Origin of the sequence: Acinetobacter sp. S54 (assembly GCF_016624945.1) — a bacterium.
Classification (GTDB): Bacteria; Pseudomonadota; Gammaproteobacteria; order Pseudomonadales; family Moraxellaceae; genus Acinetobacter.
In genome coordinates, this window is sequence record NZ_JACVUI010000001.1 from 173,015 (window position 1) to 403,700 (window position 230,686).

The window sequence follows — 230,686 nt, forward strand, 5'->3', positions numbered from 1 at the left end:
GCAGCAGTTACAGGTAAATTAGAGCTTTTAGGTGGTAACAACATGGCTGCGGTGCATTTAAGTGATGCATTGGGCGGTGACTTGTTCATGGGCTTTATTTCAGCGGTGGCTTTTGCAACGATTCTTGCGGTGGTGGCTGGTTTAACCTTGTCTGGCGCATCTGCGATTTCACATGACTTGTATGCCAACGTATTTAGAAAAGGTCAAACTACACCTGAGTCTGAATTACGCATGTCTAAAATTGCAACAATGGGACTTGCTATATTTGCGATGATTTTAGGCATCTTGTTTGAAAAGCAAAACGTGGCATTCATGGTCGGTTTGGCTTTCTCGGTTGCGTGTTGTGCCAACTTCCCAGTCCTCGTATTGTCGATGTTCTGGAAAGGCTTAACTACACGTGGTGCAGTCATCGGTGGTGTAGTAGGTCTAACAACTGCTGTGGTACTTATTATTCTGTCTAAGGCAGTGTGGGTCGATACGTTAAAGATCTCTGATACACCAATTAATCCATTCAACGGCCCTGCAATCTTCGCAATGCCATTGTCATTCCTGTGCTGCTGGTTCTTCTCTATTACGGATAACTCAGCACGTGCTCAAGCAGAACGTAAAGCATTTGATGCACAATATGTTCGCTCAATGACAGGGGTCGGGATCTCTGGTGCTTCAGATCACTAATATCTGATCAATAAGTCAAACCTAAAAAGACTGCCTTTTAAGGCAGTCTTTTTATTTTCTAATCAATGAAAGCTGACATTATGCCGATATATTTTAGGGCATCTTATTTCTTGGTATAAACTTGGCCATTGATTTGCATTTTCCATTGACCATTTTCCTTGTAGGGCGCATGGTCAACTTTAAAGCCTTTGCTGAGTTCGCCTTGTCCAATTTCAAAGCTATTATCATTAAATTCGGTAATGGTCGCTTTAATATCAGAATGTGCTGTCAAGCTGACTTCACTCTCTGGGGTTTTCTGATCTTGATGTTCATTATGTTTATAAGTCACTTGACCGTTCTTTTCTATTTTTAAGGTATCGGTGCTACTTTGCCAATCGCCAATATAGTCAGGATGTTGTTCCAGCATAGGGTTGGTTTTACCACAAGCTGTCAAAACAAACGCCAAACTTAGAGTGAAAAATAGTGAAGCGCGTTTCATTTGTTATCACCTTATTGAATTATTTCAAAATATTATGCGATATTAGGCTGTAACAAGTTGCAGTATTTTGAGCATTTTCTGTGAAATACTTTTTACATAGACACTCTTTACTTTATGCCATAAGCCAAGCGAAGATGAGCTGAAAATGAAGAACTTGAAGCAATTTTTTTGTTAAAAAACAACAATACTGGACATAAAATGCAGACATTGAAAGAATTCTGGCAAGGCTTTCGCTTATTGCCTTCAGCATGGTTGTTACTCGTGCAGTTGTTTATTTTAATTCTTTCATCCTTAACCAATAATAGTCATTTATCTTATCGTGCCATTAGCTGGGTGCTTGGAGCATTAGCGTTACTGATTATCGCAAAAGTCATTCGACAGTCACCTGCTTTTACCGCATTGGGGTTGTTATTTGTGAGTGGCGCTTTCGTATTCTCTTTTCTGCTTTTATTAGGCTATCGTGAGCCATTTATACAAATTATGGCGCATGGTTTTGAAAGTCTGGCTTACTTCTATGCAGCGTATGGTCTTTTGCGTTATATGTTTGCTGATCGTTATCTGACCAAAGATGAGCTGTTTGCTGCAGGAGCTGTATTTACTTTGCTCGCCTGGGGGTTCGCATTTCTCTATAATATTTGTCAGTTGATTATGCCAACCAGTTTTATTAAGGCTGATTATACGGGTTTAAAAAGCTGGCTAGATTTATTGTTTTTAAGTTTTAGTCTGCAATCTGCAACGGGCCTTTCAGATATTGTTCCTTCTGGTGCAGCAGCGCGAGTGATTGCCATTATTCAGATGTTTGGTGGCGTCATGTATTTGGCCGTTATTGTTTCGCGTCTGATTGCGCTTCAGTATATTCGACATATGCCAAAACAATCCGAGCATAAAGATCAATAAAATTCTGTTACAGCTCTACAACGTTCTTTATGGAAACTCTCCATAAAATATAAAAGTTAAGAGTCAAGTTGCTGTTCTTTAAAGATAAGCATGCTCTTATACATGTTTCACTTTTTGTGTTGTCTTGTGTGATTGTGATGATCACGTCTTTATTAAAAATAATCTGGGGGATGTATGCCTTCCAAAACGTCATCTTGGATGAGTAATATCAATCCAAATGTGTTTTTTAGTACACTTGCAATCATTGCGATTTTTCTCGCAATTGTTATTGTTACGCCTAATTCATTTGAGTTATTGACTCAACAGCTTAAAGACTGGATTACCGAATCGTTTAGCTGGTTTTATGTATTATCCGTTGCTCTTTTTTTGATTTTATTGATTGTGATTGCCTGTTCATCTAGCGGTAAAATTAAATTAGGCCCTGATCATAGTCAGCCTGAATATAGTAATAGCTCTTGGTTCGCCATGCTATTTACAGCAGGAATGGGGATAGGTTTAATGTTTTTTGGGGTTGCAGAACCGATCATGCATTATGTCACGCCCCCGACAGGAGAGCCGGAAACGATTCTTGCCGCGCAGCAAGCAATGCGTGTTACCTTTTTCCATTGGGGCCTACATGCGTGGGGAATCTACGCTATCGTGGCTTTATCACTGGCTTACTTTGCCTATCGGCATAATCTACCTTTAAAAATTCGCTCCTCACTTTATCCGTTGATTGGCAAGAAAATTTATGGGCCAGCAGGGGATGCAGTAGATACTTTTGCAACAATTGGAACCATTTTTGGAGTTGCCACAACGCTTGGTTTCGGCGTCACTCAAATCGGTTCAGGGTTAAACTATTTATTTGGTTTAGAGACAACCGCAATCTCACAGGTGATCCTGATTATTGTGGTCAGTGCGATGGCTGGACTGTCTGTTGGATTGGGACTGGATAAAGGGATTAAACGTCTCGCCGAACTTAATCTGGTTCTGGCTTTGATTTTATTAATGTTTGTGTTTTTTGCCAGCTCAACGATTTACCTCCTTCAAACCACCATTCAAAATGCAGGGCAATATGTTTCTAACCTGTTTGATATGACCTTTAATCTTTATGCCTATCAACCTACAGGCTGGATTGGTGGCTGGACGATTATGTATTGGGCATGGTGGATTTCTTGGTCTCCATTTGTCGGTATGTTTATTGCTCGGGTTTCTAAAGGGCGAACCATTCGTGAATTTATCATCGGTGTTTTATTTATTCCGACTGGGTTTACTCTAATCTGGATGGGGTTCATGGGCAATGCCGGATTGTATAGTGTAATTCATCAAGGAAATACAGGATTACTTGGAGCTATTCAGGGTGATTCATCCGTTGCATTATTCGCGTTTCTGGGAACCTTACCTTTGTCTGGGGTAATGAGTTTACTGGCAACCATTTTGGTCATGCTATTTTTTGTCACTTCTGCGGATTCAGGGGCGTTAGTTGTGGATTATCTAACGGCTAAATCTGAAAACTCATCGGTATGGCAACGTTTGTTCTGGATTGTGGTTATGGCTGCACTTGCAATTATTTTATTGCTGGCAGGTGGCCTAACCGCATTACAGTCTGCAACGATTATGAGTGCATTGCCATTTACCGTGATTATGCTTTTAATTTGTTGGGGCTTGGTTAAGGCATTGAGGATTGATAGTACCAAAATGCAGGCCATTCAAGAGGCAAGAACTACGCCACGTGCCATTCAGAATCCAAGAAGTTGGCAGCAACGCCTCGGTTTAATTATGCATTATCCGCATAATAAGCAGGAAGTAGATGACTATATTCAGAACACTGTTAAGAAAGCATTTGAAAGTATTCAAAAAGAATTTAAACGTCGACATTTAACTGCAAAAATTGAAGATACTGAAAATGGTCTGGTACTTAAAGTCGATCATCATGATGAAATTAATTTTATTTATAATGTGGTTTCACGTGAAACAGTTCCTCCAAGTTTTATGGTGGATAATCTTGATGCACAAGAGATTGATGAGTATTTTCAGGCTGAAGTTTTCTTACGTGAAGGTGGGCAAAACTATGATGTTATGGACTGGACACAGGAAGATCTAATCCAGGATATTATTGACCAGTATGAACGTCACCTTTATTTCTTAAATGTGATGAGAACCAACTAAAATGAAAAGAGGACTCATATAGAGTCCTCTTTTTTTATTAAAATTCAGTTTACTTAGAAACGAACTTTTGCATTTAAACCGATAGTTTGAGTGTCAAGGTCAGAACCTTTCACATCAGCTTTCAGATAAGATGCACCTACAGCAACTGCTGGAGTAATGAAGTAATTTACATGACCACCCCAAGCTTGTTTAAAGCGACCAAGGTCATCACCTTTGATGTTTGCTTCGCCATCGTTACCGATAAATGTAGCACCCACACTGAGTTTTGGTGTCAAGTAAAGATCAGATTTTAAACCGTATTGGTTTTCTTGACCAAATGCACCTGCAACTTCAAAACCAACAGCCATATTGGTGCCATCAATAGGGCCAACATATTTAGCACGTGCAGTAATTGCGTCTTGGTCATCCTGAATAGCCGCAGTTTGATTTACTGCAGAATAGATCCCATTATTCATGATACCAAAAGTGTCTAAAGAGAACTGGTCAGCAACACTGGTGTAACCCACTGCCATTAAAAAGTTAGGTAGCAACATTGCACCCACTTCTAATGCATAACGGTCACCGTGGTCATCACGAGAAATAGCATTTTTACCATCAGCATCTGTGTGGTTATATGATGCGCTTGCATAGACAGGAACATAAGGTGTTGGAAGATAAGCTTCACCTTTTGCACCATAGGTACCAATATTGTAATTAATACCGTCTTTCTCATCGTATTGCTGATAGCTATAACCAAGAGAAACGCTAGACGCTTGATTTAAAAATGCTGCTTCTGCTAAAGGGCCTTTAGATGCATCAACATCCTTAAAATAGAATGTACCGTTAAGGTCACCTGTAAAGTTTTTATCATTTGCCGTTGTATCTACGAATTCAGATTGTCCCTGAACTTCAACTTGATACGCTTGTGCACCGGTCATGGCTAAAAGTAAAGCAGTGGCTAAACCGAGTTTTTTCATAATAGATTCCAGCATTAACAAGAAAATTAAGCTGCCGTCATTGTATTGTAACAAATTATGAAGTCAATGATAGAAAGGACGGTCACTGATTGCCGCTCAAGAGCATTTAAGTGCTTGATTAAAAAGTGGTCATTTAGAATAAAAGTTGTCAACCTACAAAAAGTACATTCTTTACAATTAGCTATCCTATAAAAAACTGAACTAGAATTTGGATTAAGAATAAAAAATAGACAGTTTTTTAATTGTAAAAACTGATCAATTTATTTGAAATTATTGTTAAAAACTTTCATTAATTTGTATTTCTAAACCAAATTTTTGTGACTTTAAATAAATTTAAACAATAAAAAGTTAATTGTGTCACATATTGGAAATAATAAAATGCAGCATAAGGGGGTTAAACGTATAAAACAGTTAAAAAATTAACATTCAAATTAAATAAGTGTGATGGCCTCTGTAAAGAATGGTAAAAATCATGGAAAAAACATACTATTTTGCGTAAATGCGCTTTACATCTAGCAAATTTATTTAGATAATATCATTATTGAATCTTGACTATTTTGCTTGGATTTGGTCTATAGATTCTCCACTGAAATTGTTTTTAAAGTTTTAACTTTTATATGCCCAGCTTTCCCCAAGGCTGGGCTTTTTTTATGAGATAAATCAATTTTTAGGAGTTATAAATAGCTCGCCATTAAAATTTAAGATAAAAAAAACCCAACCGATAAGAGAGTGGTTGGGCCGAAAAGGATATTAGTAGGGAAGCACATCCGAAGGATATTGCTTAATCTATAAAAGAAGAATAACTCCTGAATATGTGTTAATTATGAATTTAGACTTTTAATCTGTAAAATTGATTATTTTAATTTTTTTAATTGATTTGTTAGATAGTGTCTGGGTTTTTCGTGTTTGAATTGGATTGCTGCACGCTTAGAAGACATTTAAACACAAGTAATTTAAAATATACGGTTTACTTACTGGAATTATTATTTGAAAAATCAATAAATTAAAGCGATGTGTTCATCATTAACCTTGTATTAGGTATTAGGCAGTTTTTAAGCTAATATAATCAATTAGATCGAAAATAATACAGTTGATATATGGATCCGGACACAGGCGTGGGGAGTCGTACCTAAATATGCAAAAGTTAGGTTTGAGGTCTATTCGTCAGCGCTTATTTCTTTTTATGACGATGATTATCTTGTCATTACTGTGTATTTGTTTTCCTTTGATTATTAATAGCTATCAAGCATTTCAGTCTGCTCAACAAGATTTAATTGGGATTCAATCTTTAAAATTATTGGCCCATACCGCCAATGAAATCTCAAGAGAGAGGGCTTTTGCGAATAAATTGATGTCGAGTTCCTATGCCAAGCAAGACTTTTATCGAAAAGCATTAGAGCAATATCGACAAGGTGTAGACCAAAATATTCGTGAAAATGTGGCTTTGCTGGAAGTCATTGGTCAAAATCAGGTTGCGGTTCAGTTGCAGCAAGACATGATACATGATTTAAAAATAGCACGTGATTTGGTCGATGATTATGCAGCACTTCCAGATATTTCACGTACATCAGTGCAATATGATCATGCTGTTCTGGCCATGTTTGCTGCTTGGGACAGTTACCGTGAAATTTTACGGGCATTTGTGATTCAAAGAAACAGTGTAGATAATCAGCTTTCTGACTATATCACCATGATTTTATTGCTGTCAGATTTGCGCGATCAAGCGGGCAGAGTGGCTTCTAATATTATTGCGCCTGTCAGTTTTAGTGAGCAAATTCCGGATATGAATCGAGCGCGTTCACTTCAGACGCAGTATCAGGCATTGTATCTTTGGAATTTGATCGATACTTTACAACCGCAATATGCCAAAACTCCAGAATATGAAAAACTCCATGATCAACTGAAGCATGAGTTTTTAGAGCAAGGCGTGGCTTTAGTCTCCGAGCTTTTAGATGAAAGTCGTCGTCATGAAGCTTATTCAATGACTGGTACCCAATTAACAGAGCGTATCGTCAATAAATTTACGCCCGTGGTCAATTTACAAAAATATCTTTTGGACGTCAGTGTAGATGTTGCCGAAAACCGTAAGGAAAAAGCTGAGCGCCAGTTTATTCTGACTTTATTATTGTCACTTGTATCTGTTGTCGTCGCATTATTTACCATGAGTTTTGCGCAAAGACGTATTATTCATCCATTGATTCAAGCCCAAGAACAAATTCTTGAACTTTCAGATGGAGTTGTCGAGAGTTCGAGTGATCATCAGGGAAAAAAAGACGAATTTGCTTTGTTATTTAGTGCAATTAAAAAATTAAAGCGTATGTTACAGCAGCGTGATGCATTGGAGTTTCAGCTGCGCAATATTGCCAATACGGATGCTCTAACTGGCGTGTCTAATCGTTTGGCGCTGGATGATTATTTAACGATTTTAGCCCAGCATCCGCAGACTTTATCGCAACTTTGCCTGATGATTATTGATATTGATAATTTTAAGCGGGTTAATGACGAACATGGCCATATGGTTGGGGATCAGGTGATTCAACTGGTGGCAGAAGAATTAAAAATTTCTGTACGGAGTTCAGATCTGATTGTTCGTTATGGGGGGGATGAGTTTTTGGTTTTAATGGAAGATGTTGAATTAGAACAGGCTTTGACATTGGCCGAAAATATTAGATTTAAATTAAATCAAAAGAAAATTTCTGTTTCTGACTTTGAAGTGCCGATACAGATATCGCTCAGCATTGGGGTTACTGTGGGAGCTGATAATTGGTTGGCTTTATTCCAAAAAGCCGATCAGGCTTTGCTCAGAGCAAAGGCCAAAGGAAAAAATGTGGTAGAGGGTACATAAGAATATGGGAAATGCTAAAACATTTTTACTAGAAATGTTTTAGAGTAAGTCCATGATTTAATGTTGAGGCTGTTGTGAAAGAAATTTGTTAAATATCCAGTAACCGAGTATGCCCATCGAAAGACATAAAAAATAAGGCAAAAGGCTATACAGTATAATGGTCTTTAAGGGCATCTTGAATAAAGTTGCACTCGTAGCGATTAATAGACAAAAAAGAAGTGATACAACGCTTGCATGAATATATTTTACTTCAGGCGCTTTAAGCGTAAAAATGTATCCTAAAATTGTTAAACCTAAATATGATAATAGTTCGATAGCAGTATTAAGCTGATCTTGTTCAAAGAGTTGAGTCAGTTTTAATATTAAAAAAATAATAAATAGAAGAAGAAACCAGATAAAGCTATATTTTAAACACGATCTTAAATAATCCAATAACATGAAAGAATCCCTTTAAAAAATAATATGAAAAGTAATTCTTAATTAAAATTATTGATAATAGAAATCATATGCTTTCAAATTTAATTAAACAAGATATTTAGAGAAAGCTAATTTTAAAATGAAGACAACTTTATATTCGTAACACGAATTGAGCCAATTCTATAGCTCAATCCTTGAATACTAAATATTTTGATCGATTAAGTTTATTTCAACATTGGCTTTAAAAAACGCCCTGTATGTGAAATTTCAACTTCAGCGACTTGTTCTGGTGTACCCTCAGCAATAATCTGACCACCACCAGAACCTCCTTCAGGACCCAGATCGATAATCCAGTCGGCAGTTTTAATCACATCCAGATTATGCTCAATCACTACAATGGTATTACCCTTGTTGCGTAGCTCATGCAAGATGTCCAGAAGCTTGGCAATATCATGGAAATGTAACCCTGTGGTGGGTTCATCCAACACATATAAGGTTTTACCTGTATCGCGTTTAGCCAGTTCGCGTGCCAGCTTGACACGCTGTGCTTCACCGCCTGAAAGCGTGGTAGCAGCTTGACCTAAACGAATATAACCTAATCCAACTTGGGTCAATGTTTCCAAACGACGATGAATCACAGGAATTGCATTAAAAAATTCTGCACCATCTTCCACCGTCATTTCGAGTACATCAGAAATATTTTTGCCTTTATATGTGACTTCTAGCGTCTCGCGATTATAGCGTTTCCCATGACAGACATCGCAGGGTACATACATATCTGGTAAAAAGTGCATGGCAACTTTAATCATGCCATCACCTTCACAAACTTCACAGCGTCCGCCTTTGACATTAAAGGAAAAACGACCTGCTGCATAACCCCGTGCTTTGGCTTCAGGGGTTTGTGCAAATAACTCACGAATTGGAGTAAATAAGCCTGTATACGTTGCAGGGTTTGATCGAGGTGTACGCCCAATCGGACTCTGGTCGATATCGACCACTTTATCTAAATGTTGTAAGCCTTCGATAGAATCAAACTTTTCTGCGGTGAGCGTGGTTGCACCATTGAGCTGAGTTGCGGCTAATGGCAACAAGGTACGGTTGATTAATGTCGATTTGCCTGAACCAGAAACTCCTGTTACACACGTCATAATTCCAAGGGGAATGGTAAGATCAACGTTTTTCAGGTTGTGGCCTGCTGCACCTGAAAGTTTAATTTTTTGATCAGGCGTAGGTGAATGTAGACGTTGCTCAGGTATTTTAATTTTTAAAGCACCTGATAAATATTGCCCGGTTAAAGAGTCCTTATGCTTCTTCAGCTCATCCGCAGTTCCTTCGGCGATAATCTCTCCACCATGCACACCAGCACCAGGGCCAATATCAATAATATGATCAGCAGCGCGAATCGCATCTTCATCGTGCTCAACGACCAAAACGGTATTGCCCAGATCGCGTAAACGAATCAGAGTTTGTAATAACCGATCATTATCACGTTGATGCAAGCCAATGGATGGTTCATCTAAAACATACATAACGCCCATCAAACCTGCACCAATTTGTGAGGCCAGTCGAATCCGCTGCGCTTCACCGCCCGATAAAGTTTCGGCTGAGCGTGCCAAACTCAAATAATTAAGTCCGACACTGACCAGAAAGTGGAGACGCTCTCGAATTTCTTTAAAGATTTTGTCGGCAATTTCACCTTTTGCACCTGCCAGATTCAAATCCTGATAATAACTTTCTGCATCGCCAATAGACATACTGGTAATGTCGGCAATGGTTTTGTCCTTAACTTTGACATGACGAGAAATTTCATTTAGGCGTGAACCACCACAAGCATCACATGCAGCATTAGATAAATACTGAGCTAAATCATCACGTACATAATTACTTTCGGTTTCACGATAACGACGTTCCAGATGAGTAATGACTCCTTCAAAGGGAATGACGCGATTATGACGACGCCCTCGTTCATCAATATAACTCAGGTCAATTTTTTCTTTACCCGTGCCATATAAAAATTTCTTTTGAACATCTTTATCCAATTTATTCCACGGTTCATCCAATGAGTAATCAAAATGCTCAGCCACTTTTTGTAACATTGAATAATAATAGGGACGTTGACGATCCCAACCACGAATCGCTCCCTGACTTAAAGATAAATCAGGACTTGGAATAAGTTTCTCTGCACTAAAATGACTGCGCGTTCCCAATCCATCACATACAGGGCAAGCACCAAATGGATTATTAAATGAAAACATGCGTGGTTCAAGTTCAGCTACAGCACGATCACATTCAGGGCAGGAATGCTTGGCAGAAAAGACTCGATCAGGTTGCTCAGCGTTCATCCACGATAAAATCGCAAGGTCACTGCCTAAACGCAATGCTGTTTCAAAGGATTCAGCAATCCGGTTACCTAAATCATCACGTACTTTAAAGCGATCCACCACCACTTCAATGGTATGTTTTTTCTTTTTATCCAGTTCAGGCGGGCTATCAATATCAATAATTTCGCCATCGACACGTGCACGGACAAAACCCTGACCTTGCAATTGTTCAAAGAGTTGTGAATATTCACCTTTACGCTCGCGGACTACAGGCGCGAGTAACATTAACGCAGTACCTTCTTCCAGTGCTTTTACTGCATCGACCATTTCAGATACGGTTTGTGCCACCATCGGCAAATCATGCTCAGGACAATAAGGCGTACCTACACGTGCGTAAAGTAGGCGCAAATAGTCATAAATTTCGGTAATTGTTCCTACAGTAGAACGTGGATTGTGGCTGGTTGATTTTTGTTCAATTGCAATTGCTGGACTCAACCCTTCAATAGCATCGACATCAGGTTTTTCCATTTGCGATAAGAACTGACGCGCATAGGCGGACAACGACTCCACATAGCGGCGCTGACCTTCAGCATATAAGGTATCAAAGGCTAGAGAGGATTTACCTGAGCCTGAGAGTCCCGTAATCACCACAAACTTATCGCGTGGAATATCGAGAGACACGTTTTTTAAGTTATGGGTACGCGCACCTCGAATACGGATATGACTTTGGCTCATAAAATGATCCTAAACGAATTTTAAAAAGGTATATATGATAGCGCATGAAAAATGTTCAAGCATGAAATTTACCATTTTATGCGTCAATTTGTGTCGGTTGAAAACAAACACCATAAAACTTTTATACAGTCGCTGATAAATTGGTTATATTTATAGTTCTAAAAATGAACTTGATCAAAAAATAGGATCATCAACATGCTTGCTAAAATTCTTATAACGCTGATTGCATTGTTACATGTTTATATCTTGGTACTGGAAATGTTTTTGTGGGATAAGCCTTATGGACTTAAGGCATTTGGCAATAGCTTGGAAAAAGCAAAACTGACCAAAGTTCTGGCACAAAATCAGGGTTTATATAATGGTTTTCTTGCAGTAGGTTTATTTTGGTCACTGTTTGCTCCCGTAAGTTATGCTGTGCCGCTTGCAACTTTCTTTTTGGGCTGTGTTTTAGTTGCAGGGATTTATGGGGGATTAACAGCAAGTCGAAAAATTATCTATATACAGGCGATACCAGCTTTGTTGACATTATTGGTCGTCCATTTATTTTAATTGCATGCAATTAAGTTGCTCAAAAAAAAGCACAGTCTTTGCTGTGCTTTGGAGTTAAACGGGAGCGTCTTTTTATAATAATTATGCTTTAGCAAGCCACGGCAAAATCACGTTCAAAAATAGATTCAATCTGTTCAAAAGCAATTCTTTTTGGTTGATTGTGCTGCGAAAAAGAATAATGGATCACTTGAGCTTCAAGTTGTGACAGTAACTGCTCATAGTCTTGTTCAAAGTGTTCGAGATCCATTAAGTCGATTCGCTTAGGATGATTACAATTATATTTGGCAATAAAATCGAGCATTAATTTTTGAATCTTTCGGTTGGTAAAATAGATCAGATAAGTTGCTGCAGAACCACAATGTAAGCAGCCTTTATTGATATAAATTTCTTCATTTGCAAACCAGCATTGACGCAATGTGATCATTGCATTCATTGCCTCACTACCTTGAGTTTCTATAAGCATCATGTTCTCCCATTACCGAGGCGCTATAAATATTCAAGCTAAGTAAATAATAATCATTATCAAATAAGGATGCTTGAACTTGCTCAAAATTGCAAGCCGATTTTGTAAAAACAATGACATCATTTTAATGTGAGCAGTGCTGGTCTTCTATTTTATGAGGAAAAGGAGTAAGTTCGCTGACATTGTTCAAGCGTTATTGTTCTTATGCTCGGTTTATTCTTTAAATGCACACTTGGCGCAGCAGTTGTATTGCTCATTTCTTTATTATCTAAAAGCCGATCTTTTTATATTGCAGGTTTAGTGCCCTTATTTCCCACTTTTGCACTGATTGCACATGTCATTGTATTTGGACAACAAGGCGCGGAGGCATTACGTAAAACAGCTTTATTTGGGTTGTGGTCACTGATTCCGTACGCAATTTATTTAGGCATGGTGTATTACCTTGCCGATCGTGTATCGATTGGTGCCTGTTTAAGTTTTGCGACACTGGCATGGGTTTTGGCTGCGGCAGTTTTACTGTATGGCTGGACGTCCTTTTATTCTCCCTAGTTCTCAGTTTAAAGGCATAAAGCTACTGCTAAAAGTGAATTTCTACGGGGCGGGGCGACGAAGAATGACGTCATGCTCATCTGGATCAATTAATTCGATCAGCATGAAGTACACTATTTTCAAACTATTCAGAATGGCTAAATCAGTCAGTTAATCCCATCCATTGCCGTTGCTGATAAGCACTGTCCCAAAATAGCCATTCCAGTTTTGCGCCCATGGTATAAGCTGCGTGCATTTTGGCTTTGGTATCATCATCACAACGGGCCGCGACTTTATCGACGGTCGCAATGACATTGTGTACTGCGGTATGAAACTCTTCTCCAGAGTAAGTGTCAATCCATGCTTGATAGGGATTATTGGCAACAGATTTTTCAACAATATCTTTACCAGCCTCTGCATAAATCCAGAAACAGGGCAGTAACGCTGCTAATACCACTGCATAACTTTCGGACCATGCGGTCGCCGTTAAAAATGAGGTGTAATGATGACAGGCAAGCGTCAGAGGAGTTGTTTCAAATTGGTGTTTGCTAATGTCAAAATGCTGCATAAAGTCATTGTGCAGACTACGTTCTACGATAATGGCAATTTTGGCCGCCTCTGAAAACTGAATGACATCATCGGCATCAAACGCCTTCGCCGCAGCAACTGCTAAAGCACGGCCATAGGACAGTAAATAGTGGGCATCTTGAATAACATAATGACAAAATGCTTCAGCAGATAACGTTCCTGCGGCGAGTTCCTGATTAAAAGGAAGGTTTAATATTTTTTGATAAAGTTCACTATTGTTTTGCCAAAGTTCTTGGGTAAAGCGCATCTATTTTTGCTCTAAAATAAAAGATATTCTGGCTGGACTATAACAAAGTTTTGTATTGAATAGGCTGTAGAGATCCTTTATTAATTTTTCCTTAAGATTTTACTAAAAAATGATAAAAGTCATCTGCAAGCGATATCAAAACGCGCATAATATGCAGCGAAATCCTAATTTTAATATTTTTTGATTCAGGGCGCTCATGAAGCATTTTCGTTTTTCCATTTTTTTTACTGTGATTTGTCTGGCTTTGTCTGCCTATTGGGGCTATACCCATGGGCCAGAGGCGGGTATCTCTACTATGTTTAAAGCCTTGACCATTACTGCAATCCTAGCGGTGATGGAGGTATCTTTGTCTTTTGATAATGCCGTGGTTAATGCCTCAGTTTTACGCAACTGGGATCATTTTTGGAAAATGATCTTTTTAACTGTAGGTATTCTTGTTGCCGTATTTGGCATGCGTTTAATTTTTCCCATTGTAATTGTCGCTGTAACAGCGGATATGGGGATGCTGGAAGTGGTGCAAATGGCACTGAATGATCCTGCGACTTATTCCCAGCGCTTAATGGAGCATCATCCTGAAATTGCAGCCTTTGGCGGCACGTTCCTGTTAATGGTATTTCTGAACTTCTTCTTTGATGATGGTAAGGACACACATTGGTTCAGATGGCTTGAGGCAAAACTGTCGCATCTGGCCAGTGTTCCAGCCATGTCGGTATTTATTGCTTTAATCGCGTTGTTGATCATGTCAGCGCAGGTTGCAGATGACAAGCGTTTGGTCGTGACAATGGCTGGCATCTGGGGGTTGGTGATCTATATTGGTGTACAAGTACTCAGTCATTTACTGGGAGGTGAACCCGAGGTGGATGAAGATGGCAATGCGGTGAAACATGATGAAAATGGAGCGGTTACAGGAATAGTCAAAGCGGGTTTTGGTGGTTTCCTGTATCTTGAGGTTTTGGATGCTTCATTTAGTTTCGATGGGGTGATTGGCGCATTTGCGATTACCAGTGATGTGGTGATTATCATGCTAGGTCTGGCGATTGGCGCGATCTTTGTGCGTTCCATGACGATTTATCTCGTGGAAAAAGGGACATTGGATGCTTATATTTTTCTTGAGCATGGTGCGCATTACGCGATTGGTGCTTTAGCATTTATTATGTTGGCCAGTGGTACAGGTGTGCATGTCCCGGAAGTAGTGACTGGTTTAATTGGAGTGGCATTTATAGTTTGGGCAGTGATTGCATCGATTCAATATCGTAAACATCAACCACTGAGTTAAGCAAATATTCAGTCTAATGAACTAAATTAGCAGAGTGTTTCTACACTCTGCTTTGTTTTATGTTCACAAGAAATTGAAGGAATGTAGCGAAGTTTTGGTGTGAATACCCTATAATTTGTACAGGTTAAATTCAGCGTAATAAGATGATGAATGCTATAGAACGTCGCTCAACTTTTGCATTAAGCAGTATTTTTGCCTTGCGGATGTTGGGATTGTTCATGATTATCCCCGTGTTTTCTATTGCAGGTCAGTCTTACCAATATGCAACCCCAGCGCTGATTGGGCTAGCTGTGGGTGTTTATGGTTTAAGTCAGGCAATTCTACAAATTCCGTTTAGTTTGTGGGCAGACCGTTTTAGTCGTAAACCACTCATCATCTTAGGGCTGGCGCTTTTCGCATTGGGCGGGGCGATTGCAGCGATGTCCCATACTATTTATGGTGTGATTATTGGGCGTGCTATTGCGGGTGCTGGTGCAGTATCGGCAGTGGTCATGGCTCTTCTTGCGGATGTCACTCGTGAAGAGCAGCGTACTAAAGCGATGGCCGTGATGGGTATGAGTATTGGGCTGTCCTTTGTAGTGGCATTTAGTTTAGGTCCATGGTTGACCAGTCGAGTGGGCATCTCAGGTCTATTCTGGGTTACGACGATTATGGGGATTGCTGCCATTTTTATGTTGTTGCTGGTGCCAAAAGTTACTCGTCATCATCGTAATTTTCGTCAAGGTTATCTTGCACAACTTAAACAAGTTATTCAAATGGGCGAACTAAATCGGCTGCATGTTTCAGTTTTTTCGCTGCATTTGTTGCTGACGGCCATGTTTATCTATGTTCCATCACAACTTATTGATTTTGCTGATATTCCACTGGCTAAGCATGGTATGGTGTATTTGCCGCTTTTAGTGATTAGTCTGTTTTTTGCTTTTCCAAGCATTATTGTTGCTGAAAAATATCGCAAAATGCGTGGCATTTTTCTAACAGCAATTTTTGGCATTATTGCAGGCTTACTCATTTTAATTTTTGGCTATGAATCCAAATATATTCTGCTTTTAGGATTGGGTTTGTTTTTTATCGCTTTCAATGTGATGGAAGCATTATTGCCGTCATGGCTGTCCAAGTCTGCACCGATTCAGTCCAAAGCAACAGCAATGGGTATTAATGCCAGTAGCCAGTTTTTAGGAGCATTCTTTGGTGGCGTGTTGGGTGGACAACTTTTAATGTTACATAATACTTCGCTAGGTTGGAGTATTTTGGCGGGCATTGCTATCATCTGGCTGCTGATTAGTTTTGGTCTGGCGCAACCTCGGTATTTGTCTTCAATCGTCTTGCCCTTACCTGAATTAAAACAAACAGATGAATGGACTTCAAAACTATTGGCAATTCGTGGTATTGAAGAAGTTGTGGTAATGACTGAGCAAAAAGTAGCGTATATAAAAGTTGATAAGCAGATTATTGATGATGCTGCGCGACAACATTTAACGCACTTGATAGGCTCAGAGGTAGCCATTTAAGCATAACTCTTATAAAGTAAAACACAGAAATACATAGGAAGAAATTAGCTAATGCGTGGTGTGAATAAAGTTATTTTAGTTGGTACTTTAGGACGCGATCCAGAAACCAAAACTTTTCCAAATGGAGGGTCTTTGACCCAGTTCTCGATTGCGACCAGTGAATCGTGGACAGATAAAAATACAGGTGAGCGTAAAGAGCAAACCGAGTGGCATCGTATTGTATTGCATAATCGTTTAGGGGAAATTGCACAGCAATATTTGCGTAAAGGTTCAAAAGTATATATCGAAGGTTCTTTGCGTACTCGCCAGTGGACAGATCAAAACGGCCAAGAGCGTTACACCACCGAAATTCGTGGAGAACAAATGCAGATGTTGGATTCTCGTCAGCAAGGGGATCAGGCAATAGGCGGTGGTAATGATTTTAATCAGCCACGTTTTAATAATAATGCTCCACAGCAGTCAGGTTATGGCCAAAATAATAATGGCTTTAATCAGGGTGGTGGCTATGGCAATGCAGGGAATAATAATCCAGGTGGTTTTGCGCCTAAAGCACCTGCTGCACCAGCACCTGCCGACCTAGATGATGATTTACCGTTTTAATTGATTAATTCTGATACATCAAGCCTTTCTAGTTGTGGCTAGAGAGGCTTTTTTATGACCTTTTGCAAATGTAAAGAAAGTGAATGATCCATTCTATTGTTATGAAGAGATCAATTTGGGCTATTCAATAAGCCATACTTTGAATGAACTAGCAGGACGCCATGAAAGAAGAAAGCCCTTTATCAAATTCGAGAAAGGGCTTTTTCGCTGTAATTTCTTCATTATCGTTTTTAGATTTTATTAGAAAGGTTGTTTTGTGATTTAGTTCGCATTTTTATGTATTCATCTTATCGTAAATGAAAATCATTGTAAAATTTTTATCAAACACTTGGTTAATTTATCTCATTTTTTTTACACAATTTTTTATCTAAAATTATTTTAAAAGCGCAATAATTTCAGTAATTTGGTGGAGTTTAAAATGTGACTAAAGTCACATTTTTATTTGATTGTTTTTTATTCTATTATTTGAGTGAGTAAGAAAAACTGGTAGATTTTAATACGGTGTTTTTCCTGACGATCAGTCATAATCAAAAAAATTCTCAACTGATGGATCATAATTTTGGATATCGCAATTATCGGTAGCGGAATGGCTGGTCTTGCTACCGCAAGAATTTTAAAAGATGCAGGACATACGGTTACGATATTTGAAGCCCTTTCAGGTCGAGGAATGGATAGCCATAGCATTCAGTTTGAAGGTGGTGTCATTGATGCTCCTTTGCGTGTTATGAATCCTTATTTATGGAAGAATACTCTAAGTCTGGCTACGCATCTGGGTATGAAAATGTTTCCAGTACGTACTTATATGGCGTGTAGCTGGTTATTTGAAGACCGTACCGAAACATGGTTGACGACTACCCGAAGCCGTATCGGAAACTTTCCAATTATTAATAATAGAAAAGGGATTAAGCAGTACGGCTGGCGTTTGGTCAAAGGCATGTTACAGCTTAAAACTGCGATCAATCAATTTTTTAAATCTAAAAATCAGGATATCACGTTAGCTGAATTTATTAATCAGAATGATATTGAAGAAGTGTTCTGGCATGGTGCTGTCATGCCTGTGTTATACACTATTTGTACATGTAATCCTAAAACCATTGGCGAATGGCCGGCTAAACCGTTATTGACATTTTTACGTCAATTGACGGATGGGGATGCCTTATTACGGATGCAGGGTGGAACGCCTGCTTTTGTTGACCGTTTGATTGACGGCATTGATATTCGTAGTGGGTCAGCTATTACTCAAGTAGAGGAACAAGGCCAAAAAGTTCTAGTGATCAATAGTCAGGGTGAACAGGGGGCATATGATCGAGTGATTGTTGCTACGCCGACTTCCAAAGTTGATGAATTTTTAAATCCAGAACAGTTTGCAGATGATATCGCTTTATTAAAGCAGTTCCGTTTTGAAGATGGCGAACTTGTGATTCATACGGATACTTCGGTAATGCCACCACGTCGTAAAGACTGGTCCGTACTGAGTTATATGATGGATCGTAAATTTACCCGCCAACAATTTACAGTCTGGATGAATGCAGTTGAACCGACATTGGTTGGAAAAAATCCTGTCTTTCAAACATGGCGACCAGTCACAGAAATTGATCCCAAGAAAATTATTTCTACAGTCAAATTGACGCGTGCGGTGGTAGACTCTAAAACAGTCGCGTTAAATAAAGAATTGCAGCAACGTCATAAAATGCCAGATCGTAAGGTGTTTTATTGTGGTTCTTGGTCGTGTGATGGTTTACCTATTTTAGAGTCTGCGGTGACTTCTGCTATGCATATTGCCGAAATCTTTAATGCACCATTGCCGTTTGTTGGGCTAAAACCCGAAGTAGAGATTGCGCCTCAACTTGGCTACTAAAAGGATGAAATTACTTCATGCTTTGATCGGTAAACTTCCTCATAAATATGCGATTGATGCAGCACGATTGGGAGATGAGCGGACTCTGGCATGGAGTAATCTGGGATACTGGAAAAATACAACAGATTATAAAAATGCATGTTGCCAATTGGCAGATCAATTGGCAAAAGCAGTTCAGTTGACGGCAACGGATCGACTACTGGATTTGGGCTGTGGGCAGGGAGCAAGTCTGCAACACTGGATTGAAAATTATCATGTGCAGAATATAAGTGCGGTAGAGATACAAGCAAATCATATCCAACTGATTCAGCAGAAATTACCGCAGCTTCAACATATACAGCGGGGCTCATTTTTAGATTTAAATCAATTTTATTTCAGGCAGCTTTTTGATGTCATTTTATGTATTGATGCCGCTTATCATAGTGATTTAAATTTATTTTTAAATGCAGTCCAGCCAATTTTAAATGGGCAGGGGCGTTTGGGTTTCCACTATTTGGTGCTTTCTGAGAAATGGCAGCAACTTTCTGTATTACAAAAACAAAAATATAATTATCTACTAAAAGCTGCTGATGTAGATCTCCATCAGCTTGACTCATTACAAATGACTCGACAGCAGCTTGAACAGCATGGGTTCAGGCAGATTGAAATTGTGGATCTAACTGAATTTGTATTGGGTGGGTTTGCAGGGTTTATTGCTTCAAACAAAAGTAAAAAGAATAGAGATTTGGCACAATTAAAAATACAGACTACAGCAAAATTATGTGATTACTTAAACAAGGAAGGCGTTGTTCGCTATATGCAAATTAGTGCAGTAAAAAATTAGAATGGATTTTATAATTATGAAAATAAATGGTGCCGGCACACGGATTCGAACTGTGGACCTACTGATTACAAGTCAGTTGCTCTACCAACTGAGCTATGCCGGCAACGTGGCGTGAATTTTACCTAAGCTATCAAAAAAAACAAGTCTAAAAAGTGTAATTGTTTGAAGATTGAACATATAGTAAATAAAAAATCTTTAAGCCTTTTTCAAAAATGTGTATTTATGAAACTATGCTCTGATCATGATTGGATTTGAATTTGGCGATGCGTTAAAGTTTCGCTATCTTAAATTACTTCTCTCCCGAAATTGGATGGAGCAGCACATTATGGCATTACAAGATTTACTGACCAAATTTAATCTTCCTACATCTGAAAATCCGCAAACCAAAGACTATGTGTTTAACCACACCATGATTCGGGTGAAAAACCTGCAAGAATCGATTCAATGGTATGCCAAAGTTTTAGGTTTTGTCCCCGTGTATGAGCAGGTATTTGATGAGGCTGCCTTTACCATTGTTTATTTGGTTCGTCGTCATTTGCATGAAATTCCTGAAAATGATACCGAACGCAAACAATGGGTATTGAGCCAGTCTGGTGTATTGGAATTGACCTTAAATCATGGCACTGAAAATGATCCAGATTTTCATTATCACAATGGTAATAGCGAACCACACGGTTTTGGCCACTTATGCGTTTCTGTACCAGATGTAGTGAAAGAGTGTGAGCGTTTTGAACAGTTAGGGGTAAATTTTCAAAAACGTTTAAGTGAGGGGCGTATGAATTATGTGGCCTTCATTAAAGATCCAGATAATTATTGGATTGAGATTTTACAACCGACGCCGTTAATTGGTGCTTAAGTAAAAAAAGGGGATAAATAATTTTATCCCTGAATTCTACAAGCTTGCAATAACAAAAGTTCCTTAATAAGAAGCCATCAAGTCAAAAAAGGATCAAAGGCTATACGAAATATTTGAGGTGAATCAAGCTTCGCTCATGATAATCGGCTTGGCTTTGATTCAGATTGTTGCACTTGAGTTGCAACATAAATCACTTTAATACCACCTTCTGAAAACTCATATTTAGAAAGTTTAAAATGTAAGTTCTCATTGAAGAATTCCCACATTGCCATAATCGAAGATAATTGCGTAGTCATTTCAGTTTTCATGATGATTTGATTGTTGTAATGATGAATGAAAGCAAAGATAGCATTGATCTAAATCATAAAATATTGAAGTGCTGTTGTTCATGTAATACGATTCGCAACGAAATGTAGATTTTGCATTAATAATGTGACTCAATGATGACCTCATTATTTAATTGTTCACTTTTATATTCAATGCAGCGCCTGATTTTATTCATTATGCATGCTTTTGATCATAACTAGAGTCAATAAAAGAAATCACGGAAAGTCCACAAAGCGTCACGTACTGTATAAAATATCAACATTTTAGCTTTATCAATTCTGCTTTTTCAGCCGTACATTCAAAAGCGTATGTCATCTTTAAGGAATAATACGCATGTCAGTCAATGAAAATGAATACGAAGCATTAGATACAAAACCACAGCTCTATATCAAGGACTGGGGACAAGGCGAGCCCGTAATTTTAATCCATGGTTGGCCATTGTCTTCAGATAGCTGGGACTGGATTGCCATGAAAATTGTGGAGGCTGGCTACCGTGTAATTAGCTATGACCGACGTGGCTTCGGACGATCTGAGCAGACTTGGTCTGGTTATCATTATGATACTTTTGCTGACGATTTACGCGGTGTTATTGAAGACAAGCAATTGAGCAATGTTACGCTTGTTGGATTTTCAATGGGTGGTGGCGAAATCGCACGTTATTTAAGTCGTCATCAGGCACAAGACATCAAAAAAGTTGCTCTCATTTCGTCAGTTGTACCTTTTCTATTAAAAACAGATGATCATCCCGAAGGTGTCGATGGTGCGATCTTTCAGGGTATGATCGAAGGGTTATTAGATGAGCGCCCAAAATTTTATAGTAATTTCTTTAAAGACTTTTATGGGGTTGGATTACTGAGTCGTGCAGTAAGCGATGAGTTTCTAAAGTGGAACACTCAAGTTGCTATGCAAGCAAGTCTAAAAGCGACCGTTGATTGTGTCAGGGCATTTGCCTATACAGATTTTCGAACTGATTTAGCAGCGTTCACTGTGCCTTTATTGGTCATTCATGGAACCGCAGATAAAACAGTTCCCATAGACGTTAGTGCACATGCAGTCAAAAAAGCCATTCCAAGTGCAACACTTATCGAATATGACGGAGAACCTCATGGTGTTTTAGCTACTCAACAGGAACGGGTTGCTCAGGATTTACTGAACTTTCTAGCAGATGGTCTGAACAGACCTGTAGATAGTTTTTAATGTTAAAAAGGTGTTGAAAAATGCATCTTATTAAAAATCGCAGATAAACATACTTTAGATAAATCCATTGTAGATTTAACGTCAAATTTTGATCTGCATTTATAAGTTTGGCCTGCCACTCAAGTAGGCCTTATTCTGCATTTTAAAGAATAATGAGAGTTGTATCGATCTGATATTTATTCACTTTTATCAGTGTAGTGTGTAATACCCCCAACTATATCAAGATTGCAATAGTTTGGGTCAGATTGTATTAGAACAAAAAAAGCCTGAATCCTTTAAATTCAAGCGAGAGAGGGAATAAACTTTATAATTTAAGAGTATGAAAATTAAAAAAATTCAAAACTCGAATTTTTAAATTTACCCCCAGTTATACCCCCAAAAGCATAAGGGTACTTCCTTAGCCACACATCTATTAGCCTTACTATAACATGGAAGTCTTGATTGATTTTACTGCTATTGAAATAAAACAGCAGCAGTTTAGCTTATTGATTACCGTAAAGACTAAACTGGTTCTCATCGCTCGTTAGCAAGTGCAACAGCTTTGGATGTAGAAATAACTTTTCCTTGCCGACAGCAATTTCTTCCAGTACTCCTAACTCAACTAATTTCTTTAGATAGGTAGATGCAGCCTGCCTTTTGGCAATGCCTTTGTCCACCAGATTAGAAATACGGCAATAGGGTTGTTCAAAAATCACATCGACCAATTCTCTTGAGTAAATCTTTTCAGCATGGTTTTTAATGTATTCGATGCTATGTTCATGCAAGTGTCGGATTGTTTTGATTTTGGCGATTGTCCATTCACTACTATTCTTCACTGCTTGTAGCATGAATAAAATCCATTCTTGCCAATTTTTTTGTGTAGTCACACTTAATAGCAGTTCGTAGTATTTAGCTTTATTTTGAATGATAAAACGACTCAGATAAAGAATAGGCAAAGTCAGTAATTGTTGATCCATCAAATACAAAATATTAAAAATCCGCCCTGTACGTCCATTACCGTCAACAAAAGGGTGAATCGCTTCAAATTGGTAATGAGCCACCGCCATCTTGATTAAAGGATCGATGTCTTCGTTGTAATGTAGGAACTTATCTAAGTTGGATAATAAGTTTCGGATCGTTTCCTGCCCATCAGGTGGTGTGTAGATGACCGCTCCTGTATAGCTATTTTTTAAAGCTGTGCCTGTAGTTGCACGGATATCCAAATCCACACCTTTAATCGTCTGGCATATCTCGATAGCGGTACGTGTATTTAAAGGGCGTTCCTGAATGGACTGTACACCTTGATATAGTGCTGTTCTGTATCTTAGAGCTTCTTTAGTGGCATGATCTGCATGATCATCATGACCTTGTGCATGTTGGAATAGCTTATCTGTTGTGGTGACAATATTCTCAATTTCAGAACTATCTTTTGCCTCTAACAATGGGATGATATTAATCAGGATCGTTTGGTTTGGAATGAGTTCACCTGCCTGCTTTAATTCAGCCAAGGCTGCTCTAGCTTCAATACATAACTTGAGTACTGTCTTGGTCTCTATATCCTGTTCTGGTGGTAATGGGGGCAGATCGTTATATGGTTCAGTTGCTTGCCATTGGGTCATCGTATTTATTCCAGTATTTATTGTTATGTCGATGCGAATAGAAAAAATCGACATGATTTAAAAGATATGTCGATAGCATAAACATGATTAGAGTGTCATGTCGATAAGAATTTAAAAAATCGACATGATGTATAGGGTGCATTATTGGTAATACAGATATGATTAGAGTCTTATATTTAGATAAATTTTTGGCTAACAAGTTTATTTATATTTTTATGATTTTTTTGAATGTTATATGCTGTTTTTTTACATTTAATAAGATTGTGTGATGAATTTTATATAAACCCTTAATAAAATAAAGGTGATTTGAAGTGAGGAAGATATTTTAATTATGGCTCTCATGTGTATTTGTTTTTTAGCTAGTGTTGAAATAGTATATGAAGAAAAATTAGATAAAAATGTATAGGCATGGGAAAAATGTCTGATCTAATTTACAGATCTTGTATGGAGGAGAAGTTATCTAAAATGAATTAATGATCAGGATAAATCATCTTGTTGATAATGCAGTTAACTTTCCTGAACCTGAAGTATTTAAGGAGATTGGAAAAAATATTATTTATAAAGCTTATAAATTAAAAAACATAAGAATTATTAGGAAAAATTCAGTCAAATTTAAGGATTGAGAAAAGAAATTATTAAAAATTGTTTGGATAATAACATCTAGATTTAGTCTATTTATAAAAAATAAAAAGAATATTTTAATTGGTTTCTTATGGGGTTTGATTATATTTTTTTGGGAGTTGTAATAATTTACATAAGAATTTTCTGTATATAAATATTTAATATATCAAGTTGACATGCTAGTTGAGGATTTACGTCATATTTTTGAGAAATAAAGCTTAAATTTATGACACAATAATTATTGTTTTTTACAAAAAAATATTAGTTTTTATATCTAAAATTATATGTAAAATAGCTTAAAAATATTGTAAAATATACACAAAATTAATCATTTAAATTACATAAGTTATTGATTTATGAAATACATAGTTAGAAAAAAAGAGATTTATATCATATTCAATGAGCTTGTTGCTAAGTACAGCCAAGCTATGAATGAGATCATAGCTGACCCACAAGATAGAAGAATAATTGATCTTATTTATGAACTGCATACGGTTGAAGACTTTTTAAATGATTTACAATTTATAAAAGGAGATTTATTTAGGTGTACAAAAAAACATATAGGCACTCATATTTCATATGCTACAAATGATTTTGAACCATCCTTTAAAATTATCCCATCAATATATGCAAGAAAGTTGTATCCTTTTTCTCCATTATTTTTTGATCTTGAGAAGTATAATGAAAAGTCTTTAAGAGATTTTTCTATGACGCTATATTTATTTATAGAAACTCTAAAAAAATATGAAAAACCTAAAGGGAAAATGAGTATTGTAGATACTATATTTCAGAGTAATAGTTTATCAAATTATGTAAAGTTTGATTTTTTAAAAATAAATTTTTATAGAATGAAAATTGATAACTATGAGGAGAGCTACGCACGTTTGCTTAACTCAATTGTATATGATTTTAAGTTTAATTTGAAATTCAACAGTAGGAAAATAAATGAAAATAATACTAAATATCGAAAAAGAAAAAGTGAGTATGAGATTTATGTCGATCAAATTATTAGTGAATATGGAAAGATTTCTGCCATCTCATTGGACTTCTGGTGTGAAGATGATAAAGATTTAAATATTGGCGATCTAAAAACAAGTTTTTTAAATAATATAAGGTCTTTAAGTGTTTTTTATTGTGTGAAGGGATATGTAGGTAATTGGGATTTTAATGTTGAACGTGGATTATATTTTAGATGTATTTTTTTTATTTCTAATAATGGTTTTTATGATGTAGGAGTTGTGCAAGAGGAGTTAAAGAATTACTGGGAACAGGGTTTATTCTATAACAGTGAAAAGATTTTCCCTAAACATCTATTGAGATATGCTGATTCAAGTTTTCTAGCGTATAGTTCAAAAAAATTAACGACATCAGTAATAACTTCTCATGAGAAAGGGAGTAAACGATTCATAGATGAGTTTTATGATATTGTGCTGAATTATATTGTAGTCTCAGAAAAATACTTTTACCCTGCAATTCTAAGGTCTTCCCTGTTACACGCTACAAGTAAGATCTATGAACAAGAAATGCCCCTAAACGAAAAATTATTATTAGATAAGTATGGAGCATCAAGGTCATTCAGAGGACACATAAGAAAGTCTCATGCTGAAAAACTAACTTTAGCTCATCCAAGCAAAGAAGATGTTCGTGATTCAGGCTAAGTTTGCTTCATTGAGTTACGATTGAGCAGTAGTTAGGTCTTAGTTGGTTTTTAAAGTTATTGTAAGTAACTATTAATATTAAATATCAATGTCTTATGTTGTTTAGTAATTCATGATTTTTTACTCATATATATGAGGCAGAATTTAAAAATTACAGATCAGGCAGTGATATGAATCCAATCAGATGAGTATCCTACATGATTACAGTAACTTGGAATGAAGCAAGCCTGACACATGCAATTGATCAGTTTGTTAAACAGGTTTGTTTTTATCCAATCTCTCAACAAGAATTCTTATTGAGCTTGAATGTGCTTTATCATGCCTTTAAGCCAATCTATCAACCGCATTTGGTATATGCCAAAACAATTGAATGTTTTATTCAGTGCATGCAATGGATTGAGTACTTCGTTGGTGTATCCAAGCCACTTAGCTTGGAGCAGTTGGATGAACAGCAAATCTCAATTCTTCAAATGTGTTTACTTCAGTATCAACCATGCCACTTTCATGAACAGCAGTATCAAGCTCAATTAGAAGTTGCTAATAGAGCATCTTTATCGCAGTATTTACAACAACTATTAAATCATTACTCTCAACTGCTATTTGTTCGAGTGGATTTGTCCTATGCAATGGAATACAGGCATTTGATTAACATTGAACAGGTCAAATCTGATCTTAGTGTTTTACTCAATCGAATTGCGAATAAAGATACGTGCTTCTATGGCTTACAGGGATATGCATGGGCATTAGAGCAGGGTGCTGATAAAGGCTATCACTGCCATTTATTACTGATCTATGATCCATCTAAACGTCAGAATGACTGGTATCTTGCTGATCAAGTTGGACAATTATGGAAAGAGATCACTCAGCAACAGGGTATTTTCTATAGCTGTAATACATCAGAAATCAAAGCACATTATGAAAAATTGGGTCGTTTGGGTGTTGGACGGATTCATCGAAACAATGTAGATGAAGTATCCAATGCATTGAATGCAGCAATGTATCTGGTTAATCCTGAAAAATCTGAACAGTGGCTTTTAGCTAAAGTGCCGTATATGCGGACTTTTGGTATTGGACAATTTGATGTTACTTGGCGTCGAGGTGTAGCAAATACGACGCAACAGCTTCAAGGTTAGAAATCATCTCCATTAAAGATTTACGGCACTCCTAGTGATATGAACCAATAACCTAGGATGTGTTTTCTCATGACGACCTACAACGAAGCTCAAACCTTTTGTGAAATTGAAAAATTTATCAAGGATGTGGTGGATGACCAAATCAGTTGTGAACAATTCAAGCAACAAATTGTTCCTTTAATCATCAAGTCTAGACGTTTCTTTATTACTGGTTATGACTATGTTGATTCCATCATTATTTTTAAGAAAATTGAACGAGCCTTGTTTCAAGCCAATAAATATAGATTGTATGAAAATATTTATGATCTGCCCGATCATGTGATTGAGTTGATGATTGCTGATATCCAGTCGCAATTTGAACGAATACAAGACGGTCATCAATACGACCAAAAACAGAATAAAGCTGAAACGAAAAAGGTCGAACGTTTCTTATTGAATACCATGCAATACACAGATTGCTTAATGATCTTTCCAATGCGATTTGGTATCAGGGAAAGCGTATCGTCATTAGTAGGATTTAACGGTTTTGAGTGTTATGTCAATGCCATATTTAGAGAGGTCAGGGCAAGGGAGAGCAACGTATTCCGTTGCATCCATTCAGTGATTTGGAAGATAAAACATCATCCTGAACAGGGCTACTACCTTCAGATCTACTTTATTTATGCTGGGCAGGCACAGGATACGACTTTATCTGACCATGCCAATAAACTGATAGCAAAGTGTGAAGAACTCAGTAATGGTTTTGGTGAAGTCTACATTGAAGAGCAAGCTAAAAAAGGATGGTCAGTGAATTGCCAAGATGACAGGCAGATTCAACGGATCCTGCAATTGCTCAAGAGTGATTTCAATGCGAATAGTAAAAATCATTATTTAAGGGTGATGCTAACTCGTGGCAAAACGTTTAATTGTGAACGTATTCCTTTAAAGCTGAAGTAGTTTTATTCAGTAAAATCGATAGAGTTGTCATCGAACAATGGTCTAAGAATAATCCGCTTAGACCATTATTAATTTCATTCGAAAAAATATGCCACTTGATCTAGGGGGTGAATACCTAAAAATTATAGGTATAGGTCAAACCGCTGTTGGTGGTGACCGTCACTTCACGCACATATTCAGCCGAACAACCAAGATAGACCTTTGCCACAGAGCCATAGCGCATATTTTGGTAATCGTATGTGCCTTTACTTCTACAATTCCCACGATTGATTAAAACCCCTGTGATGGTGGTTGGCGCATCGTTCAATGACATGATGTTTAATAAATCGGTATAGCCTGTCATGGAGTATTGAGATTCTTCACGGCGAACACGGACTTCAAACTGTTCCTGCGGTGCTGTTTGTACGGGTTCAACAGGTGGACCATTTAAGTCATATTCTGAGCTATCCACCATCGTCGTTTTAAACTTATCATCTGCTGGATCTTCAGTGCTTTGTGACGCGGTATTTTCACTTTTTGCTTTAGTTTCAGTGGGTGGACTGCATGCGCTGAGGCTGGTGATCAGCAAGCCTGAGTACAGCAATGACTTGATCAGATTCATTGTTCAATTCCTATTCTTAAATTCTTTATTGATTGCATTGGTTGAGCCATGTGGCTCAACCAATCATTTGGTTTTTGCATTATTGTTTTGATGATTGAGATCGTTATTTACATTGACCTGAACGGACTGATTCCACCATGCGTGGTTGGGTCTGTTCAGTATTCAGGCGTAGGCAAATGGCTTTTTTAGATTTGGCAGAAGTGGAAATAAAGTCTTCACCCTGAATCGGATTTGCGCCACCTGCGTTATAAACGCTATAGCGTTTGCCGTTAGTGGCTTTAAAAGTGAACGCATCGCCTGATTCACTAAAGCCTTCGATTTTCTTTACTGTAACTGTTACAGCATTCGATTTAGCAAACGTGGTACTACACAGCACACTTAATCCTAAAATTAAAAACAGTTTTTTCATCTTGAATTTCCTTTTCTTATTTCCTAAAAATGGTGACGGGCCAGACTGCTGCCTTACCTAAGTTATAGGAATAGGGCATGTGAGCAGTGCTGCTACAATTTTTGAAATAAACTGAGCAAATCACGGCAATGACGACGTATCCGATAATTAAATAATTTTTCATTTTTGATCCCTGCTTATTCTTTACATTGCTGTACGGCATTTGCCATTACTTGGTTAAATTCTGGCGGTGGCTGCATCGTCTCCCGAGCAGTGACATCTGCCATGCTTTCCATAAATTCAGGCGAGTAGTGCGCCTCAACCTTGTCGTAAATACAGGAACAGGTTGAACGATCCAGCCCACCAGCCTGACAACCTGCCTTAAAGTCACGTTTGACCTTGCTGTCACAGGCAATCAGTAGGCTGCTACTCAGAACAAGAGTGATAACCCCGAACCACGTTTGATATTTCATAGATATTCCAATTCATTGGGATTTGTTGTTTTTAAAATCGTGATGGATTGCCTATTTATGCCAACCTGCCAAATAGACCAGCAGCCATAAAAAACCCAGCAATAAAATAAAGCCTGGCCCAAGAGCCACCACGACGATGACAAGCAAAATAAGCTGTGCGATGAATTTCATGATTTTTATCCAGCACAAAACACCACTGACCAAAATGGATGCAGTAGTTGATGAATGCCTTGAATTAATCAGGACACAGCGCAAGCGTGTGATAAATGAATCGGAATGAAATGCCTTGAAGGCTTAGAACGTGCAGGGGAATAAAGCAGAGTAAAATGTGTCATGGTTGACTCCTGTATGTATAAGAAGTTCTACCGCATCACTGCTAAATAATGGTGGCAGAACGAAAAGGGGTTAGCAGACTGGACATACAGAACCAGCACGCGCGAACGCGTCCCCCTCCCGTTCTACCGCAAAGGGGGACGAGAAGGTTTTTACGCATACGGAGAATACTCAGAAGAATAAACTCTGATGCGCTGTATGAAACGGTCTGCTAAAACCGACTGACAATGTAGGTCAGCCCTTGCATCATAATCGCTGCTAAAAAACAGGTCAATTGATCTGTTTAAGCATCATTCAAAATTGCCTAAAACTGATGTTAAAAAACGCATTCTAAAAAAATACAAATACATAGCATCTAATTGAGAACGGTGTTTCTCCATTTGAGATCGCACCAAGACATGCTTCAGCTACATCGCAATCATTTTGCCTGCTTCCCCAGCAGGCTTTTTTTATTCATTTACAGGAAATACCACAATGAGTTTGCCATGTCCTTATTGCCAGTCTAGAGAGACGGTACAACTGCAATCCCCCCAACATTTACCCAGTCCACCCAATAACCCTATTTCCAATAGTGTGATGTCACCGATGGCACTTGCCACATTAGGCGTGAGTGTTTCTAAAAGCCTGAATATTCCTCCGATTGCAGGCGCAATCGTTGGGGTACTGATCGGCGGTATCTGGATGTTGATCACTGAAGATGAACAGCAACAGCCATTACAACCCATTTCACGTAGGCAGTATTACTGCAATCACTGTGACCGCAGCTTTAGCCCAAATTTACGCAATTAAGCATTCAGCAAAATTCAAATCCAACGCTTTTACCCATTTTAAAATTAATACAGGAATTATTCTTATGGCACATTTAGTTGAAACAATGGTATTCACAGGACAGACCCCTTGGCATGGTCTGGGTAATGAACTCACACCCAACCAACCGATCGAAGTCTGGGCAGAGCAGGCAGGCATGGATTGGCGGATTGAATCCTCGGATGTTAGTTACATGGCACAGAATGAAAAGGGGCAGAGCATCATCATGCCATTTGAGGAACAAAGAGTGCTTTACCGTTCTGATACTCATGCACCGTTATCGGTGGTCAGCCAACGCTTTCAGGAAGTGCAACCTATGGAAATCCTACACTTCTACAAAGATTTAACTGAACAATCGGGCTTTGAACTGGAAACCGCAGGCGTACTCAAAGGCGGCAAGAAATTCTGGGCACTGGCACGAACAGGACAAAGCTCAGCACTCAAAGGCAAGGATGTCAGCAACGGCTATATTTTATTGGCAACCGCTTGTGATGGCACACTGGCAACGACAGCTCAATTCACTTCTATTCGAGTGGTGTGTAACAACACTTTGGCGATTGCGCTCAAAGGACAAAACAGCAGTGCAGGTGTGGTTAAAGTGCCGCACAGTACCAAATTCAATGCTGAAAAAGTCAAGCAGCAACTTGGTATTTCAGTTCGTGCATGGGATGAACATATGTATGAAATGAAACAACTCAGTCAGCGTAAAGTGACTCAACAGGAAGCGGCAGCTTACTTTGATGCAGTGTTTAACAACACTAGCCTGAGTATGGCTGAGCAGGATGAAAGCATCATTCAGTTCTATCGAAATGCAGCCATGCCGAATCAAGGTATCAATACAATAACCAAAGCGGACAATAAAACCGAACCGAATGGACGAGCCATGTCGAAAGTCATGACCATGTTTAACGGACATGGACGTGGGGCAGAGCTCAGTTCAGCCAAAGATACGGCGTATGGTTTACTGTGTGCCATTACCGAGTTCACAGATCATGAACGCCGAGCCATGAGCACTGATCATCGACTTGATTCAGCGTGGTTTGGTGCAGGCGCAGTGATCAAGCAACGGGGACTGGAACAAGCACTTCGAATGATTGCCTAAATTCAGTTTCAGTTAAGCCTGCTCCATTAGCCTAAGCAAACTGTAACACCGTACAAGCACAGCAACACCTTTAGCCGCACCCTCAGATGCGGCTTTTTTTATGCCCAAAATTCAGCTTTTACGATTTTACCCAGATAGGAATATTTCTAATGAATAGCCATACTCAAATTCAAAATACCTTAAATCATCCACCGTTACAGCCGTATTCCCCCAACCTGAATCCAACCACTCAAAATTCACTGACTCAACAGGTTGAAGTCGGAACTCGAACCAAACGAGATCGACCGAATACACAACCACGAAAAACCAAAGCACCCACAGCCAAACGCCTTGCCAATACCAAACAGATGAATTACCAACAATGGCTAGAAGTCCGCAAACAGGGCATTGGCAGTAGTGATGCCGCTACCGCATGTGGACTGAATCCCTATATGTCGATGCTGGAACTGTGGATGATCAAGACAGGGCGGATGCAACAAAATATTGAGGACGAAAGTGCAGGCTATGCACCCTTGTATTGGGGCAAACAGCTTGAACCCTTAGTCGCTGAATACTACAGCATGCACACCAATCACAAAGTCCGTCGGGTTAATGCTGTACTTCAGCATCCTGATGAAGACAAGCATTTTATGCTTGCCAATTTGGACTATACCGTAGTGGGTAATGATGAAGTACAAATCTTGGAATGTAAAACCGTTGGGGAATATGGCGCAAAACTCTGGCGAGATGGCGTACCACTGTATGTCCTCTGCCAAGTCCAGCATCAATTGGCGGTGACAGGCAAACAAGCCGCACATATCTGTGCCTTGATCTGTGGGCATGAAAGCAAAATCTATAAAGTGACACGCAACGAAACCGTGATCCAGCACATCATTAATGCTGAACGACACTTCTGGCAATGTGTGGAATCGGATATTCCACCCAGTGTCGATGCTTCTGATTCAGCAGCCAAAGCCCTGCAACAACTTTACCCAGAGCAACTGCCATTAACAGTGGAAGATCTGACTCAAAATGAACAAGCCAACTACTTATTTAATCAACTGTTAGAGGAGCGACATAAAGTTGAACAGCACCAGCAGTATTTTGATGAACTCAAACATCAATTACAAATGATGATGAAAGATGCAGAGCGAGCAGTGTTTACAGGTGGGTCGGTGACATGGAAGAAATCACAGGATTCCATCAGCCTAGACAGTAAATCCTTACTTAAACAGTATCCTGAATATCTACAGCAGTTTCCACAGACCAAAGCAGGAACACGAAGATTTCAGATTTACCCGAATGGTGGATAAGGCAGCTACGCAGATCCAGCATTTATTTCTTCAACAAACGTATCAAATCAACCAATACCCAAACCAACCGATCCCGTACCCCAACAGGTATGGGATTTTTTATGCCCAAAATTTATTGATTCAAATTTAAACATCATAGAGGACATCACCATGATTAAAGGTTTAGCCATTACACCACCTGTACTCGGTCGTATCAGTATCGGCAAAATTGTAGAAAAGAACGGTAAACGTCTGCCTGAAAAAGATGACCAATTTACCATTACCAGCCAAATCCAGAATAAGGATGGCTGGGTGAAACACCCCTTGGATGAACAGTTACGTGCCAAAGCACAAAACCAGAAACTCAGAACCATTCCAGTACGCATGATCTTTAATGATCCTGAACTGAATCTACGGGCAGAGTACAGCCTGTTTGACCGACAAACAGGACGCCTAATCTGCTCAGGCAATGGCGAAACTTCTCAGCGATTGGGACAAAATGGGATTGAACAACATCCATGCCCATCACCTGATTTATGCCCTTTGGCACAAGGTGGACTGTGCAAGCCTTACGGCAGATTGTATGTCAATCTGGATGAATCGGATGAGTTTGGCACATTCATCTTTAGAACCACAGGCTTTAATAGCATCCGCACTTTGGCAGCACGGCTTCGTTACTACCATGCAGCATCGGGTGATCTACTGTCATGTCTACCTTTGCAACTCACTCTTAGAGGTAAAAGTACCACTCAAAGTTATCGTACCCCGATCTACTACGTGGATTTAACTTTACGTGATGGCACAAACCTAAAAGATGCGATTAGCTCAGCCAAACAGATGGATGAACAGAGCAAGGCAGCAGGATTTTATCAGGAGGCGTTGGACCATGTGGCACGACAAGGTTATGGAAATGCTAGTTTTGAGGTAGGTGGGGAAGAGGGGCTGGATATTGTTGAGGAGTTTTACCCGGAGGAATCGAAATCAGAGCAGCATCAGCAGACTAATGAATTGACTCATGTACATGATATTCAGAAAGGGTTGCAGCAATCGGTTCAGGCTTTGAATTGATTAGGTGGAAGCAGGACGTTTTTTCTTACGGCGAGCTCTATTATTTGAGCGAAATTGCGCTCGCATCATTGATTGGGAGAAAAACATCATGAATGCGTTCACAGGTCAAACTTTTCAGATGAATCAAATCATTAACATCAAACATGTTGTTGAATTTACTGCTCTGAGCAAATCAAAAATCTATGAGATGATAAATAAGAAATCAAAGTATTACGATCCGACATTTCCTCAGCCTATACGGTTAACAGAGATGCGTATTGGTTGGTCTGCTTGGGAAATCCATCAGTGGATTGAGTCTAAGATGGAACAAAGGGAAGAGTGATTTATGGTTGAAAATAATCTGAATGATGAAGTGATAAAAATTTTCATTGAAAGTAGGTTGGTGAAATATGAGAATTTTAATCTAGTGCAAGGCTCTATAGGCAGATCATTTAATAGGTATGATGTAGTTTTTAGATTAAATGAACGGCATTTAGAACTAGTCTCAATTGAGGAAAATAAAGTATTAGAAAAGGTGCAGATAGTTGATATGGACGCTAGTGAGTGTATTGCATTTGCTAAGCAGGCTTATATGGTATTTCATCAAACTATTTGTGAAATCAAGAAAAGCCATTAGTAGCTTTCCAGATTAGTGACAAACTTAACCGAAGTTTGTCACTAATCTGACGAGAGCTTTTACTCTTTTATTTTTTGTTTTCGAGCCTAACTTATAAAAAATTAGTATCTGTGAGCTAAGGGAACAGAGGTAAACTGACCATAAAGCAAAGATTATTAACTCATCATCTGTGTGGTTTTGTGGTAGATTAAATAAATTTAGAATATTAAATTAATATTAATCAACAGTATGGTGAGGGTGTTATGCAGTTTATTAATGCATTAGGTGTATTATCAAAATCTTCATCATATGCGGTTACAACAGAAAATGAACTTGATGAGAACTTAACCACAGTAAAAGAAAGTTTATATGTTGCTATGCCCATTGAACACGATGTCATGGAGTTGTTGGCAGGAATAACAGAAAAGTCAAAAAAAGTTATTTTTCTTTGTGGAAGTAGTGGGGATGGTAAATCCGAATTATTAGTGCGAGCTAAGCAGCAGTATGACAGCCCCTATATTAAGTTCCATTTAGATGCTACACATAGTTTTGAGCCACACGATACAGCTATTGTTACTTTAGACAAAATTTTTAGTGAGTTTGAAGAGGGGAATCATTCTTTAGTCATCGGAATAAATATTGGGATGCTAGGAAACTATGCTGAAGAAGCACAAAATCCTTCAATTAGGCAAAAGCTGAAAAAATACTTAGAGTGTCAAGAAAGCTCAGAGGACTTTAATTTTATTAATTTTGAGAACTATCCAAAATTTGAAATTACTAAGGATGGTTATGATAGTGAGTTCCTGCTACAGATTCTTCATCGAATAACTTCACCTACATCTGAACTTTATAGATTATTCGAGAGAGAGGAATTTGAAGGATTAAGTGGTCCTGACTTTTTAAATTTTGTAAATTACAAGTTGCTTTGTAATATACAAATACAACGAGTATTAGTTGAGCTATTACTGAAAATTAGATTATTCCGAAATCAGTTTATTACTGCCAGAACATTTTTAGATTTAATTTATGAGCTTGTAGCAGGGAAAGACTATCTTTTTAATAATATATTCAGTTGCAGTGATAATGAAATTTTAGAAAAAGCTATTGAATTTGATCCATCTAGATTGAGAACCAAGACAATTGATCGTTTCGTAATTGCATATGAATTAAGCGGCCTCTCTGACGACTTTCAAGTATTCTGTGAACAAATTTTATCAGAGTTAATGATTAAAAATTTAAATAGCTCTAGTTCATATATAAGACTATTTTACTTATTGAAATTTATAGACTTAGGTAATAATTTTCACAAGAAATTTGAGGAAGATTTTACAGAAAATTTATTGTTGAGTTATTTAGATATTTATAGGAATCATAAATACTATGATCCAGCTAAGTCTAAACAAGTTTTAAGAAATTTCTATAATAAAGAACTATTTAGTGCTTTAAGAAGTTATATAAATAAGAAAGCCCCATATTTGGAAGATGATCAATTTTTAATGACTGAATATGATAATTATCAAGTAATTTCACACCTCAAACTCACTCCTGATTTTTCGGCAATAGAAAACACCCAACAAAAAAAGGGAAGTGGGAGCTTCAATGTCTATATTAAAATTAAAGATTTTTCAGAAGAAAAGAGAGACCTAAGAGATAGTTTTTCTATAGATATCAATTTGTATGAGCTATTAAATAAATTAAGATCAGGATATAGGCCAAACAAGAATGATAGAAGTGTAGTAGTTGTTCTGAATGAAATTGTAAATAGATTAATAAACTTTGCACATAAATCTAGTCGAATTAATTTTAAAAGTAGTTCGAATGAAATTAAATTTATTTTAGAAGATAATTGTATTGAGGTTGGGGGCTGAGGATGAGCTTAATTAATAACTTAAAGCCAGCTAGTAATAGTATGGCAACATTTTATCCTATCAGTACTAACGAGAATAGTAATGACTTCAATTGGGATACTGTAACTAATCTATTTTTAAAAGAACTTTATGGGTTAGTCTCAGAAAATAAAATAGAAACTGAATTGAAAATATTTCATCAGGAGTTTGAAGAAAAGTTTAAACATCAAGTATCTGATAGGCAGGCTTGGCAAGTTATTGAAAATATTTATTTTTTAAACAAAAGTGTTGCTAAGATATCTCCTAAATTGCGTATTTTTTCATTATCGGATGATACCCATAACTTATCAGCTGAGAGAAGAATAGTTAGCCTTCTTAAAACCTTACTAAAAAGAGGTTATGTCTATCAAGATGACGTAAATAACTTAAATTTTATAGAACAACTAATTTTTGAATCATTTGAGAAAATGTTTCCCAGCAATGCATTAGATATTTCGGGGATTAACTCCTATTTGCCTAAGCTATCAACTATTTTTTCAGAAGATTTAATTTTTTTAACTACTAACTCAAAATATTTTTTAGAAAATATTCAATTGTTTATAGAGATTTATATCTGTATCTATACAGCTCAACTATCTATAGTTATAAATAGTTGGAGAGAAGCCAAAGAGCCCGAAATTAAAGATTGTTATTTCATTTTGGATACCGAAAGGGCTAGTCGGGAACGTGTATCATTACAACGAAGTGGTTACAAATTGGTGGAGAAAGGGCTCGAATCAATATTTCCTATACTTGCATTAACTGAAAGCTTACAGAGTAATGTGGAACAAAAAGTCCCTTTATGGCAACTAAGAACAACTTTAACAGATCAAGACATTGAACCCTTAAAAAAATATTGCCAAGACTTTTCTAAAGATCGTGGTCTACCAATTTCTGATAGCGATTTATTTGATTTATCATCAATTTTAGATGAATTACAGCGGTTATATAAAGCGCAATTCGCGAAAGGGGAAACACGAGCAAGCCGCAATGTTAATGTTGTACGAGCAATAAAAAATATAATTCTTAAACCTTTTACGCAATCTAGAGGAAGTGCGGGAACAGTATTTGTTCTTACTCAAGAATATTTATTGTTGTTGACTAATTTAGTAATTGGTAAAAGAGAAAAGCTTCGATTATATGAAGTCATTAAAGAGCTAGAGCTACGAGGAATATTTTTTGATAAGGAAAGTAGGAAAGCCTTAGTTGAGTTTTATGAACGCTTAGGTAATGTAGAAAAAATGAGTGATAGTGGGGATGCAATCTATGTCAAAAAAACAATATGAAGATTTTTTAGTTGAACTCTTTTTTGACTGGGCTGAAAGTCATTTGAAAATAGGTGAAAAATTACACTTTAAATCTCCAGATGATAATAACAGCTCAAAGCTGTTTAAGGCATTCCAGCGAAAAGCTATTTCTTCTTTTTTACTTGGAAGTTATAGTCTTTATTATTTTACATTAAATGGTTACAAAGTCATTCCTGTACTTCATTCAGACCTTGATATTGGTTATTCTGAAAATTATATCTCTCGTCTAAGAGATTTAGTTTCAAGCCAAATAGGGGATTTCAAAGATTCTATCTTACTTATTATTCATAACTCTTCTCTAGATACATTGAATAATTCCTCCAGAGACTTGACATTAACGGATAATATTTGGAATCCAAAGAAAATTTATCAATCTTTGATGAATTTTATTGATGAAAGTCCTTTTAAAGACCATCAAATTTCTAAACAACTTTTGAAACATCAGTTTGAACTTATTCTTGCTGATGGCGCAACGATGTTCGGCTTTAGGGAGCTCTTTAATGCTGTTCAAGATGGAAAAATTGAATTTAATGAGCTTGGTTATTTAAATGATTCTGCATTAGAAAGCTGGAGCGGGTCTAATATAAGCCAAATTGAGAAGCGGTTAGGGGAAAATAAAAGATTAAAAGATGATATTGAATATATAGTTGAGCAATTTCCAACTGAATATGTTGAAAAATTAGTTGATTTAGATTTTAGTGAAAAATTTATTGAGAAGTATTTTGATAAAAATGACCTAGAATCATGGAGAAAAAATTTAGACTTCGGTGAGTGTCAGCAAGAACGAGAAAGAAATTCCATTGATTTCATTGAACTCTCAGAATTAACTACTTCTGTTGAAAAGTTTTATCATAGAACTAGAGGTGATGGTTCTCAGAAAGGAAGTGCTGCTGTTCGTGATCATCATTTAATCTTAGAGGTCTCACCATTTACTTCCCTAATTAACATAGATATTTCGTTTGTAAAAGGTCAGTTGGCTGAGGGTGATTTTAAATCAACAAGAAAATTTAAAAAGTCTGCTGGTTTTAAAATTAATAATAGATCTAGTAAAAAAACTATATTAGAAGTAGAGATGGAGTTTGATGGAGAAATTAAGTATTTAGATTTTGAGATAAAAAGATCTAAACCAAAAGAATGTTTTAAATTTAAAATTCTCTTAATTCCTGAAAATATTTTCCCAATTGATTCTTTTGCAAATAAGTTTTTACTAGCGCCATCTAAAGAACAGTTGGTACTTGAAACAGATCAATCTGATTTTATTTTTAATAGTGATATAGACTCTATTTATACCTTAGATAAATGTGATGAAATTGTTGATATTAATGATTTTGGAGCTGTAGATTTTGATAGGCTACTCAATACAGAAGAACAAGTTAATTTTAGTCTTAGAAATGGGAATAAAACTTTAAATTTTGAAGTTCAGGGTATTTTATCTGTTTCGAGTTTGAGCTTACCACTAATCTTTAATATTGAAGCTTATCAACATTTTTTTAATGACCAAGTCTTTGGTGTTTATAATACAAGAAATTTACGGATTTCAATCTTGGGGCGAGAATACAAGATTAAAAATGAGTATAAAAAGTTACTTGATTTGGAAGTTAATCTAATAGAAAAGAAAATAATTTCTAATAAAACTGCTTTTGGATATGAAATTACTGTTGATGATATTGTTTTAAGTTATCCTATCTTAGGAGATGCTTATGCGAAATTGTATAGCTATCTAGAACAACGAAATACAGTAATAAGTTTGGTTTCATGGGGAGTTGAATTTACGAGTATAGTTGAATCTATAGTCAATGAATATGTGAAACTTATACATGAAATTCCTACAAAAAGGATGCTCTCTTCTGATGCTAAGATGTTGGTTAATATTGGTTTTTTTAGATTGGATGGGTGTGAATATATAAGTCCTATCCATCCACTAAATCTCTCATATTTTTTAAATTTAATAAAAACATGCCGTGAAGATAAAACAAACTCTTTTGAAACATTACATGCAACTACTCTTCGAAGGCTTAATGCTGAAGGCTTGTTGCCTTTTAATTGGCATATTGATCATGAATTTAGTTATAGTCAGGTCTTAATCGAGCATCCTATGTGGATTAAGGTAATACCCAAAAAGTTGACAAAGCTAGACTATATTAAACCTTTGGTTCGACAAAAAACTAATGAATTTATTGAAGCTTTTAAAATTTTGTTTAATCAAGGTGAAAGAGATACTTTATTAATAAACTCAATCCATAATGAATTTAATCAAGAGCTATTCCTTGGTTTAGTTGAATTTGTTCAGAGAGTCAAAGCCCAAGATGTTCCAAAAATTCACGTCAATTTATATGATGATGAGTTGGTTAATACCTACTTTGACGTAGTGGCTGATGCCACAAGCCAAACTGATCTGAAAAAACTATGTAAGTTATCGATAAAAGATCAAAATTCAGATCAAGTCGCGGATCTCATTCGTAGAAGAATTACATATAGTAAATTTGAAATTACGAGTGAGATGAAGTTTAAATATGCTCATCTAACTTTTATTCGAAATAATACTCCTGTTGAAGTTGCAAATGTTGATTTAAAGGCTGAAAAGACAGGAATTGCTTGTAGAGGGTTACTTGCTGGAGAGACATCTTATCATCAAGAAAACACTTACTTTACAACAGCAGGATTGAAGGGTTTACCTCATCACAATAATCCTGCAATTCAGATTGTGCAACGTTATAGTGCGCTGAGTCATGCGGCTTGGAAGAATCAAAATTTCTATGAATCAAATGGCTTATCTTTAAAAGTATCTAATAAGCTACAGCTTCTTCTTGATAGTGCGTATGAAGACAGCTTATGGACGGTTATTATTGATCCAAAGGTAACGTTAGATTTTTTTAAAGCTCAGCAAGATGTTGTATTAATTCATTACTCTGATAATTATACCAATTCAGCAAATTATGATGCGATTACGGTAACTAAGCGTAGAGATCTTTATGATCAAATTCTTAGTCAAGGCGAACCTGGGAGAATTGATGAATTCAATGCTTTTAATGGTGAATGGTTATTAAAAATGTTAACTATGCAGGAAAAAGATAGACGCGAAAAGAAAAGCATTATTGCTGCATATAAGTATATAAATTGCCTCCTTTTTGATGGTGATATTATTTGGGTGCCTTTAAGTGTAGCTGAGATGATTCGAGTATCAGGCAACATTGGGTTGAAAATGGGGGAGTCTGATTTTAGTACATATTGTCAGGGTAAAAAGTATGGTGTGATTTCAGATGATGTTCTATTTGTTGGTTTTAAAAATGGACGGATGTATCTACTTCCATTAGAAGTTAAAGTTGGACAAAAACAGAAACATGATAAAGGTATTCTACAAGCTAAAAAATTAAAGCAATACTTAGAGGCTTGTTTATTTGGAAAAAGAGATTTAGCAGGGCATTTATATAGAGGTTTATTTATTAGACAAATCATGATGCAGGTAGAAAAATATCAACTATATCAGACCTATCCTGAAAATTATTTTGATCAATTATTGAAAGAACGTGAGTGGTGGTTGCAGGGGGATTATCAATTAGCAAATATTCAGAATTATCCAAAAGGGTTTGTGCTTGCATTTATTGAAAGTAATACTTTCTTCCAAGAAAAATTTACTTTGGACGAGGATATTCTTGTTATTAAGCTACCAGGTGCTTGCCAGAATCAATTTATCTCTAAGCCTTTGAACGAGCTAGTGGCGTATTGCGAGAGTAAGAGTTTAGTTCATATTCCTGAGAGTTTTATCTTAAAAGGTGAAACTACTTTTACTGATATAGAAATCATAGAAGAGTCGGATGCAAAGATCTTTGAAGAATTAAATTATATTGAAGGAGTAGAAGATCAGGCTTCATTCCAAAATGAAAGTAGTCACAATCAGTTTGACTTGTTCTCTAGTTTAGAAGAGCCTGAGGCAACTGAGGCAACTGAGGCAACTGAGGCAACTGAGGCAACTGAGGAGATTGTACCAATACTTGTTAAAAGTAATGAGCCATTGCGTGTGCTTTTAGGGGAAAATACTTTTACAAGTGAACAGCTATATTGGGAACCAACTAATACAGCTAAATTCATGAATACTAATACAGGTATCATCGGTACTATGGGGACGGGTAAAACACAATTTACGAAATCACTCATTACTCAGCTGATACAGAATCAAGATAAGAATGTAAATTCTGCCCCTATAGGTATCTTGATCTTCGATTATAAGTCTGATTATGTAGATGATCCATTCATAGAAATTAATTCAGTAAAAACTTATAAGCTTTATAAATTACCTTATAATCCGTTAAGTCTCTTTGGGGATACCCCAATGTTACCAGTGCATACTGCTCGTAGTTTTTCGGATACGATGGCAAAAGCATTTGGTCTGGGTGTTAAGCAGCAGGCAACATTAAGAAAATTAGTTTTAGATGCATATGAACAAGTAGGGATTGATAAAGCCGATTCCGCTACATGGCATTTACCAGCCCCAACGATCAAAGATATTTGGAATCTATTTGAGACAACTGAGCCATCTGTTGATTCATTATATGCTGCTCTTGAAAGTTTGAATGAATTAGAAATATTTGAGTCGAATAATCGTCAGTGTTCTAGCTTATACGACTTACTAGATGGTGTATTAGTGGTTGAGCTAGCTGGATATCCAGCTCAAGTCCAGAACCTTGTTGTTGCCTTGACTTTAGATTTGTTCTACTCGCAAATGCAGAAAAAGGGAAAACCTCAAGTTCAAGAAGACTATAGGCAGATCACTAAGATGATTCTTGTAGATGAAGCTGATAATTTTATGTCACAAGATTTTCCGAGTTTACGTAAGGTTCTTAAAGAAGGTCGCGAATATGGGGTGGGTATGGTCTTATCTACTCAAGATATTACACATTTTAAGACAGGGGAAAATAACTATTCAGCCTATATCTTGACTTGGGTGATTCATCGTGTAGCACAGATCAGTAACGGCGATATTAAAGCGATATTTAATATTGATGATAAATCTGAGCAAGAACATCTAATGGAAACTATTCGTAAGCTAAATAAGCATTACAGTCTATATATTGATGGGCATAAGAAGCTTGTGAAAATGAAAGACAAAGCTTTCTGGGAGTTATGTCAAGAAATTGAAGTTTCTTAATAGGTACGAAAAATGGGCCACGATGTATCTGTATTAAGTGAAGTTCAGTTACGTAAACAACAAATTTCTGCTGCTAAAAAAGCAGCAGAAATTGTTACATTACGTGAGTGGTATGATTCAACTGTACATGGATATGAGTTAGAAGAATATTTCAAGTATTTTTCTAATTTGGGACGATTAGGGAAAGAGCTTCATAAGCGTGGAGTAAAAAGAGTTACGGAACTTCATGAAGCTGATAATGGTATATTTGTAGAAGCGACTTTTATTCGTAGTGATTTAGATTTAGTAGGATCACTATGTGCTTTAGCATGCATATTTGAAAAGTTGAGAAAAGCCTGAGTTATTCAGGCTTTTCTTTGAGCCCAATAGCAATTTCTATTGCGTCTCGAATTTCTCTTCGACCAGATCCTGATGCATTTTTAAAATTTTCATCTGAAAAATTGATATTTCTAGCTTTTTCTAAGCGTTCTTCAAAATAGGCTACACTTATTCTTTTATCTCTAGAAAATGCATCTTGTGAAATTTTCTTAAGAATATCGAATTGAGCCTGAATACCGATTGTCTTAAGAATATACGATTCACTATCAGCATTGTCCCAAAATATATTTTTGCAGGCAGTCAGAAAATTAACTAATATTTTGTATAAGACACCATCATTTTGTTCGATATATAAGCTTCTTAAAGGAGATTTATCATCAGTTAAATCTGTTCTATTTGGCTTTCTTGATTCAAAAAGCTTATTTGAATCTTTTCTTGGATTTGTAGAGATTAATTTTAGAATCCCTTCAACAATAACTGCCGTTGATACTTTCCAATCAGTATTCCTAATACTATTTTCAAGCTCTTCCCCCATAATTGGTGCAATTTTAATATGAGATCTTAGAGGAGATTCAGGGTCTAAATTTAACTTTCTCGTTAAAAATACAGATAGTTTATCTGGTGACCAAATAGATGAGTCCTCATCATTAATATTGTAGCCGTACAACTCATACGTGAGACTTTTATCAACAGCACGTTGTGTAGAGTTAATAATTGCAAAAATTTGAGCTTGATATGGCTTTGGAAGATCTAAGTAAATTGAACAAAGCAATTCCATCTCAAGGCGAGATCGATCAGCTTTTGCAAAAGCAAATAAACGATGTTGACCATCTATAATAGCAGCTAATTTTTTCTGACTCGGTATAACTAAAAATAAACCTTGATCTTCTCGTATGATTTCCCATCTATCTGCATTGTCTAGATCATCGAGTGTATTTCCATTTTCTGTATAGTTTGCAGCTAATATGATAGAGTTTGGGAAAGCAGAATCTGTGCGATTAATATATTCACTAATTTGTTTTAAACGATCTTCTTTGATGACACGTTGAGTACCCTGTAACTTAATTAATCCATTTGAATCAATCTCTGCTCGCATTGAATCACTAAAAGATACTTCTAGTAAATACTTAGCTGGTATCGAGGTGCAATAGAAAGTGCCCATTGGTTGCTTGACTTCTAAAACAGGAAGTTTTTTTGGAAAGGATGTCATAATTTTTTCCTAGTAGTCTTTTAAGCCAGTCAAATCTGTTTTTAAAGGATCTTTTTGTGTGGGAGTTCTATCCTCATCACTAGTTGAAAATTGTTCCCCAATTCCAAAATTCTCTCCACCAAGAGGTGCGGTATTCATCATGGGTTCATCGAGAGTTTTATTAAATGCATTAATTAGCCATGCGATACTTAAACTAACCATTGTAAGAACTAAGCATAGAATAAAGTAGTTATATGATTTATTTGGATATTCAGATTGTGTATATGCAATACCAGCTGTAAAAAAATATACTAAAATGATTAGTATCCATGAACCAGATTTAATATTTTTAGGTATATCATCATCTAAAAAGACTTGTGAACTAATACCACCCAGTAATGTTGTGATATAAAATAATAAAGCTCCATTTAACTTTGAAAAATCAAGTGTTTTAATAGGGTGTTTTAACTTTTCAATTATAAGATCAATAACTTCTATCCAAACTCCTATACCTCCAAAGATGACAATACCAGTAATAAAGTAAGCCCAAAATTTAATACTAATTGTTTTTGAGAGAGAATGATGCCAAGAGTCTTTAAAAAAAGAGATAGCAGATTTTTCTTTATTGTCAATGTAGTTTTTAGGCAATAGAAAATAGAATATATTATTAATTATAATTGTAATCTTTTCTTTAATAAAAAGATAAGGGGTTTCAATAAGGTAAACCCAAAGAATCACAAAAATTTTGTCCCAGACTATATCAAGAAATGTATATAGCCAATTTTTTTTATTAGGCATAAAAATGTCATTTAAGTAGATCCATGTTGGTAAAATTATATAATTGAAAAAATTAATTTTCACTTTAAATTTTCCTATAGTGAAAGATTTTTTAAAGTATTAGGCAAGTCATCTGGACTTGCCTTTAGTTTTTTATAAATTAGCCAATAGACTTTCAGATGTTTTATAACGAACAGACATAGAGCCAACCCCTCTATGAATATGCCCACGCATTCGATCAAGAAGAACTTTATTCTCTAAAGGTTCTTTTTGATTGTCCTCTACATATCTAAGAAGTGATAAGAATAAATCTGTATTCTCACCTGTAAGTGTATAGGCATTAAATTCAGATCCATCTTCATTCGGTAAAGGAATATTACCTAAAGGTCCTTCTTCTAAAGACATCATAAGTGCAATACGGCAGAGTAGGTTGGGAGTTAAACTTGTACGTTGCTTAAGCATACGTAGGCGGGTAGTAGCCTCAGAGGAAATTTTAAGCTTGCTGTAATGCAATTCTCTTCTCCCTATTGGTACGTTTTAAGTCAGTGAAATAACCTGATAGTGCTTGTGTCGAAGCCAATTCATGATTGTATTCTAATAAGTAACTTTCAGAAATGAACTGATCTAACTGATTGACATATTGATCATCAATTTCCGTATCAGTTGATAGGATAATTACTTGATGGCTAACATGGGGAAAATATAGCTTCATTAAGTTATCACGATGTTCTCGATCTAAACGTCCTAATGGAGTATCTACAATCATGGGTAAATGACGACCGCTAGTTTTAGCTAATGCCCATAGCATTGCAATTGCATAAATCTGTTTTTCCCCAGCTGATAGCGCTGATTTTTCAATAGAATGCCCATTTTTTTTGATCAAGCATGTACTGAAATTTTTCGCATCAATATGAAGATCAGTAATAAAGTTCTTTTTGCGTAGAAGAGAGTTAAAAATTTCTACAAAGTTTTGACGAACTTGAATAATTTTTTGTTCAAGTAATGCAGTCTCAAAATCAATAAGTGCTTTAATACCTTTAGCTGCTAATGAGTTTTTATGGTTTTGAAGTTCAAAGTCAACCACAGCTTCGTTGGCTGATTTTAGGCTACGTTTTACCGTGACAATGTCCCAACTGAGTTTACGATATTCTTCATCTTTTTGATCCAGAATTACATCAAGTTCGCCTAATTTACGTTCTTTTTGCATTAATTCGTCTAAATAGGCATTTGAATCTTCAGCATTTTCTGCACGAGCAATAGAGAACTCTGTTGCCTCTTTCTCCTGATTTAGCTGTACAAAACGACTATAAAGCACCTGAACTTGTGTTTTGGTTTCTATTTCTAAGTCAATTAGTTTTGCCAAAGATTGTTTAGGCTTTGTTAGCTCATTAAATGCAATATGTGAGCTTATTTCTGACTGTGTATTAAAATAATTTTTGAGGAACTGATTCAGGTTTTCCCAGTGATCTTCTGTCCATAATTCTTCTTTTTGCACTGAGCTGTTTTGGAATGATGCCAAAGTTTGCTCAATAAGATGTCTACTTGCAGATTGATCAGCAGAAGAGGCTTCTAAATGTGTCATGAATTTGGAAATAAGTTTAGGTGCAAACAGGAACGGAAATAAGTTATTAGCCAAATTTGTAAGCTCTTGCTTACATAAATTAATTTCTTTATTCAGATGGGACAGTTTTGTTTTTAATTGATCATATTTCAATGCAATTGCACCGCCTTCTGATACAAATCGTAGTCTTTTTTGCTCAATATTTTTTAGTAAAGTTTGGTGTTCAAATTTAAGTTGAGCACATTCATTTTTTAAATTTACTTCTTGAGATGTAAGATGATCTAAACGTTGAGTAATAACCTCAATATCATTTTGATTAGCATCATTCAATTTATTGCGATTTAGATAAGAATGCAGATCTAGACGTAGTTTTTCAATTAGATCAATTCCAAGCAGGTTTTTAATTGCATCTGATAACATAGCATTAGTATCTTCAGCAATATCTTGAATTTTCTCACCATCAAAAAAGAAAAGCTGTGAAATACCAAATGGGATCAACTCTAATAGAAAGTTTTCCCATTCTTGCTCTGGTACAGAAGTAACAGTTTCCCCATTCTTTTTTAAATCTAGGCTTTCTCGCAATTGGTTATCTGAACCAATTGCCCATGAACGACATACAGTAAATTCAGCAGGAATACTTCCTTCCGTATAAATAAAATTAAGTTCAACTCTAGATGTACGTTCTGGATGGTTATGGTTTATCTTACTTAAAAGATATTGATGATACTCTTTTTGACTTATACCTAAACCAAGTGCACGTCTACCATAAAGAGCTAAACGGATCGAGTCTAAGAAAGTTGTCTTACCTGCACCATTTCGCCCCCCAATTAAGATAATAGGTTGATTAGTTGAGGTTGATGATTTCTTTGGCTCAAGTAAAAACTCTGTGCGCTGACCATATAAACCAATATTATCAAGTATCAATGATTTAATAATCATGGCTTAGCTCCAACATTATTTAATAAATCTAACTGCCCAGAAGAAACTTCTTCAGTAAATGAGGATTCATCATCATCTACTTCAATAATTTCATTAATGTCCTGCTGGGAATTACGGGCAGCTAGAATACTTGCTAAATCACGCCATTCTTCATTGAGTACTTTATTGAGTTGGTTATGGATGTTATGGCGTCTTTTAAGACCATGGGAGGCTTTTTCTACGCCAATTAATTTCACCATGAGCTCTGTAGGGATTTTATGTTCCTTACAAATCGCATCAAGTAGTGCAAAGTCTTGGGTATTGTATAAGACACTATCTTCAATCTGCCAATCTAGTTCAATACCTAAAGTTTCTTTAACGATTTGTGGAACAGAGTCAGCCCAGTCTCCACTTTCTGAACGCCATATTCTACGAATTTCATGTAGTTCTTCAGGATGGATGAGTATGGGAGCTTCGCCGATTGGAGCTTCTGCTTGAACTAGTTTTTGAACTTCTAAAAGTTTTCTTAGAAGTACTTTGCGGAATTCAAGTTTATACGGCCCTGGTACGAGTTTGCCATTTGCATGGTTAAAGGCAACTTGACCATTACGGCGTTTAAATTCTCGATAGATGAACTTTTTCTCTGGATTTTGAGTTGATGACAGTAAATCGCGATATTCAAGTAAAGGTTCTAGCCATTCTTCACCAGACTCAACCATGGCTTCCATTGATTTATCATGTTGAACAACAGTACATACCCAGCATCCAAAGCGTGAATTACCACAACTAGGTGTAGTCTTATCAACAACGAGAGGACATTCTCCTGCTTGAGCATTTCTATACATGGTGACAAGTTCACGATTATCATTATTCCAAGGTGACTTGTTCTGTAATAGATAGTTCCAAACATCATCTGTTGAAAAAGTTTCTATTGGTGCAAATACAAATGCATTAAGTAAAGACGAATGACGAGCTAATTTCGTACCTTTTATTTTGTGCATTGCAATGACTTGAGCACGTGTAGCGCTTTCTGAGGAACGAACACCTAATACAACTACAACTTCTCCAAACTCGGCAACACGTTGAGTAATGAACTCATTTGCGGGTTCAATTTTAAGACGCTCTGTACACCAACGGAATTTATTACTTGGTGCTGGATAGCCACGACCAAGAAGGTTCACCCAAAAAGAACGTTCTACGCGAGGACTTACTTTTTGGACTTGAAAAGGTAAGCCTAACTCATCTGATTTTTTTTGAATATTTTCCAGATTTTTATCGATATAACGGACTATAACAGGTGTTTCGACTAGCGTATCTGAACTAATTACATAAACAGGTTTTTGTCTTTGTTCTTTTGGAAGTATAGCTAAAGCATTCCAAACAAGTTGTAATGCGCAAGTTGAATCTTTACCACCTGAATATCCTACTACCCAAGGTCTTTGGTCAGATAAATAAACTTCTTGAATAGACTTATACATATCTTTAAGAGAGTTGGTCTCAAAAATACTCATTAGACTCTCTCTTCAATATGTGCGTGGCGACTTGCTTGTATCGCATCAATATGGATATCTTCGATTCTTTGTGATTCAGTGTTCAATGGTATCCCTAAAGTTCTCTGGATATGATTTGTAACTAATACAAGATTATTGCGTGATTTATTAATCTTACCCGCTACCAAAGCACGACCACCCCACAAGGCTAGATTTTTTCTAGACCAATCAATTAGCATTAACTGACTTAGACATGATTTCCAATTATCACTATGATTTTCTAGGAGAATATTACCTACTCGTGCAATAGCTTGTAGTGCTATGCCGTGAGCATGTATGTAATCTTGTCTTAACTGGAATGTGCTGCCGTTACCCTCGAGTAGATTTAACCAATCTGGCATGCATTGTATAACTTCTTGCCAGAATATGGTCGAAATCTTAATTTTTTCATCAGTTGAAATATCTGATTGCTTAAAATTTAATAATTCTTTAGTGGCATGATGTAATGAACTGAATGTAAAAAGTTTTGAAGAGCGGTGTGAAATGCTAGATTTTTCAAAGTCGGTATAGTCAGAAAAAAGGGGAATTCTATCAATCATTGATTTAGTGATATAGGTTTGTTCATCTCTGTGATTAAAAAGTAACTTTATTGATTGTGCTGGTCTTACAGCATGCATATTGAGGTCGGCAAACATTTGCTGAGAACGTTTTAGCCCCTTGTCTGCATAAATTACTACGGAAATAGTTTCATCACCAAGATAGGGGGTGACCTTTATAGCCTCCTCAATTGCAGCACGTCTATGTTGCCCATCATTTATAAGTACGGTAGCGTCCATAGAGATTTTAAGCTTACCCATATTGCTTGGTATGTTGGTTGGTTCAAACTTAACCTCACCATCAACACAAGCACATAATGAAGACATTATGTATTCCTCTGGATTTTCAGTGATATATCTGCTTATTTGAGGGATACGAGCTTTATTTAGGGTTCGTTGAGCTCGTAGAGGAGCAGGTAGTGACTCATCATCAAATTTAAAGAATTTAGGTACAAATTTGAGTGGCACCATAATGACATAAAATGCTGAACGTGCTTGTAACCCTTGCATTGCAGCGAATTCAAACCAATTGCCATCCATAATATTACAACTTTAATTGAAACCTAAACTCAAATGATCATATCACGGGACGTTTATCTTTTCTATTTGGACGTTTATTATTTTAAGTTTTATAGCTGGATCTGGCTAGAATGATTAATTTATATGAATGATAGAATACGTACTAGCGAACTAGAGGAAGTTCTCATTTAACTACCAGTTGATGTGATTAAATTTTTTGTTTGTTACGAGAGGATAAATAGTATTTCTGGTTGTTGGTAGAAATGGAGTTCTTCTAATTAATTGTTTTTAATATTATATTATTTACAGAGCATTCATTTATCTAATTTTCTTCTAAGGTAGCTAACCTCGTGGCTGTAGTCTTGACTCTTTGTATTTAATATTGGGGTCACTACAAATCTGAAGAATGGCTAAACTGTATGCTATCTAGCCATTGTGGAGTAGGATTCATTAAATTAGGGATTGTATTTTTAATATCTAAATATGCATGAGGATTTCAAATTTATGAGAAAGGTCATTAAAGAAAATTTGAACTGTCCGGGCAAAATTTTTTCAGAAGATGATGTAAGGTCAAAAATAGTTGTACCTTGGTTAATAGAGCGTGGCTTTAATTTAAATGATTTGTCAATTGAATTCTCATTTTCTATTCGTTTTGGGAGGTCTGTGGTTAAAGTAGAGGACGGAGAGTTAGTTAGGCAATTAAGGCCTATTAATAAACATGGAGATGTTAAATATTCTTATTTTCGACCAAGAGCAGATGTACTTGTTCGTAATTTAGAAGGGAAAAATCTGTTCATAATAGAGGTTAAAGGACCAAATGAACCTCTAGATAATGACGCTCGAGACCAAGGTATTTCATATGCCCGTTTGTTGAATGGGAACATTGCTCCATGTGTAGTTTTAACTAATGGAAAGCAAACAAAAATTTTTGATACATTCACAAAAATAGAGATAAAGGATTCTAAAATAATTTTAAATATAGGCTCTTATGTACAAAGTTTCAGAGTTGGTGAAGAGTATTTATCTTTACAGACAGAAGCTTTAGAGAGTCTTATTTCTCTTTCATCCGAAAACCTCATGTATTTCTGTGAAGTACAAACAGCTTTTCGCATGAGAGCCTTAAGAAGTGAAGATTTAAATTCAAATAAAAAATATATTCCTGCCTTATATGTTGAGCGAGAAAAAGCGCGAGAAAAATTACTGACCTTGATTGATGATAGAAGTAGAAGAGTGATTTTAGTCGTCGGAGCGCCTCAGATAGGCAAGACGAATTTTATTTGTCATATGGTTGAGGATAGACTGCAACAAGGTATGCCTTGCTTGTTTTATCCTACGATAGGATTAAAGCAAGGTTTGTTAAGTGAAATCGCTGAAGACTTTGGGTGGATTCTAAAAGATGGAAATAACACTTCTAGCTATATTTTTCAAAAATTAACAAATGTGCTGCGTAGAGGTAACAAGCGACTCCTTATTTTTATTGATGGTTGGAATGAGGCAAACATAAAATTAGCGAGAACAATAGATCAAGAAAGTGAAAGGTTAGCCTCTGATCATATTCAAATAATTATTACTCTCACTCACGTGGCGGCTAGCAGACTTTTGAGAGGGGAAGGAGGGAATCCATCTTTTATTTCAGAAGCGGCCTCAATTCCAGTAAGAGCTATTAATCTTATCGAAATTAGCCCAGAATACGCTGAGAGCTATCCTGAATGGAATGTAATTAATATAAAAAAATATTCCCCAAAAGAATATGAGGAAGCATATACGAAATATAGTTTCGCATATAATGTAAAAGTGCCAAATAGCCATCAAAGAGTTGATGATCCCTATACTCTCGGTGTCGCGATGAATTTATTTCAAAATGGAATTTTGCCTAATATTTTAGAAGAGCCAACTCTATTAGAACAGATTATTAAAGAAAAGATTAATCGAACTATTGGATTGGCAGAGCATAATATTCAACTGTGTTTAACTATATTGGCCAAAGAAATGTTTGAAAATGATGCGCCAGTTAAAACAGAAAGAGTTTCTAATCTTTGGAGCATTCCATTAATAGAGAAAATTCCTTCAGGCTTTTTTGATGCAGCTTTATTGTCGCAGGTAACAAATGAACTAAATTCTCCAGCTATAGATTTTTACTATGGAAAAGAGAGGGATTTTGTTATTTCTTACTGGGCTCAAGGTTGGTTTTATAAGCTTCAAAATAAGCAAGAAATTTCATATATTTTTGATACGGCTGTTCAGTCGAATGCGGGATTAGAAGCCTTAAGATGGTTTCTAAAACAAATTAAACATATAGAGGCTATACAGTTGCTAACTGGAAAGCTGCCTAAGTATGAAAGTCCCCAAATTCAGCGAATTTTATTATCTGCTCTTTTTGATATCTCAGTTAATCATTCAATAAAGAAAGAAGAGTGGTTGAGTTATGCAATAGATCAAGTATTCAATAATCAGGATAACTTGGTAAAAATAGAGGCTGTTAAGTTAATTTCTTTACTAACTGAGGATAGTGAGGAATTAATGTCAGTTTTGCCAGATGATAGTTCTTTAAAAAGTTTTATTAAAGCTATTCTTTCTGTAGGTGAGGAATACCCTCTAGAATCCAGAGCTACAGGTTCAGTTATACTTGGTGCATTACAATCATTACATTGGGATACACATGAAGGAGACCCTGTTGAGTCTATTGTTACAAGGGTTCTAATGGATTTGAATTCAAGTGAATCCAGTGTAATTAGAGAAAGTGCTGCTACTTGCTTAGGTTATGTTTCACCGTTTGCCTTGCTTAAAATCATTTTTCTTAAAATTCAAAGTGGTATATTGATTAATAAAAGTGAAATGATAAATGAATATAACCTAGGTTTAGAAAATGCTCATGCACAACTTAATGAATTGTACTATGGTCACATGTGCCCTGGTATTCTTGAAGGTATGAAAGAAGATGAAGAAATAGATGATTCATTAAAAAATGAGTATGAAAAAATGCATACATTGATGCAGCCAATAGTTTCTATCTTTCCTCAAACTCGGGCAATATTGGGTTTAATGGGAATTCTAGAAAGTCTAAGACCACAAAACTATAATGAGAAAAGTAGTCTTGACATTCCTTTTTTAGATACATATACGCTCCCATTACCATTTGATAATGAGTCATAAAGAGAATACATAAAGAGATATTTTTAATTCTTATTCCTCAATCCATCAATAAAATCAGACCAGTCCTGCATCATCTTGATACGGTAGTCTAGATGTAGAGCATGGTTATAAGCCTGAGATACGGCATTACCAACCGTATGAGCTAATTGGATTTCAATCGCATCGTGCATATATCCTTGTTCGTGTAGTGTTGTTGAGGCAAGCCCGCGGAAGCCATGACCAGTCATTTTCCCCATATAACCCATTGTTCGAATTGCACTTAAAAGAGCATTATTGCTTAAAGGTTTAGCTTTACTGTGATTATAGAAAACAAATTGCTTGTTACCTGTTATTGGTCTTAGTCCCTCAATGAATTCAACAGCTTGTCTCGATAAAGGAACAATATGAGGTAGAGCCATTTTCATTTTGTATGCAGGAATACGCCATAAATGATTATCAAAATCAATCTCATTCCATTCCATATTGATAAGTTCAGCAGTTCTTACAAATGTTAATGTCATTAGTTGTAATGCTGTTTTAACCAAGATACTGCCGTGATAACGATCCATACGCTCTAGAAACGGTGGAAACTCAGAAATATCCAAACGAGCCATATGTTTTACTTTACGCGGCTTTAATGCTTCTTGTAGGTGTGGGGTCGGATCATTCTCAATAATTCCTTTACGTATTGCATAGCGAAAAATTCGACCAGTCAAAGGAATAGAGCGCTTGGCCATTTCCAATGCACCACGCTCTTCAATTTTTTTGGCACAAGCTAATATGTCTTTCCCTTTAATTTGATCAATTGGCATGTCCCCTAGAGCAGGGAAGAGGTCTTTCTCAAAAACAGATAAATCACGTAAGTAAGTGCCTTCAGTAATTGCATCTTTACGGTCTTGCATCCATTGCATTGCTAGTATTTTAAAAAGTGTACTTTCTTCAGCCTGTAATTTTTTTTGTTTTTTTACTTCATTTGGATTAATGCCATCTTTTATTTGTAAGCGAGCTTCGTCACGAATTCTTCTTGCTTGAGCAAGTGTAGTCTCAGGATATGTACCAATACTAAAAATATTTTCTTTCCCATTCAGACGAAATTTCATACGCCAATGCATACCGCCAGAAGGTGTAACTTCTAAATACATGCCTTTTCCATCAGCATATTTGGTCTTTTTTTCTAATGGTTTGATTTTTCTGACTTGCGCATCTGTAAGCATTGTCGTTCATTCCGTAGAAATTTGGGGGTAAAAAAATAGGGGTAAATTATTTTACCCCCAGTTATACCCCCAACTATCTCAGGATTCAATAGTATTTATTGGAAAGCATAAGGAAATAAAAAAAGCTTAAACCCTTTAGATTTAAGCTTTTAGGACTCTATGAGATATCATAGAAAATATATTTGGCGGTGAGAGAGGGATTCGAACCCTCGATACGCGTAAACGTATACACACTTTCCAGGCGTGCTCCTTAAGCCACTCGGACACCTCACCAAGGCGAGCGATAATAGCTAAAAAATGACGTGCTGCCAAGCTTAAAACAATTGATTTGAAGAAAAAAAATTAACTTAATGCTAAGATGGCGCAAAAATACTGTTCAAATATTGAAGATCGAGTATGCAAAGTCCTGCAAAAAAAGCCGCATTACCAGCCATTACGTTGGCTGCGTTAGGGGTCGTGTTTGGTGACATTGGAACCAGTCCGCTCTATGCATTTGCACAAACCTTTACCAGTGCCCATGTAAATATTTCCGAGGCGACAGTATTTGGTATTCTCTCCCTGATTTTCTGGTGTATTACACTTTCTATCAGCTTTAAATATGTCACCATTGTCATGCGGGCAGACAACAATGGTGAAGGTGGCATCATGTCATTACTGGCATTGTTGCTCCGAATAAAAAAGCTTGACCCCAAAAAGAAAATTTATCTGATTGCATTGGGCTTTGTGGGAGCTTCTTTGTTTTTTGGAGACGGGATTATTACTCCCGCTATTTCAGTACTATCGGCTATTGAAGGTTTGAGTATTGCGACTCCAGCTTTTGATAAATGGTTGATGCCGATAGGTTTGGGTATTCTCACAGCACTGTTTGTCGTACAGCGTCATGGTACGGCAACTATGGGTAAATTTTTTGGCCCAGTCACCTTGGTCTGGTTTATTTCTATTGGCTTGCTGGGGCTTTGGAGCATCATTCAAACACCGCATATTTTATTATTTGTAAATCCACTATGGGCAATTGAGTTTGCCATTCATCAACCTTTTATTGCCTTTATTGCAATGGGTTCAGTTGTTTTGACCATGACTGGTGGTGAAGCACTATATGCAGATATGGGGCATTTTGGTCGCCTACCGATCCGGTTAGCATGGTTTATTATTGTTTGTCCTTGTTTATTGCTCAATTATGCGGGTCAAGGAGCATTGTTACTACGTAACCCAGAAGCGGTATCAAATCCATTTTATTTACTGGTACCCGAATGGGCTTTGTATCCAATGATTGGTTTGGCAACAGCTGCCGCCGTGATTGCTTCGCAAGCGGTGATTACAGGTGTATTTTCCATGGTCAATCAGGCGATCCAGCTACGTTATTTACCTCGTTTGAGTGTAATTCATACCTCGGATGTAGAGCAGGGACAAATTTATGTTCCTTTTATTAATTGGGTGTTGTATATCTCGGTTTTTATTCTGATTATTCTGTTTGAAACCAGTAGTAGTTTAGCCAGTGCTTATGGTGTTGCAGTCACCATGACGATGTTATGTGTCACTATTTTAATTTCAGTATTGGCATATGGTGCATGGAAATGGCCTTGGTGGAAAGTGGCGATATTTGCGATTCCGTTTCTGGCATTAGATGGAATATTCGTGGCATCGACCTCGCTCAAGATTTTGGCGGGTGGTTGGGTGCCAATCGTGATTGGTATTGTGGTATTTACGATCCTGATGACGTGGAAACGTGGGCGTGAAATTGTCTATAATCGTCTGGAAACTGATGCATTACCAATGAGTCTTTTTATTCAAAGTATTAGTTCAAGTAATGAAACGCATTTTGTACCAGGTGAAGCTATTTTCCTGACCGGTAATCCGAATATCGTTCCACATGCCATGCTACACAATATCAAACATAATAAGGTACTGCATGAGCGCAATGTCATGGTCACGGTCTATACGCAGGATATTCCTTATGTGGCACAGCAGGATCGAATTAAACTCGAAAAATTGAATGATCACTTCTATCGTATTTTTATGTATTACGGTTTTAAGGATCAGCCAAATATTCCGCAAGCTTTGAAACAGGCTTATGATGAATGGGGCTTTGATTTCGATATGATGCAGATTAGCTTCTTTATCTCACGCGATCGCCTCATTCATACAGTAGGCGAAGGAATGTCTCCTTGGCGTGAAAAATTATTTATTTCCATGCAGCGAAATACTAGTCCAGTAAGCGATTTTTATCAGATTCCGCCGAACCGGGTGGTTGAACTGGGTAGCCAAATTGAAATCTAAAATTTATTAACAACAAATGAGCATTAAAAACCAAGGCATTGCCTTGGTTTTTTTATCACTCAGATTACTGAGCGTTAGGCTCGGCCATAGGTTGCTCTGGCGCGGCATTCAAATTCTGATCCTGTGCTTCAGTAGGCACAGCTTGCATGGCTGGTGCTTCTGGATGAGCTGATTCAGGCATTGCTTGTGCAGGTGCATTAGGGTCAATAGATGGTACTGACACAGCCGCTGGCTCAGACATTTCTCCTTGATGTGGAGTCACCGCCTGAATATCTTGGGGGGGTACAGGCTGAGTTTGTACTGGATTAGACTGAGCAGAAATCAGTTGAACCTTACCGCTATTGACCAAATCTTCGAGGGAACCAGGTTGTCCATTTACAGTTGTGGTAACTTTAGCTTTGGATAAGCTTTCTAGAGTTTCGCCTGCTTGCACAGGTTGTTCTGCAAAAGCAGTCATACTTAATGAAGCAGTAATTAAAGCAGCACCAATCAATTGAGAGCGCATAAATAGACTCCTAAATTTAATCATTCTTCGCGTTTATCGTGGAGCTACCTTGGCACAGGAAAGGATAGGTTTTCAATGAAAGATACGAAACGTGACGAATCGCGTTGTGAATGATAAAAATAAAACGACAAACTGTTACGCGCATAGTGTATTTTTTAATCAATTTGCGCTGATAGTTTAATCAAATGAAAACCTGCTGAATATACAGCGAAAACTTGAATTGTTAAGCTTTTCACAAGACTTTAATGTATGTGGAAGATTGTGGCACGTAAAAAGACAAGAGCAACTTCAGATTTCTCTTGGGTCAAACAGCATATTGGTAAATTCTTCTTGGGCGCAATTGCTGCCAGTAGTTTTGTGATCGCTTTTGGTGAGGGTAAAGTCTCGCAATGGATCAGCCCAATTTCAAGCAATAGCGCGTGTCTCAATCAGTTTTATCGGGATATTCCTCCAATTTTGGCAAAAGACAGCCTACAAAAAAATAGTTATGCATTATGTTTTCATGACTTTAATGTGATGTATTCAGGGGTTTCAAAAACACCACTTTGGGTTTCGGAAAAATTGACACCACAACGTTTAAGTAGCCGCATTAAACGTGAAGATAATTTTCATGAAGAACTGAGGATACCTGAAATACATCGGGCATTGCTCAGTGATTATCGTGGTTCGGGCTATGACCGAGGGCATATGGCACCCAATGGTGATATGGGAAATAGTACAGCCCAATACGATAGTTTTTCACTGGCTAATATGGTGCCGCAAGCACCTAAAAATAATCAACAAATCTGGCGTGAATTAGAGGAAGCTACCCGGGCACTGGTTACTAAACAGAAACAAGATGTCTATGTGGTAACTGGGCCAGTATTTGAAGGAAAAAAGCTAAAAACCATCGGGCGTGGTGTGATTGTTCCTAGTGCCGTATATAAAGTTATTTATTTACCAAAAACAGGTGCGATTGGGGCATATTATGCGCCGAATGATAATTCATTACAGGTTAAAGTAGTCAGCGTTTGTTATCTTGAAGAAAAACTCGGAATGAATCTTTTTCCCCAATTAACGGAAGAACAAAAACGCAATGTCTACCAACTTCCACTTAATGCAACGGCGGTAAAAGCGCAGAAAAAATTGAGTTATTTACACTGGGATGGAGAAAGCCAGTGCGCAGAAGATGTTGAACAACAAACGCTCACCACCGTTCAAAAACAATTTACCCAGCAAAAATCTCAAGCTACACCGATGGAAGCACAAGGGATTGATGATGAGACTAAACAGGCAATTATCAAACAATTAGTGGATGCCTTATTGCATTATTTTTTACAAATTTTGCGATAAATAAACCGTGTTTAAAGGAGAAATTAGGTTAATTTTTAAAGCTAGAAAAAAATAACGAGTGGTGAATATATGTTTAAACCTTTTGAAAATGGAAACGAGTCGTCGAACATTGAAGATTTGACACTGGAAAATCAGGTGGATCGTGTCAGTTTGTATGGCAATTTACAGATTACGAAAGATCAGCATGGTCTGACATTGGCAAAAAAATTACAGACATTTTTAAATACAATCGTGACTGAATTGGAAAAACAGCCACTCCCTGAGAAAATTCAGATTAAAACTGAAGAAGAAATTGATAATCCATTTTTATAAAAAAAACAGCCTGGAGAAAGGCTGTTTTCTAGCGGTATTTATATCTTAGTCTTTTTCATTGATCACCACTTTATAAATAATTGCACCCAGAATAGCGCCTATAATAGGTGCAACCCAAAATAACCATAATTGACTTAAAGCGGCTGTTTCAGCAAAAAGGGCAACGCCTGTACTCCGTGCAGGGTTTACAGAAGTATTGGTAACCGGAATACTGATCAAGTGAATGACCGTTAAAGTTAAACCAATGGCGATGGGCGCAAAGCCTGCGGGTGCATTTCGATGAGTCGATAATAAAATAATAATCAGGAAGAAAGCGGTCAGAACCACTTCAATCAAAAACGCAGACCCTAAAGAGAAGTGATTGGGAGATAGTTCCGCATAACCATTGGTGGCGAACCCCCCTGTACCCGTAAAACCTGCCTGACCTTTTACAATCATATAAAGCACAAATGCAGAAGCAGCAGCACCAATGACCTGTGAAATAATATAAGGAATGACCTCCTTGCTATCTAAACGTCCGCCAACCCACATACCTACACTGACAGCTGGATTAAAATGCGCACCAGAGATATGACCAAAGGCATAAGCACCAGTTAATACAGTTAATCCGAAGGCAAATGCGACACCTAGAAAACCAATACCCAGTTCAGGAAATGCAGCTGCTAATACTGCACTGCCACAACCACCAAAAACCAGCCAGAATGTACCTAAGAACTCAGCAAAATATTTATGCATTTTGATTTTCTCTTACTTTTGTTGTTGAACTTATAAATCGCGTGCTGTGATTAATATTTGTGCGATTATGGTCTTATTTTTATCTCTATCTGAGACTTTAAGCAAGAAGATAAAAGCTTTTTTTATTTCATGTCTTATTCTAATTTAATGATGAACGTACTGCTGTCGCCATTGCTGTGGAGTCATCTGGCTCCATTGTTTAAAGGCACGTTGAAATGCACTTTGTTCGGAATAACACAATAATAAAGCGATTTCCTGTAGGCTTAAATGTGGATCTTTCAAATATTCGATCGCCAGCATATAGCGAATTTGCTGAGTTCGTTGCTGAAAGGTCATATTTTGTTGTTGTAAATGGCGCTGTAACTGTCGTACTGATAATCCCAATTGTGCTGCAATCTGCTCAATTTGATATTCATTCTTTTGTAGACCTTTTAAAATCGCTTGCTGTAAACGCTGATCCAGTTGGGTTGTATGTGGCAGCTGTTGTAACAAGGCTTGTGCTTGCTGCATAAGCAACTGTTGTAGGGTGTGATCAGCACGACCAATAACTTTGCTGGCTTCACTCATCGGAATTAAAATTTGTGTTTTTTCCTGCGAAAACTTTACCCGGCAATGGAAATAACGTTCATAGACCTGTACTTCTTTAGGAGGCGGGTTAATAAAATGTACTTCATGTAAATGAATTTGATCTTTACACATAAATTGCTGTAGAAATTGCACCATTAATGCAATCGCAATTTCATCAGTCAATTGAGTGGGGTGCAGTTCAGTTTCTTCCCAGCGAATTGAAAAATAAGACGATAAGAATTCAACTTTTAAAGGACTGCCGTCATAGACCAACCGATGAAAGTCTTGATAACGGTTTAGTGCTTCGCCAAGACTTTCACATGACAGCGCAATATAGGCCAAAATTCCCAAATGCTTGGGTTGTACATATTCAGCAATTTTCAGTCCGAGACCTATGTGCGGTTGGACATGTTCAATTTGTTCAAGTAAATCACGCCAAATGACATAGTCAAAACGTTCCAGATTTTGAACCTCAAGCAAGCTTTGGGGTTCAGGCAATTGTTGCGATTCACAATATAATTTTAATAAATGTCCCAGTCCTCCATAGACTGATCCTGCATAATTTTTGAGTAAAGCCATCCCTGAATGCTCTTTTGTCGTGTTTTGTCAATGAACGATAAAAATCAGTCAATACATAGCATAGAAAAATTCTTATATTCAAGTCAAAAGGGAGGATTTTTAAAATGATAAAAGGTTTTGTGGCTGGTTTGATACTCGCCAATGGCTTTGAATGGGTCGCTCATAAATATATCTTACATGGTGTTCACCGCAAAGGTCAGCCACGTTATAGTCCAGTTCCTAAAAGTATGGAGTCGCACTGGGCACATCATCGTGAAGTACGAAAGACACAATTTCATGATGATTGTTATGTAGAGGGTTTAGAGAGTTGGCGTACTCGCAATGAGCTAATATCACTTGCTGTTGCTGCAGGTGTGGCGAGTGCGATATTTTATCCTTTTTCAAAAGGTATGGCGCTTGCTGCTGGCTACAGTGCTGTCAATTATTTTTATATTCATCGTCGTGCCCATCTTGAACCTGAATGGGCAAAACAACGTATTCCTTGGCATTATGATCATCATATGAATTCAAATCAGGATGCTAACTGGTGTGTTACCAAGCCTTGGTTTGATTATATTTTAGGAACACGTGTGGTTTCATCTGCAGACTTAAAGGAAGCGAATCCTTTGGGTTTACCACTACCAGGAAGTATTTCCAAGAAACTGACAATGGCGATTGAACGTGTATTTCCTGCAAAATGGGTCGAGCATAAACCAAAACTGGTAGATAAACAGACTTTAGAAAAAACTGACACGACAGCCTCAGTGGCTTAAAAAAAAGGGCAATTCAGTCAAACTTAATTGCCCTATATCTTATATTATCTAAAGATCTGCGCTATATGTTATAGACGCATTTCTATTCCTTGTTCCGCTAAAAACTCTTTGGCTTCTGGAATGGTATATTGTCCAAAGTGGAAAATACTGGCTGCCAGAACTGCATCTGCACCCCCTTGTAAAATTCCATCTGCCATATGTTGTAAATTTCCAACACCACCAGAAGCAATAGTCGGGATTGAAACTCGATCATTAATCGCACGCATGAGGGCAATGTCATAACCTGCTTTGGTACCATCCGCATCCATGCTGGTCACTAACAATTCTCCAGCGCCATATTCTGCCATTTTTACTGACCATTCAAGAGCATCTATACCCGTAGGTTTACGACCACCGTGGGTAAAAATTTCCCATTTGTTTTCTCCAGTTTTTTTAGCATCAATCGCGACTACGATACATTGTGCCCCGAAACGTTGGGAGGCTTCCTGTACAAATTCGGGATTGAACACAGCCGCGGAGTTGATACTGACTTTATCTGCTCCCGCATTTAGCAATGAGCGAATATCTTCAACTTTACGGACACCACCCCCCACTGTTAATGGCACAAAGACGCTTTCTGCCATTCGTTCCACTGTACGATAAGTCGTGTCGCGTCCATGATGCGTCGCCGTGATATCCAGAAACGTGATTTCATCGGCACCCTGTTCATTATAGCGACGCGCTACTTCGACAGGATCGCCTGCATCACGAATATCTAAAAATTGAACACCTTTGACGACACGGCCATTATCGACATCGAGGCAGGGAATAATACGTTTTGCAAGCATGGTGACATCCAGCGATATTGGTCAAAATCAATAAAGTTCACGAGACATAGCAGAATCTTGGTAAACTGTAGCGCTATTCTATCAAACTTATAATTGTTGCACGCAGGTTTTCTATGTCGGTTTATACGCCGTTGAGTTTAGAGCAAGTTCAAGCATTCGCTTTGCCTTATGGATTAGAGGTGGTGAACTTGATTCCAATTCAGGGAGGAATTGAAAACACTAATTATTTTTTAGTGACGCAGGATCATCAACAATACGTTTTGACAGTGTTTGAAGAACTGGATCAACAAGGGGCAAATGAATTGCCACCTGTATTACAATATCTGGGTCAACAAGGCGTTCCTGTGGCTGTGCCTTTAAGCTATGCGGGTCAATTTATTCACGTTATTGCGGATAAACCTGCTCAAATTGCACCAAAAATTGCAGGAAGGCATCCGATTCCACCGACGCTTAAGCAAATTATCGGAATTGGTAAGGCTCAGGCACAACTACATATGGCCTTACAGAACTTCCAATTTAAAAGACAAAGCTATCGAAATCACGCTTATTGGACAAATGTTGCCGATCAACTCAGATCCCATATGAATCAAGATGATCTGGAACTATTAGATCGTGTATATCAATTATTTAATCAACAGCGTGAACAACATCCTGATTTGCCACAGGGTTGGATTCATTCTGATTTATTCCGTGACAACACCCTATTTGACGAAGATGTTTTAGAAGGTATTTTAGATTTTTCTGAAATGAATCAGGATGATTTATTGTTTGACGTGGCGATTGCAATAAATGATTTTTGTACCGAACATCCTAGTGCGCAACTTAATTCAGACAAATTAAATGCATTTGTTGAAGGTTATCACACTGTGCGTCAGTTCACGTCAGATGAGCAGTCGTGCTTAGCAGTTTATTTAGCCATGGCAGCCTGTCGATTCTGGTTATTGCGATTGCAGGTCGCAGAGCGTAATGCGCAAGAAGTCCGTCAAGGTGACGATATTTTGCAAAAAAATCCTATAGAAATGCGACGATTATTAGAAAGTCGGTTAGCCCATTTAACAGGTTGAAGGATAGTATCATGCGGGATCAGGGACGGCTGGTGGAATGGTTTGATGAAAAAGGCTACGGCTTTATCCAACCTGATGATGCTGATAAAGATCGGGTCTTTTTACATATCAAGGATTTTGCTCGGCACGGACCGCGTCCAATAGTAGGGTGCGCACTCGAATATTTGATCATTCTGGATGAACGAGGGCGTTATCGTGCCCAACAAGTCACGTATTTAAAAGCCGCGCAAACTCGTAATTTAGCATCAAATAAAAAACGCCCGACACCCGCTACTCATGCAGCTTCGCTTAAACCCATGCAAATCGCGGCGGTGATTTATATTGTAGTTGTGGCTATTTTGAGCGTGATGCATGTGTTACCTGCCTATAGTTTTATTTTTATTGCGCTGATGAATATTCTGAGTTATTGGCTATATGCACAGGATAAAGAGGCTGCCCAACTGGGAAATCGACGGGTGCCTGAACAAACTTTGCATGTGATTTCTTTTTTAGGCGGTTGGCCCGCAGCCTGGTTAGCGCAACAAAAATTGCGACATAAAACACAAAAACAACCATTTAGAAAAATTTATTTTTGTACCATAGTCTTCAATATACTTTTATTACTATGGCTCATTTCTCCTTTGAATGTAGTATTTCATTAGGGGATAAAAGAATAAATTAAAAGGTGCATTAATGAATTATCCTTCAGAACAACTTCAGTCCAGTAAAACCTTAACACTGGTTCTTTATATTTTATATATTGCCGCCATTTTTAGTGCGGGTCTTTTGGCGATCGTGGCGCTTATTATTAACTATGTGAAACGCAGCGATGTTGAAGGCACATGGCTTGCTAGCCACTTTACTTGGCAGATTCGTACATTCTGGTGGTATTTATTCTGGAATATCATTGCTTTTGTGCCATTCTTATTTTTATTTTTCACAGGTGACAATGACAATTTATTTGCGGGTGTAGCATTGTCGGCGAGTACTTTTTGTGTGGTCGTTATTGGCTTAGCATGGATTTGGATCGTTTATCGCGCCATTCGTGGTTTAATTGCTTTAAACGACAATAAAACCATGTATCAATAATTAATTCAAAAATGTTGTGGTTTATAAAACTACAGTATTCTTTGGCCTGACATCGAAAAGCTAAATTCTCGCCGGTGTCAGGATTCATGATAAATCCTTGCCTTTGAAAAGGTGGTTTAGTTCTCAAAAATATAAATAAAAGGTAAATTTTTAACATTATTTTGTAATGTGCATTCCATAATCTCTCCTATGTTTTTGCTAAAATTATAAATAACAATTACTTATGCATTTTTATATATTTTTGCATTTCGAAAAATAAGATGTATTAACTGATTTTTTTTAATTATTTATTAAGCCAATCTCCATAGCATTATTTCTAAACGATAAGCCTGAATAAAAAATATGATTTTAGGTAGTTGTTTGAATTTTATATGTTTTATTCTTTATACATATAAAACAAGAGCTTTATCCTAAATTTTTGCTTAGCAAAAAATCAAGATAAATAATGCGATGGCGAACATCTGGACATCCTATGAATGCAATTATTCATGCTCCCTCTGTGATACGTGGTGATCAACGACCAGAGTTTATCCGAACTGAAGTTCTTTCAGATATTTTAGACCATACAGCTCAGCAATATCCCACACATATTGCTTTGATTGATCAGGGTCGACAGATTACTTATGCCGAATTAAAGCAACAAGTCGATCAAATGGCCCAACAACTTATTCAGCGTGGTGTTAAAGCTGGGGATCGTGTGGGTTTGTGGTTGCCACGTGGTGCAGATTTATTGATTGCACAGGCGGGTATCTGTAAAGCAGGAGCAGCTTGGTTGCCCTTTGATATGGATGTTCCTGTTGATCGTATTCAAGTCTGTCTGGATGATGCTCAAGCAGTAGGGATTGTTACAAGTCGTGATTGGGCAACTTCTCTTCAGCACTTGGCTCAAGCCATCTGGACTGATGTAGAACTTAATCAGCCGACCCATCAACCGGTTATCCAACAACGCGCTGCACAAGATGACGCGGCCTATATTATCTATACATCGGGTTCAACAGGAAAACCTAAAGGGATTGTCATTGAACAGCGCAATATCTGTCATTTTCTGCGTTCAGAAAATTCAGTACTCGGAGTATGTCACGAAGATAAAGTCTATCAGGGCTTTTCTGTAGCGTTTGATATGTCCTTTGAAGAAATCTGGATTTCTTACTTAGTCGGAGCCACTATCTGGATTGCACCCAAAGATTTAGTGACTGACCCAGAACGTCTGTGTAAAACCTTACAACAGGAAAATATTAGCATTCTACATGCGGTTCCCACATTATTGGCTTTGTTTCCAGAAGATGTTCCTAATTTAAGAATTATTAATCTGGGCGGTGAAATGTGTCCAGAAGCATTGGTAGCGCGTTGGGATTTGCCTCATCATCAGATTTTTAATACCTATGGCCCCACTGAAACCACAGTTACTTCGAGTTTGGCACGTGTTTACGCCGATGAGCCTGTGACTATAGGAGTTCCTTTACCAAACTACGGTATGTTGGTACTAAATGATCAGTTTGAACTCTTACCTCAGGGTGAGGTAGGGGAGCTTTGCGTTTTTGGTCCCAGTGTGGGACGTGAATATTTGGGACGTCCAGAGTTAACTGCTGAAAAATTTATTGATAACAAGTGGGCCAATAATGACCATGAATTAAAATTATATCGGACAGGAGATTTGGCACGTTTGGATGAAAATGGTCAAATTCAGTGTCTGGGACGGGCAGATGATCAAATTAAAATTCGAGGTTTTCGTGTTGAACTAGGTGAGATTGAAGCCGCACTGTGTGATCTAAATGGAATTGGGACAGCCGCTGTAGTCTTGCGTCGTGATGATGAAATGGATCAGTTGGTGGCTTTTATTGTGTTGGATCAAGATGCCAAAGACCAGATTCATGTCAAGGATATTCGTGCCTATCTAAAATCAAGATTACCTGCTTACATGGTTCCAAATCGCTTTGAAATTGTAGAGCAAGTTCCACGTTTGTTGTCTGGAAAGATTGACCGAAATGCATTGCGTAAGATTGAACTAACCACTTCAATTGAAAAGGAGGTTTCAGACGAACCTCAAAATGATGCAGAGCGAATCTTATTTGGTGTTTTACAAAAATTATTTCCCAATCAGGCGATTCGTCTGAGTGCAGATTTCTTTGATGATCTGGGAGGACATTCACTTTTAGCGGCAGTATTGACATCCGAGCTACGTGAATATCCTGAATATGCACAAATTACTATTCAGAACATCTACCAAAATCGTAAAGTTGGTGCAATTAGCCAATTTATGCTGGCACAGACTAAGCAGCAGCAAATGCGTGAAGTAAGCCATTATGAAGTGAATACGCTCAATCGTATTTTATGTGGTTTGGCACAATTAGTTGTGATTCCTGTGTTGATTGCGTTGACCATGCTGCAATGGCTTGCACCATTTTTTAGCTATCATTATTTTACAGGTAGCCCAAGTGACAATATCGCAAATGCTATTGTGATTTCATTGGGTGTATATGTGGTGAGCATTTTTGCGAGTTTTGCGATTTCAATTCTAGGGAATCGTTTATTATTGAGCGGCATTCAAGCAGGCCAATATCCGCTCTGGAGCAGAACTTATTTTCGCTGGTGGCTGGCAGATCGTTTGACCAGTATAGCACCCGTTTACTTACTGGCTGGCTCAAGTCTGAATCGACTATATCTACGCGCACTCGGAGCAAAAATTGGTAAAGAGGTCCATGTGGGTTCGGTCTTTGTACGCATGCCTGCTTTATTGTATATCGATGATGGCGTTAGTGTTGGTTCGCATGTCAATCTAGAAAATGCCAAAGTAGAGCGAGGACATCTTGTTTTAGGTCGCATTCATTTAAAACAGGAAAGCTATGTGGGCTCATACAGTGTGTTAGAAGAAAATACCTGTCTGGAAGAATATGCCCATTTAAAAGCACTTTCTGCATTGCCAAATGGGCAGACGATTCCTGCCCGTGAAATTTGGGATGGTGCACCTGCGAAATATCATAGTCATGTGGATATTGAACAATTATTGCCACGTGAAAATGTGAGTCGTGTCCGTCGAATTCTGGAACCATTTTATTATGGCTTTAGTGGGCTGATTATTGCCTGCTTGTTTTTTATTCCTATTTTTCCAAGCTTTATTTTGGTGGATTGGTTTGATGTTAAATACTTCAGTCAATGGGAAAGTCTTAATATTGCGACCACTGCAATGCATTATTTTTTACTGGCAATTCCAGCTAGTGCCTTAATGATTATTGCCACTGCCTTGTTTGCAGCACTTGTTCGTAAAATGCTACTGCCTAGTTTAAAAGCAGGAACCTATTCACTGCATAGCATGACTTATTATCGTAAATGGTTTGCCACGCAAATTTTGGAAACCAGTCTGCAAACGCTACACGGTCTTTTTGCAACTGTATATGCACCTGCTTGGTTTCGATTATTGGGGGCCAAAGTCGGCAAAGACAGCGAAATTTCCACTGCAACAGGTGTAGTGCCTGAGTTATTAACTCTAGGCGATGAAAGCTTTATCGCTGATGCGGTGATGCTGGGTGATGAGGAAATTACTCGTGGCTGGATGATTTTACAGCCTACAACAGTCGGTCGTCGTAGTTTTGTCGGGAACAGTGCTTACATTGCAGATGGAACTGATTTGCCAGATGGTGTATTAATTGGGGTTCAGTCTAAAATCCCTGAGAATGATCAACTACATAGCGGTGAAACATGGTTTGGTTCTCCTGCATTACGCTTACCAGCACGTGAAACGGTAACAGATTTTCCAGAACATTTGACTTTTAGACCGAGTATTGCACGACGTATGATGCGCGGATTAATTGAAGGTTTACGCATCGTGCTCCCTTCTGCTTTTGCAATTGGGGTCGGGTATATGATTGTTTTATCAGTGATTGATATCGTAGTCGCTAAAGGCTGGTTTTATGGTCTATTAACATTGACTTTATCAGGTATTCTCTACGGTATTGCCAGTTTTTTATTGATCGTTATATTGAAATGGGTGTTTATTGGCCGTTATAAAACCCGTTCAGCACCTATGTGGACGATGTTTGTCTGGTTAAGTGAAGGTATTACCAGCTTATATGAATCAATTGCCATTCAAAACTGTCTTAACTATGTGCGGGGGACACCATTTTTACCACTGCTATTACGCTTACTGGGTGTCAAAGTAGGTAAGAACGTTTATTTAGATACGGCAGATATTACCGAGTTTGATTGTGTGACAATAGGAGACTATAGCGAGCTGAATAGTTTTAGTGGTCCACAAACGCATTTATTTGAAGACCGTATCATGAAAATTGGTGAAGTTAAAATTGGCAGTCATGTCACGATACATTGTCGTAGTATCGTGCTTTATAATGCTGAAGTGGCCGATCAAACTTTGCTTGGTCCCTTAACATTAGTCATGAAAGGTGAAAAAATTCCATCAAAATCTGCGTGGATTGGTTCACCAGCACAACCGTGGCTGAGCAGTTAAATCTGAGCTGAAGACCATAAAAAAATGGGCGAATTTATCGCCCATTTTTGTATATAGTTTTTTATAGGGATTGTTCATCCAGTAAAAGCTGTGCTTCTCGCAAACTTAAACTACCTTCATAAATAGCACGACCTGTGATAGCCCCCAAAATACCAGGTTGGCCTTTGAGTAAACGTACATCTTCAAGATTGGTTACACCACCAGAAGCGATGACAGGCACACCTGAATATTGAGCTAAATTCACAGTTTGCTCAACATTCACCCCTTGCATCATCCCATCCCGCGCAATATCGGTATAAATAATACTGGAGACGCCAGCATCCGCAAAACGTTTGGCTAAATCGGTTGCCTTCACATCTGTTATGTTTGCCCAGCCATCTGTAGCGACCATACCATCTTTAGCATCGATACCCACGATGATGTGGCCAGCAAATTGTTTACACGCTTGTTCTACAAACTCAGGTTCTTTTACTGCTTTGGTGCCAATAATGACAAAAGACACGCCTGCATTCAGATAATGTTCAATGGTTTCAAGAGAACGGATTCCACCGCCAATCTGAATTGGGAGTTCAGGTTGTGCCTTGGCAATTGCCTCGACTACCGGTTTATGAATCGGAGTACCCGCGAAAGCACCATTTAGATCAACCAAATGTAAACGGCGCGCGCCTTCATTTACCCAATGTTGTGCAGTTGCTACAGGATCATCTGAAAAAACCGTATCATCTTCCATACGGCCTTGTTTTAAACGGACACACTTACCATCTTTCAGGTCAATTGCAGGGATGATCAGCATGCTTTCGCTCCTTGCTTCATCTGGGAATTAAAAAATTGCCTCATCTTAGCAAACTCTATCTCAATTGCTAAGTCAGCAGTGTGAAGATTTCGTTTAATTCCAGCTGATTTTGTGGCGTTTAAGATCCCGTAATTACTGTAAATAATCCTGATAGGTAGGAATCATGACGGCAATCAGAATCCCAATGATGATGCTCACAGGGATTAGTGCAATATAAATCCATCCAAAAACACGTTCCCACGTGCAGGTATAGCGTGCGGGACCGAAGTCATTTAGTCGTTCATTTCCTTTGGCACAGAGTAAATAGACAATAAAAAATAAGTTCAGTGGTGGCACGATATAGAACAGAGAAAGCCAGCCACTTTGATTACGATCATGTAAACGCCGAATCATAAAAATAAAATTAAAGTAAAGAAAGCCAGCATAAAGGCTGCCAATAACAAAAAAGATGAAAAGTGAAAACTGGAGAGAAAGCGCGATTTCGCGCTGACTCATTTGATGAATGCCAAAGCCAATCGCGACGCAAGCCACTATAAAAAATATACTGCTAATCAATGTCCATGCAGCATAAGACAATCGGCCAAAACGGCCCTGAGCACTAAGTGGAGAATCATTGGCAAGCTGAGTCCCCTGAACCGAAGAACGCATTGTGATTTCCCTAAAATAATCTTTTATTTTAATCAAACAAATATTGAGACTAAGTATAAAGTATAAAAGAGAAATATAAAGTAAATAATAGTATTCACATTTTTTGTGATCAATTTGGAAGATCAAGCCAATCTGTTGACTTGATCCATATTCAAATTAAATATCCCATTCCACAAAATTCTTCAGCAGTTGTAAACCTGCTGTATGACTCTTTTCAGGGTGAAATTGCGTGGCAAACAGATTGTCCTGATGAATTGCGGTACAAAAAGGCAGTCCATAATCACAAGTTGCTGCAATCAGGCTAGCTTGCTGCGGTTCAACATAATAACTATGAACAAAATAAAAACGTGCATCCTGTTCAATATTATTCCACATTGGATGGGATGGATCGGCCTGATGCACCTGATTCCAGCCCATATGTGGTACTTTCAAACCTTCGATGTCAGGAAAATGCTTAACCTGACCCGCAAAAATACCGAGTGCATCTGTACCATCATTTTCTTCAGAATGCTGCATTAATGCTTGCATACCCACACAAATAGCCAATACAGGTTTGTTAAATACTGCCTGCTTCACGACCTCATCTATTCCTGCTTCATGCATACCGTGCATACAATCGCGCATGGCACCCACACCTGGAAAAACGATTTTATCTGCTTTGGCAATCAGTTTAGGATCATTGGTGACATCTACAGTCGCACCGACATGCTCCAATGCTTTGGCTGCTGAGTGTAGATTTCCCATGCCATAATCAAGTAAAGCAACGCGAGTCATTACAAACTACCTTTGGTTGAAGCAATGGTTCCTGCGGCCCGAGGATCAACTTCGCAAGCCATGCGTAATGCGCGGGCAAAAGCTTTAAACACACTTTCAATCTGATGGTGACTGTTTTTACCTTTGAGATTCTCAATATGTAAGGTCATGAGGGCATGATTGACGAAGCCTTGAAAAAACTCTGAAAATAAATCGACGTCAAAAGTCCCAATACGTGCGCGAGTGAATGGAATATCCATAAACAATCCCGGACGACCTGATAAATCTACCACTACACGAGAGAGCGCTTCATCTAAAGGAGCATAAAAATGTCCATAACGACGTAGACCCTTTTTATCGCCCAAAGCCTGTGCAAAAGCTTGTCCCAGCGTAATACCACAATCTTCTACAGTATGGTGATCATCGATTTCCAAATCACCATCACAGTGAATATCAATATCAAATAAACCATGGCGCTTGATTTGATCAATCATATGGTCTAAAAATGGAACTCCAGTGTTCAGTTTACCTTGACCAGAACCATCGAGATTCAAACGAACTCGAATTTTGGTCTCATTGGTATTTCTTACCACTTCACTGATACGCTCTGTCATGGACACGTTCCTCAAAAAACGTTAAAAATGATGAATATAAAGGTCAATTTGCTGTGACAAAAAAGTGACAGCCTTATCGCTTGCTCAGGAGGGTTAACCCATGCCTATAACCGTACATGCTTATACTTCACTCGAAAACGAAGAAATGCGCAGCCAGCTTGAGCGACTGTATGACACAAGTCCTGAATTTGGCGATGGGCAAGATGCGGTTGAGCAGCTAGAACAAAATCTGGCGCAGTATACCACGGTCTATACAGCTGAATTTAACACCAAGATTATAGGTGCAATCTGGTGTACAGGACAAGGTGAAAGCAAGATTCTCGAGTATATTGTTGTACATCCTGCCAATCGGGGGCGAGGAGTAGCTGAACGTCTGGTCAGTGAAGCTTGCCGTCTGGAAGAGGAAAAAGGTGTTAAATACTTTGAACCAGGGTGTGGTGCGATTCATCGTTGTCTGGCACATATCGGTAAATTATCCGTTCAAGGATAAATTTTCCTTTAAATGCCGCTGTAAATTTAGACGTTCAGCTAAAAAAGGTCTCAGTGTCGCTTGACTGAGACCTTTGAACATTGTTTAATACGCCCACATCGGCGCGATAGCTCAGTCGGTAGAGCAACGGATTGAAAATCCGTGTGTCGGCAGTTCGATCCTGCCTCACGCCACCATATTCAAAAACCGTATTTGTGTTTTCAATCCCTGATCCCATCAGGGATTTTTTTTTGAGCAAAAAAAAGACATTCGATGAAAAAGATGCTGATTTTGATTGACTAATTGACGTAGATACGGCTTAATACACGCCATCGGCGCGATAGCTCAGTCGGTAGAGCAACGGATTGAAAATCCGTGTGTCGGCAGTTCGATCCTGCCTCACGCCACCATATTCAAAAAGCCCTAAACTTTGTTTAGGGCTTTTTTTATTGTCCAACAATTTAAACCCTATCGTTAAGTTTTTATCATATAGTCAAAGACAAGGACGTTACATTAAGGAACTGAGTAATGAAGGATTTATTCTCAGCACAAAGCCAGCTTTATCAACAAGCTAGACCATCTTATCCACAGGCGGTGATTCAGGAATTACTTAAGCATGTGCCTTCGCACGAATTTGCTTGGGATTGCGGTGCGGGATCTGGTCAGTTAACCCAGCTTTTAGCGCCGTATTTTGACCAGATTGTGGCAACTGATCTGAGTGCTAATCAATTACAGCATGCGCCGTATTTTGAGAATGTGAGTTATCAGGTGCAGGCTGCCGAAAAAAGTGATTTTCCAGCACAGTGCTTTGATTTGATCGCAGTCGCACAGGCTATTCACTGGTTTGAGTTCGATGCCTTTTATACACAAGTCAAACGAACTTTAAAACCTGATGGTTTATTTGCTGTATTAGGGTATGGTTTGATTCAAGTCGATCATGCAGAACTAAATGAAGCTATTCAGTATTTATATCGGGTAATCCTCAAGGATTATTGGGATGTGGAACGTCATTATATTGATGAACGTTATCAAACTATTCCTTTTCCATTTAAAGAAATAGCTATGCCTGATTTTAAAATTGAATTGAAATGGACGTTTCAGCAGTTAATAGATTATTTAAATACATGGTCTGCGGTGAAACACTATCTAAATAAAAATCAGCAAAACCCATTGCACCTAATTTTGGAATCAAAACAACTTGAGCCACAAATTAATGTCAGTTTTCCTATTCTTTTACGGGTAGGGAGACTATAATTCAAGAAAATATTTTAGTTTTATATTTAAAAATGTTGTTTAAATCTGATATTTATAGTTTTAAACTCGTGAATTGGGTATGTTTTTATAAGATTTGACTATTAAAATTAATAAAATTTTAGATTTAAGTTAAAAAAAAGCCAAGAACCGAAAAATAGAGGAACTTGGCCAGAGTCAAACGATTATAATTATTCAAATTAATAATGAGACACAGAGTGAAATGTCATTATAGTTTGCACTTTTTACTTTTTTGGTAAGTCTCAATATTTTCGATATTTGTTTGAGCTTTATTTTTAAGAGCTTGCTGAAGTTTCAGGTTATTTTCATCTGAAGTGTCTTCTGAACCTACCAGATTATTGGCCATCTCTTTAGCTTTGGCTGCATTTTCAGATTTTCCGCCAAATGCACTTAAGGCACCACTTGCTACACCTGCCCATTTACTGATGGTTTTATTGGGGGTCTCAGTTTGGATGTTGGTTAGATTTTTTTCAGCGTTTATAAGTTCACGTTTTGCGTTAGTTTTTTCGACATTCAAATCGGTACAGCTTAGAGCTTTGAGTTCTGAAGTTGTAAATGTTTTAGTATTTACTTCGGCTTGCACAATATTTGATGCAGCTAGAGATAACATTGCGCAGCATAAAAGTTTAATTTTCATATCCAATTATCCCCTGATAATAAATAGTTCAGGTTTAATTTTAATCAGATAATTGTTTTAATAATTGTCATCTTATCTGTATTTAATTGGCATTTAAAACTCAATCCTGAATTAAGCGTTTCCCCAAACAAATGACATCTTCTTCTTCATAATCCAGCTCTGCATAGAAGCTTTGAATATCAAGATTATCCTGTCGTACCAAAAGTTGTAATTTAGGACAGCCTCGCGCAATCAAGCGTTTTTCAAGCTGTTGAACCAAGGCTGTAGCAATACCTAAACGTTGATGTTGGGGATGCACGGCAAGATAGTTCATCCAGCCACGATGTCCATCATAACCGCCCATTAATACGGCAATTAATTGTTCATCCTTAATGGCTACTAGAAACAGATCATCTTGTTGAACAAGTTTACGGAAAATATCGATTTCTGGATTGTTCCATGGGCGAGTTAGCCCACACATTTCCCAAAGATTAATGACGTCATCAAGATCGGACTGGATAAATTGGCGAATCATAAACATGGAATTTTCTACTTGTTATTGTGTTGCTTTAAGATAATCGAAAACAATCCATTTGATAAGTCGCTAAAGAATATCTACAAAAAAAAGCACCCAAGGGCAGTAGGGTGCTTTTTTAACTGACTAAAACTGAAGATTAAGCAGATTTTGCCTGAGCTTCTGCAACTAGCATATGACCAGTTTCTTCAAAGTTACTATGCCATGACAACGCTTCACGTAGAATATGCGGAGTATGACCACCTTTGGCGCATGAGCGATCGAAGTAATCGTTTAAAGCCCCTTGGTAAAGTGGATGTACACAATTATCAATGATGGCACGAGCGCGTTCACGCGGTGCTAATCCACGTAAATCAGCAAGACCTTGTTCAGTCACTAGAATGTCAACATCGTGTTCGCTATGATCAACGTGAGAAACCATTGGTACGATTGAAGAAATATCCCCACCTTTAGCAATTGATTTGGTTACAAAAATTGCAAGATGAGCATTACGGGCAAAGTCGCCTGAACCCCCAATACCATTCATCATTTTTGTACCACAAACGTGTGTTGAGTTCACATTGCCGTAGATGTCAAACTCAAGGGCAGTGTTAATTCCAATAATACCTAAACGGCGTACTAATTCTGGATGATTTGAAATCTCCTGAGGACGTAACACCAATTTATCTTTATAAGCTTCGATATTGCCAAAGACTTTTTCACCACATTTAGCTGAAAGAGTAATCGAGCTACCAGATGCAAATTTCATTTTGCCAGCATCAATGAGTTCAAAGGTACAGTCTTGTAATACTTCTGAATACATGACCAAATCTTCGAAATTAGAGTCTTTTAGACCAGTAAGTACGGCATTGGCAATCGAACCAATACCTGCTTGTAATGGGCCAAGATTTTTCGGTAAACGACCTTCCGCGACTTCTTTTTCAAAGAAAGCAATTAGATGGTTAGCAATGCCTTGAGTTTCATCATCTGGTAAGGTCACAGTTGATGGTGAATCGGAGGTATCATTGAATACGATACCCACGATTTTCGCTGGATCAATTTGAATTGCAGTTGTACCAATGCGTTCATCAACCTTGGTTAATGGAATAGGCTGACGGGTAGGACGATAGGTTGGAATATAAATATCGTGCAAACCTTCAAAAGCTTCGCTTAAAGAGGTATTGATTTCTACAATTACTTTTTCTGCAAAAATCGCAAAACTCGCAGAGTTACCTACAGAAGTCGTTGGAATAATGCCACCATCTTCAGTAATCGCAATTGCTTCAATCACCGCTACATCAGGACGTTTTAATTGTAAGTTACGCATTTGTTCAACAGTTTCAGACAAATGCTGATCGATAAACATGACTTCGCCATTGTTGATTGCGCGACGTAAAGTATTATCGACTTGGAAAGGCAAACGACGAGCTAAAACACCCGCTTCGGTCAATTGTTTGTCTAGATCGTTTCCTAAACTTGCCCCAGTGATGAGGGTGATTTTTAAAGGATTAACTTTTGCATGTTCCACTAGAGCTTGTGGAACAGCTTTAGCTTCACCTGCACGAGTAAAACCACTCATACCGACTGTCATGCCGTCTTGGATAAATTCAGCTGCCTGAGCGGCACTGATCACTTTGTCATGGAGGGAGGCTAATCGAATACGATCTAAAGACATGGCTTACTCTCAATCTTGTTTATTGCATAGGAGGGGATTGTACCTACTCTGCAATAGATATGGAGGCATGTTAGGCTAAGGTCTAATTTTTATAAAAAATGTGGGTATAAATATTATTGATGATTTTAACTATTTGATTATTAATAAATAAAAAATGATTATTTAATGAGCTTGCTAAGTTGTTTGTTGTTTTTTTAGACAAAAGTATTAGAAGCGATCTGATAATGTTTGCTTGATTTTATTCAGCGGATTTACGGTATGGCTTTCCTCTTGTAAATGCTTGGGTAAAGGCAATGAGATAATCGCTTCAAGCCCACCTTGTGGACGATTATGAATCAATAATTCACCCTGATGAATGTCTACAATTCGTTTGACAATTGCCAGGCCTAAGCCACTACCTTGTACGGTACGTGCGGCATTACCACGGACAAAAGGTTGCATCAACTCTTCAATCTGATCTTCAGGAATGCCTTCACCATGATCTGCAACGCTAATTAAAATATGTTCGCTTTCTACATGGGCGCTTAATTCAATTGGTTCGGCGCCATAGCGTTTGGCATTATTAATGAGATTGGCAATCAGACGCTTTAAAGACAAACTCCGTGCAGGAATAATCGGCACATCCTGCGCCTGAAAACGAATATCCAACGGTTTGAATTGCACGACTAATTCTTGCAATAAGATATTAATATTGGTTTCACGCAGTTCTTCATCTGAACCATCACGCATATAAGAAATGAACTGATTTAAAATCGCATCCATATCATCGACATCATAGATCAAGCCTTCACGGAAAAATTCATCAGGCAGCATTTCGGCGGTTAAACGAATGCGGGTCAAGGGTGTTCTTAGATCATGAGAAATGCCTGCCAGCATAATGCGGCGATCACGTTCCGTTTGTTCAAGTGTATAAATCATATGATTAAACGCTTGATTGACCTCACGAATTTCCTGTGGCCCATGATTGGTTTCGAGATAAGGTGCTTTGCCTGTTTTACTATATTCATTGGCCGCATTTTGTAGGCGTCGCAAGGGGCGATTTAGCTGGCGTACCAGTGTTAAAATAATAATACTGGCAATAATGGGAACGCCCAATAACCAGCCAAAAATAAGCTCAGGACTATAGTTGGCATAGGTTTTAAGCGGCTCACGTACCCAATTGCCATTCATTTCTGGCGTTTGAATCCAAATGCGGGGACTGGGTTTGAACTGAAAATAGACGGTTACGTCTTTAACATTCAGCTCTTTGGCTAGCTTATCTTCGACATTATTGGTGAAAAAATCTGCAATGACTTTGTTGCGGACATTCGGATATTCTTTTGGATTGGTAATGTACTCGATCCCAATCCGGTTTTTCAGCCAGGTATCTATATCGACTTCGTTATCGCGATGAAAAATACGAATATCAGGATTGTTAACGAGTTCGAGTTCAATTGCCAAATAACGGGCATGTTGCTGTATTTCAGGTAAATACAGAGTTCGCCAGAAAAACCACAGAGACATTACCAGACTAAACAAAACGACGAAAACCACCAAAACTGCTGTACGCATGGCAGCAGAGCGTGGTTTTATTTTGTCAAGAAACCGTTCCCAAGGCGTACGTTTACGTTCTGAGTAGGCAACAAAATCAGTGTAGTCCTGTGGAGTGACTGGATCGAGCTTCAATGCATTATCCTAAAGCAAGGGTTTATTCAGCGCCATCTGGTACAAAGACATAGCCCACACCCCAAACTGTCTGAATATAACGCGCGCGTGCTGGATTTTCTTCAATCAGACGACGTAAACGGGAGACTTGAACGTCAATTGAACGCTCCATTGCGCCCCATTCACGACCACGTGCTAGATTCATGAGCTTATCGCGTGTTAGGGGTTCACGTGGATGTTGCACCAATGCTTTAAGAACCGCAAATTCACCAGTGGTTAAAGTTACCACTTGTCCTTCGCGAGTCAGAGTTCGAGTAGATAGATCCAGTGACCAAGGACCAAAACTCACCACTTCCATTTGCTGACTTGGTGCACCTGGAACTTCACGTACCTGACGACGTAGTACTGCACGAATACGAGCGAGTAACTCGTTTGGATTAAATGGTTTTGGTAAATAATCATCTGCGCCAGCTTCCAGACCTGCGATACGGTCTGAGTCGCTACCACGCGCGGTTAGCATAATAATTGGAGTGTCAATGTTAGACTGACGTAGTCGACGACAAATACTTAAGCCATCTTCGACAGGCAACATAAAATCCAGAACAATCAATGAAAATAATTCACGCTGCAACAAACGATCCATCTGGGTCGCATCGTGTGCAGTTTTAACCACAAAACCTTTATCTTCTAGGAACCGTTGTAAAAGGGTGCGTAAACGCACATCATCATCGACCACCAAGATGCGTTCGACACGATCGGTTTCGTTTTGTACAGCTTCATTATTTTCAGCAGGTACAACTAAACTCATGATGTACTCCCTTAATTTAAGTCAATATTTATAGCTTATTGGATCATTGCAGTATAATGCGGATAGTCTTGTTAAGACTATGTATCAATTTGCTCAAAATTACAATTTTCCGTGTGATTTGAAACCAAAAAACAACATGTTAAAGCGTTTTTGTGAGGATGCTAGTTGTAGCTGTGTAGCGCCTCAATTTTATCATGTCATATGTTTATATTCTTTGACTAAATCCTTGTTTTTTTAATTAAAATTAAATAAATATGCATTATTCTTCATCGTTAAAAGAATAGATTGTCATATTTTGCTTATATTCATATGAAAATTTATAGAAACAGGATGCTTTCTTTTCTATCTAAAAGGCATTGGCAAAAGCATCGGATTTTTAGGTAATGAATGGAGTAATGGCTAAAAGAGACTTTTTTTGTGATGAAAAGTTGAGCTAGAATAAATAAAAATGCCTAAAAATTGAAAAAAATGCAGGTTTAATTCAAAATTTCGTTTTTAATACGCAAAACAATTGTGGATTTTATAGACTCGGTCTTTATAATCATTGCTTTTAAACTTTAGCCTTGTGGAATCAAATACGATGACTGACTTAGTTCAGCAGTTGGCAAGCGAACTTGCCGTACGTCCAAACCAAGTAGAAGCTGCCATTCGTTTAATTGATGAAGGTGCTAGCGTTCCATTTATTGCACGTTACCGTAAAGAAGTAACGCAGGGTTTGGATGATACACAACTGCGCCAGTTAGATACCCGCTTGGCTTATTTACGTGATTTGTATGAACGTCGTGAGAAAGTCATCGAGTCATTAAAAGAACAAAACAAGTTATCGGATGATTTATTAGCACGGGTCAATGCGGCTGAAACTAAAAATGCGCTCGAAGAAATCTATGCGCCCTATCGTCCAAAACGTACCAGTAAATCGTTTAAAGCCAAAGAAGCTGGTCTTGGGCCTGCCGCAGAAAAAATTCTGCATGAAAATGTTGAACCTGTAGATGCTTTAGCAGGCTTTAGCCATGAAGATTATCCAGATGCTGAAAGCCAATTGGATGCCGTACAGCATATTATTATTGATGAATGGGCACAAAATATTGCCCTAACGACAGAGCTGAAGGCAGTGTTTGCCAAAAGTGCGCTGTTAAAAAGCGCAGTTGCGTCAGAAGAGAAAAAAGAAGTTGGCAAAAAATTTCGCGATTATTTTGAATTTTCAGAAAATCTGAATAAAGTCCCATCTCATCGCCTATTAGCGATGCTACGTGGTCGTCAGGAAAATGTATTGGGTTTAAAAGTTGATGGTGAAGATGAAGCACCTTTGGCACGTATTGAGACCGAATATAATCTTGACCAAATTCAACCTCAAGCTCGTCAGGAATTTTTAAAGCAAACTGCTAAATTATTCTGGCTTGGTAAAATCCGTCCTCAAATTGAACATTCACTTTTGACTGAAAAACGTTTGGCAGCAGAAGCAGAAGCAATGGATGTATTTGCTGAAAACTTACGTCATTTATTATTATCTGCTCCAGCGGGTGGGCGTACTACATTAGGTGTAGACCCTGGGATTCGTACGGGTGTGAAGCTTGCAGTAGTGAGCGATGCGGGTGATGTTTTGGCGTACAGCACTATTTATCCATTTGCGCCAAAAGAAGACAAAGAAGGTTCAATCACTGAGTTGGCCCGTTTATGTCGTGAATATAATGTTGATCTGATTGCGATTGGCAATGGCACAGCAAGTCGTGAGACCGAAGCCGTTGTAGCAGAAATGATGGCAGCAAACTCTGACTTAAAATTGACGCGAGTTTCGGTCAGTGAAGCGGGTGCATCTGTATATTCAGCCAGTGAATTGGCCGCATCCGAATTGCCTGAGTTAGATGTCTCAATTCGTGGTGCAGTATCGATTGCGCGTCGTTTGCAGGATCCGTTGGCTGAGCTAGTTAAAATCGATCCAAAATCGATTGGTGTGGGTCAATACCAGCATGATGTGAACCAGACTGGTTTGGCTAAAACTCTGGATGCCGTTGTTGAGGATTGTGTAAATGCGGTAGGTGTGGACGTGAATACTGCATCTTCAGCTATTTTGGGGTATATCGCAGGTTTAAATAAAGCGATTGCTCAACAGATTGTAGAATACCGTAAAGAAAATGGTCGTTTTGAAAATCGTCAAGCTTTGAAAAAAGTGCCACGTTTGGGGGAGCGTACTTTTGAACAGGCAGCAGGTTTCTTGCGTATTCAAAATGGTTCAGAACCGTTGGATGCATCTGCGGTACACCCAGAAAGTTATGGTTTGGTGGAAAAAATTGTAGAAGCCAAAGCAACTACAGTGAAAGACATTATTGGCAATACTGAAATTATTCGTCAGGTTAAAGCTGATGAATTTGTTGATGAAACGTTTGGTTTACCGACCATTCAGGATGTATTGACTGAACTTGAAAAACCGGGCCGTGATCCACGTCCAGAATTTCGCACAGCTAAATTCCGCGAAGACATTACTGAAGTAGCTCAATTAACTGAAGGCATGCAGCTTGAAGGGGTGGTGACGAATGTGACCAACTTTGGTGCATTTGTAGACGTTGGTGTACATCAGGATGGTTTGGTACATATTTCTGAATTGGCGAATGAGTTTGTTTCGGATCCTCATAAAGTAGTGAAACCGGGACAGATTGTCCAAGTGCGTGTGCTCACCGTCGACGCTGAGCGTAATCGTGTGAATTTAAGTATGCGCCCTGAAGGTTCACAGGCGCCTGCAAAAGCGCAGCGTCCACCGCGCCGTGATCAACAAGAGCCACGTGAAGAACGTAAACCTCAGGGGAAACGTCCTCCTCAGGCTGCTCGTCAAAATGATCAGTCAAAAAAACCACAACGTCCTAAGCAAGATAGGCCGCAGGAAAATAAAATCGGTGGTTTTGGTGCATTATTGTTACAGGCTGGGATTAAAGGGTCGAAGTAATTTTTTAATTAGCTCATCATAAAAAACCGCCAGTTTATTCCAGCTGGCGGTTTTTTTTATTGTCTCAATATATTAAAAATTTACCAATGCTCTCCTGGAAAAATTCGAGCATAAGCTTTTTGCATCCAGTTGAGTTTTTCCTGCTTTTTCCCCACTGCCGCATCTGAACTTGGGAACAAATTAAAGCCAATCGACATAAATAAATTGTTCACTTCAGGCACCAAAGAATAGGTAATAGAAGCTAGACGACCTAAATTAGTCGCAATACGTTTAGGACGTTTAACCACCGCATAAGCGACTAGATCGGCGGCCTGTTCAGGTGAAAGCGTTGGAACATAATTATAAATTTTGGTCGGCGCAATCATTGGAGTGCGTACCAATGGCATGTAGATAGAGGTAATGGAAATCTTATGTGAATGAACTTCCGCAGATAGACAACGACTAAAGGCATCCAATGCAGCTTTCGAGGCAACATAAGCGGAAAAGCGAGTCGCATTTGCCAGAACACCAATCGAGCTGATGTTGATAATTTGACCACCTTTGCGGTTAATCATATGAGGCAAAATATTTAAAACCAAGCGCACTGCACCAAAGTAATTGAGTTGCATGGTACGTTCAAAATCGTGAAAACGATCAATCGATTCATGAACTGCACGACGGATAGAACGTCCTGCATTATTGATAAGAATATCAATATGTTCGACCTGTTCCATAATTTGCTTGGCAACTTTGTCAATGCCATCCATATCGCTTAAATCGCATGGAAAGATTGAAGCTTTTCCACCTGCTTCAATAATCTCGGTTTGTACTTGTTCCAATGTTTCCTGAGTACGTGCCAGTAGTAGCACATGAGCACCTGCCGCTGCCATTTTCTTTGCGACCGTTAAACCGATGCCACTGGATGCACCAGTAATCAGAACGACTTTATTTTTGACTTTCTCTTGAAAAAGAGTTTCAAGTTTTTTATTCACGCGTTTTTCCCTGAGCTCGGAAGTTGATCCGAAAGCTTTACTTGTTTTTTTACCATCTGGATTTTTGGTGAAGAACTTTATTCAACCAAAGTCTAGTTCATTATTATTGGATTTAATTTTTAAAAAGTCTATATTTAAGTGTATGAATTTACAAATGTTTTTAGAGTAATTGCTCTAATTTTATTCTATGGTTAATAGACTTTTAACATAAAAAAGTAGGGATGCAAAATAAAAAAAGTCCGTTCTTGGACGGACTTAAATATGACGGGTTAAATTTTATTTAAACGGTGGCTAGAGCTTGTTCCAGATCGGCGATTAGATCATCAATATGTTCAATACCCACAGATAAACGCACCATATCTTCGCTTACACCTGCAGCTTTTAGTTCTTCTGCATTAAGTTGGCGATGAGTTGTGGTTGCAGGATGACAAGCCAGACTTTTTGCATCCCCAATGTTGACCAGACGTGTAAATAGTTGAAGTGCATTAATAAAACGCGTTCCACCTTCACGGCCATCTTGTACGCCAAATGAAAGAATGGCAGAGGGTTTCCCTTTCACGTATTTTTGTGCCAGTGCATACTGTGGATGATCTTTTAGGCCAGCATAATTGACCCATTTAACTTTAGGATGTTGTTTTAAATATTCGGCAACTTTAAGCGCATTTTCAGTATGGCGCTCCATGCGTAAAGATAAGGTTTCTAATCCTTGCAAAATAAGGAATACACTTAATGGACTAATCGCTGCGCCAGTATTGCGTAAAGGGACGACTCGCGCACGACCAATATAAGCAGCAGGGCCTAAAGCTTCGACGTAATTTACACCATGATAGCTTGGGTCAGGTGTATTTAGGACTTTAAAATGATCAGGATATTGTCCCCATGCAAATTTGCCACTATCTACAATAACACCCCCAATGCTATTACCATGTCCCCCAATATATTTGGTCAGTGAATGCACAATAATATCTGCGCCAAAATCAAAAGATTTCTGTAATACAGGTGTTGCCACGGTATTATCTACAATGACAGGTACGCCATATTCATGAGCGATTTTGGAAATAGCTTCCAGATCAATAATATTACCTAATGGATTTCCAATTGACTCGACAAAAACCAGTTTAGTTTTATCATCAATTAATGTGCGTAAACTCTCTGGTTGTTGGTAATCAAAAAAACGTACCTCAATGCCTTGTTTAGGTAAAGTATGTGCAAATAAATTATAAGTACCACCATAAAGCGTTGAAACTGAGGCAATATTGTCGCCCGCTTCAGTAATAGTTTGGATGGCATACGTAATCGCTGCCATACCAGAAGCTAATGCCAATGCACCGATTCCCCCCTCAAGTGCAGCAATTCGTTGTTCCAATACTGCCGTGGTGGGATTCATAATACGGGTGTAAATGTTCCCCTGAACTTTTAGATCAAATAAATCGGCCCCATGTTGAGTATTATCAAAAGCATAAGAAGTGGTTTGATAAATCGGAACCGCAACAGCTTTGGTGGTTAGTTCTGGTGAATAGCCTGCATGGATGGCAAGAGTTTCGTCTTTATAAGTTTGTGTCATTATCATGTCCATTGAAGCGTGAAATTTAAGCAAGCTTCTTTTTTATCATATTCTATATATTTAATTTATATATTTTTGTGGAACAGTCAGCATTTTTTTTAATATCAATTTGTTGCAAACATATGATTGTTTTAAATCAATAAAATAAACCATTTAAAGAATTAATAACGCTTAAATTATTACATGTGAGGAGACATTTTATAGGGTATTAAAACAACGTAATAGAGTTTTAAGATTCGGCTTACATGATGTTTAGATAAGCTCACAAAAACCTACTGGCGATTACTCCACAGCAAGGCCACCATAAAAACAAAAGCGATTCAATGCATGATAAAAAAACTGGAGAAGTCACATAATGAGTACTCAAAAAGTATCTGATATTATTATCGAAGTGCTTGAGCAGGCAGGCGTACAGCGTTGTTATGGTATTGTCGGTGATACTCTAAATCACGTCACCGACTCGATGTCAAAAAGCAATATAGAATGGATTCATGTCCGGCATGAGGAAGTTGGTGGTTTTGCTGCTGGTACAGATGCATTATTGAGTGGCCATTTAACCGCATGTGCAGGATCGTGTGGGCCAGGTAGTCTGCATTTTATTAATGGTTTATATGAGTCTCATCGTAATCGTGCGCCAGTAATTTTAATCGCTAGCCAGATTTCGACTGAAATGGCTGGTTTTATTGATTTCCCACAATACGTCGATTTTAAATCGGTTTATGCAAAAACATCTGTTTTCTGCGAGGAAATCACTCAACCCTCTCAGGCACGACATATCATGAGTATGGCCTGCCAAGCGGCTTTAACCAAACGTGGTGTTGCTGTGGTGATTGTGCCTGCCAATATTAGCGAAGCCTCGGCAGAGGCAGGTTTGCCATTTATTTCACATCGTACTGAGCCTGACATTCTACCGAGTAAGTCAGAACTCATGCAAATAGTTGATCTGATTGGTCAACATCATAAAATTGGGATCTATGCAGGGGCTGGCTGCGAAGGTGCACACGATCAGTTGGTCGCTTTTGCCGAAAAATTAAAAGCACCAATCGCTCATACCTCGCGAGCCAAAGACTTTGTGGAATACGATAATCCCTACAATATGGGGATGACGGGAATTTTTGGCAATAAAGCAGGTTATCACACCTTAATGGATTGTGATTTGTTAATTCTGCTGGGGGCGGATTTTGCTTGGGCACAATACTATCCAAACCACGCTAAAATTGTGCAAATTGATATTGATCCAACTCATTTAGGACGCAGACACCCGATTACATTAGGTGCAGTCGGCAAAATTTCATCTACTTTAAATGCGTTATTACCCTTGCTAGAAACTCGACAAGATCGAGATTTTCTGGATCATTGTCTAGAGCTGAAACGTCACAGTGATGAAGTCAGACATAAAGAGGAACGGATAGGTAAAGATGGTTTGATCCATCCGCAATATTTGGTATCGTTGCTAAACCGTTATGCCAATGATGATGCAATTTTCTTTGGAGATGGCGGTTCGCCAATGGTTTGGGTGTTACGTCATATTGATGTAAATGGTCAACGTCGAACCTTTACCAGCTTATTGCATGGCACGATGGCCAATGCTATGCCACAGGCTTTAGGTGCCCAAAAAGCCTTTCCAAAGCGACAGATCATTGCTTTATGTGGCGATGGTGGTTTAGCCATGTTACTTGGTGATCTGCTTACGACTATTCAGGAAAAGCTCCCGATTAAAATCGTGGTGTTTAATAATAGTTCGCTGAATTTTGTTGAACTCGAACAAAAAGTAGAGGGACTGCTTGATCATTATACTGATCTACTGAACCCTGATTTTGGTCAGCTTGCAACGGTGATTGGTTTGCATGGGAAAACAGTGACGCATGGCGATGGACTAGAGCAGGCAGTGGAGAACTTTTTAAAACATGATGGGCCTGCTTTACTGGATGTGCATACCAATCCGATGGAATTAGTAATGCCACCTGATCCGAATCTTAATCAAGTTTCTTCAACCTCACTGTATGCGATTAAAGCCCTAATGTCAGGTCGTGTTGAGGATGTAAAGGATTTATTGTTGAATAACTTTGTAAAATAAATCGTGACTAAAATAACGGTATAACAGGGTTTTATTTAAAAAAATGCATGGAATAGCTCCCTGCATTTTTTATATCACGAAGCAATTTAGCTGACATTTATCAGTTATAAATTCTGATTAAACTCAATCATGCCTTATTTTTTTGCAGTATTCAGCATATAATAGCTGCTATTTTTTCGCTCAGTGCGATGTATTGGTTTTTCTATTGAGGAGTCCTAAGTGGCCCAATATATTTATACGATGAACCGAGTCTCCAAAATGGTTCCGCCAAAGCGCGAAATCCTTAAGGATATCTCTTTATCATTTTTTCCGGGTGCCAAAATTGGTGTGCTCGGCTTAAACGGTGCAGGTAAATCGACTTTGCTCCGTATTATGGCGGGCGTGGACAAAGATTTCTCAGGTGAAGCGCGTGCGCAGCCGGGTATTAAAATTGGTTATCTTGAGCAAGAACCACCCCTTGATCCAAATAAGGATGTGCGTGGCAACGTAGAAGATGGTGTACGCGAAGCACTCGATGCTCTTGAGCGTTTAGATCAGGTTTTTGCTGAATATGCTGATCCTGATGCTGATTTTGATAAACTTGCCAAAGAACAAGAAAAATTAGAAGCAATTATCCAGACATGGGATGCGCATAATTTAAATAATCAGTTGGAAATTGCAGCGAATGCCTTGAACCTTCCAGCATGGGATGCAGATGTATCTTTGCTGTCAGGTGGTGAACGTCGTCGTGTTGCATTGTGCCGTTTATTGCTTTCCAAGCCAGATATGTTGTTGCTGGATGAACCGACGAACCATTTGGATGCAGAATCAGTTTCTTGGTTAGAACGTTTCCTAAAAGATTTTCCGGGCACGATCGTGGCGATTACGCATGACCGCTATTTCTTGGACAATGTAGCTGAGTGGATCCTTGAGCTTGACCGTGGACATGGTATTCCTTATCAAGGTAACTATTCTTCTTGGTTGGAACAAAAGAATGCTCGTTTAGAGCAGGAACAAAAACAGGAAGAATCTTTTGCTAAAGCATTGAAAAAAGAACTTGAATGGGTTCGTTCAAATGCTAAGGGTCAACAAAAGAAAAACAAGGCGCGTATGGAGCGTTTTGAAGAGCTGAACTCGAAAGAATTCCAACAGCGTAATGAAACATCTGAGATCTATATTCCACCAGGCCCACGCTTGGGTAATAAAGTTGTGGAAGTGGAAGGTATCAGTAAATCATTTGATGGTCGTCTTTTGTACGAAAATTTAACGTTTACGGTTCCACCTACAGCGATTGTCGGAATTGTTGGTCCTAACGGTGCGGGAAAAACCACGTTATTCCGTATGATGACAGGTGAACAGCAACCTGATACTGGTACTGTGACTTTAGGTGATTCGGTTAAAGTCGCGTATGTCGGTCAGATTCGCGATACTCTAGATAATGATAAAACAGTTTGGGAAGAAGTTTCTGGCGGTTTGGATATCTTAAAAATCGGCGATTATGAAATCGCGTCACGAGCTTATATCGGTCGCTTTAATTTTAAAGGACAGGATCAGCAAAAACGTGTTGGGGAATTGTCTGGGGGTGAGCGTAATCGTTTACAACTCGCCAAGATCCTTCAGATGGGCGCGAACGTAATCTTGCTGGATGAACCATCGAACGATTTGGACATCGAAACTTTACGTGCACTTGAGGACGCAATTCTTGTATTCCCTGGCACTGTAATGGTGGTATCGCATGACCGCTGGTTCCTGGATCGTATCGCAACGCATATTTTGTCATTTGAGAATGAACAACCTGAGTTCTATACAGGGAACTATGCAGAATACGAAGCGTATCGTCAGTCACGTTTAGGCGAAGATGCTGTACAAAAACGCGGCAAATATAGAAAAATTACAGGATAATTTTCTATGCATAAAAAAACCAGCTTTCGAGCTGGTTTTTTTATGCACTTAATTTCTTAAACTATTGATTGAATTAAGAGAAGGCGAGTTGACTATAAGCATCATATAAACAGCGTTTAGCATCAGGATGACCATCTTTGGCAGCTCGTTTAAGCCAAGTTTCCGCTTTACTATAGTCACGATCCAGACCTAATTGACCATTCAAATAACCTATTCCCATTTTATACTCAGCTTCTGGATGACCACGCAGTGCGGATCGTAAAAAACACCAGATGGCATTGCGTTCATTGAGATAAGCAAAACTGGTTGTATAAGGTTGAACTTCATCATTTACATGGCGATAAATGTGATGACGCATAAAGTGTTGGTACTGGTCATTGAGTGCTAATTGTTCAAAATAGAGACCCTGTTGATATTCATGCTCTGCATCAGTATCTAAAAGTAAAAAGACATCATTTTTAGAGTCTTGAGCTTGAAACAACAGTGTCCATACTGTTTTTAGATAATCAAACTTCATATTACGCTCCTTGTTGCTCATAAACTAAGCTAACACTTTCAATATAGGCTAGTTTTTTAAAGAATGCATCCATTTCTTGTAACAAGCAGTGAGTTTGTTGGTCAACTTTAAAAAAGTGTTATGCTTCACATAAAAATCTTTCAAAGAGATGTAGTTTTGTTATAAAACATCGAGTATTTTGATGAAATGTAATTCTATTACACAGAGAGCAATTGCTATAGTAAGGCGCATTTTGAGTTGAAAGCATATATGAAGCGTTCAGTGTTTATTGCAATTTTGCTAAGTTTATTCATGTTCCAGAGTTTATGGAATGTGGCAGCAGCTTTTTGCGCGCATGAAAATGCTTCGGTTTCAAATCATACAAACCAGCCTTACCATTTTGGGCATCATTTAGATGTGAGTCTTTCTGTCAATCAGCATTCTGAGTCGAAGAGTCAAGGTGTTAAAAATATCACGGGAAACGTGCCTGCTGTCTGGATGGATCATCATGATCATTTACCAACCTGCATGCATATCGTGGTGGTTGAGATCAAACAAAATGCACCAGAACCCTCAAGAAGTGGTTACTTAACCCGATCAATTTATGATTGGGCGAATACTTATAAATCCCCACATCTCTCTAGATTTAACCCACCTCCTGTTTTAACCCCGCTATAGGTGGGGTAGCCGAAAAATAACCCACCTTTCTATATTTAAAGCGAAAGGGTTATTTTATGTACACATATATCTTTCAACAGGCAATGCTTACGGTATCGTCGAAAAAAACGATGCCGATGGCATTGCTTCTTGCATTGTTATCTTCCTCAGCGTTGACATGGGCTGAGGTTGATTTTTCACAGCAAAAACAGAGTTCTTCTGCCGAACCGTCGGCTATGAGTTTTATTCAGGTATTGGAAAAAGTGCGCCGACATCAGTCGAAGCTTGGCACTTGGCAAGTACAACAGAGCATGGCGGATGCGCATATGCAACAAAGCCGCGTCTGGGAAAATCCTACATTCTCAGTTCAGCAAACGGGATTTAACGCTGATCAGGATCGTGAGCTGGAATTTGGCATTTCACAAAAACTGGATGTGTTTGGTGAGCGTAAAGCTGCAACAAAACTAGCGCAGCTTCAACGTCAGCAGGTTGATTTAAATCAGACCCTCTATGAAGCACAACTTGAACTTGCGGTTAAAAATTTATGGTCACAAGTTGTCATTTTTGAAATGGAAAATCAAATTGCACAACGACAATTGGCCAATAGTCGGGACATTTTAGAAGCGACCCGCTTGCGTTATCAAGCAGGTAGCATTGCGCAAGTCGATCAGGATCGTACATTGATGACGCATATTGAAAATCAGCGTGCGGCCCAAGAGGTCGAATTAAACCTGAATATTGCCAGAAAACGTTTAGCTAATTTATGGGGTGAAACAGGGAACACATTTAGTTTAGATGCGAAGAATCAAAATGTATGGCCTAAACAAAATAAGGCTGATGTAGCAGATGATTTAAAGCAGAATTTATTCCAGCGTACGATTCAGCTCCAACTGCAACAACAACGTTCCAATGTGGACTATTTGAAGGCAAAACGTCGTCCTAACCCAACGCTAAATGTGGGGATGGTCAATAGTAAAAGCGCAGACAGTAATAACCGTGAACAACAGTTTCGGGTGGGATTGGAAATTCCATTGAATATTTTTGATCGTCAGCAGTATTCACTTCAGATCGCACAGATACAGCAAGATTTTTTATTGCAGCAACAACGTTTTTACAGTGAGCAAAATCTCAATCACATTGAAACATTACAGAGCGAACTTACGGGATTAAAACAACAATATGACCTAATGAGTGATCAGCAAATTCCTTTGTCTGAGGAAGTGCAAAGGAAAATGTTGGTGGGTTTTAAGGTTGGGAAATATGCGATTACCGATGTACAACAAGCCACAGCTCAATTGCAGGAACAGCGTTTAAAAAAGGTACAACTTCTTAAAAGCGCATGGCAAAAAGCCATAGAAACTGAAAGTCTGGCACTTGGCATCGTGCCCGAACAAGTCATGTCCAGTGATGCAATTAACCAAATGAATCGAACATTATGGCAAAACACCCGTAATTTTAATGTCATTTCAGGAGCCGAATGATGTCACTTAAAAATATTAAAAAACAATGGCTCTGGGTTGGGTTGGTGATGAGCACATGCATATTGTTCAGCCTGTGGATGGTGCTTAAGGATTCATCCAAAATAAATCAACAAACTGAAGATGGACATGGTGAAGCGGAATCGACTCACGCACATGATGAAAGAGAAGAAACAAAGCATTCTGAAGAAAGCAAAGCGCTGAATTTAACACCACAACAAATGTTGGAATTTGGCGTAAAATTAGCACAAGTTCAGTACGGCGCAGTTTCTCAATCTTTGGAGTATCCTGCCAAATTGATTGCCAATACCGATCAGCAGGCGCATGTGGCTTCAACTTTTACGGGACGTGTAGAAAGTGTCAATGTCCTGCTTGGACAACAGGTTAAGAAAGGCCAAGTTTTAGCAACTATTTTTATTCCAGAACTGGTTGATCAGCAGGCCACTCTGAGCATTGCTCAGGAAGTATTGACATTGGCGCAGCAGGACTACCAGCGTGAAAAGCAATTGTTTGATCAGGGTATTTCGGCACGACAAGATTATCAAAAGGCCTATAATGCCTATCGTCAGGCTCAGATTCAGGTGCAAGCAGCACGTACTCGTTTATCTGCTTTGGGGACAAGTGCGGGAAGTCAGGGGCGTTATGCTTTAAAAGCCCCTTTAAGCGGAGTGGTGAGTCAAAAGGATATTGTGGTCGGTGAATATATCACTTCAGATAAGCAATTGTTTGTGATTGATCAGCTCAATCAACTCTGGCTGGAATTTATTATGCCCAGTGCAGGCAGTGTCACGATACAGCCAAATCAGCAAATTGATTTTCGGTCATTACAAACTCAAAATAGCTTTAAAGCGCAGGTGCAAACTTTAACTACAGAAGCCGATAGTCAAACTGGTCGCTTACGGGTGCGGGCTAAAGTGCTAACACCTGCTCAAGAGTTACGTCCAAATTTAATGGTAAATGTAACGTTGCAGGCGCATGATGGCCAACCTGTACTTCGGGTCAGTAAGAATGCGATTCAGCAAGTTGATGGAAAATCGGTGGTTTTTGTTGCCAAAAGTGAAAAAAATCTGGTTCATTTTGAACCTATCGTGGTTGAGGTGGGAAATTATTCTAGTGATGGTCAATGGGTGGAGATTAAATCTGGTTTAACCACTAACCAGCAATATGTCAGTCAGGGCAGTTTTCTTTTGAAATCAGAGATGGAAAAAGGGGACGCTGAACATGGACACTAAATCAAAAATAGACTTTCCTTCTGCGCAAAGTCTATTTGATCGCATCATTCAATTTTCTATTCGTCATGCAATTTGGATCATGTTATTTACCCTGACATGGATTGCGGTGGGATTTTATAGCTATCAAAAATTATCCATTGATGCTGTGCCAGATATTACGAATGTGCAAGTACAGATTAACTCTCAGGCCACTGGTTTTACCGCAGCAGAAGTTGAGCAACGGATTACTTACCCGATTGAAAATGCGATGGGAGGAATCCCCAATCTGGAGCAAACCCGTTCTATTTCGCGTTATGGTTTATCTCAGGTCACTATTATTTTTAAAGATGGCACAGACATTTACTGGGCGAGACAACTGATTAATCAACGTTTGCAGGAAGTACAACGTGCCTTGCCGAATGACATTGATCCGCAAATGTCGCCGATTTCTACAGGATTGGGGGAAATTTATCAATGGGTGATTAAAGCCCAGCCAAATGCGAGAAAAGCCGATGGTCATACTTATACGGCAATGGATTTACGTGAGATTCAGGACTGGATTGTACGTCCACAATTACAACGGGTGGCAGGAGTAGCTGAGGTAAATAGTATTGGTGGCTATAATAAAACCTATATTGTTTCTCCAGATTTAAAGCGTTTTCAGCAATTACAGATTCCTGTCACAGATTTACAAAGGGCTTTAACTGAAAATAATGAAAATCGTGGTGCAGGCTTTCTAGAACAAAATGGTCAGCAATTGACCGTTCGTGTGCCAGGAACCTTAAATACGATTCAGGACATTGAAAATGTCATGCTGAGTCAAAAAAATGGTCTACCAATTCGTGTGGCAGATATAGCCACCGTCTCTATTGGGCATGATCTTAGAACAGGTGGAGCCACCTATAACGGTGAAGAAACGGTACTTGGTATTGCCATGATGATGATGGGGGAAAACAGTAAGACTGTTGCTCAGGCCCTCGATGATAAGATGCAAGAAATAAAGCGTTCCTTACCCACAGGAGTCGTCATTGAAACAGTGTATAACCGTAGTTCGCTGGTCGATAAAGCCATTCAAACGGTGGCCAAGAACCTGATCGAAGGCGCAATTCTGGTCATTGTGATCCTGTTTGTCTTTTTAGGTAATTTTAGGGCAGCGTTGATTACCGCTTGTATTATTCCATTATCGATGTTGTTCACCATTACAGGAATGGCGGAGCAGAATATCAGTGCCAATTTGATGAGTTTAGGTGCACTGGATTTCGGCATTATTGTCGATGGTGCGGTGGTGATTGTAGAAAACTGTATACGTCGTTTGGCGGAAGCCCAACATGTCAAAGGCAGGCTACTAACACGTCAAGAACGGTTTATTGAAGTTTTTAAGGCAGCTAAGCAAGCACGTCGACCGCTGATTTTCGGTCAATTAATTATTATGGTGGTATATCTGCCTATTTTTGCACTTTCTGGTGTAGAAGCCAAAATGTTCCATCCAATGGCAATGGCAGTGGTTCTGGCATTGATCGGTGCAATGATTTTATCCGTAACGTTTGTTCCGGCAGCAGTGGCGCTATGGGTAACAGGTGAAGTTAAAGAAAAAGAAAGTCGTTGGATGGAGATTTTAAAGTACAAATATGCCGATGTACTTAATCTGGCTTATCAGTTCAAATATGTGGTTGTTGCCTTAGCAATGGGCATTTTGGTTATAAGCGCTGCTATTTTTACACGAGTAGGTAGTGAGTTTGCACCCCAATTAAGCGAAGGAGATTTTGCGCTACAACTGATGCGCGCACCTAGTACAGGTATTGAAGAATCGTTGAAAATACAGGAACAGGTCGAGAAACAACTGCTTCAAAATTTTCCTGAGGTAAAAGCAATATTTGCCAGAACAGGAACGGCTGAAGTTGCAACTGATGTCATGCCACCTAATATTTCTGATGCGATCATCTTGCTTAAACCGCGTGAACAATGGCCAAAATCCACAGAAAATATCGATGAACTACGTAGCCGGATGGTGGCTTATGTTGAACATATTCCTGGTAATAATAGTGAGTTTTCACAACCGATTGAACTGCGCTTTAATGAGCTGATTTCAGGCATACGCAGTGACATTGGTGTGAAGGTCTTTGGCGATGATTTACAAGTTTTGAGCCAGGAAGCTGAGAAAATTGCACAAAAGCTGAGAACGATTGAGGGTGCCAGCGAAGTGAAGGTTGAACAAACCGAGGGTTTGCCTTTGCTAAATATCAATATTGATCACGCATTGGCGGCACAGTATGGCTTATCTGTTAAATCCATTCAGGATCTAGTGGCGACAAGTATGGGTGGACAGTCTGTTGGGCAGATTTTGCAAGGGGATCGCCGTTTTGATTTTGTGATTCGTTTAAGCGATGAGATGCGTACACCCCAGCAATTGGCACAATTAGCTATTCAACTTCCGAATGGTGGGTTAATTCAATTACAGGATATTGCTAAAGTTGAAAATATTCTGGGATTAGCTCAGGTAAGTCGTGAAAATGGTAAGCGTCGCGTGGTGGTCACGGCTAATGTGCGTGATCGTGATTTAGGTTCTTTTGTTAAAGAGATGCAAATAGAATTGGCACAGCAAAAACTACCAAGTGGTTATTGGTTAGGTTTTGATGGACAGTTTGAAAATCTGGCATCTGCCAAGGCACGAATGCAGATTGTAATACCTTTGGCCTTGATCATGATCTTTGTATTGCTGATGGCGGTGTTCCATAATTTTAAAGACAGTTTACTGGTTTTTAGCGGAGTACCTTTTGCTTTGTCAGGTGGATTAATAGCCTTGTGGTTACGTGATATTCCCTTATCTATGTCAGCTGGGGTTGGTTTTATTGCCCTCTCAGGTGTTGCGGTTTTAAATGGTCTAGTCATGTTGACCTTTATCAAAGAATTGCGTCAACAATATGATGCTGCATCAGCAACTTGGCGGGGTGCAGTATTGCGATTGCGTCCTGTACTGATGACTGCATGTGTGGCTTCATTAGGTTTTATTCCAATGGCTTTAGCCACAGGAACAGGAGCTGAAGTACAACGACCTTTGGCAACGGTCGTCATTGGTGGCATTATTTCTTCAACTTTATTGACATTGATCTTATTGCCTGTGGTTTATCGCTGGATTAATGAATCTGCAAACTCTTTGCAGCCAAAACCTGATCTGCCACACTGAAAAAAGTTTTAACTAAATTGTGCTATCTTCATGCACAAGTGATGCCTGAAGATAGCACATTAAAAAATAACAGGCTGCACTCAGAGTGGAGCATTTTGAAAAATAAGGAGTGACGCATGAGTGAACATCATGGGCATGACCATAGTCATGCCGTCGTGACGGAAGAAAATGCAAAAAAACTCACCATTGCTCTGGCACTGACGATCACATTTTTGATCGTTGAAGTAATAGCAGGGTTTATCACTCAAAGTCTGGCGTTATTGTCTGATGCTGCGCATATGTTTACTGATGCTGCTGCACTTGCTATTGCATTGGCTGCCATCAAAGTGGCTAAACGACCTGCCGACGATAAACGTACCTTTGGCTATCAGCGTTTTGAAATCTTAGCTGCATTATTTAATGCTTCTATGCTGTTTATGGTAGCAATTTATATTTTATTTGAAGCTTATCAGCGTTTTACTCATCCGCCCGAAATCCAGAGTGTGGGGATGATGATAGTGGCAATCATTGGGCTAATCATTAACTTGATTTCTATGAAAATTTTAGTGTCCAGTGCGCAAGATAGTCTAAATGTTAAAGGTGCTTATCTGGAAGTTTTAAGTGATGCTCTGGGTTCGGTGGGGGTGATCATTGGGGCTATTATTATCTACTTTACCCAATGGTATTGGGTCGATACGATTATTGCGGTTTTGATTGGGTTTTGGGTACTACCAAGAACATGGATATTATTGAAACAAAGTATCAATATTTTGCTGGAAGGTGTACCAGAGGAAATTGATATTGAACAATTACGCAATGATTTATTAGCGCTGGAGGGTGTAGAAAGTATTCACCAACTAAAGGTTTGGGCGATTACTTCAAAGAATGTTCATCTCACCGTACACTTATTTGCACCGCAAGCAGATCGTAATCAACTATATCGTAATGCCTATGAAATGCTATCGCATCAACACGGAATTTCTGAAATTACCTTACAGATTGAAGAAGATGAGTGTATTGTGCATGAGCATGAAGATAGTACGGGCCATCATCATAAACATGAAACCCAGAGCCATTCACATTAAAATGGCTCTTAAGCTATCTTAGCCAAAATTGAATTAAATTTGCCACTCGTGATGGCATTCGCGGCATTTCCAGTTTTTTTGCGATTGCATGAATGCCTGCATACTGAGTTTAAAGTTAGGCAGATCACGCCAGAACATGAGGCCTGCACCTGCCGCAACCACGAAAACGACCACAGTTGCAATCTGTAGTTTTGGGCCTGCACCGCTACCAAAAATCCACATGCCAATACTCATCAGCACTAGAAATAATAAAATGAAAATAGCAGGCAGTAAAATCACTAAACTTTTGGGAATCACTGGACGAGCCGAAGTTCCACCTTGCCCGACAGGCATAATTTTAACACTTTGACATTTTGGGCAACGGTACTGCATAAATGCTCCAGAATCCTATTTTTCTCTATTTTAACCAAGAGTTGCTAAAATAAAAATAATAAAAAAGCCGCTGTCTGTGCAGCGGCTTTTTAGAAATTTGGCGTCCCTACGGGGATTCGAACCCCGGTTACCGCCGTGAAAGGGCGATGTCCTAGGCCTCTAGACGATAGGGACTTATGAGGCAACACACTCTGAGATCTGGTGGAGCCAAGCGGGATCGAACCGCTGACCTCTACAATGCCATTGTAGCGCTCTACCAACTGAGCTATGACCCCAGTCTGTGTGAGCGCCATATTAGGGGTATTGTGTGAATGCGTCAATAAAAAAATTAATTATGCTTCATCAACTGCATCATTTTTCGGCAATTTTAATGATTCATTGAGCTTTTCCCAAACTTTGAGCTCTTTTTTACTTGGTGCCCCCACAATTTCAAGAGCGCGACGTAAACGAGCAAAGGTTAAATCTGGTCCAATCGTAACCATAGATTGCATGACAGGAGTTGAACTGGTTGAACCTGCAATCGCAATAAAGAATGCGGGCATAAAGTCACGTAATTTAACGTCCATTTGATTGGCCAAATCCATCAAAATCTGGCTAACCGTGTCATTATTCCACGCGAATTGGCTCTCTAGACGCCAGATGGCAAACTGAAGACTTTGGCGGACTTGTTCTTGCGTCAGTTTTTTGCTCTCAAACATCTCTGCCGTAATATTTGGCATATGATTGAAATAAAAACCAGCCCAATTTACCGCCTCTGAAAGTAAATGAATCCGTGGTTGAATTGCAGCAGCAATGTCTTCTAGCATTTTGCGATCATTTTTCCACGCTAATAAGCGATCAAGCAGTTGTCCCGGAGTGAGGGATTTAATCCATTGACCATTGAGCCAGTTAAGTTTTTCTACATCAAAAATAGGTCCGCCCAAAGACACACGTTGAATATCAAAATGTTTGATCATTTCATCTAAAGTAAAAACTTCACGTTCATCTGGCATTGACCAGCCCATACGTCCCAAATAGTTAAGCAAGGCTTCTGGCAATACGCCGATATCACGATAATAATTAATCGAGGTCGGATTTTTACGTTTGGATAATTTGGATTTGTCAGGATTGCGCAGTAATGGCATGTGACAAAGTACTGGCATTTCCCAACCGAAATATTGATATAACAATTGATGTTTTGGTGCCGATGGCAACCATTCTTCACCCCTTAATACATGGGTAATTTCCATCAAATGGTCATCGACGACATTGGCCAGATGATAGGTCGGTAAACCATCAGTTTTTAGTAGGACTTGCATATCTACCTGTGCCCATGGAATTTCCACTTCGCCACGTAATAAGTCATTGAAACGACAAATACCGTCTTCAGGCACTTTCATGCGAATAACGTGCGGTTCTCCTGCTGCCAGACGGCTTGCAACTTCTTCTTGCGAAAGTTTTAAACCACGACCATCATATTTTGGTGTTTCGCCACGCGCCATTTGTTCTGCGCGCATTTGATCGAGTTCTTCTGCTGTAGCAAAACAATAAAAAGCATGACCTTTTTCAATCAGATCCAATGCATATTGCTTATAAATTCCCATCCGTTCTGATTGGCGATAGGGTGCATGTGGACCACCAATATCTGGACCTTCAGCCCAATTCAAGCCTAACCAGCGTAGAGAGTCCAAAATCATTTTTTCTGATTCGGGAGTAGAACGAAGCTGATCGGTATCTTCAATACGTAGAATAAATTCGCCACCATGTTGTTTAGCAAAACAAAGATTAAACAAGGCAATATATGCGGTTCCCACATGTGGAAAACCTGTAGGAGATGGGGCAATACGCGTACGAACTTTCATCATTTAAAAATAAAATCAAAAAAGGAATTGGGCTTAGTATAACGGAAAAAGTCTGACGTCTTGACCATTATTTAAGTCAAAACTTGCCAGACTTTTTGTGAATTTTAATCAGCAATACGAAGAATTAAGACGTATGCGGTTGAAAAAAGGACTGTACAAAACGTGAGAAACGTTGATGTTGAGTTGCAAAGAAATTTTGGCTTGGTGCAACGCGAATGGTGTTTAGCATTTTAAGTTCATCATCTGTCGTCGGTAACGAGGATAGATTACGTTTTTGTTGATCCAATGCTTTTTCAATCAATACATTTTTTTCACTGGGTTTGATTTGAGTGTCTTTAATAACTGCGGCAGTGCTTATCTGAGAAAAAAGTCCCAAACTTAAACTTAAACCAATGACTTTAACTAACTGCATCTTCATGCAAATATCCCCCAGCATGTGTCTTTTTTTATCGCTGAACCACAAGTCTACAATAAAATGTAAACTAAAATAATTACTATTCAGCTATAAATATACAATAAAAATGCGTCTTATGTCACACTTTTTACAAAAATATAAAAAATATCAGTCAAGATGTTCCTTCATAGATACTTAATGCTACAACATCCTTCTTTTAACAAATCAATATGGATAAAGCATGAAGACATTTTAAAAACGTAAACTTCTTAAATATCAATTTGTATAAAATATAGTGTTATGAAGTTTAGCATAAAATGCGATATGTTTCTGAATATATTGTATAAGTATTTGATTGTAAAAATTTTATATTAAAATATAGTGAATAAAAATAATGTTAAGAGAAGGTTATGAATAAGATTTTATCCACAGTATTACTGGCATGGTTGGGGACAAGTGCAAGCGTGGCTTATGCGGCGACTTCTTTTTTAAATGTGTCTTATGATCCAACTCGTGAATTTTATCAGGAATATAATAAAAGCTTTGGTGAATATTGGAAAAAACGCACGGGACAAGATGTTGATTTTAAACAATCACATGGGGGATCAGGTAAACAGGCACGTGCTGTAATTGACGGGTTGCAGGCCGATGTTGTGACGTTGGCATTGGCCAATGACATTGATGAAATTGCCAATGCGGGCTTAATTAAAAAAAACTGGCAAAAAGAGTTTCCAAATAATTCAGCACCTTACACTTCCACCATCGTTTTTTTGGTACGCAAGGGTAATCCTAAGCAAATTAAAGATTGGAATGATTTGACCAAGCCCGGTGTTGAGATTATTACGCCGAACCCAAAAACAGGTGGCGCGCCACGTTGGATTTATTTAGCTGCGTGGGGATATGCGCTAAAACAACCTGGTGGCAATGATGCCAAAGCGCGTGAGTTGGTGAAAAAGCTCTATCACAATGTCAAAGTGCTAGATTCGGGGGCACGTGGTTCCCTGACTACCTTTGCAGAACGCGGCATTGGTGATGTGTTGTTGTCATGGGAGAACGAAGCTTTACTGGCGACGCAGCAAGGTTTGGGTAAAGATCAATATGAAATTGTTTATCCTTCCATTTCTATTTTAGCCGAACCTTCTGTCGCGATTGTCGATAAAACCGTAGATAAAGACGGTAACCGTACTTTAGCAAAAGGGTATTTGAATTATTTATATTCACCCCTAGGTCAGGATCTGGCTGCAAAATACAATTTTAGACCACGTGATGCCAAAGCAGCAGCCAAATATGCGGGCAAGTTTCCAAAAATTAAACTATTCACCATTGGTGATGTGTTTGGCGGATGGGCCAAGGCGCAAAAGACTCATTTTGTAAATGGTGCAATTTATGATCAAATTTCGGCTGAGAAACCTTAACTTCAAGATGCGATTTGATGTACAGAACCAATCTGGTTATAGATGATCAGATTGGTTTTTTTATGTGATAAAAATAATTTCCAAAAAAATTAAAACTCTTGATCATAATAAAAAGCAGTGGTTATTGTTTATTTGGTTCGAACATTGGCAAATAAAATGGTTTTGTCGATGCAAAATAATAATTCCCAACAAAAAGTCGTTTGGAGCTTTATCAAAACAAGGTAATAATGTGCAGTTAAATTTTTAGCTTTTAATGATCTTGTCCTTATGTCACATATTTCCGTTTTACTTCATGAAACTGTGGATGCTTTACTGGCTGAACGTAACACGGGAATTTATGTAGATGGCACTTTTGGTCGCGGTGGTCATACGCGAAATTTGCTAGATCGACTGGATGCTGATGCACGAGTTTATGCTTTTGATAAAGACCCTCAAGCTTTAGCCGTTGCTCATGAATTAGCGCAAACGGATTCCCGCTTTCAGATTATTCATGCCAGTTTTGCTGATCTGCAAAATGAACTGAATAAAATTGGAATTATGCAGGTGGATGGGATCATGGCAGATCTGGGCGTATCTTCGCCACAGTTGGATCAGGCAGAACGAGGTTTCAGTTTTATGCAGGATGGCCCGTTAGATATGCGCATGGACAATTCGCAGGGACAAACCGCAGCAGAATGGTTACTTGATATTAAAGAAGAAGACTTGGCCAATATTATTTATCAATATGGTGAAGAGCGATATAGTCGTCGTTTGGCCAAAGTGATTAAACAGGCAGGGTATATTGAAACTACGGGTCAATTGGCTGAATTGGTGAAAACTGCGCACCCAAAATGGGAAAAACATAAACATCCTGCAACGCGAACTTTTCAAGCCATTCGAATTGCGATAAATAAAGAGCTGGAAGATATTGAAATCTTTTTACCTCAAGCGGTAGAGTTGTTAAAACCGAAAGGCCGTTTAGCAGTGATTAGTTTTCATTCGCTGGAAGATCGTTTAATTAAGCAGTTTATTCAAAAAGAATCAACTTTGGCAGAGGATACAGGCTGGGGATTGCCTCAACAGCAAGTAGATACACGACGTTTAAAGAAAATTGCGCGACTACGTGCCAGTGAAGAAGAAGTAAAATCCAATCCACGCTCACGCAGTGCATGGCTTAGGGTTGCCGAACGATTAGTATGAAAAGGCAAATAATGGAAGCAGAAGATCAAACACCATCCGCAAATAAAACGACTTTTAGAAGAGTGGTTACTTATGCAATCTTAATCATTTTGGTGTTTATTAGTGCCATGATGGTGGTATTTCAGGTATTTGAATATCGTCATGATTATCGTGATTTAAGTACGTATATGCGTGAGAAAGATGATCTCAATGCGGAATGGGGACGTCTACTGATTGAGCAGCAAACCTTTGGTGCGACTGCTCAAATTGGAACACGTGCCGTAACACAATTACGGATGTTTTCTCCTCCTGCTGCACAAACCGTAGTAATTTCATTACCCATGACTCCAGAGCAAAAAAAGTAAGGCATGCTGTATGGTAGATAAGCGAATTAAGCAAACACGAAAAAAACAGCAGTCCATTACTGAAAAGCCAACACTTGCTTTTGATATGTGGCGTTTTTATTTGCTTTGGGGCACGGTACTTTTATGCTTTGTGGTGTTGGTAGCGCGGGCATTTTATGTGCAGGTGGTTAATAAAGACTTTTTGCAAAACAAAGCCAATGCCAATATCTTGCGTACCGAACAGTTAAAATCGATGCGCGGTGTCATTAGTGATCGGCATGGTGTGCCACTCGCGATTAGTACCCCCATTATGAATGTGGTGATTGATCCGCGGGACTACTTTGAAGCCAAAAAGCAATTTGACGAAATTACTGCAAAAATCAAGCAAGAACCTGAAAATGCACGTCGTTTAAGAAGAGAATTACCCGATAAAAACTTAAATCTGGATGAATTAGCAGATGTTGTGGGTATTGATCGAGCAAGCTTAAAGAAAATGATGAATGACCGTCCTCGTTCACGTTATCTGGTACTAAAAAAAGAAGTACCGCCACAGCAGACCGATATCATTTTGAAGCGTAATTTTCAGGGCGTTTATACTGAAAAGAATTACAAACGCTATTATCCACAACCTCAACCAAATGCCCAGATTATTGGATTGACCAATAATGATGGCAAAGGGATTGAAGGGCTGGAAATGCAGCTCAATAAACAACTATCAGGTATTGACGGTGAGCAAAAAATTATTCGGGATAAGCACGGTAATCGCCTTAAAATCTCCGAAGTGATTAAAGAAGTTCAGCCAGGTGAAAACGTCACTTTAAGTATCGACTCACGTTTACAATACATTATGTATCGCGAATTAACTGCTGCTGGCGTGGCTAACAATGCACGCTCTGCATCAGCGATTGCAGTTGATGTTAAAACGGGTGAAATTCTGGCCATGAGCAGTTGGCCATCCTATAACCCAAATGATAAAAATGGCCTGTCTAACAAAGATGCCATGCGTAACCGTGGTGCGATTGACATGTTTGAGCCGGGCTCAACCATGAAGCCGTTTACCATTTCTGCTGCATTAGAAACAGGACAATACACTCCAAATAGTATTGTGAATACATCACCGGGTTCAATGAAACTGGGTTGGCATACCATTCGTGATACGCATAATTACGGTACATTAACTGTTAGCGGCGTGATTATTAAATCCTCTAACGTAGGTTCTGCCAAAATTGCACTGTCTTTACCAAAAGATACCTTACCTACTTTTTTCCGCCGTGTCGGATTCGGACAGCGTTCAGCAGTTAAGTTTCCAGGTGAAAGTGGAGGCTTATTACTACCTGCCAATCGTTTAAATCCTTCACAATTGGGGACTATGGCTTATGGCTACGGCTTGAATGCGACGATTTTGCAGGTAGCACAGGGGTATGCGATGCTTGCTAATCATGGGATGAAAATGCCTCTTAGCTTGCGTAAATTGGATGAAGCTCCTAAAGGTGAACAAGTGCTTTCACCCAAAATTGCTGATGAAGTCTTATTGATGTTAGAGCAAGTGACCATGCCGGGTGGCACGGCGCGACAAGCCAATATTCCAGGCTATCGTGTAGGGGGTAAAACAGGGACAGCGCATAAATTACGTGCAGATGGGAAGGGCTATTCCAATAGTGAATATCGAGCTTTATTTGCTGGAGTTGCACCCGTCAGTGATCCTCGTCTGGCGATCATTGTGGTCGTGGAAAACCCGCAGGGTCGTTATTATGGTGGTCTGGTGGCGGCACCTGTGTTTGCCAAAATTATGCAGGAATCATTACGTCTCATGAATGTGCCGTTGGATAAGCCACTTGATACTCCAGCCATTCAGTAATTAAGGTGAATCATGTCAATTTCTTTTCAAGATATTTATACAAAAGCACTGGACGCTGAATGGTTAAGACAGCCATTTTCTGGATTTAATCTGGATAGTCGCAAGGTGCAAGCAGGGGAAATTTTTATTGGGCTGAAAAGTTATTCTCAGCCAGAAAAAACACGGGATTTTGCACAAAAAGCACTTGAATCTGGCGCATTAGGGGTGATTAGTGAGCAGGCTTTGGGGCTGGGCAATGAATGGGTCTGTCCAGATGTGCGTCTGCAAATGGGACAATGGCAACGTGACTATTTGCAAAAAACTGATCCAGTAAATGCCGCCCATATTCTTGCGGTGACTGGCACCAACGGTAAAACCACGATTTCACGTTTGATGGCAGAATTGATTAATCTGCAACAACAACGTTGTGCAGTGTTTGGCACCACGGGCAATGGTATTTTGCCACATCTTAATCCTTCAACACATACCACGCTGGATGCTTTGCAACTGCAAACCTTATTACATGATTATGCTAAGCAAGGTGCAGTTTTTGCTTCACTGGAAGCCAGTTCACATGGTCTGGAGCAGGGGCGTTTAAAGGGTTGTGAGATTGAAATTGCAGTGTATTCAAACTTAAGTCGTGACCATCTGGATTATCATGGCACTTTACATGCTTATGCTGAAGCAAAATCAAAACTATTTGCATTTGAACAACTCAAGGTCGCAGTGATCAATCTGGATGATGATTATGCCGATTTAATGCTAGAAGTAGCAAAAAATAATCCAGCGCAGCCGAAGATTTATACCTATTCCTTACATAATCAAGACGCAGACTATTGGGTGCAAACGGTTGATTATCAACTGCAAGGTGCACAAATCCAATTGCATAGTCCGCACGGTATTTTTGAAATTCAAAGCCCATTTTTAGGACAATTCAACGTAGAAAATCTGATTGCCAGTTTGATTGCGGTTGAAGCAGCAGGTTTTGATCTGGCCAGACTGATTGAAACAGTTCCTAGGCTTCAAGGTGCACCAGGGCGTATGCAAGTAATTCGTGATGGTGAACGGTTATTCGTAGTGGATTATGCACATACTCCTGATGCCCTAACTCAAGTATTGACTACGTTGAAACGCCATACCCGCCATCAGCTTTGGGCTGTATTTGGTTGTGGTGGTGATCGTGATCGTGGTAAGCGTCCCTTGATGACGCAGGCAGCGCTACAAGATGCCAATCTGGTCATTTTAACTTCAGATAATCCTCGGACTGAAGATCCAGCACAAATTTTTGCAGATATGCGTCAGGGCATTGATTTTAGCTTGCATGATACTTTTGAGATTCATGACCGTCGTGAAGCGATCAAATTTGCGGTTCATGAAGCCAAAAATGGTGATATTGTGGTGATTGCGGGTAAAGGGCACGAAAATTATCAGGAAATTGATGGGCTGCGGCATTGGTTTGATGACGTCGTAGAGGTTCGGGCTGCAATCGATGCACAATCCCATTCAGTCCACAGCGCGTATCCAGCACAATAGGTTTACTTTTATGCATACATCGACGACTAGTACTGTAGAGCTGACCCCATGGACGATAGAACAGTTGCAACAGGCAACTCAGGGTGATTGGCATCAGGGTAAACTTCCTGCGCAACCTATTAAAAGAATATTGACAGATTCGCGTCATGCTGAATTTGGTGATGCATTTTTGGCATTGAAAGGTGAGCGTTTTGATGCGCATGATTTTGTTGCACAAGTAGCTAAAAATGGTTGCCAGGTTGCGATTGTAGAACATCCTCTGGATGTTGATATTGCCCAGCTTATTGTGCCTGATACTCGTCTGGCGCTTGGTCATTTAGGAGCATATCGTCGTGCCCAATATCCAGAATTGAAAGTCATTGCCTTGACAGGTAGTAGTGGAAAAACCACGACCAAAGAAATGTTAGGCAGTATTTTGGGACAACTTGCACCCACGCTAGTAACACGTGGCAATCTAAATAATGATTTGGGTGTACCGATGATGTTGCTTGAGCTCAAACCTGAACATCAATATGCAGTCATGGAATTGGGTGCAAGCCATCAGGGTGAAATTGATTACACTTCCAATCTGGTGCAGCCACAGGTGGCAGGTATTCTAAATATCGGGACTGCGCATTTGGGTGAATTTGGTGGACGTGAAGGGATTTGCCGCGCCAAATCAGAAATTTATACGCATATTGCCAAAAATGGTACTTCCATTATCCCAGCGGAAGATGATTTTACCCCGCAAATTCGTCAAGCTGTCAAAACGACGCAACAGCTTTCTTTTGGTGCTGGGGGCGAGGTGTTTGCCTCCCATATTCAACTCAATGCACAATCGAGTGAATTTGAGTTACATACCCCACAGGGTGTGGTACAGATTTATCTGCCGTTTGCAGGAGTGCATAATGTGCATAATGCAACTGCGGCGGCAGCCTTTTCACTTGCCATTGGTATCAAGCTTGATGATATTGTCTCGGGCCTTGAACATGCGAAAGGGGCGAAAGGTCGTTTGAACTTCATCCAGCAACAACAGTATTTATGGATTGATGATACCTATAACGCCAATCCTACTTCCATGCGTGCTGCGGCTGAGGTTTTAGCTCAGCAAACAGGCTTTAAAGTCATGGTCATGGGAGATATTGGTGAACTGGGTGATGCCAGTACACAGGAACATCATGATCTGGGGCGCGATCTGGTCAATTACAATCTGGATATAATTGTCGCAGTCGGTGAGTTTGCTCAAGCTGCCCTAGAGGGTGCTGCAAAAAGTCGCAATGCCTCAAAATTGAAAGCATTTTCAACTCAGGCAGATGCACTTGCTTTTTTAATTAATTTAATTCAACAACATCAACCCGAGTCAATGAGTTTCCTGTTTAAGGGCTCTCGTTATACCCATATGGAAACGTTGATGGCAGATTTGATGGAGAAATTTTAAATGCTGTTATGGCTATTTGAACATCTTGCGGGCTATAACAGTTCGTTTCAGGTGGTTCGATATTTAACCCTACGTTCTTTACTCAGCATATTGACTGCACTGGCGATTGGCTGGTTACTTGGCCCTGTGATGATTCGTAAATTACAGGCACTCAAATATGGTCAGGCAGTCAGTTCATATGCTCCTGAAAACCATGCCAAGAAAATGGGCACGCCGACCATGGGTGGCGTACTTATTCTATTGTCGATTGGGATCAGCACGTTACTTTGGGCAGATTTATCTAATCCTTATGTCTGGATTGTACTTGGCGTAATGGTGGTTTTTGGGGCAGTGGGCTGGGCAGATGACTGGATTAAAATCCGTTATAAAGACAATGCGGGTTTGCCTGCGCGTAAAAAGTTTTTCTGGACATCACTGGCTTCAATTGGAGCGGGTATCGCGTTATATGTGATTGCGATTCATCAACCGAATCCGATTCATACGGCCAATATGCTGGATTTGTTGATTCCATTTTTCAAGAATCTTTCTATTCCATTGTCTGCTGTGCCCTTAGGTATTGCATTTATTATTTTCACTTATTTAGTCATCAATGGTGCATCTAATGCGGTCAACCTGACTGACGGTCTGGATGGCTTGGCGATTATGCCGATTGTGATGGTTGCAGCAGGCTTGGGAGTTTTTGCTTACTTGGCTGGTGACATTCGTTTTGCTAACTACTTGCATATTCCTTACGTCAAATATACGTCTGAATTGGTGGTGATCTGTTCTGCAATGGTGGGGGCTGGTCTTGCATTTTTGTGGTACAACGCTCATCCTGCACAAGTGTTTATGGGTGATGTGGGTGCATTAGCGCTTGGGGCAATGCTAGGTACTATTGCGGTAATGGTACGTCAGGAAATCGTTTTTGCAATTATGGGGGGTGTTTTTGTTATGGAAGCCATCTCTGTATTTCTGCAAATTGGTTCCTTGCGCATGAGAAATAAGCGCGTTTTTTTGATGGCGCCATTGCATCATCACTATGAAAAACAGGGCTGGAAAGAAACTCAGGTAGTAATTCGTTTCTGGATTATCACTATTATGCTAGTAGTTTTGGGTCTAATGACTCTAAAATTACGTTAAGCTAAAAATATTCCGAAAAGCCAGCTTTGCTGGCTTTTTTTTATATGAGAGAGAATCATGAATGTGTTGATGTGTCCTGTGTGCCGTCAGGTTTTGAAATTGGTACAGCGTACATGGCGATGTGAACAGGGACATAGTTATGATCTGGCCAAACAGGGTTATGTCAACTTGCATGTAGTTCAGCACAAACATAGTAAAACACCTGGGGATACACCTGAATCTGTATTGGCACGCCGTCTGTTTTTATCAGAAGGTTTTTATAAGCCTTTACGTGATGCAGTCGTGGCTCAATTACAGCAGCTTCAACTTGATACGTTGCTAGACATTGGCTGTGGTGAAGGATATTACACCTCTGCGATGCAACAACAAGTAAAGCAATGTATTGGGCTGGATATTGCAAAAGCGGCTGTGCAACGCGCAGCTAAACTTAATCCTCACGTGACATGGGTTGTTGGGACAGGTGCGACCTTGCCTGTAGTCGATCAAAGTATTGATATTTGTAGCAGTTTATTTAGTCCTATTCCTAAAGATGAAATTAAAAGAGTCTTAAAGCCACAGGGCTATTTGTTGGTCGTAACACCTGCACCTGAACATTTGTATGCGATGCGCGAGGCTTTATTTGATGAAGTCAAACCTCATCAACCGAACAAGTTTGTTGAGCAGTTACAGTCCGATTTTGAGCTGGTGCTGCAACAACATATTGAGAGTCAGTTTATTTTGAATCAGGATCAATTGAAAAATCTGGTTGCTATGACGCCTTATGCGTATAAAGCCAGGCCTGAAAAAAGACAACAGTTGGAGCAACGAGCAGAGTTTCAGCTTACAGCGCATTTTCAGATGTATCTTTTCCAAAAGAAATAAAGCCATCTCGAAGGATGGCTTAAGTGGAGTGTGCTGAGGTTTTTAAGACCAGTTAAGTGACCTGGTGGATTAAGCCTTCAAGCGCATCTCGTTTAGCTGGTTCAGGGCGTTTCGGTTGATTTTGCTGATTTTGATTAAGAGTTGGGGGAGCCTGTTCAGAGGGAATTAGAATTTCTTCGCCAGGCAAATCGGCAAAATCGTTATCAGGTTTCGGTGCAGGCGCTACAGGAGCTGGAACATATAATGGACGTGCTAACGGGGGTGACGTGCGGTCTGTGCTACTCTTACTGTTATTTTCTTGGAGACTTGGCTGTTCACGAGAAATAGGAGCTTTGGCATTCTTATCAAACTGAACCCATGAAGATGCAGTCCCTTGTAAGGATTTATCCATAAAATTGATCCAGATTGGGAGTGCTGCAATACCGCCGTATTCGCGTCGACCTAATGTGGTCGGACGGTCAAAGCCAACCCAAGCTACAGAAACCAGTTTTCCATTAAAACCAGCAAACCAAGCATCTTTGGCATCGTTGGTTGTACCCGTTTTGCCCCCTAAATCATCACGTCCGATTTTTAGTGCGGCACGTCCTGTACCGTGCTGAATTACATCACGCAAAATATTAGCCATATCATAGGCGGAACTGGATTTTAAAATACGTTGTGCTTGTCGGTAGTCACCTGAATTGTTTGCAGTAACGGGCTGTGACGCAGCATTCGTTGCATCTGCCTGAATGCTCTGATTGGTCACTTCAATCACTTCATCATCTGGGGTCTGAACTTTTTGTTCATCTGTAACGGTATTTTCAGTTTCATTAATGCATGAAATACACGCGTATTCAGGTTTTGCCTCAAAAATAACTTTACCGTAAGCATCTTCAATACGGCTGATAAAGTAAGGCTGAACACGATAGCCACCATTCGCAAAAGTGGCATAACCTGTCGCCATCTGAACAGGCAATACCTGTGGTGTACCCAATGCGATGGTGAAGTTTCGAGGAATCTGATTTTCCTGTAAACCGAAGTCCATCAGTAGTTGTCGAGCGCGTTCAATTCCAACACTTTGCAACAAGCGTACAGAAACCGTATTTCGAGATAAATATAAGGCACGACGTAACGGAATCATCCCTAAATAACGACCATCTGAGTTTCTGGGCGACCAACGTCCAATGGTAATTGGACTATCGTTTACCATGGTATAAGGCGTCATTCCACGTTCTAAAGCTAACGCATAAATAAATGGCTTGATGGTTGAGCCGGGTTGACGCCAGCCCTGTAAAGTACGGTTAAATTTGGATTGATAAAAATTATATCCTCCAACGATGGCCTGAATTGCTCCATCATTTGGATTTAGTGCAATTAGTTGCCCTTGGACATGGGGAATTTGTACTAATGCCCACGAGGTTTTTTCGGCATTTGGACGTAACCGAACAATATCTTTAACCTTAACAATCTGTGAGGCGTTACTTGGAGCACCTCCTACGCTATTGGCATTGCGATAAGGTCTTGCCCATGACATTCCAGACCATGGTACGGTGACAGTCGAACCATCCTGCATCAGGGCTTCAAAAGTGGAATTGTTGACTTTAGTGACCTGAGCTGGGTAAGTGTTAGCATAAGCCATGAATGAACTTAAGGGCTTGTCATGTGCTTCTGCACCGCGCCAGCCATGACGTCGATCATAAGCCTCTAATCCATCCTGCACTGCCTGTTCAGCATAAGCCTGACGTTTACTATCAATGGTTGTATAAACTTTATATCCAGAATCGATGGCTTGTTCACCAAATTTTTCTACCAGTTCAGAACGTACCATTTCACCGACATAGGGAAAACGATTGGTAAGTCCACGGTCTGGCATATCGAGTTTAATCGGTTCAGCTACAGCAGTTTGATACTGGGCCTGCGTGATATAACCCAATTGCAGCATTCGCCCTAAAATCCAGTTGCGACGCTCCAAGGCCCGTTCAGGATTGGCTACAGGGTTAAAACGTGAAGGTGCTTTGGGTAAACCTGCGAGCATTGCCATTTCTGCAATACTGAGTTGATCTAGAGTTTTGTTATAATAAATTTTTGCTGCAGCCGCGATGCCATACGCATTTTTACCCAGAAAAATTTTATTGACATATAGCGTCAAAATTTCTTCTTTACTAAGATTCTGTTCGATTTTTCGTGCCAGAAAAATTTCGGTCAACTTACGTTTTAAAGTGCGTTCCGGGCTTAAATAGTAATTTTTTGCCACTTGCATGGTAATGGTGGAACCACCAGTTTGTACGTCTGAGCCAGTAATTGTTTCACTTACCGCACGTCCTAGACCTTTAAAGCTGATACCACTGTGTTCAAAAAATGAAGAATCTTCTGCTGCAAGAAATGCATGAATAAACGTGGGTGGAATCTGATCATATTCCACAGGTACAGAAAGTTTGCCGCCATATTCTGAAATTAGCTCATTATCTGACGTATAAACTTGCAGTGGTTTAAGTAAAGGCGCTTTTTTTAAAGAGCTCATTTCAGGCAGGGATGGCGCAATATAGAGATACATGCCATAAAAACCCATTGGAATTGAGACTAATATAATGATAAGTACCAAAAAAAATGGATGAACATGACCTGAACTGGATAGCTTTTTCATAACAAGTAAGTTTTAATAAGAGCTAATAGCAAACGAATTGATGGTCAGTATATCCTTTAGACATGCGGATTGTTAGATGCCTTATTGTATCCGTATAAAATTAAAGACCGAGATCAGCTTGTTGTTTTGTTTGGGGATAAAAAAATAATAGGATAATGCTATCGTGCGCAGGTTATATCGTAAACCAAATAAGGGGTTAGTAGGGGTCGATATTAGTTCGACTTCTGTTAAGTTATTAGAACTCTCTGTAAAAAACGGTCGCTATTGGGTGGAAAGCTATGCCTTGATACCCTTACAAGAAAATAGCGTGGTCGAGAAGAATATTCTCAATCCAGAGGCAGTAGGGGATGCGTTGGAGCGAGTCATTAACTTGGCCAATCCACAGTCGACCAATGCTGCCATCGCGATTCCAACGTCAATGGTGATCCATAAGATCATCGAGATGGATGCGGACATGACGGATGATGAGCGCGAAGTTCAAATTCGTATGGATGCAGAGCAATATATTCCTTTCCCACTGGATGAAGTCAGTCTGGATTTTGAAGTTCTGCCTGATCGTTTGGCAAATCCTGCTCGAGTCAATGTCCTACTGGTCGCTACACGTACTGAAAACGTGGAGACGCGAGTGGAAGTACTAGAGCTTGCAGATTTAACTCCTAAAGTTGCTGATGTTGAAAGTTATGCGATGGAAAGAGCATTTGGTGTTTTTGCCGATACATTACCGATGGGCGTCAATACCGTCGGTATTTTAGACATCGGACATACCATGACCACACTTTCAGTGATGCAACATGGCAAGATTATTTATACTCGTGAGCAGGTTTTTGGTGGGAAACAACTCACTCAGGATGTCCAGACACGTTACGGGTTATCTTTTGAGGAAGCAGGGCGTGCTAAAAAAGAACGTTCCTTACCAGATGATTTCGATACCGAAGTTTTGGAACCTTTCCTAGAAGCCTTAGTCCAACAAGCAGCACGATCTTTACAATTTTTCTTTTCTTCCTCTCAGTTCAATGAAATTGATCATATTTTATTGGCGGGTGGGAATGCCAATATTCCAGGTTTGGCAAAACTTCTACAGCAAAAACTAGGTTATCGCGTTACGACAGCCAACCCATTCCTACAAATGGGTTTCTCTCCTCAGGTTGATATTAAAAAAATTGAAAATGATGCCTCTTCTTTAATGGTGGCATGCGGTCTGGCATTGAGGAGTTTTGATTAATGGCAAAGATTAATTTACTCCCTTGGCGTGATGAGCTAAGAGAGCAGCGCAAGAAACAATTTATTGCATTCAGTGCTGCTATTGCAGTGCTTGGGGTGGTTGCTGTGGTATTGGCTTGGTTGTTTTACGATCATAAGCTTAATGATCAGGAACAGGCCAATCAATTGATTGTGAGTACCAATCAAAATCTGGATACTCAACTCAAATCATTGGATGGCTTACAAGAACGCCGAAACGCAATTGTGGAAAGAATGAAACTGATTCAGGGATTGGAAGGCCAACGTCCAGTAACTGTACGCCTTATTGATGAGTTGGTAAGGGTCACACCAAGTAATATGTACCTGACCAAATTCACACGTGCGGGTGATAAATTTACCATTGAAGGTAAGGCTGAAAGTCCAAATACTGTCGCAGAATTATTGCGTAATTTAGAGGCATCTCCTTGGTATCGTAATGCTTTTATGAACTCATTTTTGGCAGCAGATGACAAAAAAGATCAAACTCAAAGCTCTGTAGTACCACGTGTAGAAGAAAGTTATGGTACTTTTGTCGTGACAACGGATCTGGGGGAAATTGGGGCGCCAGTTACGGAAGATAATAACAATCAACAAGGTTCAAATACGGGGGCAGCACAATGAGTCGTGATGAATTCAATGAACTGGATCCTGAAGTCGCTGCGCCAAAGAAAAAGAAGTTAACGCTAGAAAAATTCTTTCAGCAGTTTAATACGCTGGATATGAGTAATTATGGAAGCTGGCCGCTTTCTGTCAAAATTACCTGCTGGATTTTTATTTTCTTTGCGGTGTGTGCTTTAGGTTATTTTCTAGCTATTAAGCCGAAGCTTGATGCCATTTCAACTGCACAGGCACAGGAACAAAATCTACTGAATGAGTTTCGCGAGAAAGATTCTAAATTACGTAATTTGCAACAATATCAAGTTCAGTTGCAGGAAATGGAATCTAACTTTAATCAACAATTGGCTCAACTTCCCAAAGAAACAGAAATTCCAAGTCTAGTTGAAGATATCAATATGACGGGTGTAAATTCTGGGCTGAAATTTAAAAATATTCGTCTGGAAAATGAAGTTAAACAAGAGTTTTTTATTGAGCAGCCCATTTCGATTGATGCGACAGGGGATTACCATGCATTTGGTGCTTTTGCGAGTGCTATTGCAGCATTACCTCGTATTGTAACTTTGCATGATTTTGTGATTGAAGGTAAGCAAGTTAAAGAAAAAGCTGATATTCCTGAAATTAGTTATTCGGTCAAAGCAAAAACCTATCGATACATTGGTGCGGATGAACAAGCTGGGGGCGCTTCTGCTCCAGTTGCAGCGGGGGCTAAATAATGAAAAAACATTATATCGTCATGACAATGCTGTGCTGTGGCTTAGTAGGATGTGATTCACGTATTGATGCAGTCAATGAGCAGATGGCTGCAATTCGTAATCAGCCGCCTATACCAATTGAACCAGCACCAGTGTTTACACCTGTGCCCACATTCGCTTATGCAGCCATGCAGCTCAAGAGCCCATTTTTACCAAGCTCATTGGCAGCTGAACTTAGGATTATGGCGGGGAAGCGCGTTTATCCGAACTTTAACCGTCAGCCACAGCCGCTTGAAAGTTATGCGCTCGAATCTTTAAATATGAAAGGTAGTCTGCGCAGTAATAATGGACAGATTCTTGCATTGATCCAGACGCCTGATGGGCAAGTGGAGAGAGTTCAGGTGGGCAGTTATATGGGGATGAATCAAGGGCGCATTGTAAATATCAGTCCAACACAAATTGATTTGGTTGAAATTGTACCAGATGGTCGTGAAGGCTATGTAGAGCGGCCACGTACATTGGTTCTGATTGGGCCTGAGCCTTAAGTATTAAAGGAATAACAATGAAAAAGGGTTTAAAAAAATTTCTGATTGGGGATGGTGAATCAATGAATCATGCAGTTCGACAATTTTCAATGGGGACCGTTGCATTTGCAATCATGCAAGTTGCCAATGCACAGGTCAGTATTACCAATATTGTGCCCATGAATATCGCAGGACAGGGAACGGAAATCCGTGTAATGTTCAATGGCTTGCCACCGCAACCACAAGCTTATCAAATGGAACAGCCATCCAGACTGATTCTAGATTTTGATCAGGCGCAGCAAAATCTAAAGCAAAACAGCATCGCTGTAGCGACGAATGAGGCCAGTAGTGTGGATGTCATGTCTGATGCACAACGTTCACGTTTAACCGTAAATTTAAAAGATGCGGGCGCGTTTACGACACGTGTTGAAGGCAACACTTTTGTTTTAAAAATTAATAGTGCTCAACAAACTATGACGCCTGCTGCTATTGGTATGCCACCCGTTGCTGCTAGTACCCAACAGGGGGTTTCAAATATCGGTTTTCAGCGTGGTTCACAGGGTGAAGGTCAAGTTGTGATTGATCTGCTTGGGAGTAATACACCAGTAGATGTGCAGCAACAAGGCAGTAAAATTGTTGTGCGTATGCTGGGAAATAAAATCCCGACAAATCTGGCAAGACGTCTGAATGTAAATGATTTTGCTACGCCCGTTGCGAGTGTTGATGCCTATAATGAAGGCGGAAGTGGTGTGATAGTGGTGCAATCATCTGGTAGCTATGAATATATGGCATATCAGGCAGAAAATAAATTAACTTTGAGCCTAAAGCGTCCTGAAGATCGTAATCAACTACACACACGTTCTGCACCTAATTATAGCGGTAAAAAAATCTCTCTAGATTTTCAGGATATCGAAGTGCGCCGTGTGCTTCAGTTATTAGCTGATTTTACAGATATTAATATGGTTACGGCTGATTCAGTGCAAGGGAATATCACCTTGCGCTTGAAGGATGTGCCTTGGGATCAGGCGCTGGATATTATCTTAAAAACTAAAAATCTGGATAAACGTCGTAATGGTAATGTAATCTGGATTGCGCCTGTAACTGAGTTAACCAAAGCTGAAGAAGAAGAAGCCAAGGCTATTGCACAAAGTGTGAAACTCGCACCTTTACAAACTGAATATATTCAGCTCAGTTATGCCAAGGCAGCAGATATTGAAAAATTGATGACTCAGGGTAAAAATAGTTCAACGTCAGGCTCCTCGAGTTCAGGTGGTTCAGAACCGCTTGGGGATAGTGTTGGAAGTCTATTAAGTCCGAGAGGCACGGTTTCCATTGATCCGCGAACCAATACTTTAATTGTTAATGATACCGCACAAAAAATTGATCAAATTCGTAAAATGATTGATTTGCTTGATGTACGCGTTAAACAAGTGATGATCGAAGCTCGCATTGTGAGAGCCACCACTTCTTTTACTAAGGAAATGGGGGTGAAATGGGGCATTCTTTCACAAGGGATCAATACGAACAATGATTTGTTGGTCGGAGGAAGTGACACAACGCTTTGGAACCTACGTGAACCAGATGATGATGGTAAGTATACTATTGAGCGTCCAGATAACCTGAATGTAGATTTGGGCGTAACATCCGCCGGAGCAAGTAAAATTGCGTTTAGCTTAATTAGTTTGTCTGATTTTATGCTGGATTTAGAGCTATCTGCTTTACAGGCTGATGGCTATGGCGAGGTAATTTCAACGCCGAAAGTGATGACCGCAGATAAACAGACCGCTAAAGTTGCAACAGGTCAGGAAGTTCCTTATCAGTCCACCACAAACTCTGCAGCAGGTTCAACAGCAACCACCTCATTCAAAGAAGCTTTGTTAAGTTTGGAAGTTACGCCAAGTATTACGCCTGATGGCAAGATTCAGATGCAATTGAATATTGCAAAAGATTCAATTGCTGGTGAAGCGCCAAATGGAGAGCTTATTTTGAATAAAAACACCATTAACACCAATGTCTTAGTGGATAATGGCGAGACTGTGATTCTAGGGGGTGTTTTTGAGCAAACGACCTTGAATAGTCAAACTAAGGTACCTTTCTTGGGTGATCTACCTTGGGTTGGGCGTTTATTTAGAAAAGACTCAAAGTCTGATGATAAACAAGAATTATTGATCTTTGTGACACCAAGAATTGTTAATGACACTCAGGTGAGAAATCAGTAATATAAGTTTAATTCAAGTTATACAATAGGTGACTCCTTGCTAGGCAAAGAGTTTAAAGCTCTACCAAATATCTATTTGGTAGGGCCGATGGGAGCAGGAAAAACAACAGTAGGACGGCATCTGGCTGAGCTTCTGGGACGTGAGTTTCTGGATAGTGATCATGAAATTGAACGTAAAACCGGGGCCAGTATTCCGTGGATATTTGAAAAAGAAGGCGAAGTTGGTTTTCGTTCGCGGGAAAAAACTGTCATTAATGAGTTAACTCAACGCAGGCAACTGGTGGTTGCAACGGGTGGTGGGGCAGTTACTCAAGCTGAAAATCGTGAATATCTAAACAAACGTGGAATTGTTATTTATCTCTATACGCCTGTTGAATTACAATTACAGCGTACCTATCGAGACAAAAATCGCCCTTTATTACAGGTTGAAAATCCAGAGCAAAAACTCAAAGATTTACTTCAAATTCGTGATCCTTTATATCGTGAAGTTGCGCATTATGTGATAGAAACACATCAAGGCGCTGCACGGGAATTGGCACAGCATATTTTGCGTGTGATTTTGGCAGAAGAATTACACTAAGTTATTTATTTTATTATTGGCATTAAAGTTTCATGCAAACACTTCATGTAGAACTCGGTGATCGTCGTTATCCTATTTTTATTGGCAGTCAATTAGATCCAAAAGCATTGCTAGCACCTTATATAAAAGGGCAGCAAGTTATGATTGTCACCAATACAACATTGCAACAACTTTATTTATCTCATTATGTTCGTGATTTAGAATCTTTAGGTAAAAAAGTGGCGACCTGTGTACTGCCTGATGGTGAAAAATATAAAAATCTTGAAAATTTAAATCTGATTTTTAATGCCTTACTTGAAGCGGGTTTCAATCGTGATTGTACCGTATTGGCTTTAGGTGGTGGGGTGATCGGGGATATGTCTGGTTTTGCATCGGCTTGTTTTCAGCGCGGTGTTTATTTTATTCAGGTGCCAACAACATTACTTTCCCAAGTAGATTCTAGTGTAGGTGGAAAAACAGGGATTAATCATCCACTAGGCAAAAATATGATCGGGGCTTTTAAACAGCCTGAGGTTGTAATGGCGGATATGGCCCAACTGAGTACCTTGCCTGCGCGTGAGCTATCTGCTGGATTGGCTGAGGTCATTAAATATGCGCTACTTGGTGACGTTGAATTCTTGGCATGGCTTGAACAACATATGGAAGGTTTGCTCGCAGGAGATGAAATGCTACTAGCTCAAGCGGTTTATCGTTCTTGTGCACATAAAGCAAGAATCGTGGCCAATGATGAAAAAGAGCAGGGTGAGCGAGCGCTTTTAAATCTCGGACATACGTTTGGTCATGCGATCGAATCGTATCTAGGCTATGGTGAGTGGTTACATGGTGAGGCTGTAGCAACTGGGATGGTGATGGCTGCAGATTTATCTCAACGAATGGGATGGATCTCATTAGAGGATTTACAACGTACAAAAAACATCATTCAACGAGCAAAATTGCCGATATCATGTCCGAAAATTCCATTAGATGAGTTTTTATCTTATATGTCGCATGATAAAAAGGTTTTGAATGGGCAGCTAAGATTGGTACTTTTGAAACAGTTGGGTCAAGCTGTGATTACCAAAGATTTCGATGTCGAAAAAATGAAGCAGGCTATTTTGGAAAATCAAGCAGAGTGAGATTAGGTGTAAAATGACGGTATCACGTACGCTTTGGCAGAATATTCAGCATTATAGTTGGCTGGTACTTGGTGCTATCTGTTTATTGCTGGCATTGATCTTTTGGGCAATTACCAGTTCAGATAAAGTGGTGCAGGTCGAAAAGCAAGATATTGCAGAGACACAGACACAAATTCAGCCTCAGAAAGTGACTGCAACCACTAATTTGGGTACTTTGTCTGATGAGGTGCGACCTTTGGATCTAACCATGCGTGTGATTACCGCTGGAAATCATGAAGCTGAGTTTCGTGGCACTAAATTCATGCAAGAAAATCAGAGAAATATGACGATTGAGTTGTTTCGTTCTTCTGATGAAAATATCATTAAAAATTATCTAAAAAGTCAGACTGATCGTAAGAATTTTATTTATTTCCGTCTAAGTGGTGAAAATCAGGAAGAGCAATATGTTTTAGCTTATGGAATATTTAATCGTCAAGCCGAAGCGCAGACTCAACTTTCACAATTAAACTTAAAATTACCAGCATCGGTTCACCCTCAAGTGGTTTCTTTGGCAAATTATATGCCCTTAGTGAATGATTTAGGCTCTGAGGAAATCAAAGGAAGTGCGGGACAGCTATATAGTGTCAATTTAAGAAATGCCCCTATTCCCGTGGCACCAGCGCCAGTTCCTGTGCCAAATTTAGATACCTCTATGGCGACGACCTCAACTACAGTCACCCGACGAGATGATCAAGGCAACGTGGTGGATGTGCAACGACAGTCGAATATGGTCGTACCTCCTTCATCAGCTACAACAAATGCGCCTACTGCTGAAAATAAACCTGTGCGAAATGTCGAACGAGAGATCAGTGATCCCTTTAATTAATTGATGCACCTTAATGGTGCTTTTTTATTAATAAAAGATTATTATGCACAAATATGGTTCAATAAAAAGATCGTTTTTAAAGCATTACAAAAATATAATAATATTTATTTTTTAAAATTAAATCACTTAGTTAAATAAAATTATTGTTGGCACTTTTTTTGCATTATACATGCGCTAATTGATTACTTTGTCCCTATTTTGGCGCTAAAAAATTCAATTAGCGTGCGAAATCGTCATTTTTCACTGCGTTAAAACAGTGCGAAATAACTCAACACGTTTTTGCCCAGAAAATTACTGCCTTGAAATGCCAAACGGCGTATAGTCAGGGAGTAACGCAGAAATGGATTGTGGAACATTTAGCTTTACGTGAGTAATAGACAACGTCGCAAAGTAAATTGATCGTTTTATGCTCGAAAGAGCCATGTTGAAAGAAGGGTACGCTATGCACTTGCCATCGCCTCATACTGTAGCTCCCGCTCAAGGTTTATATCAACCAGATGAGTTTAAAGATAACTGCGGTTTTGGTCTGATTGCCCATATGAAGGGTCAATCCAGTCATCATCTTGTTCAGACCGCAATTCACAGTTTAAGCTGTATGACCCATCGTGGTGGTATTGCCGCAGATGGCAAAACGGGAGATGGTTGTGGTTTATTACTGGCTATGCCTAAAGCTTTTTTTCGTGATGAAGCGAAAAAGCTGAGTGATATTACCTTAAGTGAAATTTTTGCTGTGGGTACCGTTTTTTTAAATGTAGATCCAGCATTGGCACTTAATGCCAAAAATACTTTAAATAAAGAAATTGAAGCAGAAGGCTTAAAAGTTCTGGCTTGGCGTGTTGTTCCAACCAATAACGATGTATTGGGGGAAATTGCGCTTCAATCATTGCCTGTGTTTGAACAGATTATTGTCAATTGCCCAATGGGCGTTACTGAAGTTGAATTTAACCGTAAGCTCTTCTTGGCTCGTCGTCGTGCAGAGCAAAAATTACATAATGATAGCTCATTCTATGTAACGACTTTATCGTCAAATGTGATCAGTTATAAAGGCTTAATGATGCCTGCGGCAATTGCCGATTTCTATACTGACCTTGCTGACGAACGTTTAACTTCACATATTGTGGTTTTCCATCAACGTTTCTCAACCAACACATTACCGCGCTGGCCTTTAGCGCAACCATTCCGTTATTTGGCGCATAATGGTGAAATTAATACGATTACTGCTAATCGTAACTGGGCGTTAGCGCGTACGCCTAAATTTGAAAATCCATTACTACCAGGTTTAACTGAATTGAATCCAATCGTGAACCGTACTGGGTCGGATTCTTCAAGTTTGGATAACATGTTGGAAATTTTGGTCGGTGGTGGCATGGATTTATTCCGTGCGCTACGTATGTTGGTTCCACCCGCTTGGCAAAACGTTGAAACTTTAGATGCTGACTTACGTGCATTTTATGAGTTTAACTCAAAACACATGGAAGCTTGGGATGGGCCTGCTGGTTTAGTTATTCAGGATGGCCGTCATGCAATCTGTATGCTGGATCGTAACGGTTTGCGTCCTGCGCGTTGGGTCATTACTAAAAATGATTACATCACACTTGCTTCTGAAATTGGGGTATGGGACTACGAACCTGAAGATGTAATTTCTAAAGGTCGTGTAGGTCCTGGTCAAATTCTGGTGGTCGATACATTTACTGGTAAATTACTAGATACCAATGATGTCAGCACTCATCTGAAAAAAATGCGTCCATACCGTGAATGGTTGCGTGAGCATGCCTTACGCTTACAGGCAGATCCTGAACTTGAAGAAAAATTATCGGAGCAAGGTCTGGTTGGGGACGCCTTAAAAACCGCCCAAAAAATGTTCATGGTAACGTTTGAAGAACGTGATCAGATGTTACGTCCAATCGCTGAAAGTGGTCAGGAAGCAGTTGGCTCAATGGGTGATGATACACCTATGGCGGTGTTATCACGTCAGGTCCGCCATGTTTCTGATTATTTCCGTCAGCAATTTGCACAGGTGACCAATCCACCGATCGACCCATTACGTGAGTCGATTGTCATGTCACTTGAAACTTGTTTGGGCCGTGAACAAAATGTTTTTGAGCAAGGACCTGAGCATGCAGATCGTCTGATTATTTCAAGTCCAGTGCTTTCCAATTCTAAAATGCATCAATTGCGCAATTTAAACCGTACTGGTTATGAAATTGCAGAAATTGATCTGAATTATCGTGAAGAAGAAGGCTTACAAGCTGCGATCAATCGTATTTGTGAAGAATCTGCACAAGCAATCCGTGATGGTCAAACTTTATTGATTCTTTCTGATAAAAATTTAAGTCAGGGACATTTACCAGCCAATGCTGCGTTGGCAACTGGTGCAGTACATCATCATTTGATTCAGACGGGTTTGCGTACAGATGCCAACATTATTGTTGAAACTGGTGTGGCACGTGATGCCCATCAATTTGCAGTATTGCTCGGTTTTGGTGCAACGGCGGTTTATCCTTACCTTGCCTATGATGTGATCAATGATTTGATTGCAAAAGGTGAGTTATTGGGAGATCCAGTACACGCCCAAGCGAACTTCCGTAAAGGTATTGATAAAGGCTTGTTGAAAGTTCTCTCTAAAATGGGGATTTCAACAGTTGCTTCTTATCGTGGTGGGCAGTTGTTTGAGGCGGTGGGCTTATCTTCTGAAGTGGTTTCAAAATGCTTTACGGGTGTACCAAGCCGTATTCAGGGTGCAACTTTTGTTGACCTTGAAAATGATCAGAAAAAACTGGCTGATTTGGCATGGAAAGCACGTAAGCCGATTGATCAGGGGGGTATGCTGAAGTTCGTATTTGGCAAGGAATATCATGCTTTTAACCCAGATGTAATCAATGCTTTACATAAAGCAGTACGTTCAGGCAACTATGCTGACTTTAAAGAATATGCTGAACTGGTAAATAGTCGTCCAATCGCCACGATCCGTGATTTATTCAAGTTAAAAACGACTGATTCAATTCCTGTTGAACAAGTTGAATCAGTTGAGGCGATTTTACCTCGTTTTGACTCTGCGGGTATGTCATTAGGCGCATTATCACCAGAAGCTCATGAAGCGATTGCGATTGCTATGAACACCATTGGTGGTCGTTCGAACTCAGGTGAGGGCGGTGAAGATCCAGCGCGTTACGGTACAATTCGTAACTCGAAAATTAAGCAGATCGCATCGGGCCGTTTTGGTGTAACGCCAGCATATTTGACTTCTGCGGAAGTATTGCAGATTAAAGTCGCGCAGGGTGCTAAACCGGGTGAAGGTGGTCAATTACCGGGCGGTAAAGTGAATGGACTAATTGCACGTTTACGTTATTCAGTTCCAGGTGTGACGCTTATTTCTCCACCACCGCATCATGATATTTACTCGATTGAGGATCTATCACAGTTGATTTTTGACTTGAAACAAGTCAATCCTCAAGCCATGGTTTCAGTGAAATTAGTATCTGAACCAGGTGTAGGAACAATTGCAGCAGGTGTTGCTAAAGCTTACGCTGACTTCATTACCATTTCTGGTTATGACGGTGGTACAGCGGCTTCTCCACTTTCATCTATCCACCATGCGGGTTCACCATGGGAATTGGGTCTGTCTGAAGCACATCAAGCTCTTCGCGTGAACGACCTACGTGGTAAAGTCCGTGTACAAACCGATGGTGGTTTGAAAACTGGTCTGGATGTCGTAAAGGCAGCGATTTTGGGTGCAGAAAGTTTTGGTTTTGGTTCAACGCCAATGATTGCACTGGGCTGTAAATACTTGCGGATCTGCCATTTGAATAACTGTGCTACGGGTGTTGCAACTCAACAAGACAAACTGCGTCAGGATCATTACATTGGTGAACCTGAAATGCTCATCAATTTCTTCCATTTTATTGCGGAAGAAACTCGTGAGTGGCTCGCTGCATTAGGTGTTGCCTCCCTTAAAGATTTGATTGGCCGGGTGGATTTACTTGAAGTGTTACCGGGTGAAACCGATAAGCATGCTCATCTTGATTTGACACCATTGTTACAGTCACATCCTGCAGCAGAAGGTAAAGCGCAGTACTGCGAAGTTCAAGGTAATGAGCCATTCGATAAAGGCTTGTTGGCTGAGCGTATGGTAGAAGAAATGCTTCCAGCCATTGAAGCCGGTACGGGTGGTGAATTCAATTTTGCAGTCGGTAACTGTGATCGTTCAATTGGTGCACGTATTTCAGGTGAAATTGCACGCCGTTATGGCAATCTGGACATGGAATCTCATCCAGTCATCATGAACCTGAAAGGAACCGCAGGCCAGTCATTGGGTGTGTGGAATGCAGGCGGTTTGCATATTAAACTTGAAGGTGATGCTAACGACTATGTGGGTAAAGGTATGGCAGGTGGACGAGTCTCAATCTTCCCACCAAAAGGTTCGCCATTCCAGACTCAACATACTGCGATTATTGGTAACACCTGTATGTATGGTGCAACTGGCGGTAAATTATTTGCTGCGGGTACGGCGGGCGAACGATTTGCAGTACGTAACTCAGGTGCCTTTGCTGTGATTGAAGGTGCAGGCGATCACTGTTGTGAATACATGACGGGCGGTATTGTGACTGTGCTTGGTAAGGTAGGTCATAACTTCGGTGCTGGTATGACAGGTGGTTTTGCTTATGTACTCGATCTGGATAATGACTTTGTCGATTATTACAATCATGAATTGATTGACCTGACTCGTATTTCTACAGAGTCGATGGAAGAACATCAACAATTCTTGCTTCGTATTCTAGACGAACACATTAAAGAAACAGGTAGTGCTTGGGCCTATAAGATCCGCAATGAGTTTGATTTTTACAGTCGGAAGTTCTGGCTTGTAAAACCAAAAGCTGCTAATTTGCTCACGCTTTTGAAAGCCACTCAAGCTGATCCTCAATAATTCCACTACTGCATATACATAGGCAGGTGCAGGTAACAGCGAACTCTGCACCTACCCACGGAGAGAGACATGGCAGAACGCCTCAATAATGACTTTCAGTTTCTGGATGTAGCACGCCAAGACCCAGAGAAAAAAGATATTACTGTCCGCAAAGCAGAATTTGTGGAAATTTATAAGCCTTTTACCGCAGATGTCGCCGCCAATCAGACACATCGTTGTCTGGCATGTGGTAACCCGTATTGTGAATGGAAATGCCCCGTGCATAACTACATTCCAAACTGGTTGAAACTGATTGCTGAGGGTCAGATTTTTCAAGCAGCAGAGCTTTGCCACCAAACCAATACTTTGCCAGAGGTCTGTGGTCGTGTTTGTCCACAAGACCGTTTGTGTGAAGGGGCGTGTACCCTTAATGACGGTTTTGGTGCAGTCACCATTGGTAATGCTGAAAAATATATCAATGATACCGCTTTTGCACTGGGCTGGCGTCCAGATATGTCGCATGTAAAATGGACAGACAAAAAAGTGGCGATTATTGGAGCTGGGCCGGCTGGTTTAGGTTGTGCAGATATTCTGGCACGTAATGGGGTTAAACCTGTTATTTTTGACAAACGTCCTGAAATTGGTGGTTTGTTAACTTTTGGTATTCCAGAATTTAAAATGGAAAAAGATGTCATGAAACGTCGCCGTGAAATATTCACTGGCATGGGCATGGAATTCCGTTTAAATACTGAAATTGGTACAGATATTACCATTGAGCAATTGCTTCAAGAATATGATGCAGTTTTCATGGGAATGGGAACGTATACCTATATGAAGGGCGGTTTCCCGGGCGAAGATCTGGATGGTGTTTACGATGCACTCGATTTCCTGATTGCCAATGTAAACCGGTGTCAGGGCTGGGAAAAAGATGCCAGCGAATACATCAGTGTTGAAGGCAAAAAAGTTATCGTACTCGGGGGCGGTGATACCGCGATGGACTGTAACCGCACCTCGATTCGTCAGGGCGCTGAACAAGTAACATGTGCTTATCGTCGTGATGAAGCTAACATGCCGGGTTCACGTCGTGAAGTGAAAAATGCGCGTGAAGAAGGAGTTAACTTCCTGTTTAATCGCCAGCCGATCGAAGTTGTTGGTGAAAATGGTAAAGTGACAGGGGTTAAAGTCGTTACTACCCAATTGGGTGAACCTGATAGTCGTGGTCGTCGTAGTCCTGAACCGATTCCAGGTTCTGAAGAAGTATTGGCAGCTGATGCTGTTCTACTGGCATTTGGTTTCCGTCCAAGTCCAGCAGACTGGTTTGCAGGAGTGAATATTGGCTTAGACGGTTCTGGTCGTGTCGTTGCTCCAGAACAGCAACAATATAAATTCCAGACATCTAACCCGAAAATTTTTGCGGGTGGTGATATGGTACGTGGTTCTGACCTTGTAGTGACTGCAATCTGGGAAGGTCGTGAGGCCGCGGAAGGTATTCTGGATTATCTTGATATTTAAAATCTAGATATTCAAAAAGCTAGTTTAAGCCCGCAGTGATGCGGGCTTTTTATTGAGGGGCAAAGGACAGAAGTTTTAGAAAATTATCGAGCAAAATAGAGGTGTTGTGTCGGTTCCAGATACAATGAGTTTCTGACAAAATTTGATTGTTCTCAATCTCAATAAATCGCGCATGATCTTTTTTTAAGGATTGCATGGATTTAGGTACCAGAGCAATTCCTAAGCCTAGTTCTACAAACTCTACTATGGTTAACCAATTACGTACTTCATGCATGAGATTCGGACTAAAACCTGCATTGACACAAATTGCGGTAATTTGATCATGATAATAAGGAGAAACCGCGCGTGGAAATAAAATGAATGGCTCATGTTGTAAAAGCTTGAGATCAATACTGTCTTGGATTGCTAAAGGATGTGATTTGGGCATACAACAGACAAACTCTTCAGCCAGAAATAAACGATGTGCAATTTGTTCAGCAGGATTAAGTGTATGCACAAAACCCAAATTAATTTGTTCCTGTTTTATGGCCTGAAATTGTTCATAAGAGTTAAGTTCTTTGAGGCTAACATCGACTTGGGGGTATTGTTGTTGAAATTGGGAAATATAGTGGTGAAGACCACGAAATAAAGTGGAGCTGGTAAACCCAATTCGTAAATGTCCAATCGTTCCTTGCGCGACACGCTCGCCAATGTGCTGCATTTCGTCGGCATGTTTGAGTAACATTAATGCTTCGCGATAAAACAAAGCACCTGCATCTGTAAGAGCCACATTCTTATTATTTCGCACAAATAGCGCAAAGCCTAAATTAGATTCCAATTGTTGAATGCTGATACTGAGCGGCGGTTGTGAAATATGTAAACGTTGCGCTGCACGACCAAAATGTAGCTCTTCTGCGACAGTGACAAAATAGCGTAATTGTTTAAGATTCATTGGATTATCCTGATTTTTTATCGATCATCTATCCTGATGCGGAATTTAATAGAACGCTTAATCCTCACAATTAAAACATATCTTCGATATTTTTTTTAAATCAAACCATGCAAATAATATATTTTACACCGTATTGCTCACTCTCTAAGCTGATTTAAATCAAGGAAAATAGTCCTAAAACACGGAGTGAGCATGGTCAGCTTGAATGTCATTTATCAATTGGAAGCCGATAATAATATTCCAGATCGTCATGGACAGAATTTTTTTAATCAAGATCCAGTCTTTAGAAAACTGCTACAAATTTATTTGCCGAATGAGCTTTATCAGCATTTATTGCCTCATTTGGAACAGCTTGGCGCTGATGTTGGTGGTGATCTAGATAGTTTGGCTTTAAGTGCAGATAAAAATCCGCCCACCTTGCAATACCGTAATCGTCGTGGCTTTAATGAACAAAAAGTCAGAAAACATCCTGATTACATCGCGCTAGAGAAAAAAGCCTATATCGATTTAGGTCTCGCCAGTATGTCGCATAAGAAAGGCATATTGGGTTGGCCAGAAGTAATGCCGCCAATGGCGAAATATGCGTTAACTTATCTTTTTGTACAGGCAGAATTCGGTCTATGTTGTCCAGTCAGCATGACTGACTCCTTAACCCATACCATGTGTAAATATGCAGCCCCAGAAATTATAGAAAAATATCTACCTAATTTGCTGACCTCAGATTTTGATCATTTAACTCAGGGTGCCATGTTTATGACAGAACAGGGCGCAGGTTCTGATGTATCAGGAATTACCACGCTCGCGACGCAAAAAGAAGGTGAATGGTTTTTAACGGGAGACAAATGGTTTTGTTCTAATCCTGATGCTGGGCTTGCAATGGTATTGGCACATGTTGAAGGGGCTCCACAAGGCATGAAAGGACTGGGGCTATTTCTTATGCCAAAATTTCTGGACAATGGTTGCCATAATCATTATCAGATTTTGCGACTAAAAGATAAGTTGGGAACGCGCTCGATGGCCAGTGGTGAAATTTCGCTACAAGGTGCCAAAGCCTATTTGTTGGGAGAGATAGGGCGTGGTTTTCAGCAAATGGCCGATATGATTAATTTATCACGGTTGTCTAATGGTGTTCGTGCCGCAGGCCTAATGCGACGTGCAGTCGGTGAGGCTCTGTATATTTGTCAAAACCGTCAGGCTTTTGGTCAATATTTACAGGATTTACCTTTGCAGCGTAAGCAACTGTTAAAAATGATGTTACCAAGCGAACAGGCACGCACAATGATGCTGCATACCGCACGTTTATTGCATGCCTCTAAAGCGGGAGATGAACAAGCGGCAAGCTGTGTACGTATTTTGACACCTTTAATTAAATTTAGAGCTTGCCGTGATGCGCGCAAAGTCACGGGTGATGCCATGGAAGTGCGTGGTGGTTGTGGTTATATCGAAGAATGGTCAGACCCTCGTATTTTGCGTGATGCACATCTAGGTTCAATATGGGAAGGCACCAGTAATATTGTGGCACTTGATGTAATTCGCGCTGCACAGCGAGCTAAAGCATTGGCTGCACTAAAACCCTATCTTTTACAGTTACTCAAAGATCAAAACATTCCTGAAATGAGCCGTCAGCTTTTGACTCAGAAACTTGAGCAAGTTGAAGTCCTCATTAACTCGATTATTAATGAGAAAAATGAGGCAGATACCCGTAAAGCGGCTTCTGCACTGTATCACATCACAACCGCCATCATGATGGCATGGGAGTCGGTACAGATTGAAAAACATTGGCAGCGTTTGGCTTGGGCGCATCTGGTGGTGAAATTCAAACTCAGTGCCATCGATCCTTTACAGGCTGATCATACCCACCAGCATGAAAATGTTGAAAGTCTACTCATTCAACACAGTGAGTTAAAGCTCGAACAAGCGATGTCGATTTTAAATTAAGGAGCATTCAAGGATGAATATCAATACGGGCGCCTTAAGAGGCATAAAAATACTCGATTTAAGTCGTGTATTGGGCGGACCATTTTCTGCACAAGTACTGGCTGATCATGGTGCGGAAGTAATTAAAGTTGAACCGCCACAAAAAGATGAAACTCGTTTTTGGGGACCTCCATTTCGTCAAGACAGCGCTGCTTATTTTTCTGGAATTAACCGTAATAAACAAGGAATTTCAATTGATTTAACTCAGCCAGAAGGGCGAAAAATTTTACTCAAATTGCTCGATGATGCAGATGTAATGATTGAGAACTTTAAAATTGGAACATTGGAAAAATGGGGATTAGGCTTTGATGAGGTACTTTCTAAACAATTTCCGCGATTGATTCATTGCCGGATTACAGGCTTTGGTGCAGATGGGCCTTTAGGTGGTTTACCAGGCTACGATTCAGTTATACAAGCTATTTCAGGCATCATGAGTGTCAATGGTGAAGCTGAAGGTGAACCATTGCGCGTGGGGTTGCCCGTGGTCGATATGGTCACTGGTCTGAATGCGGTCATTGGTATTTTATTGGCTTTACAGGCACGACAAGTGTCGGGACGAGGGCAGTTTGTTGAGGCCGCGTTATTTGATACAGGCGTGTCGTTGTTACATCCGCATATTCCAAATTATGTATGGTCAGGCACAGTCCCACAGCGAACAGGCAATGCTCATCCTAACATTACGCCTTACGATGCTTACCAAACCAAAACTAGCCCGATTTATATTGCGGTGGGTAATAATCAGCAATTTGCCAAACTTTGTCAGCAACTTGATCTCACTGAATTAATGCACGATCCAAGGTTTATCGATAATGCCTCACGCTGTCAAAATCGCAAAGTATTTAAGCAGATTTTGGAACAACGTCTGGCCGAGTGTGATGGTGATCGTTTGGCATATGACTTGATTCAGTCGGGTGTGCCATGTGGTCCTATTTTAAACGTTGCTGAAATTGTGAAACATCCTCATACCTTACATCGCAATATGGTCGTGGCGATTGGTGATGAATATCAGGGTATTGGTTCGCCTATAAAACTCAGTCAAACCCCCGCCAGTTATCGTCAGGCACCCCCGGCTTTTGCTGAGCATACGATTCAAGTTTTGCAGCAAAAAGGGTTTAGTGATGAGCAAATCGAGTTGTTAATAGAACAGGGCATTATTTCTCAGCAAGTTATAAGTGCGCCTGCATAAAGGTGAAGAGTAGCCGAAGTTTAGAATGAATCAGTACTGAAATTCAGATGATTAAAATGGACAACTATATATGTAGGCAGTAAGGACAACTGTAACAACGATTCAAATGAAAAATGATTTTAGATCGTTGGGGTAAATACTTGCTGTCGGGAGACAGAAAAAGATGATGGAACATGTCAGCGAATTAGAAAAAACTCGGGCGGCAAAGAAAGCAGGAATGGCTTCTTTTGTTGGGACTACTATTGAATGGTATGACTTTTACGCTTATAGCACTGCTGCGGCGTTGGTTTTTGGGAAAATCTTTTTTCCTTCAACCAGCACTGCAACAGGAACTTTGGCAGCATTTGCAACCTTTTGGATTGGTTTTTTAGCACGCCCCTTAGGCGGGATGATCTTTGGACATTTGGGTGATCGGATTGGACGTAAGAAAACTCTGATCACCACATTGATGTTGATGGGTGTTTGTACCACTGCGATTGGTTTGTTGCCTACCTATAACAGCATTGGAATTGCTGCGCCCATTTTATTGATCTTGTTACGCTTAATTCAGGGTGTTGCCATGGGCGGAGAATGGGGTGGTGCTGTGGTGCTGTCTGCGGAACATGCACCCAAAGGTAAGGAATTGCTATATTCAGCTTTTGCACAGCAAGGCTCACCGGTTGGAAATTTACTCGCCACGTTTGTCTTTTTTATGTTTTCATTTTTACCAGATGAACAGTTTTTAAGTTGGGGCTGGCGTGTTCCATTTTTATTTTCTGCTTTATTGGTCGTAACAGGTTTATGGATCCGTTTGGGGGTAGAAGAATCTCCAATTATGAAACAATTGCAAAGCAGTAAAACTTTGGTCAAAGTGCCACTCAAAGAGGTTTTTGCCAAATATAAAGTTATGGTCGCGCTGGGTATGGGGGCATGTATCATTGGCTTATCGGCGACCTATTTTAAAACAACTTTTGCTTTATCGTGGGCCGTAAATGAAATCGGTTTTACCCGTTCGGATTTTCTCGGCATTATTACCATTGCTCTCATTACACAAGTGATTTTTCAGCCTTTTGGAGCCATTATTGCTTCCAAAATTAATCTAAAGAAAGCCATTATTTTTATTTTATTGCCTGAAGTGATTTTATTACCTCTGGCTTTTCTATTAATTGCGACTAAATCCTATGCATGGGCCGCTTTTGGTATGGCCATTGCGACGATTCCACATTCCATGTATTACTCGTTTTTGGGTGGTATTTTAGTAAAAGCCTTTCCAGCCAATGTGCGTTATACAGGTATTTCCATGAGTTATCAGTTGTGTGGAATGATCTTTGCGGGTTCAACACCGATTGTGGCTCAGTTCTTGTTAAACCAAACAGGTTCTATTATTGCAGTGATTGTATTGGCATTGGTTCATGTCGTGGTCAGCATGGTATGTGCGGTTTATCTGATTTCACGCTATGAAGCAGTGCAACGCACTTTTGCGCTTGAGACAAACTCATTGGCACACGATAAGGGATAAGCATGGATAATAAACAACGTATTCTAATTACAGGCGGTGGCTCTGGTATTGGAGCCGCCATTGCTGCTCAATGCCGTGCCAATGGTCATCAAGTTATTGTACTGGATCAGAAAAATGCCGATTATGAAGTAGATTTGTCCAATGTAGAACAAACCCAAAAGGCATTGGCTAATATTTTAGCCGAAGGTGGGATTACAGGCTTGGTCAATAATGTGGGGATGGTTAAACCTGCAAGTATTGAACAACAAACTCTGGATGAGTTTGATCAAGTTCTGGCTTTAAATACTCGCTGTGCTTTGCAATGCATGCAAGCCGTTATTCCACAGATGAAACAGCAGCAGTTTGGACGTATTGTGAATATCTCATCACGGGCAGCGTTAGGTAAAACTTTCCGTACAGCCTACGCTTCTAGTAAAGCAGCCTTGATTGGACTTACTAGAGTGGCAGCTCTAGAGTTAGGCGTTTATGGCATTACTGTGAATGCGATTGGTCCGGGTCCAATCGAAACAGAACTTTTTAAACAAGCAAACCCAAAACATGCACCGCAAACTCAACAAATTTTAAATAGTGTACCCGTTAAGCGGTTTGGTCAGCCTGAAGATATTGCTTATGCCTGTGATTTTTTTCTCAATGAAAAGTCAGGATTTATTACGGGGCAAATTTTATACGTCTGTGGGGGGATGACGGTGGGAGTTAATGCCATTTAATTCAGTCAAATTCTGAAAGCTTTAGGATGAAAATGATTAATGTTGAAGTGCTTTGACAATGGACAATTTGCTAAAATGAGCATTTTGGCAAATTGCTGAGTTTTTATGCAATATACAAATGTATAGAAATCTCTAATACTGATTTTTTAGTTGTATTCTTGAGGAATCCCCATGAGCTTATCTCAAGTGACGAAAGAAAAATCATATTTAAATCGTCCTAAAGCGCTTGGTATCACGGTACGTCGATTGCAATTTCACCCTGAAAAAATTAAACGGCATTATTTTGCTAACTCACCTGTAATGTCTCATTTACTAACCGCTTTGTCTTCGACTTTTCCTGTCGGTGAGCAATTCTTTGTAAACAGTGTGCGTAACGTTCGGGATAAAGTTACAGATCCGCAGTTACAAGCCCAAATTGCTGCATTTATTGGGCAGGAAGCCATGCATTCCAAAGCACATAGTGAGTTTAATGATGCATGGCGACGTGACGACTATAATCTGGATCGTTTTCAGGCATGGTTGAAAAAGCGTGATGACCTCCTACGAGGAATTCATCCTAAACTACAACTGGCTTTAACCTGTGCCTTTGAACACTTTACTGCACTATTAGGTGGTTATATTTTGCGTCATCCTGAAGTATTGAGCACGCTGGATGAAGATGCGATGAAACTTTGGGTCTGGCATGCAATTGAAGAAATTGAGCATCGTTCTGTAGCTTTTGACGTTTATCAGGCCGTGTATGGTGATGATCGTATTCGCCGGTTGCTGATGCGCAGTGTCACCACGGGTTTTGCTAGTTTAACGCTTTATTCAACGACACGTTTATTCTGGCAGGACAAACGGAGTAGCTTGCCTAAAATTGGCGGCAATTTATTTGGATTTTATTTGTTAGGGAAAATGTTTATTCAATTAGTGCCTGAATATTTATCCTATTACAAATCTGACTTCCATCCAGCAGAACATGACTACAGCAAGATTGTGCAATACTGGAAAGAGAAGATGGCAGATGAATATCAAATGGAAAGCTTTCAGGAAGAACTTGTACCGAGACTATATAGTTAAGCTGATTAACTACGGATTCATGATTCATTTAAACGGACTTAATGTCCGTTTTTTTATGGTGTAAAGAAAAGAAACAAACACTGCTTTCATTCCTCGCTAAAATGCAATCATGTAAAAAATTCCAAGAAATACTAAGAGGATATCATCATGAATCTTTTAAAAAAAACCGCAGTTGCCATCTTGCTCGCCAGTACTTTAGTATTTTCTGGCTGTGGTTATAACACTTTGCAGGCCAAAGATGAGGCGGTGACTGCATCATGGTCAGAAGTGCAAAACCAATACCAACGCCGTGCTGATTTAGTGCCTAACCTAGTGAATGTGGTTAAAGGCTATGCTAAACATGAAGAACAAGTATTAACCGAAGTTACTCAGGCACGTTCCAATGTCGCGGGTCTTAAGGTGGATCAAAGCGTATTAGAAAATCCTGAATTATTTAAAAAATATCAGGAAGCACAAAGTCAGTTAACGGGTTCATTGTCACGTTTAATCGCTGTATCTGAAAATTATCCTGACCTGAAAGCTAATGAACAATTCCGTGATCTGCAAGCTCAGCTTGAAGGCACAGAAAACCGTATTGCGGTGGCACGTAACCGTTATATCACTACCGTTCAGGACTACAATACCTATGTGCGTCAGTTCCCACAAGTGATGACAGCAAAAGTGATTGGTATGCATGAAAAACCAAACTTTAGTGCCGATGCGGGCGCAGAAAAAGCACCGACGGTTTCGTTTAACTAAACCCTCTAAAAAATAGGTGCTGTGATGATCAAAACTGTCATGCTGGAAATGCAGAGTAGCTGGAAAAAAGCGATTCTCATGATGCTATGTTGTTGCAGTTTACTGCTCTCGACCACGGTCTGGAGCGAAGTTGCTACTGCGCAGGATTCGGATGACGGTGACACCATCATCGCAGGCAAGATCATTCAAAAGCAACAGCAGGAACAAAAGTCTCCTGCATCTGCCTCGCAAAGCTCGACCACGGTTCAACAGCCCGAAATTGCCAATGATATGGCTGAAGGCGAATCGATTCGAGGGCTGCCAAGTATGAATGAGCCAGTGATTGATCAGGCGAATCTACTCACAGCAGAACAGAAACAGACCATTTCACAGCAAATTCTGAAGCTTTATCAGCAGGACAAGGCACAAATTGGTATTGTTATTGTTCCAACCACAGGACAGGAAGATATCTTTGACTATGCCATGCGCGTCGGAGAAAAATGGCAATTAGGGTCAGCCAAACGTGATAATGGCTTATTGATGACGATTGCAGTTAATGATCGGCGCATTCAAATTTTGACAGGTTATGGTCTAGAAGGTGTAATCCCTGATATTGTGGCCAGCCGAATTATTCGAAATCAAATCACACCCTATTTTAAACAAGGACAATACGCACAAGGCATACAATCGGGTTTAAATGAAATTGAACGTGTCCTTAACCTTGATCCTGAAATTGCTCAACAAGCTGCAGATGACTTAAAAGAACGTCAGGCGCAAGCCTTGCATGAGCAGCAGGCACGATCACAAATGCTAGTCTATTCACTGATTATCATTGTGGTTGGTGTATTTGCTTCGTTTATTGTGGGAAATCGTGTCAGTGCGGCAACGGCTGGCGTGGCAGGAATAGCAGCAGGACTGGTCAGTGGCGTGGGGTTGATCACAAGCATTTTAGCAGGCGTGGGGATTTTCTTCTTATTGATTACTTCACTGGCACAACTGATCTTGCAAATCTTTGCTTCTGGCGGCGGTGGACGTGGTGGTGGAGGTTTCAGCGGTGGTGGCTTTGGAGGCGGTGGCGGCTATAGTGGCGGCGGTGGTAGCTTTGGTGGTGGGGGAGCATCAGGATCATGGTAACGAAAACAGATACGACACAAATTATTACCCAGCCAAAACTGGATGAAAACGCACAGCCAAGTTTTAAACGATGGATGAAACATGCTTTTTATTTTTCAGCCAGTCAACGCTTATTTTCAAAACAGGATCAACTGGCAATTACAAATGCAGTCAAACAGGCAGAACATGGTCATGTTGGCGAAATACAGGTAGTGATCGAAGGGCATATTCCGTGTTCGCAGGCTTATTATCAAAATACCCGTCGCCGTGCAGAACAGCTTTTTGGCGAGCTAGGCGTATGGGATACTGAATATAATAGTGGGATATTGTTGTACCTAAACTTGTGCGAACGTCAGGTCGAAATTGTGATTGATCGGGGTATTTGTGCATTGACCCATGAAACTGAGTGGCAGGCGATTTGTCTGCATATCGTGGCTGAACTTAAAGCAAAAAATTACCGACAAGCGGTTATCAATGGCGTATTGGAAATTGGGGGAATTTTAGATCGATTTTATGATAAACAGATCACGGATAGTGCTGATGAGCTGGATAATTCGCCAATTATTTTAAATTAACGAGAAATATCTGAAATGCTTTAAAGTGACACTATTTGTCACTTTTTTCTTATTTGGATACCTAAAAAAACAGAAGTAAAAAAAACTTTTTATAAACTACTGTTTTTTCTTTTGAAATGATTATAATCAGAGTTGGCATATTTTATGCTCATATAAATTAGCTTACAAAGCTTTATAAAAAATACACAATTCGTGGAGAATGTTATGAACGCACAAAAAGGTTTTACCTTAATTGAATTGATGATCGTTGTTGCGATCATTGGTATCTTGGCAGCAATTGCGATTCCTGCTTATCAGAACTATACGAAACGTTCACATGTTTCTGAAGGCTTGAGCCTTGCTGCTGGAGCAAAAGCTGCAGTAACAGAGTTCTATTCTTCTAATGGTCACTGGCCTACAAATAATGCATCTGCTGGTTTAGCAACAGCTGCAAGTATTACTGGTAATGCTGTTCAATCTGTTACAGTTGATGCAAGCAAAATTACCGTACTATATAATGACAAAGTTACAAACAATGCTGAAATCGCTCTACAAGGTACAAATACTCCTGGTGGTGTAACTTGGAAGTGTACAACTACAGGTGTTACTACTGCTGTTGATCCTAAATATTTACCATCTAACTGCCGTAACTGATTTTAGTATATGGATAAAGGAAGCATCTTTACGATGCTTCCTTTTTTATTCAAAAAGAAAATTTATGCTCAACATTCTAAAGAAATATAATTTATATATTTTTCTTATCCTGATTTTAGGGGTAACCTGTTTCATTTATTCTCCTGGATTATTAGGTAACTACGTTTTTGATGATGCTGGGAATATTCTAGAAAATAAAAAGTTAGCAATCACTTCATTAAACTGGAATAGTTTAAGTGCTGCATTTTGGTCAGGAGGCGCAGGGCCTTTAGGTCGACCAATCAGCATGCTTTCTTTTGCACTTAATTATTATTTTACTGGTTTTGACCCTTACTATTTTAAATTAACAAATTTGATTGTTCATCTGATTAATGGAATTTTAATCTATTTTTTAAGTTTATTAATTTTTAAAAGACTGAATATTGAAAATAAGCTAAAGATGGGTCTTATTCCTTATCTTGCTCTTATAGTGAGTGCCATATGGTTAATTCATCCATTAAATCTAACCAGTGTATTATATATTGTTCAAAGAATGACTGGTTTGTCTGCACTATTTGGTTTCTTAATGTTAGTTCTTTATTGTTATTGGCGCAGCCATGAAAAAAATATTTTAAATACAATATTGACCTTTTTAGTCATGTTAGCTTGTTTCTTGGCATCCATTTTTAGTAAGGAATCTGGTTTATTATTTTTAGGTTTACTTTATTGGATTGAATTGTTTATTTTTCAAGCCAAAGATCTACAACAAAATGATATTACAATTGGAAAATCTAAGTTAGTTACTTGGCTTTGGTATGTGGTTGTTATTGCCTTATTGGGTATCGTTTATATAGCATTCCCTTATCTTTCCAGTCCTATAGCAGGCAATCGTGATTTTAATACAATCGAGCGATTACTCACAGAGTCGAGAGTTATATTTTACTATTTAAAGATGATATTTTTCCCTTTATTATCTGATTTAAGTTTATATCACGATGATTTTACTATTTCAAAATCACTGTTCCAACCCATAACGACAATATATTCAATAGGTGGCTTATTGGTGATTTCAATCATAAGCTTGATCTATGTTAAAAAATATCCTCTTCTACTTTTTGCATGGGGATGGTATTTAATTAGCCAATTAATTGAATCGACATTTATCAGTCTTGAACTTGTTCATGAACATCGAAATTATTTTGGTATATTCGGTTTTATTATTTTAATCGTATATTGTATTACACAAATCAAAAATAATAAAATCAGATCTATTCTTATTTTGGCTGGAAGTGTTTATATTGCAAATTTTGCATTCACAACATGGCAGCGTTCCGAAATTTGGTCAAATCTGGTTGATCAGGCGGCTTATGAAGCTACGATGCATCCACAGTCAGATCGTGCAAACTATCAAATGGCACGTATTTATATGAAACTAATGGTTGAGAACCCTGCCAAACGTGAGGAATATGCTCAACAGGCTTACTATTATTTACAACAATCTAAAAAAAGCTATTTACCCTCCAATGGTGCATGGTTTGGTGAGCTGCACCTTGCTTCAGAAATGAAGTGGACTATTTCAGAGCAAACCATTCAGGAACTACAACAGCGTTTAGCATTTCGTTCTTTTCTCAATAATAATATTGGGTTCTTAAGTGCATTTTCTGATTGTCAGATTAAAGGGTTTTGTCATGTGCCTCATGATCAGGCGATATTGATTATTGCTGCTGGTATTGATAATCCTCATGTGAATGATGATGTGCGTGCAGAACTTTATAAACTTCTCGCAAATTATTTTGTTTCAGTCATCTCTGATTATAAAAAAGGAGAGGAATTTATGCAGGATGCTTTGCGTTTAAAAAATGATGTGAATGGACATCTTTTATTTTCACAGATTTATCGCTTGCAAAACAAGCTCATTTTAGCTCAACAACAGGTGAATCTAGCGAAGCAGTTGGATAGTAAGCAAGTGTGGTTTAAAGAAATTGCTGTAGAGCATGGAAATATTGAACAGGCTAGAGAAAATATAGGAAAAAAAATTGAAGATTAGTATAGTTCTTCCTGCCAAAAATGAATCAGGGGCAATTGGACAAACCATTGAGCACATTCAGCAATTGCAGCTAGCACATGAGATCATCGTGGTGAATGATGGCTCAACTGATCATACTCAAGATGTAGCAGAACAGGCAGGTGCCAAAGTGGTTTCGCATCCTTATTCTAAAGGTAATGGTGCGGCTATTAAAACAGGTGCACGAACTGCAACAGGTGATGTGATTGTCTTTATGGATGCTGATGGACAGCACGACCCACAGGATATTCCCCGACTCCTAGAACAAATAGAACAAGGTTATGATTTGGTGGTCGGCGCACGGCAGAAAGGCTCACAAGCCAGCGTAGGTCGTGGTGTTGCAAATGCACTCTATAACAACTTGGCAACCTATATGACTGAGCAAAAAGTGGAAGACCTCACCTCTGGTTTTCGGGCTGTGCGAGCGGATAAATTTAGAGAATTTTTATATTTATTACCGAATGGTTTCTCATATCCAACTACTAGCACGATGGCATTTTTCCGTGCAGGTTATTCGGTCACGTATGTACCGATACATGCCGCTAAACGTATTGGAAAAAGTCATATCAATCCTATAAAAGATGGAATCCGTTTTTTTCTAATCATTTTTAAAATCGCTACACTTTTTTCACCATTAAAAATGTTCTTACCAATTGCCGTATTATTGTTTTTGATGGCAACAAGTTGGTATGTTTATACACTTTATGAGTATCATCGTTTTACCAATATGAGTGCACTATTTTATACAGGCAGCATTATGATTTTTTTGATGGGCTTAATTTCAGAGCAAGTTACAGCATTGATGTATAAGGATAGTGATTAAAATAAATGCTAATAGACCTAAAAAAGCTTTGGGGAATTCTTACTTCGCTAGAACAACGTAAAGCCATAATAATGCTGGTCTTGATCACATTAATGGCAATGGCGGAAACAGGCGGTGTTATTTCTATCATGCCTTTTCTAGCTGTGTTGGCGCGTACAGACGTTATCTTTGAAAACTCATGGCTAAATTGGGCTTACACCACATTTAATTTCACCAGCAGTAAAGATTTCATGCAAGCATTAGGCGTGATTTCTATTGCTATGGTTGTTGGTTCTTCACTGTTTAAAACAGTAACATTGCATATTGTAAACAGATTTGTATTTTTTCTGCGCCACCGTTTGAGCGTGCGGCTTTTAGAGCGGTATTTACAACAACCTTATGAATTTTTCTTAATGCATAATTCATCGTTGCTTAGCCGCAATGTGCTGTCTGAAATTGATGAGTTATTAAATGGTTTAATAAAGCCTATTTCCCAGCTTATTGCTCAAGGTGCTGTAGTTGTCGCAATACTGGTGCTTTTATTCGTTTATAACCCTGTTACTGCAGTCTTTATTGTTCTTTCAGTAAGTACCTTATATGGTGCAATTTATCTGTTAGTGCGAAAACGATTAAACCGTATAGGGCACGAGCGCCAGCTTAGCAACGGGAAACGGTTTCAGGCTTGTAATGAGGTGCTCGGTGGTATTAAGGATGTAAAAATCACTCAAACGGGTGGTATGTATTTAGAGCAATTTTCATTTTCTTCTCGAAATTTTGCTCGCCATCAAGCTACCGCCGAAACTTTGTCCCAGTCACCACTATATATTGTTGAAGCTGTAGGCTATACAGGGTTAATCATTCTTGCCTTAATTTTAATGGCTACCAGTAATGATATTGCTCATGTTTTACCAGCCTTAGGTTTATATGGGTTTGCGGCATTTAGACTCTTACCCTCTGCTCAAATTATGTATCGTGGCTTGGCTCAACTAAAATTTTCCTCTGCTAGTTTAGATGTTCTTTACCAAGGGTTATCTCTACTTAGTCAAACTCCAAAAGAGGAGATAAAACAGCTATTGCTAAAACATGAAATCCGTTTAGAGAATATTCATTATGCTTATCCAAGTACGCCCGATAAAAAAGTGTTCAACGGTCTGAATTTAACGATTAAGGTAAATACCAGCCTTGGCATTAAAGGTACCAGCGGTACGGGAAAAAGCACCCTAATGGATATTTTGCTTGGGCTGCTTCAAGGCCAACAAGGAAAACTCTATATAGATGATGTTGAAATAAATCAAAACAATGTACAAGCATGGCAAAAATCTGTTGGTTATGTTACTCAGCACATATTTTTAGCAGATGCTACTGTAGCCGAAAATATTGCCTTGGGTATTCCTAAAGAACATATCAACCAAGTCGCCCTAGAAAAAGCTGCCAAAGCTGCACAAATTCATCATTTTGTGAAAAATAACTTGGAGCAAGGCTATCAAACCATGCTTGGTGAACGAGGCATTCGTCTATCTGGTGGTCAGAGACAACGTATTGGCATTGCTCGCGCACTTTATCATGACCCCAGCGTATTATTTATGGATGAAGCGACTAGTGCACTTGATACCGAAACTGAAGCTGCATTCAATGAAGCTGTGCAACAATTATCAGGACAGAAAACTATTATCGTGATTGCACACAGAGAAACTTCACTAAACATGTGTGATTCAATTTTGGAATTGTGATAAGGGTTTTTTAGCATGCAGAACGTTCAACGTAAATTTATAAAGTTTTTATTTTGGATTAAAACAATTTTGATTAATCCTTTCAAAATATTTTTTGCTAAAATTATGTATGAAAAAAATAAAAATCGAATCTTCAAATTAAAAAATAAAGAATGTATTCGAGTTGTTTTTCTAGTTGCCAATAAGAGTATATGGAAAGCGGATCACATATTTAACGACATGTTAAAAGATAATTTTTTTGACCCTTTGGTGTTAGTTATACCCACCACTGGTATAAAAAAAGAGTTACAAAGTGAGCTGCTTAGCAACACTTACCAGTACTTTTTAGAAAAAATGTATCCAACAATTAGTTCATTTGATGAAAAGAATAACTGTTGGATAAGGTTAGAAAATCTAGTTCCCGACATTTTATTTTTTTCGAGTCCACACAAACAAACCGTAAAAGAATATTATGAGACTGCTTATAAAAAATATCCTTCTTGTTATGCTGGCTATGGTATGCACACTGCAAGATATGGCTTAAACCAAGGGCAATATAATAAATGGTTTCATAATTCATTATGGAAAGTATTTGTACAAAATCAAAACATGGTGGAAGATTACCAGCGTTACTCCAATATAAAAAAAGACCATATACATTTAGTCTTAGATAACATTGTTGAAGATCTTACGAATCCTGAAAGAAAAGAAATGGCTGCATGGGAAAATAGCGATACAAAAAAAAGAATTATTTGGGCACCGCATCATACAATAAACAAAAACGATCCTTTACAGCTTGCCACATTCTTACAATATGCTGACTTCTTTCAGCAGTTGGCGGAGCGAACAAAAGAGCATGTTATCTGGTGCTTTAAGCCTCATCCTGTTTTAAAAAATAAACTGTATTGTCATCCTAGCTGGGGAAAAGAAAGAACAGATGAATACTATACGTACTGGGAAAACTCAGACCATAGCCAAATTAATGAGGGAGAGTATATTGATCTTTTTCGACAATCAGATGCTTTAGTTCATGATTCAGCCTCATTTATTGCAGAATACCACTTCACTCAGAAGCCAATGCTGTATTTAATGACAGACCATACAAAAGCTCACTTAAACGAATTTGGATCTATGTGTTTAGAGGCTGCAAATGAAGCTTGGAATATAAATGACATTGAAAATTTTGTATACAATGTTATTGATGAAACTATTTCTGTAAAACACCAACAGAAAGCGCTTATAGATAAATATTTTCAGGATTTAAACAATGGGAATGGTTTTTTGAGTGTCATTAGTATAATTAAAAATGGGATTAAACAGGTTCACTAATTATGAAAGCTATATTTCTAGGTAAGTTTCAGCCTCCCCATTTAGGACATATAAGAACAATTATTCGATTATCTGCACAATACAACAGTGTTATCGTAGGTATTACACAAAGCGAACCTTCGATGATGCCATTTGAAGAAGTGAAGACAACTATCCAAGAGGTTATAAGTGCTTATAAAAATATCGAAGTGGTTTTAATTGCTGGAAGTATTGAAGGTGGCACGGCAGCTATTGACACCCTTTCATTCGATGTGGTTGTCAGTGGCAATCACAAGGTATTAAATATCTTAAAAAAACAGGGTTTTCAAACAGAGTTTTGTGAAAGAACGGAAGGCATAGGTTATAGCGGCAGCGAAATCCGTTCGTTATCGCATGTGGTTACTAGCGATGCTCTTTCTAAAGAAAAGGCTCTCAAAGGCACTGTTCAACTCATCTCAGTGGCAGATTTAAAACCTCTTGAAAAAGTATTACCTGTCCATTTTAAAAACATAGAAAAAATGATTTTTGATGATGGATTTATTAAAAAACCTCTCATTGTTGATCAAAAATTTAAAGTCATACTTGATGGGTCACATCGCTATGCATTTTTGTTAAAGTATGGCTTTAAATTTGCACCTGTTATCTTTATCGACTATAGCGACGAGTCGATCTTTGTAGGAAATCATCTAAAGCATCGTTATTTAAGAGATAGTTCTTTCACTATTAACAAAAACGTAGTAATTGAAAAAGCCCTGCACGAGCAACTTCTTGACGCAAGAACCACAAGGCATTTCTTTCCATTCAGAAAAGAAGATTTTATTGTGTCATTGGGACGTTTAGAGCAAGGCAAAGAAAGGAATATTGATTTTCTTATTCAAGATATTTCGATTGAAAAAGAAATTGCTATTGATAAAGCATATATAAAAGAATTAGATGAAGAGGTTGAAATTCTCCAAGCTTATGAAGATGAACAGCGTGGTGTTAAGAAATATCTCACCAAGCAATTAAAAATGATGCAAGAGAGAAATAATTAATGCCACACATAGAACCAAAAAATATTCCACAAGTGTGGCCAAAGAACGAAAAAACACTTGGTGTAATCGGAATGTCGCCATTCGCAACACTCAATTTTTTGAATGTTTTTTATAGTTTGATTCATGCAGAGAAAGAGTGGCAATACCCGCGTATTCTACTTGATATGAACACAAAAATACCAAGTAGAGGGCGCTTCTTTGAGCTGGGAGAAGAAGATCCAAGCCCATATATTGCACAAACTATCGCAGAACTTTACCAACAAGGTGCGGATTACGTTTTAATTCCATGCAATACAGTTCATATACTCCAAAAAGATTGGGGATGCGATAGCCCTATTCCGATTATCAGTATTATTGATGCAGTTAAAGAAGAGGCGTTAAAACACATTAATGCAATTACTCCCTTAGGTACAAAAACAACAACGAGTAAACGGGTTTACTCTATACCTTTAGAAAAGGCTGGGTTAAAAGTAAGGGATATTAATCAACAAGAGCAAAGTATTATTAGTGCTGTTATAGAGGAAGTTAAACAAGAAGGTCAATTGGTTCATAATCGAGACGAGTTGAGCAGCCTGTTGGTTACATTGAAAAGGGATGGAGTTGGCACGATTATTCTAGGCTGTACAGAGTTGTCATGTATAACAGAATTTATTAAACAACATGGAATTCATTTTATTGATTCAAATTCTGTGTTAGCTCAAAAAGCTGTTGATTTGATTATGGAGGGGTGAAAATGGCACGAATTTATTCTAATAAGGGTGAAAAACCCACTATTGATCAATTAGAAGTTCTTGGTTTTTTTGAAGCAAGAGCTGAAAAAGTGAGAATGCACGATGTGAATTACAAGCAGGCAGTTATCTATCAAGATAAAAAACCCGATTTAGCTGAAGCACGTGATCAAGCAGAAAAATTACTATTACTGCCTAAATTTGCTTTAACTAGTAAAGAGCGCTTTTTAGATGTTGGTTGTGGAACTGGACGCTGGCTTCACGAGCTATACCAACAGGTAGCCTATTACCACGGTATAGATGCTTCAAATGGTTTGATTGAAATTGCAAAACAACAATTTAACCAACCACATATTCGTTTAACTTGTTTAAATGCTGAAAACATAAGCCTAAATACCTTATCTGAAACTCAGCCCTTTGATCGAATTTTAAATGTTGGTGTGATGATGTATTTGAATGAACCTGAACTTCAAAAATACCTATCTGCTATTCCATCTTTATTGGCAGAAAATGGTTTCCTTATTGTAAGAGAACCAATTGCTTTAGAAAAAAGGCTAACCTTAGATTTACATTACTCTGAAGATATGGAGCAAAGTTATAGTGCTATTTACCGTACTGAAAATGAATTGCTTGAACTAATGAGTGAAGCATTTAATAATAAGTTGCAGTTAATAGAAAGTGACTTTGTCTTCAAAGAAGCAGAACTCAATCATCGTTCAGAAACCAAAATGAAATATTTTGTGTTTAAAGCCCATTAGTTTAGATTCGGTCTGAACTAATAGGCTTAAACAAAGCGCCATAAACTTCTACGTACTGATGAACCATTTTATCAATTTTAAAATTCCTTTCTGTATATGAACGGGCACTCAATGACATTTCTTTCTGTAATCCTGTAGTTTCCTTTAGTGTTCTAATTGCTTCAACAAAACTTTGAACATTATTTTTTTCGCATAAGAACCCCGTTTTTCCATGCTGGACAATTTCAGGCAAAGCGGAACCATTTGTTGTGATAACAGGTAATCCACATGCTTGTGCTTCTATGGCAACTAGGCCAAACCCTTCACTGCGTGTAGGAAACAGTAATGCATCGACTTGTTGCATGGCATTAATTACTTCGTCTTGGCTTAAATACCCGATATTTACCATGTTATCAGGCATATTTTTTTGTTCTAATTCTGCTGATTGTTTACCAGTGAAATATAGTACATAATTTTCACCGAGATCTTTCATAATTGGTTCAAGAAGATCAACCCCCTTAAGTTGTTTCCAACCACCAACATATAACAACTGAAAAGGATTATTAACTTTATTGCTTTTCATTGGCACAAACTTCTTTGAGTCAATACCGTTATAAATAACACTGATTGGAATATCGATAACATGCTGTTGCGTAATGCTAGCAGCAAACCGGCTAACTGCAGCCATTTTATCTGCACGTCGTATAGTTTTTCGTTCTATATTCTTAATCCAATAATTATGGTATTGGGTTCTCAAAAAACCTTTATAAGGTTGCAGTTCTGGGTCATGAATTGAGTGGTGTAATGTAGCAACTACAGGGAAGTTGCTAGGAATAAATCGAGGATGTAGCCATGTATTAATATGAGCTACTGTTGCCCATTCAGGCACTTCAGGCTTGTGTACGAACCAAGGTAAATACTCAGCATGATGAGGCAACCATGTGATTTCAGCATGGATGCCTAGCTTGTTAAGCTCTTTCACCAACGTTATTGTAAAAACATCCGTGCCTGTGCCGCATTTTACCGTTGGGAACCATATCCCTAATTTTTTCATAATTGAGCCTTAATTTGTTGACCAAACTTACCCCATTCAAACTCTTTCGAAAAGTTTTTACATTTCTCAATATTTTTAGATTCACCTAAAGCTTCTATCACTTGCTTCGATAGTGCTTGGTAGTTGTTTTTTTCAACTAGCCATCCAGATTCATTTTGCTTTACCGCATCTATAATCCCACCCGTTGCAAAGGCAATAGTAGGTGTACCATGTGCTGCGGCTTCTATTGCGACCATACCAAAACCTTCGGGATCATCTGGAATATGTTTCACTGGAAAGATATGTAAAGCAGCTAAATAATAAAAACTTGATAAAACATCATCATCACTAATATTTCCTGTGAAAATAATATTATTTTCAATATAGTGCTTTTTGGCAGTTGCTAAGAGTAGTTCTTTGGATTGTAGATTTTTATTTAAAGATTGATTTGGTGTATCACCAATAATCACAAGCACAGTATCAGGTAGAGTTTTTACAATTTCAGAAAAACTGAAATCTATAAATTCATTTAAGCCTTTACGCTGGGTTAAACGTCCTATGGAAATCAAGATTTTTTTATTCTGTAAATTATGTTTATTTTTTAAATTTTGAATAAGTTGTTCATCTCTAGATTTTGGAGGAAAATTAACCCCAGGATGAATAACGCTTAATTTTTTTTCATTTACTCCCTTTTTAAGACAAATATCATAAGTCGGGGAACTATTTGCAATGATTTGATCGGCAGATCGAATAAAAGGAATCCATAAAAAATTATATAGTTTATTATTTGTTCCTATATCCAAACCATGAATATAGACTAAACTTTTTTTTCTAAAAATCTTTGCCCAAAAAACAGCGATGGGTGCAGTCAAACCGCTACCAGCAAAAAGGATATCAGGATGTTGAGTTAAACAAACCCAAAATGTTTGAAAAAAAGCACAGATTAAAAAAATGGGTAAAGGGTTTAAAGGAACACTATAAAAATGAGTATTCGATGGTGCAGAAAGTTTTGCCTGTCCATGACTAATAATTGTGACCCGATGCTCTTTGGACAATTCATCTGCAATATGCCAGTTTAAACGCTCCATGCCTCCGATGAGTGGAGGGAGATTGCGAGTGACGATGAGTATTTTTTTCTTAGGCATAATTTTAAGGAGTTATAATCTCTTTTAAAGTGTATCTGATTTGGTGGTTTTACGTTAATTCTTTTATTAAAAAAAACATCTTTAAAGTCATCATATGACAAAATATGTCATTTATTCAATATTTTATTTTACTTATAGTGTTGAAATTACTTCATTTTATTTGTTGGCATGATTTTTGATTATAAATTCCTATATTGCATTTGGGGAGCAAGATGATAATTAGTACAAAAGGTTTTACACTTATTGAATTAATGATTGTTATCGCTATTATTGGGGTTTTGGCTGCAATCGCAATCCCAGCCTACCAAAACTATACGACTAGAGCACAAATCTCTGAAGCACTAGGCATGGCAAGTGCATTTAAAGCAGAATTACTTGCAGTCTATGGAACAAGTGGTGCTTGTCCAACATCCCCCATAGATTTTGGGCTAGACTCATCTGGTACAATTAATTCAAAATATGTTCAAAGTGTTAGTATAAATACAACACATTCTGGTGCATTATGTGCATTTGATTTTAAGTTTAATACAGTGGGTATGAATGCAGGCGTTGCAGGAAAAACCCTTACTTTTGCGATGATGAATTATGCGGGTAATGGTTCCGCTCGTTGGGAATGTGCATCATCACAAATTCGCCAATTATATTTGCCAACAATTTGTAGAGGTATTTAATCGTAGAGGCATCTAAATTTTAGATTTATCATGTCTAATTGTTTATACGGATAGGATTGGAAGATTGTATAATCCCACCATTCTATTTTCTACTCCATGACTATGCGCGCTTTTTTCCTATTTTTAGCGTCGATCCTGATCAGTCTTGCATGGCTATCTCCCTATCATGCTTTTCCGTGGCTGACATTTTCCAGTGAGATACTCAGCTTTGCAGCAGTGCTTAGCTTGTTGGCAGGACTTTGCGCTCAAGATCTACGAATTCCTAAAATTCAATGGATGGCTTTGCCTATCGTCATCATTCCACTGCTTCAATGGATGTGCGGGCTAGTTCTGGATCTAAGTAGCGCTTTGTTATTTAGCTTCTATTTATTGGGTTTTTGGTTCGCCATTGTTGCTGGTTATAATCTTGCACTCCAGACAGAACGAGTAAAACTGTTTACTCGTATCTGCTATGTTTTAACTATAACCAGTGCTATTTCCAGTGTTATTGCAGTGTTGCAATGGTTTAATCTGGATCAACATGTTTATGGGGTGATGGAGCTCCGAGCAGGCAATCGACCATTTGCCAATTTTGCCCAGCCAAATAATATGTCGACCTTTTTGCTCATGGGACTCATGGCCTGTTTGTATTTATTTGAGCAACGGAAACTAAAAACACTATTATTAATTTCAACATCAGCATTGGTTTTATTTGCGATTGCACTCAGCCAGTCACGTACTGCGTGGGTGGTGTGTTTATTTTTTATGAGCTATTGGACCTATAAAACGTATAAGCATCCAGTTCGTTTGCGTATGCCTTATATGCTGGTGTGGGTGATAAGCTTTATTGGCATGATTGCTTTACTGCCAAGTTTGTCTACTCTTATTGCTTCATTCGGTGCAGAAAAAGTGGTGGAAGCCAGTTCGGTTGCTGAACGAGCAACCTCAGGCTATTTGCGCTTTGATATCTGGACGCAAATGTTATTGGCGATTCAGCAACATCCTTTAAGTGGTTATGGATGGGGGCAAACCAGTCTGGCACAGCTCACTATTTTTAATCTGCATCCCTCTCATGAATGGGTCACCAGCGGTCATAATATTCTGTTAGATATTATCGTCTGGAATGGTTTACCCCTTGGTTTACTGATCATTGGGTATATGACATGCTGGATTTTATGGTTAAATCATAAGGCAAGAAGTCCAGAGTCGATTATTGCTTTGCTCATGGTGGGAGCAATTTTAATTCATGCTTTACTCGAATTTCCGTTGCGCTATGCCTATTTTTTATTCCCTTTTGGCTTCTTATTGGGTTTTGTACAATCGCAATCCTCAGATCTCAACGCATCAGTTTTATCTAAATATGTGATAAGGGGTATTGTTGTGATCAGTGGTATTTTTATGCTGCTGATTTGGCGAGACTACACAGTTTATAAACTCAATAATGGTTTAGCTTTTCGTGGAAAGCAGCCCACACAAACCGTGTTGGGTAGTACAGATATCTATCTGCTTACCCAGTTTAAAGATCGTTTACTTTGGCTGCAAATGAATCCGACGACGCAACTGAGTGATGATGAGCTGACTGAGCTTGGTCAAATGGTGAAAAATAGGGCTTCACCTTATAACCTACATAAATATGCACAGCTATTATTGGCGAATGGTAAAGCGCATGAAGCAGGGCAATATTTGTATTACTTAAATATGTTGCATCATGAGCAATACACACTTCAGGATTTAAGCGCGGAAAATGCGGCATCTGCTATTTATGGGGACGATGAGAAGAAACGTTAAATTATTTTTCAGCATTCTATGGGATCTCATGGCGTGCTGAACATTTTCATTCTTAAATAAGTTCAGTTCTATTCGGCATCATGTGATTTTAGTAAAGAGATAGAAAATTATATTTTTTGTATTGAATAATGAATAAAAGAAACCTGAACTCCCCATTATTTTTTCAATGTTGAATCTATCTAGAGACATAGCTTCAAAGTTAGTTTAATTCGTATGCATCGCAATAAAATCATCTTGACCGTTTATCCGAGCCTTACTGAATCCTACCTGACTTTGTTGTAGCCTATTTATAGGCTTTTATTTAACCCAGCATGTTTTTTGATGCATGATTTCGGGAGCAGGGCATGAATTTTATCAAATACTTGACTGTTGTTTTGCTATTGATTTCGATGTGCTTGCCAGCTGTTCAGGCAAATGAGGTCGCATCTTTACCGAGTATTCATGCGATGGCGGAATCTGAACTACGCGAGGAAGTAGGGTTTGTGCCATTTCAGGAAGATAAACCCGTACGTCAGGCACTCAGACATCATGTTGATAAAATTCAAAATGATATACAAAATCCGAATGTCAATGAAACTCCTTATATCGCGATAGATTATCAGCCAGTTACCACGCCAGATATGAGCCAACTTTCTCCATTTTTACAACAATATATTTTATCCATTACCTCAGGTTTACAGTCTTCTGATCCGACCAGTGGCATATTTAATATGCTTGAGCCTTTGGATATCAATCGAAACAATATTGCAGCTCTCCGTGAGGGAACAATTAAAATTAATATGGAACAAGCTATAAAATTTCAACAACAAATTAGAGAAGGGTTGGGTATGAAATAAAAGGTTCGGCTGGCTTTGGGTTCTTTGATTTAAAAACATGCAATACGAGCTATTTATTATTTCCTAAATTTATTTTTGTTCTTCTCGTAATTTTTAATTCTTTAAAAAAATCCCCGCTTTTGCGAGGATTTTTTATGGAGATATTTAAATCTTAAACACGTTCAATAATGGTCGCAATACCTTGACCAAGACCAATACACATGGTGGCAAGACCAATTTGTGTGTCTTGTTGTTCCATCACGTTCAATAAAGTTGTGGTAATACGAGCACCAGAACAGCCGAGAGGGTGGCCTAAGGCAATCGCACCACCATTATGGTTAATGATGTCTTGCTTGTCGTAGATCCCCAAGCCTTTCATTACGGATAGACCTTGAGCCGCAAAAGCTTCATTCAATTCAATTGTTTGAATATCGGCTATGCTTAAACCTGCACGTTTCAACGCTTTTTGAGTCGCTGGAACTGGACCATAACCCATAATTGCAGCATCACAACCCGCAACCGCCATTGAGCGAATGACCGCGCGTGGTTTTAAGCCCAAATCTTGCGCACGTTGTGCAGACATGAGCAACATTGCAGATGCGCCATCAGATAACGCAGAAGATGTCGCTGCTGTAACTGTACCGCCTTTAGGATCAAATACAGGACGCAATGCTTCAAATGAAGCAAGGTTTGCATCTGGACGGATCACTTCATCGACATCGCATAGAATTTTAAAGCCGTTGGCATCATGACCTTCGATACCCACGATTTCATTTTTAAAGCGGCCTTCTTGAGTTGCTGTCCATGCGCGAACATGAGATTCAACACCAAATTTGTCCTGCTCTTCACGGCTAATACCATTCATACGACCTAACATTTCAGCCGTTAAGCCCATCATATTGGAAGCTTTAGCATAGTGTTTAGAGGCTTCTGGGTTAAGGTCAATGCCATGCATCATTCCTACGTGGCCCATATGCTCAACACCACCAATAATGAAGACTTCACCTTGATTGGTTGCAATTTGTGCAGCAGCAGTATGGATCGCCTGCATAGATGAACCGCAAAGACGGTTGACCGTTTGACCTGCTACAGTTTTAGGTAAATCAGCCAATAACACGATGTTACGACCAATGTTCATCCCTTGTTCAAGAGTCTGATTGACGCAGCCCCAGATTACATCTTCAACTTCGTTAACATCGAACTGATTACGAGCAACAAGTGCACGTATTAATTCAGCAGATAGACTGTCGGCACGTACATTGCGGAACATACCGTTACGTGATTTGCCCATGGCAGAACGAACGCCATCAACAATCACAACGTCACGTGGATTTAAAGTAGCCATTCACGTCGCTCCTTAACCGTAGAATTTTTTGTTATTGGTAGCCATGTCACGCAACATCTGTGGCGCTTCATAAGCTTTACCTAAGTGTGCATATTTGTCGCAAAGTGCAACGTATTCAGCCACGCCAGTCTGGTCGATATAGCGACATGGTCCACCACGGAATGGAGGGAAACCAATACCCATAATCATCGCCATATCGGCTTCGCTTGGTGTTGCAACGATGTTATCTTCAAGACAACGTACCGTTTCGTTGCACAGTGCTAGCATCATACGATCGATAATTTCCTGAGCGTCAAACTCACGTTTTTCGCCAGTTACCACAGTTGCAATCACTTCATATGCAGTTGGATCAACGGTTTTGGCTTTTTTGCCTTTTTTGTCCAGTACATATTGGTAGAAACCAACGTCGTTCTTTTGACCTAAACGTTTTGCTTCATACATGGTTTGGATAGAACCTTTGTAATCTGGCTTCATACGGTCTGGGAAACCTTCTGCCATGACTTCTGCACCATGAACGCCAGTATCGATACCAACGACATCCATGAGGTAAGCAGGACCCATTGGCCAGCCAAATTTTTCCATGACTTTATCGATTTGCTGGAAGTCAGCGCCATCTTTAAGTAATAGATCAAACGCACCAAAGTAAGGGAACAAGACACGGTTCACTAGGAAGCCCGGGCAGTCATTAACTACGATCGGGGTTTTACCCATTTTTTGAGCGAGTACAACGGTGGTTGCAACAGCTTCTTCCGAAGTTTGTTCACCACGAATAACTTCAACCAGTGGCATCATATGAACTGGGTTAAAGAAGTGCATACCTACAAAATTTTCAGGACGTTTCAATGCTTTTGCTAAACGTGTAATTGAAATTGTTGAGGTGTTAGAGGCAATAATCGTGTTATCACGTACTTTTGCTTCAGTATCGGCTAAAACTGCTTCTTTTACTTTTGGATTTTCAGTGACAGCTTCAATCACGATATCCACTTCTTTAAACTCATCGTAGCTTAAAGTTGGGCGGATACGCGCTAAAGTTTCACCCATTTGAGCTGGTTTTAGCTTTTTGCGTTCAACTTGTTTGGTCAATAAACCGTTGGCTTCTTTCATGCCTAGCGCAAGTTGGGCATTCCCAATATCTTTCATGATAATTGGTGTGCCTTTGCTGGCAGCTTGATAAGCAATACCACCACCCATGATACCTGCACCAAGTACAGCGGCTTGGTTAACTGGATGCGCGCCTTTTTCGTGTTTCTTCGACGCTTTTTTCACCACCTGATCGTTGATGAATAACCCAATCAATGCTTCTGCCTGAAGGGTAACAGCTGCTTTAGCAAAACCTTCAGCCTCTGCTTTCAACGCATCATCACGACCTGAGTTGGCACCTGCCTGAATCGAATCAATCATGAGTTTCGGAGCAGGGTATTGAGCAGGATTCGCTTTAGCTAGTACCGCACCTTTAACTGTATTGAAGGCCATCATTTGCTCAAGTGGGTCGAGCTTGACTGGCTCAAGTTTTTCCTGACGCTTAGCTTTCCAGTCCAAACGACCAGCCAAGGCTTGTTTAACCAGATCAATTGCTGCTTCTTGTAATTTATCGGCAGTAACGACAGCATCTACCGCGCCATCTTTCAATGCAGCAGCAGGTTTTTTGGGTGCAGCCATGGCAATCCATTCAACTGCATTGTCAATACCAATTACACGGCTTAAACGAACCGTACCACCAAAGCCAGGGAAGATCCCCAATTTAATTTCAGGTAGGCCGACTTGTGCTTGTTCTGACATCACACGATAGTCACAGACCAGACACATTTCAAAACCGCCGCCCAATGCCATACCATTTATGGCAGCAACTTTTGGGATGTTTAAATCTTCAAAGCTATTAAAAATTTCATGAACAGGCAGAGCCCAATCAACGATGGCTTTTTCACCTTGGGCAAAATTTTGTCCAAACTCGGTAATGTCTGCACCCACGATAAATGTGGATTTGCCTGAAGTGACGATTAAGCCTTTAATTTCAGGATTAACTTTAACCGCGGCAATGGCTGCCTGAAAGTCTTCAATCGTTGCGCGGTTAAATTTGTTGACTGACTCACCTTGTAAGTCAAAGCGGAATTCTGCAATTCCGTCCGCAAGCATTTGGACGGTAATGGCATTGCCAGCGTGGATCATGCCTGATCTCCTTTATTTTGGAGGACTTCTACGTTGATGTGATGAAGCGCGTATGCATTATAGTTGCACACGTTTATGCTCCGCTAATCTTACGATAACTATATCCAAAAACGGCATAACAAGTTGTATCAAGCCGTGACGCAAGGGTCATCTATTTTTGTTACCTGTTATTGCGAGTTTTTGTAAATATCGTTCCCTAATCATAACGGTAGATAATGAACTTCCTGTTTCAATTCAAGTTTTTTATAAAAACTTATATTTTTATAATGGATTCAGCCCAAAAAAAGTAGCCCTATTTTTGTAACCATTCTGTCAAAAAGGTCAATTGCATCAAATTATTTATTCAAATATCCACATAAAAATTTGTCCAAATCGACGAAAATTCGCTTTTTCGCTTTGGCTTTTGCTAAAATCTCACGCCATTAACCATGATCAGTGGCTTATATAGTGGGTATTTTTTGCTCGGTGTTTGCCATCCTTATTTGAAAAGAGTAGCAATATGATTAAATGGATCATATTAGCGATTTTTGTGATTTCAGCTTTGTATATCCAAAATCGCGGGAAAGTACGACATTCGTTTTATCGTCAATTTTTTGATCATTCTACGATCTTGGCGCCGATCAATTTTTTGATGTACCTCTTTTCAAGAGTACCGAATCAGCCCTATATCGATACACAGCATTTTAAAGATTTAAAAGTGTTGGATGAAAATTGGGAAATGATTCGCGATGAAGCACAGGCTTTATATGCACAGGGCGGGATTAAGGCATCTAGTACCTACAATGACTTAGGGTTTAACTCGTTTTTTAAAACGGGTTGGAAACGTTTTTATTTAAAATGGTATGACTCTGCACATCCATCGGCGGCCGAGTTGTGCCCAAAGACCACCGCTTTGCTAAAAACATTGCCTACTATTAAAGCCGCCATGTTTACTGAACTTGCACCCCATAGTCGTCTGGTGCGTCACCGCGATCCTTACGCGGGTTCTCTACGCTATCACTTGGGTCTAATCACTCCCAATGATGACCGTTGTTTTATTGATGTCGATGGACAGCTTTATTCATGGCGTGATGGCGAAAGCGTGGTATTTGATGAAACCTATATTCACTATGCCGAAAATGGTACTGATGAAAATCGCATTATTTTCTTTGCTGATGTTGAACGTCCGTTAAAAACTCGGTTGATGGAAAAGTTCAATCATTGGTTTGGTAAAAATGTGATGACTGCGGCCAGTTCACCTAATGAAACTGGAGACCAGACTGGCGGTTTAAATAAAGCTTTTGGTTATGTTTATCAAATCCGAATCAAAGCTAAGGCCTTAAAAGCCAAAAACCGCAAATTATACTATTTCCTGAAATGGTTCCTGATGCTCGGCATATTTTTCCTGATTTTTATACGTCCTTATATGCCCCAAATTATCAATTTTTTTCAAAAATGACATAATGTAAACGCCCGAAAGGGCGTTTTTTTGGGGGTAAAAGAAATACTTTTGAGCAGAAAAGGATACGTGATTTGCATATGCTTTGCCCTTATAACAAGTTCATGAGAAGATAAAGCCAGTTTTAAAGATTGTGTAAAATTTAAAAAATTAATAAATGTATTGGGGAGTTTTGCATGCATACCTTTCGCTCTAAAAAAGACTGGTGGATATTGGGTTTTATCATCGCAGCGACAGGGATTTTATTGCAAATGTTATGGAGTATGCAGCTTAGAGGGACTTTAGAAGACTATCCAGAACACGGCATTGTTTATGCTTTAGTCATTGCAATCATGTGGTGGCCTGTTGTGAATACACGTTATGTTGTGACTGACGACCAACTGATCATTCATAGCATGTTTTTAACATGGACGATTTTACGAAGTAATATCCAAAATATTACTCCAACTAATAATCCGCTTTCATCTCCTGCATTGTCTCTGGATCGATTGCGTATTGATTATTTGAAGGACGGAAAGTCTAAATACGTGCTGGTTTCGCCGAAAGATAAGCAGAAATTTACAGAAGCTTTACATCTGGACCATCGTCATTATTAAACAATGATCGTCTTTTTCATTGTAAGTATGTCTCTTTACAGCAAACAAAAATATAAATGCTTGAAAAGAGAATGCTCTAACACAACATACACTGATGTAGCCAAAGGAAAGCCAAGATACAGTGAATTCAAACGCGCGCCCACATATTGAAAAAATTCTTGCTCATATGACCCAATTACCCGGTGTTTATAAAATGCTGGGTAAAGATGGCGAGTTATTATATGTTGGCAAGGCCAAAAATTTAAAAAATCGGGTGTCGAGTTATTTTGTTAAAACTATTGAGCATCCTAAAACTCAGGCTTTGGTTGCGCGTATCCATAATATTGAAACATTGGTCACACGGTCAGAAACTGAAGCTTTATTACTCGAACAAAATCTGATCAAGTTACATCGTCCACCCTATAATATTATGCTGCGGGATGATAAATCCTATGTGTATATCTTTGTCTCGGCAGATAAGCCTTATCCACGTATTGCCAGTGGACGAGGTAAAGGTAAGCATCAGGTTGGTAAGTTTTTTGGGCCTTATCCCAGCGCTTACAATGCTCGAGATACCTTATTGGTTCTACAAAAATTGTTTAATGTCCGTCAGTGCGAAAATAGCTTTTTTTCACAACGTAAGCGTCCCTGCCTGCAATATCAGATTAAACGTTGTACGGCACCGTGTGTGGGTTTAATTTCTCCACAGGACTATAAAGAAGATGTGGATAACTCCATCCGTTTTCTACAAGGCGATACTAGAGAGCTCAATCAGGAATTGATTGCCAAAATGGAGCAGGCAGCAGAGCAGCTCGAATTTGAAAAAGCGGTATTTTATCGTGATCGTCTGGCGTTGTTGCGTGAAGTTCAAGCCCAACAAGCAGTCTTTAAAGTGAAAGGTGAGGCAGATATTTTGGCCATTGCCCATCAAGCTGGCGTGACTTGTGTTCAGATCATGCATGTCCGTAATGGTCGAATGCTGGGGGGTAAAAGTTATTTTCCAGATATGTTGAGTGATGATCTAGGACAAATGCTCAGTGACTTTATGGCTAATTTTTATTTTCAGGTGGCTGATGAAGTTCCAGGCGAGTTAATCATTAATGTTGCATTACCTGATAGCAAAGAACTGGAACAGGCACTACACACTGAATTTGAGAAGAAAGTACAGATTAAACACAATGTACGCGAAACCCGTGCAGAGTGGCTAGAACTGGCGCAAATGAATGTACAGCATGCAATTAAAGGGCAACTGAGTAATCATCTGGAACTAAATGAACGTTTTCACCAATTAGAACAAGTAGTAGGACGACCGATTGATCGAATCGAATGTTTTGATATCAGTCATACCATGGGGGAAGCACCAATTGCATCCTGTGTTGTGTTTGATCAGGGTGGCGCGCGCAAACGTGATTATCGCCAGTTTGCGATTCAGGATATTACGGGGGGTGATGATTACGCAGCGATGCGTCAAGCATTGACACGTCGTTATAAAAAGCATTTATTACCAGATTTGCTGTTGATTGATGGTGGTAAAGGACAACTTCACATGGCAATGGATGTGATGCAGGAGTTGCAACTGGATGCATTTATGGTGGGTGTATCTAAAGGTGAAGGACGTAAACCAGGGCTAGAAACCTTGCATTTTACTGATGGCACCAAAATTCAGTTGCCTGAGGATCATAAAGCATTACATCTTATTCAACAGGTACGTGATGAAGCGCATCGTTTTGCGATTACCAAACATCGAGCCAAGCGTGATAAACGCCGTGCAGGTTCAGTGTTAGAAGCAATTCCTGGGCTTGGGCCAAAACGTCGTCGAGACTTACTGACCCATTTTGGTGGGATTCAGGGAGTACTGAAAGCCTCGGAAAAAGAGTTAACGCTGGTTCCCGGACTGGGCCCTAACATGGCACGAACCATTTATAAAATTCTGCATGAATAATAATTAACAGTTTTTTAAGTAATGGTCATACCCTTAATGGGTGACCAAAATATCCAATGACTCATGCGTCAAAGATCATTTACATCTATAAAAAAGCATCACAATATGTGAAAGATCAATAAACTGGAAAAATAACATGTCACTCACGCAGTTATTTCGTGAAATTGAACAACAGGACTGGATTGATTTACCTGACGGTTGGTTACAAGGCCGCACGATTTTTGGCGGTCTGGCCGCTGGCGTTTTAATGCATAAAGCACTATGCACCATTCAGGATGAAACCAAACGTTTATTGAGCTGTAGTATTACTTTTGTCGGGCCAGTACAGGCGGGAAAAGCGCATTTAACAGCTGAGATTTTACGTCAGGGCAAGTCTGTGACTACGCTTGAAGTGCGGTTATGGCAGGAAAATGCAGTACAAAGTATTTTGATCGCCAGTTTTGGTACGGATCGTGAGTCGATTATTCATGTTCGGCAGGAACCTATGATACCTGCCTATCCACGAGCTGAACAATTGGCCCCGTTACCTTTTGCCAAAATGATGCCAGAGTGTTATCAACACTTTGATCTGCGTTGGGCGGAAGGAAAATATCCGATGATGGGGAGTCCAAGTCCAGACTTTGGTGGATGGGCAAGATTTTCGCCTGAGCAGGAAGCGAATCGTAAAATTACACTGGCAGATTTTGTGACATTGACCGATATCTGGCCACCCGGTGTGTTGAGCATGTTTAAGACGCCAGCACCAGCGAGTTCACTGACTTGGCATATCACTTTTATTCATTCCTTAAAAGAGCAATTACACGACTGGTTTAAATATAAAGTGGTGACTGAATATGCTGAGCATGGATATTCCACTGAATATGCCTATGTCTGGAATGAACAGGATCAATTGTTGGCGATTTGCCGTCAGACGGTTACCGTATTTGCCTAGTCGACACTGTTGGGTATTTCGTATAAAGTTGGGCGTAGAAAATATCTTGCCTTCTTTTAAATGTTGCATTCGCCTTGTGGCGGCAATGAGGGGACTAAACTGGCGATGTCTATGACAACAGGGCGCATCCTGAATATCCCGAACATTTTAACCCTTGCGCGTATCGCGTTGATTCCGGTTTTTTTATTAATTGCTTATTGGCCACCTGCGATAGGGGTAAATGAGCATGAAGGAAGCTTTCTAAGGCATCTTATTTTAACTGCAATTTTCGTTTTAGCTGCGATTACCGACTGGTTTGATGGTTATCTGGCACGTGCACTGAATCAAAGCTCAGCTTTCGGACGCTTTTTAGATCCCGTCGCAGATAAGTTGATGGTAGCGGCTGCTCTGATTGTATTAGTGCAATGGCAACCCACGATTGCGATGGCTTTTGCTGCTATTGTCATTATTTCCCGTGAGATTACCGTGTCTGCTTTGCGTGAGTGGATGGCCGAACTGGGAGCAAGAACCAATGTTGCAGTTTCAACCGTAGGCAAATATAAAACAGCCTTTCAAATGATTGCGATTAGTGTGTTTCTACTCAACTGGCAGCCGCTTGAGCTACTGGCTTATGCCTTATTATATACGGCTGTTATTTTGACGCTGTGGTCAATGTTTATTTATTTAAAAGCGGCTTGGCCCTATCTCAAACAACCTTGAGTATATGAAGCCTTTCTGATGAAAGGCTTTTTATTGAGCGCAAGAATCGGGTCGTCAAGATTTATGCTTTGCTTTACAGTAAAACTGAATACAGGAGTTTTGATGATGAAAAACTTATCCTCCAGCCAGTTTACGGTGATGGCAAGCATGATTGAATATGCCTATCAGCATTTTGATGATCAACCCACTTTGGAACAAATGGCTGCGACTGTGGATTTAAGCCCTAGTTATGCACAGCGCCAGTTTCAAGAATGGGTTGGCATTAGCCCTAAAAAGTTTGTGCAATATTTGAGTTTGCAACGAGCCAAAGCTCTACTACAACAGCACTATAGTACTTTGGATGCTGCACTGGAAACGGGATTGTCAGGAACTGGGCGTTTGCATGATTTATTTATACAGATTGAAGGGATGACGCCAGGAGAATATAAAAAGCATGGCGCTTCGCTGCTGATCACTTACTCTTTTCAGGCAACTCCGTTTGGCGATGTATTTATTGCAAGTACAGTTAAAGGCATATGTTCCATTCAATTTTTATCAGATGCATTGACTGATCTGACAGCGCTGGATCAATTGCAACAACGCTTTGCGTTAGCAGACTTTCAGCCAAAGTCAACTGAACTTCATCAACAAGTTGCAGGATGGTTTCAGCGTGATTTAAAACACAGCGTACAGCAGAAGATTCCACTACGTTTACAAGGCACGCCTTTTCAGCTCAAAGTATGGGAAGCACTCTTAACTATTCCAGAGGGCCAATTGCGTAGTTATCAGCAGATTGCTGAGCAAATCGGTCATCATAAGGCCATACGGGCCGTTGCTAGTGCTGTTGCAAACAATCCAATTGCTTATTTGATCCCATGTCATCGTGTGATTCGATCTACTGGTATGATCGGGGAATATCATTGGAGTAAAGCACGTAAACTAGCACTTTTATCATGGGAAATGGCTAAACAGGAGCAAGTGGTATGACACTGGATTTGTTTGCACCAGAACCTCAGGCGAATCTGTTGCCTTATGATGGCGAGGTGCAGGATTACGGTTTATTTCTCAATCCCGAACAGGCTGAGTTTTATTTTAATTATCTGTTTGAACATTTGCAGTGGCGACATGATGAAGCCAAACTCTATGGAAAACATTTTATTACTCCACGCAAAGTAGCATGGTATGGCGATGCACATTATCGTTATGGTTATTCTGGGGTTATGCGTGACTCTTTACCTTGGGATGATCGGTTATTTACTCTAAAGCAGAGAATTGAGCAGTTACTCGGCGAAAAATTTAATTCGTGCCTAGCCAATTTATATGAAGAAGGGACACAAGGGATGGCGTGGCATAGCGATGGTGATATGTCTTTGGCAGAGCAAACCACGATTGCATCTTTGAGTTTGGGAGTGACTCGAAAGTTTTGTTTCCGCCATATGCGCACCAAAGAAAAAATTGAAATGTTGTTGCAATCCGGTCAGCTCATCGTCATGCGTGGAATAACTCAACAGCATTGGCAACATGCGATCATGAAGTCACAGAAAATTTTGCAGCCCCGTATCAATTTAACCTTTAGACAGTTTTTACTTTAACACTCAACTATGCGTTTCTTCATCTTCCAGTGTTTTAGCAATTTTATCGATATTCAAACTTTTTGCCATTGCATCAAAAATGTCTTTATATGCGCCTGTTTGTAAATACAATTGTTCATGCTCCCCGTGCTCCACAATTTCCCCATCCTGCATCACATACATATAATCGGCATCGATAATTTGCGACAAGCTATGGGAAATCATAATGACGGTACGTCCTTGTTTGATTTCATCCAGACTATGTTTGATTTGTTCAGTTGCAATCGCATCCAAACTTGCAGTCGGCTCATCCAGAAAAATAATAGGTGGATCTTTTAAAAACATACGCGCCAGAGCGATACGTTGTTGTTGTCCTCCTGAGAGCATGAGTGCATCCGTATCATAACCCTGAGCCAAATGGCTAATTTGTTCATGAATAGAGGCTTTTTGAGCGGCTATGATGACTTCATCCAGTGTCGCATCCATTTTACCATAACGAATATTTTCCAGAACAGAACCCTGAAAAATATGATTTTTTTGTAGCACTAATCCAATATGATCACGTAAATAGTGTGTATCAATCTGATTAAGATTGACCCCATCAAGAAAAATTTCTCCTGATTCGGGTAAATAAAATTTATCTAGCAGACTAATTAACGTCGATTTTCCTGCACCCGACAGCCCTACCAACGCCGTAATTTTATTTGGCTGTATCACCATATTGATGTTTTTTAATGCCTGATGTCCATTTTCATAGCAGAAATTGACATTTTTGAGTTCAAATTGGCCTCTAATCGCAGGTTTAAGATGACCACTATCTTCAATTTCATTATCGGCATTTAAAATCTGAAAGAAACTTTCTGAATAAATTATAGCGTCATTCACTTCATCATAAATTCGATGCAGTGAACGAATCGGCGCAGAAACATTATTAAATAATAAGATGTGATACATGATCATCCCGATACTCATTTGCCCTGCGAGTACAAAATAGGAGGTCAGAATAATAATTAGAACAATACCAATTTGTTCGATAAAAGTTTTGACCCCATCAAAAACAAAGCTGGTCTGACGAGTATGCATTTGATTGTCCGTCAGATCGCGCTGTAATTTCAGTTGTTTTTCGGCTTCGATCTCTTCGCGATTAAACGATTTGATCACCGTAATTGATTGGATAATGCCTAAAATCCCCTGACTCTTTTTTTCACGTCCATCACGTAAACGACGTCGCCAACCACCGAGTTTTTCGGCTTGTTTAAAGGTTAACCAGAAATAAATTGGAACAATCAGCAAAGCCACTAAGCCGATCCAGAAATTAGCATAGAACATGAGACCCAGCGCAAGAATAGCGCTAGTGAAAAGTGGCAAAATATCGATAAAGAAGATTTGTACCAAACGCGTTAGTGAACCAATACCTCGGTCAATACGTGTTTGTAATTTGCCTGCTTGATTGTTTTCCTGATTAAAAAAAGTCAAACGGTAAGTCAGGAATTTTTCAATAATTCCCTGAGCTAAATCTTGTGAGACATAAATGCGCAGTTTTTCGCCGTAAAATTTTTGCCCAAATTGCACCAATGCATTCAGGATTTCCTTCCCTAGTAAAATAGCTGAAATAAATGCCAGAATGGACCAACCTTCGTTGAGTCCTTGACCAGCTTTGACCAATGCATTGATGCGATCAACAGCATATTGCAAGGTGAGGGCATTGACTTGGGCAGTAAGTGCGCCAATTAAGGTCAGGATTAAGGTGGCAATTACCAGTAATCGGTAAGGTCGTACAAAAGGGCGTAATTGCTGAAAAAGATGCCAGAAATTCATGTGATCATTGTTGTTGTGTCGCTTAGAATTAATCTACATTAGCTTCAGTCTAAAAAGCAAAAAGAAGATGTTCAAGAGTATGTTGTGTAACAAGAAAAAACTCATGAAATTGACATGAGCTTTTTACTCTCAGCAGAAATCCTCTTTTAAGCTTGCGCTCTTTCATTTTGAGAGAGAGTTAAAAACTTGTGTTCGATTTGCGCTGCATTACTTTTTAAAATCTCAATTAGCTTCTCGATATTAATAAATTCAAACCGATTTTTTGAAGCCACAATGGTGAGTGCCAGTGGTGATTCTTTATTGGTAGAGAGTTTAATCGGCACAGATAAACCCGAGACATTGGGATCAAGTTCGCCGTGAGATAAATAAAACCCCTGCTTTTTAATCTTCTTCATACGCGCAAGAAAACTTTCTTCATCCTGTGCGAATCCTACTTCTGCTAGCTGCGTTGCAAAACGTTGATAATAATCCTGAATCTGGCGTTTAGGCAGTTGCGCAATGATCACTTTAGGTGATGAACCCATATATACAGGACGTGGACAGCCTCTACCGTAAGAAAGTAAATCAGTATTTCGGAATACTTCATGATGAATATCAATACAGTAATCACGATTTAAATGAGTCAATAAACAACAAAGTTCAATGCGTTCAGCGATTTCCTGCATGAAAGGGCTGCTAATTTGCACCAGCGGGTCTGTCGTGCGGGAGATATAATCCAGCACCGCAATTTTTGAACCCAGTGTGTAATCACCCGAAGTGCCACTGATGCGCTGTAAAATATCAGCAGAAACCAGCTCTTTTAAATAACGGTAACTCGTGGGTTTGGATAACCCCAGTTCATCACAGATATGATCAACGTTAATCACAGGCCGTGATACCGAAAATAAATCCAGAACCGTTAAAATTTTGCCAAAGCTTGAAAGCGCCATGATTACCTACTTTGCTAAAGAACCATCAGAAACACGTGCATAATTATCTTTTATAACAAATTGTGCCACGCCTTGCAGTCAAATTTAATTAGCCTTTATTCTGTCGATTTGATAATAAGCATTAAAGAACAAAGCTTAAAATTTGATTAATTATCATAATAAGATATTTTGTTGACTATTTTTCGTTTTTTTGTCAAAATTATTTGGATAAAATATCTAATGAAGAAATTTGCTCATATACTTATTGGCTTTTTTTTCATCTCATCTGTGATTGATTCCTAAATGTCATGTTCAGCTTTTACAATAAACTGTTAAAAGTCGAGCTATTGACACTTTATTTAGTGATCATCTGATTATTAAATTGATCTTTGGGTAGACATTGTAGGCTTTGGCATACAATTCACGGAGACTATTGCTGTCTGAAAGTGTAAAACGCATATTGATCATGAGTATACACTAAACACTATGGAATTGTTGTTTTGAGATCGTTTCATGTTATTTAAACAGATACTGGCTTTTAGACCATCGCGAATGGATTTGATTTTTGCAGTCAAAACCTTTATCGCTATGATGCTGGCGTTGTATACCGCATTTGTTCTGGATTTAACTTATCCAATGTGGGCAGCTGGTACGGTGGTGATTATTGCACAGCCTTATGCGGGGATGGTGTCCTCCAAAGCCTTGTATCGTCTTACGGGTACGATAATGGGCGGAATATTAGCCATTTTCTTTACGCCGCGTTTAATTGACATGCCGATTTTATTTACTTGTATCCTGTCGGTTTGGGTTGGCTTTTGTTTATATATTTCTTTACTGGATCGTACTCCACGAAGTTATGTGTTTATGTTGGCGGGTTATACTACTGTCATGATTGCCTGTAGCTCGATTTATAATATTGATAGCCATAGTGTTTTTGATATGGCTTTAAGTCGTGTACTAGAAATTTCAATTGCAGTGATTTGTAGTGCAGTGGTCTCGGCTACGATTTTTCCTGCACATTTAGGGTCACAGCTTCAGCAACGTGTACAAAAAACACTGGACGATACCCGTGATGTATTCACCAGTATTTTGACTGATCAGCAACATAGCCAGAGTTATACCCAGCTATTGGGAAATATTGCCCGTGATACAACAGACATTCATGGTCTTGCGGTACATCTGGCTTATGAAAGTGGTGAATTGCATGGCATGACTAAACCGATACAGGAATTACTGCATCAGGAAAGCATGGTGGTTGCTAATCTGGTCTCGATGTCCGAGCGAATTTTTCAATTGGATCAGATTGATCAGCATTATCGACAGGGATTAAGTCAACTCCATCATGATGTGGTCAGTTTTTTACGTGCTCAGACAAATATTGAAGAATCTCAGTTAAACCACCTGCCAGCAGATTTCGAGTCGGATTTTGAGCATTTATTTGCACTGAGTCAGCCACAACAAGAAATTATGCTGGATGCTTTGAAAATGGATATTCGCCATTTTATCCAGAATGTCATGGCGGTGAAGCTGTTATGGGAATTGATTCAAAAAGGCGAAAAACGTATTCCCGATGCCATCGCGACCATTACCACGCAATATCCGAGTCTACATCGTGATCATGGTATTGCAGTACGTAGTTCGATTGCTGCGGGTGTTGCAACAGCAACCTCATTTTTACTGTGGATTTATACGGGGTGGCATGCAGGATATATGATGGCTCAGTTGACAGCAGTCAGTGCCTGTATTCTGGCCACGCTGGATAATCCCATTCCGGCATTAAAAACATTTATACGTGGTTCAGTATATGCTGCGATTTTGACCATTTTCTATGCCTTTGTGATTATGCCACAAGTACGTGAGTTCTGGCAGTTGGGCGTAGTGCTGGCACCTTTGGTTATTTATTTGGCCAGTATGTTCCCCACACCCATGCTCATGATGTTGGCTTTGCCGATGTTGATTAACTTTATCATGAGTTTGAATCTACAAAATCGTTATGCGATGGATGCTGTGATTTTAATGGATACTGCAATGGCAGGGGTGGTAGGGCCAATCATTTCTATTTTGGCAATTTATTTTATCCGTGCCATGTCGCCAGAAACCAGTGCGCGTCGGATTCTGAGTTTGCATTATCGTGCTTTAAAAGAAGCATTGTATATTCCTTATGGTTCAGAATTTCGGATTCATCTTCGGAGTATGCTTGATCGGATTGGGGTATTAAATACCAAACTGGTGCAGTCAGATGAGTTAAAATACGCTATGAATCTGGCTTTGATTGAAACCAGTGCAGTGGTCAATTTAAGTCGTATTGCTGAATTAAGCCAGAATAATAAAACCTTGCCAGAACTTAAGCAGGCTTTGAAACATTTACAACAATTGCTAGAAGCAAGCTTTCGTGATCAAGAAAAACATATTGCGCTTGATGATCTGTTAAAACAGAAAGTTTTGGCGCAAATAGATTACATTGAAGCGTTGGTTGTGAATGAATCAGATATTGAAGTGAGACATCGGATTCAGATGAGTATGAATAATATTCGCAGTAGTATTTTCCATGTACAAAAAAGCGTTGCAGAGAGTCAGTTGCTAAATGGAGCAGTACATGGGTGAGTTGAATTTGTACGGTGTTTATGTTCCAACATTGCTGATTCAGGCCATCTTGGCCTATATATTGTTCAAAATCGTGACATTGGCGACCAATCGACTTATTGCCGCAGGGTGGATTGGATTTCCTGGTATTTTTAATTTAAGTCTATATGTATTGATGTTGATGCTCGTACACTGGATATTCTTAATGGTTCAGGCTTAATGTGTTGATCATTGATACATGAATGTCCGATATGCAACTTGAGCCACATGAGTTTTAACGAAAGTTTAAGGCGAAATTTAAGGTAAGCAACATGAGTTCTTTTGATGCACGGAAAATTGTCCGTCCGCTGGTAACACTGGTGATCGCAATATTAGCGATTTTTGTGATTGTTCATTTGTGGAATTACTATAATTCCGCACCGTGGACACGTGATGGGCGAGTCCGTGGTGATGTGATTCAAGTTTCTTCTGATGTATCGGGTTTAGTAACTGAAGTACTGGTGCAGGATAACCAGTCTGTCAAAAAAGGACAGCCTTTATTTCGGATTGATGTGGCACGCCAACAACTGGATGTAGAACAAGCACGTTCTGATTTAGCCAAAGCCAAAGCTGGTCTTGCTCAAGCTGAGGCCAATGAGGTTGCGGCGAAGGCGAATCTGGAAAAATCTCGTGCAAATACGCAGTTGGCTGAAAAAAATGCAGCGCGTTATTCAAACTTGATGGATGGGGCGATTTCTAAGCAGGAACAGGATCAAATGTATGCAACACGCGATCAATCCAAAGCTGAAGATGCGCAAATGGCAGCTACTATTGAGCAAGCACAGGCAACTATTAAACAGCAACATGCGTTGATTGAAGTTTCGCAGAGTGCTTTGAATTTAGCTTTGCTCAACTTAAAGCGTTCTGAAGTAGTTGCACCCGCAGATGGTACATTATCGAACTTTAGTTTACGAGTGGGTAATTACGTCAAAATTGGTGATGCAGTTGCAGCCCTGGTAGATCGTGAGCAACTTTATGTTGTGGGCTATTTTGAGGAAACCAAGCTCAATCACATTCATGTAGGTGATAAAGCAACCATCCAGCTGATGGGAGATTCTCAAAAAATCCGTGGACACGTACAGGGAATCGCCAGCGGGATTGAAGATCGCGAACGTTCTAGTAGTTCGACCTTACTCGCCAACGTTAATCCGACTTTCACATGGGTACGTTTAGCGCAACGTGTACCCGTTAAAATCGTGTTGGATGAAACGCCGAAAAATGCTTTGGCATTTGTTGCAGGGCGTACTGCAACCGTTCGTATTGAAAATTAAAATATCCTGAAAGAAAAATGGCTGATTGATATCAGCCATTTTTTTAGGGCTGAATTCCTTGCGGTAAACGATACCACCCTTGAATCAATAGCGCGGCAGCTAAACTATCTGCAGAGAGGCGTTTACCACGTCCTTGATTGTGATAAGTTTCTAATTCATCGCGCGCTTCACGCGTAGTCAGACGTTCATCGACCATCCAGGTTTCAATATGGGTTTGGTGACGTAACCGCCGTGCGAATTTACGCGCTCGGGTTGATAACTCGGATTCAGAATCATCCATATTTAAAGGGAGCCCGACCAGAAATAAAGTTGGCTGCCATTCTTTTACAATTTTGAGCAATTGATCCCAATTGGGAATTCCATCTTTCATGGGAAATAAGGCTAGGGGATTGGCACTTTCTATGGTTGATTGGCCTATGGCAATCCCCATCTTTTGTGTGCCAAAGTCAAAGGCCATGATCATTTGTGTACTTACAGATTCAGGCATGACCAATCTCAGAAGATAGCCATGTACGATCAACGCCAAGTTTTTTGTAAGCAGCATCCCAACGTACGTCATAAGGTAAGTTGAAGATCAGATCCATATCGGCATCACAAACCAGCCAGTCGCCCCGTGAAATTTCACCTTCAAGCTGGTTTTTACTCCAACTGGCATAACCCAATGCAATTTGATAACGACCGACACCTTCGTTATGAGCAATCGCATCCAGAATATCTTTACTTGTGGTGATACATAGATTTTCGCCGACTGCAATTGAGGAATGCCAAGTAGGCTGTCCTGTATGTAGCACAAAACCCGCTTCAGGACGTAAAGGGCCGCCTTGTAGCACTTCATGAGGTTGTACATGGTCAGCATCAATATCCAGATCATTCAATAATTCTTTGACCTGAATCCCAGACGGACGATTGATAATTAAACCCTGTGCACCTTCTTCATCGTGACGTGCCAAATAAATAACGGTATTTGCAAAAAAATCATCGGCCATTTCTGGAGGAGCAATTAGACAACGATGTGTCAAATATTGTTTTGTCACCTAAGCGGTTCTCCTTAAAACGTGGTCGCTTTTGTATCGATATAGGATGTTCTTATCAACATACAAGAGTAAATGGATTTCGCCAATCATTTTTCAGTGATTTATTACAGAAAAATGAGGGCGATAAAAGGTGGGAAATAAGAGCTAAAAAAGATTTAACTGTGTTGAAATTTAAGTTGGCGTAATTGTTTGGCGTGTTGTAATGTGGTGTCATTAATTTCGACACCGCCTGACATTCGGGCAAGTTCAAGCACCCGTTGTTGTTCATCCAACTCAATAATGGTACTGCTGGCAGGATCGGTTTGTTGCTTTTTCACCAATAAATGCTGATCAGACTGGGCTGCAACTTGTGGTTGGTGAGTAATACACAGAAGTTGCACATGTTGTGCCAAATCTGCCAGTAATCGGCCGACCACTTCAGCTGTACCTCCACTAATCCCAACATCAATTTCATCAAATACGAGTGTTTCCGCCTCAGTTTTTTCAGCATTCATCACCTGCATGACCAGTGCAATACGTGATAATTCACCGCCAGAAGCAACACGTGCCAAAGGTTGCGGAGGCATGCCTTTATTTGCCGTGAATAAAAGCTGGATAAAGCTCAGACCTTCGGCATTAGGTTGTTCCAATGGTTCAAACTTAAATTCAAAATGTGCTTCAGGCAGAGCTAATGGCTTGACTTGCTCTGTTAATTGTTTGGCTAAGGGAATAGCGGCATCTCGACGGATTTGATCCAGATGTTGGGCTTTTTCCAAAAAGCTCTGATGAGCAATTTCGACTTGTTCAGCCAGAGTTTCTGGGTCTTCAAGTTGATGAAGCTTGGTCAGTTCAAGCTGCCAGTGTTCATATTCCTGTTTGAGTTCTTCTGGCTGAATACGATACTTGCGAGCCAGTCGATGAAAGACTTCCAAATGTGTATTTAATTCTTCCATCCGTTCAGGATCAAAACTTTGGCGGTCCATAAACTGGCGTAGATTTGCTGTCGCATCAGACAGCTCACTCTGCGCATTTACGATTGAATTATAAATTTCAGAAAGATGTTCACTACGACCTGCATGTGTTTCAATCCGTCTTAAAATAGACGCCAATTCCTGATTAATACTGGGTTCTGCTTCATCTAACGCATTCAAACTATAAGCACAGTCCTGCATGATATGTTCATGATGGCTTAGACGATCAAACTCCTGTTCAATCTCTTTATAATCTGTCTGTACAATCTCTTCAATTTCTTCCAGTTGCAGTTCTAGTGTTTGAATTCGCTGCTGGCGAGTTGCCTGAGCATCTAATGCTGCCTGATGCTGACGAATCGTCGCTTGCCATGTGTGGTGCGCATCCTTTACGTCCTGTGCGGGCTGATAAAAATTACGATAACGATCTAACCAATGCTTGGGATACGGCGGTTCAAGCAATTGTTGCTGACTATGTTGGCTGTACAATTGTACCAGCAACCGACCAATTTCCTTTAGTTCGGATAAACTACTTGGGCGGCCATTGATCCATGCTTTGCTACGACCTGTGGCAAAAATTACACGGCGCAGATGAATTTCACCACTATCATCATCCATTTCATGTTCTTTGAGCCAGTACGACTCTGGACTTTGTGATTGATAACTAAAACTTGCCGTAATGTCGGCTTTTTCTGCGCCATAACGGACATAGTTGGTGTCTGTACGTTCGCCTAAACAGGCAGAAAGCGCATCTAGCAGCAGGGATTTCCCCGCACCTGTTTCACCTGTTAAAACATTAAATCCCTGTTCAATATCGAGTACAAGATGATCAGCAAGCGCAAAATTAATCAGAGTTAAATGAGTCAGCATACACGCATCCAGAGCGTCAGTATTTTTTGTTTAAGATAGATAAATTTTATCGTAGCCACAAGGTATAAGCTTAATAAAATGCCATAAGTAAATGACACCATCAATATGATTGCGTATCCAGTTTAGCAAGATTTAAACCGAATAGAAATGTTGCGCAAATCAGATCATGTATTACAAATTTGTCATAAGACTGTCTTGGTTTCACTGTAAAATAATGAAAAGGAGTTCATCTGTCACTTTTTAAAAATATTGAGAATGAAAAGAGATAAACCTCTCAGCTAGAGTTTGAGTGTGGATAAAAACTAAAATGATAAAGGCATAAAATTTGCTTGGATAGCAGACTCTGAATAAAAGAGATTGATTAGTTATTTGCCCAGAATTAAACTACGTCAGTCATTACCCCCTAATATAAATGCGGCGAAATTGGAGAGTTACGCATGAGTTCAGCTCAGTTTGATCATGTAACGGTAGTAAAAAAATCAAATGTTTATTTTGGCGGTTTGTGCATTAGCCATACAGTTCAATTTGAAGACGGGACAAAAAAGACACTTGGCGTGATTTTGCCAAGTGAACAGGCATTAACCTTTGAAACTCATGTGCCTGAACGTATGGAAATTATTTCGGGTGAATGTCGTGTGAAAATTGCCGACAGTACAGAAAGTGAATTATTCCGTGCAGGTCAGTCATTTTATGTACCTGGCAATAGCTTATTTAAAATTGAGACAGATGATGTGCTCGATTACGTTTGCCATTTAGAAGGCTAACCTGTTTGCCTTAAAATCGGTTAAACTAGCTGCTTAGATCAGTAAATCAAGAAATCCTGTGAAGTTGGCTTTACGGGATTTTTATTTTGAGTCAAATAAAGTCGATATAGAGGTCGGGCATGGCGAAACCAGAATATTATTATGGCGTACATTCGGTCGAGTCATTGCTTGAGATTGAGCCTGAGCGTGTCTTGACTTTATTTACCCTAAAAGGGCGAGATGACCAGCGCTTACAGAAGATTCTGGAATTGGCTGAGCCTTTTGGCATTAGTGTGCAAAAAACCAGTCGCGACAGTCTGGAAAAACTGGCAGGATTACCATTTCATCAGGGGGTGGTGGCAGCTGTTCGTCCACATCCAACGTTAAATGAAAAAGATCTGGACCAACTCTTAGAAGAAATCCCTGACGCATTACTTTTAGCATTGGATCAAGTCACAGACCCGCATAATCTGGGTGCATGTATTCGTACTGCCGCAGCAATGGGTGTGCAAGCTGTAGTTGTGCCACGAGATCGTTCCGCGGGCTTGACTCCAACTGCCCGTAAAGTTGCAGCAGGTGGTGCAGAAAAGGTTAAGTTTATCCAGGTGACTAATCTTGCGCGGACATTAGCTCACGTCAAAGAACAATTTTATCTGCGAGTAATTGGTACGATGCTGGATGAAAAGGCGTTACCTATTCAAAAATGTGATTTGAGTGGTGGGGTGGTGATCGTAATGGGTGCAGAGGATACTGGATTACGTCCGATCACCCAGTCACAATGTGATCAAACCGTTTATATTCCAATGACGGGTAACTTACAAAGCTTGAATGTGAGTGTGGCAACTGGTATGGCACTTTATGAGGCAAATCGTCAGCGCCACCCTGTTTAAACATATTTCGATCAGCACCATTGGTAAAAGAGAGCCATGTCACCGCGATCTCAAGGCTATATTTGTATTGCCATCACCATGTGCATTTGGGGTGGTTTTACTATTTTTTCCCGTTTAAATGCACAGTGGCATATTAGTGCTTGGGATATTACTGCACTTCGCTTCGCCATTGCTTTTGTAATTTTGATGCCCATTTTAATCTATAAAAAAGATCTGAATTTCTTATGGAAAAAGCATTCTGTGATTTTGGCGTTGATCGGGGGAGTGGGCTATTGTCTTACTGCCTATAGCGCCTTTCTTTTTGCGCCTGCAGCACATGCAGCAATTTTCTTAAATGGCTGTATTCCGCTGTGCACCGCACTTGCAGCTTATCTATTATTCAAGCAACCTTTTGATCGGCATACGTGGTGGAGTGTTGGCATTATGCTGGCAGCCATTGCGGCTATGAGTTATTTGATGTCTCGAAATCAACAGTCTCATTTTGGTGTCGGTGATATTTTATTTGTGATCAGTGCGATCTGGTGGGGTGTTTTTACGGTTTTATTAAAACAGTGGAAACTTTCTGCATGGCATTCAATGGCGAGTGTTGCGATTTGGTCAGCACTTATTTATTTGCCGATCTATGTGCTATTCTCCCAAAACATTATCAAGAGGTTGAGCCACTGCATCTGGCAATTCAAGGCTTATTTCATGGAGTTTTTGTGGTGATCATTGCCACAATTACCTATGTCGCAGCAATTGAGCGTCTAGGGGCGTTTAAGACGAGCAGCATTGTAACACTTGCTCCTTTTATTGCAGCGGTGGTTGCTGTGCCATTATTGGGTGAACCCTTAAGCCCTGCAATTGCTTGTGGCCTGATTGGTATGGGCATCGGTGCTCTACAACCTTGGCGTTGGCGGTTTAAAGATACTTTAACGCTACAATTGGAACGTCAGAAAGATCAGGAACGTTCCAGATAATTTTGGTGTAAAACTGCAAGTTGCTGATATAGATGATCTAGATGTCCATCATTAATCACCCTATCATCGGCCATCTCACGTTTTCTTTCGCGGGGCATTTGTGCGGCTATAATTTTTTTAATTTGTTCTGAATTCTGACCATCACGTTGGCTGGCACGTTCGATTTGAGTTGCTTCACTGGCGTCAATCAGCAGGGTACGATTCGTGAGTTTATGTTGATCTGTTTCAAATAACAACGGTGAAACGAGAATCACATATGGACTCTTGGCAGCGTGTAGCTGTTGAATAATGGATTGGCGAATGGCGGGATGGGTAATCTGTTCTAACTGGTGTCGGGCAGAGGGATTCTGAAAAATATGTTCTCTTAAGGCTCGGCGATTCAAGCTACCATCAGGATTGATAACCCAGTTGCCAAAGCTTTCATGGATTTTCTGAAGTGCAGGTTGACCAATTTCAACGACTTCTCTGGCCACTACATCGGCATCTATTACATCAATCCCTTGATTTTCAAACCATTGACTGGCAGCGGATTTGCCGCTACCAATGCCACCTGTTAAGCCTAGAATGAAGCTCATATTAGCCTCCCAGATAGACTTTCATAATTTTCTCACCCCATAAAAAAGCGATCCAACCTGCAATAGCAATATAGGGGCCAAAAGCAAAAGGTTGATTTTCCTTGCGAATTTTTAACAAAATAATGCCAATAATCGCACCCACCAGTGAGGATAATAATACGATTAAAGGCAGCATCAATGGCCCCATCCATGCCCCGAGTGCAGCAAGAAGCTTAAAATCGCCATAACCCATGCCTTCTTTGCCTGTGATGATCTTAAATAAATAATAGACAATCCATAGACATAAAAAGCCAATCAAATACCCCCAGATAGCGGCAATAGGTGAAACATAAATACTATAAGCATTTATGCCAAGTCCTAACGCTGCAAGGGTAAGAGTAAAACGATCAGGTAAGAGTTGAGTATCAAAATCAATAAAAGTCAGGGCAATCAATACCCAAGTTAAAACAAGACCAAACAGCATTTGAAGGCTTGGGCCAAAGACAGCTACAACCATCAACGAACACAGCATGGTTAGCAATTCGATGAGCGGGTAGCGAATACTGATTGGATTTTGACAATTGCCACATTTCCCTCTTAAAAAAAGCCAACTAAACAAAGGGATATTTTGATACCAGCGAATAGGGTGATGACATTTAGGGCAAGTTGAGGGTGGTGAGCTTAAACTGAGTTTACTTTGATCAATGATCGCTTGATCGGGGTGTAACAACATCTGACATTCTGCATGCCACTCCTGTTCCATCATTTTCGGGGTTCGATAGATGACGACATTCATGAAACTACCGACACACAAGCTAAAAACTCCAACTGCAAGATACAGTGCAGTTGGATTCTGAATGAAATAATTGAGAATTTCGAGCATTAAACCACTGAACCCATCTGGAAAATTGGAAGATACATGGCGATGACCAAACCACCAACTAACACACCAAGAATGGCCATAATCAATGGCTCCATCATTGAAGTTAATCCATCTACAGCATTATCGACTTCGTTTTCATAGTGCGTTGCGACTTTGTCTAGCATGGCATCCAGAGCACCAGATTCTTCACCAATTGCAACCATTTGAATGGCCATAGAAGGGAAACGGTTAGAAACGCGCATAGCAAATTGGAGCTGCTGTCCTGTAGAGACATCTTCACGAATTTTCATCACAGCTTCTTCATACACCACATTATTGGTTGCGCCAGCAGTCGATTCCAACGCATCAATCAATGGCACACCTGCTGCAAAAGTAGTGGCCAAAGTACGGCTATAACGGGCAATAATGGCTTTATATACCAGATCACCGAAAATCGGTAATTTTAATGCGAGTTTATCTAAGCCATCGCGGAATTTCTTGCTACGTTTCTTGGCTTCAAGAAAACCAGCAATAATTACCCCAATCACTATAATCATAATGAACCAGTAAGACTGCATCCATTTTGACATATTGACGACCATCTGAGTGAAAGCAGGCAAATCTGCACCAAATGAACTAAACAAATCCTGAAACACAGGAACTACTTTTACCATCAGGATAATTGTCACGATGACCGCGACAACTATGACGGTAATCGGATATTTCATGGCTTTCTTAATTTTCTGTTTTAACAGTTCACTTTTTTCCTTATAGATCGCGACACGATCTAGCATGGTTTCCAGTGCACCTGATTGTTCACCTGATTCAACCAGTGAACAAAACAAGTTGTCAAAATATTGGGGATATTTGCGTAATGCACCTGCAAAAGTATTACCGCCTTCTACTTCGTTCTTTATTCCTAAAACCACATCACGCATGGATGGGTTTTCAAGACCTTCTGCTACAATTTCAAAGCCTTGTACCAGCGGTACGCCTGCTTTCATCATAGTGGCAAGTTGTCGGGTAAAAATCGTAATATCCAAAGTGGACACTTTTTTCTTAAATAACCCTTCCAGAATATTTTTACGCTTTTCCCGGATGGTCTTAATATTAACGCCTTGTTTACGTAGAGTAACTTTTGCCAGAGCCATATTCCGCGCTGGTAATTCACCCTTGATTTTGACCCCTTTGCGGTCAACCCCTTCATAAGCAAAAGTCGGCATCATTTGCGCTTTTTTGACTGCCATTGTGCTGTCCTTATTTTTAGAATCCGCTTTTATTCACTGGTGACTCGGTTGACTTCCTGTAAAGAAGTTACCCCTTGCATCACCTTTCTAAGACCTGAACGACGAAGATTATTAAACCCCAGTTTTTCTGATGCTGCTGCTATTTCTAGTGCATTACCATCTTCCATAATAATTTTCGAAATTTCAGGTGTAACTTTCATGACTTCATAAATCCCCACACGACCTTTATAACCCTCGCGACATTCAGGGCATCCAATGGGTTGGTAAATCTGAAAATCTGGATGCGTCAGATCCTGTTCAGTAAAGCCCATCTCAAGCAAACTATTTTTTGGAATTTCGACAGGTTGCTTGCATTGACTACATAGGCGCCGTGCCAGACGCTGTGCAATCACCAGATTCACTGAAGTTGCAATGTTAAAAGAGGGAACTCCCATATTGCGTAAACGGGTTAAAGTTTCTGGCGCGCTGTTAGTATGCAGCGTTGACATTACCATATGACCCGTTTGAGCAGCTTTAATTGCAATTTCTGCTGTTTCCAGATCACGAATCTCCCCCACCATAATAATATCAGGGTCTTGACGTAAAAAAGATTTTAATGCGGCGGCAAAGGTTAATCCGACTTTCGGATTAACATTGACCTGATTGATGCCTTCAAGGTTAATTTCGACAGGATCTTCGGCAGTTGAAATATTCGAATTTTCCGTATTTAGAATATTTAAACCTGTATAAAGCGAAACTGTTTTACCAGAACCTGTAGGCCCTGTAATCAGCAGCATACCTTGAGGTTTATCTAGCGCATCCATGAACAATGCTTTTTGTTCTTCTTCATAACCCAGCGCATCAATACCCAACATGGCACTCGATGGATCTAAAATACGCAGTACCAGCTTCTCACCAAATAAGGTAGGTAAAGAGTTTACACGGAAATCGATGGCTTTGGTTTTAGAGAGTTTAAGCTTAATACGACCATCTTGTGGAACCCGTTTTTCAGAAATGTCCATTTGCGACATGACTTTTAAACGTGACGCAATTCGTGTGGCCAACTGAAGCGGGGGATTGGCAATCTGGCGCAAGACCCCATCGACTCGATAACGTACCCGATACATTTTTTCATAAGGTTCAAAATGCAAATCCGATGCTCCCATACGAATCGCATCAACCAATAATTTATTGATATATTTTACAATTGGAGCTTCATCGCCTTGTGGTGGTTCGTCATCTGAATCTTCATCTGGATTGACTTCTTCTACATGAACATCAATATCAAAGTCTTCTCCATCAAAGGCAAAATTGTCGCTTTCTGCAAACTCTTTTTCCAGTAATCGGGCAAGCTTGTCATGTTCAACAATAATTGGCTCAATATTAAGTTTACTGTTAAAGCGAACAGCATCCAGAGCTTCAATATTGGTAGGGTTACTGGTTGCCACATAAAGGACGTGCCCGCGATGGATGAGCGGTACGACATGATGTTTCTGAATCAGTTTTTCATCAACTAATTCACGTGGCAGTAAAGCAGTGTCATAAACTGCCAGATCAAAAAGAGGTTCCCCAAATTCAATAGAAATGGTTTCAGCTACAGTTAAAGCTGAAATTCCCATATGCTCGATAATATATGCAACGATATCCTGCTTCGATTTTTTTGCAGTATCGATGGCGGTTTGCATAGTTGACGCACTTACACGTCCGTCTTCAACCAGCCGCCGAATAAACCCCGAAAATTTTGGAGATGTTTGTAATACTGACATCCGTCTGCCTTATCGCAATATGTTTATAATTGATATGGTAAAAATTATACTTTTGTTGAGGGAAATTACTACCTCATAAAATGCATTTTCTGCCGTATTCATGGTCTAAAATTTGAACTGGTCGATTTTTTGGATCATTTTTTTTACAACATCACAGGAATTGGTGTTTTATAAATAGTTTGTTTTATCTATTTTTGTATTTATTGCAAAAAGAAAACATTCTAAGTTTGGCTAAAATGCGTGTAGAATATGCAGCATTTTCGATAAAAGGTTAGCAGTATGTCGGGTTCGACTATTATTCCTTGGGTAGTTGGCAATTGGAAAATGAACCCAATACAATCTGATGCCACACAACTCATTCAACAATTTATAACTTTATTGGCGCAGTCCGAAATTGATTCTGAGGCTTGCCATATTGGGGTTGCACCTACCTCTATTGCACTGGATCGTACGCATCAAGCCTTAAATTTAGCATCGCGTCCTATTTATACTGTTGCTCAGGATGTTTCTCGTTTTGCAGGAACAGGTGCTTATACAGGTGAAATTAGTGCTGAACTATTGGTAGACAGCCAGATTCAATATGTATTAATTGGTCATTCTGAACGTCGTGACTTGTTGGGTGATTCAGTTGAAATTTTAAAAGCGAAACTCCACAATTCACTTCAGGCTGGCATGACCGTTGTTTACTGTGTGGGTGAAAGCCTTGAACAGCGTGAGCAAGGTTTGGCAGAACAGGTGGTTTTACAGCAAATCTGTGATATTGCCAGCGTAGTAAGTCCTGAACAATGGTCAACACAAATCGTAATTGCATACGAGCCGATCTGGGCCATTGGTACTGGAAAAACAGCTTCACCGCAAGATGCGCAGACAATGCATGCTAAAATTCGTGAAGGTTTATGCCAGATTACGGAACATGGTGCAAAAATTGCCCTGTTGTATGGCGGTAGTGTTAAACCCGAGAATGCGGTAGAGTTAGCGGCTTGTCCAGACATTAATGGGGCATTGGTCGGTGGTGCTTCGTTAAACGCACAATCATTTTATCAAATTGCTCAAGCATTTGCCCAATCAAAACAATAGGAGTTCAGCATGCATACTTTTGTGCTGGTCGTACACATTATTCTCGCAATTTTGATTATTGCACTGGTGCTGGTTCAGCACGGCAAGGGTGCAGATGCGGGTGCTTCATTTGGTGGTGGCGGTGCTGCAACCGTATTCGGTGCTTCTGGTTCAGGTAACTTCCTGACCCGTTTGACGGCTATCTTTACTGCCCTGTTTTTTATTACCAGTTTAACGTTGGCTGTTTTTGCCAAAAAGCAAACGACAGAGGCTTATAGCTTACAATCTGTACAAACTGCACCTGTTCAGCAACCGACATCGCCTGAAACTTCGCCAACCGCACCAAAAACGAGTGAATAATTAGAATTAACGCTTTCTTTTTATAGTTGAAGCGACTAGAATGCCTCCCACAAGCTGCGGTGGTGGTGGAATTGGTAGACACGCTACCTTGAGGTGGTAGTGCCTTCGGGCGTGGGGGTTCAAGTCCCCCCTTCCGCACCAACTTGATCCAGAAAGAAAGTTGGTGTTGCAGTGATGTTGATGCGGGATGGAGCAGTCTGGTAGCTCGTCGGGCTCATAACCCGAAGGTCGTTGGTTCAAATCCAGCTCCCGCTACCAAGTTTTAAAAGTGTAACTGGTGTGAAAGTGGTATTTTGATCCGTTAGGTTCAAATTTTCATAAAAGCATCAAAGGATGTTAGTTTAAACCTAATATTCTCTACCAATACTAAGTTTTAAAGTGTAGTAATACTCATTAAATTTAGCTGAGTTACATCTTTAAATGACTAAGGGCAACAACTTAGTCAGCAATTATTAAAATTGACTTTTTTTGATAATTGTATATAATGTTTGCACGTTGATGCGGGATGGAGCAGTCTGGTAGCTCGTCGGGCTCATAACCCGAAGGTCGTTGGTTCAAATCCAGCTCCCGCTACCAAGTTTCTAAGAGGGCTCACAAATAGGTGGGCCTTTTTGCACAGTGAGCTATAGTTTTCTGTGTAAAATATAGGGGCGATTTAACGCCCTTTTTTATTGGCTATCGTGTAGCGGTGACACAAGACATAAGCTGTCGTAAAGGTGAAATAGTCATGCTTCACTATAGATTAGTCTGAATTGGCTGTGAGCCGATTGAACCGCGCGAGAATGACGAGAGTAAATGAAGCTATCAAATAAAACTCAAGCACTGCATGATTTAATTGCACCCGCAGTGCAGGCTTGTAATGTTGATCTGTGGGGGATTGAATTTATTCCTCAAGGTAAACGTTCTTTATTGCGTATTTATATCGATAAAAACATCGATGAAAGTGCTGAACCTGTTATCAATGAAGATGGTGAGCTTGAACAGGGGCGTGGTATAGGTGTGCAAGACTGTGTGCTTGTAACGCAACAGGTCGGCGCAATGTTAGATGTGCATGATCCAATTTCTGGTGAATATGCACTGGAAGTATCATCTCCAGGTTGGGATCGTCCTTTTTTTCAACTTGAACAAATGCCTGCTTATATTGGTCAGCAAGTCGCATTACGATTAATTACTGCGGTTGAAAATCGTCGTAAATTCCAGGCAAAATTGCTCAGTGTTGATCTTGAAAATGAAGTTATTCAAGTCGAAGTTGAAGGCAACCATGTGCTTGAAATTGATAGTCATAATATTGATAAAGCAAACTTGATCTATCAGGACTAAATTCATTTAAATTTATAAGAATCTGTAGGTGACTTATGAGCCGTGAAATTCTTACCGTTGTGGAAACGGTTAGTAATGAAAAAGGTGTTAGTCGTGAAGCAATCTTCGAGGCATTAGAACAGGCACTGGTTGCTGCAACGAAGAAGAAATTTTACGAAGGCACAAACTCTGAAGAAGCACAGTTACGCGTTGAAATTGACCGTAAGACTGGTGACTATCGTACTTTTCGTCAGTGGACAGTTGTTGCTGATGAAGACCATGAAATGCCAGCTTGTCAGGATGCGATTTCTGATTTAGATCCTTCACAATGGTCAATTGGTGATATACGCGAACTCGAAGTTGAATCGATTGAGTTTGGTCGTATTGCAGCTCAAATCGCCAAACAAGTAATCGTCCAAAAAATTCGTGAAGCAGAACGTGCTTTAGTGGCGGATGCTTATGAAGCCAAAGTAGGCGAATTGATTTACGGTGAAGTAAAAAAACAAACCAAAGACGGTTTTATCATCGATTTGGGTGATAACGCAGAAGCTTATTTGGCTCGTGAAGAAATGATTCCAAAAGAAATGCTTCGTCCAAAACAACGGATGAATGCGATTCTTTATAGCGTCAACCGTGAAGGTCGTGGTGCGCAATTATTGTTATCACGCGCTAAACCTGAAATGCTGATTGCCTTGATGAAAAAAGAAATTCCTGAAATTTCTGAAGAAATCATCGAAATTAAAGCAGCAGCACGTCAGCCAGGTGTGCGTGCCAAAATTGCAGTAAAAACCAATGATCATCGTATTGACCCAGTCGGTGCATGTATTGGGATGCGTGGTACCCGTATTCAGGCAGTCCAGTCTGAGTTGAACGGTGAGCGTATCGATGTTGTGGTGTGGTCAGATGATCCTGCGCAATATATCGCCAGTGCTTTGGAGCCTGCTGATGTATCAGGCATTGTATTAGATGAAGATGCACGCAGTGCAGATATTATCTTTGCAACCAATGATCAATTGGCTCGTGCGATTGGTTCTCAGGGACAAAATGTACGTCTGGCGTCTGAATTGACGGGTTATAAACTCGACATGATGCTGGAAGATGAATATCGTGCGCGTCAACAAAACGAAGCACAACAGTATCTGGATATGTTTGTAGAACGTCTGGATATTGAAGAAGATTTAGCAATGGCATTGGTTGAAATGGGCTTTACTTCACTTGAAGAAATTGCCTATGTACCAGCTGAAACTTTTGACGAAATTGAACTTGATGCTGATTTGGTCGAGTTATTACAAAGTCGTGCAAAAGAAGCCGCATTAACAGATGCATTAAAACAGCAAGAAAATATTCAGGAACCAAGTGCAGAACTTCTGGAAATGGAAGGAATGACTCAGGAGCTTGCTTATGCCCTTGCAGCGCGTGGTGTGATTACAGTCGATGATTTGGCCGATCAGGCGACCGACGATATCTCTGATATTGAAGGCCTTGGTGACGAAAAAGCGGGTCAGCTCATTATGAAAGCACGCGAATCATGGTTTAACTAAGGAGTAGCGTATGACAGACAAAACGATTCAAGACTTGGCTCAAACAGTTGGTCGTCCTGTCGACAAGCTTCTAGAACAGGTTCGTGAAGCAGGTCTACCACAGCGTAACGCAAATGACACTATTACCACTGAGCAACAAGATACGCTTGTGAACCATTTGAAAAAGGTACACGGCCAAGATGCCAGTGGCGCAGGAAAAATCACGTTGAAACGTAAAACAACCAGTACAGCAAAAGTTGCCAGTACTTCAGGTAAGGCGAAAACCATTAACGTAGAAGTTCGTAAGAAACATACGTTTACCAAGCCAAATCCTGAACAGATTGCGGCTGAAGCCAAAGCACGTGTTGAAGCTGAAGCAAAGGTTCGTGCTGATGAAAAAGTAAACCAGCAAGCGGCTCCGCAACTTCGTGAAAAAGCTGAAAATAAAGCACAAGCAACATTAGATGCAATGCGCGCTGCTCAGAAGAAAGAAACAGTGAAAGCTGAGACTTCGACTACAGAAGTTGTGGTTAAGCGTCGTTCAACTAATAAGCCGATTAAGCCGATTGTTGTAAAACCGACTGAAACGGCTGAACAGAAAAAGGCACGTGAAGCTGAATCTGCGAAGTTGAAAGCAACTGAAGAAGCCGTTCGTCGTAAAGCAGCTGAAGAAGCGCAACAGCGTACACTTGAGCAAATGCGTCAAATGGCATCGAAATATTCAAATGACGATACGGGTGCGACCATTCGTGTGATTGATGATTCTCCATTGGCTGCTGGTCTTGTAGGACAGGCTTATGAAGATTCCTTTAATCAGGAAGACCGTGAAATCAAACGTGGTGGTGCAACCACCAACCCACGTGCGGGTAAAAAAGGCGGTCGTGGTGGTGATGCACAAGCTGAACAGAGCTTTAGCAAAAGCCATCATAAACGTGGTTTAAAAACCAGTCAGGCGAATAAACACGGTTTTGAAAAACCTGTTAAGAAGCAAATTTATGATGTTGAGATCGGTGAGAAAATCATTGTTGCCGATTTAGCACAAAAAATGGCGATTAAAGTTCGTGAAGTTATTAAAACACTCATGAAAATGGGTGAATTGGTTACTCAGAATCAGGCAATTGATCAAGATACAGCGGTACTTGTCGTAGAAGAGTTAGGCCACAATCCAGTTTTAGTTTCTGATACGCAAGCTGAAGATAATTTACTTGTTGCTGCTGAAGAAGCACGTGGTGAGCAAACGACTCGTCCTCCAGTTGTTACGATCATGGGTCACGTCGATCATGGTAAAACTTCATTGCTAGATCGTATCCGTCGTTCTAAAGTGGCGGCTGGTGAAGCTGGTGGTATTACCCAGCATATTGGTGCGTATCACGTTGAAACTGATAAGGGAATTATTACTTTCCTTGATACTCCGGGACATGCGGCATTTACTGCAATGCGTTCACGTGGTGCTAAAGCAACGGATATCGTTGTCTTGGTTGTTGCTGCTGATGATGGTGTGATGCCACAAACGGCAGAGGCCATTGATCATGCGCGTGCAGCGGGTACACCGATTATTGTTGCTATTAACAAGATGGATAAAGAATCAGCTGATCCAGATCGTGTCTTGAATGAACTAACCACGAAACAGATTGTTCCTGAACAATGGGGCGGTGATGTGCCAGTTGCAATGGTTTCAGCACATTCTGGACAGGGGATTGATGAATTACTTGACCTAATCTTGATCCAAGCTGAATTGATGGAACTCAAAGCATCAAGTGAAGGTGCTGCTCAGGGCGTCGTGATTGAAGCGCGTGTTGATAAAGGTCGTGGTGCAGTCACTTCGATTCTGGTACAAAATGGTACGCTGAATATTGGTGATCTTGTGCTGGCAGGTTCTTCTTATGGTCGTGTACGTGCCATGTCTGATGAAAATGGCCAACCTATTAAATCGGCAGGTCCATCAATTCCTGTCGAAATTTTAGGTTTACCCGATGCGCCAATGGCAGGTGACGAAGTTCTTGTTGTAAATGACGAGAAAAAAGCACGTGAAGTGGCTGATGCGCGTGCGGATCGTGAGCGTCAAAAACGTATTGATCGTCAAAGTGCAATGCGTCTTGAAAATATCATGGCCTCTATGGGCAAAAAAGATGTACCAGCAGTGAATGTCATCTTAAAAGCAGACGTTCGTGGTACTTTGGAAGCCTTAACTGTGGCTTTAGATGAGCTTTCAACTGATGAAGTTAAAGTACGTGTGATTAGTTCAGGTGTAGGTGCAATCACTGAATCTGACGTTACCCTTGCAGAATCTTCAGAAGCTGTATTGCTCGGATTTAACGTCCGTGCTGATACTACTGCTCGTCAAAAGAGCGATCAAGATGGTATCGACATTCGTTACTATAGCATCATCTATGAATTGATTGATGATGTGAAGAATGCTATGAGCGGTAAGCTTGCGCCTGAACATCGTGAAACGATTCTGGGTGTGGCTCAGGTTCGTGAAGTATTCCGTTCAAGCAAGTTCGGCGCTGCTGCGGGCTGTATGGTGATGGAAGGTGTAATTCACCGTAATAAACCAATTCGTGTCCTTCGTGATGATGTCGTGGTATTCCAAGGTGAGCTTGAATCATTACGTCGTTATAAAGATGTGGTCGATGAAGTTCGCGCAGGTATGGAATGTGGTCTAGCGGTGAAAGGTTATAATGACATCAAACCACTCGATAAGATCGAAGTGTATGATGTACAAATGGTGAAACGGAGTCTTTAATGGCGGGTGGACAACGCTTGAAACGCATGGCGGATTCAGTACAACGTGAGTTGTCTGAGCTAATCCGTCAGGAGTTAAAAGATCCACGTCTGGGTGGTCTAGTGACCATCTCAGGTGTTAAGGTGAGTCCAGATTTGGGATATGCAGACGTTTATGTCACAGTGATGGGACGTGAACTGGCAGATGACCAAAATGAAATCGCTCATCAGGAAACTTTAGATATTTTAAATAAAGCTTCTGGATTTTTGCGTCAGGAATTGAGTCGTCGTATCAAAACACGTGTAACCCCACGCTTGCGTTTTCATTATGACAAAACAAATGCTTATGGCAATTACATGTTTGGTCTGATTGAAAAAGCAGTACAGGACTTACCTGAACATAAAAAAGAAGATGATTCTGAATAAATAAAAATGCCACCTTCGGGTGGCATTTTTATTTTATGTTTTATGCAGATTTTCTGTTGCCGCCATGCACGCTAAAGAATTTAGCTCCAGACATTTTTTGCCCTACAGCTCTTTCATATGCTTCCCTTACTTCGTTTGGCTGTCCTGCTTGTCCAATAAAATCATTTAGATAAGGGCCAAGTAGGGGGTGAGTAGCCAGTTTTTCACGAGGTAGACCTTCTTTCAGCTCTTTACTACAAGCAGAAGGTAAATACACATTTTTATTCTTTTCTATATCAAAGATCAAAGCCTTAGGCACGAAATCAGGATTATTTTTAAGCTCATCTAGCTCCTTAAAAAAGCGTTTACGTAGCATAATTATCCCACGATCGCTTTGACCTAAAAACTCACGTTCACGATTGGTGATTCGACCTTGACCCACCCATACCGCAAAATCTTGATTAGCGACATGTGTGGTAATCCATTTACCATTTTCGTCATATAGTGGCCCATACCAAGAGGGAATTTTTTCTTGAATATAAGGCTCTTGTTCGGTGGGAACTCTACTAAATACCCAGAGCACACTTAAAGTATTATAGTCATCAATCGGCACACGCCATTCAAAATGATGACCCAGATAAAAACCATTTGGCCATAGGGTCACCCGACCTTCGGTCCACATTGGATTATCTTCACTTTCACCCTCCCTTAGACGTTTATAAGTGAAACCATACTCAAATTCTTCAAATTTGGTTTTAAGATGAGTGGGAACATACGGCTCATCTAAATTTGATTGTCGTATTGTCCAGTTATTATGCGTCCATTCAAAATGAATCGGATCGATGGAATTTTCCTGACATTGAAACCAATTGCATGGTAATTCGGCAAAAATAGCCTGTGCAAAACCATTTTTATAATTGAATAAATCCCAATCGGGAAGTTCTGGTGCTGGATCTTGGCCCATATATGCCCATAATAAGCCCGCCTTAGCTTGCACCTTATAAGCAACAATTTTGGTCATTTTACACATGCGAGCGCTCGGATCACACACCTGCTCATAAGGTTGATGAATGCATTCGCCTGCGGGATTGAACTGCCATCCATGATAACTACAACGGATACCTGTTTGTTCAACATAACCATAAGACATATCAGCACTACGGTGAGGACAATGGCGTTCAATAAGGCCATAATTTCCACTTAAATCTTTATAAAGAACTAAGTCTTCACCCAGTATGCGTATGGGTTTAATTGCTTGAGTTTCAAATTCTGATTCTCCTGCGATAGGGTGCCAATATCTTCGCAAATATTGTCCCATTTCACTATCTGGTCCTACCCTTGTTAACCGATCATTTTTTTCCTGAGTCAGCATGTTGTTGCTCCACATCCTTTTAAAAATTTTAATAAATCGTTTGTTTTGCTAGTGAAACATATATTTGTATATTAAATATAGATAACATATTTTTTTAAAATAGTCTAAAAATTTTTAGATGAAAAATAATTTTTTTATTCCTCAAAAAATGATGAACTTTTATAGTGCATTATTGATTTTGGGTCTGTTTTAAAAATTTCATCATTTGCTTAATGTAATTACGTTTAATAATTTTAGTTATTTTAAATACATGATAATTAAAGCAATAAATTTTATGATAAAAAATGGTGCATTCAAATTGAGTAAAAATACTTTAATTGTTTAATTTGAGAGCATTGCAATAAGAGTGTTTTTTAATCGTTGACAAGTTTAAAAAAAAAGCGTTATAAGATCAAATTGTGTTTTGAATGAAAATTTATGTTTTATATATAAAACTTTTAATGATTATTTAAAATTATGTAGAAGCATGTCGTGTATCTGTTTGAATTTAGGGTACGGGATAAGCAATAGACGATTATTGATGAGCTTTCGCATGGCTCATTAATTTTCCAGAACAAAAAAATTTTGAAAAAGACAGCCAAATAATCGGATTACATTTCTGGTTTAGCCATCAATGATCAAAATAAAAACAGTCATTTTATCAAAAGAAGATATAGGACCTGTTTTTACAAGACTAAAGATCGGATTAACAGTTTAACCAAAAAATAAAACGATTTTTGATCTGCACATATCTGGATAGAAAAGGGGAAGAATACAGTGAGACGAAAGGTCGTAATTTGCTCAATATTAGCCTGTAGTTATGCTAATGCTGATCATTTTTTTAATGATTCAAAAAATAGTTTATGGACACGTAATTATTATTACGATCGCAATTATACGGAAATCTCAAATACGCCTGCGCTCAAGGAATGGGCCCAGGGGTTTATTTATAGTTTTGAGTCTGGTTATACCGATACACCTGTAGCGCTAGGACTAGATATTCAGGCAGCAGCAGGGTTTAAATTACATGCGGATCGGGAGCAGACTGGAGCAGGTCTGTTGCCTATTGATAAGACTACACGTGAAGCTGCAGATAGTTATGGGGAAATTGGTTGGACAATTAAAGCAAAATATCAACAAACGGAGATGAAAGCAGGAACATTAATGCCTTTTACTCCCGTAATTTTTTCCTCGAGAGCCCGACTTCTGCCACAGACATTTAGAGGGGTGGAATTTAAATCCAAAGATTTGGAAAAAACAAATTTGACACTAGGATACGTTGATAAAGTAAATCAGCGTGATTCCACTAACTTTGAAAATATTCGTATTTCAACGGTCAATGGCAAGTTTAAAGCCGCCGAAACCGACAGCGTTTATTATGGCGGTTTTCAATATCTATTTGATAAACATAATTCCGCCGGATTTTATTCCATAAAACTAGATGATATTTATCAACAACATGTATTCCTTTCTAACAGTGTTATCGCTTTGAATGAGAGCTTATCTTTAATTCCTGATCTTAAATTTTATATTAATCGTGCAGATGGAAAAAAACTCGCTGGAGAAGTTGATAACGAATTGATTGCTGCCAATTTTAGTTTTAAACACGATGTTCATACTTTTTCTGTGGGTTTCTTAAAAAGTTATGGGGATACCGCATTTCCCTACATTGCAGGTGGAGAGGTTTTGTTTTTTCTGGATGGTTTAAGTACGGATTTTCTAAACCCAAGAGAAGATGTCTATAGCATTCGCTATGATTATGATTTTAAGAATTATATTCCAGGTCTCAAAGGCATGGTGCGGTATAGCCAGGGAGATCATATTTATTTGCCAACATTAGGAGGAACTAATTTAAAAGAAAAAGAAACTGCTTTCGACATTCAATATAACGTACCCGAAGGGCGATTAAAAGGTTTAGCCATCAGAGCACGTTATGCCTTTTATGACAACGATTTTTCATCAGCAGCAGCATTTAAACCAGATAAAGAGTTACGTTTGGGAATTGATTACACATGGAATTTTTAATCAGGGAAGAAATATCATGAATATGGCAATATCAGAGATCGAAACAAAGAAAAAACTCAATATCACAATTCTTTTGTGTTTTTTTATTGCAGTCATTGAGGGGATGGATATTCAGGCAGTTGGTGTGGTAGCAACCTCTCTTAAAGAAGTATTTGGACTGGACAAGTCTCAACTAGGCTTAGTATTTAGTGCAGGTATTTTGGGGCTATTACCAGGTGCCGTACTAGGTGGCTATTATGCAGATAAAATTGGTCGTAAAAAGGTACTGATTTTATCAGTATTGCTTTTTTCGCTATTTACTATTTGTATGGTATTGGTTCAAAGTTATTACAGCTTATTGTTAGTGCGCTTTTTAGCAGGCTTGGGTTTCGGGGCAGCTTTACCTAATTTAATTACTTTAGCATCTGAGTCAGTAATTCCAAAAAATAGAGGGAAAGCTGTCGGGCTAATGTACTGCGGAATGCCGATAGGCGCTGCATTGGTCGCACTCTGGGTCGCTTATGACTTTAGTGAAAACTGGAAAACGATTTTTTATATTGGGGGTATTGTTCCTTTATTGCTGATTCCAGTTTTGGTTAAATTTTTACCTGAATCTAAAGACTTTATGGGCGTAAAAACAGAAAAACTAGAACATACCACTATGTTAAATGCACTGTTTAGAAAGAATATGAGATATAAAACCATATTGTTTTGGGTCGGTAATTTTTTTACAACCATGGTGCAATATATTATGTTGAGTTGGCTCCCTTCACTTTTTGTTGAATTAGGTTTTAGCAAACAAGAAGGAAGCAAAGCCCAGCTTTTTTTTCTCATTGGAGCCACTATAGGGACAATTTTGCTCTCTTATTTAATCGATCGCTGGAATAAATCTTTTGTTATATTAATGATGTATGCGGGTATTTTGACCGGTTTATTCCTACTCAGTATTTCGATTCAACTAAAAATGATGTATATGGCGGCCGCATTTACAGGAATTTTTATGATTGGTGGTATCGGGGTGATGTATGCTTTTGGAAGTTTTGTTTATCCGACTGAATCGCGTGGACAGGGGGTAGGTGCTGCATCTTCAATAGGACGGTTAGGTGCTATTGTTGGTCCAATGATAGTGGGGCAATTACTATTTCTAGGCAGTGGCACCTCCATGATCTTTTTGGCAGCAATTCCATGTATTGTCAGTGCAGCAATCTGTATGTTTATTCTGTCTAAAAAATTGCAGCGCGTTTGATTTTGAAGATTAGGATAAATTTGAGGTTAGATTGAAAGACTGCCAGCCTTGGAATATTAAGTGCAGTTTTGAGTTGCCAAATATAAAAAATAATATGAGAAATATCCTGTTATAAAAGTTGTTTGTTTCATCTATGATGAATGGATATTACATCTGCATTTTATAGAAAAGAAGCTTGGATTGCTGAAAACAATTTAAGCTTCTTTTCTTTTATATTTCACTCTTTGGGAGTTTTTGAATGAGAGTCAGAAGTGGAATTCCTTCGACGATTTAAAAAAGAATAACGATCCCACGGTAATGGACGATTCAGGGTTTCAGGAACCTCGCCACTTAAAGAGCGTAAGCGCAGATGCAAGGCTGCTTGTGCCATTAAATTTGCTGAAACAGGTGCCGTAATAAAAGCCAGTAATGTGATTAAAAGTTCTGAGAAACCAAAACGACCATGAAAAGCTGAGTAGACAATGGATGCTAACAAAAAACTACCTAAACCGAGTGTACTGGATTTGGTGGGTGCATGGAGGCGCATGAACAAGTCGGGTAGGCGAATCATGCCAATTCCACCGACCAGCATAAAAAAAGCACCGACTAACAGAAAGAATGACACCAGAATTTCCATAAATAGTTGCATGATGCCTCTCCTAATCGATCACATGACCCGTAGTAAAATAACGTGCCAGCGCTGCTGTAGATACGAAACCCAACATAGCAATTAAAAGTGCTCCTTCAAATAGATTGGTACTGGTCCAGTAAATGCCTAAAACCACGACTAAGCAGGTGGCATTGAGAAATAACGTGTCTAAAGCGAGTAGTCGATCCACTATTGAAGGGCCAATCACTAGGCGAATCAGGCACAGAAACATGGAAATAGTAATTGCGATCATACAAATGCCCAACGCATAGGGTAATATAATCATGCCTGTCCTCCTTCACCTGCTTTGACATCAAAAATAGCCATTAGTGGCGCTTCATAACGCGATTTAATTTCTTGAATATCCAGTTCTTCATTATCTGTACTAAGTGAATGCACCAGAATATCACCACGTTCCTGATCTATGCCCGCAGATACCGTGCCGGGTGTAGTTGTAATAATCATCGCCAAAATACTGTTGACCTGTTCATGCTGAGTTTCCAAAGGCACACGATACCATTTGGGATGCAACCGATCTGTAGGCCCTAGTACCAATTTTGCGACACGGATATTTGAAATAACAATGTCCCAGAGCACCACAAAGAACAGATGAACTGCGTGTTTCCAATGAATATGGGGAGTGCGGGTAATAAAGGGTTGCACTAGACGTGGAATCAAAATAGCCAGAATAATGGCGATTAGAATGTTATCAGCTGAAACACTATGTGCTAGCATCACCCAGCTCAAACCAACGATGACCGAAACAAATGGATGAGGGAACCAGCGTTCCAGAAAAGGACTCTTTTTTTCCATTTTAAGGCTCCATCGGTTTGAGTTGGCTTTCATTTGGCACGATGTCCTGATCGAGTTGTTCCTGCTCAATTTGACGTTTTTTATATTCTGAAATATGTTCACCTTCAAGCGTATCATCAGAAATGACATCTGGAATAAAATGAGCATATGGATCGACAGTTTCACCGCCATATTTGGTTTCAGGAATATAGCTTGGATTGTAAGGTTGTACGCTGATTACTTCACCGAAACGATCCTTGCTTAAAATGGAATTTGTATAAAGTGCATGATCCTGAATCTGGGTGACTGTACTTAAAGCATATGAATAAATTGCAGGCGCACAAACAACATACATGATTAAACCCGTTAAAAGAGTATAAATCGTCAAATCATTTCGTGCAGGGGCAGCATCAGGTAAATCTTGATATGCAGCAAAAGCAGGTTCCTCCATATTTTCTTCAGGTGCAGTTGAGCGCCAGAACAAAACAAAACCCACCCGTGTTAAAGCAATAATACTTAACAAACTAACGATCAGCACAATTGCAATAATTAATGCCTGATAAGGTTGATTGTGTGTTGCCTGTAAAATAAAAACCTTGCCCAAAAAGCCACTAAATGGAGGTAGACCTGCCATCATCATAGCAATGAGGAAATAAATCAAAGCTACAATTTTGCCTTGCTTCATTCTTGGGGCTACTTTGAGATGATCCTTGAAACTGCCACGTTGTGAAGTAATCCAGCCACAGAGTAAGTAAAATGCAGCGGCGATCAGAGTACTATGTACTAAATAATATAAAGCTGCTGCCCATGCTTGAGTATTGAATAGGGAAATCGCAATTAAAATTGTACCGATGGAAGATAGCATCATGAAGCCGACAAAACGGCGTAAACGATCCGCACCAATTGCACCAATGACTCCATATAACGAAGTCACTAAACCAATTGGCAATAACCAATATTTCAAAATATTCTGTGCAAATACATCATCAAATACTGTTCCATTGACCCTTAAAATCGCATAAATACCCACTTTAGTCATAATGGTGAAAATTGCAGCAACAGGAGTAGTGGCAACAGCATAGGTCTTTGGTAACCATAGACCAACAGGCAAGATAGCCGCTTTAATTCCAAAAACCACAAATAGCAACAATCCACCTGCAATGGCTAATTTGTGTTGATCGGGTTCAAGAGTAGGAACAAGACGCGATACATCAGCCATATTCAAACTGCCAACGCTGCCATAAATCATCCCTAGGCCGATCAAAAAGATCGCGGAAGCTAACAGATTGATGGTGACATAATGAATGCCTAGCTGAAAACGTGCTTTGCCTTGGGTATGCAACAGCAACACGTACGATGCCATCAGCATGACTTCAAAAAATACGAATAGGTTAAATAAATCGCCTGTTAAAAAAGCCCCGCTAATTCCCATGAGTAGAAAGTGAAACATGGCATGGAAATAACGCCCTCGAGTATCCCATTCTTTACTCGCAAACCAGAGTACAGGCACTGCAAGTACATAAGTCAATAACAGCATAAAAGCGGAAAGTTGATCCAAGACTAATACAATGCCAAAAGGTGCGGACCATTCACCGAGTTGATAAACTGTAATCTGACCGGTATGTGCAATAGTGAAATAACTGACAGCTGTAGCAAGTCCGAGCAAAACGGAAATGAGGCTAAGTGCTCTACGCCACGGTTGGCGACGGTCAGTTTCTAAAGCACCAGAACCCGGATTTCCTAAAATAACTAAAATAAAGGCAGTAAATGCAGGAATGAGAATGCTGAAAATAGGTGCGTGCATGTGCCAGAAATTGATAAAATCGAACATCAAGGCTCATCCTCACGCGGGTCATAGTTTAAGGCGGGGTCTTCTTTAGAGTCGACATGATCTGTACCTGATTCGTAACGGCTACGAATGGCAAGTTGTACGATAAACGCAGTCGTAGCAAAACCAATTACGATGGCTGTTAAAACTAAGGCTTGTGGTAAAGGGTCTGTGGCTTTAACTGTTTCTGCTAAAATAGCAGGAGCATTTATTTGAATACGTCCCATGGCAAATAAAAATAGATTTACTGCATAGCCAATCATTGCTAGTCCAAGCACGACAGGAAAAGTTCTGGCACGTAGAATCAAATAAATACCTGAAGCGACCAGTAAGCCAATCGCTGAAGCAAGTAAAAATTCCAGGCTAATCATGACGAATCTCCTTCACGTGGAACAGGACCAGACATAGTCGAATGACGCGAATCACCCAGTACCGAAATTAACAGCATGGTCGCACCGACAACAGTCACATAGACTCCCACATCAAACAGGGCAGCAGAGGCAAGATGTGATTTTCCAATGACGGGAAGGTCAACATAAATATGCGCACTGGTTAAGAAAGGCCGTGACCAATACCAAGCAGCCATTCCTGAAATACCAGCAATCAATAAGCCGATACCGATCCAGAGTTCATATAATCGACCAGATTTTGCTTTTAACATTTGCTCCGCACGGTCTTGACCTTGCGCAATGTACTGAATGATCAAAGCCATTGAAGTCACGAGACCTGCAATAAAGCCACCACCCGGATAATTATGTCCTCTCAGGAAAATATATAGACTTACTACTAAAGCAATGGGTAAGACCCATGATGCCGTGGTACGTAACATCAGCGGTGATGGATTGAAACGAAAGGTTAAACCTTGGGTCACACTCGTGCCATGAATCCGCATTCCATCCATTAGACACAACGCACCAATTGCAGCAATGCCCAATACTGTGATTTCGCCAAAGGTATCAAAACCACGAAAATCAACCAGAATCACATTGACGACATTTGAACCCCCGCCCAAAGGCAAAGATTGCTGCATAAAGAACCAAGACAATGAGTTATGATCGCGGGTCAATATTAACCATGCAATCCAGCCAATACCCAAACCGCCAATGATAGCAATCATGGCATCACGCCAACGTCTTGAGCGTTTGGATTCATAAGGGGTTAATTGGGGTAGTAACGACAAACTCATCAAGAGTAAAACAGTGGTCACAACATCGACTGTAATTTGAGTCAGCGCTAGATCAGGGGCAGAGAATCCAATAAAAATCATGGTGACGACTAAGCCAATCGCGCCACTAATCAATACTGCCTTAATCCGTTCATGGTGAAACCAGAGCATCATCCAGCAAGCACAAAACAAAATTAGCCATAATACGATGGCAATCATGGGTGCATGGGTTAGTTCGCGAGATCCAGTATTCAAGCCCTGATTAAATAAAGGCACTACTACAATTGCTGCACTAAAGATGACGATGAGAAAAAGATAAAGTTGTAATGAACCTGTTTCTGTACGACGTTTAATGCTCCGACTACCCAGCAGTAAATATTTTAAAAATTTATCAAATAAAATTTTGCCCTGAAGATTTCCCAGATAAGGATCAAGATCAATACGGCGAATACGTCCATTTTTTGCTAATGCAAAGTAAAAGAGTGCACCACCTATTAATGCAATAATACTCATGATCAGTGGCAAATTGACACCATGCCAGATCGCAAGATGTACGCCCACAAACTCAGGCATGGCCAAACTGGCACGTGTTGCACTATTAACAATATTTTCGACCAGTAAAGCAGGAATAATTCCTACTAAAATACAGAGTATCGCCAACAGGGTCGCAGGTAAGCGCATGCCCAAAGTGGGTTCATGTGCATTTTTGTTTGGGACTTTGTCACCCACAACACCATCAAAAAATACGCCATGCACCATACGAATCGAATAACTGACTGCAAAAATTCCAGCGAGTGTTGCCACAATTACAGAGAAGATTAAAACTCCGCCATTTAAACTGCTCACTAGCTCAGTAAAAAACATTTCTTTGGAAATAAAACCATTCGTTAATGGCACACCTGCCATAGATGCAGCCGTAATCATGGTCAGGGTGGCAGTAAAAGGCAGCAGTTGCCAGATGCCGCTCAGCTTGCGTAGATCGCGAGTACCCGTTTCATGATCGACAATTCCTGCAATCATAAACAAGGCGGCTTTAAAGGTGGCATGATTAATAATGTGAAAAATTGCTGCGGCAACAGCCAACGGTGAACCAATTCCCAATAAACAAACAATTAACCCCAGATGACTAATCGTGGAGTAAGCCAACAAGCCTTTTAAATCTTCTTTAAAAATGGCAAAAAAAGCCGCCATACATAAAGTAAATAAACCGACGAAAGTGACGATATTGTGATAAAGCGCTGCTCCAACGAAAATAGGGGCTAGACGTGCCAGTAAAAAAATCCCAGCTTTGACCATAGTTGCTGAATGTAAATAAGCAGATACAGGCGTCGGCGCTGCCATAGCATTTGGCAACCAAAAATGAAAAGGGAATTGGGCACTTTTGGTAAATGCACCTAATAATATAAGTAGTAGAGCAGGAACAAATAAAGCATGGGACTGAATAGTATCTTTCATGTTGACTAGCTGATCAATCTGATAGGTACCCGTCATTTGTCCAATGAGAATAAAACCACCCAGCATGGCTAAGCCACCCATGCCTGTAATCGTCAGCGCCATACGTGAACCACGTTGTGCAGCTTCGTAATGACTCCAGTAACCAACCAATAGAAAAGATGAAATACTGGTCAGTTCCCAAAATACAAGTAATAAGATTAAATTATTTGAGAGAGAAATTCCGAGCATGGCAGTCATGAAAACCATGAGCAGCATGTAAAGCTTGGCTAGTGAGTTGCGAGGACTTAAGTAATAATAAGCATAAATATAAATGAGTGTGCCAATGCCTGTAATTAGGAGGCTAAACACAAGTCCAAGCGCATCCAGACGAAAGCTGAGATTAAGTCCAAGCTGTGGTAGCCAGTCCCAGCTTTGTTGAATAGCTGCACCAGCAAAAATCTGTTTTGCCTCAGTCAGCAATAACCCAAAACTGGTTAAGCTGACTGCTATAGCCCCTAAAGCCGTTGCTTCCCGCGAAAAACGCTGTAGCAATGCGACAAGGGGGGTGCCTAATATTAACGGTAGCAAGATAATAATCGGTAGCACACTCGTATCCATGTCGTGATTTAGGTCGAAACCTAAGCGTGAATCTTATTTTCAGGATGTACAGGAAATCAAAGAGAATTCCAAAGTATTTGACAGCCTGAAACCATAAATGTGGGTCAAAAGAAAAAACAAGTTGTGTTGCGCAACTGGTAAGAAACAAAAAATAAGTGCAAAAAAAGTATACAGCAGGAAAGAGCAATCTACTTACTTTTTTTACACTAAAAAAACAAAATATCAATCACTTAAGCTCTAAAGAAAAGCGACAAAGCTAGGTTAAATGTGATAGTTATTTCCAATCATAACATGAAAAATGATTTGATGTCTAAATTGTGGAATGACTTATTTTTCAGACAGTCTTGACTCATCCAACGGTTTGGTATTGGACTGTAAATGTTGCAGGATTTGCTCTTTTTGTGTATTGCTTAAATGCTCGAGTAGTTGAAGCACTTGATCAAAATCAGTTTCCACAAGAGCGGATGGACTCAAATCATTTAAGTCTGGTGCTGTGGATGGGTTAAATAGATTTTGATAAACAGTTTCATAAATATGATGAGAGCTTTCAAGCTCTAAAGTGGAAATCTGTTTATTGGATAAACTTAAGCATTGATAATCGACCCCATGTTCAAGCAATTCTTCACGATTTCCTGTCACGATCAGTTGAAGACGCGGAAAAGCCTGATGTAAACGTTCCAAAATTTCACGACACAAGATATGGTCAAGTTGGGCATCGATATGATCAATTAATACAATTCCGTCACCTTCAAGACAAGGATAGAGACTTAGAGGGTTGAGCAAACATAAACGACGTACAATATCTCCCACCAAGGCAATCCACGTTTTGATTGAATTTGATAATTGCTGATAAGCCAGACTTTGCCCCTGATAAGTGACCATGAGTTGTAGTTTGGGCTGATATTGTAGATAAATATCAGTAATATCAGGAAATACCACATTTAAGCTGGTTTTTAATGCCTGCAAATTGGGTGAGTTCAGTTGGGCATGGGTTTGAAAAATTTCTTGTTCCAGATTTTGTAAACTTTCGGCATTAAACTTACCGAGAATATGTTGCAGTAGTTGTGCACTTTGGGCATTTTCAATATCACTGATTTCACGAAACCATTCAAAAAAACGAGCAAAGGTGGTAAATGGAATAGCAGCGACATCGTAAGCTGAAGACGGTTGAAAGACTGCAGGAATATTTTTACTGAGTAAATTTACTTCATTAATAAAGCGGTCGGCAGGATAATAAGCAATACATGGTAAGCCTTGCAATGGATCTTGCTTAATGGCTTTTTGATATAAGGCCGTTAACTCTTCAAGTTGCTGAGTTTCAGTCTGACTTATACCGACCCCTTGGCTATTTAAGGTTTTATATAGCTTCCATGTACACACTGAATTATCATTTTGCTGTGACTGGCTGCCTTCTGCAAGCTGACCGATTTCACTTGGAATCCTGATTTGAATGTCAATTCGGGATTGGATTCGTGAGTTTAAAATATCTTGATCGAGCATAACCACGCCCGCAGTACGATTGTCTTTCAAACGCGCTGGAAACCAGCTTAACGCTTGGTAGATATGTTTAAGCAGTGTCGTTTTACCGGTTGCCTGTTCACCTAAAATAAGCGTGATGGGTTTGTTAGAGTAATGAAACTGAACCTGCAAATGACTAAACAAGCTTGTATGTTTTAGATGAATGGATTCAAGTTTCATAGGCCCACCAGAATTGGAACGCAATGTTTTTAAACCGCCGCGGATTTGCGTAAACTTTGCGGGGCTTGCAGTTTAAGCTGTTGTACAAGATCATAAATGTGATGAATATTTAAGCTTACTTTAGCACGTGTACAGGCAACGTAAAGTAATCTAAGTTCCTCGTCACTGATTTTATGCTCAAGCCCATTGATTTTAAACTGATAATCATCTTCCAGATGTACCCGATCCCATTCCAGACCTTTAGCTTTATGGGCGGTTGAAATGACATAATCCGCCTGTTCTATTGGAGTGATCTTCGCTAATGCGCGTTTTAACGGATCAGTTCCATGATCATCCACTAGTTTGACTAAGGGCTTAATATCACTTCCATCATTGGTTTCACAATATTCATGCACATCATGCCATGAATTAAACCATGCCAGTTCAGGAACATCGGTGACACGCTTGCCTTGTTTTAATAAACTGGCTGCATCAACAAAACGATTTAATTTATTGTGATCGGCTTGCAAACTAACTTTATCGCCATGAACTAAACCAGCCAATAATAATTCCATGGCACGGGCGTTGGTACGACAAAGAATTGCATCACGCTGTTTGGTATGGGGTTTGTTGACCACTTTTGAGCTGAGATTTGGATTGCCCAACAATGGTACTGTTTCATCCAGTCCGCTTAATAAATAGTTGGCGACATCAGCAATTTGCTCCCCAAACCGAAATGAGGTGGTTAAGCGTGATTCGGGTAAGGGCAATTGCTGCATAGCATTGACAGCACCACGCCATGCATAAATTTGTTGATGTGCATCACCAACATAAATTACTTGTGTACTACGTTGTTTGAGTAAAATTCCCAACATAAGTGGATCGGCATCCTGTGCTTCATCAAACAGAACATAATCGGCGGGAATATTCGGTTCAGACAGTGCCCATAATTTCAGGTAAATATCATGTCCAATTCCGGCCTGATGATTCTGATCAATCGATTCCAGCCAACGTCGTTCAACTGCGGGGTAAAGATGCTTTTGCAGTTGATCCATATCGTCAGGATGTAGCCAGCTTGGGGCTTGTATATGTCGTGGTGCAGGATATTGCGAACTGGTCGAGCAAAAATAACTCACAGCATTTGCGACCAAGCTAGCCAGACGACTTGGCATCAGCACATATTTTTCATAGCGCCCTCCCATCATACGGCGCAAGGTAATCGGTTCTAGTCGATAATCTTTCGCCATAAAGCTTGGACTTAAGCGGGGTAAACGTAATTTATCAGTAACGCCACGCGGTACACTACGAAATGCAAGAGAATGAAAGGTTCGACAGTCAACGTTACGATGAAACTTTTGTTGTGCTTCGCTGGCGATGGCTTTGTTAAACGCTAGATACATACCGCGCCGTTGTGGCATGGCATCGCTAATCAGTTGTAACGTCGTGGTTTTACCTGTGCCTGCATACGCGATAACTTTAAATGATTCACCTAACCGTGCATTATCGATAGCTGTGGCTTGTTCATACGTCGCTTTAGGTTTTTCAGAGCTAGACACAGGCAATATTTATCCTTGATTACGATTGGCTTTTTCAACCAGACCAGAAAGTCCCTGACGTCGTGCCAGTTCATCCAGTACTAGTTTTGGATCAAGATCAAAATGACCGAGCATGACGATACTATGGAACCACAAATCGGCAGTTTCATAGATCAGATCATTTAAGTGTTCCTGAGTCGGTTGAATAGCGTAATCTTTGGCCGCAATTATCGTTTCAACACTTTCTTCGCCGACTTTTTCCAGAATTTTATTCAAACCCTTTTTATATAGGCTAGCTACATAAGAACTATCCGCAGCCGCTTGTTTGCGTTGTTGCATCAATTGTCCTAGATAAGCCAGAACATCGACATGTTCTTGTGATGTCATATGTTCATGCGCTTCGGTTTTTGCAGAAGCACCATAGATCGCAGTTGGATCTTTTAGTTGTACATCTACTATTTCCCAACCTTGTGGGCTAAGCTTGCGATAAAAACAAGATTCTCTGCCTGTATGACAAGCAATTCCACCGTGCTGTTCTACTTGCAACACGATCACATCACCATCACAGTCAAGACGAATTTCATACACGGTTTGGAAATGACCTGATTCTTCGCCTTTGTGCCAGAGCTTTTGACGTGAACGTGAGAAATATACGGCCTGTTGTTTTTCTGCGGTCAAGGCGAGCGATTCACGATTCATCCATGCGACCATCAGCACTCGACCAGTTTGATGATGTTGTGCGATGGCAGGGATCAAACCTTGTTCGTTAAATTTTACTTCATCGAGCCATTGCACATTGTTCATAACATCTCACCAAAATTATGGATTAAATAAGTTCATTTGCGGTTATTCATCGCACCCTATAGTGTACGGCATCTGTTCATCGTTTCGGAAAAAAACTCATCTTTTTTGTGTTTTCAACTGATGAATCTTAACCGTATTTAGCTTAAATTTTGACTCAAAATAGCAGCCTGATGTCGAGTTTTGGCAATCTCGGCATAGTTCATGTGTCGTAGTGGTGCTGTTTTTAAGCCAGAAATAGTCAGTGCCATTTGTTTACGCAAATAAGGAATTTGGTACATCCAATAAAAACTAAAATCTCGGAATGGGCCTGCCCAAGTGGAGTCAGATTGATAGAGCGGCGTCAACAGTCGACTTAATAATTGATAAAACTGAGTGGATGAATAGCGTAATTCATGATAATGCTGCCAGAACTTAGCCCAGTCTACCTGTCGATCTGGAAATTGTTGCATGGCTTGTCCTAGAGCCCAAGCATCTAGCAACGCCATATTTGCACCTTGTCCTAATTGGGGGCTCATGGCATGTGCGGCATCTCCAATAACACCTATGCGACCTTGTCCAAACTTGGTCATCACTACATCACGATATTGGGCAGATAACCAGTGTAGATTTTCATCTGTTTGCATGGTCTGTTCAAGCCAATCAGCAATAGGGCGCCAACGAGATGAAATCTGATGAAGTAAAAAATCATGCTTTTGAGGGTTTTCTAAAAATTGTTGTAATTGTTGGGTCGGTAAACTCCAAAATACACTGGACAAACGTTGAGCTGGTGTCTGTGGAACTGCGCCTGTTGGTAAGATTCCCATCATAATGTGTGAGCGATCGTAAAACTGATGCAAAATTTGAGGATCTAAAGTTTTGCATTCTGAAACGATGCTCCACACAGCTCCCCATGGATAAGCCTTATCGACCTTTACCCAAGCTGGAGGACGTAAATGGCTACGTGCGCCATTGGCAATGATGACGGCATCAAAGCTGGATTCAAAAGATTGTCCCTGATATTGACCACGTACAATTACGCCATCGCTATGTTCATGTAACTCATCAATTTCATGAGACATTTTCCATGTTACAGAGCCTGCATATTGTTCAAGTTTTGAGCTAAGTAAATGGCAAAGCGTTGCACGATGGATCCCAACACCATAATGTTGTGGATCTACTTCATGATAATGGCTGTTGACCAGTAAGCGCTGATTCGCAAGTTGCCCTTGTAAACCGGTTACCATTGCACCGAGTTCCAAAGCTTTGTCCAACAGACCTAAATGTTCAAATACTGCTAGGCCAGCAGGTTGTAATAATAGTCCAGCACCGACGGGTTGTAGGCTCTCGACTTTTTCAAATAAGGTCACGTGAAAGTCTTGGCGAGCCAATAAAATCGCAGTGGCCAGACCTGCTGTTCCCGCTCCAATAATGGCGATATCTTTAATTTTTTTCATTGTGGTAGATCGCGTACTTTTATATAGGTCAGGGGAGATAGAAAATTCCTCTCTCCCTAGAATGATTATTTAATAATACGCCAAACGGCTAACAAGGCAGTAATGGCAATCAGGACAATTGAAATGTACCACGGCGCAATAAGGGCGATAGTTAACAGGATCAGCATAATACTGCCAAATAGCCAACTACGTTGTTGTTGTTGCTGGATTTGCATGCGTAATTGCTGAATTTCACGAACTTGACGATCATGCCATGCAGACTGGTTTTTTAACCCATTTAAACTATCAATCAATAAAGTTGGTAGGTCGTGTGCACCTAATAATAGGTCTGGAATTTGCTGACCAATTTCTTTCACATTTTTGACTGGATTCATATTGGATTTGACCCATTCGGTCAAAATTGGTTTTGCCAGTTTCCAAATATCCAGTTGTGGATAAAGATCTGTTCCCAAACCTTCCACATGCACGAGTGTTTTGAGCAATAACATGAGTTGTGGTGGAATTTCCAGACGAAAGCGTCGTGCAATGTCCATCACCTGCAATAAAATACCTGCAAAATCTAGTTGATCCATTGGTTTTGAAACCATTGGCCCAACGGTACGTCGCATTTCACGGGCTAAGGCATCCTGTTCCGTACCCGGTGGAATCCAGCCAGCTTGATGAACAATCTGAATCAGTTGCATGAAATTGTTGTTCATAACGGCCAGAAGCATGCGCGCAACAGTCATCTGATCTTGTTTGGAGAGCTCACCCATAATGGCGCAATCCAGCGCGATATAACGTGGATGGCTGGGATTGATCGTTTCCACGAAGACATTACCTGGATGCATATCTGCGTGGAAAAAGTTATCTCGAAAAACTTGGGTAAAGAAGATGATAAGCCCTTTTTCTGCCAATTCGGCCCGATCCATCCCTAGACGATCAAACGTGGCTGCATCAGAAATGGGCACGCCAATAATACGCTCTGCCACCATAACATCTGTACTGTCCATATAAACTTCAGGCACGTACATCATGCTGGAACCAGTAAAGTAGTGGCGCATACGACGAGTATTGTCAGCTTCTATACTTAAGTCCAATTCATTTAAAATGATCTGGCGATAATCCTGAATAATCTCAGTCAAATGTAAGGCACGTGCCGCTTCCAGACGGCTTTCCAGCCATTGACCTAGCCATGTAATAATTTCAAAATCTTGCAAAATTTGCAGACGAATATCAGGACGGGTAACTTTTACTACTACTTCACGTCCATCATGCAAGGCGGCAGTGTGCACTTGAGCAATTGAAGCTGCTGCTAAAGGCTGCTCATCAAAACGTGCAAATAAGGTATTTACGTCGGCTTTTAGTGCATCCTGAATACGCTGTTTGGCCACTTGCCCATCAAAAGGTTTAACCTGATCTTGTAATAAAACCAGTTGTGATAAGACTTCAGGTGGAATCAAGTCACGGCGTGTGGACAGCAATTGCCCCAGTTTAATGGCTAAAGGTCCCATATCCTCTAAAGCTTGTTTAAGCTTGAGGGGATTTTTACGCTCTCGGCTAGACCATGCCGCTGGATGTAATCGGATTAGTGCTAAAGCATGGCGCGCTTTGGAAGGTAACTCTTCCGCAGGGAACAGGGTATCAAGTCGATAATGCGCGGCAATGCGCCAAAGTTCGAATAACCGTGTAACGTGCGGAATCATAATGCGATATTACCTAAGTGTTTGTCTTATTGAATTGAGAATTAAGAGATTGCAGTCTGGCTTCAAGACGATCAATTTCCTGATTAAGTTGCCGAGTGGACTGGTTCAGATCATCCATTTGCCAGCGTGGTGCAAATAGACCACTGTCTTCTTTGAGCGCATCTTCTGCAAAAAAAAGATGACTTTGCAAACTGCGTTTTAACTGTTTGGGAGCAAGACTAATTTTAGCCAGTTCATGTGCAAGGGCAGGGCTAATCCATGGACTTAAATGCGCTGCCAAATCAGGTTCAGCCTGCTGCATAATCCGCTGAATATCTTGTAGCAGATGATAATCACCAGTGAGCGGAATATTACCTATATGATCTGAATTGCCCAATAAAAGCTTAAGTAACTCCACCATATTTTTGACATGAAGGGTTGCGGTGGCTTGGCTAATTTTGACATGTTCATCAAAAGGTCGCTGTTCAAATATAGAAGGTGTCTGGCTATGACCCGTGATGGTGGGTTCGAGGCGAACTTTATTTTCATCAAAAAAAACATCAATCGAAAGCTGCGGACTATCAATAATGACCCGCAGTAACTGACTTTGTAATTGATTGAGCTGGATACGGGTAATCGCATCCAGATTGATAATATGATGAATACCGCGTTCGACTGCACCTAGCGCAAGAATCGACCACATAATCATGAACCTTTAGAGTTTAAAACCGCGGTGTACAGCGACGATACCACCGGTTAAATTATGATAGTCGCAACTTTGAAAACCTGCTTTTTCCATCATGCCTTTTAAAGTACGCTGGTCTGGATGCATACGGATTGATTCAGCCAGATATTTATAGCTTTCCGCATCATTTGCCACAATTTTACCCATGAGTGGTAATGCGGTAAAGGAGTAAAAATCGTAGAGTTTTGAAAATGGTTCAAATACAGGTTTTGAAAATTCAAGAATAAGTAAGCGGCCACCTGGTTTAAGCACACGGTACATGGATTCAAGGGCGGCATCTTTATCGGTCACATTACGCAAACCAAAACTGATGGTGACGAGGTCGAAACTTTCATTTGCAAAAGGTTCTAATGTTTCAGCATTAGCCAGAACGAAATCAACATTGGTACACCCTGCATCTAGCAAACGATCACGGCCTACATTTAACATTGATTCATTAATATCGGATAATACGACATGGCCTTGCGGGCCTACTTCACGACTAAATACTTTGGCTAAATCACCAGTGCCACCTGCAATATCAAGCACGTGTTGACCACGACGAACACCTGACATATTGATTGCAAAACGTTTCCAGAGACGATGAATACCAAAAGACATCAAGTCATTCATGATGTCATATTTGCTGGCGACAGAATGAAAGACTTCGGCCACTTTCTGGGCTTTATCTTCAGCATTCACAGTTTGATAGCCAAAATGTGTGGTTTCACCGACATTACCCGTTCGGCCTGCGCCACGAGGTAAGTTATATTTAGGAACAGAACCAGTGGACTGATGGTTAAACCCTTGTTGTAAGGATTGTTGCTGTCCTTGCGGAGTTCCTTGTGGAAGCGGCTCATTTAGGAATGGACTGTTGCTGTCTGAACGCTCTGCCTGCTCAGTCGAAGAAGTGGGCTTTTGATTTTCGTTAGACATCTTGTCGCTCCTAAATTTAAACACATTATAAAGTGATTATGGCCGCATGCATGATGACAGAGTTTAGTATGGTTTTACAGTCATCATTATGCAATCGTTATCAATACTATACAGAAAATTATAAAAATAAGGCACTTAATGCGGATTCTTCAATCGGGTACGAATCAAGAATCAGCGAAAGGGATCTGGATGACCCGAATGCACTTTTTCGATAATATCACGTTCAACTGTACTAAAGGTTTTAATAAATTTTTCTGCGGATTTCATCGGTTTCATGGCAACAAATCCTTCCTGAATAAATTCATACATCAGGTCAAAATTGTATTTATGTGCAGCACTTTTACACATTTTAAAGGCTGCATACATCATAAATGAACGCATATATTTATCTAATGCTTCACCCAAGTCATCGAGTAGTTGTAACTGGACTAAACGCTGCTCTTTTTGATCTAGCTTGAGCAAGGTTTGACGCATCATTTCATCTGTAATGGGTGCGTTTGCTGGATAATCCTTTAATAACTGAATCGCAATTTGTTCATCTAGTTGCATCGCTAATACTGCTAGACTGACGGATTTAGTTCCAGTTTTTATGGCATTGTCTGGTAACAGCTTTTCTGCTTTATGGGCATATTTAAGTAGACGTTCAATTTGCAAAGCCAGTGGATCAAAATCTGGACCACCATATAAACGATTGAGAAAATACTGAGCCATTAACTGATTTTCAGGCTCGTTAAAATAAGCTTGATGCGTATCTTTAATACGCTTTTTAAGCCAAATTTGAGCGTCATTCAGACGTTGTAATATCGCAGGATCCTGATGATATGCAAAGGCGTTATATTGCTGAAGTAAATCATCAAAGTGAGCAAGTTTGGACATAATCTAGTTTTTTCAAAAAATTGATAAAAGCATAAGCTGCTTAAATGCATAACACTATGACTATTATAAGGCCAAACTTTAAAAATAAGTCCAGAACGAAATCTATTTAAAATAGACTTCGTAATTTAATGTTGAACTAAATGTACCAGCAACGGCAGGTTTTGAGAAAAATAGAACTCCTGCTTCAAAGTTCTTAGACAGTGTTGAGCCATTACTGCTACCAAAGTCGAAATTGGTATCCAGCGGAATTTCCTGCGTTTCACCTTGAGGATAAATTTTAATCCCAACGACATTTTTCATACCTGTTTCAGTTGCCGTTAAGGTCGTTGAATCATAGCGTTGAGTAGACGTAAATTTGCCTAGAAATGGATATTTCGCACAGTCTTTACCTGTCGTTGTGACATTAATGGTGAAAGGTGTACGACGTAAAATGGTATTGGTGTCCTGATATGAATAATAGCTACCCAAGTCCACATTTTGTGTGTTGAGGCTGGTAATACATTCAATATAAGTGACATTTACATTGGATACTTTTTCCTGAAAGTTACCATTGGCATTACGTCCACCTTCACCATCAAGTTGAAAGACCTGATAGGTTTGTGCGCTGGATGTAAAATTACTCCCTGAACCTCGGGATTTAATATACAAAGAATAACTAATCGTAATGGTTTGAGGATCAGAACAGCTTCCTGAACTGCGACCAATCAAGGTGCAATTAGATTTTGCCGTACTTGAGTTGGTTTGCTTATTTATTGCTGTAAAACCTGTATTAATTTTATTTTCAGTCAGCGAATCTATGGGATATTCAGTGCCATTAAAATTGATACCTATAATTAAATTGGTACTTCGAAAGGCAGTTGCCAAACTTTTAGTGGCATCATCTAAATAAAGATAGGCTTTTTCAGTACTGTTGGTTGCATAGTCGTCATAACAGGTTAGAGTCGTACTGTAAACGGGCGACTGCCACAATAAAGAACCGGCACTTTGGTTGGAACTAGTCACCCGAATGGGAGTGACGGAAGTCGTATGGGTAGTGTTGGTTGCAGTACTAATATTAAATGTTGATGTGGCTTTTTGCCCTTCTAGACAACGTGTTGCCCAGCTAGATTGTATACCAACTACACTCAGCACTAAAAAAAAACAAAGCTGTAACAGGCTTAACTTAGATATGAGGTTATTCATATTAATGTGCTCCTACCGCATGACAGGAAAGATCAATTTCATCGTAACCCATTTCCCGATTATTCAATGTTGGCAGGCTAAACTGACATTGTTCAAAGTCCGCATTGCCCCATTTTGCAACCAGTTGTTGCTGAGATTGCACACCCGTCAGATACGCTTGTCCGTTTAATCCGACCAGACCCACATTTTTTTGAGTTTTGGCATCTAAAATAGACGAACCAGTCGTTACATATTTCTCATTAAAGCGTAAGTTGGCAAGAACACTATGTCCTGATTGAACATCAAATTTAACTTTTACGATAGCAAATTTGGTCGGTACGATATCTGTGATAACAGGGTCATCGATATTCATGTTTTGCCCAAGATCTTCAGCCTTGAGTGCTACGCGATTTCGCATATAGGCGCTAGAGCCGCTCACTACAGCATAACCCGATTGATCAATTTTCAAACCTGGTTGATTGTCTATACGAACACCTTCGGCACCTTTGGCCTCGATAATAATCGGATTGCTATACATTTGTTGTCCGAAAAGAATACCGCCAGAGTGCACTAAAATACCGCCATTTACACTTGCTGAGACTTGTTGATACTGATCTGAATACGTATAACCAAAGCTAGAATTTAGCTTAGTTCCTCTATAACTGGTGTTTAAAGCCACGCTATCATTATTGTTTTGCTCAGTATGGCTGAACTGAATTTGAGCATTCAGGTTTTTATCTTCTAGGAAAGAACCTGAGAGCGCTGTTGTGGCTGTGCTGCCTGTAAGATTAGAGTATTGATAGTCATTATTCGAGATTAGATCATATTTTTTAGCGGCACGAGGACGTTCCAATGGAATACTGATGTTAAAACCGACATTATAGTCTGCGCCTTGAAACATGGATTTATTTTTTTGATAATACAACCCATACGCGATGTCTTTATAGTTTTTGTTATAACCTATTTGCCAACTTTCCTGATTGTATTCTTTTTGCCAAAAGTCAGTTTTGGCTAGAGTAGCATAGACTTGCCCCCATTCACCTAGATTTTGATTAACAGAAATCTGAAACTGATTACGTTTATTGTAATAGGTCGACGAGTAAAAATAACGGCGGCGTTCTTGTTCACTTAACTGTTCATTATTCAGCGTGTTATTGTCATCATAGGTGTATTCATAACTCCCATTTTTCCATTGCGCCTTTTCCTGAACAGCATCGCTGAAGCTATAATAATCTTGGGTTGAATAGCGATACCCGACAAGACGAACATTGGTGCCTAAAGTATTCAATGATTTTGCATACAAAAATCTTAAGCTGATCCCCTCTTTTGTCAGTCCTTGGGCTGTTTTATTATGGGCATAAGTTAAATCACTGGAAAGGGCACCGAAATTTCCTAGTGACCATGCCAGACCTGCTGCTGCTGAATAGTAATCTTCTGAGGCAATAAGGCCTGCATAAGGCGTAAAATAATTATTGATGCCATATGCATAAGTAAACTGACCAAAATAAGGGTGATACGTATCGGTATTGCCACTTCTATACTGACCCGCAGTTAACTGAAATTTACTTTGACCCGCACGAACCATATTGGGAACTGAGGAGTAGGGCTGAACAAATTTTCGCACACGACCATCACTTTCGATCACTGAAACTTCTAGATTTCCACTTTCGTTGGCTGCATACAAATCATCGATAGTAAAGTTTCCAGGGGCTACATTGGTACTATAAATAATGTAGCCATTTTGTCTGATTTCCACTGTAGCGTTGGTTTGGGCGACTCCACGCACGACTGGTGCATAGTTCTGTAAACCAATAGGAAGTTGAATAGCATCACTGCTGAATTGCACGCCTCTAAAATTGGTACTATCAAAAACATCGTTATTACTAAAACTGTCACCAATTTCTAAACGAGTTGGAACGCTGGTTTGTAGGTCACGTTCCAGCTTATTCGATATGTTTTGCCAGCTTCCAGATTGACCTGAGTACTGGGTAAAGTTACTTTGATTGCGATAGCGCCACGCACCCCAATTCAAACCGCCATTGAGAAACAAAGAATTGTTGTGCCTATCTTGTGAATCTTTATTATTAAAATAGTTAGAATTGGCAGAATAATTTAAAATTAAGGCATTGATTCCCTGATTAAATAAACGGGTAGGTACATAGCCTCGAGCGTATTGTTGTAAGTTGACCTGAGGAATAGACAGACTTAATTTTTGTAAGCCAATATCCTGATCAATGGATACATTTGGAATCGCAGTTAAGTCATAACACCCCTGAGCATCCTGTTTTCTTTGCTCTGGAGACAAAAATAAAATATTGTAATTATCAATAAATGCCTGATCAAAGCAGGGAACAACGGTGTTTTGTCCATTTTTATAAAATTGTACAGGACGAGTATCAACTTTTTGGTTGTTGATAAAGATCGAAAAATCGTAAGTACCTGGAGCAATACTATACCCATATTTTACTGCATCAACAGAAACCTGATCGGTAACGTCCTGCAAAAATTCGGTATTAAATTCTTCATTAGCAGCATGAGCCAGTGTACAAGACATGCAAACGCATAGTGCTGTCAGTCTAAAGTACATAGCATTTAACCTTGGGTATAAAATATGCATCCCCAAAACTCGTTACTTAAGAGATACAGGGGGCATCGGGGTGTTGCCACCGTATTCATTGATATAGGTATATTGAATCTGGTGAGTATTGGAGGGTAAACCTTTTAAAACCTCAATGGTCTCAAAAGGTGGAACCATATCTCGATTGATATTTGCAACAGGCTGACTTTCATTATTTAACTTTAAGTCACCAATGGTCACGAAAAGAGGGCTTTTATTCTCAAGTTTTAGAACATTGCCATCGACAAACCAGTGTAATTTCTTAACTGCATCTACAAGCTCAATATCGACCTGTGCTGGACGATAGAAAAGTTTAATTTTTGATCTGACCGCGAGTTGTAATGTGTTTTCTATTTCAGGTTTAGGGGGAATTTCCTGAATATTAATCCAGAACTGGCTTTCCCGATCTGAAGCCAAGCCAGTTCCCGCATAAATGAAGCGAAGAACAGACTCTTTTTTAGGATCAAGTTTTAATAAAGGGGGAGTGACCACAAAAGGGACTTTATTATCCGCAAGGGGCGTTTCGCCAGCCTCAATCCAACTTTGTACCATATAGGGCTGAGATGAGTTATTTCGGATGCTCAATGTTGCAGCTTTCGCATTTGCATCATAAATTACACGACTTGCTAAGGCTTGAATCGCTGCATGACTGTGTGTTGTACAAAAGACCGCAGTCGTTAAACATACAGAAACTAAAAATTGATTCAAACGCATAATCATCTCAGCCCTTATAAACAAATATTACTTTTGTTGGATTGTTACACGAGCAACGGCGTTTGCTGCACCCGCAGCAACAGTTGCGCCAGTCGCTTGATAGAATGCTTGCAAATTCAATGTACCAGTTGCAGCGCCTGCACTACCTGTTGTTGTCACAACTGCATTTGAGGTACCTGTTGACGTTGTATTAATGGCAACGGGTGTTGCACCATCTGCACTTGTAATCGCAATACCTACGCCTGTTGCTGCACTCACTTTAAGCAGATTTGTGTTGGTTGTATCGGCAGTTCCAGTAAAAGCAAATTGGTAGCTACCAGGGTTACAATTAGAAACAGCAAGTGTAAAAGGTTGAGGACGAGATTTGTCACCTGTCGTTTTAAAGGTAGACGTCGGCCAATCACCTAATACAACATCGGAGGTTGAATTGCCATTTACAGCAACATCACAAGCAGCATTCACTACACTGCCTTTAAAGTTGATTGTACCAGCATCTGCAAAAACTTGAGTTGATAACGTCAACGTTGTTGCTGTAGCTGCAATAAGAGTAAGAATCGATTTCATTGGGGCAACCCTTTTTTAAATAGCTTAATAAATAACCGCTTTGCATTTTTTAAAGAATTCGCCAACTATGAAAATAAATACAATTATTTTGTGACGATATTCACGTTTTCAAATATACAACATTTATGCAAAAAGAAATCATTGTGTACAAAAAAAGTGTGATTTTTTTTGTTATTTTTAAAAATAGATTGATGTATGTTGGAGTTTATTGCGGTTGTGATAACTGTAAGGGCTTATTAAATAACAATAAATTTGGTAAAACATTCTTATAACTAGATAAATAAAATAGGGATGAAATGAGATGATTAAAAACATAAAAATTATATTAATTAGTATGATAGGTTTTGTGACTTGCTCGTGCACTTTTGCGGATGCTGCCGAGGTAAATTTTCTGGGTAAGATCGTAGAACCAGCATGTGATGTTTTGATACAAAAAGGAACCCATTGCCAAAAAATGCTTAAGGATACAGGCATGCATGAGGTCGCCCTTAACGCCCAATCTTTCACATCAAAAGATCAAATAGAGCAGTTTTTAAACCAACAAACACAAAAAACAAGTTCGATGGTGTCGGTTGAATTATTGAACAATAGTGATTCAACTCATCAAAACATCGGTAATCTTTTGGTCAAGTATCGTTAAATTAAAAACAAGAAAATTGTATTTTATTGCTTAAATAGATGGATCTAACGCAAATGGAGAGGTAAAAAATTAAGATTACTGCCATGGTCTGGACTTCATTTTTTTAACTTGATAATTTGGATAAAGAATCTAAAAGAAAGCTAAGGTAAAAATAATGAGTCAATCAAACACTGTGGCGACATTACGTAATGAAAATCACCTTTCTTCAGATTTGATTGAAGCCCAGTACACCTTAAAAAATAGCTGGGGTAAAAAAAATGCCAAGAGTGTCTTGATATTAGTGAGCGGAATTGAGTTAGCAGGCAAGGGGGAGTCGGTTAAACAATTAAGAGAATGGGTCGATCCGCGATATTTAAATGTAAAAGCAGATCCACCGTATATGTTGTCAAATGATCAGGCATTTTGGCAGCCTTATGTCAATTTTATTCCCCGTGAAGGCCAAATTGCAGTGATGTTTGGCAACTGGTATAGCGATTTATTAACCACCGCCATGCACGTGTCGAAGCCGTTGGATGAAACATTATTTGATGCTTATGTTGAAAATATGCGTGCGTTTGAGCAAGACCTGAAAAATAATCATGTCGATGTAGTGAAAGTCTGGTTTGATCTGTCGTGGAAATCTTTACAGAAACGACTGGATCATATCGATGCTTCTGAACGCCACTGGCATAAATTGCATGGTCTGGACTGGCGTAATAAAAAGCAATATGACAATCTGCAAAAATTACGTCAGCGATTTACTCAGGATTGGATCATCATTGATGGGGAGGATCCCAAACGACGTGATCAAAGCTTTGCACATTCGATTTTGCAGGCTCTTAAACATTTACCTGAATATCCAACGCAGGGTGAAGGAAATTGGCCTCAGGCCTTAATTCCGCAGGAATTGCTTCATCCTGCGATTGAACCTATGCAAAAGGACAAATATAAGAAAAAACTAAAAAAACTGACCCGCCGTGTTGCCGAGGCAATGCGTTATGATGAACGTAAGGTCATGATCGTATTTGAGGGCATGGACGCTGCGGGGAAAGGAGGGTCGATCAAGCGTATTATTAAACGGCTTGATCCGCGTGAATACGATATTTTCACCATCAGTGCGCCAGAAAAATATGAGTTGCGTCATCCTTATTTATGGCGATTCTGGACCAAGCTGGAAAATTGTAGTGATATCCGTATTTTTGATCGAAGTTGGTATGGGCGAGTTTTAGTCGAACGGGTAGAAGGTTTTGCCAATGAGCTGGAATGGCAACGCGCTTACGATGAAATTAATCGTTTTGAAAAAGATTTAATGGATAGCCAGACCGTAATTATTAAATTCTGGTTATCTATTAGCAAAGATGAACAGGAACGACGTTTTCAGGCTAGAGAAAAAACACCACATAAGCGCTTTAAAATTACCGAGGATGACTGGCGTAATCGCAGCAAGTGGAATGAATATTTGAATGCTGCCGCAGATGTTTTTGAAAGAACAAGTACGGATTGTGCACCTTGGGCAGTTATTGCAACTGATGATAAATATACGGCACGTATTCAGATACTCAAAACTATTTTGAAACGACTGAAAACTGATTAAATAACCAAAGAATAAAGCAGAAGGTCTGACTTGAAACTAATGCCCAAGTCAGATGCTATCAGCATATTAATGAGAAGAACTTGAAACCAGTTGAGTTTTGATGTTTGGTGGTTGAGTAGGTTGAGTAGGTTGAGATTGGCGCTGACGAAATACAATCAATGTGGCAATTAAACTCACAATTGCAGCAAACATCAACCAGAAAGCAGGCATGCTTTTACTGCCACTTTGTTCGACTAGATAAGTTGCAATCATTGGAGTTAAACCACCAAATAGAGAGGTTGCCAAACTATACGCGACCGAAAAACCAGCAATACGTACAGAGCTTGGCATCATTTCTGTTAGTGAAACGACTAAAGCACCATTATAGAAACTGTAGAGCAGTGATAGCCACAACAATGCCATGAGCATATGACTTAGACTAATATTTTGGGTCAACCAGTTAAGAAGAGGATAAGCGGTGATAAAAATAAGTGTTGTGGTGGTAATCAGTAGGGGTTTACGTCCAAATTTATCGGATAGATAACCGCCAATGGGCAATAAAATAAAATTGCTCGCACCCACCATTACTGTTGCAATTAAGCTTTCCGCAGTGGTCAGATGTAACACTTCCTTACCGTAGGTTGGCGTATAAACCGTAATGAAATAGAACATAGTCGTGGTCGTGGCTACCATCGACATTCCAATTAACACAATTTTCCAGTTCGCTGCCAATGTTGACAAGATTTGACGAGTAGTTGGATGTTCTTTGCGTGATGTAAATGCTTCTGTTTCCTGTAATGATTTTCGTAACCAGAAAATAAAGGGAATAATGGCACAGCCCACAAAAAATGGAATTCGCCACGCCCATGCATCAACTTGTGCTTTGGTAAAGGCTAGGCTCACGATATAACCTAATACGGCTGCAAAAATAACAGCGACTTGCTGGCTGGCAGATTGCCAACTGGTCATAAAGCCACGATTATGGGGTTCTGCAATTTCAGATAGATAGACTGAAACGCCACCTAATTCCACACCTGCTGAGAACCCTTGAGCCAAACGACCAATAAAAATTAGAGCTGTTGCTGCAAAACCAAGAGTAGCGTAACCCGGTGTCAGGGCGATAAGAAGTGAACCAACGGCCATAATGCTTAACGTGACCATTAGACCTTTACGGCGACCAATCCGGTCAACATAAGGGCCTAAAACAAGTGCACCAATCGGACGCATTAAAAAACTTACTGCGAAGATCAGAAAGGTCTTCATCAATGCGGCATAGCTACTGTCCGAATGGAAAAAGGTTTCACCAATGGCTTTAGCATACAAACCAAATAAAAAGAAATCGTATTGCTCGAGAAAATTACCACTGGTTACATTGAAAATTGCGCGTAGGCGTGAAGAAGATCCATGTTGCACAACGACTCTCCATAGTTTTTGTCATCGTTGTCGCAGGGTAAAAATTGAATATTTAATAAAACTTAAAAGTAAAAAAATATTTGTACTAAAATTTAAATGAATTGTATCTCATCAACTATCAGTCACTCTAACAGAGATAAACGCACCCAAGAGAATGCAGCTCAGGAACAGTTTATCTCTTGATCCATCTTAATTTAGGCGACAATGCTTGCATTTACATTCTTTTGTTGAATACGCTTTGCCAGTTGATAGCAATCTTGTACATGAGCCTCAGCGACTTTTTTCATAACGATGTAACCAAGACTAGCAGCAACAAGTTGGCCACCTAGTGGAATAAATTTGGTGACTTGTTTGGTAATAACTTTGCCAATGATGCCATTTAATGATTTTTTAACAGCAGTTCGCGCTACGACCAAACCTGAAAATTCAAAACCACGTTTGCGTAGTTCATTCCAGTGAATTCTCTTGGTTTCAGGATCATACACACTAATATGATCTGGCGATAAGCCAAAACGAGCACTAATTTCTGGAATTAGTTGAGACAAAATCCCGATATCAATGACAACATCAAAAAAAGGAATAGGAACTACAGCGGCGCCAGCGGAAAAATAGGCACGTTTTTTTACCATTTCCAGACATTCTGTGCGGATTTGTTCCAGATTTAAATTTGGATCAATCGAGTCAGGGATATTTTCTATTTTCATCGGGTTATACTCAAGTCGGTTCCTTTCGTATCATTCAAGCATGTATTTTAAATGACGTTCACATTTTTATTTCATATCACAAACGTGACATAGTTATATTTAGATGTATAGTGACGAATGTTTATGATTTTGTGCATAAAAGCATAGCTTAGTAAGGTAAGGGGTACATGGCAATACATGTCATTCAAAGTCAACGTATCGAAGTATTATTGCAAGGTCTTGCCCAAACTTCACAATACAGCCATGAACAACCTTTTCAAGTGCTTGCTACCCAGCATTTTATTGTTCCGAATGCGGCTACGCAGCAATGGTTAATTGAGAAGCTTTCAGAGCTTCAGGGTATTCATGCCAATTATCAGTTTCATCAGCGCATTCGCGGTTTTCAATGGTATGCCTACCAACAGGTATTAAGTGAACATAAAGATCAGGTACGTAAAGCCAATATTCCACGTCTGATTTTAAAATGGCGAATCTATCAGGCTCTGCATCCATACATTCAATCTGAACAGATACAAGTGGCGGTTGAACATCCCTTGCATTCTATTATTGCCAGAATTTATAACAGTGCCGATCGTCTAAGCAAAAATATAGAAAAACAACTCAAAAAACAAAGTATGTTGTACTGGATTGCAGAACAAGTCTCGCAATTGTTTAGCAATTACATGTTATATCGTGGTCATTGCCAAAAAAACTGTGTTGGAGAATGTCGTTGTTCAAATAATTGGTTAAGTGCGTGGGGAGAAAATCGCGCTCTGGACATTGAAAAACTGATCTTGAATCAGGATCAAGCGGTTTCATTGTTTCAATTGAAACAAGCTGAAGAACTGGAAGCTTGGCAACGTTGGTTATGGATAGAACATTTTCATCAGGATTTTTTAGAGATTGAGAAGATTGATGAGTTGTTCTGGCAGCAATTTGCTACTGAACATACACAAATCCACGCTCTAAAAAGATTACCGCAACAGGTCGTATTATTTACCTTGCTTGATTTGCCACCCAGCCAATTACAGTTCTTACGCCGTCTGGGGCAGTATCTGGATGTTTATATTTTTCATTATAATCCTTCCCAGGAATATTGGGCGGATAGCGTCGATCCTCTGTGGAAACAGCGTTATGATGTCGGTGTAAAAGAGCGTTTTATCGCCAAGAATCCGAAGGCAAGTGATGTTGAAATTGCCGATTTTTTTCAACAGTTTACTTTGCATTTTAATGCTGAAGCACGTGAGTCACGTCACCCCTTATTAACCCGTTTGGGTAAACAGGCACGCGATCATTTTTCGTTACTCTCGAACTTATCAACGGGTGAAGAAGGGCATTGGGTTGATGCTTTTGTCGATGCTTTCCCTGCTACTTTGTTAGGACATGTACAGTCCGATATTTTAAATTTGGTTGAACCTAAAGCGGGTCAATATTTGATAGATGCAAATGATGAGTCAATACAAATTCATGTTTGTCATTCGGGTTTGCGTCAATTGGAAGTATTACGCGACCAGCTTATTTATTGGTTAGCTCAGGGAACAGCAGAACAGCCACGTCGACCAAGTGATATTTTGGTGTTGACCCCTAATTTAAAAGCGCTTGAACCGTTGATTCGTAGTGTTTTTCCTACAACGGCGAGTGATGATCATGTGTTTTTGCCGGTCAAAATTGCGGGCATTGCACAACTAGATGTATTGAATGCCTGGCGCGCAGTTTTAGGGCGTATTCAGCTCTTGCAAGGTCGTTTTAATTATGATGAGTTTGCGGATTGGTTGAGTCTCAATGCAACGCAGTTATGTTATGGGTTAGATGACAGCCAAGTATCACGCCTATTGGAATTGTTAGCCGCAGCGGGTTTTAAACGAGGCTTTGATACAGCTCATTTGCAACAGAGTTTGGCACCAGACGATCAGGATTATCGTTATAGCTTCAAATTTGCACTAGATCGGTTGGCCTTAGGTATTGCCATTCCAGATCATGTATTATTTGAAGGAGTTTTAAGTTATGCACAAGTTCAGCCCGATGATTTTGAGCTGATTGGTAAACTGATTCAGATATATGCTCATTTTGACCAGCGTCGTTACTGGCTTGTGGCCCACGAGCAAGGCGAACAATTGGCAGTTGAAGCATGGTTAAAACGTTTAATGACGGATATCACCGAATTTGAACAAGCAGGCGTGACAGCACTGAAACCTGCGCGTGAAGCGATTAAAAAACAGGAACGGATGGTGACGTTGGCTAGCTTTTATGGTGAGGCAGAAACTCAGCATTTACGTCAAATTGCCTTACCATTACCTTATCTTATCGAAGAAATTCAGCTCACATTAGAAAATCAGACAGCACAGGCAGAACCGACGGGACAAATTACGTTTAGTCAGATTGGGCAGATACGGCCATTACCGTATCGTTTGATTGTGTTAATGAATCTGGATCAGGGACAATTTCCAAACCGTGATAGCCATACTCCGTTTGATTTGATGGACGTGCTACGACCACAACTTGGTGATCGTTCGCGTCTGGAAGATGATCAGGGCGCATTTTTGGATGCAGTATTATTGGCGCAAGACAATTTATGGCTATTTTATAATGGTTTTGATGTCAATGATGGCGAGATACGCGAACCCTCTAGTATCGTTCAGGAATTAAAAGCGCATTTGGCTTATATTGTCAAATCTGAGGTTGAGTTAGAAGAACGTGAGGGGAGCAAACGTACGCAACTCGAGCAACTTTCTATACCACCGCATTTGGCTTCTCTTTATCGAATTCATAGTTTGCAACCATTTGATGTTTCTGGGTTTACTCAACAACCTGCATTGCAACGTTATCAGGATCATTGGTATCAGGTCGCCCAACATATTCAGCAACCTCAGGGTCAGCGTCAGCCTTGGGTGAATATTGACTATCAACCCCAGTCACAAGAGTTACTACTACTTGATAGCCAGCAATGGATTGCAGATGTGACCTTTCCTGCACGTTTATATTTAAAAACATTGGGTGTCGAAAACCTGACTGAACATAGATTGCTGGATCAGGATGAACCTTTGTTTTTAGATGGCTTAGGTCGATATAGCATTCGTGAATTTTTACATCAACATCCAGTGGATGCACCTGCTGATCTATTACTGGATCAATTGCCTGTCAGTAAAATTAAATACAGTGCATGGCAACAAAGTGTGTTTGAGCAGGAGTGTTTACAAGAGCGCTTGCAGCAATACGCCATGTCGGAAACGCCGACTACCTATCGGACATGGCGGCTGTCCTCACAGTTGCATATGAATATTCAAATTCCTGCTGAGAATGTACAGGATTGGGTGAGTCTACAAGCATCGAGTGCCCGCGCAAAACGTATTGCCAAAGTCTGGCTGGAATATCTAATCTGGTTGGCTTATTTAAATCAGGGCAGGCATGAGCAGGACAAACGTCGTATTGTGGTATTTAGTGATCAAACAGTGATTTGTGAGGGGCTTAAGCCATCGCAGGCGCAAGAATATCTGAATGCGTGGTTGGTTGCATGGCAGTATGCTTCACAGCAACCTTTAGTGTTGCCTGCTGCATTGCTGTTACAACCTTTGGAAAAAGGGAAACAGTATCATTGGGAAGAAAGTGAGACGGCAACATCGCTGGTTGAAAAAGATCGGGAAAGTATTTTAAAAGCATGGAATCAAACAGGTGCTTTTAGCGCCATTGATGTGACCCAAGATGAAAGCAGCAAGTTTCATCAGGATTGGTCATTTATTTTACAACAACAAGATGCTCAGGCTTTGCTAAATGTGGCGCTGACCAAATTTTCCCATGATTTATATGCCCCAATTTTTCAATATGTGCGTACGGAGTAAGCCCTGATGTCATCTCTTTCTGCGGTGTCTTATCAGCCGATTACTGATATTGAATTTTCAGGGCTGCATTTGATTGAAGCATCGGCTGGTACAGGTAAAACTTATACTCTGTCCAGTCTGATGGTGCGTATTTTTCTGGAAAAATATTTGCCCAATCAGGTCATTGCAACCACCTTTACCCGTGCTGCAGCAGCAGAGTTGAAAACTCGCATTCGTTTGCGTGTGCAGGATACTTATACCATCTTGCAAGGTTATCGCTCTTTGACGGAGCAGGAGATTTTGCAAAAGGCTGCTCAGGAAAATGATCCTTTACTTCAGCATGTGCTGCGTCATTTTGCAACACGAATTGGCTATGCCTGTGAACGTTTAAAACTGGTACTGGATCAACTAGATGAACTTTTTGTGGGGACGCTGGATAGCTTTAGTCAAAAACTATTACGCGAATTTGCTTTTGAAAGTGGCAAGATTGAACGAGCACAAATTACCGATGATGCCAAACGCTATACCCGCCAATTGATTCACGATGTTCTTCGAGAATGGATTCAAGCGCAGCCACAACAACTTATCGATGGCCTATATAACGTGGGCGCGTTAAAAAGTGTTGACGCTTTTGTTGATGTAGTTGAAAGCTCTCTGAATTTTAGCTCTGCTCATTTTCAGACAGCTGCCATAACCTCAGTTGATTTTTCTGCTGTGACCCAATACCAAGCTATTGCACAACAGTTTAATTTTCATGATCTCGAAGCGTATTATGATTTAAATGGTGAATATTCTGACTTCATCAATGGCACTTCATTTCGCAATGGTGCTTTTCATGAATTATTCAAGATTCATTTGCCTCAGCTTTTTCAGGTTTTGGGCAGTGAAAATGGATTATTGATTTATGATCGTCCACTAGCCAATGCGCGCGAAGCAGCGTTTAAATTTTTGGAAAAATTTGAACAAGCTAAAATCTTTAAAAAATGCCCTGCTGAGGTCAGTGATGGCTTTTATCAGCATGCTTTAATACAACAATTAGTCAGTATCATCCGTGATTTGAGTACAGTTCAGGAGCAACTTGAGCAATTACAACAACATTTAAAAGCGTATCTTTGTCTTGAGGTTAAACAGCGGCTGCCACAATTACTTCAGCAAAAAGGCGAAACTACTTTTTCGCAACAGATTCGCACGCTTGCGGAAGCCTTACACGGTGAACACGGACAGCGATTTGCCATTTTTGTACAAGCGCGCTATCCCCTAATTTTGGTTGATGAATTTCAGGATACCAATCAGGATCAGGATGATATGTTAGCCAGCATTTGGCGACATCCTCAGCGTTATCAAAAGGGATGCATGATTATGGTCGGTGACCGTAAACAGGCAATTTATGGTTTTCGCGGTGGCGATATGCTGACGTTTTTAAATGCTTATCAAGATATTAAAGCTAAACAGGGACGCGAATATAAGCTGGGTTTCAATCATCGCTCGGTCAAGGAACTAGTGGAGGTGGTTGACCATCTGTTTCATCAGCAGTCTGACTTTGGGGAACATGTGATTTATGATCCGATTCAGGCAGGTTTAAGGATGCATCCTGCCTTAATTGATCAAGGACAGTCCAATGCTGCACCTTTACGTTGGATCCTGCTGCAAGATAAAACCAAAGAAGCCGAGCAAGTGGCTTGGAAAATTAGAGCCTTACTGAATCAATCTCAGTTAGGTGAGCTATATTTACATGCAGAACAGCCGCAGCGATTCATTGAAGATGATATTGCGGTGCTTTCCAAAAACCATGCGGGGCTGGATGCGGTACAGTCTGCACTGGAATATTTGGGAATTCGAGTCAATCGCCCATCACGTTCGAGTGTATTTGACCATCCGCTCGCGCAAGATGTAGCGGCTTTACTCACCGCAGTTCTACATCCTTTTGATGAAGCAAAAATAAAACGTGCTCTATTAAGTCGTCTGATCGGACTAAATCTTAAACAATTGATCGAACTTGAGCAAACTGTCGAAGGTTTGAGTCGTTATATCACTGAGTTTGATCATGTACGTGAACTTTGGTTGCAACAGGGCTTTTTAGCCGCATGGCAAGCATGTATGAGTCAGTTTAATGTCTGGCAAAATTTAGTCGCACAACACAGTAAAGACAATGAACGCAATGTCGTCAATCTGCGTCATCTAAGCGAAATTTTAAGTCAACACAGTGAGCATTATCAGGGTGCACAAAACCTATATCACTGGTATTTAAAACAACTTCAATCGCCAAGCCAGCGTGATTGGGAGATGGAACGTAAACTTTCCAGTGACGCAGGCATTCAACTGATGACTATTCACCAGTCCAAGGGACTGGAGTTTAAAGTCGTATTTTTATTGGGTGCTGATAAGCCTTTTAAAGATCAAAATACAGCATTAAATTTTTCAACAAAAGAAGTGATTTATCCTGAAAATGGTCAAAGCAAAATTGAACGGGTCATCGCAATTAAGGATAAAACACGTTTAAGTCCAGAAGCACTTGAGCAGAATGATCAACGTAGCAAGGCTGAACAAAACCGATTGTGGTATGTAGCACTCACCCGTGCCAGCCATCGAGTTTATGCCATGATGCAGGATCAACAACAAAAATCACGGGATGCATTGGCGTTTTGGAGGTATCAAAATGGTGTGTTTCAACATCATTATAGTGCTGAAGAAGGTGAGCTAACGCAATGCCCGCCCCCTTTTCAATCAACGCAAAACAGTCAAAGTTGGAGCTTATCTGCACAACCTTTGCCAACGCAACGGTTTTATCCGCGTGGCAAAACTAGTTTTAGTTATCTAGCACATCATTTAAAGCCTCGTCAGGTTGCCAGTGATGCATTGGCTGCACAGGAGCAAACATTTGAGCAGGCAGAAGATGAACAGGATCAATTGAGATTTGAGATTTCTAGTTCGACACAGCCGCTTTTTTGGATTCAGCAAAACTTCCCTAAGGGCACATTGGCGGGTAATTTTTTACATGAAATTTTTGAACATTTAAATTTTCAGGATCAAAGCGAGTGGATCACTGAAATTCGGCGTCGTTTCAAAAATGATTATGGCAGTTTATGGGAGCAGCTTTATACAATTTATCAGCAGGATTTTCCAGAACAAAAACAGGATGAAAGCTTACTTTATCAATGCTTAGCCGACTGGTTTAAGCAAGTTTTAGTGACCCCCTTACATCAAGGTTTTCAGTTGCAACAATTGCAGGCAGGTCAATTTTTGTCTGAATGTCCGTTTTATCTGGCTTTATCTGACCGAGTGCTCGCAATGCGCCGGATCCAGCAACTATTTTCAGAATATCAGATCGAAATGCCTGACTTTTTAGATGCTTATTCTGCCCGTTATTTAAATGGTTCAATTGATTTGATGTATTTTGATGGTTCACGCTTTCATATCGCTGATTATAAAAGTAACTATCTCGGACATGATTTTAATGATTATCAGCCCGAGTCAATCCAGCAAAATATGTGTCAATCTAGCTATTGGTTACAGGCCGCATTATATCTGGTTGCTTTACATCGGTATTTAAAAGTGAAATTGCAAAATTATCAGATTGAACAGCATTTGGGCGGGGCAACTTATCTGTATTTACGAGGAATGAATGGGCAGACCCAGCAAGGTTATTATTACTGGAAACCTGAAATAGAGTTTATTTTGCGGTTAGATGCTATTTTGGGCTACTTTGCTGAGGATAAATGAGGTCAATGAATGCGGATAATTTATATAAATCAATAATAATCAAATACTTAATTTGTGGATAAATGTGTTAATAAGCTTGTGGAAAAACTTGAGGATAACCGTGTGGAAAAGCAAAAGCTCGCTGAAAATGCAGAATTAACATGGCTTAAAGACTGGAGTGAATATCTGACTCAAGCACCATTCAATCTCAGGGAGCGCAATTCTGCCCAAATTGCGGCGCTGTTGCAAGCATTAATTGAAGCGAGTTTACAAGGCGATAGCGGTTTGGCGATTTCTTCAGCAATGCTTTCAGAAATGGGGGATTTTATCCTCCATGAACAGCAGGCTGAAACACAGATTGCCCCCATGATTTATGATGGCGAATTATTGGCTCTATATCGTTATTGGTCGCTTGAACACCGTCTGTCTAACCAGATCGCACGCTTAAGTAAACAGTTTATTGAGGCGGTTGCGATTGAAGCTTATCAGGATTTATTAACCGATCCCTATCAGCAGGCAGCTTTGTCAATGGTGGCTAGCCAAACGTTGAATATTATTACGGGTGGGCCAGGTACGGGAAAAACTTATACGCTGGCACGAATTATTGCAGTTCTTAATCAAGCGATTCCAGACATTCGGATTGCGATGGCCGCACCGACAGGTAAGGCTGCCCAGCGGATGCAGGAGGCTTTACAAGCCTCTTTTAATGATGAAAAGCTTGTAGCTTCAGGATTAGTGACGGCAAGCTTGAAGCAGCAAAGTACACAAACCCTACATCGATTATTAGGCTTGGGAAATCGTCAGGTTCCGCGATTTCATAGTCGACAGCCTTTACCGTATGATGTGATTGTGATCGATGAAGCTTCTATGTTGGATTTAAATCTGGCCACTTTATTACTAGAAGCGATTCCACTGCATTGCAGAGTGATCTTATTAGGAGATGCAAAGCAGTTAGCCTCAGTTGATGTAGGTTCAGTTCTGGCTGATTTACAGCTGATCCCTAAACTTGCCAAGCATCGGATCAACTTGCAGAATAGCCGTCGTTTTAGTGCGGATGCCAAAATTGGACAATTGGCACGTTTTATTCAATCTGTAGATAATGAATTACCAGCAGCACAGGTTTTACAACAGTTTGAACAAGAGATCGTTGTATCTGCTCCCTTACAGAACATTGAACTGACACCTTCTATGAGCGATGTGGTACAGCTTGAATATATACCTGAAGCCGTAACTGACGTTATCTCTTATTATGAAAGATTGATGTTGGGATTTCGCCCGTTCCTAGAACAGCTCAAAGCCTATCAACAGATGGACTATGCTCAGGAAAATATAGAAGCTGTGATTCAGGCATTTGATCAATATCGTATTTTGGTGGCTATTCGGTTTGGCAATTTTGGTCTTGAACAGATGAATCGTTATGCCGAACAATGGCTAACCGAACATTTATCCGTCCTACCTGTGGGCGGGTGGTATGTTGGGCGCCCAGTCATGATGACATATAACGACTATCAACTCGGTATCTCCAATGGAGATATCGGCTTATGTTTCCGACATCGTATACAACCTGAACTGTATGAGGTTTATTTTCCGAGTCTGAATAAATGGGTTGCTGCACATCGTTTACCCAAAAATATTCAGACGGCATTTGCCTTAACCATCCATAAATCACAAGGTTCAGAATTTGCGCATACTGCTGTAGTATTTGACCATTCTGCGGAAAAATTGCTCAGCCAAGAACTGATTTATACAGCGATTACCCGAGCGAAAAAGGTGATCAGCTTGTTAGTTGATCGCGGTGCATTGGCTCAAGCTTTAACGGTTCAAACGACACGAAAAAGTGGATTGGTTAGAAAAATTAATAAAAAAATTGGTTTGTTAAGTTGACTTGTGCAGTAGACAGATCTGTACGAAAATGCTTACAAAGATTCGAGAAATTTGCTCATAGAGTAAATAACTTTTTTTTGAGATCATAGTCATGCACAAAAAGCTCAGTAAGGAATGCTGAGGAAATCGCAAAACAATAACGATAAAGTTGAAAAACAGCGAACTTACAGTGAAGTAAGTGATAAGCGAGGAAATTTACAGCCGCTAAGCCTTGTAGTTTTGGGAGAGACTACAGGGCTTTTTTATTGTTATTAAGTTATTTTAATACGTTTAGAATTTAACCAAAAAGTAAAAAATATAAACTAAATTTAAAATAATCGATTAAATATCAATGAACTAATAAATATGTAAGTTTTAACTTACATATCGATACGAAAAATACTACTTTTCTACATAATTACTTGTGGCAGAATGGCAAGGGTAAGAACTCATTATAGATGTATATCTTGCCTCTATAATGTAGAAAAGGGTGGATAAACCTTTATACAACAATAAAATAAAACAATAATGACCCAAAATAAAAATACAGCGCAAAAGAGCCCAAGTTATGCTTGGGCTTCTTTTTGTTTATATTGTTTGTACCCATTCATTTTCAGCCTGATCTGAGCCAAAAAGTGAACGACGTGACTGTTTTGGAATTCGAGGACATTGCTTGGAGATTTGATAGAGCACATTTCCAAGCGCAGGTAGATGTGTACCAATCACGGATTTTCCTGTCGTTAAAAATGCCACGCTAATGTCACGTTGTGGATCTGCCCAACACAAAATATTAGAGAATCCGATATGTCCAAAGGCTTGCCCAGTTTGAGGTCCAAATAAACCCACCGGATTACTTCCCAGCATTGGACCCAGTGCGTAACGCATCGGGGCAAGTAAGGTTCGATCTAAACTGGTCACCGAGGTAGGCAAGGTGGCACGAAATACCGTACGCGAACTCATAATCCGTTGACCATTATATTGCCCACCACTCAGCAACATTTCAGAAAAGCGACTTGCTTGTTCCGCAGAGGTGTAAATATTACCAGCAGGACAAATTGTATCCATAAAACGGGTGTCATTGGTGACATCGACTGCTAATTGTAACCCGCCACCGAGAACGTGATTCAGATAATGATCAGTGCCCAAACGAGGATGTAAACCCGTTGGGTAATTTAGGGCGACCTGCTCTCGATATTCTGGTTTCAAACCATAATTGAAATATGGCATATTCATTGGTTTTTCAATGGTTTCATGCAGGAATGTGCGCAGATCCTGACCAGTAACCCGTTCAATCAATTCACCTAAAATATAACCAGCAGTCACGGCATGATAGGCCAGTCGTGAACCAGATACTGAGATGGGTTTCGCTGCATAAAGCCGATTTAAAATTTCATTTTTATCAAACAATAATTCAGGCGTGACTTCACCATCGATTTTTGGAATACCTCCACGGTGTGAAAGCAGGTGAAATATAGTAGTACGGCGCTTACCATGGGCTGCATATTCAGGAATATAGTAACTAATGGGATCAAGTAAATTGATTTCGCCCTGTTCATCCAACATATGAATTAACATGGCAGTTACCATTTTTGAAGCAGAAAACAAACAAACAGGAGTATCTGGCGCACCTATTTTTGCCGCAGGGCTTAGACCTTGTGTTGAATTACCCGATGCATAGCCTAGACTACGATTAAGTAAAACTTTTCCTTGACGACGTAAACAAAAACTGATGAATGGATAATTCCCAGTTTTGTAAGCACCTTCTACGCTTTTCCAGATTTTTTGCAATTGTAGCTCAGTCATGCCCCCTAGTTCGGGGCTGACTTCATCCTGACTGCGTGTGACCGAAGCCAGATCAGTTGGGACAAAACAAGTATTGGTGGATAATAATTTCACAGTGCGTCCATTTCTTTTCTTTTTATATCAGACTAGTGTGCAGCGCTGTGAAGTAAATGTCAGTGTCTTAAATGACGGTCATGTCGATGTAATAATGTCATGAAATAGTACGGATGGATAAGCTGCATCATTTAAGAATTGTCAATTCAGCTTGAATCCTTTAAAATACGCACTGCTGTAGTGATGCACGGCAGTCAATAGATTTAAGATTTGATCTTGAATTTATTGATCAGTATCAATTTATTTTATGTAAGCATCTCGGAGAAATCGAATGGCTTTAACTACTACAGATCGCGCAGAAATCATCGCTAAATTTGCTCGTGTTGAAAACGACACTGGTTCACCAGAAGTACAAGTTGCTTTATTGACTGCACAAATCAATGATTTGCAAGGTCATTTTAAAGAGCATAAACACGACCATCATAGCCGTCGCGGTCTTATCCGTATGGTTAACCAACGTCGTAAATTACTTGACTACTTAAATGGTAAAGACCATGGTCGTTATGTAAGTCTAATTAGCGAATTAGGTTTACGTCGTTAATTCGATTCAGGCTTGATTTTCGGTATTCGTATGACATTGTGTCGTCTCAGTGCTGAAAGGAAAGTATCGTTTGGTGTGTGTCACTAAATGATTTTAGAAGGGGCGATTATTCGCTCCTTCTTTGTGTTTATTCTCTAGTGAGGTCGGCTTCTAAGCTTTGTCATTGATCATTGCTTGTACTCATTTGATAGCAATGGTTTGAATGCCAAACCTTAGGGGTCTCCACTAGAATAACAGTTCAAAAAGAACCAGGAAAATATAATACATGTCAATGTTTAATATCGTTCGTAAAGAATTTCAGTTTGGTCAACATCAAGTTGTTTTAGAAACTGGCCGTGTGGCGCGTCAGGCAAATACAGTATTAGTGACAATGGGCGGTGTGACTGTCCTTGTTGCCGTGGTTGCACAGCCAAAAGCAAAAGCAGGTCAGGACTTCTTCCCACTTACTGTTAATTATCAAGAAAAACAATATGCTGCTGGTCGTATCCCAGGAGGATATGGTAAGCGTGAAGGACGTGCATCTGAAGCTGAAACGTTGATTTCACGCTTGATTGACCGTCCAATTCGCCCATTGTTCCCAGAAGGCTATTTCAATGAAATTCAGGTAACAGCCACGGTTGTTTCTTCTGATAAGACCATGGATGCAGACATTGCTGCAATGCTGGGTACTTCAGCTGCATTGTCAATCGCAGGTACGCCATTTAGAGGGCCAATTGGTGGTGCACGTGTAGGCTTAATCAATGGTGAATACGTTCTTAACCCGAATTTTGAACAACTTGCACAATCAGATCTTGATCTTGTTGTTGCGGGTACAGAATCAGCAGTACTGATGGTTGAATCTGAAGCTAAAGAGCTTTCAGAAGATCAAATGTTAGGTGCTGTACTTTTCGGTCATGATGAAATGCAAATTGCAATTCAGGCGATCAAAGAGTTTGCAGCAGCAGCCGGTGCTGTTGAATCGACTTGGGTTGCTCCAAGCAAAAACGAAACATTGCTTGAGCAATTAAAAGCAGCTTTCGAGGCTAAAATTTCAGAAGCATATACCATTGCGGTGAAACAAGATCGTTATGCTGCACTTGATGCATTGTATGCGGAAGCGGTTGCCCAATTTGTTCCTGAAAATGACGAAACAGGTATTGCAGACGAAGTAAACGAATTATTTGAAGACCTGAAATACCGTACTGTACGTGACAATATCCTGTCAGGTAAGCCGCGTATTGATGGACGTGATACTAAAACAGTTCGTGGTATCGATGTGCAAGTTGGCGTATTGGAACGTGCGCATGGTTCAGCACTGTTCACACGTGGTGAAACTCAGGCATTGGTAACCACCACGTTAGGTAACACTCGTGATGCGCTTATGGTTGATACGCTTGCAGGAACGAAAACTGACAACTTTATGTTGCATTATAACTTCCCAGCGTATTCTGTAGGTGAAACAGGCCGTGAATCTGGTCCTAAACGTCGTGAAATTGGTCATGGTCGTTTAGCTCGCCGTGGTGTACAGGCTGTATTGCCAGCAGCAGATCGCTTCCCATATGTGATTCGTATCGTATCTGACATTACTGAATCAAATGGTTCATCTTCAATGGCGTCAGTATGTGGTGCTTCATTGTCGCTTATGGATGCCGGTGTGCCTTTAAAAGCACCAGTTGCTGGTATTGCAATGGGTCTGGTTAAAGAAGGTGAGCGTTTTGCAGTTCTGTCAGACATCTTGGGTGATGAAGATCATTTGGGTGATATGGACTTTAAAGTTGCAGGTTCTGCCAATGGTATTACTGCATTGCAAATGGACATTAAAATCGAAGGGATTACCGAAGAGATTATGGAAGTTGCATTGAATCAGGCTTATGCAGGTCGTATGCACATCCTGAATGAAATGAACAAAGTGATTTCTCGTGCGCGTCCAGAAATTTCAATGTTTGCACCAACATTTGAAGTCATTACCATTAATCCTGATAAGATCCGTGATGTCATTGGGAAAGGTGGCGCGACTATTCGTCAAATCACTGAAGAAACCAAAGCTGCAATTGATATTGAAGACAACGGTACTGTGCGCGTATTTGGTGAATCGAAAGCGGCGGCACGTGCTGCAATTGCTAAGATTCAAGCTCTTACTGCTGAAGTTGAACCGGGTAAAATCTATGACGGTAAAGTAATCCGTATCGTTGAATTTGGTGCATTTGTGAACATTATGCCGGGTACAGATGGTTTACTTCACATCTCTCAAATTTCAAATGAACGTGTTGCCAACGTAACTGACGTGCTTAAAGAAGGTCAAGAAGTCAAGGTTCAAGTTGCTGATGTGGACAACCGTGGCCGTATTAAACTAACAATGAAAGATATTGAACAGGCATAATAAAGCCTTATTAATATTTCATAAAAAATCCGCCTCGGCGGATTTTTTATTTCAATCAGAAAATTATTGTTCGGCCTGTTTCAGCATTTTATACAGTTCATCTTTGAGTTTTAGTTTCTGGCGTTTTAAGTCCTCAATTTCCTCTAGACCACTGGTAACAGGATTCTGTTCTAAACGAATAATCTCATGATCCAGCACATTGTGTTCTTCAAAAACTTTGGAAAAATGAGCATCATCTTGTTTGAGCTGACTGATTAGAGCGCGGTATTCTGGGAACATAAATTCACCTTTTTATTTCATGTTTAAATGCATTTCTCTAATTTGAGTATGCTTAAAATTGACTAAAAATGATTTCAAAAAAGATAGGCGAGTGATACAGATTTAATCCTTAAAAATAGTAGGACTTTATGCTAAAATATGGCAGTTTTCTTTCGTAAATATTTTGTAAGTTATGTAATATTTCCATACCATCCATTAAAATGAGTGCCTTTTAAGGGCAATTACGTATAGAGATAAGTAGGATAAAAATACTTAAATACTCTATAGGAAATTGTGGTTTAGTTAAGATTTTATCCAATCAAATATGCTAAAAATAACAATAGAGATTAAGAGACATTGTTATGCAGATTTATTATTTTTATCGGCACTCTACAGAACAATATGTATTTTTAAGTCATGAACATCAAGCTGATCATCCATTGATTTTTCAATGGGTGGATTGCTTGCGTGAAGATGTCGTCAACCATGCTGAAGAATGGCAACAAAAAATTAGAGCAATGACAGAACTCACGATTAATGAGTTTCATATTCGTGATATTTTAAATATTGACCATCCCTGTGATTTTGACACGATGGAAGATTATGATGTTCTCATCTTTAGAAAAATTATTACACCAGATGATCATATTGAAAACAATAATGGTTTAGGCGAGCAACATGAGAGTATTTTTGGATTGGCGACGACTCCTATTAGCTTTATCGTAAGTCAACATATTCTCGTCAGTGTCAGAGAGCAGGGCAACAAAGCTGTAGATAATTATGTACAACGCTTTCAGAGTATTTTACAGCGTAATATACAAGAACAAAATAAACCCAGAAAACTTCCCCAAAGCCCCATTGATTTAAGCTTGAGATTACTCAACACCATCATTGATGGCTATCTGGAGTTACGAACTCCATTAACCCGCCGTGTTGAACACTGGCAACGAGAATTATTACAGGGAAGAAAACGTTTTAATCAATGGCCCCAGCTATTTCAGGAAAATATGGCATTTCAGCAAGTTGAAAATCTATGTGAAGAACAGATTGAAACTTTGCAAGAATTACGAGATGAATTGGTTGAGAATTATCATCATTTAATGGGGGAGCATGCCACAGAGTCACCTGATCTGTTATTAGTGCGCATGAATGATTTGGTTAGCCACTTGGAACGTACCCAGAAACATACGTCACGATTACGCATGGCGATTCAGTCGGCGATCGATTTGCATTTTAACGCGATTGCTAATCAGACCAATGAAAATATGCGTATTTTAGCCATTATTACTGCGGTTTTTGCACCATTAACGTTGTTAACGGGTGTGTATGGGATGAACTTTGAATTTATTCCCGGTCTAAAATCTCCCCTTGGTTTCTGGATGATGCTCGGGGTTATGCTTTTGTGTACGGTATTGTTGCTTTATTATTTTTATCGACAACATTTAGTGGGTCGTGGTGAAAAGAGCGTGATTGAACTCTTGGCACAGCAAAAACGCCAGCATAATGTTAATTTATTCTGGTTTTTAGAGTATGAACCCTTGAAGCAGACGCTAAAAGAGGTTGAAAAAATGACCAAGTTCAAATAGAACCTAAGGTAAGTGAACTTCA

The 230,686-nt window shown here is 39.6% G+C and carries 184 protein-coding genes, 9 tRNA genes and 1 pseudogene (1 of these 194 only partly in view); 116 read left to right on the plus strand and 78 right to left on the minus strand.

Going from position 1 to position 230,686, the window contains the following annotated elements:
- A protein-coding gene (locus tag IAE20_RS00800; RefSeq protein WP_200459360.1) for a cation acetate symporter crosses the window boundary here: on the plus strand, nucleotides 1–675 show its 3' portion. The gene continues 1,041 nt to the left of window position 1, outside the view; 675 of the gene's 1,716 nt are visible here — the last part of the coding sequence; its start codon lies off the left edge, out of view; it ends in the stop codon at nucleotides 673–675.
- 103 nt (nucleotides 676–778) lie between these two features.
- Here the strand turns inward: IAE20_RS00800 and IAE20_RS00805 are convergent, their stop codons facing one another.
- Nucleotides 779–1,153 (minus strand): hypothetical protein, encoded by a 375-nt coding sequence (locus IAE20_RS00805; protein WP_200459051.1) that lies wholly within the window; start codon nucleotides 1,151–1,153, stop codon nucleotides 779–781.
- Between the two features lie 198 nt (nucleotides 1,154–1,351).
- On the opposite strand from IAE20_RS00805, the gene IAE20_RS00810 reads away from it, so the two are divergent.
- On the plus strand, nucleotides 1,352–2,050 hold the full coding sequence (locus IAE20_RS00810) for an ion channel (RefSeq protein ID WP_200481998.1): 699 nt from the start codon (nucleotides 1,352–1,354) through the stop codon (nucleotides 2,048–2,050).
- A gap of 174 nt (nucleotides 2,051–2,224) precedes the next feature.
- Entirely contained in the window at nucleotides 2,225–4,198 is a 1,974-nt protein-coding gene (locus tag IAE20_RS00815) for a BCCT family transporter (RefSeq protein WP_200481997.1), read from the plus strand.
- A gap of 53 nt (nucleotides 4,199–4,251) precedes the next feature.
- Here the strand turns inward: IAE20_RS00815 and omp33-36 are convergent, their stop codons facing one another.
- On the minus strand, nucleotides 4,252–5,154 hold the full coding sequence (gene omp33-36 / locus IAE20_RS00820; protein ID WP_200459054.1) for a porin Omp33-36: 903 nt from the start codon (nucleotides 5,152–5,154) through the stop codon (nucleotides 4,252–4,254).
- Between the two features lie 1,135 nt (nucleotides 5,155–6,289).
- On the opposite strand from omp33-36, the gene IAE20_RS00825 reads away from it, so the two are divergent.
- Nucleotides 6,290–7,999 carry a sensor domain-containing diguanylate cyclase gene (locus tag IAE20_RS00825; protein ID WP_200481996.1) on the plus strand — a complete coding sequence of 570 codons (1,710 nt, stop codon included), beginning with the start codon at nucleotides 6,290–6,292 and terminating at the stop codon, nucleotides 7,997–7,999.
- Between the two features lie 641 nt (nucleotides 8,000–8,640).
- Here IAE20_RS00825 and uvrA read toward each other — a convergent pair.
- Nucleotides 8,641–11,472 (minus strand): excinuclease ABC subunit UvrA, encoded by a 2,832-nt coding sequence (uvrA, locus tag IAE20_RS00830; protein ID WP_200481995.1) that lies wholly within the window; start codon nucleotides 11,470–11,472, stop codon nucleotides 8,641–8,643.
- A gap of 195 nt (nucleotides 11,473–11,667) precedes the next feature.
- Here uvrA and IAE20_RS00835 point away from each other — a divergent pair, with 195 nt between their 5' ends.
- On the plus strand, nucleotides 11,668–12,021 hold the full coding sequence (locus IAE20_RS00835; RefSeq protein WP_200481994.1) for a DUF1304 domain-containing protein: 354 nt from the start codon (nucleotides 11,668–11,670) through the stop codon (nucleotides 12,019–12,021).
- 88 nt (nucleotides 12,022–12,109) lie between these two features.
- Here the strand turns inward: IAE20_RS00835 and IAE20_RS00840 are convergent, their stop codons facing one another.
- Nucleotides 12,110–12,484, minus strand: a complete 375-nt coding sequence (locus tag IAE20_RS00840; RefSeq protein ID WP_200459361.1) for a hypothetical protein — start codon at nucleotides 12,482–12,484, stop codon at nucleotides 12,110–12,112.
- A 204-nt stretch (nucleotides 12,485–12,688) separates the two neighbouring features.
- Here IAE20_RS00840 and IAE20_RS00845 point away from each other — a divergent pair, with 204 nt between their 5' ends.
- Entirely contained in the window at nucleotides 12,689–13,033 is a 345-nt protein-coding gene (locus IAE20_RS00845) for a GlpM family protein (RefSeq protein WP_200481993.1), read from the plus strand.
- Between the two features lie 142 nt (nucleotides 13,034–13,175).
- Here the strand turns inward: IAE20_RS00845 and tenA are convergent, their stop codons facing one another.
- Nucleotides 13,176–13,847 carry a thiaminase II gene (gene tenA / locus IAE20_RS00850; protein ID WP_200481992.1) on the minus strand — a complete coding sequence of 224 codons (672 nt, stop codon included), beginning with the start codon at nucleotides 13,845–13,847 and terminating at the stop codon, nucleotides 13,176–13,178.
- Nucleotides 13,848–14,043: 196 nt separating this feature from the next.
- Here tenA and IAE20_RS00855 point away from each other — a divergent pair, with 196 nt between their 5' ends.
- The 5 genes from IAE20_RS00855 (at nucleotide 14,044) to IAE20_RS00875 (ending at nucleotide 19,912) form a co-directional block, all read left to right on the plus strand.
- Nucleotides 14,044–15,123: a DUF475 domain-containing protein gene (locus IAE20_RS00855; RefSeq protein WP_200481991.1), complete on the plus strand. Its 1,080-nt coding sequence runs from the start codon at nucleotides 14,044–14,046 to the stop codon at nucleotides 15,121–15,123.
- A gap of 143 nt (nucleotides 15,124–15,266) precedes the next feature.
- Nucleotides 15,267–16,631: an MFS transporter gene (locus tag IAE20_RS00860; RefSeq protein ID WP_200459061.1), complete on the plus strand. Its 1,365-nt coding sequence runs from the start codon at nucleotides 15,267–15,269 to the stop codon at nucleotides 16,629–16,631.
- A gap of 51 nt (nucleotides 16,632–16,682) precedes the next feature.
- A complete protein-coding gene (gene ssb / locus IAE20_RS00865) occupies nucleotides 16,683–17,231 on the plus strand; it encodes a single-stranded DNA-binding protein (RefSeq protein WP_200481990.1) in 549 nt (182 codons plus the stop codon).
- A gap of 559 nt (nucleotides 17,232–17,790) precedes the next feature.
- Nucleotides 17,791–19,089: an FAD-dependent oxidoreductase gene (locus IAE20_RS00870; RefSeq protein ID WP_200459063.1), complete on the plus strand. Its 1,299-nt coding sequence runs from the start codon at nucleotides 17,791–17,793 to the stop codon at nucleotides 19,087–19,089.
- A 4-nt stretch (nucleotides 19,090–19,093) separates the two neighbouring features.
- Nucleotides 19,094–19,912: an SAM-dependent methyltransferase gene (locus tag IAE20_RS00875; protein WP_200481989.1), complete on the plus strand. Its 819-nt coding sequence runs from the start codon at nucleotides 19,094–19,096 to the stop codon at nucleotides 19,910–19,912.
- A gap of 27 nt (nucleotides 19,913–19,939) precedes the next feature.
- On the opposite strand, the gene IAE20_RS00880 is transcribed toward IAE20_RS00875, so the two are convergent.
- Nucleotides 19,940–20,015, minus strand: a tRNA-Thr gene (locus tag IAE20_RS00880).
- 138 nt (nucleotides 20,016–20,153) lie between these two features.
- On the opposite strand from IAE20_RS00880, the gene gloA reads away from it, so the two are divergent.
- Nucleotides 20,154–20,768 (plus strand): lactoylglutathione lyase, encoded by a 615-nt coding sequence (gloA, locus tag IAE20_RS00885; protein WP_265092580.1) that lies wholly within the window; start codon nucleotides 20,154–20,156, stop codon nucleotides 20,766–20,768.
- Nucleotides 20,769–20,902: 134 nt separating this feature from the next.
- Here gloA and IAE20_RS00890 read toward each other — a convergent pair whose 3' ends face one another.
- Nucleotides 20,903–21,064: a hypothetical protein gene (locus tag IAE20_RS00890; RefSeq protein WP_200459379.1), complete on the minus strand. Its 162-nt coding sequence runs from the start codon at nucleotides 21,062–21,064 to the stop codon at nucleotides 20,903–20,905.
- A 364-nt stretch (nucleotides 21,065–21,428) separates the two neighbouring features.
- Here IAE20_RS00890 and IAE20_RS00895 point away from each other — a divergent pair, with 364 nt between their 5' ends.
- Nucleotides 21,429–22,292 carry an alpha/beta fold hydrolase gene (locus tag IAE20_RS00895; protein WP_200481988.1) on the plus strand — a complete coding sequence of 288 codons (864 nt, stop codon included), beginning with the start codon at nucleotides 21,429–21,431 and terminating at the stop codon, nucleotides 22,290–22,292.
- Between the two features lie 482 nt (nucleotides 22,293–22,774).
- Here IAE20_RS00895 and fic read toward each other — a convergent pair whose 3' ends face one another.
- Nucleotides 22,775–23,890: a protein adenylyltransferase Fic gene (fic, locus tag IAE20_RS00900; protein ID WP_200481987.1), complete on the minus strand. Its 1,116-nt coding sequence runs from the start codon at nucleotides 23,888–23,890 to the stop codon at nucleotides 22,775–22,777.
- 977 nt (nucleotides 23,891–24,867) lie between these two features.
- Here fic and IAE20_RS00905 point away from each other — a divergent pair.
- The 3 genes from IAE20_RS00905 to IAE20_RS00915 all read left to right on the plus strand — a co-directional run bounded on the left by IAE20_RS00905 (nucleotide 24,868) and on the right by IAE20_RS00915 (nucleotide 28,238).
- Nucleotides 24,868–26,169 (plus strand): hypothetical protein, encoded by a 1,302-nt coding sequence (locus IAE20_RS00905; RefSeq protein WP_200481986.1) that lies wholly within the window; start codon nucleotides 24,868–24,870, stop codon nucleotides 26,167–26,169.
- 197 nt (nucleotides 26,170–26,366) lie between these two features.
- Nucleotides 26,367–27,302, plus strand: coding sequence for an inovirus-type Gp2 protein (locus IAE20_RS00910; protein ID WP_200481985.1), 936 nt, complete (start codon nucleotides 26,367–26,369; stop codon nucleotides 27,300–27,302).
- 69 nt (nucleotides 27,303–27,371) lie between these two features.
- On the plus strand, nucleotides 27,372–28,238 hold the full coding sequence (locus IAE20_RS00915; protein ID WP_200481984.1) for a hypothetical protein: 867 nt from the start codon (nucleotides 27,372–27,374) through the stop codon (nucleotides 28,236–28,238).
- Between the two features lie 115 nt (nucleotides 28,239–28,353).
- On the opposite strand, the gene IAE20_RS00920 is transcribed toward IAE20_RS00915, so the two are convergent.
- The 3 genes from IAE20_RS00920 to IAE20_RS00930 form a co-directional block, all read right to left on the minus strand.
- On the minus strand, nucleotides 28,354–28,839 hold the full coding sequence (locus IAE20_RS00920; RefSeq protein WP_200481983.1) for a hypothetical protein: 486 nt from the start codon (nucleotides 28,837–28,839) through the stop codon (nucleotides 28,354–28,356).
- 103 nt (nucleotides 28,840–28,942) lie between these two features.
- Nucleotides 28,943–29,248, minus strand: coding sequence for a hypothetical protein (locus tag IAE20_RS00925; RefSeq protein WP_200481982.1), 306 nt, complete (start codon nucleotides 29,246–29,248; stop codon nucleotides 28,943–28,945).
- Nucleotides 29,249–29,424: 176 nt separating this feature from the next.
- Complete coding sequence (locus tag IAE20_RS00930; RefSeq protein WP_200481981.1) at nucleotides 29,425–29,700, minus strand: hypothetical protein; 276 nt, start codon at nucleotides 29,698–29,700, stop codon at nucleotides 29,425–29,427.
- Between the two features lie 807 nt (nucleotides 29,701–30,507).
- Here IAE20_RS00930 and IAE20_RS00935 point away from each other — a divergent pair.
- The 10 genes from IAE20_RS00935 (at nucleotide 30,508) to IAE20_RS00980 (ending at nucleotide 43,554) form a co-directional block, all read left to right on the plus strand.
- A complete protein-coding gene (locus tag IAE20_RS00935; protein ID WP_200481980.1) occupies nucleotides 30,508–30,822 on the plus strand; it encodes a hypothetical protein in 315 nt (104 codons plus the stop codon).
- 64 nt (nucleotides 30,823–30,886) lie between these two features.
- Nucleotides 30,887–31,942, plus strand: coding sequence for a DUF932 domain-containing protein (locus tag IAE20_RS00940; protein WP_200481979.1), 1,056 nt, complete (start codon nucleotides 30,887–30,889; stop codon nucleotides 31,940–31,942).
- 149 nt (nucleotides 31,943–32,091) lie between these two features.
- Nucleotides 32,092–33,234, plus strand: coding sequence for a YqaJ viral recombinase family protein (locus tag IAE20_RS00945; protein ID WP_200481978.1), 1,143 nt, complete (start codon nucleotides 32,092–32,094; stop codon nucleotides 33,232–33,234).
- A gap of 150 nt (nucleotides 33,235–33,384) precedes the next feature.
- The gene (locus IAE20_RS00950) at nucleotides 33,385–34,281 is read left to right on the plus strand and encodes a hydrolase or metal-binding protein (RefSeq protein WP_200481977.1); all 897 of its coding nucleotides are present in this window, start codon (nucleotides 33,385–33,387) and stop codon (nucleotides 34,279–34,281) included.
- 88 nt (nucleotides 34,282–34,369) lie between these two features.
- On the plus strand, nucleotides 34,370–34,603 hold the full coding sequence (locus IAE20_RS00955) for a helix-turn-helix transcriptional regulator (RefSeq protein WP_200481976.1): 234 nt from the start codon (nucleotides 34,370–34,372) through the stop codon (nucleotides 34,601–34,603).
- 3 nt (nucleotides 34,604–34,606) lie between these two features.
- The gene (locus IAE20_RS00960) at nucleotides 34,607–34,897 is read left to right on the plus strand and encodes a hypothetical protein (RefSeq protein WP_200481975.1); all 291 of its coding nucleotides are present in this window, start codon (nucleotides 34,607–34,609) and stop codon (nucleotides 34,895–34,897) included.
- 242 nt (nucleotides 34,898–35,139) lie between these two features.
- Nucleotides 35,140–36,744, plus strand: coding sequence for a DNA phosphorothioation-dependent restriction protein DptF (dptF, locus tag IAE20_RS00965; RefSeq protein WP_200481974.1), 1,605 nt, complete (start codon nucleotides 35,140–35,142; stop codon nucleotides 36,742–36,744).
- 2 nt (nucleotides 36,745–36,746) lie between these two features.
- Nucleotides 36,747–38,048, plus strand: a complete 1,302-nt coding sequence (gene dptG / locus IAE20_RS00970) for a DNA phosphorothioation-dependent restriction protein DptG (protein ID WP_200481973.1) — start codon at nucleotides 36,747–36,749, stop codon at nucleotides 38,046–38,048.
- On the plus strand, nucleotides 38,029–43,215 hold the full coding sequence (gene dptH, locus IAE20_RS00975) for a DNA phosphorothioation-dependent restriction protein DptH (RefSeq protein WP_200481972.1): 5,187 nt from the start codon (nucleotides 38,029–38,031) through the stop codon (nucleotides 43,213–43,215). Before dptG ends, dptH begins: the two co-directional genes overlap by 20 nt.
- A 12-nt stretch (nucleotides 43,216–43,227) precedes the next feature.
- The gene (locus IAE20_RS00980; protein WP_200481971.1) at nucleotides 43,228–43,554 is read left to right on the plus strand and encodes a hypothetical protein; all 327 of its coding nucleotides are present in this window, start codon (nucleotides 43,228–43,230) and stop codon (nucleotides 43,552–43,554) included.
- 1 nt (nucleotide 43,555) lies between these two features.
- Here the strand turns inward: IAE20_RS00980 and IAE20_RS00985 are convergent, their stop codons facing one another.
- From IAE20_RS00985 to dndB, 6 genes are all read right to left on the minus strand, one after another.
- Entirely contained in the window at nucleotides 43,556–44,743 is a 1,188-nt protein-coding gene (locus IAE20_RS00985) for a DNA phosphorothioation-associated DGQHR protein 1 (RefSeq protein ID WP_200481970.1), read from the minus strand.
- Between the two features lie 9 nt (nucleotides 44,744–44,752).
- Nucleotides 44,753–45,520 carry a hypothetical protein gene (locus tag IAE20_RS00990; RefSeq protein WP_200481969.1) on the minus strand — a complete coding sequence of 256 codons (768 nt, stop codon included), beginning with the start codon at nucleotides 45,518–45,520 and terminating at the stop codon, nucleotides 44,753–44,755.
- 132 nt (nucleotides 45,521–45,652) lie between these two features.
- Complete coding sequence (gene dndE / locus IAE20_RS00995; RefSeq protein WP_200481968.1) at nucleotides 45,653–46,012, minus strand: DNA sulfur modification protein DndE; 360 nt, start codon at nucleotides 46,010–46,012, stop codon at nucleotides 45,653–45,655.
- Nucleotides 45,993–47,999, minus strand: a complete 2,007-nt coding sequence (gene dndD, locus IAE20_RS01000; protein ID WP_200481967.1) for a DNA sulfur modification protein DndD — start codon at nucleotides 47,997–47,999, stop codon at nucleotides 45,993–45,995. The genes dndE and dndD overlap by 20 nt, the downstream gene beginning before the upstream one ends.
- The gene (gene dndC, locus IAE20_RS01005; RefSeq protein ID WP_200481966.1) at nucleotides 47,996–49,489 is read right to left on the minus strand and encodes a DNA phosphorothioation system sulfurtransferase DndC; all 1,494 of its coding nucleotides are present in this window, start codon (nucleotides 49,487–49,489) and stop codon (nucleotides 47,996–47,998) included. Before dndC ends, dndD begins: the two co-directional genes overlap by 4 nt.
- Nucleotides 49,489–50,604, minus strand: a complete 1,116-nt coding sequence (gene dndB, locus IAE20_RS01010) for a DNA sulfur modification protein DndB (RefSeq protein WP_200481965.1) — start codon at nucleotides 50,602–50,604, stop codon at nucleotides 49,489–49,491. The genes dndC and dndB overlap by 1 nt, the downstream gene beginning before the upstream one ends.
- A 483-nt stretch (nucleotides 50,605–51,087) precedes the next feature.
- Here dndB and IAE20_RS01015 point away from each other — a divergent pair, with 483 nt between their 5' ends.
- A complete protein-coding gene (locus IAE20_RS01015) occupies nucleotides 51,088–53,736 on the plus strand; it encodes a type I restriction enzyme HsdR N-terminal domain-containing protein (RefSeq protein WP_200481964.1) in 2,649 nt (882 codons plus the stop codon).
- A gap of 23 nt (nucleotides 53,737–53,759) precedes the next feature.
- Here IAE20_RS01015 and IAE20_RS01020 read toward each other — a convergent pair whose 3' ends face one another.
- Both IAE20_RS01020 and IAE20_RS01025 read right to left on the minus strand, forming a co-directional pair.
- Nucleotides 53,760–54,929, minus strand: coding sequence for a tyrosine-type recombinase/integrase (locus IAE20_RS01020; protein ID WP_200481963.1), 1,170 nt, complete (start codon nucleotides 54,927–54,929; stop codon nucleotides 53,760–53,762).
- Nucleotides 54,930–55,112: 183 nt separating this feature from the next.
- Nucleotides 55,113–55,202, minus strand: a tRNA-Ser gene (locus IAE20_RS01025).
- Between the two features lie 123 nt (nucleotides 55,203–55,325).
- Between IAE20_RS01025 and IAE20_RS01030 the strand changes: the two genes are divergently transcribed.
- A complete protein-coding gene (locus IAE20_RS01030; protein ID WP_200459087.1) occupies nucleotides 55,326–57,206 on the plus strand; it encodes a potassium transporter Kup in 1,881 nt (626 codons plus the stop codon).
- Nucleotides 57,207–57,270: 64 nt separating this feature from the next.
- Here the strand turns inward: IAE20_RS01030 and IAE20_RS01035 are convergent, their stop codons facing one another.
- Nucleotides 57,271–57,711: a hypothetical protein gene (locus IAE20_RS01035; protein ID WP_200481962.1), complete on the minus strand. Its 441-nt coding sequence runs from the start codon at nucleotides 57,709–57,711 to the stop codon at nucleotides 57,271–57,273.
- Between the two features lie 249 nt (nucleotides 57,712–57,960).
- On the opposite strand from IAE20_RS01035, the gene IAE20_RS01040 reads away from it, so the two are divergent.
- The gene (locus tag IAE20_RS01040; RefSeq protein ID WP_227610920.1) at nucleotides 57,961–59,043 is read left to right on the plus strand and encodes a DNA/RNA non-specific endonuclease; all 1,083 of its coding nucleotides are present in this window, start codon (nucleotides 57,961–57,963) and stop codon (nucleotides 59,041–59,043) included.
- A 69-nt stretch (nucleotides 59,044–59,112) separates the two neighbouring features.
- Nucleotides 59,113–59,355: a hypothetical protein gene (locus IAE20_RS01045; protein WP_200481961.1), complete on the plus strand. Its 243-nt coding sequence runs from the start codon at nucleotides 59,113–59,115 to the stop codon at nucleotides 59,353–59,355.
- Between the two features lie 45 nt (nucleotides 59,356–59,400).
- Here IAE20_RS01045 and aqpZ read toward each other — a convergent pair whose 3' ends face one another.
- Together aqpZ and IAE20_RS01055 are read right to left on the minus strand one after the other, a co-directional pair.
- Nucleotides 59,401–60,090 carry an aquaporin Z gene (aqpZ, locus tag IAE20_RS01050; RefSeq protein ID WP_200481960.1) on the minus strand — a complete coding sequence of 230 codons (690 nt, stop codon included), beginning with the start codon at nucleotides 60,088–60,090 and terminating at the stop codon, nucleotides 59,401–59,403.
- A 144-nt stretch (nucleotides 60,091–60,234) separates the two neighbouring features.
- Nucleotides 60,235–61,236 carry an AraC family transcriptional regulator gene (locus tag IAE20_RS01055; RefSeq protein ID WP_200481959.1) on the minus strand — a complete coding sequence of 334 codons (1,002 nt, stop codon included), beginning with the start codon at nucleotides 61,234–61,236 and terminating at the stop codon, nucleotides 60,235–60,237.
- Nucleotides 61,237–61,340: 104 nt separating this feature from the next.
- Here IAE20_RS01055 and IAE20_RS01060 point away from each other — a divergent pair, with 104 nt between their 5' ends.
- Nucleotides 61,341–61,988, plus strand: a complete 648-nt coding sequence (locus IAE20_RS01060) for a sterol desaturase family protein (RefSeq protein ID WP_200481958.1) — start codon at nucleotides 61,341–61,343, stop codon at nucleotides 61,986–61,988.
- Nucleotides 61,989–62,056: 68 nt separating this feature from the next.
- Here IAE20_RS01060 and hisF read toward each other — a convergent pair whose 3' ends face one another.
- Nucleotides 62,057–62,815 carry an imidazole glycerol phosphate synthase subunit HisF gene (gene hisF / locus IAE20_RS01065; protein ID WP_200459093.1) on the minus strand — a complete coding sequence of 253 codons (759 nt, stop codon included), beginning with the start codon at nucleotides 62,813–62,815 and terminating at the stop codon, nucleotides 62,057–62,059.
- A 113-nt stretch (nucleotides 62,816–62,928) separates the two neighbouring features.
- Here hisF and IAE20_RS01070 point away from each other — a divergent pair, with 113 nt between their 5' ends.
- The 4 genes from IAE20_RS01070 (at nucleotide 62,929) to IAE20_RS01085 (ending at nucleotide 69,409) form a co-directional block, all read left to right on the plus strand.
- The gene (locus IAE20_RS01070; RefSeq protein WP_200481957.1) at nucleotides 62,929–63,879 is read left to right on the plus strand and encodes a homoserine kinase; all 951 of its coding nucleotides are present in this window, start codon (nucleotides 62,929–62,931) and stop codon (nucleotides 63,877–63,879) included.
- Between the two features lie 11 nt (nucleotides 63,880–63,890).
- Nucleotides 63,891–64,520 carry a DUF1294 domain-containing protein gene (locus tag IAE20_RS01075; RefSeq protein ID WP_200481956.1) on the plus strand — a complete coding sequence of 210 codons (630 nt, stop codon included), beginning with the start codon at nucleotides 63,891–63,893 and terminating at the stop codon, nucleotides 64,518–64,520.
- Between the two features lie 31 nt (nucleotides 64,521–64,551).
- The gene (locus IAE20_RS01080) at nucleotides 64,552–64,947 is read left to right on the plus strand and encodes a DUF4870 family protein (RefSeq protein ID WP_200481955.1); all 396 of its coding nucleotides are present in this window, start codon (nucleotides 64,552–64,554) and stop codon (nucleotides 64,945–64,947) included.
- Nucleotides 64,948–65,419: 472 nt separating this feature from the next.
- On the plus strand, nucleotides 65,420–69,409 hold the full coding sequence (locus tag IAE20_RS01085) for a Pls/PosA family non-ribosomal peptide synthetase (RefSeq protein ID WP_200481954.1): 3,990 nt from the start codon (nucleotides 65,420–65,422) through the stop codon (nucleotides 69,407–69,409).
- Between the two features lie 61 nt (nucleotides 69,410–69,470).
- Here the strand turns inward: IAE20_RS01085 and hisA are convergent, their stop codons facing one another.
- From hisA to hisB, 4 genes are all read right to left on the minus strand, one after another.
- The gene (gene hisA, locus IAE20_RS01090; RefSeq protein ID WP_200459098.1) at nucleotides 69,471–70,202 is read right to left on the minus strand and encodes a 1-(5-phosphoribosyl)-5-[(5-phosphoribosylamino)methylideneamino]imidazole-4-carboxamide isomerase; all 732 of its coding nucleotides are present in this window, start codon (nucleotides 70,200–70,202) and stop codon (nucleotides 69,471–69,473) included.
- A gap of 132 nt (nucleotides 70,203–70,334) precedes the next feature.
- Nucleotides 70,335–70,850, minus strand: coding sequence for a DUF805 domain-containing protein (locus IAE20_RS01095; protein ID WP_200481953.1), 516 nt, complete (start codon nucleotides 70,848–70,850; stop codon nucleotides 70,335–70,337).
- Nucleotides 70,851–71,006: 156 nt separating this feature from the next.
- On the minus strand, nucleotides 71,007–71,624 hold the full coding sequence (hisH, locus tag IAE20_RS01100; RefSeq protein WP_200459100.1) for an imidazole glycerol phosphate synthase subunit HisH: 618 nt from the start codon (nucleotides 71,622–71,624) through the stop codon (nucleotides 71,007–71,009).
- A complete protein-coding gene (gene hisB / locus IAE20_RS01105; protein ID WP_200481952.1) occupies nucleotides 71,624–72,217 on the minus strand; it encodes an imidazoleglycerol-phosphate dehydratase HisB in 594 nt (197 codons plus the stop codon). The genes hisH and hisB overlap by 1 nt, the downstream gene beginning before the upstream one ends.
- Before the next feature lie 100 nt (nucleotides 72,218–72,317).
- Between hisB and IAE20_RS01110 the strand changes: the two genes are divergently transcribed.
- The 4 genes from IAE20_RS01110 to IAE20_RS01125 all read left to right on the plus strand — a co-directional run bounded on the left by IAE20_RS01110 (nucleotide 72,318) and on the right by IAE20_RS01125 (nucleotide 73,940).
- Nucleotides 72,318–72,707, plus strand: coding sequence for a GNAT family N-acetyltransferase (locus IAE20_RS01110; RefSeq protein WP_200459102.1), 390 nt, complete (start codon nucleotides 72,318–72,320; stop codon nucleotides 72,705–72,707).
- A gap of 100 nt (nucleotides 72,708–72,807) precedes the next feature.
- A tRNA-Phe gene (locus IAE20_RS01115) sits at nucleotides 72,808–72,883 on the plus strand.
- Between the two features lie 137 nt (nucleotides 72,884–73,020).
- Nucleotides 73,021–73,096: transfer RNA gene (locus IAE20_RS01120), tRNA-Phe, on the plus strand.
- A gap of 118 nt (nucleotides 73,097–73,214) precedes the next feature.
- Nucleotides 73,215–73,940 carry a class I SAM-dependent methyltransferase gene (locus tag IAE20_RS01125; protein WP_200481661.1) on the plus strand — a complete coding sequence of 242 codons (726 nt, stop codon included), beginning with the start codon at nucleotides 73,215–73,217 and terminating at the stop codon, nucleotides 73,938–73,940.
- 226 nt (nucleotides 73,941–74,166) lie between these two features.
- On the opposite strand, the gene IAE20_RS01130 is transcribed toward IAE20_RS01125, so the two are convergent.
- From IAE20_RS01130 to ompR, 5 genes are all read right to left on the minus strand, one after another.
- Nucleotides 74,167–74,595: a hypothetical protein gene (locus tag IAE20_RS01130; protein WP_200481660.1), complete on the minus strand. Its 429-nt coding sequence runs from the start codon at nucleotides 74,593–74,595 to the stop codon at nucleotides 74,167–74,169.
- A 100-nt stretch (nucleotides 74,596–74,695) separates the two neighbouring features.
- On the minus strand, nucleotides 74,696–75,115 hold the full coding sequence (locus IAE20_RS01135; RefSeq protein WP_200459105.1) for a GNAT family acetyltransferase: 420 nt from the start codon (nucleotides 75,113–75,115) through the stop codon (nucleotides 74,696–74,698).
- A gap of 133 nt (nucleotides 75,116–75,248) precedes the next feature.
- Nucleotides 75,249–76,763 (minus strand): acetyl-CoA hydrolase/transferase family protein, encoded by a 1,515-nt coding sequence (locus IAE20_RS01140; RefSeq protein WP_200459106.1) that lies wholly within the window; start codon nucleotides 76,761–76,763, stop codon nucleotides 75,249–75,251.
- Between the two features lie 207 nt (nucleotides 76,764–76,970).
- Nucleotides 76,971–78,428 (minus strand): ATP-binding protein, encoded by a 1,458-nt coding sequence (locus IAE20_RS01145; RefSeq protein ID WP_200459107.1) that lies wholly within the window; start codon nucleotides 78,426–78,428, stop codon nucleotides 76,971–76,973.
- 22 nt (nucleotides 78,429–78,450) lie between these two features.
- Nucleotides 78,451–79,215, minus strand: coding sequence for a two-component system response regulator OmpR (gene ompR / locus IAE20_RS01150; RefSeq protein ID WP_120370134.1), 765 nt, complete (start codon nucleotides 79,213–79,215; stop codon nucleotides 78,451–78,453).
- 580 nt (nucleotides 79,216–79,795) lie between these two features.
- On the opposite strand from ompR, the gene IAE20_RS01155 reads away from it, so the two are divergent.
- Complete coding sequence (locus IAE20_RS01155) at nucleotides 79,796–82,153, plus strand: Tex family protein (protein WP_200481659.1); 2,358 nt, start codon at nucleotides 79,796–79,798, stop codon at nucleotides 82,151–82,153.
- Between the two features lie 80 nt (nucleotides 82,154–82,233).
- Here IAE20_RS01155 and IAE20_RS01160 read toward each other — a convergent pair whose 3' ends face one another.
- Nucleotides 82,234–83,124: an SDR family NAD(P)-dependent oxidoreductase gene (locus IAE20_RS01160; RefSeq protein WP_200459109.1), complete on the minus strand. Its 891-nt coding sequence runs from the start codon at nucleotides 83,122–83,124 to the stop codon at nucleotides 82,234–82,236.
- Nucleotides 83,125–83,404: 280 nt separating this feature from the next.
- On the minus strand, nucleotides 83,405–84,688 hold the full coding sequence (locus IAE20_RS01165; RefSeq protein WP_200481658.1) for an O-acetylhomoserine aminocarboxypropyltransferase/cysteine synthase family protein: 1,284 nt from the start codon (nucleotides 84,686–84,688) through the stop codon (nucleotides 83,405–83,407).
- 355 nt (nucleotides 84,689–85,043) lie between these two features.
- On the opposite strand from IAE20_RS01165, the gene IAE20_RS01170 reads away from it, so the two are divergent.
- On the plus strand, nucleotides 85,044–86,765 hold the full coding sequence (locus tag IAE20_RS01170; protein ID WP_200481657.1) for a thiamine pyrophosphate-dependent enzyme: 1,722 nt from the start codon (nucleotides 85,044–85,046) through the stop codon (nucleotides 86,763–86,765).
- 219 nt (nucleotides 86,766–86,984) lie between these two features.
- Nucleotides 86,985–88,646, plus strand: a complete 1,662-nt coding sequence (ettA, locus tag IAE20_RS01175) for an energy-dependent translational throttle protein EttA (RefSeq protein WP_200459112.1) — start codon at nucleotides 86,985–86,987, stop codon at nucleotides 88,644–88,646.
- Between the two features lie 73 nt (nucleotides 88,647–88,719).
- On the opposite strand, the gene IAE20_RS01180 is transcribed toward ettA, so the two are convergent.
- Nucleotides 88,720–89,163, minus strand: a complete 444-nt coding sequence (locus IAE20_RS01180) for a tetratricopeptide repeat protein (RefSeq protein ID WP_200481656.1) — start codon at nucleotides 89,161–89,163, stop codon at nucleotides 88,720–88,722.
- A gap of 249 nt (nucleotides 89,164–89,412) precedes the next feature.
- On the opposite strand from IAE20_RS01180, the gene IAE20_RS01185 reads away from it, so the two are divergent.
- The 5 genes from IAE20_RS01185 to IAE20_RS01205 all read left to right on the plus strand — a co-directional run bounded on the left by IAE20_RS01185 (nucleotide 89,413) and on the right by IAE20_RS01205 (nucleotide 96,736).
- A complete protein-coding gene (locus tag IAE20_RS01185) occupies nucleotides 89,413–89,820 on the plus strand; it encodes a cation efflux protein, CzcI-like (protein WP_200481655.1) in 408 nt (135 codons plus the stop codon).
- A 56-nt stretch (nucleotides 89,821–89,876) separates the two neighbouring features.
- On the plus strand, nucleotides 89,877–91,280 hold the full coding sequence (locus IAE20_RS01190; protein ID WP_200481654.1) for a TolC family protein: 1,404 nt from the start codon (nucleotides 89,877–89,879) through the stop codon (nucleotides 91,278–91,280).
- Nucleotides 91,280–92,509, plus strand: a complete 1,230-nt coding sequence (locus tag IAE20_RS01195) for an efflux RND transporter periplasmic adaptor subunit (RefSeq protein WP_200481673.1) — start codon at nucleotides 91,280–91,282, stop codon at nucleotides 92,507–92,509. The genes IAE20_RS01190 and IAE20_RS01195 overlap by 1 nt, the downstream gene beginning before the upstream one ends.
- Nucleotides 92,499–95,672: an efflux RND transporter permease subunit gene (locus tag IAE20_RS01200; RefSeq protein WP_200481653.1), complete on the plus strand. Its 3,174-nt coding sequence runs from the start codon at nucleotides 92,499–92,501 to the stop codon at nucleotides 95,670–95,672. The genes IAE20_RS01195 and IAE20_RS01200 overlap by 11 nt, the downstream gene beginning before the upstream one ends.
- Nucleotides 95,673–95,788: 116 nt before the next feature.
- Nucleotides 95,789–96,736 (plus strand): cation diffusion facilitator family transporter, encoded by a 948-nt coding sequence (locus tag IAE20_RS01205; RefSeq protein ID WP_200459118.1) that lies wholly within the window; start codon nucleotides 95,789–95,791, stop codon nucleotides 96,734–96,736.
- Between the two features lie 33 nt (nucleotides 96,737–96,769).
- Here the strand turns inward: IAE20_RS01205 and IAE20_RS01210 are convergent, their stop codons facing one another.
- The 5 genes from IAE20_RS01210 to IAE20_RS01230 all read right to left on the minus strand — a co-directional run bounded on the left by IAE20_RS01210 (nucleotide 96,770) and on the right by IAE20_RS01230 (nucleotide 99,367).
- The gene (locus IAE20_RS01210; protein ID WP_200459119.1) at nucleotides 96,770–97,108 is read right to left on the minus strand and encodes a zinc-ribbon domain-containing protein; all 339 of its coding nucleotides are present in this window, start codon (nucleotides 97,106–97,108) and stop codon (nucleotides 96,770–96,772) included.
- 98 nt (nucleotides 97,109–97,206) lie between these two features.
- Nucleotides 97,207–97,282: transfer RNA gene (locus IAE20_RS01215), tRNA-Glu, on the minus strand.
- Nucleotides 97,283–97,307: 25 nt separating this feature from the next.
- Nucleotides 97,308–97,383, minus strand: a tRNA-Ala gene (locus IAE20_RS01220).
- Between the two features lie 57 nt (nucleotides 97,384–97,440).
- Nucleotides 97,441–98,949, minus strand: a complete 1,509-nt coding sequence (gene gltX, locus IAE20_RS01225) for a glutamate--tRNA ligase (RefSeq protein WP_200481672.1) — start codon at nucleotides 98,947–98,949, stop codon at nucleotides 97,441–97,443.
- Nucleotides 98,950–99,073: 124 nt separating this feature from the next.
- Nucleotides 99,074–99,367, minus strand: a complete 294-nt coding sequence (locus tag IAE20_RS01230) for a DUF4179 domain-containing protein (protein WP_200481652.1) — start codon at nucleotides 99,365–99,367, stop codon at nucleotides 99,074–99,076.
- A 386-nt stretch (nucleotides 99,368–99,753) separates the two neighbouring features.
- Between IAE20_RS01230 and IAE20_RS01235 the strand changes: the two genes are divergently transcribed.
- From IAE20_RS01235 to IAE20_RS01270, 8 genes are all read left to right on the plus strand, one after another.
- Nucleotides 99,754–100,758, plus strand: a complete 1,005-nt coding sequence (locus IAE20_RS01235) for a sulfate ABC transporter substrate-binding protein (protein WP_200459121.1) — start codon at nucleotides 99,754–99,756, stop codon at nucleotides 100,756–100,758.
- Nucleotides 100,759–101,025: 267 nt separating this feature from the next.
- Entirely contained in the window at nucleotides 101,026–101,937 is a 912-nt protein-coding gene (rsmH, locus tag IAE20_RS01240) for a 16S rRNA (cytosine(1402)-N(4))-methyltransferase RsmH (RefSeq protein ID WP_200459122.1), read from the plus strand.
- Between the two features lie 11 nt (nucleotides 101,938–101,948).
- Entirely contained in the window at nucleotides 101,949–102,281 is a 333-nt protein-coding gene (gene ftsL, locus IAE20_RS01245; protein ID WP_200459365.1) for a cell division protein FtsL, read from the plus strand.
- A 10-nt stretch (nucleotides 102,282–102,291) separates the two neighbouring features.
- Nucleotides 102,292–104,118: a penicillin-binding protein PBP3 gene (ftsI, locus tag IAE20_RS01250; RefSeq protein ID WP_200459123.1), complete on the plus strand. Its 1,827-nt coding sequence runs from the start codon at nucleotides 102,292–102,294 to the stop codon at nucleotides 104,116–104,118.
- A 12-nt stretch (nucleotides 104,119–104,130) separates the two neighbouring features.
- A complete protein-coding gene (locus IAE20_RS01255; protein WP_200481651.1) occupies nucleotides 104,131–105,630 on the plus strand; it encodes a UDP-N-acetylmuramoyl-L-alanyl-D-glutamate--2,6-diaminopimelate ligase in 1,500 nt (499 codons plus the stop codon).
- 10 nt (nucleotides 105,631–105,640) lie between these two features.
- On the plus strand, nucleotides 105,641–107,047 hold the full coding sequence (locus IAE20_RS01260) for a UDP-N-acetylmuramoyl-tripeptide--D-alanyl-D-alanine ligase (RefSeq protein WP_200481650.1): 1,407 nt from the start codon (nucleotides 105,641–105,643) through the stop codon (nucleotides 107,045–107,047).
- Nucleotides 107,048–108,166 carry a phospho-N-acetylmuramoyl-pentapeptide-transferase gene (mraY, locus tag IAE20_RS01265; protein ID WP_200459126.1) on the plus strand — a complete coding sequence of 373 codons (1,119 nt, stop codon included), beginning with the start codon at nucleotides 107,048–107,050 and terminating at the stop codon, nucleotides 108,164–108,166.
- Between the two features lie 57 nt (nucleotides 108,167–108,223).
- Nucleotides 108,224–109,027 (plus strand): putative RNA methyltransferase, encoded by an 804-nt coding sequence (locus IAE20_RS01270; RefSeq protein ID WP_200481649.1) that lies wholly within the window; start codon nucleotides 108,224–108,226, stop codon nucleotides 109,025–109,027.
- 52 nt (nucleotides 109,028–109,079) lie between these two features.
- Here the strand turns inward: IAE20_RS01270 and ponA are convergent, their stop codons facing one another.
- Entirely contained in the window at nucleotides 109,080–111,650 is a 2,571-nt protein-coding gene (gene ponA / locus IAE20_RS01275) for a penicillin-binding protein PBP1a (RefSeq protein WP_200481648.1), read from the minus strand.
- 163 nt (nucleotides 111,651–111,813) lie between these two features.
- Between ponA and IAE20_RS01280 the strand changes: the two genes are divergently transcribed.
- The 10 genes from IAE20_RS01280 to IAE20_RS01325 all read left to right on the plus strand — a co-directional run bounded on the left by IAE20_RS01280 (nucleotide 111,814) and on the right by IAE20_RS01325 (nucleotide 125,916).
- Nucleotides 111,814–112,872, plus strand: coding sequence for a pilus assembly protein PilM (locus IAE20_RS01280; RefSeq protein WP_200459129.1), 1,059 nt, complete (start codon nucleotides 111,814–111,816; stop codon nucleotides 112,870–112,872).
- Entirely contained in the window at nucleotides 112,872–113,510 is a 639-nt protein-coding gene (locus IAE20_RS01285; protein WP_200481647.1) for a PilN domain-containing protein, read from the plus strand. Before IAE20_RS01280 ends, IAE20_RS01285 begins: the two co-directional genes overlap by 1 nt.
- Nucleotides 113,507–114,220 carry a type 4a pilus biogenesis protein PilO gene (locus IAE20_RS01290; RefSeq protein ID WP_200459131.1) on the plus strand — a complete coding sequence of 238 codons (714 nt, stop codon included), beginning with the start codon at nucleotides 113,507–113,509 and terminating at the stop codon, nucleotides 114,218–114,220. Before IAE20_RS01285 ends, IAE20_RS01290 begins: the two co-directional genes overlap by 4 nt.
- Entirely contained in the window at nucleotides 114,220–114,744 is a 525-nt protein-coding gene (locus tag IAE20_RS01295; protein ID WP_200459132.1) for a pilus assembly protein PilP, read from the plus strand. The genes IAE20_RS01290 and IAE20_RS01295 overlap by 1 nt, the downstream gene beginning before the upstream one ends.
- A gap of 62 nt (nucleotides 114,745–114,806) precedes the next feature.
- Nucleotides 114,807–116,942: a type IV pilus secretin PilQ gene (locus IAE20_RS01300; protein ID WP_200481671.1), complete on the plus strand. Its 2,136-nt coding sequence runs from the start codon at nucleotides 114,807–114,809 to the stop codon at nucleotides 116,940–116,942.
- Between the two features lie 36 nt (nucleotides 116,943–116,978).
- Nucleotides 116,979–117,521 carry a shikimate kinase AroK gene (gene aroK, locus IAE20_RS01305; RefSeq protein ID WP_200459133.1) on the plus strand — a complete coding sequence of 181 codons (543 nt, stop codon included), beginning with the start codon at nucleotides 116,979–116,981 and terminating at the stop codon, nucleotides 117,519–117,521.
- Between the two features lie 32 nt (nucleotides 117,522–117,553).
- Nucleotides 117,554–118,636, plus strand: coding sequence for a 3-dehydroquinate synthase (gene aroB, locus IAE20_RS01310; RefSeq protein ID WP_200481646.1), 1,083 nt, complete (start codon nucleotides 117,554–117,556; stop codon nucleotides 118,634–118,636).
- 13 nt (nucleotides 118,637–118,649) lie between these two features.
- On the plus strand, nucleotides 118,650–119,501 hold the full coding sequence (locus IAE20_RS01315) for a hypothetical protein (protein ID WP_200481645.1): 852 nt from the start codon (nucleotides 118,650–118,652) through the stop codon (nucleotides 119,499–119,501).
- 442 nt (nucleotides 119,502–119,943) lie between these two features.
- Complete coding sequence (gltB, locus tag IAE20_RS01320; protein ID WP_200481644.1) at nucleotides 119,944–124,425, plus strand: glutamate synthase large subunit; 4,482 nt, start codon at nucleotides 119,944–119,946, stop codon at nucleotides 124,423–124,425.
- Between the two features lie 69 nt (nucleotides 124,426–124,494).
- On the plus strand, nucleotides 124,495–125,916 hold the full coding sequence (locus IAE20_RS01325) for an FAD-dependent oxidoreductase (RefSeq protein ID WP_200481643.1): 1,422 nt from the start codon (nucleotides 124,495–124,497) through the stop codon (nucleotides 125,914–125,916).
- Nucleotides 125,917–125,965: 49 nt separating this feature from the next.
- On the opposite strand, the gene IAE20_RS01330 is transcribed toward IAE20_RS01325, so the two are convergent.
- On the minus strand, nucleotides 125,966–126,847 hold the full coding sequence (locus tag IAE20_RS01330) for a LysR family transcriptional regulator (RefSeq protein WP_200481642.1): 882 nt from the start codon (nucleotides 126,845–126,847) through the stop codon (nucleotides 125,966–125,968).
- Between the two features lie 192 nt (nucleotides 126,848–127,039).
- Here IAE20_RS01330 and IAE20_RS01335 point away from each other — a divergent pair, with 192 nt between their 5' ends.
- From IAE20_RS01335 to IAE20_RS01410, 16 genes are all read left to right on the plus strand, one after another.
- Nucleotides 127,040–128,785 (plus strand): acyl-CoA dehydrogenase family protein, encoded by a 1,746-nt coding sequence (locus IAE20_RS01335; protein WP_200481641.1) that lies wholly within the window; start codon nucleotides 127,040–127,042, stop codon nucleotides 128,783–128,785.
- A 13-nt stretch (nucleotides 128,786–128,798) separates the two neighbouring features.
- A complete protein-coding gene (locus IAE20_RS01340) occupies nucleotides 128,799–130,010 on the plus strand; it encodes a CaiB/BaiF CoA transferase family protein (protein ID WP_200481640.1) in 1,212 nt (403 codons plus the stop codon).
- Between the two features lie 163 nt (nucleotides 130,011–130,173).
- Entirely contained in the window at nucleotides 130,174–131,508 is a 1,335-nt protein-coding gene (locus IAE20_RS01345; protein WP_200459140.1) for an MFS transporter, read from the plus strand.
- A gap of 2 nt (nucleotides 131,509–131,510) precedes the next feature.
- On the plus strand, nucleotides 131,511–132,215 hold the full coding sequence (locus IAE20_RS01350; RefSeq protein ID WP_200481639.1) for an SDR family oxidoreductase: 705 nt from the start codon (nucleotides 131,511–131,513) through the stop codon (nucleotides 132,213–132,215).
- A gap of 171 nt (nucleotides 132,216–132,386) precedes the next feature.
- The gene (locus tag IAE20_RS01355) at nucleotides 132,387–133,277 is read left to right on the plus strand and encodes a metal-dependent hydrolase (protein WP_200481638.1); all 891 of its coding nucleotides are present in this window, start codon (nucleotides 132,387–132,389) and stop codon (nucleotides 133,275–133,277) included.
- Nucleotides 133,278–133,424: 147 nt separating this feature from the next.
- Nucleotides 133,425–134,015: a LemA family protein gene (locus IAE20_RS01360; protein ID WP_200481637.1), complete on the plus strand. Its 591-nt coding sequence runs from the start codon at nucleotides 133,425–133,427 to the stop codon at nucleotides 134,013–134,015.
- A gap of 24 nt (nucleotides 134,016–134,039) precedes the next feature.
- Nucleotides 134,040–135,128 carry a TPM domain-containing protein gene (locus IAE20_RS01365; RefSeq protein ID WP_200481636.1) on the plus strand — a complete coding sequence of 363 codons (1,089 nt, stop codon included), beginning with the start codon at nucleotides 134,040–134,042 and terminating at the stop codon, nucleotides 135,126–135,128.
- Nucleotides 135,122–135,682: a TPM domain-containing protein gene (locus IAE20_RS01370; protein ID WP_200481635.1), complete on the plus strand. Its 561-nt coding sequence runs from the start codon at nucleotides 135,122–135,124 to the stop codon at nucleotides 135,680–135,682. The genes IAE20_RS01365 and IAE20_RS01370 overlap by 7 nt, the downstream gene beginning before the upstream one ends.
- 204 nt (nucleotides 135,683–135,886) lie before the next feature.
- On the plus strand, nucleotides 135,887–136,315 hold the full coding sequence (locus IAE20_RS01375) for a pilin (RefSeq protein WP_200481634.1): 429 nt from the start codon (nucleotides 135,887–135,889) through the stop codon (nucleotides 136,313–136,315).
- On the plus strand, nucleotides 136,263–138,341 hold the full coding sequence (locus IAE20_RS01380) for a hypothetical protein (protein WP_200481633.1): 2,079 nt from the start codon (nucleotides 136,263–136,265) through the stop codon (nucleotides 138,339–138,341). The genes IAE20_RS01375 and IAE20_RS01380 overlap by 53 nt, the downstream gene beginning before the upstream one ends.
- Nucleotides 138,331–139,182, plus strand: a complete 852-nt coding sequence (locus IAE20_RS01385; protein WP_200481632.1) for a glycosyltransferase family 2 protein — start codon at nucleotides 138,331–138,333, stop codon at nucleotides 139,180–139,182. The genes IAE20_RS01380 and IAE20_RS01385 overlap by 11 nt, the downstream gene beginning before the upstream one ends.
- Before the next feature lie 92 nt (nucleotides 139,183–139,274).
- Nucleotides 139,275–140,891, plus strand: coding sequence for an ABC transporter ATP-binding protein (locus IAE20_RS01390; protein WP_265092576.1), 1,617 nt, complete (start codon nucleotides 139,275–139,277; stop codon nucleotides 140,889–140,891).
- Nucleotides 140,892–140,906: 15 nt separating this feature from the next.
- A complete protein-coding gene (locus IAE20_RS01395; RefSeq protein WP_200481630.1) occupies nucleotides 140,907–142,199 on the plus strand; it encodes a CDP-glycerol glycerophosphotransferase family protein in 1,293 nt (430 codons plus the stop codon).
- 2 nt (nucleotides 142,200–142,201) lie between these two features.
- The gene (locus IAE20_RS01400; protein ID WP_200481629.1) at nucleotides 142,202–143,212 is read left to right on the plus strand and encodes an adenylyltransferase/cytidyltransferase family protein; all 1,011 of its coding nucleotides are present in this window, start codon (nucleotides 142,202–142,204) and stop codon (nucleotides 143,210–143,212) included.
- Entirely contained in the window at nucleotides 143,212–143,943 is a 732-nt protein-coding gene (locus IAE20_RS01405; RefSeq protein WP_200481628.1) for an aspartate/glutamate racemase family protein, read from the plus strand. Before IAE20_RS01400 ends, IAE20_RS01405 begins: the two co-directional genes overlap by 1 nt.
- 2 nt (nucleotides 143,944–143,945) lie before the next feature.
- Nucleotides 143,946–144,698 (plus strand): class I SAM-dependent methyltransferase, encoded by a 753-nt coding sequence (locus tag IAE20_RS01410; RefSeq protein WP_200481627.1) that lies wholly within the window; start codon nucleotides 143,946–143,948, stop codon nucleotides 144,696–144,698.
- A gap of 1 nt (nucleotide 144,699) precedes the next feature.
- On the opposite strand, the gene IAE20_RS01415 is transcribed toward IAE20_RS01410, so the two are convergent.
- Nucleotides 144,700–145,731: a glycosyltransferase family 4 protein gene (locus tag IAE20_RS01415; RefSeq protein ID WP_200481626.1), complete on the minus strand. Its 1,032-nt coding sequence runs from the start codon at nucleotides 145,729–145,731 to the stop codon at nucleotides 144,700–144,702.
- The gene (locus tag IAE20_RS01420) at nucleotides 145,728–146,798 is read right to left on the minus strand and encodes a glycosyltransferase family 4 protein (protein ID WP_200481625.1); all 1,071 of its coding nucleotides are present in this window, start codon (nucleotides 146,796–146,798) and stop codon (nucleotides 145,728–145,730) included. Before IAE20_RS01420 ends, IAE20_RS01415 begins: the two co-directional genes overlap by 4 nt.
- A gap of 269 nt (nucleotides 146,799–147,067) precedes the next feature.
- Here IAE20_RS01420 and IAE20_RS01425 point away from each other — a divergent pair, with 269 nt between their 5' ends.
- The 3 genes from IAE20_RS01425 to IAE20_RS01435 all read left to right on the plus strand — a co-directional run bounded on the left by IAE20_RS01425 (nucleotide 147,068) and on the right by IAE20_RS01435 (nucleotide 150,129).
- Nucleotides 147,068–147,526 (plus strand): pilin, encoded by a 459-nt coding sequence (locus tag IAE20_RS01425; protein ID WP_200481624.1) that lies wholly within the window; start codon nucleotides 147,068–147,070, stop codon nucleotides 147,524–147,526.
- A gap of 102 nt (nucleotides 147,527–147,628) precedes the next feature.
- Nucleotides 147,629–149,293: a PglL family O-oligosaccharyltransferase gene (locus tag IAE20_RS01430; RefSeq protein WP_200481623.1), complete on the plus strand. Its 1,665-nt coding sequence runs from the start codon at nucleotides 147,629–147,631 to the stop codon at nucleotides 149,291–149,293.
- A gap of 344 nt (nucleotides 149,294–149,637) precedes the next feature.
- Nucleotides 149,638–150,129 carry a hypothetical protein gene (locus IAE20_RS01435; RefSeq protein ID WP_200481622.1) on the plus strand — a complete coding sequence of 164 codons (492 nt, stop codon included), beginning with the start codon at nucleotides 149,638–149,640 and terminating at the stop codon, nucleotides 150,127–150,129.
- Nucleotides 150,130–150,280: 151 nt separating this feature from the next.
- On the opposite strand, the gene fadA is transcribed toward IAE20_RS01435, so the two are convergent.
- Nucleotides 150,281–151,453: an acetyl-CoA C-acyltransferase FadA gene (gene fadA / locus IAE20_RS01440; protein ID WP_200459150.1), complete on the minus strand. Its 1,173-nt coding sequence runs from the start codon at nucleotides 151,451–151,453 to the stop codon at nucleotides 150,281–150,283.
- Between the two features lie 12 nt (nucleotides 151,454–151,465).
- Nucleotides 151,466–153,619: a fatty acid oxidation complex subunit alpha FadB gene (gene fadB / locus IAE20_RS01445; protein ID WP_200481621.1), complete on the minus strand. Its 2,154-nt coding sequence runs from the start codon at nucleotides 153,617–153,619 to the stop codon at nucleotides 151,466–151,468.
- A gap of 499 nt (nucleotides 153,620–154,118) precedes the next feature.
- Between fadB and lpxO the strand changes: the two genes are divergently transcribed.
- From lpxO to IAE20_RS01480, 7 genes are all read left to right on the plus strand, one after another.
- Nucleotides 154,119–155,057: a lipid A hydroxylase LpxO gene (lpxO, locus tag IAE20_RS01450; RefSeq protein ID WP_200459152.1), complete on the plus strand. Its 939-nt coding sequence runs from the start codon at nucleotides 154,119–154,121 to the stop codon at nucleotides 155,055–155,057.
- A 176-nt stretch (nucleotides 155,058–155,233) separates the two neighbouring features.
- Complete coding sequence (locus IAE20_RS01455) at nucleotides 155,234–155,653, plus strand: PH domain-containing protein (protein ID WP_200481620.1); 420 nt, start codon at nucleotides 155,234–155,236, stop codon at nucleotides 155,651–155,653.
- A 121-nt stretch (nucleotides 155,654–155,774) separates the two neighbouring features.
- Nucleotides 155,775–157,574 (plus strand): excinuclease ABC subunit UvrC, encoded by a 1,800-nt coding sequence (gene uvrC / locus IAE20_RS01460; RefSeq protein ID WP_200481619.1) that lies wholly within the window; start codon nucleotides 155,775–155,777, stop codon nucleotides 157,572–157,574.
- A gap of 136 nt (nucleotides 157,575–157,710) precedes the next feature.
- Entirely contained in the window at nucleotides 157,711–158,505 is a 795-nt protein-coding gene (locus IAE20_RS01465; RefSeq protein ID WP_200481618.1) for a thioesterase family protein, read from the plus strand.
- A gap of 111 nt (nucleotides 158,506–158,616) precedes the next feature.
- A complete protein-coding gene (gene pgsA, locus IAE20_RS01470; protein WP_200459369.1) occupies nucleotides 158,617–159,204 on the plus strand; it encodes a CDP-diacylglycerol--glycerol-3-phosphate 3-phosphatidyltransferase in 588 nt (195 codons plus the stop codon).
- A 105-nt stretch (nucleotides 159,205–159,309) separates the two neighbouring features.
- Entirely contained in the window at nucleotides 159,310–160,170 is an 861-nt protein-coding gene (locus tag IAE20_RS01475) for a bifunctional transcriptional activator/DNA repair enzyme AdaA (protein WP_200481670.1), read from the plus strand.
- On the plus strand, nucleotides 160,167–160,775 hold the full coding sequence (locus IAE20_RS01480) for an alpha-ketoglutarate-dependent dioxygenase AlkB family protein (RefSeq protein WP_200481617.1): 609 nt from the start codon (nucleotides 160,167–160,169) through the stop codon (nucleotides 160,773–160,775). Before IAE20_RS01475 ends, IAE20_RS01480 begins: the two co-directional genes overlap by 4 nt.
- 3 nt (nucleotides 160,776–160,778) lie before the next feature.
- Here the strand turns inward: IAE20_RS01480 and IAE20_RS01485 are convergent, their stop codons facing one another.
- Together IAE20_RS01485 and IAE20_RS01490 are read right to left on the minus strand one after the other, a co-directional pair.
- Nucleotides 160,779–162,572, minus strand: a complete 1,794-nt coding sequence (locus tag IAE20_RS01485; protein WP_200481616.1) for an ABC transporter ATP-binding protein — start codon at nucleotides 162,570–162,572, stop codon at nucleotides 160,779–160,781.
- Nucleotides 162,573–162,718: 146 nt separating this feature from the next.
- The gene (locus tag IAE20_RS01490; RefSeq protein WP_200459159.1) at nucleotides 162,719–163,501 is read right to left on the minus strand and encodes an IclR family transcriptional regulator; all 783 of its coding nucleotides are present in this window, start codon (nucleotides 163,499–163,501) and stop codon (nucleotides 162,719–162,721) included.
- A gap of 492 nt (nucleotides 163,502–163,993) precedes the next feature.
- On the opposite strand from IAE20_RS01490, the gene IAE20_RS01495 reads away from it, so the two are divergent.
- The 3 genes from IAE20_RS01495 to IAE20_RS01505 all read left to right on the plus strand — a co-directional run bounded on the left by IAE20_RS01495 (nucleotide 163,994) and on the right by IAE20_RS01505 (nucleotide 167,373).
- Nucleotides 163,994–166,084 (plus strand): FUSC family protein, encoded by a 2,091-nt coding sequence (locus IAE20_RS01495; RefSeq protein WP_200459160.1) that lies wholly within the window; start codon nucleotides 163,994–163,996, stop codon nucleotides 166,082–166,084.
- The gene (locus IAE20_RS01500) at nucleotides 166,077–166,283 is read left to right on the plus strand and encodes a DUF1656 domain-containing protein (RefSeq protein WP_200459161.1); all 207 of its coding nucleotides are present in this window, start codon (nucleotides 166,077–166,079) and stop codon (nucleotides 166,281–166,283) included. Before IAE20_RS01495 ends, IAE20_RS01500 begins: the two co-directional genes overlap by 8 nt.
- A 91-nt stretch (nucleotides 166,284–166,374) precedes the next feature.
- Nucleotides 166,375–167,373 (plus strand): HlyD family secretion protein, encoded by a 999-nt coding sequence (locus IAE20_RS01505; RefSeq protein WP_200459162.1) that lies wholly within the window; start codon nucleotides 166,375–166,377, stop codon nucleotides 167,371–167,373.
- A gap of 43 nt (nucleotides 167,374–167,416) precedes the next feature.
- On the opposite strand, the gene ruvX is transcribed toward IAE20_RS01505, so the two are convergent.
- The 3 genes from ruvX to recN form a co-directional block, all read right to left on the minus strand.
- Entirely contained in the window at nucleotides 167,417–167,860 is a 444-nt protein-coding gene (gene ruvX, locus IAE20_RS01510; protein WP_200459163.1) for a Holliday junction resolvase RuvX, read from the minus strand.
- Nucleotides 167,853–168,407 (minus strand): YqgE/AlgH family protein, encoded by a 555-nt coding sequence (locus IAE20_RS01515; RefSeq protein ID WP_200459164.1) that lies wholly within the window; start codon nucleotides 168,405–168,407, stop codon nucleotides 167,853–167,855. Before IAE20_RS01515 ends, ruvX begins: the two co-directional genes overlap by 8 nt.
- A gap of 155 nt (nucleotides 168,408–168,562) precedes the next feature.
- Nucleotides 168,563–170,224, minus strand: coding sequence for a DNA repair protein RecN (recN, locus tag IAE20_RS01520; RefSeq protein ID WP_200481615.1), 1,662 nt, complete (start codon nucleotides 170,222–170,224; stop codon nucleotides 168,563–168,565).
- A gap of 437 nt (nucleotides 170,225–170,661) precedes the next feature.
- On the opposite strand from recN, the gene IAE20_RS01525 reads away from it, so the two are divergent.
- The 3 genes and pseudogenes from IAE20_RS01525 to IAE20_RS01535 all read left to right on the plus strand — a co-directional run bounded on the left by IAE20_RS01525 (nucleotide 170,662) and on the right by IAE20_RS01535 (nucleotide 172,816).
- The gene (locus IAE20_RS01525; RefSeq protein ID WP_004991681.1) at nucleotides 170,662–170,988 is read left to right on the plus strand and encodes a pyrimidine/purine nucleoside phosphorylase; all 327 of its coding nucleotides are present in this window, start codon (nucleotides 170,662–170,664) and stop codon (nucleotides 170,986–170,988) included.
- Between the two features lie 119 nt (nucleotides 170,989–171,107).
- Nucleotides 171,108–171,857 carry a 23S rRNA (guanosine(2251)-2'-O)-methyltransferase RlmB gene (gene rlmB / locus IAE20_RS01530; protein WP_200481614.1) on the plus strand — a complete coding sequence of 250 codons (750 nt, stop codon included), beginning with the start codon at nucleotides 171,108–171,110 and terminating at the stop codon, nucleotides 171,855–171,857.
- Between the two features lie 36 nt (nucleotides 171,858–171,893).
- Nucleotides 171,894–172,816: pseudogene (locus IAE20_RS01535) on the plus strand (DMT family transporter).
- Here IAE20_RS01535 and coaE read toward each other — a convergent pair.
- Genes coaE through pilB form a run of 4 tightly spaced genes read right to left on the minus strand, consistent with a single transcriptional unit; the run spans nucleotide 172,798 to nucleotide 177,224 of the window.
- The gene (gene coaE, locus IAE20_RS01540; protein WP_200481613.1) at nucleotides 172,798–173,391 is read right to left on the minus strand and encodes a dephospho-CoA kinase; all 594 of its coding nucleotides are present in this window, start codon (nucleotides 173,389–173,391) and stop codon (nucleotides 172,798–172,800) included. The pseudogene IAE20_RS01535 and the gene coaE sit on opposite strands and share 19 nt — an antisense overlap.
- Before the next feature lies 1 nt (nucleotide 173,392).
- The gene (locus IAE20_RS01545) at nucleotides 173,393–174,253 is read right to left on the minus strand and encodes a prepilin peptidase (RefSeq protein WP_200481612.1); all 861 of its coding nucleotides are present in this window, start codon (nucleotides 174,251–174,253) and stop codon (nucleotides 173,393–173,395) included.
- Nucleotides 174,253–175,479 (minus strand): type II secretion system F family protein, encoded by a 1,227-nt coding sequence (locus IAE20_RS01550; RefSeq protein WP_200459170.1) that lies wholly within the window; start codon nucleotides 175,477–175,479, stop codon nucleotides 174,253–174,255. The genes IAE20_RS01545 and IAE20_RS01550 overlap by 1 nt, the downstream gene beginning before the upstream one ends.
- A 29-nt stretch (nucleotides 175,480–175,508) precedes the next feature.
- Entirely contained in the window at nucleotides 175,509–177,224 is a 1,716-nt protein-coding gene (pilB, locus tag IAE20_RS01555; protein WP_200481611.1) for a type IV-A pilus assembly ATPase PilB, read from the minus strand.
- A gap of 279 nt (nucleotides 177,225–177,503) precedes the next feature.
- Between pilB and tpiA the strand changes: the two genes are divergently transcribed.
- The 9 genes from tpiA (at nucleotide 177,504) to IAE20_RS01600 (ending at nucleotide 184,609) form a co-directional block, all read left to right on the plus strand.
- On the plus strand, nucleotides 177,504–178,301 hold the full coding sequence (tpiA, locus tag IAE20_RS01560) for a triose-phosphate isomerase (RefSeq protein ID WP_200481610.1): 798 nt from the start codon (nucleotides 177,504–177,506) through the stop codon (nucleotides 178,299–178,301).
- Nucleotides 178,302–178,310: 9 nt separating this feature from the next.
- Complete coding sequence (gene secG, locus IAE20_RS01565) at nucleotides 178,311–178,640, plus strand: preprotein translocase subunit SecG (RefSeq protein WP_200459173.1); 330 nt, start codon at nucleotides 178,311–178,313, stop codon at nucleotides 178,638–178,640.
- A gap of 56 nt (nucleotides 178,641–178,696) precedes the next feature.
- A tRNA-Leu gene (locus tag IAE20_RS01570) sits at nucleotides 178,697–178,781 on the plus strand.
- A gap of 40 nt (nucleotides 178,782–178,821) precedes the next feature.
- A tRNA-Met gene (locus tag IAE20_RS01575) sits at nucleotides 178,822–178,898 on the plus strand.
- A 241-nt stretch (nucleotides 178,899–179,139) separates the two neighbouring features.
- A tRNA-Met gene (locus IAE20_RS01580) sits at nucleotides 179,140–179,216 on the plus strand.
- 219 nt (nucleotides 179,217–179,435) lie between these two features.
- Nucleotides 179,436–179,960: a ribosome maturation factor RimP gene (rimP, locus tag IAE20_RS01585; RefSeq protein WP_200459174.1), complete on the plus strand. Its 525-nt coding sequence runs from the start codon at nucleotides 179,436–179,438 to the stop codon at nucleotides 179,958–179,960.
- Nucleotides 179,961–179,995: 35 nt separating this feature from the next.
- Nucleotides 179,996–181,480: a transcription termination factor NusA gene (gene nusA / locus IAE20_RS01590; RefSeq protein WP_200459175.1), complete on the plus strand. Its 1,485-nt coding sequence runs from the start codon at nucleotides 179,996–179,998 to the stop codon at nucleotides 181,478–181,480.
- A 10-nt stretch (nucleotides 181,481–181,490) separates the two neighbouring features.
- Nucleotides 181,491–184,205 (plus strand): translation initiation factor IF-2, encoded by a 2,715-nt coding sequence (gene infB, locus IAE20_RS01595; protein ID WP_200481609.1) that lies wholly within the window; start codon nucleotides 181,491–181,493, stop codon nucleotides 184,203–184,205.
- Nucleotides 184,205–184,609, plus strand: coding sequence for a ribosome-binding factor A (locus tag IAE20_RS01600; protein ID WP_200459177.1), 405 nt, complete (start codon nucleotides 184,205–184,207; stop codon nucleotides 184,607–184,609). Before infB ends, IAE20_RS01600 begins: the two co-directional genes overlap by 1 nt.
- A gap of 40 nt (nucleotides 184,610–184,649) precedes the next feature.
- Here the strand turns inward: IAE20_RS01600 and IAE20_RS01605 are convergent, their stop codons facing one another.
- Complete coding sequence (locus tag IAE20_RS01605) at nucleotides 184,650–185,960, minus strand: aromatic ring-hydroxylating dioxygenase subunit alpha (protein WP_200481608.1); 1,311 nt, start codon at nucleotides 185,958–185,960, stop codon at nucleotides 184,650–184,652.
- A 756-nt stretch (nucleotides 185,961–186,716) separates the two neighbouring features.
- Here IAE20_RS01605 and IAE20_RS01610 point away from each other — a divergent pair.
- Both IAE20_RS01610 and mhpT read left to right on the plus strand, forming a co-directional pair.
- A complete protein-coding gene (locus IAE20_RS01610) occupies nucleotides 186,717–187,964 on the plus strand; it encodes an OprD family outer membrane porin (RefSeq protein ID WP_200481607.1) in 1,248 nt (415 codons plus the stop codon).
- Between the two features lie 16 nt (nucleotides 187,965–187,980).
- Entirely contained in the window at nucleotides 187,981–189,189 is a 1,209-nt protein-coding gene (mhpT, locus tag IAE20_RS01615; protein ID WP_200481606.1) for a 3-(3-hydroxy-phenyl)propionate transporter MhpT, read from the plus strand.
- 217 nt (nucleotides 189,190–189,406) lie between these two features.
- On the opposite strand, the gene IAE20_RS01620 is transcribed toward mhpT, so the two are convergent.
- From IAE20_RS01620 to IAE20_RS01705, 18 genes are all read right to left on the minus strand, one after another.
- Nucleotides 189,407–189,817, minus strand: a complete 411-nt coding sequence (locus tag IAE20_RS01620) for a Na+/H+ antiporter subunit G (RefSeq protein ID WP_200459178.1) — start codon at nucleotides 189,815–189,817, stop codon at nucleotides 189,407–189,409.
- 10 nt (nucleotides 189,818–189,827) lie between these two features.
- Nucleotides 189,828–190,103, minus strand: coding sequence for a monovalent cation/H+ antiporter subunit F (locus IAE20_RS01625; RefSeq protein ID WP_200459179.1), 276 nt, complete (start codon nucleotides 190,101–190,103; stop codon nucleotides 189,828–189,830).
- The gene (locus IAE20_RS01630; protein ID WP_200481605.1) at nucleotides 190,100–190,630 is read right to left on the minus strand and encodes a Na+/H+ antiporter subunit E; all 531 of its coding nucleotides are present in this window, start codon (nucleotides 190,628–190,630) and stop codon (nucleotides 190,100–190,102) included. The genes IAE20_RS01625 and IAE20_RS01630 overlap by 4 nt, the downstream gene beginning before the upstream one ends.
- A gap of 1 nt (nucleotide 190,631) precedes the next feature.
- The gene (locus IAE20_RS01635; protein ID WP_200459181.1) at nucleotides 190,632–192,440 is read right to left on the minus strand and encodes a monovalent cation/H+ antiporter subunit D; all 1,809 of its coding nucleotides are present in this window, start codon (nucleotides 192,438–192,440) and stop codon (nucleotides 190,632–190,634) included.
- Nucleotides 192,440–192,808 carry a Na+/H+ antiporter subunit C gene (locus IAE20_RS01640; RefSeq protein ID WP_200459182.1) on the minus strand — a complete coding sequence of 123 codons (369 nt, stop codon included), beginning with the start codon at nucleotides 192,806–192,808 and terminating at the stop codon, nucleotides 192,440–192,442. The genes IAE20_RS01635 and IAE20_RS01640 overlap by 1 nt, the downstream gene beginning before the upstream one ends.
- Complete coding sequence (locus tag IAE20_RS01645) at nucleotides 192,805–195,654, minus strand: monovalent cation/H+ antiporter subunit A (RefSeq protein ID WP_200481604.1); 2,850 nt, start codon at nucleotides 195,652–195,654, stop codon at nucleotides 192,805–192,807. The genes IAE20_RS01640 and IAE20_RS01645 overlap by 4 nt, the downstream gene beginning before the upstream one ends.
- 327 nt (nucleotides 195,655–195,981) lie before the next feature.
- On the minus strand, nucleotides 195,982–197,352 hold the full coding sequence (locus IAE20_RS01650; RefSeq protein WP_200481603.1) for an AAA family ATPase: 1,371 nt from the start codon (nucleotides 197,350–197,352) through the stop codon (nucleotides 195,982–195,984).
- Nucleotides 197,353–197,381: 29 nt separating this feature from the next.
- A complete protein-coding gene (locus tag IAE20_RS01655) occupies nucleotides 197,382–198,887 on the minus strand; it encodes a UvrD-helicase domain-containing protein (RefSeq protein ID WP_200481602.1) in 1,506 nt (501 codons plus the stop codon).
- A 9-nt stretch (nucleotides 198,888–198,896) separates the two neighbouring features.
- Nucleotides 198,897–199,670 (minus strand): bifunctional phosphoribosyl-AMP cyclohydrolase/phosphoribosyl-ATP diphosphatase HisIE, encoded by a 774-nt coding sequence (gene hisIE / locus IAE20_RS01660; protein WP_200459186.1) that lies wholly within the window; start codon nucleotides 199,668–199,670, stop codon nucleotides 198,897–198,899.
- Nucleotides 199,671–199,807: 137 nt separating this feature from the next.
- Nucleotides 199,808–201,103: an FAD-dependent oxidoreductase gene (locus tag IAE20_RS01665; protein WP_200481601.1), complete on the minus strand. Its 1,296-nt coding sequence runs from the start codon at nucleotides 201,101–201,103 to the stop codon at nucleotides 199,808–199,810.
- Between the two features lie 65 nt (nucleotides 201,104–201,168).
- Nucleotides 201,169–202,788 (minus strand): ABC1 kinase family protein, encoded by a 1,620-nt coding sequence (locus IAE20_RS01670; RefSeq protein WP_200481600.1) that lies wholly within the window; start codon nucleotides 202,786–202,788, stop codon nucleotides 201,169–201,171.
- Nucleotides 202,789–202,801: 13 nt separating this feature from the next.
- Entirely contained in the window at nucleotides 202,802–203,470 is a 669-nt protein-coding gene (locus IAE20_RS01675; protein ID WP_200481599.1) for an SCP2 domain-containing protein, read from the minus strand.
- A gap of 12 nt (nucleotides 203,471–203,482) precedes the next feature.
- The gene (gene ubiE / locus IAE20_RS01680; protein WP_200481598.1) at nucleotides 203,483–204,427 is read right to left on the minus strand and encodes a bifunctional demethylmenaquinone methyltransferase/2-methoxy-6-polyprenyl-1,4-benzoquinol methylase UbiE; all 945 of its coding nucleotides are present in this window, start codon (nucleotides 204,425–204,427) and stop codon (nucleotides 203,483–203,485) included.
- Nucleotides 204,428–204,598: 171 nt separating this feature from the next.
- On the minus strand, nucleotides 204,599–205,303 hold the full coding sequence (locus tag IAE20_RS01685; RefSeq protein ID WP_200481597.1) for an FFLEELY motif protein: 705 nt from the start codon (nucleotides 205,301–205,303) through the stop codon (nucleotides 204,599–204,601).
- A 102-nt stretch (nucleotides 205,304–205,405) separates the two neighbouring features.
- Complete coding sequence (locus tag IAE20_RS01690; protein WP_200481596.1) at nucleotides 205,406–206,485, minus strand: hypothetical protein; 1,080 nt, start codon at nucleotides 206,483–206,485, stop codon at nucleotides 205,406–205,408.
- Nucleotide 206,486: 1 nt separating this feature from the next.
- On the minus strand, nucleotides 206,487–209,018 hold the full coding sequence (locus IAE20_RS01695; RefSeq protein ID WP_227610817.1) for a fimbria/pilus outer membrane usher protein: 2,532 nt from the start codon (nucleotides 209,016–209,018) through the stop codon (nucleotides 206,487–206,489).
- A gap of 75 nt (nucleotides 209,019–209,093) precedes the next feature.
- Nucleotides 209,094–209,795 carry a molecular chaperone gene (locus IAE20_RS01700; RefSeq protein ID WP_200481594.1) on the minus strand — a complete coding sequence of 234 codons (702 nt, stop codon included), beginning with the start codon at nucleotides 209,793–209,795 and terminating at the stop codon, nucleotides 209,094–209,096.
- 27 nt (nucleotides 209,796–209,822) lie between these two features.
- Complete coding sequence (locus IAE20_RS01705; protein WP_200459195.1) at nucleotides 209,823–210,359, minus strand: fimbrial protein; 537 nt, start codon at nucleotides 210,357–210,359, stop codon at nucleotides 209,823–209,825.
- A 301-nt stretch (nucleotides 210,360–210,660) separates the two neighbouring features.
- Here IAE20_RS01705 and IAE20_RS01710 point away from each other — a divergent pair, with 301 nt between their 5' ends.
- Both IAE20_RS01710 and IAE20_RS01715 read left to right on the plus strand, forming a co-directional pair.
- Nucleotides 210,661–210,999, plus strand: coding sequence for a hypothetical protein (locus IAE20_RS01710; protein ID WP_200481593.1), 339 nt, complete (start codon nucleotides 210,661–210,663; stop codon nucleotides 210,997–210,999).
- Nucleotides 211,000–211,153: 154 nt separating this feature from the next.
- Nucleotides 211,154–212,572: a phosphate--AMP phosphotransferase gene (locus tag IAE20_RS01715; protein WP_200459197.1), complete on the plus strand. Its 1,419-nt coding sequence runs from the start codon at nucleotides 211,154–211,156 to the stop codon at nucleotides 212,570–212,572.
- Nucleotides 212,573–212,638: 66 nt separating this feature from the next.
- On the opposite strand, the gene IAE20_RS01720 is transcribed toward IAE20_RS01715, so the two are convergent.
- Both IAE20_RS01720 and IAE20_RS01725 read right to left on the minus strand, forming a co-directional pair.
- Nucleotides 212,639–213,964 carry an MFS transporter gene (locus IAE20_RS01720; RefSeq protein WP_200481592.1) on the minus strand — a complete coding sequence of 442 codons (1,326 nt, stop codon included), beginning with the start codon at nucleotides 213,962–213,964 and terminating at the stop codon, nucleotides 212,639–212,641.
- Between the two features lie 194 nt (nucleotides 213,965–214,158).
- Nucleotides 214,159–214,668 (minus strand): hypothetical protein, encoded by a 510-nt coding sequence (locus IAE20_RS01725; RefSeq protein ID WP_200481591.1) that lies wholly within the window; start codon nucleotides 214,666–214,668, stop codon nucleotides 214,159–214,161.
- 167 nt (nucleotides 214,669–214,835) lie between these two features.
- On the opposite strand from IAE20_RS01725, the gene IAE20_RS01730 reads away from it, so the two are divergent.
- The 3 genes from IAE20_RS01730 to recD all read left to right on the plus strand — a co-directional run bounded on the left by IAE20_RS01730 (nucleotide 214,836) and on the right by recD (nucleotide 224,045).
- Nucleotides 214,836–218,483, plus strand: a complete 3,648-nt coding sequence (locus tag IAE20_RS01730; protein ID WP_200481590.1) for an exodeoxyribonuclease V subunit gamma — start codon at nucleotides 214,836–214,838, stop codon at nucleotides 218,481–218,483.
- Between the two features lie 6 nt (nucleotides 218,484–218,489).
- Nucleotides 218,490–222,182 carry a UvrD-helicase domain-containing protein gene (locus IAE20_RS01735; protein WP_200481589.1) on the plus strand — a complete coding sequence of 1,231 codons (3,693 nt, stop codon included), beginning with the start codon at nucleotides 218,490–218,492 and terminating at the stop codon, nucleotides 222,180–222,182.
- Nucleotides 222,183–222,284: 102 nt separating this feature from the next.
- On the plus strand, nucleotides 222,285–224,045 hold the full coding sequence (gene recD / locus IAE20_RS01740) for an exodeoxyribonuclease V subunit alpha (RefSeq protein ID WP_200481588.1): 1,761 nt from the start codon (nucleotides 222,285–222,287) through the stop codon (nucleotides 224,043–224,045).
- A 567-nt stretch (nucleotides 224,046–224,612) separates the two neighbouring features.
- Here recD and IAE20_RS01745 read toward each other — a convergent pair.
- Nucleotides 224,613–225,920 carry a serine hydrolase domain-containing protein gene (locus tag IAE20_RS01745; protein WP_200481587.1) on the minus strand — a complete coding sequence of 436 codons (1,308 nt, stop codon included), beginning with the start codon at nucleotides 225,918–225,920 and terminating at the stop codon, nucleotides 224,613–224,615.
- Between the two features lie 271 nt (nucleotides 225,921–226,191).
- On the opposite strand from IAE20_RS01745, the gene rpsO reads away from it, so the two are divergent.
- The gene (rpsO, locus tag IAE20_RS01750) at nucleotides 226,192–226,461 is read left to right on the plus strand and encodes a 30S ribosomal protein S15 (RefSeq protein ID WP_200481586.1); all 270 of its coding nucleotides are present in this window, start codon (nucleotides 226,192–226,194) and stop codon (nucleotides 226,459–226,461) included.
- A 271-nt stretch (nucleotides 226,462–226,732) separates the two neighbouring features.
- Nucleotides 226,733–228,820 (plus strand): polyribonucleotide nucleotidyltransferase, encoded by a 2,088-nt coding sequence (gene pnp, locus IAE20_RS01755; RefSeq protein WP_200459370.1) that lies wholly within the window; start codon nucleotides 226,733–226,735, stop codon nucleotides 228,818–228,820.
- Between the two features lie 63 nt (nucleotides 228,821–228,883).
- Here pnp and IAE20_RS01760 read toward each other — a convergent pair whose 3' ends face one another.
- Complete coding sequence (locus IAE20_RS01760) at nucleotides 228,884–229,099, minus strand: YdcH family protein (protein ID WP_200481585.1); 216 nt, start codon at nucleotides 229,097–229,099, stop codon at nucleotides 228,884–228,886.
- Between the two features lie 341 nt (nucleotides 229,100–229,440).
- On the opposite strand from IAE20_RS01760, the gene IAE20_RS01765 reads away from it, so the two are divergent.
- Nucleotides 229,441–230,664, plus strand: a complete 1,224-nt coding sequence (locus tag IAE20_RS01765; RefSeq protein WP_200459206.1) for a magnesium transporter CorA family protein — start codon at nucleotides 229,441–229,443, stop codon at nucleotides 230,662–230,664.
- Nucleotides 230,665–230,686: the final 22 nt, after the last annotated feature.

Excerpts from the sequence above, each read along its gene's own strand:
- IAE20_RS00805 (WP_200459051.1), bottom strand. The coding sequence starts at position 1,153 with ATGAAACGCGCTTCACTATTTTTCACTCTAAGTTTGGCGTTTGTTTTG.
- IAE20_RS01620 (WP_200459178.1), bottom strand. The coding sequence starts at position 189,817 with ATGCAACTATTTATGGAAATTCTGGTGTCATTCTTTCTGTTAGTCGGT.
- IAE20_RS01055 (WP_200481959.1), bottom strand. The coding sequence starts at position 61,236 with ATGGCTTTACTCAAAAATTATGCAGGATCAGTCTATGGAGGACTGGGA.
- IAE20_RS01270 (WP_200481649.1), top strand. The coding sequence starts at position 108,224 with ATGAATGTGTTGATGTGTCCTGTGTGCCGTCAGGTTTTGAAATTGGTA.
- infB (WP_200481609.1), top strand. The coding sequence starts at position 181,491 with ATGACAGACAAAACGATTCAAGACTTGGCTCAAACAGTTGGTCGTCCT.
- nusA (WP_200459175.1), top strand. The coding sequence starts at position 179,996 with ATGAGCCGTGAAATTCTTACCGTTGTGGAAACGGTTAGTAATGAAAAA.
- IAE20_RS00915 (WP_200481984.1), top strand. The coding sequence starts at position 27,372 with ATGACGACCTACAACGAAGCTCAAACCTTTTGTGAAATTGAAAAATTT.
- IAE20_RS01020 (WP_200481963.1), bottom strand. The coding sequence starts at position 54,929 with ATGCTTACAGATGCGCAAGTCAGAAAAATCAAACCATTAGAAAAAAAG.
- ubiE (WP_200481598.1), bottom strand. The coding sequence starts at position 204,427 with ATGTCTAACGAAAATCAAAAGCCCACTTCTTCGACTGAGCAGGCAGAG.
- IAE20_RS01070 (WP_200481957.1), top strand. The coding sequence starts at position 62,929 with ATGTCGGTTTATACGCCGTTGAGTTTAGAGCAAGTTCAAGCATTCGCT.
- ftsI (WP_200459123.1), top strand. The coding sequence starts at position 102,292 with ATGGTAGATAAGCGAATTAAGCAAACACGAAAAAAACAGCAGTCCATT.
- fic (WP_200481987.1), bottom strand. The coding sequence starts at position 23,890 with ATGACCCAATGGCAAGCAACTGAACCATATAACGATCTGCCCCCATTA.
- IAE20_RS00950 (WP_200481977.1), top strand. The coding sequence starts at position 33,385 with ATGATTAAAGGTTTAGCCATTACACCACCTGTACTCGGTCGTATCAGT.
- dndB (WP_200481965.1), bottom strand. The coding sequence starts at position 50,604 with ATGGATGGCAATTGGTTTGAATTCGCTGCAATGCAAGGGTTACAAGCA.
- IAE20_RS01730 (WP_200481590.1), top strand. The coding sequence starts at position 214,836 with ATGGCAATACATGTCATTCAAAGTCAACGTATCGAAGTATTATTGCAA.
- IAE20_RS00840 (WP_200459361.1), bottom strand. The coding sequence starts at position 12,484 with ATGCTTATAGAAACTCAAGGTAGTGAGGCAATGAATGCAATGATCACA.
- IAE20_RS01405 (WP_200481628.1), top strand. The coding sequence starts at position 143,212 with ATGCCACACATAGAACCAAAAAATATTCCACAAGTGTGGCCAAAGAAC.
- IAE20_RS00955 (WP_200481976.1), top strand. The coding sequence starts at position 34,370 with ATGAATGCGTTCACAGGTCAAACTTTTCAGATGAATCAAATCATTAAC.
- aroB (WP_200481646.1), top strand. The coding sequence starts at position 117,554 with ATGCAAACACTTCATGTAGAACTCGGTGATCGTCGTTATCCTATTTTT.
- IAE20_RS00930 (WP_200481981.1), bottom strand. The coding sequence starts at position 29,700 with ATGAAATATCAAACGTGGTTCGGGGTTATCACTCTTGTTCTGAGTAGC.
- tenA (WP_200481992.1), bottom strand. The coding sequence starts at position 13,847 with ATGCGCTTTACCCAAGAACTTTGGCAAAACAATAGTGAACTTTATCAA.
- IAE20_RS01710 (WP_200481593.1), top strand. The coding sequence starts at position 210,661 with ATGATTAAAAACATAAAAATTATATTAATTAGTATGATAGGTTTTGTG.
- IAE20_RS01685 (WP_200481597.1), bottom strand. The coding sequence starts at position 205,303 with ATGTCCAAACTTGCTCACTTTGATGATTTACTTCAGCAATATAACGCC.
- IAE20_RS00945 (WP_200481978.1), top strand. The coding sequence starts at position 32,092 with ATGAATAGCCATACTCAAATTCAAAATACCTTAAATCATCCACCGTTA.
- IAE20_RS01030 (WP_200459087.1), top strand. The coding sequence starts at position 55,326 with ATGCAAAGTCCTGCAAAAAAAGCCGCATTACCAGCCATTACGTTGGCT.
- IAE20_RS01675 (WP_200481599.1), bottom strand. The coding sequence starts at position 203,470 with ATGTGGTCGATTCTTGCGCTAGGTGCAGTCGAACGCGGTATTCATCAT.
- IAE20_RS01700 (WP_200481594.1), bottom strand. The coding sequence starts at position 209,795 with ATGCGTTTGAATCAATTTTTAGTTTCTGTATGTTTAACGACTGCGGTC.
- IAE20_RS01485 (WP_200481616.1), bottom strand. The coding sequence starts at position 162,572 with ATGAATTTCTGGCATCTTTTTCAGCAATTACGCCCTTTTGTACGACCT.
- mraY (WP_200459126.1), top strand. The coding sequence starts at position 107,048 with ATGCTGTTATGGCTATTTGAACATCTTGCGGGCTATAACAGTTCGTTT.
- secG (WP_200459173.1), top strand. The coding sequence starts at position 178,311 with ATGCATACTTTTGTGCTGGTCGTACACATTATTCTCGCAATTTTGATT.
- IAE20_RS00875 (WP_200481989.1), top strand. The coding sequence starts at position 19,094 with ATGAAATTACTTCATGCTTTGATCGGTAAACTTCCTCATAAATATGCG.
- IAE20_RS01345 (WP_200459140.1), top strand. The coding sequence starts at position 130,174 with ATGATGGAACATGTCAGCGAATTAGAAAAAACTCGGGCGGCAAAGAAA.
- hisF (WP_200459093.1), bottom strand. The coding sequence starts at position 62,815 with ATGCTTGCAAAACGTATTATTCCCTGCCTCGATGTCGATAATGGCCGT.
- fadB (WP_200481621.1), bottom strand. The coding sequence starts at position 153,619 with ATGATCCACGCTGGCAATGCCATTACCGTCCAAATGCTTGCGGACGGA.
- IAE20_RS01295 (WP_200459132.1), top strand. The coding sequence starts at position 114,220 with ATGAAAAAACATTATATCGTCATGACAATGCTGTGCTGTGGCTTAGTA.
- rsmH (WP_200459122.1), top strand. The coding sequence starts at position 101,026 with ATGTCACATATTTCCGTTTTACTTCATGAAACTGTGGATGCTTTACTG.
- IAE20_RS01340 (WP_200481640.1), top strand. The coding sequence starts at position 128,799 with ATGAATATCAATACGGGCGCCTTAAGAGGCATAAAAATACTCGATTTA.
- IAE20_RS00815 (WP_200481997.1), top strand. The coding sequence starts at position 2,225 with ATGCCTTCCAAAACGTCATCTTGGATGAGTAATATCAATCCAAATGTG.
- IAE20_RS01040 (WP_227610920.1), top strand. The coding sequence starts at position 57,961 with ATGTGGAAGATTGTGGCACGTAAAAAGACAAGAGCAACTTCAGATTTC.
- IAE20_RS01400 (WP_200481629.1), top strand. The coding sequence starts at position 142,202 with ATGAAAGCTATATTTCTAGGTAAGTTTCAGCCTCCCCATTTAGGACAT.
- IAE20_RS01060 (WP_200481958.1), top strand. The coding sequence starts at position 61,341 with ATGATAAAAGGTTTTGTGGCTGGTTTGATACTCGCCAATGGCTTTGAA.
- rimP (WP_200459174.1), top strand. The coding sequence starts at position 179,436 with ATGAAGCTATCAAATAAAACTCAAGCACTGCATGATTTAATTGCACCC.
- IAE20_RS01695 (WP_227610817.1), bottom strand. The coding sequence starts at position 209,018 with ATGTCTTGTACACTGGCTCATGCTGCTAATGAAGAATTTAATACCGAA.
- IAE20_RS01395 (WP_200481630.1), top strand. The coding sequence starts at position 140,907 with ATGCAGAACGTTCAACGTAAATTTATAAAGTTTTTATTTTGGATTAAA.
- IAE20_RS00855 (WP_200481991.1), top strand. The coding sequence starts at position 14,044 with ATGAAGCATTTTCGTTTTTCCATTTTTTTTACTGTGATTTGTCTGGCT.
- IAE20_RS01550 (WP_200459170.1), bottom strand. The coding sequence starts at position 175,479 with ATGGCAGTCAAAAAAGCGCAAATGATGCCGACTTTTGCTTATGAAGGG.
- dndD (WP_200481967.1), bottom strand. The coding sequence starts at position 47,999 with ATGATTATTAAATCATTGATACTTGATAATATTGGTTTATATGGTCAG.
- ssb (WP_200481990.1), top strand. The coding sequence starts at position 16,683 with ATGCGTGGTGTGAATAAAGTTATTTTAGTTGGTACTTTAGGACGCGAT.
- pilB (WP_200481611.1), bottom strand. The coding sequence starts at position 177,224 with ATGTCAGTATTACAAACATCTCCAAAATTTTCGGGGTTTATTCGGCGG.
- ponA (WP_200481648.1), bottom strand. The coding sequence starts at position 111,650 with ATGAAAAAGCTATCCAGTTCAGGTCATGTTCATCCATTTTTTTTGGTA.
- ruvX (WP_200459163.1), bottom strand. The coding sequence starts at position 167,860 with ATGCCTGAATCTGTAAGTACACAAATGATCATGGCCTTTGACTTTGGC.
- IAE20_RS01285 (WP_200481647.1), top strand. The coding sequence starts at position 112,872 with ATGGCAAAGATTAATTTACTCCCTTGGCGTGATGAGCTAAGAGAGCAG.
- IAE20_RS01130 (WP_200481660.1), bottom strand. The coding sequence starts at position 74,595 with ATGAAAATTAAACTTTTATGCTGCGCAATGTTATCTCTAGCTGCATCA.
- IAE20_RS01645 (WP_200481604.1), bottom strand. The coding sequence starts at position 195,654 with ATGGATACGAGTGTGCTACCGATTATTATCTTGCTACCGTTAATATTA.
- IAE20_RS01410 (WP_200481627.1), top strand. The coding sequence starts at position 143,946 with ATGGCACGAATTTATTCTAATAAGGGTGAAAAACCCACTATTGATCAA.
- IAE20_RS01355 (WP_200481638.1), top strand. The coding sequence starts at position 132,387 with ATGAGCTTATCTCAAGTGACGAAAGAAAAATCATATTTAAATCGTCCT.
- IAE20_RS01315 (WP_200481645.1), top strand. The coding sequence starts at position 118,650 with ATGACGGTATCACGTACGCTTTGGCAGAATATTCAGCATTATAGTTGG.
- hisH (WP_200459100.1), bottom strand. The coding sequence starts at position 71,624 with ATGACTCGCGTTGCTTTACTTGATTATGGCATGGGAAATCTACACTCA.
- IAE20_RS00960 (WP_200481975.1), top strand. The coding sequence starts at position 34,607 with ATGGTTGAAAATAATCTGAATGATGAAGTGATAAAAATTTTCATTGAA.
- IAE20_RS00920 (WP_200481983.1), bottom strand. The coding sequence starts at position 28,839 with ATGAATCTGATCAAGTCATTGCTGTACTCAGGCTTGCTGATCACCAGC.
- IAE20_RS01135 (WP_200459105.1), bottom strand. The coding sequence starts at position 75,115 with ATGTTTATGATTCGCCAATTTATCCAGTCCGATCTTGATGACGTCATT.
- mhpT (WP_200481606.1), top strand. The coding sequence starts at position 187,981 with ATGAATATGGCAATATCAGAGATCGAAACAAAGAAAAAACTCAATATC.
- IAE20_RS01075 (WP_200481956.1), top strand. The coding sequence starts at position 63,891 with ATGCGGGATCAGGGACGGCTGGTGGAATGGTTTGATGAAAAAGGCTAC.
- IAE20_RS01525 (WP_004991681.1), top strand. The coding sequence starts at position 170,662 with ATGAGTTCAGCTCAGTTTGATCATGTAACGGTAGTAAAAAAATCAAAT.
- IAE20_RS01180 (WP_200481656.1), bottom strand. The coding sequence starts at position 89,163 with ATGAAGTTTGATTATCTAAAAACAGTATGGACACTGTTGTTTCAAGCT.
- IAE20_RS01490 (WP_200459159.1), bottom strand. The coding sequence starts at position 163,501 with ATGGCGCTTTCAAGCTTTGGCAAAATTTTAACGGTTCTGGATTTATTT.
- IAE20_RS01500 (WP_200459161.1), top strand. The coding sequence starts at position 166,077 with ATGGGTGAGTTGAATTTGTACGGTGTTTATGTTCCAACATTGCTGATT.
- IAE20_RS00925 (WP_200481982.1), bottom strand. The coding sequence starts at position 29,248 with ATGAAAAAACTGTTTTTAATTTTAGGATTAAGTGTGCTGTGTAGTACC.
- IAE20_RS01330 (WP_200481642.1), bottom strand. The coding sequence starts at position 126,847 with ATGAATCTTAAACAATTACGCTATTTTGTCACTGTCGCAGAAGAGCTA.
- IAE20_RS01015 (WP_200481964.1), top strand. The coding sequence starts at position 51,088 with ATGAGAAAGGTCATTAAAGAAAATTTGAACTGTCCGGGCAAAATTTTT.
- uvrA (WP_200481995.1), bottom strand. The coding sequence starts at position 11,472 with ATGAGCCAAAGTCATATCCGTATTCGAGGTGCGCGTACCCATAACTTA.
- IAE20_RS01665 (WP_200481601.1), bottom strand. The coding sequence starts at position 201,103 with ATGAAAAAAATTAAAGATATCGCCATTATTGGAGCGGGAACAGCAGGT.
- IAE20_RS01155 (WP_200481659.1), top strand. The coding sequence starts at position 79,796 with ATGACTGACTTAGTTCAGCAGTTGGCAAGCGAACTTGCCGTACGTCCA.
- lpxO (WP_200459152.1), top strand. The coding sequence starts at position 154,119 with ATGATTAAATGGATCATATTAGCGATTTTTGTGATTTCAGCTTTGTAT.
- IAE20_RS01430 (WP_200481623.1), top strand. The coding sequence starts at position 147,629 with ATGCGCGCTTTTTTCCTATTTTTAGCGTCGATCCTGATCAGTCTTGCA.
- ftsL (WP_200459365.1), top strand. The coding sequence starts at position 101,949 with ATGGAAGCAGAAGATCAAACACCATCCGCAAATAAAACGACTTTTAGA.
- IAE20_RS00980 (WP_200481971.1), top strand. The coding sequence starts at position 43,228 with ATGGGCCACGATGTATCTGTATTAAGTGAAGTTCAGTTACGTAAACAA.
- IAE20_RS01735 (WP_200481589.1), top strand. The coding sequence starts at position 218,490 with ATGTCATCTCTTTCTGCGGTGTCTTATCAGCCGATTACTGATATTGAA.
- IAE20_RS00860 (WP_200459061.1), top strand. The coding sequence starts at position 15,267 with ATGATGAATGCTATAGAACGTCGCTCAACTTTTGCATTAAGCAGTATT.
- coaE (WP_200481613.1), bottom strand. The coding sequence starts at position 173,391 with ATGAGCTTCATTCTAGGCTTAACAGGTGGCATTGGTAGCGGCAAATCC.
- IAE20_RS00895 (WP_200481988.1), top strand. The coding sequence starts at position 21,429 with ATGTCAGTCAATGAAAATGAATACGAAGCATTAGATACAAAACCACAG.
- IAE20_RS01690 (WP_200481596.1), bottom strand. The coding sequence starts at position 206,485 with ATGAATAACCTCATATCTAAGTTAAGCCTGTTACAGCTTTGTTTTTTT.
- IAE20_RS01185 (WP_200481655.1), top strand. The coding sequence starts at position 89,413 with ATGAAGCGTTCAGTGTTTATTGCAATTTTGCTAAGTTTATTCATGTTC.
- recN (WP_200481615.1), bottom strand. The coding sequence starts at position 170,224 with ATGCTGACTCATTTAACTCTGATTAATTTTGCGCTTGCTGATCATCTT.
- IAE20_RS01365 (WP_200481636.1), top strand. The coding sequence starts at position 134,040 with ATGATCAAAACTGTCATGCTGGAAATGCAGAGTAGCTGGAAAAAAGCG.
- IAE20_RS01390 (WP_265092576.1), top strand. The coding sequence starts at position 139,275 with ATGGCAATGGCGGAAACAGGCGGTGTTATTTCTATCATGCCTTTTCTA.
- dptF (WP_200481974.1), top strand. The coding sequence starts at position 35,140 with ATGCAGTTTATTAATGCATTAGGTGTATTATCAAAATCTTCATCATAT.
- IAE20_RS01650 (WP_200481603.1), bottom strand. The coding sequence starts at position 197,352 with ATGAAACTTGAATCCATTCATCTAAAACATACAAGCTTGTTTAGTCAT.
- IAE20_RS01290 (WP_200459131.1), top strand. The coding sequence starts at position 113,507 with ATGAGTCGTGATGAATTCAATGAACTGGATCCTGAAGTCGCTGCGCCA.
- IAE20_RS01375 (WP_200481634.1), top strand. The coding sequence starts at position 135,887 with ATGAACGCACAAAAAGGTTTTACCTTAATTGAATTGATGATCGTTGTT.
- IAE20_RS01200 (WP_200481653.1), top strand. The coding sequence starts at position 92,499 with ATGGACACTAAATCAAAAATAGACTTTCCTTCTGCGCAAAGTCTATTT.
- IAE20_RS01110 (WP_200459102.1), top strand. The coding sequence starts at position 72,318 with ATGCCTATAACCGTACATGCTTATACTTCACTCGAAAACGAAGAAATG.
- IAE20_RS01335 (WP_200481641.1), top strand. The coding sequence starts at position 127,040 with ATGGTCAGCTTGAATGTCATTTATCAATTGGAAGCCGATAATAATATT.
- IAE20_RS00940 (WP_200481979.1), top strand. The coding sequence starts at position 30,887 with ATGGCACATTTAGTTGAAACAATGGTATTCACAGGACAGACCCCTTGG.
- IAE20_RS01475 (WP_200481670.1), top strand. The coding sequence starts at position 159,310 with ATGAAAAACTTATCCTCCAGCCAGTTTACGGTGATGGCAAGCATGATT.
- IAE20_RS01435 (WP_200481622.1), top strand. The coding sequence starts at position 149,638 with ATGAATTTTATCAAATACTTGACTGTTGTTTTGCTATTGATTTCGATG.
- hisIE (WP_200459186.1), bottom strand. The coding sequence starts at position 199,670 with ATGAACAATGTGCAATGGCTCGATGAAGTAAAATTTAACGAACAAGGT.
- IAE20_RS01235 (WP_200459121.1), top strand. The coding sequence starts at position 99,754 with ATGAATAAGATTTTATCCACAGTATTACTGGCATGGTTGGGGACAAGT.
- rlmB (WP_200481614.1), top strand. The coding sequence starts at position 171,108 with ATGGCGAAACCAGAATATTATTATGGCGTACATTCGGTCGAGTCATTG.
- IAE20_RS01170 (WP_200481657.1), top strand. The coding sequence starts at position 85,044 with ATGAGTACTCAAAAAGTATCTGATATTATTATCGAAGTGCTTGAGCAG.
- IAE20_RS00810 (WP_200481998.1), top strand. The coding sequence starts at position 1,352 with ATGCAGACATTGAAAGAATTCTGGCAAGGCTTTCGCTTATTGCCTTCA.
- dptH (WP_200481972.1), top strand. The coding sequence starts at position 38,029 with ATGTCAAAAAAACAATATGAAGATTTTTTAGTTGAACTCTTTTTTGAC.
- IAE20_RS01630 (WP_200481605.1), bottom strand. The coding sequence starts at position 190,630 with ATGGAAAAAAAGAGTCCTTTTCTGGAACGCTGGTTCCCTCATCCATTT.
- IAE20_RS01455 (WP_200481620.1), top strand. The coding sequence starts at position 155,234 with ATGCATACCTTTCGCTCTAAAAAAGACTGGTGGATATTGGGTTTTATC.
- IAE20_RS01640 (WP_200459182.1), bottom strand. The coding sequence starts at position 192,808 with ATGATTAGCCTGGAATTTTTACTTGCTTCAGCGATTGGCTTACTGGTC.
- IAE20_RS01095 (WP_200481953.1), bottom strand. The coding sequence starts at position 70,850 with ATGCGTTCTTCGGTTCAGGGGACTCAGCTTGCCAATGATTCTCCACTT.
- IAE20_RS00835 (WP_200481994.1), top strand. The coding sequence starts at position 11,668 with ATGCTTGCTAAAATTCTTATAACGCTGATTGCATTGTTACATGTTTAT.
- IAE20_RS00905 (WP_200481986.1), top strand. The coding sequence starts at position 24,868 with ATGAAATACATAGTTAGAAAAAAAGAGATTTATATCATATTCAATGAG.
- IAE20_RS01605 (WP_200481608.1), bottom strand. The coding sequence starts at position 185,960 with ATGCTGACTCAGGAAAAAAATGATCGGTTAACAAGGGTAGGACCAGAT.
- IAE20_RS01045 (WP_200481961.1), top strand. The coding sequence starts at position 59,113 with ATGTTTAAACCTTTTGAAAATGGAAACGAGTCGTCGAACATTGAAGAT.
- IAE20_RS01255 (WP_200481651.1), top strand. The coding sequence starts at position 104,131 with ATGTCAATTTCTTTTCAAGATATTTATACAAAAGCACTGGACGCTGAA.
- IAE20_RS01760 (WP_200481585.1), bottom strand. The coding sequence starts at position 229,099 with ATGTTCCCAGAATACCGCGCTCTAATCAGTCAGCTCAAACAAGATGAT.
- IAE20_RS01670 (WP_200481600.1), bottom strand. The coding sequence starts at position 202,788 with ATGATTCCGCACGTTACACGGTTATTCGAACTTTGGCGCATTGCCGCG.
- hisB (WP_200481952.1), bottom strand. The coding sequence starts at position 72,217 with ATGACAGAGCGTATCAGTGAAGTGGTAAGAAATACCAATGAGACCAAA.
- IAE20_RS01480 (WP_200481617.1), top strand. The coding sequence starts at position 160,167 with ATGACACTGGATTTGTTTGCACCAGAACCTCAGGCGAATCTGTTGCCT.
- IAE20_RS01360 (WP_200481637.1), top strand. The coding sequence starts at position 133,425 with ATGAATCTTTTAAAAAAAACCGCAGTTGCCATCTTGCTCGCCAGTACT.
- IAE20_RS01165 (WP_200481658.1), bottom strand. The coding sequence starts at position 84,688 with ATGACACAAACTTATAAAGACGAAACTCTTGCCATCCATGCAGGCTAT.
- IAE20_RS00825 (WP_200481996.1), top strand. The coding sequence starts at position 6,290 with ATGCAAAAGTTAGGTTTGAGGTCTATTCGTCAGCGCTTATTTCTTTTT.
- IAE20_RS01350 (WP_200481639.1), top strand. The coding sequence starts at position 131,511 with ATGGATAATAAACAACGTATTCTAATTACAGGCGGTGGCTCTGGTATT.
- IAE20_RS01230 (WP_200481652.1), bottom strand. The coding sequence starts at position 99,367 with ATGAAGATGCAGTTAGTTAAAGTCATTGGTTTAAGTTTAAGTTTGGGA.
- IAE20_RS00935 (WP_200481980.1), top strand. The coding sequence starts at position 30,508 with ATGAGTTTGCCATGTCCTTATTGCCAGTCTAGAGAGACGGTACAACTG.
- IAE20_RS01425 (WP_200481624.1), top strand. The coding sequence starts at position 147,068 with ATGATAATTAGTACAAAAGGTTTTACACTTATTGAATTAATGATTGTT.
- IAE20_RS01495 (WP_200459160.1), top strand. The coding sequence starts at position 163,994 with ATGTTATTTAAACAGATACTGGCTTTTAGACCATCGCGAATGGATTTG.
- aqpZ (WP_200481960.1), bottom strand. The coding sequence starts at position 60,090 with ATGCATAAATATTTTGCTGAGTTCTTAGGTACATTCTGGCTGGTTTTT.
- IAE20_RS01085 (WP_200481954.1), top strand. The coding sequence starts at position 65,420 with ATGAATGCAATTATTCATGCTCCCTCTGTGATACGTGGTGATCAACGA.
- IAE20_RS01600 (WP_200459177.1), top strand. The coding sequence starts at position 184,205 with ATGGCGGGTGGACAACGCTTGAAACGCATGGCGGATTCAGTACAACGT.
- IAE20_RS01415 (WP_200481626.1), bottom strand. The coding sequence starts at position 145,731 with ATGAAAAAATTAGGGATATGGTTCCCAACGGTAAAATGCGGCACAGGC.
- IAE20_RS01260 (WP_200481650.1), top strand. The coding sequence starts at position 105,641 with ATGCATACATCGACGACTAGTACTGTAGAGCTGACCCCATGGACGATA.
- dndC (WP_200481966.1), bottom strand. The coding sequence starts at position 49,489 with ATGAGTATTTTTGAGACCAACTCTCTTAAAGATATGTATAAGTCTATT.
- IAE20_RS01300 (WP_200481671.1), top strand. The coding sequence starts at position 114,807 with ATGAATCATGCAGTTCGACAATTTTCAATGGGGACCGTTGCATTTGCA.
- IAE20_RS01715 (WP_200459197.1), top strand. The coding sequence starts at position 211,154 with ATGAGTCAATCAAACACTGTGGCGACATTACGTAATGAAAATCACCTT.
- IAE20_RS01505 (WP_200459162.1), top strand. The coding sequence starts at position 166,375 with ATGAGTTCTTTTGATGCACGGAAAATTGTCCGTCCGCTGGTAACACTG.
- IAE20_RS01545 (WP_200481612.1), bottom strand. The coding sequence starts at position 174,253 with ATGCTCGAAATTCTCAATTATTTCATTCAGAATCCAACTGCACTGTAT.
- IAE20_RS01190 (WP_200481654.1), top strand. The coding sequence starts at position 89,877 with ATGTACACATATATCTTTCAACAGGCAATGCTTACGGTATCGTCGAAA.
- IAE20_RS01080 (WP_200481955.1), top strand. The coding sequence starts at position 64,552 with ATGAATTATCCTTCAGAACAACTTCAGTCCAGTAAAACCTTAACACTG.
- IAE20_RS00890 (WP_200459379.1), bottom strand. The coding sequence starts at position 21,064 with ATGACTACGCAATTATCTTCGATTATGGCAATGTGGGAATTCTTCAAT.
- IAE20_RS00845 (WP_200481993.1), top strand. The coding sequence starts at position 12,689 with ATGCTCGGTTTATTCTTTAAATGCACACTTGGCGCAGCAGTTGTATTG.
- pgsA (WP_200459369.1), top strand. The coding sequence starts at position 158,617 with ATGACAACAGGGCGCATCCTGAATATCCCGAACATTTTAACCCTTGCG.
- gltB (WP_200481644.1), top strand. The coding sequence starts at position 119,944 with ATGCACTTGCCATCGCCTCATACTGTAGCTCCCGCTCAAGGTTTATAT.
- ompR (WP_120370134.1), bottom strand. The coding sequence starts at position 79,215 with ATGAGTTTAGTTGTACCTGCTGAAAATAATGAAGCTGTACAAAACGAA.
- hisA (WP_200459098.1), bottom strand. The coding sequence starts at position 70,202 with ATGCTGATCATCCCTGCAATTGACCTGAAAGATGGTAAGTGTGTCCGT.
- pnp (WP_200459370.1), top strand. The coding sequence starts at position 226,733 with ATGTTTAATATCGTTCGTAAAGAATTTCAGTTTGGTCAACATCAAGTT.
- omp33-36 (WP_200459054.1), bottom strand. The coding sequence starts at position 5,154 with ATGAAAAAACTCGGTTTAGCCACTGCTTTACTTTTAGCCATGACCGGT.
- rpsO (WP_200481586.1), top strand. The coding sequence starts at position 226,192 with ATGGCTTTAACTACTACAGATCGCGCAGAAATCATCGCTAAATTTGCT.
- IAE20_RS01370 (WP_200481635.1), top strand. The coding sequence starts at position 135,122 with ATGGTAACGAAAACAGATACGACACAAATTATTACCCAGCCAAAACTG.
- fadA (WP_200459150.1), bottom strand. The coding sequence starts at position 151,453 with ATGGCTACTTTAAATCCACGTGACGTTGTGATTGTTGATGGCGTTCGT.
- IAE20_RS01140 (WP_200459106.1), bottom strand. The coding sequence starts at position 76,763 with ATGTCTTTAGATCGTATTCGATTAGCCTCCCTCCATGACAAAGTGATC.
- IAE20_RS01725 (WP_200481591.1), bottom strand. The coding sequence starts at position 214,668 with ATGAAAATAGAAAATATCCCTGACTCGATTGATCCAAATTTAAATCTG.
- IAE20_RS01635 (WP_200459181.1), bottom strand. The coding sequence starts at position 192,440 with ATGTTCGATTTTATCAATTTCTGGCACATGCACGCACCTATTTTCAGC.
- IAE20_RS01705 (WP_200459195.1), bottom strand. The coding sequence starts at position 210,359 with ATGAAATCGATTCTTACTCTTATTGCAGCTACAGCAACAACGTTGACG.
- gltX (WP_200481672.1), bottom strand. The coding sequence starts at position 98,949 with ATGAAAGTTCGTACGCGTATTGCCCCATCTCCTACAGGTTTTCCACAT.
- IAE20_RS01420 (WP_200481625.1), bottom strand. The coding sequence starts at position 146,798 with ATGGAGCGTTTAAACTGGCATATTGCAGATGAATTGTCCAAAGAGCAT.
- IAE20_RS00990 (WP_200481969.1), bottom strand. The coding sequence starts at position 45,520 with ATGCCTAATAAAAAAAATTGGCTATATACATTTCTTGATATAGTCTGG.
- dptG (WP_200481973.1), top strand. The coding sequence starts at position 36,747 with ATGAGCTTAATTAATAACTTAAAGCCAGCTAGTAATAGTATGGCAACA.
- IAE20_RS01205 (WP_200459118.1), top strand. The coding sequence starts at position 95,789 with ATGAGTGAACATCATGGGCATGACCATAGTCATGCCGTCGTGACGGAA.
- IAE20_RS01625 (WP_200459179.1), bottom strand. The coding sequence starts at position 190,103 with ATGATTATATTACCCTATGCGTTGGGCATTTGTATGATCGCAATTACT.
- tpiA (WP_200481610.1), top strand. The coding sequence starts at position 177,504 with ATGTCGGGTTCGACTATTATTCCTTGGGTAGTTGGCAATTGGAAAATG.
- IAE20_RS00985 (WP_200481970.1), bottom strand. The coding sequence starts at position 44,743 with ATGACATCCTTTCCAAAAAAACTTCCTGTTTTAGAAGTCAAGCAACCA.
- IAE20_RS01125 (WP_200481661.1), top strand. The coding sequence starts at position 73,215 with ATGAAGGATTTATTCTCAGCACAAAGCCAGCTTTATCAACAAGCTAGA.
- IAE20_RS01765 (WP_200459206.1), top strand. The coding sequence starts at position 229,441 with ATGCAGATTTATTATTTTTATCGGCACTCTACAGAACAATATGTATTT.
- gloA (WP_265092580.1), top strand. The coding sequence starts at position 20,154 with ATGATTGGATTTGAATTTGGCGATGCGTTAAAGTTTCGCTATCTTAAA.
- IAE20_RS01325 (WP_200481643.1), top strand. The coding sequence starts at position 124,495 with ATGGCAGAACGCCTCAATAATGACTTTCAGTTTCTGGATGTAGCACGC.
- IAE20_RS01035 (WP_200481962.1), bottom strand. The coding sequence starts at position 57,711 with ATGCGCTCTCAATTGATTGGTGCTGCTTTAATTACTGCTTCATTAAGT.
- IAE20_RS01465 (WP_200481618.1), top strand. The coding sequence starts at position 157,711 with ATGTCACTCACGCAGTTATTTCGTGAAATTGAACAACAGGACTGGATT.
- IAE20_RS01195 (WP_200481673.1), top strand. The coding sequence starts at position 91,280 with ATGTCACTTAAAAATATTAAAAAACAATGGCTCTGGGTTGGGTTGGTG.
- IAE20_RS00910 (WP_200481985.1), top strand. The coding sequence starts at position 26,367 with ATGATTACAGTAACTTGGAATGAAGCAAGCCTGACACATGCAATTGAT.
- IAE20_RS01210 (WP_200459119.1), bottom strand. The coding sequence starts at position 97,108 with ATGCAGTACCGTTGCCCAAAATGTCAAAGTGTTAAAATTATGCCTGTC.